Below are 164,851 nucleotides of genomic sequence, written 5' to 3' on the forward strand. Positions count from 1 at the left end.
GGGTTGTCGGCGTGGGGGTGACCGGCGGCGCGGCGGGCGGGGGCCCGGTCGGCGCGGGAGGCGCGGTCACGGTGCCGGCGAGCGTGAGGTCGTTGGGCAGGCCGGGCGGCGGCGGCGTGGGCGTGGTCGGCGTGTCGGGGCGGTTGGGCATGTCCGGCCGGTTCGGCCGGTCGCCGGACATGGTCGGGGCGACCGGCTTCGGCCCGGCCGGTGCGCCGGGTCGAGTGGGCCGTGGGGCCAGCGAGGGGGTGTGCACGACCGCGTTCGTCGGCCCCTTGTACATGCCGCCGCGCGAGATGTTCGAGATATAGACGTCGATGTAGAGGTCCGCGAGCGGCTTGACGATGTTCTTCGCCCGCTCGTGGAATTCTTTCTGCACCTCGTCGTACGACTTGGCGTTGTTGATCCCGAAGAGGTCGCTTACCTGGACGCCCTCGTCGTCCTTGCGCTTGTCGGCCTGGTGCTCCTGCTCGGCCTTGTACTCCAGCCAGAGCTCACGCATGTCCCGCTGGGTCTGCGCGATCTTGCCGGCGAGCTGCTCCAGACCGCTGGCCGTCTTGTCGGCGACGTCCTTCCACTCGTCCAGCGAGTAGAGGGCCGCGCCCACCTTGCCCATGAAGACCCGGCCCGCCGGCGACCGCCACTTGGCGTCCAGCGCGTCGGCGTGCCGCTTGAGGTTCTCCCGCGTGGTCTGCAGCAGGCTGCTGGCCCGCCGCCAGGTTTCGGCGAGGGCGACGGTGCGCTCGTCGCTCTCCTTGCGGGCGTACTCCCACATCTGCTCGATGGTGACCCCGTCCCAGTTCGTGGGCTCGTAGGGTTCGGCCTGGGCAGACCGCTCGGCGGCGTAGTCGTCGACGACACCGGCGTAACTCGGAATGTACGTCGGCGTCCACCCGTAGTAGTTGTCGCTCATCCCCGCTCCTCAGCGTTCCCGTCCCCTGCCCACCGTCAGGACCGCACGTCCGGGCGTGCTACCTCGTCGCCGTACATCTGCTCGTTGTCACCCTGGACGCGGTAGGAGCCGGGGCCCTCGCCGATGGTGTCCGGCTTGTCCATGTCCGGCGTCTCCTCCGGGTTGTCGTCCGCAGTGCAGACCTCCGGGCCGTAGTAGGTCGCCGGGTTCGTGGCCTCCGGCGGGACCGTGTTGGCCGGGTTCTGCTGCTCGTCCCCGCCCTGCTGCCAGTAGTCGTTGAGCGTCTTCTGCCCGTCGATACCGTTGAAGGCGTTGTAGACGTCGTCGTTGGTGGCCTGGGCCAGCGCGTCCCCGGTGAGGTACTCGGCGGAGATCGACGCCGCGGCCGTGCTGAGGGAGACCAGGCCCTTCATCGCGTCGCCGAGCATCTGCGCCACCGCCGAGCGGCTCTCGTCGTGCCGGCCCCGGAAGAACTTGCCCTCCTTGAGCCCACCTCCGCCGAACGGCGCCTGCACGGTGAGCATGGGGCGTACGCCGTTCTCGAAGCTGGGCCGGAAATTGACTTCCAGCTCGTCCTGGATGGCCTTCGCGAAGTCCTTCAGCTGCTGGATGTCGACGTCGATGTTCTCGTCGACGAGCCACTCGTCGCCCATCTGCCTCCCCGTTCGCTCACACGCCAGCGGCGCGGCTGTGCCCCCAGCCGCAGCGCCATGGTTCCACTCTGGTGGACAATAGCCTCATCGAGCAACCCCGCGTGGTGCTCACGTCCGTGGCGGCAGGTGCACCAACTGCACGAGGCGGGTGCCCTCCCGCCGCGTGACCAGCCAGCCCCGGCCCGGCGGCAGTGGCCCCGGGCGGACGGTGCCGAGCAGCACGCCCTCGTCCCGGTTGCCGGACATCACGATGCCCGGCGTGCTGATCTCGCGCAGCCGCATCAGCACCGGCTCGTACAGCGCCCGGCTCGCGCCGCCGGTGCGGCGGGCGATGACCAGGTGCAGACCGATGTCCCGGGCCTGCGGCAGGAACTCCAGCAGCGGGGTCAGCGGGTTGCTGCCCGCGCCCGCCACCAGGTCGTAGTCGTCGACCAGGACGTACAGGTCCGGCCCCTTCCACCAACTGCGGGCGCGCAGTTGGTCGGGCGTCACGTCGTTGGGCGGCAGCCGGTCCCGCATCACCGCGGCGACCTCGGCGATGATGCCCTCGGTGAGCTGGGCCGACGAGCCGTACCCGATCAGGTGCGGGGTGTTGATGTCGCCGAGCATGCTGCGGCGGTAGTCGACGATGACCAGCCGGGCCTCGGTCAGTTCGTTGCGGTCGACGATGGTCTGCGCCAGCGCCCGCAGGAACGTGCTCTTGCCGGACTCACCGTCGCCGAAGAGCACGAAGTGCGGGTCGGCGGAGAAGTCCAGGTGCACCGGTTGGAGGTCCACCTCGGCGATGCCGATCGGCACCCCGGGCCGTCCGGTGGCCGGCAGGCTGCCGTACGGGACCACGGGCGGAAGCAGCCGGATCGGCGGAGCGCCCGGCCCCTGCCATGCGCCGGCCAGGTCGTTGACCAGCTTGCGGGCCCCCTCGGGCAGAGTGTCCGTCTCCTGCGCGCCGTCGGTGCGGGGCAGGGCGGCGAGAAACTGCTGCCCGTCGGCGGTGATGCCCCGACCGGGTGACTTCTCCGGCACGTTCATCGCGGCCCGACGGTCCAGGAGGGAGTCCCCCGCGTCGGCCAGCCAGAGCTCCAGCCGGGTACCGAAGACGTCCCGCACGGCAGGGCGCAGGTCCATCCAGCGGCCGGCGGTGACGATCAGGTGGATGCCGAAGGAGAGACCGCGGTTGGCGATGTCGTTGATGGTCGACTCGAGGTCCTCGAACTCGGCGCGGATGGTGGACCAGCCGTCGATGACCAGGAAGACGTCGCCGAACGGATCGTCGGTGTGCTGGCCGTGCCGGCGGGCCCGCCGGTACTCGGCCATCGAGTCGATCCCACGCTCGCCGAACCGCCGCTCCCGCTCGCCCATCAGCAGTTGCAGCTCGGCGACGGTCCGGCGGACCAGACCGCCGTCGAGCCGGGTCGCGACCGAGCCGACGTGCGGCAGGTCGCGCAGCGAGGAGAGCGCGCTGCTGCCCAGGTCGAGGCAGTAGACCTGAGCCTCCCGGGGGGTGTGGGTCAGCGCCAGCGAGGCGACGATCGTACGCAGCAGGGTGCTCTTGCCGCTCTGCGGGCCGCCGACGATCACCGTGTGGCCGGCCGCGCCGGCCAGGTCGAACCAGAGCACGTCCCGGCGCTGGTCGAACGGCTTGTCGACGACGCCGACGGCCACCTGCAGCTCGCCCACCAGGCCGGCGTGCGCCACCGTCACGCCCCGGGCCGGGTCGGCGGTCAGCGGCGGCAGCAGCTGGTCCAGCGTCGGCGGCTCCGCCAGCGGGGGCAGCCATACCTGGTGGGCCGGCGCGCCCCGGCCGGCGAGCCGGCCGACCAGGATGTCCAGCACGCTGTCGCCGCCCGTGTCGGCCGGCTCCGGTGTCGTCTCCGGGACCGTACGGGTCACCGGCGGCGCGACGTAGGCGGTGCTGTACTCCCGCACGCGCTCCTCGCCGTCACCGGCGGCGACCGCCTCGGCCGTCTTGCTGCGGTAGGTGCCGGAGACGTACGCGGCCTTGAAGCGGACCAGTGGTTCGGTGCCGAAGCGCAGGTAGCCGTGGCCCGGCGAACGGGGCAGTTCGTACGCGTCGGTGGCGCCGAGCACCACCCGGCTCTCCATCGCCGAGAAGGTCCGCAGACCGATGCGGTACGACAGGTGGGTGTCCAGGCCGCGCAGCCGGCCCTCCTCCAGCCGCTGCGAGGCGAGCAGCAGGTGCACGCCGAGCGACCGGCCGACCCGGCCGATCTGGACGAACATGTCGATGAAGTCCGGCTTGGCGGTGAGCAGCTCGGAGAACTCGTCGCAGATGATGAGCAGGCTCGGCAGCGGCGCCAACGGGGCGCCCGCCGCGCGGGCCTTCTCGTAGTCGCGTTGCGAGGCGTAGTTGCCGGCCGAGCGCAGCAGCTCCTGCCGGCGCACCAGCTCACCGTTGATCGCGTCGGTCATCCGGTCGACCAGCGGCAGTTCGTCGGCCAGGTTGGTGATCACCGCGCTGGTGTGCGGCAGGGCGTCCAGCCGGGTGAAGGTCGCGCCACCCTTGAAGTCGACCAGGACGAAGTTCAGGCTCTCCGAGCTGTGCGTGGCGGCGAGCGCCAGCACCAGCGTGCGCAGCAGCTCGGACTTGCCGGAGCCGGTGGCGCCGATCAGCAGGCCGTGCGGGCCCATGCCGTCCTGCGCGGACTCCTTGAGGTCCAGCTCGACCGGAGCGCCGTCGACGCCCACCCCGATCGGCACCCGCAGCCGGTCCCGGTTCGGCCGGGGCTGCCAGGCCCGGTCCACCTCGAAGTCGTACGGATCGCCGAGGTTGAGCAGTTCGGCCAGGCCCAGCTCGGTGGTGAGCGGGGCATCGCCCCCTCGGGACGCGGCCGAGAGGCGCAGCGGGGCCAGCTGCATGGCGAGCGTCTCGATCTCCGCGATCCGGCAGTCGTCGGCCCGCCCGATCTCCGCCGAACCGTCCACGGTGGTGCTGTGCAGCCGCCGGTCGGCGGTCACGTCGAGCACCAGCCGGGCCCGGTCCAGCACCCGTGGCGCCGGGTGGGAGAGGTCGAGCAGGGTGACCCCCTCCACGCCGCCCTCGGTCATCAGGTGGTCCGATCCGGCGGTGTCGCCGCCGTCGATGATGACCAGGACGTGCGGTCCGCCCACCTGGGGTGGCCCGCCGGAGGAGTTGAACCGCGGTCGGCTCGCCAGCACGTCGTCGAGCATCGCCTCGAGCCCGGTGACCGAGGGTGCGACCAGCCGGAGCTGACCGAGCGCGTCGGTGCGGGTCGGGTGCAGCGCGTGCGGCAGCCACTTCGTCCACTCCCACGCGGCCCGCCGGTCGGGGGCCACGCAGACCGCGACGAGCATGTCGTCCGGCGCGTGGAACGCGGTGGCCTGGGCGAGCACCGACGTGACAAGCCCCCGCACCGCGTCGTCGTCGCCGCGCAGGTGAACCCGGGCGAAGCCGTTGAGCGCCATCGTCACCGGCAGGTCCGGCACCTCGCCGTAGGTGGTCAGGAAGCGGCGCAGCGCCAGCGCGCACATCGGCTCCAGCTTCTCCAGCGAGGTCGCGGGCGGCGGGACCAACGGCGTGGCCAGCTCCTGTGGGCCGAGACCGATGCGCACGGTGGCGAAGTCCACGTCGCCGCGCCGGCGCTCCCACAGCCGCGGCCCGAGCGGAACGGACCAGAGCGCGTCCGGATCCGGGTGCCGGTAGAACGCCGCTTCCCGCTGCTTGCGGATCGTCTTGAGCACCCGGCGGCGCTGCCGCGACAGGTGCGTCATGTACTCGCGCCGCTTCTGCAGCATCTCCTGCTTGCTCGGGCCGCCGGAGTTGTTGGTGAGCTGGGAGGCGAGCATGCCGATCGCGGAAAGGCCGAAGAGTCCGCCGGTGACGTAACCGAGGGTGCTGCCGCCCCGGCCGGCGAACATCAGCGCCATGGCGAACGAGCCGGCGAGCATCGGCAGCAGCATCAGCATCTGGCCCCAGGCGCGTCCACTGGGTGCGGGCACCTCGGGTGGCGCCTCCAGCAGGACCTCACCGGAGGGGTACTCCGGCTCCGGCTGCCGGGCCGGACGTTTCACGACGACCGTGCTCACCTATCAGACCTCCCCGCTGGCGCGCCCGGACCGATCGGACCGAACCGGCGCCCACGCCACCGGCACATGGTAGGTAGCCTTCTCTCGTCATGACAGCCGCGGGCCCTACCCGGTCCGCTCCCCGTCCCGAGGGGTCATCAGTGGTCACCCAGGCCGGAACCGGTCTCGTGCGCATCGCCGTCGCCGCCCCGAACCGACGGCTCGATCTCGCCCTGCCCGAGCATCTGCCGCTCGTCAGGCTGCTCCCCGCCGTGCTGCGGCAGGCGGAGGAGCACCCGTCGGACGGGACGTCACACGGTGGCTGGACGCTGCGCCGCACCGACGGCACCGCCGTCGACCTCAACCGCACGCTCGCCGTGCAGAACGTCCGGGACGGCGAGACGCTGCACCTGGTGCCGCGCCGCACCGAGTGGCCCGAGCTGGCGTACGACGACCTGATGGAGGCTGTCGCCGACGGTGCGCGCCGGCGCGGGGTGGCCTGGAGCCCGTTCGCGACCCGGCTGACCGGTCTGATCGTCGGCGGCGCGCTGCTGCTGCTCGGCCTGGCCGTCATCGTCGCCTCCGACGAGCCCGGCTGGCTCGGTGGCGTGATCGCCCTCGGCACCGCCGTGGTGCTGCTGCTGGTCGGGATCGTGTTGTCCCGGGCGATGGCCGACTCCCTCGCCGGGGCCGTGGTCGCCGCCGCCGGTCTGCCGTACGCCTTCGTCGGCGGCACCCTGGTGATCGGCACCGGGGAGTCCGTCTGGGCGCTCGGCGCGCCGCACGTGCTGCTCGGTTCCGCCGTTTTGCTCCTCACCGGCCTGCTCGGCTTCCTCGGTGTGGGCGACGCGACCCGGGTCTTCGTGGCGGCGGTCTTCGCCGGGTTCTGGGGCATGCTCGGCGGCCTCTTCGCCCTCGGCTCGATGGACGCGGCGCAGGGCGCGGCGATCGTGGTCAGCGTCGTGACCCTGCTGCTGCCGGCGATGCCGCTGCTCGCCGTGCGGCTCGGCAAGATTCCGATGCCGGCGCTGCCCCGCACCGCCGAGGACCTGCTGCGCGACGAGCCGCAACCCCGGCGCGAGGTGGTCTACCAGGCCACTGCCCGGGCCGACGAGGTGCTCACCGGCATGATCTTCGGCTCGTTCGTGGTCACCGTCGGCTGCCTGATCGTGCTCACCGCACACGGCTCGGTCGCCGCCCTGCTGCTGACCGGAGTGGTCGCACTCGGTCACCTGCTGCGGGCCCGGCTGGTGTCGACCGTCCGGCACCGCGTGCCGCTGCTCGCCGTGGGCCTGGTCGGGCTGGCCCTGCTGCCCCTGGTCGGCGCGGCGGACGCCGGAACGGTGCCGCGGGTGCTGACCGTGCTGCCGGTGGCGGTGGTCGCGGCCGGGTTCTCGGTCAGCGCCGGGCTCGCCTACAGCCGGCGCGCCCCGTCGCCCCGACTGGCCCGCCTCGGGGACGCTCTCGACATCCTGCTGCAACTGGCCGTGGTGCCGGTGGCCTGCAGCGTGCTGGGCCTGTACGCGTTCATGCGCGCCCTGAACGGCTGACGCCGGGCGCCAGCCGCCGGTCCGCCGAGGTGTCCGGGGCGCCGAGGGCTCACAGCGTTACGTCGCTGACCGCCGGCGCCTTGCCACCGCGGATGAGCGCGATGATCGCGGTGTCGATGTCCGGACCGATGAAGAAGTCGTCGGCCCAGTGCAGCTGGAAGACCCGTCCCTGAGCGTCGATGACGAGTTCCGAGGGCCCGTCGGCGTTGTTGCCGAGCGGAAAGACCGGGTTGCCGTACTCCTCGGCGAAGATCTCGGAGCCCTCCGCCAACACACCGCCCCGGGTGGGATGCAGGGCGCTTCCGAAGCCGCCTCCCGGCTCGCCGTGCCCGCCGAACTGGGGCAGGCGCAGGCCGCCGAATTCGACCAGGGCGGCGCGTGCCGCCGGGAAGAACTCCAGCCCGGCCAGTTCGTCGGCGAACCGGGTCAGCCACAGGTCGACGGCGGCCGTCATGTCCCGGCCGGGAAACCAGCCGGCCTTCTCCAGCACCTCGCGGACGTCCGGCGGGAAGCGGCCCTCGGCGGCGCGGTGCTTCGCGTACCGTTCGGCGAGCGCCGGGGCGGGCAGCGACGGCCACTGGGACAGTTCCCCGGTCTCCCGGTCGATGACCGCTGTGGGTTGTCCGGTTGCCGACGGTGGCCGGGGCGGCCCGTTCGCTGCCTCCGGCTCGGGTTCACGGCGCGAGGCGATGAAGCCCAGATCGAATTCGTAGAGGTCGATCTCCGGCGGCGGGCCGGGGTGGCCGGCCGCGGCCCACTCCCGGGCGCGGGCCAGCGCCTCGTCGCGACTGATCATCGGAACTCCCTCGGGCCGTGGTCGTCCTGGTCGCCGGCTGCGACCGGGTGCCGGCACCACCGTGTTCGGCGCGGTGCCTATCGTAGGCACCGCGGTCCGGCGCTTCCGTCCGCGCCGACCGTACGCCAGGGGAGGATGCCATGCCGTCGCGGCGGGACCAGGTCCAGTCGTACCAGTTCTTCGTCCAGCGGATGACGTCCGCGCTCGTGGCGCGCGAGCCCGATCCGGAGGCCGCGCCGTTCCGGCGGCTCGGTGGCGCCGGCTTCGCGGGCGTCATGGTCGCGGTGCTCTGCCTCGCCGCGGTGGGCGTCTACGGCCTGCTGCGCCCCGGTGGCGCCACCAAATGGAAGGCGGGCGGGGCGGTCGTCCTCGAGAAGGAGACCGGCACCCGGTACGTCTACCGGGACGGCCGGCTGCACCCGGTGGTCAACTACTCGTCCGCGCTGTTGGCGATGGGGTCGGCGGTGCCCACCGTCTCCGTCTCCCGGAACTCGCTGGTCGGCACGCCGCGCGGCCCCCGGATCGGCATTCCGGACGCACCGGACGCCCTGCCCGACCCGAAGCGGATCCTCTCCGGGCCGTGGACGCTCTGCACCCAACCGGCCCGGAACCAGGCCGGCGGGACCGTGGCCACCACCGTGCTCACCGTCGGCAGGGCGCCCAGCGGTGGACGCGCGATGGGCGACAGCGCGCTGTTGGTCCGGGACACCAAGACGAGCCGGTTGCACCTGATCTGGCACGACCACCGGTACGAGATCCGCAACCAGAAGATCGTCCTCGAAGGGCTCATCATGACCGCGGAGCCGGTGGTCGAGGTGGGCGGGGCGTGGCTCAACGCGCTGCCCGCCGGCGAGCCGATCGGCACCCGGACGGTGGCCGGCCGGGGTGAGCCGTCCGACGCGCTCCAGGACGCCCGGGTCGGCCAGATCTTCGTCGTGGAGAGCCAGAACGGCAGCCGCCAGTACTACCTCGCCGACCGGGAGCGGCTGGCGCCGCTGACCCCGCTGCAGGCCGACGTGTTGCTGGCCGACCCGGAGACGCGGCGGTCCTATCCGGACGGATCGACGCCCCGGGCGGTACCGCTCGCGGCCGGCACCGCCGCAGCCGCGCCCAAGGCGTCGGTCCCTGCGGCGGGGCGTCACCGCGCCCCCGACGAACGCCCCGAGGTCGCCCGGCTGACCGGCGACCAGCCGGCCGTCTGCGCCGGCTACCAACCGGGGCAGGACGAGCCGACCCTGCTGTTGGACGCCCAGGTGCAGCCGGTGAAGGAGCCGGTACGCACCGGCGAGCAGACCGGCGACGGCATCCCGCTCGCCGACCGGGTGGTCATCGAACCCGGGTACGGCGTGCTGGTCGCCGCCATGCCGTCGCCGGACGCCCCGGCCGGCACCCTGAACCTGGTCACCGACCTGGGATACCGGTATCCGTTGGCCTCCGAAGATGTGCCGGGGATGCTCGGCTACCAGGGCGTGCGCCCCGTCGAACTGCCGGCGAGCCTGGTCGTCCGGCTACCGGCCGGTCCCGCGCTCGACCCGACGAACGCGAAACGGGCGCTGGACCCGGAGTGAACGCACCTGCCACAGTGGCGCGCGTTGCGGGTCCGAATGCCAACCGGCCTAGCGTCGGCTGGACGCGACCCGTTACGGTTCGTACGAGAAATGGTGCACGAGCGCCGTAACTATGGCTGCCCCCGGCGACGCGGGGCGATCGACGAGGACGGGGGTGACTCCACCATGACGATGCGTACCGACACCGGCTTGATGGTGAAGACCGAGGGCGACGTAGATGCCGTCGCCGACCGGCTCACCAGCAACCTGAACGGGCTGATGGACCAGCTCACGCCGCTGTACGACCAGTGGAAGGGTGCTGGTGCGGGCTCGTTCCAGCAGGTTCGCGAGCGGTTCGACCAGGACATGGCCCGGTTGAACGTGGCACTGCGGGCCATCGCCGAGGCCGTCGGGTCCGCCGGTAAGGACTACGACGTCAGCGACGACGAGATCCGGTCCGACATGGACTCTGCCGGCGCCACCGCCGGCCAGATCACCGCCGCGCTCAAGCTCTGACGGGGAGGGGTTCCGAGATGGAGATTCGCTACAACTTCGGTGCGTTGAACGCCGCGGCGGACAGCTGCGGCGGTGCCGTGAGAAACCTGACCGGCGAGCTCGACGGGCTCAAGTCCGGCATCGCGCCGCTGCTCGCGACCTGGGACGGTGACGCCCGCGAGGCGTACTTCCGTCGGCAGAGCGACTGGGAGTCGGCCGCCAACGACCTGCGTGACCTGCTCGGCCGGATCGAGAAGGCGCTGCGCGAGTCGGCGGTCAAGATGCAGGCCCGCGAGGCCGCCAACCGGGCGAAGTTCGGCGACTGAGCTCGACCGTTACGCGTCGATGGCCCGGCCCCGTGCCGGGCCATCGTCGTTTCCACCATCGTCTGACGCCGCGGGCCCGGCCTCGGGCTCGCCCTGACGACGCGGGCTCGGCCTCCGGGTTGTCCCTCAGCCGACGCCGCAGGCTCGGCCTCCGGGTTGTCCTCAGCCGCGGGGCAGCGAGGTGGGCACCCGGAAGAACGCCTCCTCGGGCTCGTCGACCTCGCGGACCGGGGGTGGCGGCGCCGTCGGCCGGGTCGGCCGCCACCGCAGGCGACGTCCGCGCGGCAGCAACGAGGCCGCCGCGCCGATGGCGAGCGCGATCGCCGCCGCCACCAGACCGCCCCAGAGCGCCACCCGGCCGAAGACGCTCCACCGCTGCGCGCGCTCCTGCGCCACCGGGTCGTACGACGGATCGGGCAGCGGGGGCTGGGCCACCGGCGCGCCCCTGGTCAGCCGCTCGGTGACCGCCCGGTACGGGTTCAGCACGCCCTGTCCGTAGCCCTGCTCCGGATTCCCGCGCGCCGGGTCCACCGTCGCGACCAGCCGGCGGGTGACCTCCTCCGCCGACAGGCCCGGCTCGGCGGCGCGGATCAGGGCGGCCGTCGCGCTCACCAGCGGAGCCGCGAAGCTGGTGCCGCTCCAGACCGCGTGGCCGGAGAGACGGGTCGCCGCCACCACCGCGCCACCGGGCGCCACGAGATCGACGTACGGTCCGACCTGCGACTGCTTCACCCGCGCGCCCTGCTGGTCGATCGCGCCGACCCCGATCACACCCTCGTAGGCGGCGGGATAGGGCACCGGGTCGGGACGCTCGCCGTCCTGGTGCAGGTTGCCGGCGGCGGCGATCAGCACCACGTCCTTCTCCCGCGCGTAGCGGATCGCGCTCTCGACGGCGGGGTCGGGGCGGTAGAGCGTCAGGGACATGTTCACCACGTCCGCGCCCTCGTCAACCGCCCGGCGGATGGCCTGCGCGAAGACCGCCGTGGAGGCGCTCTCGCCCTGGCCGTCCACGCCCTCGTTGCCGGCCCGTTCGCTGACCCGGATCGGGACGATCGTGGCGTCCGGGGCCAGGCCGTGGAAGCCGACGCCGTTCTGCGGACGGGCGGCGATGAGGCTGGCGACCGCCGTGCCGTGCGAGACGCAGTCGACGTCGCCGCCGGCGGTGCCGCGCAGCGCGTCGAAGCCCTTGGCCACCCGGCCGCGCAACTGGGCGTGGCTGCCGTCGGAGCCGGAGTCGATGACCGCCACCCGCACCCTCGCGCCCGTGCTGAACGGCCACACCCGTTGTGGCGCGAGCCACTGCTGGTGCCACGGGGTCTCGCGGATGACCTGCCCCGGATCGCTCGGGTTGCCGCAGACCGCCGGGGCCGCCACGGCCTGCGCCGGCGTGCCGAGGATGGTCGTGCCCGTCAGCGCCACCACCAGGGCAACTGTGGACGTACGGCGGCCGAGGGCCATTCCGCGCTCACCTCCCGTCTGCACGGCGTCGGTGCATCGTAGCGATGCCCGGACCTGGACCGGATACCCGATGTCGCGCCGGTTCAGTATGGTCGACCTGTCACGCCGTCGGTCGGGTCGCGGCGGCGCATGGACGTGCAGGGGGAGGACGTCATGGACACGCAGGCGCTGCGCGCCCGGGCCGACGAGCTGATGGCCCAGTTCGAGCGGATGCGTTCGGGCGTGGGTGACCTCCAGCAACGGCTCAAGGCCGTGAACGCCACCGTCACCTCGGACGACGGGTTCGTCACCGTCACCGTGGGCCCCCGAGGCCAGGTGGTCAAGGTGGAGTTCGACCCGCGCATCTACCGGCGGCCGAACTCGAAGGAGCTCTCCGCCACGGTCACCGAGACGATCCGACGCGCCACCGAGAAGGCGATGGCCGACGTCGAGGAGCTGTTGCGGCCCTTCGTGCCGGACAGCCAGTTCCAGGCGTACATGGACCACGACCTGGACGGCATCTTCCGCCAGCTGGACAGCGAACTTCCACGGGAGGACGACCGATGAGTGACCCGAACGAGACCTTCGTCAACCCCGACGGCGCGCGGGACGGCGGCCGTCAGCTCGGTGTCGCCGGCTCGACGCTGGCCAGCCGCTGGGCGCAGCACGCGGCCACCATCTCCTCGCTCAACGCCTCGGCCCCCTGGGGCACCGACGAGCCGGGCAAGGAGTTCAACAAGCACTACCTGGAGGGCGGCGACGACGCCCCCGCCACCAGCGTCCTCACCGGTGGCAAGACGATCGTCGACCTGGTCAAGATGCTGGGTCCCGACGTGACGAGCGCCGTCGACGGCACCGTCGAGGTCGACGACATGGTCGACAAGTGGTTCGGCGGCGAGGACAAGTAACCTCCCACTCTCGGGCGGTCGAATCAGGGCGGAAGGGCACAACAGGTGGCGGTACCGAATCCCAAGGCCTCGCTCGGCGAGTACGCGTGGGTCTGGGACGCCATCTGCTGGGTCAGCGCCGGTGAGGCGTGGCCCACCGGCGACGAGGACCGGATGCGCGAGCTCGCCGACGCGTGGAACAACCTCGCCGAGACGATCAACGACGCTCTCGCCGACGCCGACCCGGCCGCCATGAAGATCCTCCAGAACTGGGGCGGCGGCGCCGGCGAGGCGTTCGGCCAGCTCTGGAACCAGCTCGGCGTCGATCCGGGCACCGGCCTTCCGCTGATCCAGGAGGCGGCGTCCGCCTTCGCCAGCGGCTGCGACAACGCGGCCATGGAGATCGAGTACGCGAAGCTGACGGTCCTCATCGCCGTGATGATCACCGTGATCGCGGTCTTCGTGGCGCTGCTGATGGCCTGGCTGGGTGGGGTGTCGGCCGGAGCGATCCCGGGCATCCTCGCCGCCGGCCGGCAGGCCGTGACGGTCGCGTTCAGGCGGCTGATCGCGCAGATGGGCCGGCAACTCCTCACCCGCGCCGGGATGCAGGCGGCGCTGCGCACCGTCGGCACCCAGATCACTCGGCGGGTCACCAGCGAGGCGCTACGCAACGCCGGACGGCGGTTCGCCCTCGAACTCGCCGAGGAGGTCGGCGAGGAACTCATCATCGACATCGGCGCCCAGGCGTACCAGATGAACGCCGGCACGCGGACGGAGTGGGACGTCAAGCGTACCGCCACCGCGGGCATCGGCGGCGCCTACGGTGCGGTCCTCGGTACCGGCCTGAACGCCGGCACCCGCTTCGCCCGCAACAACGTGGCGCCCCGGATGCCGGTCTCGTTCAGTCCTCCCTCGATGAACTTCCGGGGTGCCGGGGTCGTCCGCTGGGGTGGCAACTCGCTCGCCGCCGGCCTGCAGAACGCGGTCATCTCGCCAGCCGCCAGCGTTCTGGCCAACGCCACCATGACCGGGCAGTGGAACATGCCCGGGGCTGACGCGTTCCTCGGCGGCTTCGCCAGCGGCGCCGGTCGCGGCGGGGCCACGATGGCGGCCAGCAACCTCGGCAGCGGCATGGCGAACCTGCACAACCGGCTCGCCGGCCTCGACCCCGGCACGGGTACCGGGACCGGCACGGGTACCGGGACCGGCACGGGTACCGGGAACCCGGCAGTCGGCGGGGCGAACCTCGGCAACCTCGGCAACGGCCCGGGGACCGGCGCCGGCGCCGGCACGGGAACGGGCAGCGGAGCCGGCACGGGTTCGGGCAGCGGAGCCGGCGCCGGTACGGGCAGCGGAGCCGGCACGGGTTCGGGTAGCGGGGCCGGCACGGGTTCGGGCTCCGGTTCCGGTTCGGGTTCGGGCTCCGGTTCGGGTTCGGGTTCGGGCAGTGGGTCCGGCTCGGGTTCGGGTTCAGGTTCGGGTAGCAACTCAGGCTCGGGTTCGGGTAGTGGGTCCGGGTCCGGCTCGGGTTCGGGCAGCGGTTCGAGCGGCAGCAGCCAGGGCGACGGGAGCGCCGACACCGGCCCGAGCAACGCGCCGACCACCGGGTCCGGATCGATCTCGCTCGCCCCACCGACGGCCGACGCCGGCGCCCCGCCGGCCGCGGACACGTCCGACACGTCCGACACGTCGGCCACGGGCACCACCCAGGGCACCGATCCGGGCGCGAGCGGCGGCACGCCGGCCGCCGGTACCCCGGTCACCGCCGACGCGCCGGGCACTGGCCTGGGCACCGACCAGGGCGCCGCCGACGCCGGTACGGGCAAGGGCTCCGACTCGGCATCCTCGACCACCGGCGGCACCCCGGACGGGTCGTCCACGACCACCGTCGGCAACTCCGTGGGGCCGTCCGCAGAGTCCACGGTGGATGCTCCGCCGTCGCAAACCACCGACCGCTCCGGGACGAGCGACACCACGTCGGACTCCGCGGCTGATCCGCTCACCGGCGACCAGACGCCCGCGGTCGTACCTGGCACGACGACGGGCACCTCCGTAGCCGGCGGGCCTGCCGGCACCGTGTCGACGGCACCGATCAGCGGCGGCACCGCCACGAACCCGGCCGTTGTCGGGTCGACGGCAGCGACCACCGCACCGCCCACTGCCGCCGCGAACGCTCCCGCCGCGAACGCGTCGACCACGAACGCGCCCACCACGAACGCGGCGACCACGAACGCGCCAGCCACGGGGACGAGCAGCCAGACCGGGACGGGCACCCAGGCCGCGCCGGCGACCAACACCGGTACGAACACGCAGCCGACCACGGGCCGCCCGACACCCGCCGTCAACCCGACTACGGCGAACTCGGCCGGCTCCATCTCGCTGGGGCCCGCCACCACGCCGTCGACCAGCGCCTCCACGACGAGCACCGCGCCGGCCAGCGACACCAACCAGGGCACCCCGAACCAGCAGGGCACCCCGGCGCAGCAGGGCACTCCGGCGCAGCAGGGCACGACCAGCCAGCCCGGCATTGGCCAGGCCGACCCGTCCGGACGGCCGGAGGGGCGTACCCCGCTGGTCGGTGTCGGGCCCACGGACGTCGCCGCGGCGCCGGACGGCTCGACCCGCCCGGACGCCGCGCCGGCCGTCCCCGACGCGACCGGGACCAACCCGTCGAGCACGCCTGACCCGTCGGCAGACCCCGAGGCCGACACCGACGCGACGACGGACCCGGCGGCGGATGCCGTTCCGGCCCAGCGGACCTCCGCCGACGGCGTGGTGCTCGTCCCGGTGTCGACCAACAACGATCCGAACAGCGGCACCCCGACCGCGCCGAACGCCAACAACGGGACGGTCGACCCGACCACGCTGACCCGCTCCACCGGCCCGACCGGTCGTGGCACCTACAGCTGGCACCTCGACCCGATCACCGTCCCCGGCGACCCGACCGGCCCGGACGCCGAGCGCATGCTCATCGAGGCGTCCCGGACGTTGGCCGAGACCGTCCGGACGGCGGTCAAGGCCAAGACGATCTCCAAGGGCAAGATGCCGGGCATGGCGGGCGCGCTGATGATGCCGAACGGCGACATCACCACCCACACCAGCATGACGGTCGACAAGAGCACCAATCCGCCGACCGGACCGGCGGTGCACCCGCTCGCCGAGGCCGCCCTCCGCCGGACCGAAGCCGCCCTGGGCAGACCTGGGGCCGGCCACGGCAAGTGCGCTGAGGTCGCGCTGGTGTCGGATCAGCTCTACCGGCTCGAGCAGCAGTGGCGGGAGGCTGGCGAGCCAGGGAACTTCGAGCAGTACGCCCTGGACGCCTTCCAGGGGTCGAAAATCGTCACACACCAGGTCGCCACCGGCTTCGATGACGCCGGGGTTCGATACGACCTGGGCCACTACCGGTCCCCGTGCCGTTCCTGCACGCACTTCCTGCCACAGTTCAACGTCGACCCGATCGAAGATACGGAGCGTTTGCCGGCGAACTACCAGCCGCCGGTGCCCGGGGTGGTGGGCAACGGGCGACCGCTGAGCGACTCCCGTCCGTACGGGGATCCCCAGGGCTTGGTGCCACCGGACCAGGCCGACCAGCAGGCACTGGACGATGCCGTGCCCCGCGACCCGGACACCGGCCGGCCCGAGGTGCACCCTGACCCCCGCGTGGGCAACTGGGCGGGCCTGGTCAACGACGGAGGCCCGACGGTACCCGGCCGGGACCGCAACTGCGCCGACGCCGGCCTCTCCTTCCTGTCCACCTGGTTCGGCCGGCCCGAGGTGGCAGCGGCCACGGCGGACGCGGCGACCGTCGAGCGCAACAGCACTGCCCGGCAGGAACAGGCATTGCGCACCACCTTCAGCCACCGCGGCACCGGCACGTCCGGACTGGCCGAGATCGCCGCCGCTCTTCGGGAGGCCGGCCACGGCTCGGCTGCCCTCATCATCACCACCGCGACGGACGCCAGCGGCCGGGCGCACACCTGGAACGCGGTGAACCACAACGGCACGATCGTGTGGGTCGACGTTCAGGCGCGGACGGTCTCCGACACCGACCCGGTCTACAGCGACGGTGTCGACAACGTCTGGTCCATCACGCTCGACGCCCAAGGTGACCCGTTCACGCCGAGCGTCACCCGGACCGACGCCGACGCCCGGGCCGCCAGGCCGGAACCGGTGCCGCCGCACTCCACGGCACGGGCAGACCAGGACGCCGAGCCTGGCGCCGCCGACACCAAGGCTGCCCAGGACCAGCCGGCCGACGGAAGCGGAGTTGACGGAGATCTGCCGCCAGGCGACCCGACCGTCGACGACCCAGCGGCCGACACGTCGACCACCGCGAGCCCGGACGCCTCGCAGAGCGGCGGCGCCATCCGCCCGCGTAACGTGCTCGATGTAACAGCCCAGGATCGCTGGGCGGCCCGCGCGTACGAGGTGTTCCGGTCCGATCCGACCGACGTCGCGCAGATAGCGGAGAACCTGGCGCAGGTGCCGCGCGCCCATGGCTCGGTCGGCTTCAGCGTGGCCGAGATCCAACAGATCAAACAGCACCTGCTCGTCGACGAGCATCTGTTGAACGTCTACGACGACAACGGGGACGTGGTCGGCCACCAGCTCGGCCGCTTCGAGCCGGACGCGGACATCGCCGAGGCGTGGATCCGCCTCCGCGGCGGTGAGCCGCTGCCCCAGGACGTGGTGCTGCTCGAGCACGAACTGCGCGAGTTGCGCTACGCACGCGAACAGCCGAATGCGACGTACGCTGAGGCGCACGCGTATGCAAACGAGCAGTTCAACTGGGAACAGAACGTCCCCGAGCGCACCGGGGAGGATCTTGATAGTTGGGGACACCGGGATGGCGATACTGCAACGCTTCCGCAAGGCCGAGGAGACCGACCAGGAGGTGCGCTACCTCTTCGGACATCCGATGATGGACCGGCAGTTGACCATCAACAAGCTGGACCGGACGTACCGGGTGGCGGACCAGCGGGAAGACATGGCCTTCCGGGCGGTGGTACGACGGATCATGGCCCGCGAGGCGGACGAGAAGGCCTGGCCAGCGGGGGGCGGGGTCCAGTCCTAGACGGCGATCTGCCGCCGGGTGACCTGACCGACGGTGCCCCGTCGACCGGGGAGACGGCCGGCGAGCAGACCGTCGAGGAGCCGCCCGGGGACGACGACCAGACCCAGGGCTACCCGGACATGCAGGGCTGGCCGATGCCGGACACCCGGCGTTTCGGGCCGGACGAGCTGGCGCCGCTGGAGGATCCCCGGTTCCAGGACGATGTCGCCGACAGCCTCCGGACCCCCGACGGGTACGCCGTCTTCGCCGATCCGTCCACCCACCCGTACGGCCAGCTGATCAACGACGGCGGGGTGGGCCAGCCCGGCCGGAGCAACAACTGCATCGACTGCGCCCTGGCGGCGCTGGCCAGCTTCTTCGGCGATCCCCAGGTGGCCCTGCCGCGCTGGCCGGACCAGCTCGAGGACGGCTCCATCGACACCGTGACCGGTGAGCTGGACGGCTTCGGCCGGGTGCAGAGCTGGCTCGGCGGCGAGTGGACCGGCGACAGCGACGCGATGCCGTCCACCCCCGGCGAACGCGCTGCGGCGGTGGCCGACCGGTACGAACAGCTCTACCAGCGGATCCATGACGCCGGGCCGGGGTCGGCCGCGGTCGTCGTCGTCGAGTGGCTCGCCTTCGACGAGAACACCGGCGAGCCCCAGCTCGACGAGGACGGCAACGTGCGCGGGGCCGCGCAGCACGCCTTCCTGATCGTCTACCCGGAGGGCGCGGACGGGCCGGTCTGGTGGGACCCGCAGCAGGGCGACACCATCTCGGACGTGCTGCCCGGCGACTACGTTGAAGGGACGTACGACCTGTGGTCGATGGAGGTGCAACCGAGCGATGCCGATGACCAGGGAGGAAGCCCGGCAACTGATGACCCGACTGCTGGGGACCAGCAACCCGGTGGCGGTGTTCCCGTTCGAGTTCGGCTGGGCGGCCCAGGAGACGCTCTCTCCGCAGGACCGGGCGCAGGGCAGGCATCTGGGCCAGGGGGTCTTCATCATCGACGAGACGGGAGTGGTGACGGCCCATCCCAGCCTGCCGCCACCCCTGGTGATGAAGCGGTACGCGGCGGCGCGCCGGGAGGGCCGGGTGACCGGGCGGCAGGTGTGGCCGAAGGTGGACCAGCCGGACTGACCTCAACCGACGTCGACGTCGACACGACCGCACCGGGCCTCGATGGCGACCTGGACGTCGACGCCGACACGACCGCACCGGGCCTCGACACCGACCGCGCCGCGCGGCCGGCGACCCCGGGCAACAGCGGCGCGTCCACCGACGGCAGCGTGGCGACGGGCGAACCGATCACCGCGAGCGCACTGCCCGGCACGGCCTTCCATGGCGAGGGCCGGGCGCAGGCCGATCCTGACGCCGTCCTCGACCGGGCGCGGGCCGCGCTGCCCGGTCTGGCCGCCCACGCCGGCGTGCAGGCCGTGACCGCCCTGACCGACGGGACGTACCAGGTCACCCGCGCCGACGGCAGTCAGTTCAACCTCCGGGTGACCAGCGCCCCGGTCCCCGACCGCGCGGTCGCGGCCAGCGCGTTCGACACCGACGGAACGGCCGTGGTGACGGTCTCCGACCGGGCCGCCGACGCGGTGATCGAGCGTGCGCTGGCGCACGAGGTTGCCGAGCTGGCCGCCCTCGGGCAGCCGCTGGCGGAGGGCGCACCGGTCGTCACGCCGCTCACCCCCGCCGACGTGGCCGAGCTGGTGACGGCCGCGCACCAGGTCCGGACCGCGGACAGGTGGTCCCAGTCGGCTGCGCGACGCGAGCTGGCCGCCATCGTGGACCGGCTGGGCCTGCGTGACGGCATGCTCGGCGCCGAGCAGCGGGTCGCGGCCCTGCCCGCCGAGGCGCGGGCCGCGCTGGCCGACGCGACCAGCCAGCGTGCGGCCCGGACGAGCGAGCGTTCCCGGCTGCGCGCCGACCGCCGCTCCGCCGAGGCGGATTCGAACGCCCGCCCCACCGGTCTCCCCCGGATGCGGACGTACCTGGTCACGCATTTCACCGTGAACTCTCTCCTGGCCGCGCTGGCGGTGAAGCTCACCCTGGACGCCGGCGGCCGGCCGGAGGTCGCCGTGATGCTGGGCGCCGGCGCGCTCGTCGGAGCGATCGCCACCGGACCGGCGAAGTGGATGGCCAAGCGGGCCGGCCTGGCCGCCGAGGACCGGCGGGCGCGGTACGACGCCCGTCAGGACGCCCGCACCGCCGCGGAGACGGACACCACCACCGGGGAGGCGCTCGCCGCCCGCACCGGCGACGCGGCCTCGGCGCTCCAGGAGCTGGGCGAGGCGGTGACCGGGCTCGGCGAGCAGGCCGCGGCCGTCCAGGAGCAACTGCGCCAGGGCGAGCGCCGGCACCGGCTGATGGGCCGGCCCCGCCGGTTCCCGCCGATCGGCGGGGACCCTTCGGCGGCGGCCGGCCGCGATCCCGGCAGCGGTACGCCGACGTCGCCCGACGGCCGGAATGGTCCGCCCGTCGTCGGGTTGACCCCGCACGAGCACGGACGGCTCGCCGAGTTGCGCAGTCTTGTCGCCCGTCATGACGGGGCGCGGCCGTGGTCCCGGCTCGGCACGGGCCGGGAGATCCGGGCGCTGCTCGACAGCCTCGGGCTGCGGCAGGGGACGCCGGGCGCGAACCAGCGCCGGGACCTGCTGCCGGCCGACGTGCGGCCGCTCGTCGACCGGTTCGGCGACTCGCGGACGACCGCGGTCCGGGAGCGGGTCCGGGTGGTCATCGACCGCCAACCGGCCGATGGGCAGCGGCCGGGCAAGGTCGCGCCTTGGTGGATGTCGGTGGCGGAGACCGCGCCGAACCTGCTGACGGCCGCCGCGATCGCGGGGGTCGGTGACCTCCTCGGCCAGTTGAAGCTCGGCTGGTTCGGCATCGCGGGCGCGCTGGCCGCGGCAGCGACCGGCGTGGCGGTCGACCCGGTGATCGCCCGCAAGGAGGCCGCCGCCAAGGACGCCCGGGACACCTGGGACGCGGAACACCCCGCGCTGCCGGCGGAGGCGCTGCTGTCCGAGGCGGCCGAGGCGCTCGCCGACCCGATCAGCGCAGTGGCCGACCGCGCCGCGACCGCCGCGCGACGGACGGCCGACCTGGAGCAGCGCCTGGCCGACCTGGAACGCCGGCTCGCCGAGGCGCAGCGCCGCAACGGCGTCGCCGACTCGCTCCGCCGCCTGCTCCTCGGTGACCCGGCCTGGGCGGGGCTGGCCGCGCCGGACGTCACCACGACCCCCGAGGCCCGCGCGTCGACCGACCCGGCGACGTCGACCGGCCCGGCCGCTGCCGGGTCGGTCGACCCGCGCGACGCGGCATCGCTGCAACGGCTCACCGAGCTTGCCGCGCGGCACGAGGCCGCAGGACTGCTGGAGCGCCCGTCGGTGGCCCGGCAGTTGCGGGTCCTGGTCGACCAGCTCGGTCTGCGGGAGGGCACGCCGGGTGCGGATCAGCGCCGTGAGCTGGTGCCGGCGGAGCTGCGGCCGGTGGTCGAGCGGCACGGGCGTCGGGGTCTGGCCGACCGGGCGGCACGGCTGTTCACCCGCCCACCGGCACACGCGACGGACAGCGCCCAACGGCCGAGCAACGTGCCGAGCATCGGGGTCTACGCCGTCGAGCAGGCGCCCGGCCCACTGGTGCAGGCCGGGACGACGGTCGGGGTGGCCCAAACCCTCCAGGTCGCCGCCGGGACCGGGCCGGCCGGCATGCTGGCCGGTGGGCTCGTCGGTCCGCTCCGCGACCTGCTGCTCAAGCGCGTCGAGGCCCGGATCAAGGACGCCCGCCGGGCCTGGGACCTGGCCAACCCCAACCCGGCGACGGACCCCACGTCACGGGTGGAAGGGATCGCCGGCCCGCCGGCGACGGCCGTGACCGACGCCGCCCGGCAGCTCGACGCGGCCTCGCGGCGCCTCGACGACATCAACGCGGCCATGGACCGGCTGGCGCAGAGGCACACCGCCTCGCGCGGGTCGACCGAAACCCCGACCACGCTCGGTGGCACGACCACACCCGACCCGGCCGCCACGCCGGACCCGGACGGTACGCCCGATGCGACCGGTCCGGACCGGCTGAGCAGGGCCGACGCCTGGGAGTTGCAGACGGCCGCGCACCAGGTGCGTACCGCTGATCCCGTCTCGCTGAAGCCGGCCCTGCGCGAGCTGCACGCGGTCATCGACCGGCTGGGTCTGCGGGATGGCATGCTCGGGGCGCCGGACCGGATCGCGCAGCTGCCCCCCGAGGCTCAGCAGGTGGTCGCGGAGTTCGGCGGCGACCGCGCCGGCCGGACGCGGCAGCTCCGGACGCTCCGGGCCGAACGGCGGGCCGCCGAGGACGCCCGTCCATCGGGCATTCCCCGCCTGCGCACCTACCTCGTGTCGAGTGTGCTGACCACCGGGGCGACCGCCGCCGCGGCGACCGCGGTCGCCTTCGCGGTGGCCAGTCCGCTGGCGCCGGTGATCCCCATCGCCGCGGTGGCCGCCGCGCCGGTGATCGGGGTGGCGAAGTGGCACGCCAAGCGGCGGGGCCTCGCCACCGACGACGTGCGCAGCCGGTTCGACGCGCGCAGCGACGCCCGGGACGCCGCCGACAGGGTGGACCAGGTCGTCGACCGGTTGAACGAGCCGATCGCCGAGCTGGAACGGGCGGCCGACCGGCTCGAGGGCCGCCTGAGCGCCGCCGAGTCGGCCACCGGCCGGTTGGCCGAGCGGCTGGCGGAGAGTCACCGCCGCGCGGGCCTGCTGTCCCGCCTCTTCGGCGCAGCCGACGGTGGGCAGGCGGACCCGACCGCGACCAACCCCGGGAACGGCAGCAACCCGGAGAACCGCACGGACCCGGCGAGCAGCGGCGACCCCGACACCGGCGCCGACCCTGGGCGGATCACGGCGGCGGCGGTACCGAACTCGGGTTTCCACGGTCTGGGGCGGCCGACGGCCGACCCGGCCGCGGTGCTGGACCTCGCCCGGGCCGCGTTGCCGCAGGTGGCCCCGTACGCCGGGGTGGACGAGGTCGCCGCCGTCGCGCCGGACCGCTTCGAGGTGCGCGCGGCCAACCTGTTCCCGCTGCGGGTGGAGCTGACCGTCGGCCCGCTGACCGACGGGGTGGTGGCCCAGTCGACGCGCAATCCGGACGGGTCGTTCACGGTGACCGTCTCGGACCGGGCCGTGGACGGCGTCATCGCCCGGGCGCTCGCGCACGAGGTCGCCGAGCTGGTGGCGCTGCACGAGTCCGGGCAGGCCCTGGTCGGACCGCTCGACCCGGGCAACGTCGAAGGGCTGATCGACCCGGCCGGCCTCACCGCGCACGACCGGGGCCGGATGGCCGAGATCCGCCTGCTCGCCGCCGAGTACGAGACCGGCGACCAGGCCACCCGGCTCGCCGTGCGCGCCGAGATCGACGCCCTCGTCGACCATCTCGGCCTGCGGGTGGGTGATCCGGCCGCACCCGCGCGGTGGGCCGCTATGCCGCGGGACGCGGTCGCGCACCTGTTGCGCCTGAGCGTGCCGTCGGTGACGTCCGAGTCGGTCACCCGGGTGCTGCAGGGCGGCCCGGCGCTAACCGACGTCGAGCGGTTCCGGCTGATCGACTATCGGGCGCGACTCGCCCCGGACTTCCAGGTGCCGTCGACCGCCGAAATCGACGCGCGGCTGCGCGAGCTGGCGGTGCAGGGCGAGCAGGCCCAGACCAGCCTGCCGCGGATGCCGGCGTACGCCGGGCAGATCATCGTCATGCCGCCGGCTCAGCTGGACGCGATCCGGCAGGTGGACCCGCAGCTCGCCGACCGGATCGCCGCCCAGGGCGTGTACGTCGACCTGACCGGCCAGTTCGACCTGCGACCGTACGCGGTGGACAGCCAGCCCGAGATCGGCCTGGGTGACGCCCGGGCGGCGTTCGACCTGGGAACGCCGGCCGGCCGGCAGGCGCTGCTCGCCGAGGACCGGGTCCGGGCACGCGCCGCGCTACGTGGTCTCGCCGGTGGCCAGCCGGTTCCACTGCTCGCCACCCACGACTTCCACTACCTGGGCGCGGGTCGGGTGATGGGTCTGGTGCCGGACGCGCTGACCCGGGTCCTGCGCGGGTTCAGCCCGATCGCCGAGGCGACGACCGCGGAGACCACCGCCACCGTCGTCGGCCCGGCGGAGACCGCCGTGGTCGCCGACCGGGTCACCCTGCCGGCCGCCGAGGCGGGCACCCCGGCCGTGGCGTACGGGCAGGCGCTCGACGGCCAGACCGGCCAGCCGCCGCCGCTGTTCGACGGGCCGCCCAAGCGCGAGGACGTGCAGCAGGGCATGCTCGGCGACTGCGGCATGATCGCGGTCATCGGCGCGGTGGCCGGCCACCTGCCCGCCGCGCTCGCCGACCTGTTCCACGTCAATTCGGACGGGACGGTGGACGTGCTGCTGCACGAGAGCAGCCTGCCCGGCCGCTCGGTGACGCCGACCGGGCGGCGGCTGCGGGTCACCGTGCAGCCGGACGTGCCGCTGCGACCCGGCCCGGCCGGCCGGACGGCCTACGCGGACCAGTCGTCGGTGGGCGTGGCCTGGGCGTCGCTGCTGGAGAAGGCGATCGCCGCGATCGACCGGACCTGGACGCAGGAACGCCACGACCAGTGGCAGCAACTGTGGACCAGCCGACCCGGCGTGCCCGACAGCCAGGCCGCCCCGCTCGGCTACGCGCGGCTGAACAACGGCAGCTCGCGACTGATGCAGGCGGAGCTGCTCACCCAGCTGACCGGCCTGCCGACGTCGGTGGACCAGTTGGACACCACACCTGGTCAGGAGGCCGTGGCCGAGGCCCGGCTGGCGGAACTGCTGGCCGCCGGCAGCCCGGTGATCACCGGCACCCAGCCGGCGTCGGCGTACCAGACCGCGACGCTTCCGCACGGCCTGTACGCCGGGCACGCCTACGAGGTGGTCGGCGTCGCCAACGGTCAGGTGCAGCTGCGCAACCCGTGGAACAGCAGCCACCCCACGCCGATGCCGGTGCGCGCCTTCCTCGACCTGATGAGCCCCTGGTACGCGCACGTCGAGCTGGCCCACACCACTACCACCGCGGTGCCGGACTCGTCGTTCAACGGGCTCGGTCGGCCGGCGGCTGACGCCGCGGCGGTGGTGGACGCGGCCCGGGCCGCGCTGCCCACGGTGGCCGGCGCCGCGCGGGCGGACCAGATCGTCGCGGTCACCCCGGACCGGTTCGAGGTGCGGGTGGCCGGACTGAACCCGCTGTCGCTGGGCGTGGCGGCCGGCCCGCTCGCCGACGGCGTGGTGGCCCAGACGGTGCGGAACCTGGACGGCTCGTTCACGCTCACCGTGTCGGACCGGGCGACCGACGCCGCGGTCACCCGGGCGCTGGCGCACGAGGTGGCGGAGCTGGTGACGCTGCACGAATCCGGCCAGGCCCTGGTCGGTCAGCTGGACGCCGACCACCGCGACGGGCCGATCGACCCCGCCGGCCTTACCGCGCAGGACCACGGCCGGCTGGCCGAGCTGCGGATCCTCGCCGCGTCGTACGCCGACGCGGATCCGGCGACCCGGCTCACCCTCCGGACCGAGATCGACGCCCTGGTCGACCATCTCGGGCTGCGCCTGGGCACCCCGGACGCGCACGCCCGCTGGGGCGTCCTCCCCGGCGACGTCTCCACCCGTCTGATGCAGTTGAGCGTGCCGCTGGTGACTCCGGAGTCGATCGCTGGCGTGCTCAGCGGCAACCCGACGAACGCCGTCGAGCGCTTCCGCGCGATCGACTACCGGGCCCGGCTGGCTCCGGACTCCCAGGTGCCCTCGGCCGCCGCGGTGGACGCCCGCCTGCGTGAACTGGCCGTCCAGGGCGAGCAGGCCCAGTCCAGTCTGCCCCGGATGCCGGCCTGCGCCGGGCAGATCATCGCCATGCCGCCGGCCCAACTGGACCTGATCCGGCAGGTGGATCCGCAGCTCGCCGCCCGGATCGCCGCCGAGGGCGTGTACGTCGACCTGACCGGCCGGTTCGACCTGCGACCGTACGTGCTCGACGGCGCGCCGGAGTTCCGGCTGGCGGAGTCGCGGGCGGCCTTCGACCTGGGCACGGAGGTGGGGCGGCAGTCGCTGCTGGCCGAGGACCGGGTTCGCGCCCGGGTCGCGTTCCGGGCCGAGTACGGCGCGAACCCCGCCGCCATGGCGGTGCTGAACACGCACGACTTCCACTACCTGACCAACGCGCGGGTGCTGGCCCTGGTGCCGGACGTACTCGCCCGGGCGTTGCACGGGCTGGTGCCCGGCGCGCCGCCGCTGGACGTCGAGGTCGGAGCGACCGTCACGGCCGGTGAGACCGCGGTGGTCGCCGACCGGGTCACGCTGCCGGCCGCGGAGCCGGGCCAGCCCGCCCCCGAGTACGGCCAGGCGCGCGACGCGCAGACCGGCCAGCCCGCGCCGATCTTCGACGGGCCGCCCCGGCGGGAGCAGGTGCAGCAGGGCATGCTCGGCGACTGCGGAATGCTGGCCAGCGTGGCCGCCGTCGCCGGCCACCGGCCGGACGCGATCGCCCAGCTCTTCCGGCCCAACCCGGACGGCACCGTCGACGTGCTGCTGCACGAGAGCACCCTGCTCGGCGGCGCGATCAACCCGACGGGCCGGCGACTGCGGGTCACCGTGCGCCCGGACGTGCCGCTCCGTCCCGGCCAGAACGGCGCGACCGCCTACGCCGACCAGTCCGCGAACGGCAGCTCCTGGGCGTCGCTGTTGGAGAAGGCGCTGGCGGCGGTGGATCGGACCTGGAGCACCGAACGGCATGAGCAGTGGCAGCGCGACTGGTCCTCCTGGCACAGCCCGAACGATCCACACGTGGCCGCGCCGACCGGATACGCCCGGTTGAACGTCGGCAGCACCCCGCGAATGCAGGCTGAGCTCCTTACCCAGCTCACCGGGATACCGAGTCGTTCTGAACTGTTCGACCACGCACCCGGGCGGGAGGCCGCCGTCGAAGCCCGGCTGGCCGCGCTGCTGGCCGCCGGCAGCCCGGTGATCACCAGCACCATGCAGAAGGAGCACTACCCGGCGGCGATCCGGGACACGCTTCCGCACAAGCTCTATCCCGGACACGCCTACGAGGTGGTGGCCGTCAGCAACGGCCAGGTGCAGCTGCGCAACCCATGGAACACGAGGCATCCCACCCCGATGTCGGTGCGGGAGTTCCTCGATCTGATGGACCGGAGCTTCGCCCACCTGGAGCCGCAGCCAACCCCGCCACACGCAGCCGCCGTGGCTCCGCAGCCGCCGGTTCCGCCGATGCCCTCGCAGGCGCCGGTTCCGCCGGTTCCGCCGATGCCCTCGCAGGCGCCGGTGGGACCGGCTCAGCCCCCGGAGCAGCCGACCCGCCCGCACACCCTCGGGCGGACCCACCTGGAGGAGTTCGGGTACGTCATCGCCTACTACGCCCTGCTCGCCGCCGACGGTACGGTGATTGGCCTGGGTGTGTCGGAGTCGTCCGCACGCGGACAGCGCGCCCTCCACTGGACGGCCGGCGGTGCGTCCCCCCGTCCCGGAGGTTCGCTGCCGGTCGGCCGGGCGGAGGCCGAGCGGATCGCGCGGGAGGTGCTCGGCTTCGCGCTGCCCGACGAGGCGACGCTGCACGACATGCTGGACGGGTGACCGTGCCGAGAAGAGAGCTGGGAGGAGAGCCGTTGCGCTCCTACACGGACGTCATGTCCATCCGCAACAACGTGCCGTCGGACATCGGGCCGGCCCGGCTCGGCGTTCGGTGGATCGACGAGGGTCCCCCGGTCCGGGCGGAGATCAACGTCATGCCCTGGCGCGACGGGGAGGGAGACGACTACGAGGTCGTCCTCGGCGAGACCTTCCCGGTGGGCGACGAGACCTGGCGCTTCGCGGACGTCGACATGAAGAACGCGGACGAGTGGCGGGTGATCGTCCGACGGGTCGACGAGAACGAGGTGATGACGCCACCGACCGGCCACGTCTGGAAGTCCGCCCGGCTGCGGCCCTACGGTCAGCTCGACGAAGCACAACTGCGGGCGGTGGAGGCCGAACTCGGCACCCCGTTGCCGCCGGACTACCGCGGCTGGCTGCAGAGGAACAACGGGGCGCAGCCCGAGGTGGAGCACCACGTCCCGGGTCTGCCGTTCGCGCTCATCCCGGAACGCCCCCTGTTCGGTGTGCATCCGCAGTACCCGCCGTTCGACCTGGTGCACGCGCAGCGCGTACACCGGGATCCCTGGCTGTCGCCGGACTGGCTGGTCATCGCGAACCTCTCCGGCGGTCTCCTGATGCTCTCGCTGCGGCCACGCGACATGGCGGAGGAGGGTGTCTACTTCCTGCCGGACACCGGCCTGGGTGGGCCCATCGGGCCCGCGGGTGCCGCCGCACGGGAGCGGCACCTCGTCCCGGTGGCCCGCACGCTCGGACACTTCCTCGGCCGGCTGACCCCGATCGGCCTGTCCGACCTGCCGCCGGCGCAGATCATCCGGCCCGGTGAGGCCGGCCACTCCCACCACGAGGACCAGCCGCGATGACCACGACGCAAACCGGGCAGGCGCTGCTGCTGCCGGTCGGGCAGTTCTTCGGCACCTTCCACCCGGTGGCCGGTTCGACCGAGCGCTACCACCGGGTCCGCCTCGGCGACGAGGTGTGGGAGCTGGACGACCAGCGTTTCACCCTGTGGGCGCTGGCGCACGGCGCCGGCGACCGACCGGCCGAGGAGCCCTGGACCCTGCCCGCGGTACGCGACGCGGCCGCCGCGCGGCTGCCCGGTGTCGACAGCGCCCCGCTGCTGCACGGGCTGCTGGCCGAAGGGCTCGCCGTGGAGGTCGCCCCCGCCGAGGCGGTGGAGTTCGCCCGCCGGCACCGGGTCGGCGCCCGCATGCTCGGGTTGGGCAACAGCGCCGAGCAACCCTGGCTCTGGTCGATCGGCTTCTTCGAGCACCCGGTGGTGAGCGTCACGCGCACGGTCTACGACATGTGGGAACGGTGCCCGTCCGGGGAGAGCCTCTGGACGATGTGCCAGGCGCTCGCCGAGGAGGAACGGGAGGCCGGCGGCACCGAACCGGACCTGGTCGACCCGGAACGGCTGCTCACCGCCTTCCTCGGTACCGCCCACCTCCTGCTCGCGGCCAGCGTCGTCTACCTGGAGCCGCTGCCGTGACCGATACGACGAGGAACCCCGCGATGGCCGATCCGCTGATCCTGCCGGTGGGGCGCTACACCGGGGAGTTCCACCCGGCCGTCAGCGCCCCGGTGAAGTACCACTCGCTGAGCATCGGCCGCCTCTCGGTGACCCTGGAGGACCCACAGGCGTTCGCGGTCTGGGCCGCGGCGCACCGTCCGGTGGACCGGCCCGACGCCATCTGGGACCGGACCGCCGTGACCGATGCCGCCAGGCAGCTCGGCGTGGCCGACCCGGACCGCATCGTCGCGGAGTTCCTGGAGGACGGCCTGCTGGTGGAGATCACGCCGGACGCGCCGGACGTGGTGGACTTCGCCCGCGCGCACCGGGTGCTCCCACTCATGGTGTCGCTCGGCAACACCCCCGACGACCCGCTGCGCTACAACATCGGCCTCTTCGGCGCCGCGCCGGTGTTGCGGATGCCGGCGTTGGTGCACGACGTGTGGCAGTGGAGCAGCGTGGGCGCCAGCCTCTGGGACGTCTGCCAGGTCTTCGCCGACGCCGGCGCGCGGGCCGAGGTGGCGGATGCCCGCGAGCACGACCCCCGGCACGTGCTGGGCGAGTTCCTGGCCGCGCTGCCCCTGCTGGTCGGCGCGAACGCCGCCTGCCTGGACGAGGCCCGCCGGTGAGGATCGCCGCCTCCGGGACCTGGCGGGCCTGAGGACCGACCGCGCGGGACGGTGTCACTGCCGGAAGGGCTCGACGCGATGCGGCCGGCATCCCGGCCGCGGGTCGCGCCGGTGCCGTGCGGGGGTCGAGGGCGACGCGCGGTTCGCTCAGACGGCCTGCGGCAGCATCCCGGCGTACGTGTCGCGGACCGCGGCCAGCCGGCCGCGCCGGAATCGACCCGGCTCCCGCTGGCGCAGGTCGCGCCCCCACTCGCTGGTGCAGGCGGCGGCGGGCACCACGTCCTCGCCGGGCGGGATGAACTTGAGCACCTCGTCCAGCGCCGCGACGGCCCGGATCAGCGTGGCCCGGGCCGGCTGCCCCGCGTCCCCGACCGCCGGCACCGACCTGGCGTACGTGTCGGCCACCCGGAGCCACTCGCCGGGATCGAGCAGCTGCGACGGCTCGTCCCCGCCGTAGCGGAAGCCACCGGCAGGGGCCACGGCAGGCTCGGCCGGCAGCCGGAAGGTGAACTCGCGCGGCTGGCCGCAGGCGGGGCAGGCACCGGTGTAGCGGGCGGCGAGGTCGCCGTCCTCGAGCGCCACGACCGCGCTCTGCCGGGCGAACCGCGCCTCGCCGCAGGAGCAGGGCCGCAGGTCCATGTAGAGGTGCGCCTCCGCGCTCGTACGGCTGGGGGGCAGGATCATGCGCTCCACCGTACCGATCCTCCGCCCTCCCGGGCGACCGCGGCCCGGTGCCGCCGACGCGAGCCGACGCGGCGGATCGGCCATACCGTCGCGCAGACCGGCGCGGCCGCGGCCCGCCGGGCGGGGCGCGGAAGGACCGGCGGCGTCAGCCCGGCCCCGGCCAGGACGGGGCGGGGCAGGGCGGGGTCCACCCTGGACGACGTGGTGGCGGTCACCCGGTCCGACGCCGCCGCCGCGCTGCGCGGTCCGTGCATGGGCGATAGGTTGGACGGGTGCCGTCCGCAGCGTCCACCGACCCGTTCTGGTCGGTCACGCTGCGCTCACTGCGCGAGCTGACCCGGCTGGCCGTCGCCGCGCTGGTGCTCGCCGTCGGCCTCGGCGGCGTGGCCGCCGCACCGGCACCGGCCACCCCCACCCTCGGCCCGGTCGCCGCGAGCACACCGGTCGCCGCGATCGCCCCGGTCGACCGGCCGCTGCCGCACCGGGAGCCGGCCGCCGAGCGGGTGGCCGACACGGCCGCCCCGCCAACCGTCCGCCGGACCGAGACCCCGGTCGCGTCGACCGCCCGCCCGGACGTGCCGGCCCGCGACCCCGGTCGTGGCGTTCCCACCCGGCGCGGTCCACCGACCGCCTGACCCGTCGGCCGCCGTCCCCGAGGCGATCGGCCGCCGCGGCGGAGCTCCTCCCGCAGCGCGAGGCCGTCCGACCGGGCCGTCTCCCGGCACTCCGGCCGCCACGGCTCCGGCCCGCCACCGCGTGGACCGCCACGCCGCCCCGGCCGCCTCGGCGCCGGTCCGCCCGACCGTTTCCCGCGGGCCCCGCCGGAGACGACCACCTGCCGCGGTACGCCCGCAAGCGCCCACGATGCCCATCCGCCCGTCCGCCGGGCACGACCACGTCGATATCCCTCGATCGACCGCGAGGTGCTGACCATGCAGACCGTGCTCTCCTCCGTACTGCTCGACGTGCCGCGGGCCGCCGCGATCTGGCTGAGCCTGCTCGGCGTCATCGCCGTCACCGTCGCCGGCCTGTTGCTGCGGCCGGGCCGACTCCGCTTCGACGCGGGCGCCCGCATCCGCCGCGCGGCGATGCCGAGCGAGCTGGAACGCGCCGAGGAGCAACGCGAGCGGTCCCGGTACGCGGAGGAGATCGCGGTGGCCGCGGAGCGGGCCGGCACCACCGCCGCCCGACTGCGGGCCGAGTGGCTGACCGCGCAGGAGGCGGTCGAGGCGGCCTGGCAGGCGTACGAGGCCGCCGAGGCCGACGTCCGCCGGCTGGCGACCGCCGAGGCGATGCCCCTGCCGAGCACCCCCCGGACCCCGGCCGAGTACGCCGAGCGCGAGCGCTTCCTGCACCGGGCCGCGCTGGACGCGTACTGGCGGAAGGAGCTGTCGGTGGAGCAGCTCAGCGACGTCTTCGCACACCGCAACGGGTGGGATCCGCGCCTGCACCCGGTCGAGCAGGAGCTGGTGCTGCGCCGGGCGGTGCGGGACAACCTGTTCGCGCGGCAGCAGGCCGCCCGGGACCGGGAGCAGGCCGCCTGGCGGGCCGCCGAACGCGCCGCCGAGGCCGCGCGCAGCCTGCGGGACGAGGCGTTCGCCGCGGTCAACAGCCGACCCGAGGAGTCGCAGTCGCTGCTGCCGCTGATCGAGGGGACGGGTGAGCAGACCCGGGAACTCCCGGCGGTGTCCGGCCGCGAGGTGTCCTCGGTGGCCCGGGGGCGGGCGGCCGTCGCCGCGTACTGACCGGGGCGACGCGGCCGGCCCGGCGGTTCCGGGCAGGGTTGGCCCGGCTGGGCTAGCGTGGCCGTATGTCCAGGGAGGCGTGGATCGTCGTCGGCGTCGTGGCGCTCGCCACGCTGGTCGGCGCAGTGCTGCTGGCCGTCCGCGTGATCCGGACCCGCCGGATGCTCGGCACGCTCGGGGTGAACGGCAAGGTCGCCTTCTACGGGGCGCTGCTCTACACCGTGCTGCCGATCGACCTGCTGCCCGACCCGATCTACCTGGACGACATGGCCGTGCTGACCGGCGCACTGATCTACCTCGGCCGGCTGGTCCAGCGGCGGCGCGCCGGGAGTCCCCCGCTGCCCGGCGCACCCGGCACCCCGCCCGCCGACCGGACCGGCCGCCGGGTGCCCTGACCGGACGACTCGGCCACCGGCGATTCGTCCCGCGACCGCCGGGCCCCTCACCGGACGGCTCGGCGCCCGGTGATCCGTCCCACGACCGCCGGGCCCCTCACCGGACGGCTCGGCGCCCGATGATCTGTCCCGCGACCGTTGCGTCCCGACCCGGGCGGTTCGTGCCATGATCGGAGCCGCACCGCGAGGACGGGGGACGGACATGGCCGGCGACCATCGGTTGGCACCGCACGACGAGCGGGTCGCCGCGTTCTGCCGGGAGCGGCACCTCGCCACGTTGACCACCGTGCGCGCCGACGGCACCCCGCACGTCGTGCCGGTGGGAGTCACCTTCGACGCGGCGGCGGGCCTGGCCCGCGTGATCACCAGCGGCACGTCCCACAAGGCGCGCCACGTCGCCGCCGCCGGCCCCGGGGGCGCCCCGGTGGCCGTCTGCCAGGTCGACGGGCGGCGCTGGCTCACCATCGAGGGGCGGGCCGTCGTGCGCACCGACCGGGCCGCCGTGGCGGAGGCCGAGCGCCGGTACGCCGACCGGTACCGGACGCCGCGTCCCAATCCTGACCGGGTCGTCATCGAGATCGCCGTGACGCGCCTGCTGGGAAGTCTGTGACCGGCTGACCGGTTCGTTCGGGGCCGACCCCCCGCCCGCCCGACCGTGGGCGCCGCTGCGGAACCGGCCCGGCCCGACGGCAGGGCCCCCGGGTCAGCCGCACGTCACGGCGTGTGACGAGCGGCATCCGTACGCCGGAATCGCGCTGCCCCGGGCGCCGTTGCATCTCATCGTGCGGCCGGGACCCCGGCCGTGGGCCCGGAATGCCCGGCGCAGCAGGGCCGTTGGATCCCTGGTACGCCGGCGGCCCACTGCGGTCCGGGCCGTCGAATCCCTCCAGGCGAGCGCCTTTCCCGGTGCTTGCGCCTCCGGCCCCCGGAGGCGTCAAACCCCCGATTGGAGCCCGACCATGAAGCCGATCATTCACAAGAGCGGTCTCTCCGTCGCCGGTCTGCTGGTGGCCGGCGGATGCATCGCCGGACCGGCGGTGGCCGCCCAGGCCGCGCCGGTGACGACCGCCCCGGTCGCCTCGGCGCACACCGACAAGGGCGGGCGTGCGGAGCAGGCCGACAAGGGCGGCCGCCCGAACAAGGGTGGACGCGCCGACAAGCGGGCCGAGCGCATGGTGGGCATCGAGTACCAGGCGCAGCCCAACTTCTACTACTGCGGCCCGGCCGCGACCCGGATCGCCCTGTCGGCGCAGGGCAAGATCCTCTCGCAGGACGAGGTCGCGAAGATGCTGGGCACCACCGAGGCCGGCACCGACTCGGCCCTGGACACCACCCGGGTGCTCAACGAGCTGACCGGCGGCGGGTACCGGACGACCGAGATCCCGGGCCCGGTGGCCAAGCCGGAGGAGGTCGACCGGCTGCGGGCCGACGTGGTCGCCGCCCTGGACGAGGGCCGGCCGGTGGTGGCCAACGTCAAGGGCACCGCGGTCGACACCGACGGTCACCCGCAGTCGTACGAGGGCGGGCACTACCTGACCCTGGTGGGCTACCGGGACGGCGGTGACCTGATCCGGATCGCCGACCCGGCCTCCCCAAAGGGCGAGTACTGGATGACCCTGGAGAAGGTCGCCAACTGGATCGCCGAGCGCGGCTACTCGTCCTGACCGGACGGCACCGGCGAGGGCCGGTCTTCCCCGCGGGGAGACCGGCCCTCCCGCGTCTCCGCACAACTCCGCGTGCCCGGGCGGGCGGCCGAACCGGCTGCTGCGCGAGCAGGAGAACGCGCGCCGCCTCGCCGCGCACGTGCCGCCGCGTCGACACCCGGTGGATTCGGCCGGCGACTCGGGGGTACCAGCAGCGCAGAGCCGACCGTTCCGCAACCGGTAAGGGGCAGACATGACCGACACACACGCCACCGGTCAGGACGTCGTCGACGTCCTGACCGCCGACCATCGCGAGGTGGAGGCGCTCTTCGTGGAGCTGGAGAGCCGGCGGGGCACCCCCGAGCACCGCCGGCAGCTGGCCGACGTGATGATCGCCGAGCTGGTCCGCCACGCGGTCGCCGAGGAGATGTACGTCTACCCGGCCGCCCGCAAGGCGCTGCCGGACGGCGACCAGGTCGCCGAGCACGAGATCTCCGAGCATTCCGACGCCGAGCGGACGATGAAGGAGCTGGAGTCGCTGGACCCGTCCGAGCCGCGCTTCGACGAGGTGCTGGCGCACCTGACCCGCACGATCCGGCACCACGTGAAGGACGAGGAGTCGGACCTCTTCCCCCGCCTGCGGGCGGCGGTGGCGCGCGAGGAGCTGGTGGAGCTGGCCGGGAAGGTGGAGGCGGCCAAGAAGACGGCACCGACCCGGCCGCACCCGGCCGCCCCGGACCATCCGCCGGCGAACAAGCTGCTCGGCCCGGGCGCCGGCCTGGTGGACCGGATGCGGGACGCCCTCAGCGGCCGGCCCACGTCGATGGCGGAGCTGCGCGAGAAGCAGCACTGACCCGCTGCCGCGTCGATCGGTCGCCACGCCCGCCCGGGGCGTGGCGACCGGCGTCTCACCGGCCGAGCGGATCCGGCGGGCGGTCGAAGAAGGTCTCCAGCACCACGATGGTCCGGGTGCCGGTGACGCCCTCGATCTGGAACAGTCGCCGCAGGCTGGCCTGGAGCCGCTCGGGGGACTCAGCCCTGATCTTGACCAGCAGCGAGGCGGGGCCGGCCACCACGTGCGCCTCCTCGACCTCCGGCAGCGCGGCGAGCGCCTCGTGGGTGGGGCGGTCCCCCATCCAGGCGTTCGCCTCGACCATCACGAAGGCGAGCACGCCGCGGCCCACGGCGACGGGGTCGACGTCGACGGTGGTCCGCCGGATCACCCCATGTTCGCGCAGCTTCCGCACCCGCTCGTGGACGGCGCCGGTCGACAACCCGACGGCGGCGGCGAGGGCCGCGTACGGCTGGGCGGCGTCCCGCTGCAGCTCCGCCAGCAGCCTCCGGTCGATGTCATCCACGCTCAACCTCCGACTCTCGTTCAGGTATACGTATGCTGCGTCGACTCTGGTTCAGCGGTGATAGCGTACAGCCGAACGACAGTCGGGAGGGTGTCTCATGGTCGATCGGGTGAAGGCTCACTTCGAGGTCCTCGACGAACGGTTCCGCCGGGTCAACGGCGACGAATGGGTCGAGCGGCTCTACACGGGAGGCCGCTGGCTGGAGGGCCCGGCATACTTCCCCGCCGGGCGCTACCTCGTGTTCAGTGACATCCCCAACGACCGGCTGCTGCGCTGGGACGAGACCACCGGGGCGGTGGGCGTGTTCCGGCAGCCGGCGGGCTACGCCAACGGGCACACCGTCGACCGGCGCGGGCGGCTGGTGAGCTGCGAGCAGGGCAACCGGCGCGTCACCCGCACGGAGCCCGACGGCACCGACACCGTCATCGCCGACCGTTACCGGGGACGGCGGCTGAACAGCCCCAACGACGTGGTCGAGCACTCCGACGGCTCGATCTGGTTCACGGACCCGAGCTTCGGCATCGACAGCGACTACGAGGGCCACCGCGCCGAGGGCGAGATCGGCGGCAACCACGTCTACCGGGTCGACCCGCACGACGGCGAGGTGCGCCTGGTCGCCGACGACTTCGCCCAGCCGAACGGGCTCGCGTTCGACGCCGACGAGTCGACGCTCTACGTGGCGGACACCCGGCATCGGCACCTGCGGCGCTTCAGCGTCGGCGCGGACGCCACCCTGCGCGGCGGCGAGGTGTTCGCCGAGTGCGACGCGGGCAGCTTCGACGGCGTACGCCTCGACGCCGCCGGCCGGATCTGGGCCGCCGCGCACGACGGGCTGCACTGCTTCGACCCGGACGGCACGCTGCTGGGCAAGCTGCGCCTGCCCGAGGTGGCCGCCAACTTCACGTTCGGCGGGCCGAAGCGCAACCATCTCTTCGTCTGCGCGTCCAGCTCGCTCTACGCGCTGCGCGTCAACATCAACGGGGTCCGCTACCCGGGGCACTGACCGACGGGCGTGCCGGCAGGGCGTGCCGGCGCGCCCGCCCGGTTCACGGCTCCGGGGCGATCCGGCGCAGGCTGTCGACCTCGGACACGATGACCGCCTCCATCGGGCACGAGTCCGCGGCGTCGATCAGCACGTCGTCGGGCGTCACCCGTTCGGCCAGCGGACGGGACAGCCCGTCCACCAGCACGAAGTGTCCCGGCGCGGTGCCCGCGCAGATTCCCGACCCGATGCACCGGGTCGTGTCCACGTGCACCCGCCACCGCTCGTCCGGCCGACTCACCGGTTCACCAACTCACCGGCATGGCGACCAGGCCGCGCACCAGCAGGCCGCTCTTCCAGGTCAGCTCGGGCTCGGGCACGGCCAGCCGCAGGCCGGGGGTGCGGTCGACCAGGGTCTCCAGGACGACCTGGAGTTCCATCCGGGCGAGCTGCGCGCCGATGCAGTGGTGCACCCCGTGCCCGAAGCCGAGGTGGGGGTTGGCCTGCCGGGTCAGGTCGAGCCGGTCCGGCTCGGCGAAGACCGCCTCGTCCCGGTTGGCCGACGGGATCGACACCACCACCGGCTCGCCGGCACGCACCAGCACGCCCCCGAGCTCGACGTCCTCCAGGGCGTAGCGGGCGAAGGCCGAGGACGCGCCGAGCGGGACGAAGCGCATCAGCTCCTCCACGGCGCTCGGCACCAGCGCCGGCTCCGCGCGCAGCCGGTCCCACTCGTCGGGGTGGGTGAGCAGCACGTACACGAAGTTGGGGATCTGGGTCACGGTCGTCTCGTGACCGGCGGCGAGCAGCCCGGCGGCCAACTGCACGACCTCGTCCTCCGCGAGCCGGTCGTCGGCGTCCCGAGCCCGGACCATCGCGCCGAGCAGGTCGTCGGTGGGCTCCCGGCGCCGCCGCGCGATCAGCTCGCCCATGTACGCGAAGAGGTTGTCGATGTACTGCTGGGCCACCTCCGGCGCGAGCGAGGTGGTCGACACGATCGCCTCGGACCAGGTGTGGAAACGGTCCTGGTCGGCCACGGGCACACCGAGCAGGTCGCAGATGACCCGGATCGGCAGCGGGGTGGCCAGGTGCTCCACCAGGTCGGCCGGCGGCCCGGCGGCGAGCATGCCGTCGACCAGCTCGTCGGCCATCGCCCTGGTGCGGGGACGCAGCTGCTCCACCCGGCGGGCCGTGAACGCCTTCGCCACCAGCCGCCGCAGCCGGGTGTGCTCCGGCGGGTCCATGGCCAGGATCCCGGTGTCCTGCTGCCGCGCCGAGTTGCGTGGCTCGTCCCGCCCCACCGAGGCGGCACGGCTGAACCGGGGGTCGCCGAGCACGGTCCGGACGTCGGCGTGCCGGGTGGCGAGCCAGGCCGGCTCCCCGAAGGGCAGCCGGATCCGGGTGAGCGGCTCGTCGCGGCGCAGCTTCGCGTAGCGCGGGTCGAGGTTGAGCCGGTCGGGCTCGCTGAACGGATAGCGCTGGGGGCGGGTCGTCGTCTCGGGGGCCTCGGTCACCGGCTGACTTCCTCTCGTCGCGGCGCCCGGAGGGACGCCGGTCCGGTCGGGGGCGGACTCCACGAAGAGTCATGTTCCGACTGCGGATGGTAGCGAGAGTGGTCGATCCTTGGCTAGCGGTGACCGCCGATCGATCGGAAGGGCGCTGCACCGCCGGCCGTGCGGCGCGAGAAAAGACGCTCCCGGGCCGCCGACGCAGCGGCGGCCCGGGAGCGGGGCGGCGTCGTCAGCGGACCTCGTCGCCCTCGCCCGTACGGGCCTGGGCCTGGTCGACGCCCTTGTCGATCTGCTCGTCGTACTTGCCGCCGGTGCGCTGGTCGGCCATGTCGCCGCCCTTCTCCAGACCCTGGTCGACCTGCTTGTCGTGCTTGTCGGCGAAGTCCTTGGCCTTGTCCATGAAGTCGCTCATCGGGTCCTCCTCGAATCGGGGTTCGGTCCCAGCCTTCCCTGCGGTCACGGGCGCAAACGCGGTCCGGACAGGGCGGCGGGAAGGGGGCGGGAGCCCCATCGGCGCTGATCGGCGCCCCCGGGAGCCGCCCGGGCATCTAGCGTGAAAGGGGACGCGGGTGTCGCAGGGACGCCGGCCGGGTACCGACTCGCCGGAGATCGAGGAGGGCCGACGTGGTCGCAGACGGTGCCGGGCGGACGCCCGAGGGGTCGACGGACCGGGGCGCGGGTCCCCGACAGAGCTGGGCGGCGCTGCCCTGGCTGGTCCGCTCGGCCGTGGTGTGGAGCGCCTGCCTGGTGGTGGTCGTCGCCGGGCTGTACCTGCTGGGAAAGATCGCGGTGCTGCTCGCGCCGCTGGCGATCGCGCTGGCCGCCACCGTGTTCCTCACCGCGCTGCTCGATCCGGTGCAGCTCGCGCTGCGCCGGCTCCGGCTGCCGGCCTCGCTGGCCGCCCTGCTCACCGTGCTGCTGCTGCTCGGCGTGCTGTTCGGGGTCGGCGCGCTGGTCTGGAACCTGACCGCGGGCCAGTTCAGCGAGCTGAGCCGGGAGCTGAGCCAGGGCCTGGGACGGACCCGCGACTTCGTGACCTCCACCCTGCCGGTCAGCGACCAGCAGCTCGACCGGCTGCTCGACCAGGCCCGGCAGGGCGCCGGGCAGGGCTCCGTCGACCCCGTGTCGGGGGCCCGCACGGCGGCCGAGGTGCTGGGCTCGGCGCTGCTCGCGCTCGTGCTGCTGTTCTTCCTGCTCAAGGACGGCCGCTCCATGTGGCACTGGCTGCTGTCCCGGGCGACCGGGCCAAACCGGCCGGTGACCGCGGAGGCGGGCCGGGTCGGCTGGCGGACGCTCGGCGCGTACAGCCGGGGCACCATGATGATCGCCGCGATCGACGCCATCGGAATCGGCCTGGCCCTGGTACTGCTCCGGGTGCCGCTGGCCTTCCCGTTGGCGCTGATCACGTTCTTCGGCGGCTTCATCCCGATCATCGGAGCGACCGTGGCCGGCGCGGTCGCGGTGCTGGTCGCGCTCGCGGCGAAGGGGCCGTTCACCGCGCTGCTCGTCCTGGCCGCCGTGATCGCCGTACAGCAGATCGAGGGCAACCTGCTGGAGCCGCTGATCATGAAGCGCCAGGTGCGCCTGCATCCGGCGGTGATCCTGGTGGCGGTCACCGCCGGCACGCTGATCGCCGGGATCGCCGGCGCCTTCGTCGCGGTGCCGATCACCGCCGTCGTCTGGCGCGTCATCGACACCGTTCAGCAGCACCGCCAGGGCCGCGGTCCCGAAGCCACGACCACGCCGCCCGCCCGCGCCTGAGCCGCCGTCCCCCGAGCCGGCCCCGGAGAGGGCCGGGCCGTGGTCGAGCCGGCCGGCAGCGGACCGTGGTCGAGCCGGCCGGCAGCGGACCGTGGTCGAACCGGCCGGCAGCGGACCGTGGTCGAGCCGGCCGGCAGCGGGCCGTGGTCGAACCGGCCGGCGGCGGACCGTGGTCGAGCCGGCCGGCGGCGGGCCCGGCCTCAGGCCGGCCGGGGCACGGCGAGGTGGGCGGTGAACCAGTCGGCGGCGCAGTGGGCGACCTGTTCCAGGGTGCCCGGCTCCTCGAAGAGGTGCGTGGCACCGGGGATCACCGTCAGCTCGGCGCTCTCCGGCAGCGCCTCCTGCGCCTGCTCGTTGAGGGTGATCACCTGCTCGTCCAGGCCGCCGACCAGCAGCAGCGTGGGCGCGCGCACCTGCGCCAGGGCGGGGCCGGCCAGGTCGGGGCGGCCGCCCCGGGAGACCACCGCGCCGACGAGGTCCGGCCTGGCGGCGGCGGCCACCAGCGCGGCGGCGGCCCCGGTGCTGGCCCCGAACAGGCCGACGGGCACCCGGCCGAAGGGCCGCTGGGTGGCCAGCCAGTCCACGATCGCCGCGAGCCGGCCGGCGAGCAGCCCGATGTCGAAGCGCAGCTCGGCGGTCCGGGCGTCCACCCGGTCCTCGGCCGGGGTCAGCAGGTCGACCAGCACGGTGCCGAGGGCGCTGCGGTTGAGCACGTGCGCCACGGCCGTGTTGCGCGGGCTGTGCCGCGAGCTGCCGCTGCCGTGCGCGAAGAGCACCACGCCGGCCGGCTCGGCCGGGACCAGCAGGTCCGCGGGGAGTTCGGCGTCCCCCGCCGGGATCGTCACCTCGCTGCTGCGCACGTCCATCTCCGCCTCCGTCCCGTACGTCGTCCCCGGCGGCCCGCATACCCGCCGGCGCCGCCGTCAAGCGGGGGCAGTCCACCCGGCGTTTGTCGACGGGGGCGCCGGGTAGGCGGCGGGTGACCGCAGACCGTACCGGCGCAAACCGCGCCCCCGACGGATCGCGAGGATCGCCATGGCGCAGCAGCGAGAGTCCCGCCAGCAGACCGCCGAGCAGGAACGGCGCGAACAGGACGCCGAACGCGGCCGGGACTGGGCGGACGAGGCAGCCCAGGCACGGACGGCCGACGACCCGCGGGCGATGGCGCCCCGGGACGCGGCCGGCCGCCCCTCACAGGGCAGAGCGCTCTGACCGACGCCGCCGGCCCGCCGACCGCGGGCCGGCGGCGGGTCACGGCTCGTTCTCGGGCAGGCGGAGCAGCGGGGCCCGGCCCGGGGCCTGCTCCGGGGACGGCCCGGAGACCTCCGCCGGCGGGATGGGCATGGTGACCGGCTCCTCGCAGGTGAGCCGGACCGTCTCGCCGTGGTGGCGCAGCTCCAGCACGTCCTCCGGGTCACCGTGGCGCAGCGCGTACGTGGTCTCGTGCGGTCGGACGTCCACCCGCAGCCGCAGCCCGCGCCACTGGAGCGAGAACTCCAGCCGCCCGAGCCGGCTGGAGAGGCGCGGCGCGAACGACAGCGTGCCGTCGTGGTCGCGCAGCCCGCCGAATCCCGCCACCAGGGCGATCCACGCCCCGGCGAGCGACGCCATGTGTACGCCGTCGCGGGTGTTCTCGTTGAGGTCGTGCAGGTCCATCAGCGCGGCCTCGCGCAGGTAGGTGTGCGCCAGCTCCGGGTGGCCCACCTCGGCCGCCAGCACCGCCTGTGTGCAGGCCGACAGCGACGAGTCGCGCACCGTCCGGCGCTCGTAGTAGAGGAAGTTGCGCAGCTTCTGCTCCGGGGTGAACGCGTCGCCCCGCCAGTGCATGGCGAGGACCAGGTCCGCCTGCTTGACCACCTGCTTGCGGTAGAGGTCGAAGTACGGGTAGTGCAGCAGCAGCGGGTACTTCTCCGGCGGCGTGTGCGCGAAGTCCCACTCCTGGAGCCGGGTGAAGCCCTCCACCTGCTCGTGGACGTCGATGTCCTCGTCGTACGGGATGTGCATGGACGCCGCCGCGTCCCGCCACGCGGCGGCCTCCTCGTCGGTCACGCCGAGGTGGAACGCCTCGTCGCGGTAGCGCATCACCGCCTCGGCGGCGGTGATGAGGTTCCGCTGCGCCATCAGGTTGGTGTAGATGTTGTCGTTCTTCACCGCCGTGTACTCGTCGGGGCCGGTGACCCCGTCGATGTGGAACTGGCCGTGCCGGTCGTGGTGGCCCAGCGACCGCCACAGCCGGGCGGTCTCCACCAGCAGCTCCAGCCCGATCTCGCGTTCCAGCTCGGTGTCCTCGGTGACCTGCACGTAGCGCCGGAGCGCGTCGGCGACGTCGGCCGCGATGTGGAAGGCCGCCGTGCCCGCCGGCCAGTACGCCGACGACTCCGGCCCCTCGATGGTGCGCCAGGGGAAGGCCGCGCCCTCCAGGTTGAGCGTCCGGGCCCGCTCGTGGGCGGCGGCCAGGGTGCGGTAGCGCCAGTGCAGCGCGTCCCGCACGGCGGACGGGTGGGTGTAGGTGAGCACCGGCAGGACGAACATCTCGGTGTCCCAGAACGCGTGCCCGTCGTACCCGGGGCCGGTCAGGCCCTTCGCGGCGATCGGCCGCTGCTCGGCGCGGGCGCCGGCCTGGAGCACGTGGAACATGCCGAACCGGACGGCCTGCTGGACCTCCGGGTCGCCCTCCACCACCACGTCGGCGACGTCCCAGAACTCGTCGAGGTACTCCCGCTGCTCGCGGTGGAGCCCCTCCCAGCCGTCGAGCCGGGCCGCGGCCAGGGCCGCGCCGACCTGGTCCCGCAGCGCCGGCAACGAGCGGCGGCTCGACCAGCCGTAGGTGAGGTACTTGACCACCCGGAGCTTCTGGCCGGGCTGGAGCACGCACGCGATCGTGGTACGCACCCAGTCCTCGTACCCCTCGGACTCGATGGTCTTGCGCTCCGGGCCGTACACCTCGTGCTCCATCGCGGCGGCCACCCGCAGCCCGGAGACCTTGGTCCGGTGGATCAGCAGCCCGCCGTCGGGGGTGGTGAGCTCCTCCTCGGCCTGCAACGGCGACTCCAGTACGGCCGCGACCCGGGGATCCCGGCTCTGCGCGGGCAGCGTCTCGTTCGCCACCAGCTCCGACTGCAGGATCAGCCGCAGCGGGCCGTCGACCGCCTCCACCTCGTAGTTGATCGCCGCGACCGCCCGCTGGGTGAAGGAGACCAGCCGCGTGCTGCGGACCTTGACCTCCCGGCCGGCCGGGGAACGCCAGTGCAGCTCCCGGTGCAGGGTGCCGGCGCGCAGGTCGAGGACCCGCTCGTGGGCGAGGAGTTCGCCGTACCGGACGTCGAGCGGCTCGTCGTCGACCAGCAGCCGGATCAGCTTGCCGTTGGTGACGTTGACGATCGTCTGGCCGGATTCCGGGAATCCGAAGCCGGCCTCCGCGTAGGGCAGCGGGCGCAGCTCGTAGAAGGAGTTGAGGTACGTGCCGGGCAGGCCGTGCGGCTCGCCCTCGTCGAGGTTTCCGCGCAGCCCCACGTGCCCGTTGGAGAGCGCGAACACCGACTCGGACTGGGCCAGCACGTCCATGTCGAGCCGGATCTCCCGGACGTGCCACGGCTCGACGGGATACGCGCGTTCCCTGATCACGCGGGCCGCCCGGTGTCGAGCAGGTCCGCGAGGTCGGTGACCACGACGTCGGCCCCGTGGGCGCGCAGCTCGGCGGCCTGGCCGACCCGGTCGACCCCGACCACGTAGCCGAACCCGCCGGCCCGGCCGGCGGCCACCCCGGCCAACGCGTCCTCGAAGACGGCGGCGTTGGCCGGGTCGACCCCGAGCAGCCTGGCCCCGGCCAGGAAGGTGTCCGGGTGCGGCTTGCCGCGCAGCCCCTCGGCGCGGGCGACCAACCCGTCGACCCGCCCCTCCAGCAGCGGCTCCAGGCCGGCGGCGGCGACCACCTCCCGGCCGTTCGCGCTGGCCGTGACGACCGCGCGGCGCAGGCCGGCGGCGGCCGCGGCCTTCAGGTAGGTGACCGAGCCGGGGTAGACGTCCACCCCGTGGGTGCGCAGCCGCTCCAGCAGCAGCAGGTTCTTGCGGTTGCCGACCCCGTTGACCGTGTCGGCGTCCGGCGGGTCGTCGGGCGCGCCCTCGGGCAGCACCATCCCCCGCGAGGCGAGGAAGGTCCGCACCCCGTCTGCGCGGGGCCGGCCGTCGACGTAGCGGTTGTAGTCCGGCCCCGGGTCGAAGGGGCGGAACGGCTCGCCGGTGGCCGCGGCGCGTTGACGCAGGAAGCCGTCGAACGTCTCGGTCCACGCGGCGTTGTGCACGCGGGCGGTCTGCGTCAGCACACCGTCCAGGTCGAAGAGACAGGCGGTCACGTGAGCAGGCAGGCCCAGCACGGTACGAATCTATCCAGACCTCCGCGCCGGCAAACCGGTTTCGGCCCGCTTGCCCGGAACCGCTCAGTGCGGGCGCAGCGTCCAGACGACCGTCATGGCCGAGGTGGGCTTCCCCTCCTCGGTGGTGATCTCCACCTGCACCGGGAACTCCGGCCGCTGGCCGGCCTCCAGCTCCGCGACCACCTCGGGCGCCGGCCGGCCGAGCCGGGCCGTCGCCAGCACCGGGCCCATGGCCAGCTTGCGGTACGCGATCTCGGCCCGCACCGCCAGCGGCGTGGCCCGGTCGAGCAGCTGCCCGAACGCGGCCAGCACGACCGCGCCGGAGGCGGTCTCGCCGAGGGTGAACATGGCCCCGGCGTGCGGCCCGCCGACGTGGTTGTGGGTGGCCGGCGAGTCGGGCAGGCGGACGACCGCCCGCACCCCGCCCTGCGCTTCGGGGGCCACCTCCACGAATTCGAAGCCGAGCGTGCGGGCGAACGGCACGGCCTCCAGCATGCCGGCCGCCACCTGGCGCGAGTCGATGCTCATGCCCCGACGTTACTAGTCGGTAACTTCCGCCACAAGCCCCACCCCCGGACGCGCGGAACGGCCTTCCCGCCACACCGGGCGCCGAGAAGACGCCCTTCCTCGCGTCGTCAGCGCCAGCCGACGTCGATGCGGTCGCCCCGCTCGTCGAAGAAGTGCAGCGCGTCCATGCGTACCGAGACGGCCAGGGGGTGACCCGCCGCGACCGCGGGGTACGGCGCCAGCCGGACCGCCAGCTCGGCGGGACGGCGGTGGTGCCGGCCCGGGTCGTTGAGCACGCTGGTCCGGGCCCCGGAGCCGGGGGCGCGCTCCTCCTCCGCCGCGCGCCCGGTCAGCCGCTGCATCACCTGGCCGAAGCGGCGCAGGCCGCGCTGGTCGACCGGGGCGTCGACCGGGGTGCCCATCTCGTCCACCACGATCGCGGTCGCCCCGATGTCCAGGAAGGCGAGCGACTCGTGCCCGTGGTGCTCCAGGTAGCGGATCCGGCCGTGGAGCACGTCGCCCGGGGTGTCCGGGGCGACCGGGGTGAGCGCCTCGGCCCGCATCCCGACCACGATCCGCTCCCCGTGGTAGTGCGCCACCGCCCGGCTGCGGATGTCGTCCCAGGGCAGGTAGAGCGCCTGCTCGCCGAGGGTGAGGGTGACGTAGCGGTCGAGGTGGACGTAGACCGACGCCTCCAGCAGGTTCATCCGCGGGCTGCCGAGGAACGCGGCCACGTAGAGGGTGGCCGGACGGCCGTAGACCTGCGTCGGGGTGCCCACGTCCTGGAGGACGCCCTTGCGCATGATGGCGACCCGGTCCGCCATGGTCAGCGCCTCGGCCTGGTCGTGGGTGACGTAGATGGTGGTGACGCCCAGCTCGCGGGTCAGGCCGGAGATCTCCGCGCGCAACTCGGCCCGGAGCCCGCTGTCGAGGTTGGACAGCGGCTCGTCCATCAGGAACAGCCCGGGGCGGCGGACGATCGCCCGGCCCATCGCGACCCGCTGGCGCTGCCCGCCGGAGAGCTGGCTGGGCTTGCGGCCGAGCACGTCGCCGATGCCGAGCGCGCTGGCCACGTCGGTGACCCGCTCGCCGCGCGGCTCGGGCTCCACACCGGCCAGCCGCAGCGGGAAGGCGATGTTGTCGCCGACGGTCATGTGCGGGTAGAGCGCGAAGTCCTGGAAGACCATGGCGATCTTCCGTTCGCGCGGCGGCAGGTCGTTGGCCAGCTCGCCGTCGAGCATCACCGCGCCCGACGTCGGATCCTCCAGCCCGGCGACCATCCGCAGCACCGTGGACTTCCCGCAGCCCGACGGACCGAGCAGCACCATGAACTCACCGTCGTTGACGTCGAGGTTGACGCTGTCGACGGCGAGGGTGCCGTCCCTGAACACCTTCGTGACATCCTTGAGCGCGACGGTGGTCACCGTGCCCTCCCCCCAGCTCGTGGACCGAACCCCGAATGACTGTGACGAGGATCATTCGGTTCGCACATCGGGTAAACGTGCCATGTTCGACTCGTAACGGCCCTGTGACGTCCACGGGCCGGGACGGCGCACCGGTCAGCAGCCGCCCGGGGCGGGTTCCGGCTGCTCGCCGAGGAAGACCCGGCGGACCACCCGCTCGGCGGCGCGGCCGTCGTCGAGCGCGCAGAACCGGGCCCGGAACCGCTGCCGCGCCTTCGTCGCCGCCTCCGCGTCGACCGTGCCGGAGCGGAACAGGTCCAGCAGGTCGGCGAAGCTGGTGGCGACCGCGCCGGGCGGCTCCGCGAGCAGGTCGAAGTAGACCCCCCGGGCCAGCCGGTACGCCTCCCAGTCCGGGGCGTAGACGACGATCGGCCGGTCCAGCACGGCGTAGTCGAACATCGCCGACGAGTAGTCCGTGACCAGCACGTCCGCCACGAGGTAGAGGTCCTCGACGCGCGGGTGCCCGCTGACGTCGCGCACCCGTTCCCGGTCGACGGGGCGCCGGACGCGCCGGTCCCGGTCGTGGAAGTAGTGGCTGCGCATCAGCAGCCGGCCGGACGGGCCGAGCACGTCGAGCAGGCGCTCCGGGTCGAACGGCGGCCGGTAGCCGGGCAGGTGCTCCCGGTGCGTCGGGGCGTACAGGACGACCCGCTCGCCGGGGCCGAGGCCCAGCTCCGCGCGCAGCCCGAGCACCTCCTCGGCGGTCGCGGTGACCAGCCGGTCGTTGCGCGGGTAACCCACCTCAAGCGTGGTGTACGCGGCCGGGTACGCCCGCTCCCACATCTGGGTGGAGAAGCTGTTCGCGCTGATGCTGTAGTCCCACCGGTCCACCCGGCGCAGCAGCCCGGCGAAGTCCATCCCGACCGCGCCGATCGGGTACCGCTGCTGGTCGAGCCCCATCACCTTCACCGGCGTGCCGTGGTGGGTCTGCACGTGCACCGACCCCGCCCGCTTGCGGACGAAGTCCGGGAAGTTCACGTTGTTGACCAGCCAGCGCGCCCGGGCCAGCGCCCGGTAGTACGCGGGGGTGCCGGCCACCACGTACTCGACGCCCTCGGGCACGGTGTGCACCCGGTCCCGCCGGACGATCCACACCCCCCGGACGCCGGGCGCCAGCCGCCGCGCCGCCTCGTAGATGGCGGCCGGGTTGTCCGCGTAGCCGCGGTACCAGTAGGCCGCGTACACGGCCAGTGTCGGGTCGACGGGCCGGCGCAGCTCGGCCCGGTAGTACTCGCGCAGCAGCGTGTCCCGGGCCAGCCGCGCCGCCCGGCGGGCCCGGGGCGCGACCCGCCGCTTCGTGCTCCGCGCGGTACGCCGGGCGGTGTCCCGCGCGCGGTAGACGCTGCGCAGCGCGCTGAACGTCCGCCACCGGCCCGCCGCCACCAGCCGGTGCTTGAGCCCCTCGGTACCCTCCGGCGCCGGGTAGCCGCCGGGCGGCAGCCAGCGCGCGTAGTCGGCGGTGATCTGCGCGAAGAAGGCGGGCCGCAGGTCGGGGGCGATCCGCTGCCCGTTGCCGAGCACGGTCAGGTAGTGCCAGATCATCCGCTCGAAGATCGCCGGGCGCAGGTCGTCGACCGCCGGCCCCCAGGAGTCCATCAGCCGGAACACCCGGTGCCACTGGTGGAACACCTCGAAGTGCCGGTCGCCCCGCGTCCTGGTGATCGCGCCGGCCCGGCGCTGGCGGTAGTTGACGCAGACCCGGTCCAGCACGCCGATCCGCTCGGCGGCCATCAGCACCGGATAGCTGAACGAGACGTCCTCGTACCAGCCGGGGGCGAAGCGCAGCCCCTCCTCGAGCAGGAACCGCCGGCGGACCAGCCGGTTCCAGGCGGTGTGCAGCAGCCGCAGCGTCTCGGGCCGGTCCCGCAGCCGGAAGGTGCCCTCGCCGGGCGGCTCGGGGAACACCTCCGCCATCGCGCTGCGGGTGGCCGCGTTGTTCCAGTGCGTCCGCACGTGGTCGACCAGGAGCACGTCGGGCCGGGTGGCGCGGAGGCGCTCGGCCACCTCCGCGAGGCACTCCGGGGCGAGCCAGTCGTCGCCGTCGACGAACCAGACGTACTCGCCGACGGCCCGGTCCAGCCCGACGTTGCGGGCCGGACCGAGCCCGACGTTCTCGGTCAGCCGGACGGCGTGTACCCGCCGGTCGCGGGCCGCGTACTCGGCGAGGATCTCGCCGCTGTCGTCCGGCGAGCAGTCGTCGACGCCGATCACCTCGATGTCGGCGACCGGCTGGTCGAGGATGGAGTCCAGGCACTCGCGCAGGTAGCCCTGCACCCGGAAGGCCGGCACGACGAAACTGATCAGGGTCATCCGGCCGGCCCCTCCGTCAGCCCGGCGAGCGACCCCCCGCACCGACCAGGCCCACCGACGCCCGCGCGGCGCGGGCGGGCAGGACGACCCAGGCGAGGACGACACTCCCCACGAAAACCACGAGAAGGTACGTACCGAGTGTAGCCATCCCGATACCCGCAATTCCGACGATCGCCGCCAGGGCCAGCAGCACCGACCGCCCCTCCCAGCCCAGCGTGACGCCGTGCAGCGGCGGCGCGGACTGCCGCTTCTCCAGCCGCGCCGTCAGGTCGTAGTGGTGCAGCGTGAGCACGAAGACGTACCCGAACACCAGCCACGCCGGCACGTCACCGACCACCCCGACCGCGATGGCGAAGAGGTACTCCCCCGCCCGCAGCGCGGCCGGCACCAGCCAGTCCAGCGGCCCGTTGTGCGCCGCGCCCGCCCCGAGGCCGCCGACCAGCAGCACCAGCAGCGCGACCGGCACGGCCCAGCGCAGCCCGTCCGCCCCGTCGCCGTCCGCCGCGACCAGCGCCGCCACCAGCAGCGCCGCCGGCCCCGACGCCGCCACCACCGCCAGCGTCAGCGGGCCCATCGGGCGGACCACCGGCAGGAGCCGGGCCAGGGGACCGTCGTCGCGGTGCAGGGTGGCGTCGACCGTGTCCAGCACGGGCACCCACATCCAGCGCGCGCGCAGCGTGCGCAACGCCCCGGTGTACGCGAACGCCAGCACCCCCCAGGCCAGCACCGCGTACAGGCTGACCAGCGGGCCGAACAGCGCGACCGTCAGCGCGATCAGCGCCCACCGTTCCCCGATCGGGAAGACCACCGTGCGCTTCAGCCAGTACGACACCGACCCCGTGTCGGCCTGCACCCGGTTGGAGGCGGCGTTGAGCTTGTCGCCGATGCCGCCGCCCCCGGCGCCGACCGCCTTCGGCCGGCGGGCGGCCTCGTCGTGCAGCACGCCGTACCAGGTGTCCGTCATGTGCCGCACGGTCTGCAGCGTCATCGCGGCGATCGCCAGCGCCCAGCCGTACCGGAACCCGGCCTGGGTGGCCCCGTAGCCGAGGCCGGCGTAGACCACGTACTCCTTCGCGCGGTCGGCCATCGTGTCCAGCCAGCCGCCCCAGGCGCTGAAGTGCCGGGTGTAGCGGGCGAGCTGCCCGTCCACGCAGTCGAGCACGAAGCCGAGGTAGAGCAGCACCGCCCCGGCGACCAGCGCCGGCCGGCCGCCGACGCCGAACAGCACCGCGGCGGCCACCGCGAAGGCCACCGAGATCATGGTGACGGCCGTCGGGCCGAGCCCGAGCCGGGCGGACGCCTTCGTCACGTACGGCGACCAGGTGCTGACGAAGAAGGTGGTGAAGAAGTCGTCCCGCTCCTTCACGGAGAGCTTCAGCTCGGCCCGGTCCTCGTCGACGGCGGCCACGGCCGCCTCCGCGTCGGCCAGCCCCGCCGGGTCCGTCACCCGGCGCGCCACGAGCAGGCGTACGCGATGGGCGAAGGTCAGCACGCCCAGCCCGGTGAGGCCGGCGAAGAGCCGGTCCACGGCGGGCCCGGCCACCGGCGGCGCGGCGGCCGACGGGGCGCCGGCGGGCAGCACCCCGGCGGCGGCCGCCCGCGCGGCGGCGGCGAGCGACGGCAGGTCGTCGACGCCGACCCGCAGCGCGCCGCCGAAGATCCCGGTGGCGTCGCCGTTCAGCGCCTCCGGCGGCCCGGCCTCGACCACCTGGCCGCGTTCCTCCCGCACGGCCGTGCGCCCGTGGCCGGGCGGGTCGGTGAGCACCAGCGCCACCGTCGGCCCGACCGGGCTGGTCGCCAGGTGCCGCAGGACGGCCGTGTGCGCGACCAGGTCGACGCCGGTGACCAGCACCGGCCCGGTGGCCGCGTCGACCAGTGCGGCCAGCTCGCCCAGGTCGGCGGCGCGGCGCACCTCGTCCGCCCCCGCGCGGCGGAGCTGGGCGGCGAGCCGGTCGGCGAGGGGTTCGCCCGCGCGGGTGGAGAGGCTCGCGGCCGGGGCGTCGGCGGCGAGCACGATCGCGAGCGTCACCGCGGGACCGCGGTGTGGTACGCGTCGAGCGCCTCGGCGATCGTGCCGTCGACGCTCAGCCGGCCCGCGTCGAGGTAGAGCCCCCGACGGCAGAACCGGGTCAGGTCCTTTTCGTTGTGTGACACCAGCACCAGAGTGCGCCCCTCCCCGAGCAGACGGTCGATCGTCGCATAACACTTCTTGCGGAACTCCGCGTCCCCGACGGCGGTCACCTCGTCCATCAGCAGGATCGGGTGCGGCAGGTGCGAGATGATCGCGAAGCCGAGCCGGACCTTCATGCCGGACGAGTAGTGCCGCACCGAGGTGTCGATGGCCCGCTCCACCTGCTCGCCGGCGAACGAGACGATGTCGTCGAAGTGCCGCTTCAGGTAGCCCGACGACAGCCCGTGCAGCCCGCCGACCAGGTAGAGGTTCTCCCGTCCGGTCAGGTCGTTGGAGAAACCGGCGGAGAGCTCCAGCAGCGGCGCCACGTCCCCGCGCACCCGGATCCGGCCCTCGTCCGGGATCAGCACGCCGGCGATCAGCCGCAGCAGTGTGCTCTTGCCCGTGCCGTTGCGACCGATCACGCCGACGGTCTCCCCGGCGGCGATCGAGAACGACACGTCCCGCAGCGGCCAGAACTGGCCGGCGGACGCGCCGCGTTTGGCGCCGTGGATGAACAGCTCGCGCAGCCGCAGCTGCCGGCGCCGGTTGCGGACGAACCGGATGCCGAGCCCCTCCGCCTCGATGATCGAATCGGCCATCGTCACAGTTCCTTGAGCACGGCGGGTTCGAGCCGGCGGAACGACCACCAGCCGGCGGCCAGCACCAGCAGGCTGACGCCGGCGGTGGTGGCGAGCAGCCGGGCGTCGGGGAACTCGTCCGGGTACCAGACCGCGTGGTGCAGCTGGAAGATGCCGACCAGCGGGTTCAGCTCGTACGCGACCTTCAGCCAGCCCGGCAGGTCGGCGTCCCGCACGAGGCTCAGCGGATAGATGATCGGTGTCGCGTAGAAGAGCACCCGGATGATCAGCCGCATGAAGCGCTCGACGTCGCGCATCAGCACGTTGACCGCCGAGAGCAGCAGCGCCAGCCCGACCAGCAGGACGCCCTGCACCGCCACCGCCAGCGGCAGGGCGAGCAGCGACCAGCCCAGGTCGATCCGGTCGTACGCCGCGTACCCGACGGCGACCGCGACCAGGATCGGCAGGCCGGCGGCGTACTCGGCGAAGCGGCCGGTGACCCGGCCGATCGGGAAGACCTGGCGGGGCACGTTCATCGTCGTGATCAGCCGGGACTGGCCGGTCAGCGCGTTGGTGGCCTCGCTCAGCGCCGAACTGGTCCACATCCAGGCGAAGATCCCGGTGATCAGGAACAGCGGGTACGAGTCCGCCGCGTCACCCAGGTGGCGGGTGGTGTCCCGGGAGTAGAGGACCCCGAAGACGAACCAGTAGATCGCCCCCATGCCGAGGGGCTCGATCAGCGACCAGAGGTAGCCGAGCACCGACTGCTGGTACTTCACGGCGAGGTCGCGCTTGACGAGGATGCGCAGGGAGTTGCGGTGCGACCACAACGCCGCGACGCCAGAGGTCACCGCCGCCTCCCGCCTCACCGGACGGACGACAGGTTAGCAGTCGTCGAACGAATGCCCCCTCAGCACTCGATCACGTTGACGGCCAGGCCGCCGCGCGCCGTCTCCTTGTACTTCACCTTCATGTCCGCGCCCGTCTCCCGCATGGTCTTGATGACCTTGTCCAGCGAGACGTGGTGCACCCCGTCACCGCGCAGCGCCAGCCGGGCGGCCGTGATCGCCTTGATGCTAGCCACCGCGTTCCGCTCGATGCAGGGGATCTGCACCAGGCCACCGACCGGATCGCAGGTGAGCCCGAGATTGTGCTCCATCCCGATCTCGGCGGCGTTCTCCACCTGCTCGGGGGTGCCGCCCAGCGCCTCGGCCAGCCCGGCGGCGGCCATCGAGCAGGCCGAGCCGACCTCGCCCTGGCAGCCGACCTCGGCACCGGAGATCGAGGCGTTCTCCTTGAACAGCACGCCGATCGCGCCCGCCGCCAGCAGGAACCGGACCACCCCCTCCTCGGAGGCGCCCGGCACGAACCGGGCGTAGTAGTGCAGCACCGCCGGGATGATCCCGGCCGCGCCGTTGGTCGGGGCCGTCACGACCCGCCCGCCGGCCGCGTTCTCCTCGTTGACGGCGAGGGCGAACAGCGTCACCCAGTCCATCGCCCGCAGCGGGTCGGCGGGGTCGGACTCCGTCTCCAGGCTGCGCCGCAGCTCGGCGGCGCGGCGGCGGACCTTCAGCCCGCCGGGGAGCACCCCGTCCCGCGAGCAGCCGCGCTCGACGCACTCCCGCATGACCCGCCAGATCTCCAGCAGGCCGGCGCGCACCTCACCCTCGCTGCGCCAGGACAGCTCGTTGGCGAGCATGACGTCGCTGATCGACAGCCCGGTCGCCGAGGTCACGTCGAGCAGTTGCGCGCCGGTGAGGAACGGGTGGCGCACCCGCGTGGCGTCCGGCTTGATCCGGTCCGCCCCGGCCGCCGCCTCGTCGACCACGAACCCGCCGCCGACCGAGTAGTACGTCCGTACCCGCAGCTCCGCGCCCCGGTCGTCGAACGCCACGAAGGTCATCCCGTTGGGGTGGTACGGCAGCGACCGACGCCGGTGCAGCACGAGGTCCCGGTCCGGGTCGAAGTCGATCTCGTGCGCGTCGAGCAGGCTCAGCCGGCGCTCGGCCCTGATCCGGCCGATCCGTGCGTCGACCGTGTCGGTGTCCACCGTCTCCGGCGCCTCACCGGCCAACCCGAGCAGCACCGCCCGGTCGCTGCCGTGGCCGTGCCCGGTGGCGCCCAGCGAGCCGAACAGTTCCGCCTGCACCCGCACCGTGCCGGTCAGCAGCCCGTCGGCCTTCAGCCCGGCGACGAAGGTGCGGGCGGCCCGCATCGGCCCCACCGTGTGCGAGCTGGACGGCCCGATGCCGACACTGAAGAGGTCGAAAACGCTGATCATGCTGCACTTCCCTCGCCGTCGTACCCCTCGTGGGGTCCGGCCCGGTCGTGGCCGTCCCGGGTGCGGGCGGCCGTCCGGCACCCAGGCGTGCGGGTGCCCGACCGGCGAGCCTACCCGCCCAGCTCAGCGGCCGCCCGGCGCGTCGCCACGATCGTCGACGGCCGGCGGGTCGCCACCGCCCTTCCGCCGGGTCTCCCTCCGGCCGCGGCGCCGCCGGGCCGGCGTCGCGCGTCCGCTCGCGGGTAACCACCTACGGGTACGGGGACCGCCGCTCCTCCTCGCGACCGAGGGCGCGGTGGCCGCCCCTTCCTACCGTGGAGACAGACGCGGCGAACGCCGCAGAGTGGGAGTACGACGATGAGTCGCAAACTGGTCCGCCCCCGTCAGGGACGCATGATCGCCGGTGTCTGCGCCGGTCTGGCCCAACGTTTCGGCAGGTCGGCAGGGTTCGTCCGGCTGCTGTTCCTGCTGTCGCTGCTGCTGCCCGGCACCCAGGTCGTCGTCTACCTGGTGCTGTGGGTCCTGATGCCGAACGAGGACCGCTACGCCGCCACCCGCTACTGACCTTCGACCGTCACCTGCGCCACGCGCCGGGCCGCCGGTCGCGGCGACAACGTCCCCGAAGTAGCCCCCTCCGGCGCCGCGGAGGGGGCTACTTCCGTGCGGTCGCGCGGATCACGGGGCGGTGTAGGTGACCGTGACCTTCTCGTAGCCGAGGGAGCGGAGCAGCCCTTCCAGCATCTTGCGGGTGTTCTCCTCGGCCCGCTGGGTGAGGCCGCTGTCGCGGGCGGCGGTGGTGATGCGCTCCTCGGCGAGCTGGTAGACCTGCTGCTGCCGGTTGGGGTCGCCGCCGACCAGCTCGCCGATCCGGTTGAGCAGCCCGCGCTCCTCGGCGAAGACGTAGCTCTTCTCCAGGTCGAGGTTGGTCTTGCCGAGCTGCGGCGCCGGCAGCCTGATCTCCACGGACTTGCCGTCGGCGGACTCGACCACCGCGCCCTCGGAGATCTTGGCGAAGTCCACGTACGCCTCGACGCTGCCCGCCCCGACGAAGAGGGTGCGCTGGTTGAGCAGCCAGTCGGGCACGTTGCGCCGGTCGTTCTGGAGGTCCACGACCACCTGGAAGTTGCCCTCGGCGGCGACGTAGCGGCTGAGATCCTGGATCGACTTCAGCAGCGGCGGCTGGCTGCGGTCGGTCTGCTCCTTGGCGAACGGGTTGCGGAAGTCCGGCAGGATGCCGGTGGCCTGCACGCCGAGCAGCACCACCACCGCCAGCGCCGCCGCGCCGAGCACCCACAGCAGGCCGCGGGCCGGTGTCGGCGCACCCGGCGCGGGCTCGGGCGCGACGTCCGTGCGGGCCTTGAGCTCCTCGCCGGTCGGGTAGCCCGGGAACTCCCTGGTGGGCTCGTTGATGTCACCGTCGCGGGCCATGGCCCTCACCGTCCTCGTCAGACACGTCGTCTGTCCATGACGGTAAGGCCCCCGTACGACAGGCGCTCGCCGAGCGGCGCAACCGGACGCGATCGCCCGCCGGGACCGCGCCGGAGCGCCGGCCGGGCGGGCGGAAGCGCAGGTCAGGCGAAGGCCGACAGCCCGGTGAGCCGCTGCCCGATGACCAGCTGGTGGATCTCCGAGGTGCCCTCGTAGGTGAGCACGCTCTCCAGGTTGTTGGCGTGCCGCATGACCGGGTACTCCCCGGAGACGCCGTTCGCGCCGAGGATCGTGCGGCACTGCCGGGCGATGGCCAGCGCCTCCCGGACGTTGTTGAGCTTGCCCACGCTCACCTGGTCGGGGCGCAGCCGCCCGGCGTCGGCGAGCCGCCCCAGGTGCAGCGCCAGCAGCGCGCCCTTGTTCAGCTCGACGGCCATGTCGGCGAGCTTGGCCTGGGTGAGCTGGAAGCCGGCCAGGGGCCGGCCGAACTGGGTGCGCGTGGTGGCGTACTCCAGGGCGGTCTCCAGGCAGTCGCGGGCCGCGCCGAGCGCGCCCCAGACGATGCCGTGCCGGGCCTCGGTCAGGCAGCTCAGCGGCGCCTTGAGCCCGACCGCCTCGGGCAGCCGGGCGTCCGCCGGGAGCCGGACGTCGTCGAGCACGACCTCCCCGGTGACGGAGGCGCGCAGCGACATCTTGTGCCGGATCTCCCGCGCCGTCACCCCCGGCGTGTCCATCGGTACGGCGAAGCCGCGCACGCCGTCGTCGGTGCGCGCCCAGATCACCGCGACGTCGGCGATCGGCGCGTTGGTGATCCACATCTTGGCGCCGGTCAGCACCCAGTCGTCGCCGTCGCGGCGGGCCCGGGTGGTCATCGACGCGGGGTCGGAGCCGTGGTCGGGCTCGGTCAGCCCGAAGCAGCCGATCGCCTCGCCGGTGGCCATCGGCGGCAGCCAACGCTGCTTCTGCTCCTCGCTGCCGTAGCGCCAGATGGCGTACATGGCCAGCGAGCCCTGCACCGACACCAGCGAGCGCAGACCGGAGTCGCCGGCCTCCAGCTCCAGGCACGCCAGCCCGTACGCGACGGCCGACGCGCCGGCGCAGCCGTAGCCGGTCAGGTGCATGCCGAGCAGGCCGAGCTTGCCGAACTCGCGGGCCAACTCCCGGGCGGGCACCCGGCCCTCCTCGTACCAGCCGGCGACGTGCGGGCGGACCCGGTCGTCGACGAGCTGGCGCACGACGGCGCGGATCTGCCGCTCCTCCTCGGTGAGCGACGAGTCCAGGTCCAGCAGGTCGGTACGGCTCATGGCAGCCACCTTAACGAAGCCTCAGGGCCGGCCGCTCACTCGATGGGCCCGGAGAGGACGAGCACCCGGGCGTGGATCTGGTTGCGCTGCTGGAGCGCCGCCCGCAGCGCGCGGTGCAGCCCGTCCTCCAGGTAGAGCCCGCCGTTCCACTGCACCACGTGCGGGAAGAGGTCGCCGTAGAAGGTGGAGTCCTCGGCGAGCAGCTTGTCCAGCGCCAACTCACGCTTGGTGGTGATCAACTGGTCCAGGCGCAGCGGCCGCGGCGGGATCTCCGCCCACTGCTTGAGCGTCAGGTTGTGCTCCGGGTAGGGACGCCCGTCCCGGACCGCTCTGAAGATCACGACGGCACGCTCCCCTCCCCCTGGCCGGGCCGACCCCACGGCGCCGGGGCCGGGTCGCGGCGTGGCGCCGCGTACCGCGGCACCGATGACCGTGCCAGCGTAGCGGGCTGCACCACCCCACGTTCTGCTCCCTGATGTCAGTTTCGCTACCCGCCGTCCGGTTCACAACCGGACGAACCACCCGGAGCCCCTCAGCTCCACCGACCCCGCCGGACCACCTCGCTCGCCGGACGCCGCCCCCGGCGTAGCGACGGTGACCGGTGGTCCGGCGCCCGGTAACCCACCGTCACCGCGCCGATGGGGTCGTACTCCGCCGGCACCCCGAACGCGTCCCGGTAGGCGTCGAGGCGCTGCGGCGGGATGCCGAAGAAGCACGCCCCCAGCCCCTCGTCCACGGCGGTCAGCAGCATCAGCAGGGCGGCGAAGCCGGTGTCGACGTACCAGTACGGCACCGGCCAGCGTTCCGCCGAGCGGTCCGCCCAGCCCTTGTCCGGCTCCGCGTACCGCTCCAGGTAGGCCGAGCGGTTCGCGTGCGGCACGACGATCAGCGGGGCCCGGCGCATGCCGGCCAGCCAGCGCTCCCGGCCGCCCCCGCCGGGGGTGGTCGCCGCCCAGAACCGCTCCCGGTCCGCCGGCTCCTCCAGCACCAGGAAGCCCCAGCCCTGGGCGAAGCCGGCCGACGGCGCGCGGACGGCGTGGTCGAGCAGCCGCTCCACCACGTCGGGCGGGACCGGACGGTCCGGGTCGTAGTTGCGGACCATCCGGCGCCGCCGGACCACCTCGCCGAACTCCATGCGCTCCCCCGCTCAGACCCCCGGCCGTACGCCCCAGACACCCCGCCAGGTCGCGCCCGGCTTCAGGATGATCACGTCCCGGCCGGAGCGGAACGCGTCCGGCGGGCAGGTCATCGGCTCGACCGCGACGGATCGGCGCTGCCGCTGCCCGGAGAGCGCGTCGCCGGTGAACACCTGCCACCAGCCGAACTCCCGGTCTGCCCAGATCCGCACGCCCGCCGAGCCGTCCGGGGCGGCCAGGCTGACCGCCGAGCCGCCGTCCTCGTCCCGGATCACGTCGCCGAAGGTGAGGTCCAGCCGGGCCCGGCCGATCCGGCGCGGGCTGGTCCAGTCGTACTCGGTGCCGGCGACCGGGGTCACGCCGATCGGCAGCAGCCGGGAGTCCACCTGCAACCGCGACCGGGCCGGCAGCCGCATCGACAGGTCGTCCACCGCCACCCCGGGCACCCGCAGGTACGGGTGCACGGCGAAACCGAACGGCGCGGGCTCGACGCCGAGGTTGGTCGCCTCGTGCTCGGCGCGCAGCCCGTCCGGGCCGACGCTCCACCGGGTGCGCAGCCGCAGCGACCACGGGTAGCCGGGCTGCGGCGGCAGGTCGTAGCCGACGGTCACCGCGTCCGGCGACCGCTCCACCAGCCGCCACGGCACCCAGGCGACCAGCCCGTGGATGGCCACCGCCCGGTCCGGCTCGCTGAGCGTGAGCTGCAACAACCGGTCGCCGAAGGTGTAGCGCCCGTCGCGGATCCGGTTCGGCCACGGGGCCAGCACCTGGCCGGCGCAGCCGGGGCACATCTCGTCGGCCCCGTACCCGTCGAGGTGGTCGACCCCGTCGTGCCGGTATGTCCGCACCCCGCCGCCCACCTCGACGATGACGGCCTCGTGGCCGTCCGCGGCGATGGTCCACTGTGTCCCGGACGGTGATGACCTCACGGCGCTGTCCATGCCGGCGACCTTAGTCGACGCGGGCAGGCGCCCCGGCCGTCGCCCGCGGTGCCGCCGGCGGTCAGCCGACGAGCCGGCCTGCCGGGCACGGCACCACCGGGAGCCGCAGTTGGACCCAGCGGTGCCTCGGAAGGGAAATCACGCCGAGGAAACATGATCAGGTATCGACTATCCTGACAAATGCCCCTGGGATGGACCGATGTCGCGGAGCGGGTCCGTCCGGTTCATCAGCTCGGCTGGAGGTCGCAGTGGGTCCTGAAGGGCGTGCGCGGGCCAGGTTCCGGGTGCTCGGGCCGGTGGAGCTGCAGACCGGGAGCGGACACGTCGTCCTGACCGGCAAGCAGGGCGCGTTGCTGACGATCCTGCTGCTGAATGCCAACCACGTGGTGTCGGTCCGGCGGCTGGCGGAGTTGCTGTGGGGGGAGCCGCTACCCAGTTCGCCCTCCTCCCGGGTCAGGACGCTGGTCTCCGACCTGAGGAAGACGTGCCTCGCCGCGGGGGACGATCTGATCCACACCCAGCGGCCCGGGTACCTGGTGCGGCTGGAGCCCGATCGGCTGGATCTGACCACGTTCCTCGACCGGGTGACGCGAGCGCGCGAGGCAGCCGCCGAGGGTGACCCGGCCTCCGCGGTGATCCGCTATGACGAGGCATTGAGCCTCTGGCGCGGGGCGCCCCTGGAGGGGGTCGACGGCTCCTTCGTCCGGGCGGAGGCGGTCAGGCTCGAGGAACTGCGGTTGCAGGCGGTGGAGGAGCGGGCCTCGGCCCTGCTGGCCACGGGCAGGCACGCCGAGGCGATCACCGAACTCACCGCCGTCATCACGGACCATCCGCTACGCGAGCCGGCACATGGTCAGCTCATGACGGCCCTGCACCGAAGCGGCAGGCGTGTCGACGCCCTGGCGGTCTACCGGAGGCTCCGGGATCGAGTCAGCGCAGAGCTGGGGTTGGAGCCCGCAAGCGAGCTGCAGCGGCTGCACCAGCGCATCCTCACCTCGGACAGCACACTCGCACCCGCCAGCACCACGCCCGACCCGGCGGACACCGCGCCGGCACCCACAGACACGCCCCCGGAACCGCCGCGGAGCCAGCCGCGTCACGCGCCCCGCAGGCCGGTGGCCCCGATGCCGGTCCCCCGGCAGTTGCCGGCTCCGCCGCCGCACTTCATCGGCCGCGAACGCGAACGCGCCGAGCTGGATCGCCTTGTCGGCGACAGCACCACCAACAGCGTGGCGATCGCCGCGATCAGCGGCACCGGGGGAATGGGGAAGACCTCGCTGGCCGTGCGCTGGGCGCACGACAACCTCGAGCTGTTTCCCGACGGCCAACTCTATGTCGACCTCCACGGGTTCGACCCGACCAGCGGCCCCCTGCCGTCTCATGTGGCGCTGCGCCACTTCCTCGGTTCCCTCGGTGTCCCGGCCGCGGCCATGCCGGTCGGGGAGGTGGCCCAGTCCGGTCTCTACCGGTCGCTGGTCGCCGGCCGCCGCCTGCTCGTCGTCCTTGACAACGCCCGTGACGTGGCACAGGTCGAGCCGCTGCTCCCCGGCAGCCCCAGCTGCACGGTGGTGATCACCAGCCGCAACCGTCTACCCGGTCTGAACGCCACCCGTGGCGCCAACCTGATCGGGCTGGACGCCCTCACGCGCGCCGAGGCCCACCGCCTGCTCCGCCGCCAGCTGGACGGCTCGAGGGCCGCGGAGGATCCGGACAGCGTGGCCATCCTCGTGGAGCACACCGGCGGCCTGCCCCTGGCGATCGGCGTGCTCGCCGCACGCGCCGCCATGCATCCCGGCTTCCCCCTGTCGGTCCTCGCCAAGGAGCTGAGCAACCCCTCCACCCGTCTCGACGCCCTGCAGACCGGCGACCTGAACACCGACCTCCGGGCCACGTTCACCGCCTCGTACGAGGCCCTCGACGCCGCCACCGCCCGGCTGATCACGCTTCTGGGACTGACGCCCTGGCCCGACATCAGCCTGCGGTCGGCCGCCGCGCTCGCCGGCCTGCCCACCCCCCGTACCAGGGTGTTGCTGGACCATCTCGAAGCCGCCAACCTGATCCATCAGCGGCGTCCCGGTCGGTACCGCATGCACGACCTGGTCCGCCTCTACGCCGCCGAACGCGCGCAGTCCGATCGGCCTGATCACGAACGGGCGGAGGCGCTCACCCGCCTGATCGACTCGTACGTGTACACCGCGTCCGTCGCCGACCGGGTGCTGGACCCCGGCCGTCCGCTCGCCACGCGAATCTTTCCCGAGCGGGCGCGGGACGAGTTCGAGGACGCCGCATCGGCCTGGGCCTGGTTCGAGGACGAGCAGCTCAGCCTCATCGCCGTGCAGCAGCTGGCCGTGAAGCTGGGCATGGACGAGGCCGTCTGGCGACTGGCCTGGGCGATGGACACGTACCACAAGCGGTGCCAGCACGAGCAGCGCATCGAGTCCTGGCAGCGGGCCCTGAGCGCGGCCGACCGACTGGGTCACCGGAACACCCGGGCCTTCGCCCACTGGTACCTGGGGTACGCCTACGCGCAGGCATCCCGCGCCGAGGACGGCCTGGCGCACCTGCTGCTCGCGCTGAACCTGTTCGAGCAGGACGAGGACCTCGCGGGACAGGCGCACACCAGCCACACCCTCGGGTTCGCCTGGCTGGAGCGAGGCGAGCCCGCGAGCGCACTCCCGCACGTGGAGAACGCCCTGCGCCTGCAGCGGGAACTCCAGGACCCCCGCTGGGAGGCCAACGCGCTCAGCGCCGCCGGCTGGTGCCACGCCAAACTCGGCCACTACTCGACGGCGCAGGCGTACTGCGAGCAGGCGCTGCGGCTCTTCCAGCGGTACGAGGACCGCAACGGCGAGTCCGCCACCCTCGACAGCCTCGGCTACATCGCCCACCGCGCCCGGCGACACGACGAGGCGCTCGGCTACTACGGCCGGTGCCTCGAGCTACGCGAGAGCCTCGGCAACGCCTACCAGGCCGCCGACACGCTGGTCCGCATCGGCGACGTCCATCAGGGGTCGGGCCGGCTCACCGCCGCCCGTCGCGCCTGGCAGCAGGCGCTCGACTCCTACCGCGAGCAACGCCGCACCGTCGAGGCCCGCAACGTGCGGGAGAAGATCAGACGCCTCGCGGTACGACCTTCCTCCGCAGCCCGACCCGCAGGTCACGGGGGACCAGCAGACCACTGAAGTCGGGCGTCGCCTCCTGCGGCCCGGTGATCTCCATGTCGCCGACCAGCCAGGACGTCGCCAACGTCAACTGCATCATGCCGAGTTGCGTCCCCACGCACACCCGCGGTCCCGCGCCGAACGGCAGGTACGTGTGCCGGGCGGGCGCGACATGCGGGTCCAGCCACCGTTCCGGCACCAGCCGGTCGGGGTCGGACCACCAGCGGGAATCCCGATGCAGCCGGTACAGACTGAACAGCACCTGGTCACCGGGGCGGAGACGCCACCCGCCGAGTTCCGTCTCCCGCCGTACGGTCCTGCCGATCAACCAGGTCGGTGGCCACAGCCTGAGCACCTCCTTGACGAACGCCTCGGTGTACGGCAGTTCCTCCAACTCCGGGACATCGCCGGCTGAGGCCGACTCGGCCGCCAGCCGGGCCCGCACGTCCGGTCGCCTGCCGAGCTCGTACACGATCCAGGTGAGGGCGGTGGCCGGGACGCCCAGCGCGGCGAGCATGATCCCGCGCAGGAACCGCTCGATCTGCAGGTCGGACAACCCCCGGTCCGCCGAGGCGAGGAGCAGGCCGAGGAGGTCCTGGGCCGACGGGTCCCCGGCCAGGCGACGGCGGCGCACGACCTCGGTCATCAGCGCCAGGAGCCGCTCCCGGGATCTGGTGAAGCGCCGTACCCGACGCGACGGCCACCACGGCGGCAGCTGCAACGAGCTACGCGAGAGAGGGTCGATGGCCGCCACGTTCTCGGCCAGCGCCTCCGGCACGCCCTCCGCGTCGACACTCAGGCAGAAGTCGGCGGTCGCCCGGCCGAAGAAGGCGGCCATCGTGGCGAGCACGTCCGTCTCCCCGTCACCGACGGTCTCGCGGAAGATCTCGCGCAACCGCTCCGCGTGCGCCCGCGCGACCCGCCGGTGCAGGCCCTGCCAGCCCACGCGACGGGTCGACGTCCACAGCTCGGCGTCGGCCGCCATCCGCTCGGTGTCCACAGGCCCCGCGAGCGGCGAGTTCTCCGCCAGGAAGTCCTTGTTGGTCCGGGCGAGCAACGCATGCACCTGATCCGGCGAGGACACCACGATGGTGCGGGCATCGTAGGAGAAGACGTCCCCGTATTCGCGGTGACACCGTTCCAGGAAGCCGTTCCTGTCCCGGTCGTACTCCTCGGTGTTGCCGAACAACCAGTGCCCTCGCGGCCCCGGCGGCCGCTCCGGACCAGGTGCATGCGTCGTCACTCGTCGGCCCTCAACAGGTCAGTTGAAGATGTTCCAGTAGGTGTACATGCCCCCCATGCGGACCCGACCCAGGACGCGGACGGCTGCGTGACGGATGTGCTTCATGCCTAACCTCCAGGAGTTGACGGCGTTACTGACCACGATCGATGGTCCGGCGCATGATCCCCGCACGAAATCCGCAGGATCGACGCCGGGGTTCGTGATCGGTCCCGGTTCACCACCGCCGAAGGGGCTGCGGCCCGGACGGCCGGGCCGGGCGTGACCCGGGGTGGACGGCCGTCAGTCCCGGTCGGTAGCCGTGGTCGCCGCCCGGTAGCGCAGCAGGGCCGGGAAGGCCACCACCAGCAGCACCGCGAGCGCCGCGGAGATCAGCCCGCCGCTGACCCAGGCGACGCCGCCGCCGAAACCCGCCGCCACCGCACCGGCCCGCAGGTCGCCCAGGCGCGGACCGCCGGCGATGACCACCGTGTTGACGCCCATGAGCCGCCCGCGCATCCGGTCCGGCGCGTAGACCAGCAGCATCGACTGCCGCAGCACCGCGCTGACCAGGTCGGCCGCGCCGGCCACCGCCAGCAGCAGCACCATCAGCCAGAGCCGGCCGGCCAGCCCGGCCGCCGCCACCGCCAGCCCCCAGGCGACCACCGCCGCCACCAGCGCGAGCCCCTGCCGGCGGAGCCGGCCGATCCAGCCGGAGGTGAGCCCGCCGAGCATCGCGCCGAGGGCGATCGCGCTGTAGAGCCAGCCGACCGCCGCGCCGCCGCCGAACCGCTCGTCGGCGATCTCCGGAAAGAGCGCCCGGGGCATGGCCAGCACCATCGCGATCAGGTCGATGACGAAGGAGAGCAGCAGCACCGGCGTGGTGGCCAGGTAGCGCAGCCCGTCGACGATGCTGGCCAGACCGGCCCGCCGGGGGGTACCGGCCGACTCCGGGTCCGGCTCCGGCGGCATCGCCGGCAGCTTCGCCGTCGCCCACACCGCGAAGGTGAAGAGCACCGCGTCGGCCGCGTACGCGATCGGCAGGCCGAGGTCGGTGCCCCACCAGGCGAAGACCAGGCCGGCGACCAGGGGGCCGAGCACCGAGGCGGCGGTGTAGGTGGTGAAGTTCAGCGTGGTCGCCGCCGGCAGCAGGTCCGCCGGCACCAGCCGGGGCAGGATCGCGTTGCGGGTGGGCGAGCTGATCGCGAAGGCGACCGACTGCACCGCCACCAGGGCGAGCAGCAGCAGCGGGCTGCCGACGCCGAGCACCGCCTGCACCACCAGGCCGAGCGTGGCGGCCCAGAGCACCGCCGCCATCGCCAGCAGCACCTTGCGCCGGTCGTGCGCGTCGGCCAGCGCGCCGCCCCAGAGCCCGAAGACCAGCAGCGGCACGAACGCCGCGATGCCGATGAGGCCGACCCAGAGCGAGCTTCCGCTGATCTCGTACATCTCGACGGGCACGGCGACGGCGGTGAGCTGGATGCCGAACATCGCGATGCCGTTGCCGAGCCACATCCGCCGGTACGCCGGCACCGCCAGCGGGCGCAGGTCGATCGCGAACCGGCGCACCCCGCGCGCGCCGGGCTCCTTGAGCTGGGTCACGGGGCGAGCCGCTCGACGGCCCACTCCCCGGGCCCGGTGAGCCGGAACCGCAGCCGGTCGTGCAGCCGACTGGCCCGGCCCTGCCAGAACTCCACCGACTCCGGCCGCACCCGCAGCCCGCCCCAGTGCGGCGGCGCGGGGATCGGCTCGACGTCGGCGAACCGCTCGGCCGCCGCCCGGTACGCCTCGTCCAGCGCCGTCCGGTCCGGCACCACCCGGGACTGGGTGCTGGCCCAGGCGCCGAGCTGGGAGCCGCGCGGCCGGCTGGCGAAGTACGCCTCGGTCTCCGCCCGGTCGACCCGCTCCACCCGGCCGGCGACCACCACCTGGCGCTGCATCGCGAACCAGGGGAAGACCAGGCTCGCGTGCGGGTTGGCGGCCGCCTCGGCGCCCTTGCGGGAGTCGTAGTTGGTGAAGAAGACGAAGCCCTCCGGGTCGTACCCCTTGAGCAGCACGGTCCGCGCGCTCGGCCGGCCCGCCGCGTCGGCGGTGCCGACCACCATCGCGTTCGGCTCGGGCAGCCCGGCGGCGACCGCGTCGGCGAACCAGCGGTCGAACTGGGTGTGCCAGTCGGCGGCCAGGTCCGCCTCGGAAAGGCCCAGGTCCGCGGCGTACTCGTTACGCATCGCCGCCGGCGGCAGTGTGTCGCCCGTCACGTTCTCTCCCCTCCCCGTCGACCCGGCCCGCGCCCTCCGAGCAGGCCAGCCCGTACCGCCAAGTGTCGCCGACGCCTCCGGGCCGCCCCGGACGGGGGATGTCACGCGCAGCACAGTCGCAGCGGGTCGCGGATCTGGTTACCCACCAGGCAAGATGTCACGAACACATCCCTGAGGGTCGCCTGAGGCGCTCGGCCGGTTGGCCGGATGAGGGCCCGACCGGGCGCACCGAGCAGATCCAGGAGAGCGACTATGGCCGATTTCAAACCCGGGCTGGAGGGCGTCGTAGCCTTCGAGACCGAGATCGCCGAACCCGACCGCGAAGGCGGCGCACTGCGCTATCGCGGGGTCGACATCGAGGATCTCATCGGCCAGGTCTCCTTCGGCAACGTGTGGGCGCTGCTGGTCGACGGGCGGTTCGGCCCCGGCCTGCCGCCGGCGGAGCCGTTCCCGGTGCCGGTGCACTCCGGCGACATCCGGGTGGACGTGCAGTCCGCGGTCGCGATGCTCGCCCCGTACTGGGGCCTCAACCAGCTCCTCGACATCTCCGACGAGCAGGCCCGCGAGGACCTCGCCCGGGTGTCGGTCACGGCGCTCTCCTTCGTCGCCCAGTCCGCGCGCGGCCTCGGCCTGCCGGCGGTGCCGCAGAAGGAGATCGACAAGGCCTCCACCATCGTCGAGCGGTTCATGAAGCGCTGGCGCGGCGAGCCCGACCCACGGCACGTCAAGGCCGTCGACGCCTACTTCATCTCCGCCGCCGAGCACGGCCTGAACGCCTCCACCTTCACCGCCCGGATCGTCGCCTCCACCGGCGCGGACGCCGCGGCCTGCATCTCCTCCGGCATCGGCGCCCTCTCCGGCCCGCTGCACGGCGGCGCGCCCTCCCGGGTGCTCAGCATGCTGGAGGCCGTCGAGCGCAGCGGCGACGCCGAGGGCTACGTCAAGGGCGTCCTCGACCGGGGTGAGCGGCTGATGGGCTTCGGCCACCGGGTCTACCGGGCCGAGGACCCGCGCGCCCGGGTGCTCCGCCGCACCGCCAAGGAGCTGGGCGCGCCGCGCTTCGAGATCGCCGAGGCGCTGGAGAAGGCCGCCCTGGCCGAGCTCCAGGCCCGCCGCCCGGACCGGGTGCTCGCCACCAACGTCGAGTTCTGGTCGGCCGTGGTGCTCGACTTCGCCGAGGTGCCGGCGCACATGTTCACCTCGATGTTCACCTGCGCCCGGATGGGCGGCTGGAGCGCGCACATCCTGGAGCAGAAGAAGCTCCAGCGGCTGGTCCGCCCGTCGGCCCGCTACGTCGGCCCGGGCAGCCGCAAGCCCAGCGACGTCGAGGGCTGGGACGCCATCCCGCACGGCGTCTGACCGCGTACCTCCGGGGCCCCGTCCGCGCGGACGGGGCCCTCGCGCGTGTCTGTGGCGCACGCCTCACGCCCCGGGAGTGGGACCAGCGGCCGGACCGGCCGGCCCGGGTGGGAGGATGAAGGCCGGCAGTGTCGCCGGACCGGGCCCGGATCCCGGCCGCCCCGCGCGCCCGCGCGCGTCCGCCGTCGATCCGCGCCCGTTTCAAGACCGGGCCCGCCCTCGCCCTTGCGGAAGGATCTCGACAACCGTGGCTGACGCACCGACCATCCGGATTCCCGACGACCTCAAGCCCGCCGACGGGAGGTTCGGCTGCGGGCCGTCCAAGGTCCGTCCGGCGGCGGTCTCCGCCCTCACCGACGTCGCGACCAGCTACCTGGGCACCTCGCACCGGCAGAAGACCGTCCGCGACCAGGTCGCCCGGCTGCGCCGCGGCATCGCCGAGTTCTTCTCCCTGCCCGAGGGCTACGAGGTGGTGCTCGGCAACGGCGGCACCACCGCGTTCTGGGAGGTCGCGACCTTCGGCCTGGTCCGGGACCGGGCGCAGTTCGCCAGCTTCGGCGAGTTCGGCGCGAAGTTCGCCAAGTCCGTCAAGGACGCCCCGTTCCTGGGCGAACCGACCATCCGCAAGTCGGCGGCCGGCAGCGCCCCCACGCTGGTCGCCGAGGCGGGGGTGGACGTCTACGCCACCCCGCACAACGAGACCTCGACCGGCGTCGCGGTGCCGATCAGCCGGGTGGCCGGCGCCGACCCCGGCTCGCTGCTGCTGGTCGACGCCACCTCCGGCGCCGGCGGGCTCGACGTGAACGTCGGCGAGACCGACGTCTACTACTTCGCCCCGCAGAAGTGCTTCGGCTCCGACGGCGGCCTCTGGCTGGCCCTGATGTCCCCCGCCGCGCTCGCGCGCGCCGGTGAGATCAAGGCGTCGGGCCGTTACATCCCGGCCTTCCTCGACCTGGTCACCGCGATCGACAACTCGCGGCTGGAGCAGACCTACAACACCCCGGCGCTGGCCACCATCTTCCTGGCCGCCGAGCAGACCGACTGGATGAACTCCCAGGGCGGGCTGGCGTGGGCGGCCAAGCGCACGGCCGAGAGCGCCGCGATCGTCTACGGCTGGGCGGAGCGCTCCGAGGTGGCGACGCCGTTCGTCACCGACCCGGCGCTACGGTCCAACGTGGTCGCCACCATCGACTTCGCCGACTCCGTCGACGCCACCGCGATCGCGAAGGCGCTGCGCGCCAACGGCATCGTGGACACCGAGCCGTACCGGAAGCTGGGCCGCAACCAGCTCCGGGTCGCGCTCTTCCCGGCCGTCGAGCCGGCCGACGTCGAGGCGCTGACCGCGTCCATCGACTACGTGGTGGAGCGGCTCTAGGCCGTCGTCACGTTCGGTGGCCGCCGGACGCGTCGGCGGCCACCGAACGTGATCATCGCCGCAGCTCAGTCGCGACATGCGGGTGTCGCATCCCCCACCTCGGGGCAGATACGCGTACGGTGGTGCGAGACGCCCGGGTGGCCGGCTCGTGGCGTGACGGCCAGCGAAGCGGGACGGAGGCAACGCTATGCGCCCAGTACGCTTCGTCGCCCTCTCCGAGGACGGCCAGGCCCTGGTGCTCGCCGACGAGGTCGGGCGACTGCTCGCCCTGCCCATCGACGAGCGTGTCGCCGGTGCGCTGCACGCCGAGCCCGGCGCCCCGCCGCTCGCGGTGGCCCCGGCCGCCGCGGCCGATCCGGTGCCCTCCCTGTCCCCGCGGGACATCCAGGCGAAGATCCGCTCCGGCGAGTCCGCCGAGGACGTCGCCCGGATCGCCGGCGTGCCCGTCGACCGGGTGCTGCGCTACGCCGGCCCGGTGCTCCAGGAGCGGGCCATGCTGGCCCAGCACGCCCGGCGCACCCGGCTCAAGGGCGCCGAGAAGCCCACCCCGCTCGCCGAGGTCGTCAACGGCCGGCTGGCCCAGCACGGGATCGACACCGAGAAGATCTCCTGGGACGCGTGGCGCCGCGACGACGGCACCTGGCGGATCGTGGCCACCTGGCCGTCGGGCAAGGCGACCGCCCAGGCGGTGTGGGACCTCGACAAGACCCGGCAGGCGGTCACCCCGCACGACGACATGGCGCAGTACCTGTGCGCCGAGCGGCCCACCCCGATCCTCGGCCAGGAGCCGGCCCCGGAGCGGGGCGGTCACGCGCTGCCCGGCCCGTCGCGCGGCGAGCCGAGCCGGGGCGGGCACGGCCTGCCGGCGCCGGCCGAGCACAGCCGTCCCGGCCGCGATCCCATCCGGGCCGGGCGGGACGCCCTGCTCGCCTCCCTCGACCGTCCGCTCGGCTCGACCTCGGGCCGCGGGCTCGACCCGCGCTCCCCGGCCGCCCTGGCCGGGCAGGACGCGCCACGGCAGCGGCCGGTCGCCGGCGGGGCGGCGGCGCTGCTCGGCGGCGGACAGGGTTCCGCGTTCGACGACGACTCGGACGCGCCCAAGGAGGTGCCGGCCGTGCCGTCCCTGGCGGTGCTGCGGCCCCGCCGCACGGGCGCCCCGGCGGCGTCGGCCGCCGAGTCTGCCGACGCCGGGGGCAAGCCCCGCAAGCGCCTGCCGAGCTGGGACGACGTGCTGTTCGGCAGCGGGCCGGCGGCCCGCGAGTCCTCCTGACGCGTCGACTCCGGCGGCCGCCTGCGCCGGAGTCGACGCGAGGCACTCGAAGTGCCACCGTGGCAGGGTTGCCGTATGGAGTACACGAACCTGGGCCGCACCGGCCTGTCGGTCAGTCGCCTCTGCCTCGGCACCATGAACTTCGGGCCGCAGACGACCGAGCCGGACAGCTTCGCGATCATGGATCGGGCCCTCGAACACGGCATCAACTTCTTCGACACCGCCAACGTCTACGGCTGGCAGACCGGCGAGGGGATCACCGAGCAGATCATCGGCCGCTGGTTCGCCCGGGGCGGCGGCCGGCGGGAGAAGGTCGTGCTGGCCACCAAGGTCTACGGCAAGATGGGCGAGTGGCCCAACGAGCAGGGCCTCTCCGCCCGGCACATCATCCGGGCCTGCGAGGACTCGCTGCGCCGGTTGCAGACCGACACCATCGACCTCTACCAGATGCACCACGTCTCCCGGAGCACGCCGTGGGAGGAGATCTGGCAGGCCATGGAGACCCTGGTCGCCCAGGGCAAGGTGCTCTACGTCGGGTCGTCCAACTTCGCCGGTTGGCACATCTCGGTGGCCCAGGAGGCGGCGGCGAAGCGCCACTTCCTCGGCCTCGTCTCCGAGCAGTGCATCTACAACCTGCTCACCCGGCACGTCGAGCTGGAGGTCGTGCCGGCCGCGCAGCACCACGGGCTGGGCATCATCCCGTGGTCGCCGCTACACGGCGGGCTGCTCGCCGGGGTGCTGCGGAAGATGGCCGAGGGCGGGGCCGCGCGCGGTGCCAGCGGCCGCTCCGCCGACGCGCTGGCCGAGCACCGGCCGACCATCGAGGCGTACGAGAAGCTCTGCGCCGAGCTGGGGCACGACCCCGCGGACGTGGCGCTCGGCTGGCTGCTGTCCCGGCCGGGGGTGACCGCCCCGATCATCGGGCCGCGCACCACCGACCAGCTCGACCGCTCCCTGGGCGCGCTCGACGTCAGCCTCGACGAGGACGCTCTGCGCCGGCTGGACGAGCTCTTCCCGCCGATCGGCAACGGCGGCCCCGGCCCGGAGGCGTGGGCCTGGTAGCCAACGGCCAGCCAGGCGCCGGGCCCCCGTCCGAAGGTCCGGAGCCTGGCTGCCGGCGCCCGGACCAGGCAGCCTCGGCCGCCCGGGCGGCGGCGCTCCCGGCACGGCTCGGGGCGCAAACGGTCACAACGGCCAGGCGGCCAGGCGGTCGTAGGTGGGGCGGGGGCCGGGGTGGCTGCGCACCAGCACCATCTCGGCGGCCGGCCACTCGGGGCCCTCGTAGTCGTCCAGGGTCGCCACGTCGGCCGTGACGTCGACCGGGGGGACGCGGTCGCCGGGACGGGCGACGGTCAGGTGCGGGCGGAACGGCTTGTCGTCGTGCGGCAGGCGGGCGTGCCGCAGCCGGGAGCGGATCAGCCGGGCGAGCACCTGGATCTGCTCCACCTCGCCCCGCAGGTCGACCCAGAGCACCGTGAAGCGGCCCCGCCCGAAGCGCCCACCGCCGGCGAGCCGGAGCCGGGGCGCGGCGGCCGGGCCGTCCCGGGACCACTCGGCGGCGAGCCCGAGGGCGCTCTCCACCTCGACCAGCCGGCCCGCTTCGACGTCGCCGAGGAAGGCGAGGGTGACGTGCGCGGTGGCCGGGTCGGCGAGCCGGACGTTGATCCCGGCGGCGGCCGCCGCTCCGATGCGCAACCGGGCGACCTGCGCGCCGAGGTGCGCGACCGCCTCGGGCGGCGGGTAGACCGCGACGAAGAGCCTCAAGCCGGTCCGCCGCTCAGTGGTGGCGCTGCCGGTCGCTTGCCCGGGCGGCGGGCAGGGTCAGGCCGGCGGCGTGCAGGAGGCCCTCCACCCGGACCCGTTCCAGCTCAAGGTCGACGCCCGCCAGCTCGGTCAGGTGTTCGGTGATCCCGAGCGCCCGGCAGGCCAGCCGGAGCCGGTCGTCGTACGCCTGGAGCACCGTGCCGTGCCAGACCGCCTGCCGGCCGTGGGCGACGGCCCCCTGGCCGCGCAGGCGGCGCAGGTCGGCGGCGAGTTGTTCCAGCGGGCGCCGGTCCGGCCGGTCGAAGTCGGTGAGGTCGATGTCGCGGGTCAGGGCGTCGGCCTCGACGGCCCGGTCCAGCCGCGCGATGGTGCGCCGTTCCCGCCGGCGGTCGCGCCACTCGGCGTAACCGCAGGCGACCCGGTCGATGATCTCGTCGGCGCAGAAGATCAGCGCGATCAGCGCCGGCAGACTGGCCACGCCGACGAAGGCCAGGACCAGCAGCACCCCGCGTCCGACCTCCACGCATCGACGCTAAGCCCCATGCCGGCGGACCGCCACCGGATTGGCCGCATCCACGCCATCCGCCGGATGGGACGCTTCGTCCCATCCGGGCGGCGGTCACGGCCTAGCAGTCGGTGGAGGTGACGTAGAAGCGGGGCATCGGCAGGACGCGGAAGCGCAGCCGGGCGCCGGAGCGGCGCAGCTGCCAGGTGAGCGCGATCAGGGCGGTGGCCAGCGAGATCAGCCCGCCGATCCAGATGCTGGCGCCGGCGCCGTAGGTCTCCGCGACCCAGCCGATCACCGGCGCGCCGACCGGGTTGGTGCCGAGGAAGACCAGCACCCACAGGGCCATCACGCGGCCCCGGAACGCGGCGTCCGTGCCGAGCTGCACGCGCTGGTTGGCGGCCTGGGCGAAGAACACCATGAAGAACCCGGTGGGCAGCAGGAGCGCCACCACCATCCAGTACGCGGGGGCGAGCCCGACCAGGGTGCCGAAGCTGGCGCAGCCGACCGCGGCGCCGAGCACCAGCCACACCGAGGGGCGGCTGCGCCGCCCCGTGCCGGCCAGTGCCCCCACGAGCGCGCCGACCGCCAGCGCGGTGCTGAACAGCCCGAACGAGGCCGCCCCGGTCTGGAAGACGGTCTTGGCGAGCGCGGCCAGGGTGAGCTGGAAGTTGAACAGCGACATGCCGATCACCGACATCACCGCCATCGGCAGCAGCAGGTCGGGGCGGCGCCAGACGTAGCGCAGCCCGTCGACCACCTTGGCCGACGCCCGCTCGTCGCGCGGCAGCAGCGCCTCCCGGTACAGCTCGGCCGGGCGCATCCGGACCACGTTGACCAGCGGGGCGACCGAGCTGAGCGCGGTGAACAGGAAGACCGGCCCCACGTCGAAGGCGGCGATGGCCAGACCGGCGACGGCCGGCCCGACGATCCGCGCGGAGTTGAACACCGCCGCGTTCAGCGAGAGCGCGTTCGGCAGCAGCGACGTGCCGACCAGCTCCGACACGAACGCCTGCCGGACCGGGGTCTCCACGGCGTTCGCGACGCCGAGCAGGGCCGCGAACGCGAAGACGTGCCAGAGCTGCACGAGGCCGGTGATCACCAGCAGGCTCATGCCGAGCGCCAGCACGGTCCAGAACGCGTTGGCGACGAAGAGCAGCATCCGCTTGTCGTAGCGGTCGGCGAGCCGCCCGGAGAGCAGGGTGAGCAGCAGCACCGGGGTGAACTGGAGAGCCGTGACCACGCCCAGCGCGGTGGCGGAGTTGTCGGAGAGCTCGAGGACGAGCCAGTCCTGGGCGATGAACATCATCCAGACACCGATCAACTTGATCAGTTGCCCGGATGCGAAGAGCCGGTAGTTGCGGACCTGTAGGGACTGGAACATCGTGCTCAGCTTCGCCTGCACTCTTGGTGCGCCTCCTCGCGGTCGTACGCGTCATCGACGGCGGACGGCGCGGTGGTGCGAGGCGCGCGGGTCAGGCGCGGGCGAGCTGCTGAAGGATCTCCGCGGCCTGCCGCAGGGTGTCCCGTTCTGCTTCGGTGAGCTCGGCCAGCCGGTGGGCCAGCCACTCGTCGCGGGCGCGCTCGAACTGCTCGAGCACCGCCCGTCCCCCCTCTGTCGCCGCGAGGATGACCTGCCGGCCGTCGGTCGGGTGGGGGGTGCGCTGCACGAGGCCGCGCTCCTCCAACTTCGCGACGATCTTGGTCATCGTCGGCGGCTGCACCCGTTCGACGTCGGCCAGTTCCCGGGGCGTCAGCGCGCCCGCCAGCCGGAGGCTGGTGAGCGCGGAGAGCTGGGTGACCGTCAGGTCGCCGACCGGCCGGGCCTGGCGGACCCGTCGGTTGAGCCGGGTGATCGCATCACGCAGCTGGGGCGCCAGCTGCGCCGGTGGCACGCGTTTCGCCGTCACCGTCCGCTCCGTCACGATAGTTAGCCTAACTAATGAGCCTGGCTAATGAGATGCGATATGACCATGCTCACGAGAAGTTTGCCCTGCTCCGGGCCGGGTATCCGATTCGGTCACCGGCCCGGAGCGCAGGGTGTATCAGAGCACCACGGACTCGATCGGCCCGCGCAGGAAGTACAGCACGAAGAGGACGGCCACCCCGTACAGCAGCGGGTGGACCTCCCGGGCCTTGCCCTTGGCGAGTTTCACCACCACGTACGTGATCAGGCCGGCGCCGATGCCGTTGGAGATCGAGTACGTGAAGGGCATCAGCACGATCGTGAGGAACGCCGGGATGGCGATCTCGTAGTCGGACCAGTCGATCGTCCGCACTGCGGTCATCATCAGGAAGCCGACCACCACCAGCGCGGTGGAGGCCGCCTCAAACGGCACCACCACGACCAGCGGCGCCAGGAACATCGCCAGCAGGAACATGCCGCCGGTGACCAGGTTGGCCACGCCGGTCCGGGCGCCCTCCGCCACACCGGCGGCGCTCTCGATGTACGACGTGTTGCTGGAGGTGCTCGCCGCGCCGCCGGCCGCCGCCGCGATCGAGTCGACCAGCAGGATCTCGCGTGCCCGCGGCGGGGTGCCCCGCTCGTCGAGCATCGCCCCCTCCTGGCCGACCGCGACCATCGTGCCCATGGTGTCGAAGAAGTCGGTGATCAGCAGGGTGAAGACGAACATCAGCGCGACGACCCAGCCGGCCCGGCCCCAGGAGTCGAACACGTTGAAGTTGCCGAGCAGCGACAGGTCCGGCACGTCCACCCAGGTCTTCGGGAACTCGGGGACGTTCAGCGCCCAGCCCTTCGGGTTCGGCTTGCCGTCGACGAAGGACGGCCCGATGTTCGCCACCGCCTCGACGACGACCGCCAGCACGGTGGAGGCGAGGATGCCGATCAGGATCGCGCCCCTGACCCGGCGCACCAGCAGCACGATGGTCAGCAGCAGGCCCACCACGAAGACCAGCAGCGGCCAGCTGGCCAGCTTGCCGCCGATGCCCAGGCTGACCGGCACGGTCGTGTTCTGCACGTCCGGAACCCGGCGCACGAAACCCGCGTCGACGAGGCCGATGATGGTCAGGAAGAGGCCGATGCCGACGCCGATCGCCGTCTTCATCTGCGTCGGCACCGAGCGGAACACGGCCGTCCGCAGGCCGGTCAGCACCAGCACCGCGATGATCAGACCCTCGATCACCACGAGGCCCATCGCGTCCGCCCAGGTCATCTCCGGGGCGATCTCGTACGCGACCAGCGCGTTGACGCCGAGGCCGGCGGCGAGGGCCAGCGGGAACCGGCCGACCACGGCCATCAGGATCGTCATCAGGCCGGCGACCAGGGCGGTGGCCGCGGCGAGGGCGGGAATGGGCAGTGACTTGCCGTCGCCGTCGACGGCACCACCGAGGATGAGCGGGTTGAGCACCACGATGTACGCCATCGTGAAGAAGGTCGCCAGGCCACCGCGTACCTCGCGGCTCATCGTCGAGCCACGGGCGGAGATCTCGAAGAAGCGGTCGAAACCGTTACGCGGATGAGCGGGGTCGGGTGGTGTGCCGTTGTCGGGCGGCGCTACTGCCATCAGGTCCTCGCAGGTGATCTTCCGTTGTCGCGCGCATCGTCGCAGATCACCGGCCAGCAGGGAAAGTTGATCGCGTACGCTTGCCGCGTGCCGAAGGAGCAGCCGCCGCGACCCGAGCCGCTCGACCCGCCGATGGTGCCGTTCGCCCTCGCCGGGATGGCGGGCTGGGCACTCGCCGGGCTGGTGCTGCTGATCTTCTTCCGCGGCTGGCTGGCCGAGCACGGTCACCAGGACTGGCTGTGGATCTGCCTGGCCGGTTTCCTGTGGGGTTTCCCCGGTCTCGCCGTGATGATGCGGCACGACGCCAACCGGCGCCGCCGCCGCGCCGGCCGCTGACCTGCGCCGACGTCGATCCGACGCCCCGGTTGTCCGTCAGGGGTGGCCGTACGGCTCCGCCGGCTCCGCGGCCTCCACCGAGCCGGGCGCGCGGCTGACCGACACGGGCTCCACCGCGCTGTCGTCGTAGACCGTCGGCATCTCGTCGACCGTGGTGTCCGCGGCCTCGATCAGTGCCTCCGAGTGGGCGCCGCAGCCGTGGTCGGCGCTGACCACCCGGCCGTCGTCGGGGGCGTAGAAGTTGCCGCAGGCGCCGAAGGACTGCCGCAGGGCACCGGCGAGCGGCAGGTAGAAGCCGCAGGTCCCGCAGCGCGCGGCGGCGGGGGCGGCGACCGAGATCGCCGCGGACGGGCCGTGGTCGCCGTCGTACCAGCGCTGGGCGGCGTCGCTGCGCCCCTCCCGGGAGAGCACCCGGGCCCGGCCGAGCCCGAGCTCCCAGGCGGTCTCCTCGACCGCCGGGTCGTCGGAGAGCACGTAGCCGGGCTGGAGCCGCTCGTCGTCCGGCGGGGTGGGCAGCAGGTCACCGGGGCCGAGGTCGCCCGGCTTGAGCCGCTCCTGCCAGGGCAGCCAGCCGGGCGCGAGCAGCGCGTCCGAGCCCGGCAGCAGCACCGTCTCGCAGACGGTGACGTGCCGGCTGCGGGGCACCCGGGTGACGGTGACCGCCCACCGCCAGCCGCGGTAGCCGGCGAGCCGACACTCGAAGTAGTGCGTGACGAGCCGGTCGCCCTCCGCGACGGCCTGCAGGTGGTCGCCGACGTCCGAGGCGTCGACCTCGGTGATGGCGTCACGCGCCACCTCGACGGCGGCGGCGCAGACCTGGTCGAGACGAGCGGCGCGGGCGGAGGCGGGCCTGGTCACCCCACCATTGTTCCCCATGCGTACGGCCGACCGACAGGCACCCGCCGATGACGTTCTGGCGCAGTGGTGCGGCGTGCGCCGATCGGATGGGCCAGGATGGTGGGCATGCCGCTGTTCTCCCGCTCCGGGCGTTCCGTACTCGGGCAGACCGTCGGCACCGCCATCAGGGCCGTACGCCTGCTGTTCCGGGGTTCGGTCAGCAGCGGGCGCTGGATGACCCGCCGGGCCGGCCGCGCCCGCGCCCGCGGCGCCGGGGGCGAGGTCGGCATGGTCCGGCTCTTCGACCTGCACGCGGTCTCCTGCGCCGGGGACACGCTGATCGCCATCGGCCTGGCCGGGACGATCTTCTTCAACGTCCCGCTCGGCGAGGCGCGCAGCAAGGTGGCCCTCTACCTGCTGGTGACCATGGTGCCGTTCGCCATGCTCGCCCCGGTGGTCGGGCCGCTGCTCGACCACTTCCGGCACGGCCGGCGGTACGCGCTGGCCGCCACCATGCTCGGCCGGGCCTTCCTGGCCTGGCTGATCTCCGACTACATCCACGGCTTCGGGCTCTATCCGGCGGCCTTCGGCGTGCTGGCGCTCTCCCGGGCCTACGGGGTGGCCCGCTCCGCGGCCGTGCCCCGGCTGCTCCCGGAAGGGCTCGGGCTGTCCCAGGTGGGCGCCCGGGCCAGCGTCTACGGCACGGTGGCGGGCGCGCTCGTCGCCCCGATCGGTCTGGCCGCCTTCTGGTTCGGGCCGCAGTGGCCGCTCCGGGTGGCATCGGTCATCTTCCTGGTCGGCATGGTGATCTCCCTGCGGCTGCCGCCGAAGGCCGACTCGGAGCCGCCGGAGCGGGTGCCCCGACCGCTGCGGGCGCTCGGCCGCCGCGCCGGGGACCGCCCGCTGGGCCGTGGGCGGCCGGCGGGCCGGCTCGTGATCGCCACCCTGATCGGCGCCGCGACCCTGCGCGCGGTCTACGGTTTCCTGCTGCTCTTCCTGGCCTTCGCGATCAAGGCGGGCGACCTCACCACCGTCGTCTTCGGCCGGGACCTGGGCGACGAGGGCGCGCTGGGGCTGGTCGGCGCGGCGCTCGCCGTGGGCACCTTCCTGGCCACCGCGGTCGGCACCCGGCTGCGCATCCACCGGCCGGCCGCGATCCAGTCCAGCGGCATGGTCATCGTGGCCGGCGTGGCGATCCTCGCCGCGCTGAAGTTCTCGCTGCCCATGGTTGCCCTGCTCTGCCTGGTCGCCGCGTTGAACAGCGGCATCGCCAAGCTCGCCGTGGACGCCTCGATCCAGGAACGCATCCCGGAGCGGCTGCGGGCCAGTTCCTTCGCGCACTCCGAGACGGTGCTGATGCTCGCCTTCGTCGCCGGGGGCGGGCTGGGGCTCGTACCCTTCGACGGCCGGATCGGGATCGCCGTCGCCGCCGCCGTCGGCACGGTGGCCGCCGCGCGGGGCGTGGTGGTGGCCGGCCGGCTGCGCGCGGAGCGTCTGCTCGGGCGGCCGCTGGGCGACGACGAACTGGCCGAGGAGACGGGCGAGACCGAACCGGACGGCCCGGGCGACGACGGCGCGGAGGTCCGCGACCCGGATGCCGGAGACCGGTACGACGCCGCGCCCACCTCCCCCGCCCCGGCGCAGGGCGGCTCGCCGCTGGACGACCCCGGCCTGGCGCCGCCGGGCTACCACATCTACCGGCCGTCGTCGGCGGTCGGCGGACCGGGCCCAACGGACGACGAGACCCGCCGGGAGTCGCAGGGGCCGCTCTCGTGACCGGCCTGCTGGTGGTCACGGCGGTGCCCGCCGAGGCGGAGGCGGTCCGGGCCGGCCTCGCGGACCCGACGACGACGGTGCTGCCGGTGGGGGTCGGGCCGGCCGTCGCCGCCGCCACCACCGCCCGGCTGCTGGTCCTCGCCGAGGCCGCCGGTCGGCCGTACCGTGGCGTGGTCAGCGCGGGCGTGGCGGGCGGCTTCGCCGGCCGGGTGGAGGTGGGCGCCACCGTGCTGGGCACTGTGTCCGTGGCCGCCGACCTGGGCGCCGAGTCGCCGGCCGGCTTCATCCCGGTCGACGAGCTGGGCATGCCGCCGGACTGGCTCGGCGGCGGCACCGCGCTCGCCGCCGACCCGGACCTGCTCGCCGGGCTGCGGGCCAGGATCCCGACCGCCACCGTCGGCCCGGTGCTGACCGTCAGCACGGTGACCGGCACCGCCGCCAGCACCGACGCCCTGCGCCGGCGGCACCCGGACGCGGTCGCCGAGGCCATGGAGGGGTACGGGGTGGCCGTCGCCGCCGCCCAGGCGGGCCTCCCGTTCGCCGAGCTGCGTACCGTCTCCAACCCGATCGGCCCCCGCGACCGCGACGCCTGGCGCATGCGCGAGGCGCTCGCCGCCCTGACCACCGCCGCGGCGGCCCTGGTCTGACCCGTCCCGCCTGCCTGCCCGGCCGCACCGTCAGTCCGCGACCGCTGGCCGAGGGTCGAGCCGCACCGTCAGTCCGCGACCGCTGGCCGACGATCGAGCCGCAGCGACCAGGGGCGGCTCGCCTCCAGTTGGTATCCACAGGCCAGCAGCAGGTCGACGCCACCGCACCGGGCAACCGCCTGGGCGCTCCGGATGCCCGCCCGGTCCATCTCATCGGTGAGCAGGCCGACCAGCCGACGACCGATGCCGAGCCGCTGGTAGTTCCCGGCCACGAGGACGCCGTCGAGGACGATCTCTCGATCCCCGCTCGGGCCGTCGCCGTACATGAGGTGCCGGCTGCGTTCGTAGGCCCGCAGCTCACCGACCAGCTCGCCGCCCGGCAGTTCGGCAACGAAGCGCCACGACGTCGCCGGCAGGCCGCCCGTCACCCGGCGCAGCCGGACCGTGCGCCGGATCTCCGCAGCCCACCGGCGTTTGTCCCGGTAGGCACGGTTCCGCTCGTACGTGGCCGCCGGTAGCGGGAGCGGCCACAACGAGGGCGGCAGGTTGTACCAGTTCGCCCACCAGGCACCGGGCCAGTCCTTCGGCTCCCGGACCTCCCACGCGTCGAGGTGGGCGGGATAACGCCGCCCGGCCGCATCTCGCAGCCCGTCGTGCGGCACCACCGGCAGCAGGCCGTCGGGCGGCACTGCCGACGGCCCGTCGAGTGGCGCTGCCGACGGCCCGTCGAGAGGCGGCGCCGACGGCCCGTCGGCGGTTTCGGCTCGACCGATCGCACCGACCGCCACCTTCCCGCCGGCAGCCCGGACGAGCCGTTCCACCGTGCGGAACCTCGGATCCATCGCCCGCCCCGACTCGATCCGGGCGAGAGTGGCCTGTGGCACGCCGGACAACTCGGCCAGTTCCCGCTGGCTCAGGTCTGCGCGGCGCCGCAGGGACCGGAGGGCCGCACCCAGGTCAACCGCATCTCTCTGCTCTGCCACCAGACCATGCTCCCGAGGCGCCGCGGCTTCCTCAACAGCCCTCCCAAACCTGTGGACAAACCTGTGGACAACCGTGGCAACGTCGGCAACCGCAACGGTGCCTCACGTTGATCGGCCGTCGATCGGCGGAGGCCGGCTCCCAGAATTGAGCCGGGCATGCCTCCTCGCGACGCTGTCGAGCTGAATCGTTTACGACATCACCGGTGAACACGGGGCCAGGCGGTGCGGCGGCCGTTATACCGCCAACGAGGAGCCCGGACCGAGGCGAACCGGCGACCACAGACCCAGACCGAGGCGAACCGAAGACCACAGACCCGGACGGGGGCGGGGCGGCGGCCACAGACTCGAACGGGGGGCGAGGGCGGCAGCCACAGACCCGGACGAGGGCGGGGCGGCAGCCACAGACCCGGACGAGGGCGGGGCGGCAGCCACAGACCCGGACGAGGGCGGGGCGGCAACCGTTACCCGGCGACGACGAGACCGAACCAAGGCAGAGCGACGACCGTTACCCCGCGACGACGAGACCGAACCGAGGCGCGCCGCCGACCACACGACCGCGGCCGGTCGGTCTGGTACAGCAAGGGCGGCGGCCGGCGCGGGCGGCAACAGAGCGGCTGGCATCGGCGGCCGATGGTGGGTGAGTGGGTGAGTGGGTGAGTGGGTGAGTGGGTGAGTGGGTGAGTGGGTGAGTGGGTGAGTGGGTGAGTGGGTGAGTGAGTCGTTTACGACATCAGCTCGATAGCGGTCGCACTCGCATTCCCAGCACGCCGCACCTGCCAGCACGACGGAACCGCCACACACCGGAACCGCCGCACGCCGGAACCGCCGCACGCCGGAACCGCCGCAACCGCATTCGCCAGTGCGCCGCGCACGGCGGGGCGCCGGAACCGCCGGCACGCCGCACCCGCCAGCACGATGGAACCGCCGCACACCGGAACCGCCGCAACCGCATCCGCCAGTGCGCCGCGCACGGCGGGGCGCCGGAACCGCCGGCACGCCGCGCCCGCCAGCACGCCGCGCTCCCGCCGGCCCCGAGCGCATGCGGGAATTCGTTTGGCTGACACCTGCCCGGGCTCCGCGAACGCAGGCACGCCGCTCGGGGGAACCGTGGGCGTAGCTCGGCCGGAACCGTGGGCGTAGGTCGAACAGTGGGCGTAGGTCACAGGGGTGGTGCCGCGGGCGGGTGACCACCAGGGGGCGGAGATACCGTGGGGGCGTGGCGCTCTCGCTGGCGATCTCGCCCTGCCCCAACGACACGTTCGTCTTCCACGCCCTGGTGCATGGCCTCGTGCCCGGCGCGCCGCCGGTCGAGGTGAAGTACGCCGACGTCGACGTGACCAACACCGCCGCCGAGCGGGGGGCCTTCGACCTGGTGAAGGTGAGCTACGCCGCGCTGCCGTGGCTGCTGGACGACTACCACCTGCTGCCCTGCGGCGGCGCGCTCGGCCGTGGTTGCGGCCCGTTGGTGCTGACCCGGGGCGACCGCAACGACCGCACCGACCGCACCGACCGTGACCTGACCGATCGCGATCGCACCGACCGTGCCGACCGAACCGACGGGGCCGATCGGGCCGACCTCAGCGGCGCCACGGTGGCGGTGCCCGGCGACCGGACGACGGCGTACCTGCTCTTCCGGCTCTGGGCGGCGGACCGGCCCCCGGCGCGGATCGAGGTCGTGCCGTTCCACGAGATCATGCCGGGCGTGGCGGCCGGCCGGTACGACGCCGGCCTGGTCATCCACGAGGCCCGGTTCACCTACCCGCGACACGGCCTGACCGCCCTCGTCGACCTGGGCGAGTGGTGGGAGGCCGACACGGGCCTGCCCATCCCCCTCGGCGCCATCCTGGCCCGGCGCGGCGCGGTGGATCCCGAGGCCGCCGCCGGATGGATCCGCGAGTCGGTCCGCCGGGCGTGGGCCGACCCGGCGGCGAGCCGCGACTACGTGCTGGCGCACGCGCAGGAGATGGAGCCCGACGTGGTGGACCGGCACATCGGCCTCTACGTCAACGAGTTCACCGCCGACCTGGGGGACGCCGGGTTCGCCGCCGTGGAGGCCCTGCTCGGCCGGGCCGCCGACGCCGGGCTCGTGCCTCAGACCTCCAGCTCGCGGGCGACCGCGTGGACGAGCTGAGCGATCTTCTGGGCGGTCTTGCGATCCGGGAAACGGCCGCGCCGCAGGTCCGGCTGGACCTTCGCTTCCAGCACCTTGATCATGTCCTCGACGAGGCCGTGCAGCTCCTCCGCCGGCCGGCGGCGCAGCTCCGCCACCGACGGCGGGGCGTCGAGCACCTTGACCCCCATCGCCTGCGCACCCCGGCGGCTGTCCACCACGCTGAAGTCGACCCGCTGACCGCCCTTGAGGTCGGTGACACCCGCCGGTAGCGCGGTCTTGGGAAGGAACACGTCGCCACCCTCGTCGCTGGTGACGAACCCGTATCCCTTGGCCGCGTCAAACCACTTCACTCGACCCGTCGGCACCTGAGAACCCCTGCTTCGCTTGAGACGTCTACTGCCCCAAGGCTAGCCGGATCATCCCGTCCAGCGCCGCCGGGAATCCGGTGAGATCATCCAGCACCACCTCCGCCCCGGCCGCGCGGAGTTCGTCCGCCGAACACGGGCCGGTGGCGACCGCGATGCCGGGCACGCCCGCCGCACGCGCGGCCACCATGTCGGCCACGTGGTCACCCACGTAGTGGGTGGCGCCGTGTCCACGCAGCGCGGTCGCCTTCTCCTCGGCGAACAGGTCGCCGGCCACCTCGTCGACCACCAGCCCGAGGTGGTCGAGGTGCAGCCGGGCCAGGCGGCCGAGCTTGGACGTGACCACCAACACCCGGCCGCCGCGTTCGCGGACCGCGTCGATCGCGGCGCGGGCGCCGGGCAGCGCGACGGTGGGCGTGATCGCGTACGCCGGGTAGAGCTCCCGGTACGTCCGGACGGCCGCGTCGACCTGCTCCGGCGGGAACCAGCGGGCGATCTCGGTACGCAGCGGCGGGCCGAGCCGGGACACCGCGGCCTCCGCGTCCACGTGCACCCCCGTCCGGGCGGTCAGGGCCCGATAGGCGTCGGCGATGCCGGGGCGCGAGTCGACCAGGGTCATGTCGAGGTCGAAGCCAACCGTCAGTGAGGGCATGCGCAGAACCTACCCGCCCATCGCCTGGAGTCAGCCGGACGTCCGAGGGGCGGGAGGACCCCCGGTCGGGCTAGCGTGGAACGACGATGACCACCTCACTCGCCGACCACCTGCGGTCGCTGCCCGACGAGTCGCTCGCCGCCCTCCTCCAACTGCGGCCGGACCTCGTCGTGCCCGTGCCCGCCGACGTCTCCGCGCTCGCCATCCGGGCCCAGTCCCGGGTCTCGGTGGCCCGCGCGCTCGACGGGCTGGACCAGTTCACCCTGCAGATCCTGGACGCCGCCCGGCTCACCCGGAACGCGGCCGGCGGGACCACCTCCACCGAGTCGGTGCTCGCCATGGCCACCGCGGGGCCGCACCCGCCCGCCCCCACCTCCGTCCGCGCCGCCGTGAACCGGCTGCGCGCGCTCTTCCTGCTGCACGGCCCCGAGAGTGACCTGCACGTGGTGGCGAGCGTCGACGAGGTCTCCCCGTACCCCGCGGGGCTGGGCCGGCCGGCGGCGGAGCTGGACCCACGGGCGGCGGCGCTCTGCGCGGACCCGGCGAAGCTGCGGCGGACGCTGCTGGCCGCGCCGCCCTCGGCCCGGGCGATCCTGGACCGGCTCGCCGCCGGGCCGCCCGTGGGCAGCGTGCCGCCGGGCGCGTTGCAGGCGCCGCCCGTCGGCGCGGAGGACGACCTGCCCCCGGACCCGACCAACGGCGGCGCGCCGACCGGCTCGCCCGTGCGCTGGCTGGTCGACCACCACCTGCTGGTGCCGGTCTCGGGCGGCAAGGCCGGCGCCACCGGCACGGTGGAGCTGCCCCGGGAGGTCGGCCTGCTGCTGCGGCGCGACAGCGGCCCGCTCGGCCCGCTGCGGACCAGCCCGCCGCCGGTGGCCACCCCGCCGCGCGAGCCGAAGGCCGCCGACTCGGCCGGGGCCGGGCAGACCATGGAGGCGGTACGCCACACCGAGGCGCTGCTGGAGCAGCTCGCCGCCGAACCGGCGCCCGTGCTCCGCTCCGGCGGCCTGGGGGTGCGCGACCTGCGCCGGCTGGCCAAGGCGGTCGGGGTGGACGAGCCGACGGCCGCCCTGCTGCTGGAGGCGGCGTACGCGGCGGGGCTGATCGGCGAGGTGGACCTGCCCGGGGCCACCACCAGTCGCTACGGCGCCGACCAGCAGGTCCTGCCCACCGCCGGGTACGAGGTGTGGCGCGCCGGTTCGCTCGCGCAGCGCTGGGAGCAGCTCGCCCGCGCCTGGCTGACCATGACCCGCCAGGTCGGGCTGGTCGGGCAGCGCGACGACCGGGACCGGCCGATCGCCGTGCTCTCGGCCGAGGCGGAACGGGCCGGGGCGCCGGCCGCCCGGCGGGCGGTCCTCGGGGTGCTCGCCGACCTGGAGCCCGCCACCGCGCCCACCCCCGAGGAGGTGCAGTCCCTGCTCGACTGGCGGGCGCCCCGGCGCAGCCGGGGGCGGGAGGCCACGCACCGCGAGGTGCTGACCGAGGCGGCCACGCTGGGCGTGACCGGGCTGGGGGCGCTCACCTCGTACGGGCGGCTGCTGCTCGCCGACGTCACCGCCGCCGACGAGCGGGGCGCGGACGACCCGCTCGGGCTGCGCGCGGAGACCGAGGGCGGCGACGGGACCGGCGCCGTGCGAGCGCTGGACGCGCTGCTGCCCGCCCCGGTCGACCACTTCCTGGTGCAGGCCGACCTGACCGTCGTGGTGCCCGGCCCGCCCGACCCGGCGCTCGCCGCCGAGCTGGAGGTGGTGGCCGAGCACGAGTCGGCCGGCGGGGCCAGCGTGCACCGGGTCACTCCGACCAGCGTGCGCCGGGCGCTGGACGCCGGGTACTCGGCCGACGACCTGCACGCCCTGTTCCGGCGCCGGTCCCGCACCCCGGTGCCGCAGGGGCTGACGTACCTGGTGGACGACGTGGCCCGCAAGCACGGCGGGCTGCGGGTCGGCTCGGCCGGGGCGTACGTGCGCAGCGACGACGAGGCGCTGCTGACCGAGGTGCTCGCCGACCGGCGGCTGGAGTCGCTGGCGCTGCGCCGGCTCGCCCCGACGGTGCTGTCGACGCCGTACCAGGTGGGCCGGATGCTCATGGCCCTGCGCGAGGCCGGGTACGCCCCGGTGCCCGAGGACGGCAGCGGGGCGGCGGTGCTGTCCCGCCCGAAGACCCGCCGGGCCCCGGCCCGGGTGTCGGTGGCGACCCGGACACTCGACCCGCTGACCGCGCCGAAGTTGTCCATGCCCCGCCTGCTCGGCGTGGTGGAGCAGATCCGGCGCGGCGACGCGGCGGCCCGGGCGGCCCGGCGCGCGCCGGCCGTGGTCCGGGGCGGCGCGGCGCGTACCGGGCCGGCGCCGGTGCACACCCACACCGACGCCCTCGCCGTGCTCCAGCAGGCGGTGCGGGACAAGGCGCTGGTCTGGGTCGGGTACGTCGACGCGCACGGGGCGACCGCGTCGCGGCTGGTCCGGCCGGTCTCGATCGGCGCGGGCTACCTGCGCGCCGAGGACGAGCGGACGGAGATGCTGCACACCTTCGCCCTGCACCGGATCACGGCGGCGGTGCTGGAGGACTGAGCAGACCGGGTCAGCGCCGGCTGCGCCGCACCGTCCCGACGACGGAGACGACCAGCAGCAGCGCGAACCCGGCGCCGGCCGACTCGCCGACCGAGTCGACGAAGCCCTGCTCCAGCACCAGCCAGCCGAAGAGGAACCAGCCGACGAGCACCACCGCGGCGGCCGCGTACGCGACGACGGTGGCGGTGGAGACCTGCTCGTCCGGCAGCCGGTCGCGCTCGACGCTGTGTTCCGGTATCGCCTCCCGGTCGACCGTCATCTCCAGCCTCCCCGTCCGGTCCGACGCCTGGCATCCAGCGTGTCACTCGGGTGGCGGGAGTGACAGGGGTTAAAACCCCGATCGGACGGCGTGTGCGACGCGGGTGGGCCGGCCCCGGGGCGGCGGATCAGGTGCCGCGGCGGCGGATCAGGCGCGGCGGCGGCTCAGGTGCCGGGGCGCCGGCCGACCAGCACCACCCGGCTGCCGACCTTGCCCAGCTCCCAGTAGCGGACGGCGTCGGCGTGCAGCAGGTTGACGCAGCCGTGCGAGCCGATCGACTTGTCGTGCAGGTAGGTCGTGGTCTCGTGGAAGCCCATCCCCTGCGTGAAGTGCTGCCAGTACGGCAGCCAGACCTCGTACGGGTCGGACCACTCCTTGACGTTGCGGTAGTTGATCGTGAAGGTGCCGGCCGGGGTGCGGTAGCCGGGCATGCCCGTCCGCGTGACCGTCGGCTTCACGAGCACCTTGCCGTTGCGCATCACCCAGGTGGTCTGCCGGGTCAGGTCGATGCAGAAGGTGGTGCCGGAGCCCGCCCGGCAGCGCCCCGTGTCGGTGCTGGCGAGCCGCTTCGCCACGTCGTGGGTGGTGGGGCCGGCGCGACCGTGGGCGGGGCGGATGTCGTACCGCTTCTGGAACTTCTTGATCGCGGCGCAGTCGGCCGCGGACTGCCGGCCGTCCACGGTCAGCGTGCCGAACCCGCCCAGCCGGGCCAGGTACGCCTCCACCTCGCGCTGGTGCTCCCCCTGCGGACAGCCGGCGACGGACGGCGACCCGGTGGGCTTCGCCGCGGGACGGGTCGGCTTCGGCGTGCTCCGGGTCGACGTGGGCGAGGGCTTCGCCACCGGCTTCGCGGGCGCCGTGGCGGGCCGGGTCCGCTGGTCCGGCCCGGGCGCACCGCTCGCCCCCGTTACCTCCGCAGCACCGACCGGGACGGGACCCCCGCCCCCACCGCCGTCGGCCTCCGGATCGAACGCGCACGCACCGGCGCCGACCAGCGTGGCCACTGCCAGGGCGAGGAGCCGGGTGGTGATCCGGACGTGTTTCATGGCGCCTCCCGTGACAGGTGTCCTACTGCTAGACGTTGTGAGCACCGCTCCGGTTGCGCCCGATGTCCAACTTTTTCTGCGTCACCCGGATGCGTGCAACACTGGTGGGTCGGCCTGGGGCGGGTCAGTCGCCTCCCGGACAGCCGGCGACCCGAGGCGGAGGAGAGGCACTGGCGTGAGCGGTGGACCCCTGATCGTGCAGTCGGACAAGACCCTGCTGCTGGAGATCGACCACCCCGACGCGCAGGCGTGCCGGATGGCCATCGCGCCCTTCGCGGAGCTGGAGCGCTCCCCGGAGCATGTGCACACCTACCGGCTGACCCCGCTCGGGCTGTGGAACGCGCGCGCCGCCGGGCACGACGCCGAGGCCGTGGTGGACGCGCTGATCAAGTACAGCCGCTACCCGGTGCCGCACGCGCTGCTGGTGGACGTGGCCGAGACGATGGACCGGTACGGTCGGCTCCAGCTCGCCAACGACCCGGCGCACGGTCTCGTCCTGCGGGCGCTGGACCGGCTGGTGCTGATCGAGGTCGCGAAGAGCAAGAAGCTCGCCGGGATGCTCGGCAACAAGATCGACGACGACACGATCGCGGTGCACCCGTCGGAGCGGGGCCGGCTCAAGCAGGCGCTGCTCAAGCTCGGCTGGCCGGCGGAGGACCTGGCCGGCTACGTCGACGGCGAGGCGCACCCGATCGAGCTGGCCGAGGCGGGCAAGGACGGCGGGAAGCCGTGGACGCTGCGGTCGTACCAGCGGGAGGCCGTGGAGGCGTTCTGGGCCGGCGGGTCGGGCGTGGTGGTGCTCCCCTGCGGCGCCGGCAAGACGCTGGTCGGGGCGGCGGCGATGGCCGAGGCGAAGGCGACCACGCTGATCCTGGTCACCAACACGGTCGCCGGGCGGCAGTGGAAGCGGGAGCTGATCGCCCGCACCTCGCTGACCGAGGAGGAGATCGGGGAGTACTCGGGCGAGCGCAAGGAGATCCGCCCGGTCACCATCGCCACGTACCAGGTGCTCACCTCGCGGCGCGGCGGCGCGTTCACCCACCTGGACCTGTTCGGGGCCCGCGACTGGGGCCTGGTCGTCTACGACGAGGTGCACCTGCTGCCCGCGCCGATCTTCCGGTTCACCGCGGACCTCCAGGCCCGTCGCCGGTTGGGCCTCACGGCGACCCTGGTCCGCGAGGACGGCCGGGAGGGCGACGTGTTCAGCCTGATCGGCCCGAAGCGGTACGACGCGCCGTGGAAGGACATCGAGCAGCAGGGCTGGATCGCCCCGGCCGAGTGCACCGAGGTACGGGTGACGCTCACCGACGCGGAGCGGATGGCGTACGCGACGGCGGAGGCCGAGGAGCGCTACCGGATGGCGGCGACCGCCCGGACGAAGCTGCCCGTGGTGAAGGCGCTGGTGGACCGGCACCCGGGCGAGCAGGTGCTGGTGATCGGCGGCTACATCGACCAGCTGCACCAGCTCGGCGAGTACCTCGGCGCGCCGATCGTGCAGGGCTCCACCACGAACAAGGAGCGGGAGCGGCTCTTCGACGCGTTCCGCACCGGGGAGGTCCGCACGCTCGTGATCTCAAAGGTCGGCAACTTCTCCATCGACCTGCCCGAGGCGGCGGTGGCGATCCAGGTGTCGGGCACGTTCGGGTCGCGGCAGGAGGAGGCACAGCGGCTGGGGCGGGTGCTGCGGCCCAAGGCCGACGGCCGGCAGGCGCACTTCTACACCGTCGTCTCGCGGGACACCATCGACACGGAGTACGCGGCCCACCGGCAGCGCTTCCTGGCGGAGCAGGGGTACGCGTACACGATCGTCGACGCCGACGACGTCCTCGGCCCGAAGCTGCCCACCGTCGACTGACCTCGCGTCGACCGACTCGACAGCCCGCCGAAACCGGTGCCCGCGCTCTGGTTCATCACGGAGCTTCCGTCGTGGAGGAGCTTGCCGGCCGGATGGGGCCGGGGGGGGGGGGGGGGGGGGGGGGGGGGGGGTTTGGGGCGGGCGGGCCGCTGAGCGCGGCCCGCCAGCCCCGTCGAGGCTTGCTCAGCCCGCGCCGCCGGCGCGGAACGCCACCCAGGCGTCGCTCATCCGGTCGGCCTGTCCGGCGGTGAACATGTTCATGCAGGAGTCCTGCGTGTAGTCCATGAAGTTGTGGATCGGGTCCAGCCCGGGTGCGGTGCAGGTGTCCGCCCCCACCGGGCAGTTGAACTGCGGGGTCGCCTCCCGCGGGGTGTCCGCGACGAAGTCGCCGGAGGCGGAGCACCCGTGCGCGAAGGTGTGCTCCAGCATCAGCCAGTGCCCGACCTCGTGCGTCAGGGTGTCACCGAGGGCGTACTTGCCCGCCGTCCCGCCCGGCATCGACTCGTCGAGCATCACCACGCCGTCGATGAAGTCCCGGCCGTTGTTGTAGCCCTTCGGGAAGTACGCCCACCCGAGCAGGCCGCCGCCGATGTTGGCCGCGTACACGTTCAGGGTGCGGGAGTCGCCGGTGTGCAGCGCCTGCTTCATGTCCCGCTCGTTCTTGCCCGGCACGACGGTGTACCAGTCGCTGTTCACCGTCCACGTCGTGTCGACCAGGTCGAACCGGAACGGGGTGTCGGAGGCGTTCGCCGCGGTGCGGCCGGCGAACGAGTCGTTGAGCACCTTCATCTGCGCCGCGATCAGGGTGTTCCACCTGGTCGTCTCCGCCGCGCTGAGCGGGTGGTCGGAGATCATGTGGAAGACCGTCGGCACGGTGACGCTGCCGTTGGGCAGGCGGGGGGAATCCTTGATGACGCCGTACGCGTTCGCCTCGTTCTTGGCGTACAGCTCCGGCTCCTGCGCGGTGGCGCCCTCGGCGAGCCGGGCCGCGCCGTGCCCGTCGGCGGCCGGCTCGCACTCTGCGACACCCGGGGAGACGGTCACGGGCGCTGCCGAGACCGCGCCGTAGGCGCCGCCGGACGCCAGGAGCGTCGCGGTGGTGGCGGTGAGGACTGCCAGTCGGAAGATCGGTCTCCTGTGCATCGATGCACCTTTCAGGAGGATGGAGGCGGTGCGGGAGTCGACGCGGGCTGCCATGACCAGGGTCGATGACGTCGTCTTCCCGGTATGAGACCACGTCGGTGGCACCGGCAAAAGACCTGGGAGACAGGGCCGGTGGCGGCGTAACGGCAGAGGGGCGAGGAGCGCTGTTGCAGAGGGCGTCGGCCCTGCCGTGTCCGGTACGCCCGTTTTCCGGGCGGCTACGGCCGGCGGACCCGGTAGTGGAGGTGGGTGACCTCGCCGTTCTCGTACCAGCGGAAGAGTTGGTCGAGGCCGCCGTCGCCCGGACCGGCAATGTAGCCGTCCAGCGACATGCTCGCCTCGGTGTAGGGCCCCACCATCAGAGCACTCGGGTGATCTGCTCGGCGGCGATCAGGGCGTCGAGCCGGGCCGGGTCGAGGTTGGCGCAGAGCACCACCGACGCGCCGACGGCCAGCGGCGCCAGCAGCCAGTAGACGGGCTGCTCGTGCTCGGCGACGTCGACCAGCAGTCGGTCGCCGGCCCGCAGGTCGAGCCGTTCCGCCACGGCCAGCGCGACGCTGCCCCACTCGCGGTAGCTCGTGCCGTCGGAGCTGGCCGCATCGGCGCTGGTCAGCGTGGCGGACGCGGGCAGCGCGTCGGTGTGCCGCCGCACCTCGGCGAGCCATTCCAGGTAGCCCGGCGGCACCTCCTTCGGCGGGTTGGCGCCGAGCCCGAGGACGTAGCGGTGCCGCGCCTCGGGCACGTCCTCCAGCCAGTCGTCCAGCCGCTTCGCGCTGACGAAGAGGGCGTCGAACGGCTCGTCGTCGCCCGGCGCGACCTGCGGCAGGCCGGCCGTGGCACGCGGGCGGAACGACACCGCCACCCCGGCCGACCAGGCGCCCAGCAGCACGGCGGCGGTCTGCCAGTGGGCCGGGAGGAGCACCGCCGCCCGGTCGCCGACGCCGAGCCCGCAGCCCTCGCGCAGCAGCCCGGCGGCCCGCGCCGCCCAGCCGCCCAGCTCCGCGGCGGTCAGGTCGATCCGTTCGCCGGTCGCGGCGTCCAGGTACGTCAGCAGCGGCTGGTCGATCTCCGTGGGCCGGTCACCGGCCGGCGACTCCCGGACGAGGGCATCGGTCAGGGTCATCACGCACTCCTCGGGCAGGCTGAGGCCACCCTACTCAAACGGGCACCGGACGGGCGTTCCACCGGCGCACCGGCGGTTGTCGACTCCGTGGTGACCGGTTCCGAGCGTCGGCCGCGCCGCTACTGCGTGCTGGCCGGCGGGTCCGGGGCGAGGCCGGCACTGTCGTCCCCGGTCCTGTCAGCCGGTTGCGCTAGTGTCCGGCCGTGGTGACCGAAGCGTTCGACATCTGGACCGACGACGACGTCGCCGACGCGGCCGGGGAGCGGCCCAGGCTGCCGGCAGGATGGGCCGACGCTGCCGGGCCGGGCATCGACGTTCGGACCTGGCCCAGATCACCGCGCACCGGTCAGCCGATGCTGCACTGCTTCACGCTGCGGTTGCCGGAGGCGTACCGGCGGCGCGGGCCCGATCTGGTGGCCGTCGCCGTCTTCCAGTGGGAGGACGAGCTCTACTTCGAGGACCCGTCGCCGGAGGTCACGGCGGTCATCGCCGGACGACCGGCCGACGTCGCACAGCCCGAGCATCCGTTCTGGGCCGAGCTCGCCCAGGCCAGGGCCCACCCGCGTCTCCAGGTCGCCGACGACGGCGTCGCGTCCCTGTTCGCCATGGTGTGGCTCACCGAGGCGGAGCTAAACGGACCACGGGTGGCCCGACCCGCTGCGGGGCCCTCGCTCGCCGACGGCGAAGTCGACAACACCTCCTGGCGGGCTAGTCATGGCGTCTACGGCTCCCTGTGGCTGGTCCCCCGCGACGACCCCAACGCAGGCGTGCCGCCGGTGAGGTTCCCGTCCGCCGACGACGCCTACGTCGACGTGCCGGACAGATTCGACGTCTTCCACGCCGAACACCTGGGCGGCACCTGCATGTCCCCCGACGGAGCGCGCAGCGGCCTGTCGCCCTGGTACGTCGAGGTGAGCCGGCTGGGCGGCATCAGTTTCGGCGGCGACCAGGACATCGCCCTGGACCTCGAGAACGGCGCCTTCCTCGGCGACTGGAGCACCGATGTGATGATCCCGGGCCCCGATGCCGGTCGACCGGTTCCGCAGCGTTGATCCAAGACAACGAGCACGTGGAACGCTGACCGTCACCCCGGCAGTTCGGGGCCGCCGTCGAGCAGCGGGGCGAGCAGGTCGCCGTGCTTCTCCACCCGCTTGAGCACTTCGCTCGCCACGTACGGCTTCGCCGAGGGCCGCTTGCCGGCCGCGCCCGCCTCGACCTCGTCCCAGGTCAGCGGGGTGGACACGGACGGCACCGACTGGGCCCGCAGCGAGTACGGCGACACGGTGGTCTTGGCCGCGTTGTTCTGGCTCCAGTCGATGAACACCTTCCCCGGCCGCAGGTTCTTCGCCATCTTCGACACGATCAGCTTCGGGTGCGTCCGCTCCAGCTCCTGGGCGATCCGCTTCGCGTAGGCGGACACGTCCTCGGCGTCCTGGGTGCCGGCGATCGGGCAGCAGAGCTGCATGCCCTTCTTGCCGGACGTCTTCGGGTAGCTGTCGATGCCGTCCTCGGCGAGCCGGTCGCGCATCAGCAACGCCACCTGGCAGCACTGGCGCAGCGCCGCCGGCGGCCCCGGGTCCAGGTCGACGACCATCATGTCCGGGTGCTCGCCGATCTTCCACTGTGGGGTGTGCAGCTCCAGCGCGGCGAGGTTGGCCAGCCAGACCAGGGTGGGCAGGTCGTCGGCGACCACGTAGTCGATGGTCTCCCGGCCCTTGCTCGACCCGGGCGCGGGCAGCGTCTCGGTGCGGACCCAGCCGGGGGTGGCGGCGGGGGCGTTCTTCTCGAAGAACGAGCCGCCGGTGACGCCGTTGGGGAAGCGGATCCGGGTCAGCGCCCGGTCACGCAGGTGCGGCAGGAGCACCGGGGCGATGCGGGTGTAGTAGTCGATCACCTCGCCCTTGGTGAAGCCGGCGTCGGGATAGAGCACCTTGTCCAGGTTGGACACCTCCAGCGCGCGCCCCTCGACGTCCACCCGGAACCGGTCAGCCGGCATCGTCCACCTCCTCGGCGGGCTTGTCCGGCCGCAGTCGGAGCACCCGGGGGAACCGCAGCCGTCCGTCCGGGGTGCGCTGGCCGTACTTCACCTCCACCACGACCCTCGGTGTTACCCAGATCGCGCCCCGGGCATCCTCGCGCGGCAGGTCGCCGGCGAACGGCGACGCGCCGGTCCGCAGCGGCTCCAGCTCGCGGAGCAGTTGCCGCTCGATGGCGGCGCCGATGCCGCCGCCCACCCGCCCCCGGTAGACGAGCCGCCCGTCCGGGCCGGGCACCCCGACCAGCAGGCCGCCGATCTTCCGTGCCCCGGGCCGCCAGCCGCCGACCACGAAGTCGCCGGTCACCTCCAGCTTGACCTTGACCCAGTCCGGCGAGCGCACCCCGGGGCGGTAGACCGACTCGACCCGCTTGGCCATCACCCCCTCCAGGCCGTGCTCGCCGGCCGCCTCGTAGGTGGCCAGCCCGTCGGGGAAGACCGGCGACACCGCCCACCGGGCGCCGCCGAGCGCCAGGCCGTCCAGGGCCTCCCGCCGGCGGGCGTACGACCAGCCGGTCAGGTCCTCGCCGTCGAGCCGGAGCAGGTCGAAGATCATGTACGTCACGGGCATGACCGCCGCCAGCCGGGCGGCCTTGTTCCGGTCGCGGACGTGCATCCGCTCCGCCAGGGCGGTGAACGAGGGCTGGCCGGTCTCGCCGAGCAGCACCACCTCGCCGTCGAGCAGGGCGTCGCCGACCTGCTCGTGCAGGGTGGCCAGCTCGGGGTACGCGGCGGTGATCTCGACGCCGGAGCGGGCGTACAGGTGCTGCCGGCCGGCGCAGATGTCGGCGAGCGCGCGCACGCCGTCCCACTTGAACTCGTACGCCCAGCCGGAACCCGCCGGGAGCTGCCCGGTCATCGCGAGCATCGGCTTGAGCGGCGCGCCGGGCACCTCCTGACTGTACTTGCGCACGGAAGCCCTCGCGTGGCCTTCGATCTTTTGCGATCCTGGGCAGTACCGGCGAGAGGAGCACGGGATGCGGGCCATCTGGAAGGGAGCGGTCTCGTTCGGGCTGGTCTCGATCGGGGTGCGGGTCTACTCGGCCACCGAGGAGAAGGACATCCGCTTCCACCAGGTGCACCGGGAGGACGGCGGCCGGATCCGCTACAAGCGCACCTGCCAGGTCTGCGGCGAGGAGGTCACCTACGACGACATCGCCAAGGGCTACGACATCGGCGGCGGCGAGATGGTGATCCTGACCGACGAGGACTTCGCCGACCTGCCCCTCTCCACCTCGCACGCGATCGACGTGCTGGAGTTCGTCCCCGCCGAGCAGGTCGACCCGATCCTCTACAACAAGGCGTACTTCCTGGAGCCCGAGGGCACCGCCACCAAGCCGTACGTGCTGCTGCGCGACGCGCTCGCCGACTCGGAGCGGGTGGCGATCGTCAAGGTGGCGCTGCGCCAGCGGGAACAGCTCGCCACGCTGCGGGTCCGGGAGGGCGTGCTGCTGCTCAACACGATGCTGTGGCCGGACGAGATCCGTACCCCCGACTTCGGCTTCCTGGACGAGGACCTGAAGGTCCGCCCGCCGGAGCTCGCCATGGCCAGCTCGCTGATCGACTCGATGGCCGGCGAGTTCGAGCCGGACGCCTTCACCGACGACTACCGGGCCGCCCTCCAGGAGGTCATCGACGCCAAGGTCGAGGGCCGCGAGGTGGTCCAGCCGGAGGAGGTCGAGGAGGCCCCGGCGGCGGCGGTGGACCTGATGGCGGCGCTGAAGGCGTCCGTGGAGCGGGCCAAGGCGGCCCGCGGCGAGGCGCCGGCCGGCGGGGGCGGGGAGCCGACCCCGATCTCGGCGGCCCGCTCGGCGCAGAAGAAGGCAGCCGAGAAGAAGGCGACCAAGGCCCCGGCCAAGAAGGCCGCCGAGAAGAAGGCGGCGCCCAAGAAGACCGCCGCGAAGAAGGCCGCGCCGAAGAAGGCCGCCGAGGGCGAGAAGAAGCCGGCGGCCAAGAAGGCAGCCCCGAAGAAGGCGGCCCGCAAGACCGCCTGATCCTCTCGGGCGCGGCCGGAGCGCCGCCCGCGGCAGTCCCCTCGACCGACCGACCCCGCGCCCGCCGCCGGGGCCACCGGGGCGGGCCCGCCCCTTGCGGGTGGGAGCGGCGACGGCCGAGGCGGCACGGTGGGCGTCCGGGCGGGTACCGTGTGCGTCGGCTTTCCCCCCGGCACTCCGATGCCGGCCACCACCTTCGCAGCAGGGAGTCGACGCCGTGAGCGAGCGTACGCAGAACCGGTCACAGAAGTCGGAGCGGCGGCTGGCCGCCCAGTTGGCGGCGCAGAAGGCGGCCGAGGCGAAGCGTCGCCGGCAGGCCTGGGCCGGCGGGCTCGCGGGCGTCGCCGTCGTCGCGGTGCTGATCACCGTCTTCGTCACCATCGGGCGCAACGACGACGACCCCAAGGACCAGGCGGCCGGCACCCCGTCGGCGTCCGCCACCGCCCCGGCGGCCGACGCCCCCGGCGCCCCGCAGCTCCCGGCGGGCGCGGACCCGGCCCTGGGCAGCAAGCCGACGGTCACCGCCGGCAAGGGCGAGCTGAAGAAGCTCACCGTGACCCCGCTGATCAAGGGAACCGGCCCGGCGGTGCAGAAGGGCCAGACGATCACCACCAACTACGTCGGCGTGTTCTTCAAGGACGGCAAGGAGTTCGACTCGTCGTGGAACGCCGGCCAGCCGGCCTCCTTCCCGATCGGCGTCGGCCAGGTCATCCCCGGCTGGGACCAGGGCCTCGTCGGGGTGACCGTCGGCAGCCGCGTGCAGCTCGACATCCCGGCCGAGCTGGCGTACGGCACGAAGCCCGCCGGCGGCCGTCCGGCCGGCCCGCTGCGCTTCGTGGTGGACGTGCTCGCGGCCCGGTGACCCGGCTGGCCGGCCCGGTTCGCCCGGGTTGTCGCCCCACCGTGATGCAGTAGCCCACAGAGGGCTTCCGGCCCTTCACCCACCGGCAGTAGGTTCAGCGTCACCCCGGGCGGTCCCGCCGGCCGGGGTGCCAACCGGACCGGACGCGGAGGTGCACGTGACGGCGCTGGACGACGCGGGGCGAACCGCCCGGGTGATGTGGACGCACTTCGAGCCGGTCCACGCGGTCACCTACTTCCATCCCCGGGCCCGGACCGCCTTCGAGGCGGTCGGCCTGCGCGGCTTCTGGCGTGGCTACTTCGCCGGCCGGGCCGCGCCACTCGGGCCCGTCGACGCCGCGCCGGTGGTCGCTTCGTTCTTCAACTTCGCCCCGCACACGGTGGCGCGGGCGCTGCCGGCGGTCTGGCGGCTCGCCACCCCGCAGGAGGCGCTGCGCGCCCGGCTCACGGGCGCGGTGCAGGCGCTCGCCGAGCTGACCTACGAGCTGCCCGAGTCGCACCTGGTCGAGGCGGCCGACCTGCTGGAGGCGGCGGCGGCCGAGGTCGAGCCCGCCGGGCGGGTGCTCGGCGCGGCCAACGCCGCCCTGCCGCGCGGCGAATACCCGCTGGCCCGGCTCTGGCAGGCCGCCACGACGCTGCGGGAGCACCGCGGTGACGGGCACGTGGGGGCGCTGGTCGCGGCCGACCTCGACCCGGTGGAGACGCTGGCCTGGCGGGTCGCGGTCGGCATGCCCCAGCTGAACCTGCTGGGCCGGGGGTGGACCGAGGAGCAGTGGGCCGCCGCCCGCGCCCGGCTGGCCGAGCGGGGCTGGCTGACCGCCGGGGGCGAGGCGACGGAGCGGGGCCGGGCCCGGTTCGAGGCGATCGAGGACGCCACCGACGCCGCCGCCGCCCGGCCGTGGCGGACGCTGGGCCGGGAGCGCGCCGACCGGCTGCGGGAGCTGCTGGAGCCGATCGCCGTCGCCGCTCACTCGGTCATCCCCGAGGGCAACCCGATCGGCCTGCCCGCGCTGCGACGCTGACCCGGTCGGGTGGCACGCGCGGCCGCCCCATGGGGCAGGATGGGGCCGTGGCTGATGCGGTGATCTTCGACCTGGACGGCGTGATCGTGGACTCCGAGCCGGTCTGGGAGGAGGTCCGGCGCGCGTACGTGGCGGCGCACGGCGGGACCTGGCAGCCCGACACCCAGCGCCGGCTGATGGGCATGAGCACCGGCGAGTGGTCTCGCTACCTGAGCGGGGAGCTGGGCGTCGACCGGGGGGCCGAGCAGGTCGCCGCCGAGGTGGTCGAGGAGATGACCCGGCGGTACGCGGCGCGCGTACCGCTGATCGACGGGGCCGACGAGGTGGTGCGCCGACTGGCCGGACGGTGGCCGCTGGGGCTGGCCAGTTCCTCGCCGACCCGGCTGATCGCGGCGGCGTTGGCCGCGACGGGCCTGGCCGACGTGTTCGGCGCGACGCTGTCGACCGAGGAGACCGAGCGGGGCAAGCCGGCGCCGGACGTCTATTTGGCGGTCGCCGAGCGGCTGGGCGTCGACCCGGCCCGCTGCGTCGCCGTGGAGGACTCGTCCAACGGCGTCCGGTCGGCGGCAGCGGCCGGGATGACGGTGGTGGCGGTGCCGCACGGGGCCTACCCGCTGGACCCGGACGCCGAGCGGCTCGCGGCCGTGGTGCTGGGGTCGGTGGACGAGCTGACCCCCGGGACCGTGGACCGGCTCGGATAGCGGCTCAGGCGGGGCGGGCGACCACGTCGAGCAGCGGCGTCGGCCGGTCGACCCGGGCGATCTCCACGACGGTCCAGCCGGCGGCGACCACCCGGTCGCTGAGGCGGTCGACGAGCACGGCGAGTCGCGTGGCGTGCGGCGGCTCGTAGACCAGGTGCAGCGCTCCTCCGGGGGCCAGCAGGCCGGCGAGGTGGCGGAACTCGGCCGTGGGCGGCCGGGTCCAGAACAGGTTGACGTTGACCGCGAGGATGCGGTCGTAGCGCTCCCCGGACGATTCCAGGGTGGACAGGTCGGCGTGCCGGAACTCCGCCCGCCCGGTGGCCACCTCCGCCGCGTTGCGCTGCGCGGCGGCGCGCAGCGCGGTGGCGGAGCGGTCGACCGCGACCACCCGGGCGACCTGTGGAACCGCGCAGATGAGCGCGACGGCGACCCCGTTGCCGCAGCCGATCTCCAGCACCCGGTGGCCCGCGCGCAGGTCGAGCCGGTCCACGGCCCACCGCAACCGCTCCGGCACCGGCCTGGTCGCCATTCCGCCAGCGTAGCCACGCCGGACGCCGTCAGGCCGCCCAGGTCGAGCCGGGTCGCCGGGTGAGGAGACGGGGATGAAGGCGATCGTGTACGAGCGCACCGGCGACGCCTCGGTGCTGCAACTGGTCGACCGGCCGGTGCCGGAGCCCGGCCCCGGCGAGGTGCTGGTGCGGGTGGCCGTGTCGGGGGTGAACCCGACGGACTGGAAGTCGCGGCGGCAGGGGCCGCTGCCGGACGGCTGGCAGACGCCGGGGCAGGACGGCGCGGGGGTGATCGAGGCGGTCGGCGAGGGTGTCGACCAGGAGCTGATCGGCGAGCGGGTCTGGCTGTGGGAGGCCGCCTGGCAGCGACCGTGGGGCACCGCCGCCGAGTACACGGTGGTGCCGGTCCGGCAGGCGGTGACCCTCGGCGACGCCTCCTTCGACCTGGGGGCCTGCCTGGGCATTCCCTTCCTCACCGCGCACCGGTGCCTGACCGCCGGGGAGTACACGCCCGACCGGTTGCGCGCGGGCGCGCTCAGCGACCACACGGTGCTCGTGCAGGGCGGGGCCGGCGCGGTGGGCAACGCGGCCATCCAGCTCGCGCGGTGGGCGGACGCCTGCGTGGTCGCCACGGTCAGCAGCCCGGAGAAGGCGCAGCTCGCGGCGGCGGCCGGCGCGTCCTTCGTGGTCAACTACCGCGAGCAGGACGTGGTCGAGGAGGTCCGCAAGATCGCGCCCGACGGGGTGCACACGATCGTGGAGGTCTCCGCGGCGCGCAACGCCGCCACCGACGTCCAGTTGCTCCAACGCGGCGGCGCGGTCTGCGTCTACGCCGACGACGGCGGGGCCGAGGTGACCCTGCCGATCCGGCCGCTGATGGCGCCGAACGCGCGCTGGCAGTTCGTGCTCGTCTACACCGAGCCGAAGGCGGCCAAGGCCCAGGCGGTGGTGGACGTGGCCGCCGCGGCGGCGCAGGGCGGCATCCGGGTGGGCGAGGACGCGGGGCTGCCGCTGCACCACTACCCGCTCTCGGCGGCCGTCGCGGCGCACCAGGCGGTGGAGGACTCGACGGTCGGGAAGGTGCTGATCAGCACCAGCGGGGAGGGGTGACGGCGCTGCCGGGCTGGCGCGCCGGGTCGACGACCGCCCGAACCCGCCTGAGCTGGACGGATTTCCCCGTCATCGGGACAGAGGCGAACAACTTTCGCAACAATGACTGTGCGGGTCGCCCCGCATGGAGCGGGCGGCCCCGGCGCGGTGCGAACGCCGGGGCCGCCCCTGGGGAGGGATGTCTCAGGAGTGCGTCCCTTACCCCAACAGGCGACGGCGCGCCTGAAAACGTTACGGGGCCGTCAGCTCCCGCACACTCAACTCGCCCCCGGCGTACCTCGAGCGCACCACCTTCTTGTCGAACTTGCCGACGCTGGTCTTCGGCACCGCGTCGATGACCGCCCAGCGCTCCGGCAACTGCCAGCGCGCCACCGACCCGGCCAGGAACTCCCGCAGCTCCTCCGGGTCGGCCTGCGCCCCCTCGCGGAGGACCACGGTGGCCAGCGGTCGCTCCCCCCAGCGCTCGTCGGGCACCCCGACCACGCACGCCTCCAACACGGCCGGGTGGGCCATCAGGGCGTTCTCCAGCTCGACCGAGGAGATCCACTCGCCGCCGGACTTGATGACGTCCTTGGCCCGGTCGGTCAGCGTGATGTAGCCGTCGGGCGAGAGGGTGCCGACGTCGCCGGTGCGCAGCCAGCCGTCGCGGAACTTCTCCTCGTCCGGGGTGTCGTCGCCGAGGTACCGGGCGGTCACCCACGGGCCGCGGACCTCCAACTCGCCGACGGACGTCCCGTCGGCGGGCAGCGGCTCGCCCAGCGGGCCGACGATCCGGGCCTCCACGCCGGCCGGCACCCGACCCTGGGTGTAGCGGTAGCGCCAGGCCTCGTCGCCGCTCGCCCCCGCCGGCGGACGGGCCACCGAGCCCAGCGGCGACATCTCGGTCATCCCCCAGGCGTGCACCACGTCGACGCCGTGTCGCTCGGCGAACGCGTGCATCAGCGCCGGCGGGCAGGCCGAGCCGCCGACGATCACCTCCCTGAGCGAGGAGGCGTCCACGTCGTGGCTGTCCAGATGGGCCAGCAGGTCGTTCCAGATGGTCGGCACCGCGCCGGCCAGGGTGGGCCGCTCGGCGGCGATCATGTCGGCGATCGGCGCGGCCTGGAGGAAGCGGTCCGGCATGACCAGCGACGCCCCGGAGAGGAAGGCCGCGTACGGCAGGCCCCAGGACATCGCGTGGAACATCGGCACGATGGCCAGCTCGCGGTCGGTCGGGCCGAGGCCGAACGACTCCGGCATGCAGATCTGCAGGGAGTGCAGGTAGATCGAGCGGTGCGAGTAGGCGACCCCCTTGGGGTGCCCGGTGGTCCCGGAGGTGTAGCAGAGGGCGGCGGCGTCGCGCTCGTCCACCTCCGGCCAGTCGTAGACCTCCGGCCGGTCGGCCAGCAGCGCGTCCCAGTGGTGTACGGCGATCCGGTCGCCGGCCGCCGCGACCAGCGGGGCCGGGTCCCCGCCGCCGACCACGACCACGTGCCGGACGGTGGTCATCTCGCCGATCACCCGGGCCAGCAGCGGGATGAGCGTCGTGTCGACCAGCACCACCCGGTCCCCGGCGTGGTTGGCGATGTAGGCGAGCTGGTCCGGGAAGAGCCGGATGTTGAGGGTGTGCAGCACGGCGCCCATGCTCGGCACCGCGAAGTAGGCCACGAGGTGCTCGCTGTTGTTCCACATGAAGGTGGCGACCCGCTCGTCGCCGGTGACCCCGCAGTCGTCGCGCAGCGCGTGGGCGAGCCGGGCGGCTGTCCGCCCGACCTCGGCGTACGTCATCCGGCGCGGCTCGCCACCGGTCCACGTCACCACCTCGGCCGTGCCGTGCACGGTCGAGCCGTGGGTGAGGATCCGCGCGACCTGGAGGGGGGCGTCCATCATCGTGCTACGCATGGGTAACAAGTTAGTGTCGCCGGTCACACCTTGGGAACCCTGGAAAGCCCGTCCGCCCCGGGCCGGCCCCGTAAATTGTCCGGGTGAGCATCTCCTGGGCCGATTCGTACGTGGGGCAGTTGCGCGCCCTGGCCGGTGACCGGACGCTGATGTTCGTCGGCGCCCGCGCCGTGGTCCGCGACAACGCCGGACGCGTCCTGCTGATCCAGCGCTCCGACAACCACCAGTGGGCCCTGCCCGCCGGGGCGATGGAGCTGGGCGAGTCGATCGCCGACTGCGCCGTCCGCGAGGTGCGCGAGGAGACCGGCCTGCGCGCGCTGCGGGTCAGCGCCTTCGCGCTCTACACCGGCCCGGACCGCACCCACACCAACATGTACGGCCACACGTACCAGGTCTTCACGGCCGCGTTCCGGGTCGAGGAGTGGGACGGCGACCTGGCCCGGGTCACCGACGAGACCGTCGACGCCGGCTTCTTCCATCGGGAGCAGTTCCCGGCCCCGCTCTCCGCGAGCGTCTCGGAGACCCTCGCCGACCTCGACGTCTTCGAGCAGACCAACCGGCTGATCCTCAAGTGACCCGTCGCGTCCGCGCGACCTGATCCGCCCGGTCAGAGCAGGGTCTGGCTCTTCGCCTCCATCTCGGCGGCCGCCTCCTCCTTCGACTCCCGGGACAACGGCTTGCCGCCCGGGGCGGGGGCCTCGCCGCCGAGGCCGTCCGTGCCGCCGGTGGTGCCGCCCGGGCCCGCCCCGCGCAGCTTCTCGTTGGGCAGCGCCAGGGTGACCAGCACCGCCACGATCGCGATCAGGCCGGCGGTCAGGAAGACCAGGTGCAGCGACTCGACGAAGGCCGCCTGGACGGCCGCGCGTACCGGGGCGGGCAGGGCCAGGACGGTGGCCGGATCGTTGATCGAGACGTCCGCACCGCCGCTCGCCGCCACGGCGGCCTGCTGCTGCGGCGGCAACTGCGCGATCGCCCCGGGCAGCCGGTCGGCCAGCTCGGAGGTGAGCCGCGACGACAGCACCGCGCCGAGGATCGCGACGCCGAACGACCCGCCCAGCGACCGGAAGAACGTCGCCGACGACGTGCCGGCGCCCAGGTCCCGCGTCGAGACCGCGTTCTGCACGGCCAGGATCAGCGACTGCATGCACAGCCCCAGCCCGACGCCGATCACCACCATGAAGCCGAAGGCCACCCAGAGCGAGGTGCCCACCTCCAGCCGGGTGAACAGCAGCGTGCCGACGAGCAGCACCGCCGCGCCGGCCACGGGGAACCACTTGTACCGCCCGATCCGGCTCATCGCCCGGCCGGTGAGCACCGAGGTGACGATGATGCCGGCCATCATCGGCAGCATCAGCAGGCCGCTGCGGGTCGGCGAGGCGCCCTTGACGATCTGCAGGTAGAGCGGGATGAAGATGATCGACCCGAACATCACCAGGCCGAGCACGAAGCCGGCCGAGTTGGCCAGCGCGAAGGTGGCGCTGCGGAACAGTCGCAGCGGCAGGATCGGCTCCGCCACCCGGGCCTCCTGGAGCACGAAGAGCACGCCGAGCACCGCGCCGCCGGCGAGGAGCCCGACGATCACGCCCGAGCCCCAGGCGTACTCGTTGCCGCCCCAGCTCAGCGCGAGCAGCAGGCAGCTCACCCCCGCGACCAGCAGGGCCGCGCCGAGCCAGTCGATCGCGTGGTCGCGTCGGGTGAACGGGATCAGCCGCATCACCCGCGAGCACACCACGATCGCCAGGATCGCCAGCGGCACGTTGACGTAGAAGATCCACCGCCAGTCCGTCTCGGCGAAGTAGCCGCCGACCAGCGGCCCGGCGACCGACGAGAGGCCGAAGACCGCCCCGAACAGCCCCTGGTAGCGACCGCGATCCCGGGGCGCGACCACGTCCGAGATGATGGTGAACGCCAGCGTCATCAGGCCGCCGGCGCCGAGGCCCTGGATCCCGCGGGTGGCGATGAGCTGGGTCATGTCCTGCGACAGACCGGCCAGCAGCGAGCCGAGCAGGAACGTGCCGATGGAGAAGAGGAACACGGGACGGCGCCCGTACAGGTCGGCCATCTTGCCGTAGAGCGGCGTCGAGGCGGTGGAGGCGAGCAGGTACGCGGTCACCACCCACGAGTAGTGGTTGATGCCGCCCAGCTCGCCGACGATGGTCGGCAGGGCGGTGCCGACGATCGTCTGGTCGAGCGCGGCCAGCAGCATGCCGGTCATCAGGCCGAACATCAGCAGCCGGAGCTGGCGCCTGTCGAGCACCGGGGCTTCCGTGGTCATCCCAGGTCCTTTCCCCGCCCACCCGAAACATGCCGGCCGGCCGTCGCGTCGACCGGGAAACCGGCCCTGCGGCCTGCCGTCGACCGCACTGTCGACGAGGGGTCAGCGGTACGGGTGTGGCCCCGCGGCGGCCTCCCCGACGATCCTCGCGCAGAACGCCGGCCGGCACGGCGGAACGCCTGACGAAGCGCACCGCGTCGGCGTCGGTCCACGGGAGGTCGCCCGGTGCCCGACGCCCGCCGCCAGGGGGCCCCGGGTTTGACCCCGACACCTCGGGGGATCCCGGAGGGCATGGCAGGAGCAGCAGCGGAACAGCGCCGGCTCGCCACGGTGGTGGAGAGCTGGCTGGGGCGTCCCGTCCTGGTCATCGGCGACGCCATGCTCGACGACTGGCGGTTCGCCGAGTCGGACCGGCTCTGCCGGGAGGCGCCCGCCCCCGTCCTCACCCTGCGGCGGCGGATCTCCGCGGCCGGCGGGGCGGCGAACACCGCGGTGAACGTCGCCGCGCTCGGCGGCCGCGCGGTGCTGGTGGCACCGGTCGGCGCGGACGTCGCCGGGGACGAACTGCACGACTGTCTGGACCGGGCCGGCGTCTGGGACCGTACGGTGAACCAGCCCGGCCGCCCGACGCCGGTGAAGCGGCGGATGCTGGCCGGCAACCAGATCCTGCTGCGGGAGGACTCCGGCGACCCCGACGACGCGCTCGACGACGACGGGGTGGCCCGGCTGCTCACCGCGCTGGAGTGCGCCACGGAGGAGCTGCGCGCCGCCGCCGGCGGCGAGGCGCCGACCCTGGTGGTCTGCGACTACGGCCTGGGCGCGCTGCCCGCGCCGGTGCGCGCCTGGCTGGTCGCCCAGCGGGAGCGGTACGCGACGGTCGCGCTGGACGCCCACGACCTGGCCGACTGGCGCGGCCTCGCCCCGACCGTGGTGACCCCCAGCTTCGCCGAGGCGACCCGCCTGCTGGCCCGGGCCGCCGGCACCCGGGCGGCACACGGCCCCGAGCTGCACCTGGCCCACCCCGACGGCGACCCGGCCGACGGCCCCTCCGAGCTCACCGTGGGCGCGGCCCCGGGCGGCCTCGGGCCGCCGCACGACGCCCGCCACCGTGACGGGCTGGCCGGCGACCTCCCCGGCCTCGCCGTCGGTGAGACGGGCCTGACCGGCGACGTCCCGGGCCTGGCCGCTGGCGCAACGGGTCCGGTCGGCGGTGCTGTCGGGCCGACCGGCGAGCCGATGCCCGGCGAGGGCCGGGTGGCGATGACCGGGGACGGGACGACCGTGACCGGCACCGGTGTCACCGTGAACGCCACGGCCGGCGAGGGCGTCGACCGGGCGGAGCTGGCCGAGTCCCGCCTCGCCGAGTTGCGCGCACACACCGGCGCGGACGTGGTGGCGGTGACCCTGGACACCGACGGGGCGGTGGTCGGCGGGGCCGACGGCGAGCCCAGGCGCAGCCACAGCACCCCGGTGCCGGCCAGCCACGCCGTCGGGGCCGGGGACGCGTACCTGGCGGCGATGACGCTGGCGCTGGCCGCCGACGCGCCGCTGCCGACCGCCGCCCAGCTCGCCCAGCTCGCCGCGACCATCACCGTCTCGGACACCGGCACCTGCGTATGCCGCCGGGAGGACCTGCTCACGGCGCTGGACGTGCCGGTCGGCGGGGCCGGGAACCGGGCGCTGGTGGGCGCCGACGAGCTGGCCGCGATCGTCGCGGAGCACCGCCGGGCGGGCCGCTCGATCGTCTTCACCAACGGCTGCTTCGACGTGCTGCACCGCGGTCACGTGCGCTACCTGGAGCAGGCCCGGGCGCTCGGCGACCTGCTGGTGGTGGCGGTCAACTCCGACGGCAGCGTACGCCGGCTGAAGGGCCCGGACCGGCCGGTCAACCCGGTCGAGGACCGCGTCGCCCTGCTCGCCGCGCTGGCCTGCGTCGACCACGTGGTGGTCTTCGAGGAGGACTCCCCGGCCGGGCTGATCGAGACGGTCCGCCCCGACGTGTACGTCAAGGGCGGCGACTACCCGCCGGAGATGGTGCCGGAGGCGCCGCTGGTCCGCCGGCTCGGCGGGCAGGTCCGCACCCTCGGCTACGTGCCGGACCGGTCCACCTCGGCGATCATCGACCGGATCCGGTCGCACGGCCAGGAAGTCCAGGAGGACTCCTCCCTGACGAGCAAGCCGTCGTGAGCCGCCCGCTGGACCTCGGCACGGCCGAGCGGTTCCGCGCCGAGCGGCTGGTCGACGTGCTGATCCCGACCCGCAACCGCCCGGCCGAGCTGGCGGTCACGCTCTCCGGGCTGGCGGCCCAGGAGGGGGTGCCCGGCTTCGGGGTGGTGGTCAGCGACCAGTCCGACGGGGCCGCCGCGTACCGGCACCCGGCGGCGGCCACCATGGTCCGGGCGCTGCGCCACCGGGGGCACCCGGTGCTGCTGACCCGCCGGCTGCCCCGGCGCGGGCTGGCCGAGCACCGGGCCTTCCTGCTGGCCGCCTCCGCCGCCCGGTACGTGCTCTGCCTCGACGACGACGTCTGGCTGGAGCCGGGCACGCTGCGCCGGCTGGTCACCGCCATCGAGGAGCTGGGCTGCGGCTTCGTCGGCAACGCCGTGCACGGGCTGTCGTACGCCGACGACGTCCGGCCGGAGACGCACCGGCACTACGAGGAGTGGACCGGCCGTCCCACGCCGGAGCGGATCCGCCCGGGCACCCCGGAGTGGGACCGGGCGGCGATCCACCCGGCGGCGAACCTGCTGCACGTCACGCGGCAGCTGGACCTGCCGCCGGGGGCCTGGCGGGCGTACAAGGTGTCCTGGATCGGCGGCTGCGTGCTCTACGACCGCGCCAAGCTCGTCGACTCCGGCGGGTTCGACTTCTGGCGGCGGGTGCAGGAGAAGCACCAGGGCGAGGACGTCGCGGCCCAGCTCGCCGTGCTGGCGCGCCACGGTGGCGCCGGCGTCCTGCCCAGCGGCGCGTACCACCTGGAGTCGCCGACGACGGTCACCGACCGGGACGTGGAGGCGTGGGAGGTCGTGCTCGCCGAGGAGGACGCCGCCCAGCCGGCCTGAGCCGGCGCCGTCGGCCGCGACGAGCGGCGGCGGGTCAGGGCGCGCCGGGTTCGGGGCGCAGCAGCTCGCGGGCCGCCTCCACCACCTCGACCACCGGTACGTCGGTGACGAACGAGTCCCGGTGCGGACACTCGCCGTCGCCCGGCCGGTGCGGGTAGATGCCGGGGGTGCAGTCGACCCCGCAGACCGGGCAGCGCACCGTCCACGAGCTGATCGGGCGGTGCCGGCCGCGCAGCAGGTTCGCCACGGTGATCAGGTTGCCGACCCAGTAGATGCCGACGGTCGCGGTGCCCACGGCGGCCGCCAGGTGCAGCGGCCCGGTGTCGTTGGAGATCACCAGCTCGCAGCCGGCGTAGCAACCGGCCAAGCCGCCGAGGCTGAGCGTGCCCACCTGCGGCCGGAGCGGCACCCCGGCCACCGCGACGACCCGGTCCACCACCTCCCGCTCCGCGGGCGTGCCGGTGACCAGCACCTCGTACCCGTCGGCGACCAGTTCCCGGGCGACCTCGGCGAAGCGTTCGGCGGGCCAGCGCCGCCGGGTGTCCGTCGCGCCGGGGTGCAGCGCCACCCTCGGCCGCCGCGGCGGGCCGAGCACCTCGGCCGCCTCGGCCCGGTCGGCGTCGGTGAGCGACAGCGTCGGGACGACCGTCGTGGCCGGCGCACCCACCAGCGCGGCCACCTCCAGGTAGCGGATCACCTCGTGCTGGTAGTACACGTACCGGATCCAGCGGTCCAGCGGCGGCGCGTCCTCGGCGCGCAGCCCGGCGGTGACCCGGGCGCCGAGGTCGGCGACGACCGGGTTGGAGTTGGCGCCGCCGCCGTGCAGTTGCAGCGCGAGGTCGAAGCGCTCCTTGCGGGCCGCGGCGAGGAAGTCGTCCATCGACGACTCCGGCTCGCCCTGCTCGGGGTGGCGGATACCGGGCGCGGGCGGCACCACCAGCACCCGGTCCACCGGGCCGGGCCGGTCACGCCAGAGCTTCGCGTGCCACGGCGCGCCGAGCAGCACGATCTCCGCTTCCGGGTACGCGGCGCGCAGCGAATCCAGCGCCGGGAGGATGAAGATGAAGTCGCCGAGCGCGTTGGCGCGCAGCACGGCGATCCGCTCGACGTCGGGCACGCGCCCGGCGACCGGGCCGAGCAGGTCCGGGGTGACCACGGCGCCCCGCTACGGCCGGTCGGTCTCGCCGACGGCGGTGTCCGGGTGGTGCATCTCGCGGTCGGCGGCCGGGTCGACGACGGTCCGCGTACCCGCGGCGGGGCGGGCGCCGGCACGGCCGACGGTGATGGTGCGCGGCGCGGGCCGGGCGGCCCGGGGCAGCCGGACCCGGAGCAGGCCGTGGTCCATCACGGCGTCGATGGCGTCCGGGTCCACCCGGGCGGGCAGGTCGACCCGGTACTCGAAGCCCCGCGTCTCGAAGCCGCCGGGGATGCCGTGGTCGGCGTTGACCTCGGCCTCGGAGCGGGCCCGGACGCACAGCTCGCGGTCGTCCAGCTCGACCGCCACCTCCTCCGGCGCCACGCCGGGCAGCCGCACCACGACCTCCCAGCCGTCGGCGGTCTCGGCCAGCTCGACGTCCGGCGGCCCGGCCCGCCCGCCGACCAGCCGGCGCAGCTCGGACCGCAGGGACTGCAACTCGCCCATCGGATCCCAGCCCTGCTGGCGGCCGCGCCAGCCCCGGCCGGCCCCCTCGCTCTGCTCGCTCATGCCAGCCCTCCGCTGCGCTCGCTCATCGCACCTCTCCGATCCGCTGGGTGGCCGCCGGCGGCCGCAGCGAGCTGGGCGCGTCCAGGCCGGCCTCCCGGTCCACGCCGACGCCGAGCCGGTCGACCAGTTCCCCGCCGAGCCAGGCGCTGATGCCGAGGATCGCCAGCGCGACCACCTCGATGGCGATCAGCGCGCCACCGGCGGCCCGGGAGTCGGCGTTGAGCCGCACCGCCCAGATCGCGGCGAACAGCAGGATCACCGCCAGGTTGGCGGCGGCGTGGGTGAGCGCCACCCGCTTGGCGCGGGTCGCCGAGGGGATGGCCAGCAGGTCGAACGTCCCGGCCGCCGCGGCCAGCAGGCCGCCGACGAGGCCGACGGTGATGTTCCAGTACGCGACCTCGCCGAGGAAGTCCGGCCCGCCGACGGTGTCCACCACATCGAACAGGACCGCGGTGACCAGCAGGCCCACCGGGAACATCACCAGCATGGGGTGGACGGGGTGGCCCAACACCTTGAGTCGGCTCTCCACGCGGGCCTCCACTGCTCGGTCTCTCCGGGCGGGTCGGGTGAGGCGGTACCCCCGCCGCCGGCGGGCAAACCTCGCGCCGGCCCGTGCCCCATAGGCTGGACGGACGGCGGCGGGCACGCCGCCACCGGAATCAACGCACGGGGGAGAGCCACGTGACGGTGGAGATCACGTCGCACGAGGAGCTGCGCGAGCTCCTGGGAGCGCCGATGCCGCGGGCGCTCGACAAGGAGCGGCCCGTCCTGCACCCCAGGGACCGGCAGTGGCTCGCGGCGTCGCCGTTCTGCCTGGTGGCGACGGCCGGCGCGGACGGCACCTGCGACGTGTCGCCGAAGGGCGACCCGCCCGGCTTCACGCTGGTGCTGGACGACCGGACCATCGCCATTCCGGAGCGGCCGGGCAACCGGCGCGCGGACGGCTACCGCAACATCCTGGACAACCCGCACGTCGGGCTGATCTTCCTGATCCCGGGGCGCACCGACACGCTGCGGATCAACGGCCGGGCCCGGTTGGTCCGCGACGCCCCGTGGTTCGACGACATGGTCGTGAAGGGCCACCGCCCCGTCCTGGCCGTGGTGGTGGAGGTCGAGCAGATCTTCTACCACTGCGCCAAGGCGTTCCTGCGGTCCCAGCTGTGGCAGCCGGAGACCTGGCGGCCGGACGCACTGCCCTCCCGGGCCCGGCTGGTCAAGGAGCTGGAGGCGCCCGGCGAGAGCCTGGCGGCCCTGGAGCGCCACTACGGCCCGGACTACGTCAAGAGCATCTACGCCTGACCTCGGCCGGCGTCAGCCGGCCCGACAGCGTGCACGCCGACCGAGCCGGTTCGCCGGGATCCGGCGGAACGGCACTGTGGATACGACGGCGGGTGCGCTCGCCCGGGTGCTCCTCCCGCCGGTCCCCCGCCCGCTCGGCCTGCCGGAGCGGGCCGACTGAACCGGCCGGACGTTTGGGGTGGCCGGCGAGGGTACTGATACGGGGACGGCCCGGCGCGTCATGCGGCGCCACCCCCTGGACACGGGTCGAGGAAGGACGGACCTCCCATGCCCACGCGAAGCAGCTCGGGATCGACCGCGACCAAGAATCCCCCGGGCAACCAGACGCCGAACACCCCGGACATCAACGAGAGCGAGATCGCCCGGATGAAGGTCGACGACCTGCGCGACCGGCTCCGCCGCCGCGGCGTCACCGACACCGCCGACATGAAGAAGGACGACCTGGTCAAGGCCCTCGTCAAGAGCATGAAGGCCGGCACCGGCCGCGCCGGCGGTTCGGGCAGCGGCGCCAAGGCCGGCGCGGGCGGCGGCCGCTCGTCGTCGAACGGCAACCCGCCCGGCAACCAGACGCCGAACACCCCGGACATCAACGAGAGCGAGATCGCCCGGATGAAGGTCGACGACCTGCGCGACCGGCTCCGCCGCCGCGGCGTCACCGACACCGCCGACATGAAGAAGGACGACCTGGTCAAGGCCCTCGTCAAGAGCATGAAGGCCGGCTCCGGCGCGTCGGGCGCCTCCCGATCGACCGGCTCGTCGGGCTCCTCGTCCGACGGCATCCGGACCGGCGCGCAGACCTCCAAGTCGCTGAAGTACTCGCAGGTCATCGACTCCGTGGACGACGAGCCGGAGCGGCCCGGCCGCAGCCTGGTCACCACCGACCACGAGGTCATCCGGCAGTGGGCCGAGGCCCGCAAGGGTGTGCCGTGCACCGTCGACGGCACCGACCACGACGGCCACGCCGGCGTCCTGCGCTTCGACTTCCCGGCCAACGGCCGCGAGGACCGGCTGCGCGAGATCAGCTGGGAGGAGTGGTTCGACGCCTTCGACAAGCGCCGGCTGAACTTCATCTACCAGGAGGAACGCTCCGACGGCAGGCAGAGCAACTTCTTCCGGCTGGAGAGCCCGGACCGCGAGGACGGCTGAGCCCGTCGTACCGGCCGCCAGGCCCGGGTCAGCACCCCCGCTGACCCGGGCCTTCGCGTGCCGGCCCGGCCGTCCGATGTGGTGTTCCGGCAGGTCCGGCGATTGAGCGCCCTCGCTGGGGGTAGGAGTTCAGACAGACGAGGGACGGCTCTCCCCTCCGACGAGAGCAATTCGACCAACGAGGAGGATCACCCGTGACCACGAAGGTCGAGAAGTCCATCGAAGTGCAGGTTCCGGTGAGCACCGCGTACAACCAGTGGACGCAGTTCGAGGAGTTCCCCCGCTTCATGGGGGGCGTCCGCGAGGTGCGCCAGCTCGACGACCGGCGGATGCACTGGGTCGCCGAGATCGCCGGCGTCCAGCGCGAGTGGGACGCGACGGTCCTGGAGCAGGTGCCCGACCAGAAGGTGGCCTGGGCGGCCACCGAGGGCGCGACGAACGCGGGGGCGGTCTACTTCCAGCCCGTCGGCCCCGACCGCACGATGGTCCAGCTGCACCTCGAGTACGAGCCCGAGGGGCTGGTCGAGAAGGCCGGCGACAAGCTGAACATCGTCGAGCGGCAGGCCGAGTCGGACCTGCGGAAGTTCAAGTCGTACATCGAGGAGCGCGGCGTGGAGACCGGGGCCTGGCGCGGCACGGTCGACAGCGGCCTCGGTGTGGGCACGCCGGGCGTCGAGCACGCGGCGGCGACCCGCGGCGACAGCGGCAAGGCCGGGGTGTCCGGCAAGGCCGTGGCCGCGGGCGCGGCGGTGGCCGGGGCGGCGGCGGCCGGAGCCGCCGCGGCCGCGAAGCGCCGCTCGGACACCGACGAGGACGACCGTCCGGCCACCACGAGCGACACCGCCTACGTGGTGACCGACGTCGAGGTCGTGCCGGAGCCCGGCGCCGTCGGCTACCCGCACCGCACGATGTGACCCATCCCCGTACGCCTGAAGGCGTCAGCGAACGGCCCAGGTCCCCGGGACCTGGGCCTTCGCTCGTGCGCTCCCGGTCCTCCCCCCGGCCGGCTCCGCCACGGCTGCCGTGCGCGTGTGGGCCGGCCCGGTGGGCGGGCTGCGTCAGGCGGGCTCCGCGACGACCATCCACAGGTGGCCGTCCGGATCGGCGAAGGCGCCCGTGTATCCCCACGGCCGCTGTTCCGGCTCGACGACGACCTCCGCGCCGGCGGCCCGGGCCCGCTCGATCAACCGGGTCGCCTCCTCCGGTGTCGCCGCCGGGAGGCTGAGGACGCACTCGCTCTGCCCGCGCGGGGCGATTTCGTGGGAACCGATGACCCAGCCGAATCCGCCGGTCGGCACCAGCATGACCCGCAGGCCGTCGTTGACCGCGAACTGCAACGGCTCGGGGACGCCGTCCTCCGCCGGCTCCCCGACGGCGTCCAGGCCGAGCCCGTCGGAGTAGAAGCGGTACGAGGTCGGCCGGTCGGCGATCGGCAGGCTGACGACGACCGGTGCGTACTGCATGAGGCTGCCTCCAGAGGGCTCGCGTAACGAGGTGTCGTCAGGGTGGACGCGGCGGGCCGAGGAAACTCATCGCTCCAGTTGCGCCCGCAGGCCGTGGCGGTCTATCTGGATCCAATACTCCACGATGAGCCCGTCGACCACCCGGTAGACCGCGCTGGTCAGCTGGGTCACCGGCGCGCCGGTGGGCGCCCGGCCGTCGACCTCGCCGACATGGTGCCCCCGCTGCGTCCAGCGGGCGTAGACCTTGTCGCCGGAGCCGAAGAGCTCGTCGACGGTGAGGGTGAACGGGCCGTACGCGTCGAGCATCTCGGCCACGTGCTCCGCGTACTGTTGCGGGCTCCGCCGGAGCACGGCCGGGTCCTCGGCCTGCACCTGATGGGCCGTCACCGTCGGGGCCATGAAGCGCCCGGCCCGGGACGGGTCGACGCCGGACCGGACCACCTCGAGGAACGACCGGACCACGGCGACCGGATCACTGTTCATCCCCGCAGTATCCCCCTGGTCGTCGCGGAGCCGGCTGGCGCCGCCGCGCGCGGACGTGGCACGGCGGCGGTCACTCGCTCCAGCCCGCCGGGTTGGTGCAGGACTCCCGCGAGATCCCCGAGCCGGTCTCCGGCCAGCCGCCGAAGCGCTCGTCGTGCAGGTGGGCGAAGAAGTAGCACAGGCCCTCGCACTCGCCGTCCGGGACGGCCACGGCGGGATCGGCGCTGACCGCCTCGTAGAACTCGCGCCCGAGGGCGACGATGTATCCCCGGCAGTAGAGGAATCCGTCGTCGGAGCCGTCGGTCACGTCGTGGACGTCGGCTCGGTCGATGTCGTGCAGCTTGCGCTCCACCACCCGGTCCAGGTCGGTCAGCTCGCGGCTGGACAGGTCGACGGTGAGCTGGCGGAGGCTGTCGAGGAACGGGTCGAGCCACGCGTCGAGGGCGTAGCGGCAGTCGTCATCGTCGTCGGCCTCCGGATCCCGGGTCAGCAGCGCCCGGCGGAGCGCGGCGGGCTCGGGGCCGAGCCGCTCCCACGCGGACTCGACGAGGGCCCAGAACCGGGCCTCGTCCTCGGCGCTCGGCAGCTTCGCGACACCACTGGCAAGGTCAGTCACGGCGGGAGCGTAGCGACCGCGACCGACATTCCCGCGGCGTCGATTCTGCCGCCGTCCCGGGCGGTCCGTCCCGGCCCGGCCGTACGGGAACGCTTCACGGCCTTGCCGCCGGGGGCGTCGGGTGGAAGCGTTGCCGGTACGCCGTCGGTGTCGTGCCGAGCACGCGGTGGAACGCGCGGCGCAGCGTTTCGGCGGAGCCGAAGCCGGTGGCGCGGGCGATCGCGGCGACGCTCGCGTCACCGGACTCCAGCAGTGCGCGGGCCGCCTGGATCCGCACCTGCTCGACGTACTGGCCCGGGGTGCGGCCCAGCTCGCGGCGGAACAGCCGGGTGAGGTGCCGCTCGCTGACCAGCGCCAGGTTGGCCAGCGTGCCGAGCCGGTGGTCGCCGTCGGGCCGGCTGGTGACCGCGTCGAACACGACCCGCAGCACGGGATGCTGCGTCGCCGGTACGAGGTGCGGGTCGCTGAACTGCGACTGCCCACCGGCGCGCCGCGGGAAGACCACCAGGTGCCGGGCCACGGTGCGGGCGCGGTCGGCGCCGTGGTCCTCCTCGACGAGCGCGAGGGCGAGGTCGATGCCGGCGGTCATCCCGGCCGAGGTGCGTACCCGGCCGTCGCGGACGTGGATCGCGTCCGGCTCGACGGTGACGTCGGGAAAGCGTGCCGCGAACTCGGCGCAGGAGTTCCAGTGGGTGGTGGCCCGGCGTCCGGCCAGGAACCCGGCCTCGGCGAGCAGGAAGGCGCCGGTGCAGACGGACGCCACCCGGCGCGCCCCGGCGCCGATACGGCGCACCTGACCGGCCGCGGCGGGGTCGGCGTCGAGGCTGAGCACGCCCGGCACGAGCAGCGTGTCGACCGGCGGGCGGATGTCGGACAGGGCGAGGTCGGCGCCGAGCGGCATGCCGACGTCGGTCCGCACCGGGCGCCCGTCGGGTGAGGCGACGAGGATCCGGTAGCCACCGGCGCCGTGCAGCACCTGCATCGGCCCGGCCAGGTCGAGCAGCACGACGTCCGGCCGGACCACCAGCACGACGGTGCGGGAGGTGCCGGCGCTCATGATCGGCCAGTCTGCGCCGGCCGGGCGAGGTCCGCAAGGACCCGGTGCCCACCGAAGCGGACCTGCCGCCCACGCTGCCGGACCTCGTCGACCGGCCCGGGAACCGCCGCCGCGACCGGGCCGACCGTATCGACATGACAGCGTCACACTCGAACCATCCGCCCGGCCCGCGGCCGGTGACCTCCCGCCGCGCGGTGCTCGGCGTCTCGGCGGCGGCGCTGGCCGGCGCCGCCGGCATGGTCGCCACCGTCGGGCGCGGCGACGAGCGGACACCGGCGCAGCCGCCGGCCACCGTGCCGTTCCACGGCCGCCACCAGGCCGGCATCGCCACGCCGAAGCAGCGGTACGTCGTCTTCGTCGGCTTCGACCTCGTCACCCGCGACGTGGCCGTGCTGCGGAACCTGCTGCGCGACTGGACCGCGGTCGCCGCCCGGGTCACCCAGGGGCACCGGCCGCCGCCCCGGGGCAACGCTCCGGCCGGCGCGGCCGTGGACAGCGGCGACGGCGACGGGCTCGCGCCCGCCCGGCTCACCGTGACGTTCGGCTTCGGGCCGGGCGTGTTCGACGCGCGGTTCGGTCTGGCCGCACAGCGGCCACCGGCGCTGCGCGACCTTCCGGCATTCGCCGGCGACCAGCTCGACCCGGCGTACAGCGGGGGTGACCTGGTCGCGCAGGTGTGCGCCGACGACCCGCAGCTGGCCAGCTACGCGGCCCGGCAGCTGCGCAGTCGGGTCATGGGCATCGCCACGCTGCGCTGGGTCCAGCAGGGCTTCCAGGGGTACCCGGCGGACGGCGGCACGCCGCGCAACCTGTTCGGGCAGAAGGACGGCACCGCGAATCCGGCGCCGGGCACGCCCGAGTTCGCCGAGACGGTGTGGGTGCCCGACGGCGCCGGTCCGGACTGGATGGCCGGCGGCACGTTCCTCGTCCTGCGCCGGATCCGGATGTCGCTGGCGATGTGGGATCTGACGCCGGCCGCGCAGCAGGACGCGATACTCGGCCGGCACCGCGACACCGGCGCGCCGCTCTCCGGTGGCTCCGAGTTCACGCCGCTCGACCTGGACCGCACCGGGCCCGGCGGCGCGCCGGTGATCCCGGCCGACGCCCACGTCCGCCTGGCCCGGCCGTTCAAGATGTTCCGCCGCGGCTTCAACTACGACGACGGGCCGCAGCCCGACGAGGCGCACACGCACCCGGCCGGCACCGAGCCGCACGACCACGCGACGCACCGGCACAACTACGACGCCGGGTTGCTGCTGGCCGTGTACGTGCGCGACCCCGGTACGCAGTTCGTCCCGGCGCAGGAGGCGCTGGCCCGCGCCGACCGGCTCGCCACGTTCACCACGCACGTCGGGAGCGGCGTCTGGGCTGTCCCGCCCGGCGCGGAGCCCGACGGCTACGTCGGCAAGACGCTGCTCGGCTGAGCCACGCCCGGCACCGCCGCACAGGAGAGGACCTTCCGGTGAACCCCTTCCACGACCTGCCGTTCCCGTCGACCGAGCTGGCGCTGGACACCGCGCGGTACGTCCGGCACCGCGCCGACCCGGCGATCTTCAACCACAGCATGCGGACGTACCTGTACGCGCGGTTCCTCGGCGAGCAGCGCGGCCTGCGTCCCGACCGCGACTACGACGACGAGCTGCTGTTCCTCGGCTGCGTCCTGCACGACGTCGGGCTGACCGACGACGGCGACGGCGACCAGCGCTTCGAACTCGACGGCGCCGACCTCGCCGCGCGCCACCTCACCGCGCACGGCGTGCCGCCGGACCGGGTCGAGATCGTCTGGGACGCGATCGCGCTGCACCTGTGCGGCGACATCCCGCTGCGCAAGCGGCCGGAGATCGCGTTGGTGTCGGCCGGTTCCGGGTACGACCTGCAGCCGGAGGGTCCGCCGCTGCCGGCCGGGGACGCCGACCGGATCCACGCCGTGCTGCCCCGCCTGCACGCCACCGTGGTGCTCCACGACGCGATCGTCGGCCAGGCGCTGGCCAAGCCGCACAAGGCGCCGCCGTTCAGCGTGCCGGGCGAGCTGGTCCGGCAGCACACCGGCGCGACGTGGCCGAGCTGGGAGCAGCTGATGCGGATGGAGCCGAGTTGGGGCGACTACCGGGACTGAGCGCCCGCCGCCCGGCTCGTCCCGTCGGGCACGGGCGGCAGGTCTGCTCACCGTTCGCCGGCATCGTCCAGGATGGCGTGGAGGCGGGACAGGCACTCGCTCACGAAGGCGGGGTAGGTGTCCCGGTAGTACGACACTCCGCTGACCCCGACCGCGATCGCCCATGCCCGGGCACGTAGCCAGGTCACATCGTCGAGTCCCATGGCGTCCCGGTACGCCTGTCGCGCCTCGGGCGGATAGTCCCACAGGGTGGAGTGTTCGGCGTCGGGGAAGCCGACCGAGAGGCCCCCGAAGTCGATGATCGCCTGGAGCTTTCCCTTCCGGACCAGGACGTTGGTCGGCTTGAGATCCCCATGGAGCCAGACGTGTCGGCCGGTTGGCTCCGGCAGGGCGAGGGCCTTCCGCCACAGGTCGTGCAGGAACGCGACGTCGAGGTCGAGGCCCGGGAGAGCACGGCAGTCGTCGAGGCATCCGCTGATCCACCTGTCGCAGGCGCGCAGGGTGCCGCCGCGGTACCAGTCGAGCTCGCCCTCCCGGACGGCGCCCATGAGGGCGGTCGAGTGGAGGCTCCGCACGGCCGCCGCCAGGTCGGCGCCGAAGGCGGGCCAGTCGGTGACCGTGCCGGGGCCGGCCTGCTCGCCGTCGATCCACCGGTACACCGACCAGGCGAGCGGGAAAGCGGAACCCGGGATCCCGGCGTGGACGGGCTCCGGAATGCGACAGGGAAGGTACGGCGCCAGCCGCGGCAGCCACGTCTGCTCCTTCCGCACGGCGTTCGCCCTGTCGGGGGTGCGAGGCAACCGCACGAGCAGCTCGTCGCCCAGCCGGTACATGGTGTTGTCCGTGCCCGCGCCGGCGGGCGAGACGGGAAGGGCCGCCCACTCCGGCCGCTGTTCCCGCAGCAGGGACCGGACCACCGCCTCGTCGGCCCGGATCTCGTTCTCGTGGAGGATCACAAGAGGAAACCTTCCTGCCCGGCGTCGATGCCGCCAGCGATTTCTCCTCGTCGCAGCGCTGCGCCCGCGCGGCGGAGCCCCGGGGATGCCGGCCCTTCGGCTGCCGAGACGGCCGGGGGCCGTCAGGGCGAGGTGCCCGGCCTCACGCGCGGAACGTGCGGCGGTAGACGTCCGGCGGCACGCCGACCGTGCGGTGGAAGTGGCGGCGCAGTGTCGTCGCCGTGCCCATGCCCGCGGCCGAGGCGATGGTGTCGATGCTGTCGTCCGTGGCCTCCAGCAGCTCCTGCGCGCGGCGGATCCGCTGCGTCAGCAGCCACTGCAGCGGGGTGGTGCCGGTCACCGAGCGGAAGTGGCGGGCCAGGTGGCGAGAGCTCATGTTCGCCTGGCGGGCCAGGTCCTCCACGGTGAGCGGCTGATCCAGCCGCCGCATCACCCAGGGGAGCAGCTCGGCCAGGGGATGGCCGTCCTGGTCGGGCACCGGTGTGGTGACGAACTGGGCCTGGCCACCGGCCCGGTGGGGCGGCACGACGAGGCGACGGGCGACCACGTTGGCGACCGCCGGGCCGTGGTCGCGGCGGACCAGGTGCAGGCACAGGTCCATCGCCGCGGCCTTGCCCGCGGACGTGAGCACGCTGCCGTTGTCGACGTAGAGCACGTCCGGGTCGACCTTCACCCGGGGATAGCGCGCGGCGAGTTCGTCGGTGTGGGCCCAGTGCGTGGTCGCGCACAGCCCGTCCAGCAGGCCGGCGGCGGCGAGCACGAACACGCCCGTGCACAGGGAGACCACCCGCGCGCCCGACTCGTGGGCCGCGCGCACCGCCTCGACCAGGTCGGCCGGCGGGTCCTCGTCGACGTCCGCCAGGGCGGGAACGATCACGGTGTCGGCGTGCGCCAGCCAGTCGAGCCCGCAGTCCGGCTCCAGCAGGAACCGGCCGACCCGGACGGCGTGCGTGCCGCACACGCGGACGTCGTACCAGGGGCCCGGCAGGGCGTCCGGCGCGGAGCCGAAGACCTCGTAGGCCAGGGCCAGCTCGAAGTGCAGCATCCCGTCGGTGGCGGCGACCGCGACGGAGCGCGGGAAGGAACTCATGTCGGGAATTGTATGGGCCATGTCGTTCCGGACACTGGTCGAGGTTCGGCGGACAGGGCAAGATCTTCAGCAGAAGATCACTTCAAGCCGCAGGAGCAAGAGATGGCATCGGTTCGGAACGTGGCGGTATACGGCGCGTACGGGCACACCGGCCGGTTCGTGGTCGCCGAACTGCAGGAACGCGGATACGTCCCGCTGCTGCTCGGCCGCGACCAGAACAAGCTGCAAGCACTGGCGCAGGACTTCCCGGGCCTGCAGACGCGGCAGGCGTCGGTCGACGATCCGACCTCCCTCGACCGCGCGCTCACCGGCGCGGCCGCCGTGATCAACACCGCCGGGCCGTTCGCCTCGACCGCCGCCCCGGTGATCGAGGCGGCGCTGCGCGCCGGCATCCCGTACGTCGACGTGGCGGCCGAGATCGAAGCCAACATCGACACGTTCGCGGACTTCGCGGAGCGCGCCCGCGCCGCCGACACCGTGGTGCTCCCGGCGATGGCCTTCTACGGCGGCCTCGGCGACCTGCTCGTCACCACCGCGATGGGCGACTGGACGGCAGCGGACGAGGCGCACGTCGCCTACGGCCTGAGCAGCTGGCACCCCACCGCCGGAACCGTCGTCTCCGGCACCGTCTCCGGACAACGACGCAACGGCCGCCGGGTCCGCTACACCGGCGGACAGATCGAATACCACGACGACGCGCTGCCGACCCTGGAGTGGCCCTTCCCGGACCCGCTCGGCGCCCAGAGCGTCATCGGCGAGTTCTCCATGGCCGACATCGTCACCGTCCCCAGCCACCTGGCCATCCCCGAGGTACGCACCTACATGACCGCCAAGGCGGCCGCGGACCTCTTCGCTCCCGACGCCTCGGCACCCACCGCCGTCGACGAACGCGGCCGCTCGGCGCAGACCTTCCTCGTCGACGTCCTCGTCCGCAGCGGCGGCACCGAACGCCGCCTGGCCGCCACCGGCCAGGACATCTACGCCATCAGCGCGCCGCTCGCGGTCGAGGCCGTCGAGCGCATCCTCACCGGCCGAACCACAACCACCGGTGTCGCCTCCGCGGGCGCCCTCTTCGACGCCCCGGACTTCCTCCGCGCCCTCTCCCCGCACCTCACCCTGCACACCCCGCTCGACACCCGCGGCTGAGCAACGACTGGCGCCGAACTTCTGCGTCCTAGGTTCGTCGCGAGCGAGTCGCAGGGCGAGCGCCTCGCTGCGGTCGCTCGCCGCCGTAGGTCAGCACGTCGTAGCGCTCGGCCAGGGCTCGGGTGAGAGTGCTCTCGCCTGAGCCGGTGCCCCCGGCGATCCACCGAACATGCGAAAGGCGGCGAGCAAAAGGTCTACCGGGCGGACCGCCCTCGGGAAACGGCGAAGCCCAGGTCGTTGACCTGGGCTTCTTCACCGAGCCGCCTGACGGAATCGAACCGTCGACCTACGCATTACGAGTGCGTCGCTCTAGCCGACTGAGCTAAGGCGGCAACGATCGTCAAGTGTACGGCACGGTTCGCCCTCCGGCCGAACGGGATCCCCCACCCGCCTCGACGGACCGGACATGCAGGCCCGGACCGGACGTTTACCGGACAGCGATCGCGGCGAGCCCGGACTACGCTGCGGCGGGTGACCGACGATCGCGCCCCCGACGGTGAGCGGCAGGACGGCGCGGCGGAGAGCCCGCACGCGAGCGAGGCGGCCGGCGGGCGGGCGGCGCGCCGGCCGCGCAGCACCGACCCGCACGAGCTGGGCTTCACCCCGCGCAAGCCGGTGCCGTGGCTCGCGCCCTTCCTGCTGATCAGCACCGGCATCCGTACGCTGCTGGCGATGCTCTTCGGGGCGTACCTGGACAAACGGGAGCTGCAGAACGCGTTCGGCGACGGGATCTTCCGCCAGGTCGGTCCGGACGGCGGGCTCTGGCTGGACTACGTGGCCGACCTCGGCGACGGGTTCAACGCCACCTACTCGGTGGCCTACCTGCTCGCCCAGCGGGAGCTGGAGGTGGACGGCCACCGGCTGCCCCGGGCGCAGACCCTGGTGATGGGCGGCGACCAGGTCTACCCGTCGGCGGCGTTCGAGGCGTACGAGGACCGGTGCAAGGGGCCCTACCAGGCCGCGCTGCCCGTCACCCCGCCCGAACGGCCGACGCTCTTCGCGGTCCCGGGCAACCACGACTGGTACGACGGCCTGACCGCCTTCCTGCGGCTGTTCGTGCGCTCCCGGGACCGGCACTTCGGCGGCTGGGACACCGGGCAGTCCCGCTCGTACTTCGCCGTCGAGCTGCCCGCCGACTGGTGGCTGCTCGGCCTCGACGACCAGTCCGGCTCGTACCTGGACGACCCGCAGCTCACCTACTTCGACAAGGTCGCCGCGCGGCTGGGCCCGCAGAGCCGGGTGATCCTCACCGTGCCGGCCCCGACGTGGGTCAAGGCCGTCGACCACCCCACGGCGTACGACTCGATCGACTACTTCGTCCGTACGATCGTCGCGCCCACCGGGGCGCAGGTGCGGCTGCTGATCTCCGGCGACCTGCACCACTACGCCCGGTACGCGGGCCCGGACCGGCAGCTGATCACCTGTGGCGGCGGGGGCGCCTACCTCTACCCCACCCACAAGCTCCCGGAGCGGATCGAGGTGCCCCCGCGCGACACCCTCGCCCGGCGGGCCAGCGCCTCCCGCCCGTACGACCTGGCCGGCCGCTACCCGGACGCCGCCCGCTCCCGACGGTACAGCTGGGGGATCTTCCCCCGGCTGCCGCTGCGCAACCCGGGCTTCACCACCCTGCTCGGCACCCTGCACACACTGCTGATGCTGGCGATGGCCGGCGTCGTGAGCAACCGGACCGGCACCGAGCAGCGGCTGTTCAGCGTGCCGCTGGTGGCGATGCTGCTCGTCACGCTCGTCGGCGCGGGTTTCTTCGCCAAGCCGCCCAGCTCCGGCGGGAAGCGGCACGCGCGGCACTGGATCCTGGGCGTGGGCCACGGCCTGGCCCACGTCGGGCTGGCCGCGGCCGGCACCTGGGCCTGGCTGGCCCTGCCCCTCTACGACTGGCCGTGGCCACTGCCGGCGGTCGCCGCGGCGGTGGTCTACGGCCCGGTGAGCGGGCTGGTGGCGAGCCAGTTGGTGGCCGCGTACCTGCTGGTGGCGGGCGCGTTCGGGGTGAACGTCAACGAGCTCTTCGCCGGCCAGGGCATCGAGGACGCGAAGGCGTTCCTGCGGCTGCGCATCGACCCCGACGGCACGCTGACGATCTATCCCATCGCGGTCGACCGCGTCGCCCGCGACTGGCAGGTCAACCCCGACCAGTCCCCCGAGTCCTCCTGGCTGGTGCCGAAGCGCCCTCTCCGCCCCCGCCTGGCGGAACCCCCCGTGATCCTTTCCTGACACCGCGTCTCCCCCGCACCCGCAACGGAACGCCCGCAGCGAGTGCCGTGGTTCCGTTCGGGTGCGGACGGCCGCGCTAGGAGTTGTAGTGCTGGTCGTGGGCCTGGCGGGGGCCGCAGACCGAGGCGCGGGAGCAGGAGCAGCGGGAGCCGTCGGCGTCGAGGCGGACCGTGACCGAGTCGCGCGGGACGCTGTGGCCGACCACCCGGCCGTCGCCCTCCGGCGTCGACACCCGCGCGCCGATCGCCGGAGCGGACTCCTGGAACCTCTGGTAGAGCGGGTGTTCGTATTTGAGGCAACACATCAGCCGGCCGCACGCGCCGGAGATGCGCAGCGGGTTGAGCGGCAGGTCCTGGTCCTTGGCCATCCGGATGGTCACGGGCTCGAAGTCGTTGAGGAAGGTGGCGCAGCAGAGGTCGCGCCCGCAGGAGCCGATGCCGCCCTGCACCCGCGCCGAGTCCCGCGCGGAGAGCTGGCGCAGCTCGACCCGGCAGTGCAGCGTCGCCCCGAGGTCGCGGACCAGCGAGCGGAAGTCCACCCGGTGCGGTGCCGTGAAGTAGATGGTGCTCCGCTCGCCGCCGCCCTCAGCGGAACCGAGTACGTGGTCGACCGCCACCACCTTCATCGGCAGGCCGTGCTCCCGGATCAGCCGCTTCGCCGCGACCTTCGCCTCGGCCTTACGCCGGCGCAGCGCCTCGTCGCGGCGCAGGTCCTCCTCCTGCGCCAGCCCGGCCAGCCGGGGAAAGCCGGCCGTGTCCTCGGAGACCCACTGCGCGGCCCAGACGCACTCGGCCACCTCGGGTCCGTCGTCGGTCGGCACCAGCACCTTGTCGCCGACCTGCGGGCTCCAGTCGCCCGGGTCCAGGTAGTAGAGGCGCCCGTACCGCTGGAAGCTGACCGCGCAGAGCATGCCCATGGCTCCCACCCTACGACGGTCGGGCTGTCGCGGCCCGGCCGGGCGTCGCGGTCCGACTACGCCGTGCAGCGATCCACACTCGTCGACTCGACCGACCCGCCGCCCACCTCGTCGTGCCGTTGCCCCTCGCCCGGACGGTTGAATCCTGTCCGCCGTACGGGACAAACGCGCACTGGAGGCGTTGAGTGGAGGCAGACCTGCGGGGGGTGCAGGGGGAAAGGCCACGGCGTCGCCGCCGGAGCCCGGCCACGCCGGGTCCGGAGCGCGACGCCGTGCGCCGTTGGGCCGACCGCCACGGCGCGGCCCGTCCGGCGGCACACGCCCCCGACGCGGAGCCCCTACGGACGGGCTACCAGCCGATCCGGGTGGGGGTGTCGTAGCGGGGACGCTCGGCCACCGGCTCCCGCCAGCGGGACTCGGCCAGGCTCGGCCCCCACTGCCGCAGCAGGGTCTCCGCCCCGTCGTACGCGACGCAGAGCACCGCCAGCACCCGCGCGGCGATCTCGGCGGCCTCGATCCCGCCCGGCCCGGCCGGCCCCCGGCGCTCCTGTCCGCCGCCGGGCACCGCGGTCGCCCCGACCACGGCCACCGCCTCGGCGGAGCGCAGCACGTCCGCCAGCGCCCGGGCCAGGGCCAGCCGGCTGCCCTCCACCCAGTCGGCGAGCGCGTCGGCGTAACCGGCGGTCGACTCCAGCCGCCCGACCAGGCTCTCCGGCCCCTCGTCCAGGTGCCGCAGCAGGGCCGCCCGGGCCTGCCCGTACGCCGACGAGGCCGCACCGGACCAGAGCACCGGATCGGCCAGTGCGGCGGAGGCGTCGTCGTAGGCCCGCACCAGCCGGCGCACCGTGTTGCCGGCGTCGGCCAGCGGCGCCGGATGCAGGTCGAGGAAGTTCCGGACGGCCTCGCCGGGGAGCACCTGCATCCGGCGCAGCAGCGGCCAGACGCGGTGGCCCTCGGGCGCCCCGGCGGCGAGCAGCGTGTCCACCCGGCGCAGCAGGTCGAGCCCGGGCTCGGCGAGCCGGTCCAGCGTGTCCATCACGCCTCCCCGCCCAGCCGGTGGCGGACGGCCCGGTCGACGTCGGCGTAGTGGTCGGCGGCGGCCCGCACCGCCGCCGCGGCGGCCGCCAGCCGCTGGGCCGCGGCGTGCGCCTCCCGCGCCCGGTCGCCGGTGGCCGCGATCCACTGTCGGTGCAGGGCCCGCCCGATCTCGCCGGGCCGGCCGGGGGCGTCGGCGCCGAACGCGGCCTGCGCCGGGTCGCCGGCGGTGACCGTGCGGGACACGGCGGTCATGGTCTCGCTCGCCTGGTCGAGCCGGGCGGCGAGGGCGCGCAGGCTGTCCATCTCAGGCTCCCGCCAGCGGACGGTAGGAGGCGAAGGTCTCGTTGTGCAGCTTCTCCCGGGCCCACTGGGCGGCGTCGGCCGCCGCGGTGACCGCTGCCTGCACGGAGCCGGCGACGTCCCGGGGACTGCGGTTGTGCAACGGGCCGAGGAACCGGACGTCGGTGATCCGCCCCCCGGCGGTCACCACGACCTCGACCAGCCCGTCGGGCGACCGGACGGTCACCTCGACGGTCGCCACCGCCTGGTCGAACTCGGCCTGGAGGGACTCGATCCGGCGGTAGCGCCGCACCGCCTCCTCGATCCAGGCCTCGTCGATCTCCCCCCGCGGCATCGGCGGACTCCTCCCCGGAACAGGCCATCACTGAGCGTGCCGCCACCGTCACCACGGCACACCGGACCGTACCGCACAGCAATCGCGGCTGTCGATGCCTGTGGACAGCCGGTCCGGGCGTGAGGATCCGGCCCGACCGGGACCGGCGGGGTCAGCCCTTCCAGAGCGCGAGCATCATCGCCTCGACGGCGATCCGGGGCTTGACGTTCGCCTCGATCGCCGCCCGGCACTCCAGCACCGCCTCCAGGCGGCGCAGCGCCCCCTCGGCGTCCCACTTCTGGGCCCCCGCCTCGGCCAGCGCGGCGGTGTCCGTGTGCACCGGCGCCACGGGAGCGCGCAGCGCCATGGTGAGCGCGTCCCGGTAGAAGCCCGCCAGGTCGACCAGGGCGCGGTCCAGCGCGTCCCGCTGCGCCCGGGTGGCCCGCGACTTCTGCCGCTTCTCCAGGTCCTTGAGCTGCCCGGCGGCGCCCCGCATCGCGCCGGCCGCGCCCCGCCCGGTGCCGCCCGCGCCCAGCGCGGTCTCCAGCGCCGCCCGCTCGGTCGCGTCGGTCTCCGCCACCGACGCCGCCGCCTCGGCCTCGGCCGCCTCGATCAGCGCCGACGCCGCGTCGAACGCGGCGCCCACACCGGTCAGCCGGCGCGGCACGGCGAGCACGGCCTCCCGGCGCTTGCGCGCCTCCGGGTCGCGGGCCAGGCGACGGGCCCGGCCCACGTGCCCCTGCGCGGCCGCCGCCGCCCACTGCGCCACGTCGGGCGCCACGCCGTCCCGACGGACCAGCACCTCGGCCACCGCGTCGGCCGCCGGCTGCCGCAGCGGTACGACCCGACAGCGCGACCGGATGGTGACCGAGATGTCGTCCGGGTGGGTGGACGGGGCGCAGAGCAGGAAGACCGTACGCGGCGGTGGCTCCTCGATGGCCTTGAGCAGCGCGTTGCCGGCGGCCTCGGTGAGCCGGTCCGCGTCCTCGATGACCACCACCTGCCAGCGCCCGCCCGACGGGGTGCTGGCGGCGCGCAGCACCAGCGCCCGCATCTCGTTGACGCCGATGGAGAGCCCTTCCGGCACCACCAGCCGGACGTCGGCGTGGGTGCCGGTTATCGTGGTGTGGCAGCCGGGGCACTCGCCGCAGCCGGTGCCGTACGCGCACTGGAGGGCGGCGGCGAAGGCGCGGGCCGCCACCGACCGGCCCGACCCGGGCGGCCCGGTGAAGATCCAGGCGTGGGTCATGCCCGCCCCGGGATCGACGGCTCCCGCCCCCGCGCCCTCCTCGGCGATCGCGTCGAACTCGTCCCCGGCGGCTTCGGTCGCGGGCGGGACGGCGGCGGCGCGCAGCACGGCGGCCGCCGAGGCGGCGGCGCGGCGCAGCGTGTCGACCGCCTCGTCCTGCCCGACCAGGTCGGCGAAGACGTCCGGCATCAGGTCCGATGCTCCATCGTCACCAGCTCCGATTCGGATAACTCCGGCTGCACCGAGGTGTCCGGCCCCTGCGCGGGGCGCGGGTGCACGATGCCGCCGGGGGCGCCGAGCATGTCCTCGACCCGGCGGGCCACCCGCTCGGCGATCTCCTCGACCGGGCGGGACGCGTCGAGCACCAGGTAGCGCTTCGGGTCGGCGGCGGCGAGGTCGAGGAAGGCGTAGCGGACCCGCTCGTGGAAGGCGACCGACTCGGCCTCGACGTGGTCGGCCGCCTCGGTGCGGGCCGCGACCCGGGACAGGCCGGTGCCCGGTTCGACGTCCAGCAGCACCACCAGGTCGGGCTTGAGCCCACCGGTGGCCCAGGAGGAGAGCCAGGAGACCTCGTCCACGGGGAGCGTCCGCCCCGCCCCCTGGTACGCCAGGGACGAGTCGACGTAGCGGTCACTGATCACCACCGCGCCCCGGACGAGCGCCGGCCGGACGACGGTGGCCACGTGGTGGGCCCGGTCGGCGGCGTAGAGCAGCGCCTCGGCGCGCGGCGACGGCACGTCGGACCCGGGCGCGCCGAGCAGCAGCGACCGGATCCGCTCGCCGATGGCGGTGGCGCCCGGCTCGCGGGTGACGATGACGTCGCGCCCCTGCCCGCGCAGCCGCTCGGCGAGCGCGGCGAGCTGGGTGGACTTGCCGGCGCCCTCGCCGCCCTCGAAGACCACGAAGAGGCCGGCGGAGACGAACGGCTCGGCCGGCATCAGCGGGCGACCCCGGATCGAGCCCCAGAGGTCGGCCAGGACGGGGACGCCCTTCTTGTCGTCCATCTGCCCGAACGCGCTGATCCCGGCGAAGATGCCGGCGGCGCCGGCGGCGAGCAGCAGCAGCCGGGTGGACGAGATCGAGACGCCGAGGTCGGCGAGCTCCAGCCGGCGCGAGCCGCCGACGCCGGCGAGCAGGCTGCTCAGGCCGATCGCGAGGATCAGCACCAGCCGGGTGCCGATCTGCACCACCGCGAAGACCCGGCCCCGCACCTCGTCGGCGATCTCCCCGCCGAGCAGGGTGGTGCCGGAGAGGAACGCCATTCCGGCGCCCGCGCCGACCAGGATCGCGCCGACCATCGCCATCGACAGGTGGATGGCGAAGGCCAGGGCCATCACCGAGGCGCTGGCCAGCACGATGCTCATGCCGAACCAGCGCCGCCGGGACATGTCCTTGACGATCATCGGCCCGAGCCCGATGCCGAGGGCCAGGCCGATGAAGATGGCGCCGAAGAGCAGGTAGAAAGCCGCGTCGCCGGCGCCCAGCGAGGTGGCGAAGAACTTGGCGGTGCCGATCACGATGCCGCCGCCGGCGAAGGCGCCGAAGATGCCGAGCACCAGGCCACGGACCAGCGGGGTCTGGCCGATGTAGCGCCAGCCCTCCTTGAACTGGCGCAGCATGCTCTGCTCGGCGCGGTCCCGCTCGGCGGCCTGCCCCTGGCTGATCTCCTTGATTCCGTACGCCACCACCAGCGCGGTGGCCAGCCGGGAGAACGCGTTGAACCAGAGCGCCAGTTGGGCGGGCTCGGCCCAGTCCGGCGTCGAGCCGCCGGTGGCCGCCCGCACGATGCCGTCGAGCGCGGCGAGGATCAGCGCGGCGAGGACCGGCGTGAGGCCGTACGTGGTGATGAGCGTGAGCTGGTTGGCGGCCTCCAGCCGGGCGCGCGGGATCAGGTTGGGGACCGCGGCCTCCTTGGCCGGGATCCACAGCAGCGTGAGCGACTCGATCAGGAAGGTGGCGATCGCCGCCCAGCCGACCACCACTCCGCCCGGGGCGCCGAGCAGCGCGACCAGCGGGATCGAGGCGAAGAGCAGGAACCGCAGCACGTCGCAGATGACCATCGTCCAGCGCCGGTCGAAGCGGTCGGCCAGCACGCCGGCGATCGGGCCGAGCACCAGCGCCGGCAGCAGCCGGATGGCGATGACGCCACCGAAGGCGGCGCCCTTGGCGGTGCTCCCCTCGACCTGGGCGGCGGCGAAGACGGAGGTGGCGAGCAGGCCGAACCAGTCGCCGAACGAGGCCGCGCCGAGCACGATCCAGAGCCGCCGGAACGGGGTGATCCGCAGCACCGAGCGGATGCCCGCGTAGCCGGACGGGTCGGCTCCGGGCTGGTCGGCGGCGCCGCCGGACTTGTTCGAGGACGGCGACACGCCGGGCGACTCGCCGTTGAACTGGCTTTCGATGGCCGTACCTCCACGTGCCGGCCCATCGCTGGGCAGTCCCGGTGGAACACTCTAGACCCGGTGGGGGCCAACCCCGCCGCGACATTCTCCTGCTCGCCGAGCCTAGGCCGCCGCGACCACCGCCCGCAGCCCGGACATACGCGAGGGTATTTCGCATTGACTCCCAGACAGTTAGCGTGCAGACGTGGCCACCGAAAGCGACGAACTTCGTGAACGCCTCGACCGGGCGACCGCGCACCTCGACCCGCCGTACGCCGTGGTCGACCTCGCGGCCTTCGACGGCAACGCCGCCGCGCTGGCCGACCGCGCCGCCGGCAAGCCGCTCCGCGTCGCCAGCAAGTCGGTCCGCGCCCGGGAGCTGATCGGCCGCGCGCTTGGGCGGCCCGGCTGGCACGGCGTGATGGCGTTCACCCTGCCCGAGGCCGTCTGGCTGGTCCGCGCCGGTGTGACCGACGACGCGCTGGTGGCCTACCCGACCGCCGACCGGGGGGCGCTCGCCGAGCTCGCCGCCGACCCGGCGCTCGCCGCGGCCGTGACGCTGATGGTCGACGCCACCGACCAGCTCGACCTCGTCGACGCGGTGTGCGCGCCCGGGCGACGGCCCGAGCTGCGCATCTGCCTCGACCTGGACGCGTCCTGGCGACCGCTGGGCGGGCGGGTGCACGTCGGGGTGCGCCGCTCGCCGGTGCACAGCGCCCGGGCCGCCGGCGCCCTGGCCGCCACCGTCGCCGGCCGCGCCGGCTTCCGGCTCGTCGGGCTGATGTCGTACGAGGCGCAGATCGCCGGCCTCGGCGACGCGCCGCCCGGGCGGGCGGTGCTCGGCTCCGCGATCCGGCTGGCCCAGCGCGGGTCGTACCGCGAGCTGCTGGCCCGCCGGGCCGCGGCGGTGGCCGCCGTGCGCGAGCACGCCGACCTGGAGTTCGTCAACGGCGGCGGCACCGGCAGCGTGGCCGCGACCAGCGCCGATCCCGCGGTCACCGAGGTCACCGCGGGATCGGGCCTGTACGGGCCGACGCTGTTCGACGCGTACCGCGCCTGGCGCCCCACCCCGGCGGCGTTCTTCGCCTGCGCGGTGGTGCGCCGCCCCGCGCCCGGCCTGGCCACCGTGCTCGGCGGCGGCTGGATCGCCTCCGGCCCGGCCGAGGACAGCCGGCTGCCCCGCCCGTGGCTGCCCGGCGGGCTGAAGCTGATCGGCACCGAGGGGGCCGGCGAGGTGCAGACCCCGCTGGCCGGCGCGGCGGCCGCCGGGCTGCGGGTCGGCGACCGGGTCTGGTTCCGGCACGCGAAGGCCGGCGAGCTGTGCGAGCACGTCAACGAGCTGCACCTGATCGAGGGGGACGCGGTGGTGGCCACCGTGCCCACCTACCGGGGCGAGGGCCGCGCCTTCCTCTGAGACTCACCGACCCGGCGCACCCCGGGCCGTCCTGCCGACGTTCCGCCGCCCGGCGCACCCCGGGCCGTTCGCGTCCGGTCCCGCCGCCCACGCACCCGGGCCGACGGACCGGTCAGCCGGGCTGGCCGGCGTCGGCCGGGGCGTCGACCTGGCGGTGCAGGTAGTCCCGGATCAGCGCCTTCGCCTCGGCCAGCACCCGGTCGTCGCCCTCGGGCTGCCGACGGAACGCCAACTTGATCAGCGCGTCGGCCGTCTCCACGGCGATCTCCAGGTGGAACCGGAGGGCGGGGACGTCGGTCAGGCCGAAGCGCTCGGTGAGCACCCGGGCCAACTGGTCCGCGATCACCCCGTTGTTGTCCCGCTGCTCATCGAGCAGGTGCAGGTCGACCACGTCGCCGAAGTGCAGGGTACGGAATCCCGGAACGGTGCGGTGCATCGTGATGTACTCGTCGATCCCCGCGTCGACCCCGTCCCACCAGTGGGTCAGGTCGTCGGAGGCGAACCGCTCGTCGAGCCGCTGGAGGTAGGACTCCATCGTGCGCAGGGTGAGCGCCTGCACGATCGCCCGCTTGTCCGGGAAGAACTGGTAGACCGACCCGATCGCCACCTCGGCACGCTCGGCGAGCAGGGTCGTGGTCAGGCCCTCGTACCCCACCTCGTCGACGAGTTCGGCGCAGGCGTCCAGCATCCGCTGGACCCGCGCGACACTTCGACCCTGCACCGGTACGCGGCGCAGCGGCCCGGCTGTGGCGGCTGGTGTGGACACTCGGCGCCACCCCCCTTCGACGGATGAACATATCTGCACGTCACGTGTTCGTGACTACCGGTACAACGAGCAAACCTCGATTGCGGTATTTACCTGCTACAACGTTCCTGATATGAAGTCAGTTCATATTCATGTCGAGGAGTGTGCATGGCCGGCACCGCACCGTCCACCGCCACCTGGTCCAACTGGGCCGGCAACCAACGCGCCACCGCCACGGCCATCCTGCGCCCCACCTCCCTCGCCGACGTCACCGAGGCCGTACGCACCGCCGCGGCGGCCGGGGACCGGATCCGGGTGGTGGGCAGCGGCCACTCCTTCACCGGCGTCGCGGTCACCGACGGACGGCGAATGGAACTGACCGATCTGGACACCGGCGTACGCGTCGACGTCGATCATCGACTGGTCACCGTACCGGCCGGGATCACCCTGCGCGCGCTGAACGACCTGCTCGCCGCGCACGGGCTGGCGCTGCCCAACCTGGGCGACATCGACGCGCAGACCATCGCCGGCGCGATCTCCACCGGCACCCACGGCACCGGCGCCGCGTACGGCTGTCTCTCGACGTTCGTCGAGGCGCTCACCCTCGTCACCGGCACCGGCGAGGTGCTGCGCTGCTCCGCCGACGAGCACCCCGACGTGTTCGCCGCCGCGCGGGTCTCCCTGGGCGCCGTCGGCGTGCTGGTCGAGGTGACCCTGCGCTGCGTGGACGCCTTCGTACTGCACGCGCACGAGCGGCCGGCGCCGCTGGACGCGGTGCTGGCCGACGTGCCGGCGCTGGTCGAGGGGCACGACCACGCCGAGTTCTACTGGTTCCCCTACACGGACCGGGTGCAGGTCAAGACCAACGACCGGGTGCCCGCCGACGACCGGCCGCTGCCCTGGTGGCGCGGCTGGCTGGACGACGACTTCCTGTCGAACACCGTCTTCGAGGGCGCCTGCCGGCTCGGCCGCGCCGTGCCGGCGCTCGCGCCGGGGATCAGCGCGCTCTCCGCCCGGGCCCTCACCGAACGCCGCTACACCGGCCGCTCGGACCGGGTGTTCTGCACCCCGCGCCGGGTCCGCTTCGTGGAGATGGAGTACGGGCTGCCGCGCGAGGCGCTCGGCGAGGCGCTCGGCGCGCTCCGGCGGATCGTGGACGGCCTGCCCTTCAAGGTGCTCTTCCCGGTGGAGGTGCGGTTCACCGCCGCCGACGACATCTGGCTCTCGCACGGGTACGGGCGCGAGTCGGCGTACGTGGCGATCCACCAGTACGTCGGCATGCCCCACGAGCCGTACTTCCGGGCGTTCGAGCAGGTCGCCGAGGGCCTCGGGGGCCGCCCGCACTGGGGCAAGCTGCACTGGCGCGACGCCGCGTCGCTGGCCCCCGCGTACCCCCGCTTCCCCGACTTCCTGGCGGTCCGCGACCGCCTCGACCCCGACCGCCTCTTCGCCAACCCCCACCTCACCCGACTCCTCGGCTGAGGCACCCACCCAGGCGGGGCGGCACCGAGGAGAGCGACGCGAATCTTGGCGGGAAATGGCCCCTCCAGGGGCCGGCAGCTTCCAAGATCTCAGGGCAGTCGTCAGCCCGGCCAGCCCGCCCTGCGCAGTGCCGTGCGGAGTTGGGCAATGACCTCGGCGGGGTGGGCACGGACGGCCCAGGACGGGAAGCGGAGGATACGGTCTCCTTCGATCCACAGGTCGTTCTGGCGGCGCATGTCGGCCCAGGCGGCGCGCGGGTCGAGGTGCTGGCCGCCGTCGATCTCGACGTGCACCTTCCACTCCTCGAAGTACGCGTCGAGGTAGCGGCGCCGCCCGTTGGCGTCGTATCGGATCTTCTGTCGGGTCGGTTCGGGCAGCCCGGCGCGGCGCACCAGGCTCAGGAAGTCCAACTCGGCCAGGGAGTGCGCACCGCCGGCCGCGTCCGTGGCGACGGCCAGGATCAGTTTCCGACGACGCAGTCGGGGCATCCGGTCGATAACCTCGCGCAGGTCCTCCTCGTACACGACCCGTTGCTGGAAGCCTGCCGCGACGATCGCCCGGGCCTCCGCGTCGGTGCGCGCCCACTGCGCCGCGTCCACGATCGAGCGGGCCGGCGTGGTCCGGCGTGGCTGCCCGGCCGCGAGTATGTCCCGCTCAGGCAAATGGGTCGTTCGGTGCGCCAGCACTCCCTGCGGCAGGTCCCGCCGCCGGGCGGCCGGCAGCAGGAGGTGGATCACCAAACCGGAGAAGCCGCGCAGGCCTCCCGCCTGAGCGGCGGTGAGCCCGCCGAGCATCGCGCCCGGCCCACCGGCCAGCACCGCGATCCACCGGAGTTGCGCGGGACCGATCGGCCCGTTGTGGGCGACGAAGACGGCACGGTGGACCTGTCGCCACCGCCCGCTGGCCACCCGGTGCCGGATCGCCTTGCGGGACAGGTGCCGTAGGGCCTGGCCGAGGCTGATCACCTCTTCCTGCCGGAAGAGCAACCAGGTCAACTCTTCGGCGTCGCCGCCCGGCACTGCACGGCTGAACGCCGCGAGCGAGGCATCGAAGCGCGAACTCACGCCCCCACCCTGCCCACGCGACACCGCTGCGCGCTGCCCCTGTGGACAACGGTCGCGATCTTGGAAGGCTCCGGCCCCTGGAGGGGCTGAAACCTTCCAAGATCCTTCCGTCGCGCGAACGGTCGCGGGAACGGCGGGCGGGGTCAGTCGGCGGTGGTGGTGGCCTTGCGGGGGGCCGCCTTCTTGGCCGGGGCCTTCTTCGCCGTGGTGGCCTTGGCCGTCGTGGTCTTCTTGGCGGCCGTGGACTTGGTCGCCGCGGCCGTCTTCTTCGTCGCCGTCGCCTTCGTCGCCGTGGCCTTCGTCGCCGTGGCCTTCGTCGCCGTGGCCTTCTTGGCGGGCGCCTTCTTCGCGGCGGACTTCTTCTTCGGCGCCGGCCCCTTCGCCCGCTTCTCGGCGAGCATCTCGGAGGCCTCCTCGATGCTCAGCGCCTCCGGGGTCTGGCCGCGCCGCAGCGACGCGTTGGTCTCCCCGTCCGTGACGTACGGGCCGAACCGGCCGTCCTTGATGACCAGCGGCTTCTCGGTCAGCGGGTCGACGCCCATCTCCCGCAGCGGCGGCGCGGCGGCCTTGCGCTGGCGCGTCTTCGGGGCCGCCAGCAGGGCCAGCGCCTCGTCCAGCGTGACGGTGAACATCTTCTCTTCGGAGTCCAGCGAGCGGAACTCGTCGCCGCGCTTGACGTACGGGCCGTAGCGGCCGTTGTTCGCGAAGACCTCGACGCCGTCCGGGGCCACGCCGACCAGCCGGGGCAGGCTGAGCAGCTTCAGCGCCTCGTCGAAGGTGAGCGAGTCCGGCGACTGCGAGCGCAGCAGCGACGACTTGCGCTCGCCGCTGGCCACGTACGGGCCGAAGCGGCCCGACTTGAGCAGGATCGGCTCGCCGGTGGCCGGGTCGTCGCCGAGCTTGCGCTCGCCCCCGCCGCCGAGGAACAGCTCGTGCACCTTCTCCGGGGTCAACTCGTCCGGCGCCAGCCCCTCGGGGATCGGCGCCCGGTCGCCCTGGCCGCCGCCCTCCTCGCCCTCGGCGGTGGGCGCCTGCTGCTCACCCGGCACCGCCCGCTGGAGGTACGGCCCGTAGCGGCCCACCCGCACGACGACCTCGCGGCCCTCGTCGTCGGTGAACAGCGGGATCGAGTTCACGCTGCGCGCGTCGATGTCGCTCAGGTTCTCGGTGACCAGCTTCTTCAGCCCGCCGGAGCGGGCGATGTCCCGGTCGCCGGCGCCGTTGGCGCTGCCGAAGTAGAACGCGGTGAGGAAGTCGACGGCGGCGTGGTCACCGCCGGCGATCTCGTCCAGCTCGTTCTCCATGCTGGCGGTGAAGTCGTAGTCGATCAGGCGCGGGTAGTGCCGCTCCATCAGCCCGATCACGGCGAAGGCGAGGAAGGTCGGGATCATCGCCTGGCCACGCTTGGTCACGTAGCCGCGGTCCTGGATCGTCTGCATGATCGACGCGTACGTCGACGGGCGGCCGATGCCCAGCTCTTCGAGGGCCTTGACCAGCGACGCCTCGGTGTAGCGCGACGGCGGCTGGGTGTGGTGGCCCTGCGCGGCCAGCTCGTCGGCGGTGAGGGGCTGGTCCTTGACCAGGGTGGGCAGCCGGCGCTCGGCGTCCTCGGCCTCGGCGTTCTCGTCGTCGCTCGACTCCACGTACGCCCGCAGGAAGCCCGGGTCGGTGATCGTCTTGCCGGTCGCGCCGAAGTCGGCCTCCTCCTGCGCGGCGGAGACCGCGCGGATGCGCACCGAGACGCTGGAACCGACCGCGTCGGTCATCTGCGAGGCGATGGTGCGCCGCCAGATCAGCTCGTAGAGCTTGAACTCCTCGGCCGACAGCTCCTTGGCCACGTCGCCCGGCGTGCGGAAGTTGTCCCCCGCGGGGCGGATCGCCTCGTGCGCCTCCTGCGCGTTCTTCACCTTGCCGGTGTAGCGGCGCGGCTCCGGCGGCACGCTGCGCTCGCCGTAGAGCTCGACGATCTGCCGGCGGGCCGCCGCGATGGCGGTCTCCGACAGGTTCACCGAGTCGGTACGCATGTAGGTGATGTAGCCGTTCTCGTAGAGGCGCTGCGCGGTGCGCATCGTCTGCTGCGACGAGAACCGCAGCTTGCGGGCCGCCTCCTGCTGGAGCGTGGAGGTGATGAACGGCGCGTACGGCCGGCGGCGGTAGGGCTTCTCCTCGACCCGGGTGACGGTGAACGGCCGCCCCTCCAGGCGGGCCGCGAGACCCCGGGCGCCCCCCTCGTCGAGGTGCACCACGCCGGCGCCGGGCTTCACCCGCCCGGTGGTCGGCTCGAAGTCCTTGCCGGTGGCGATCCGGTCGCCGTTCAGCGCGACCAGGGTGGCGTTGAAGCTCCGCGGCCCCTCGCCGGCGTTCGCCACGGCCAGGGTGGCCAGGATGTCCCAGTATTCCGCCGTGCGGAAGGCCATCCGCTGCCGCTCGCGCTCCACCACGATCCGGGTCGCCACGGACTGCACCCGGCCCGCCGAGAGCTTCGGCATGACCTTCTTCCACAGCACCGGGGAGACCTCGTAGCCGTAGAGGCGGTCGAGGATGCGGCGGGCCTCCTGGGCGTCGACCAGGTCCCGGTCGATCTCGCGCGGGTTGGCCACCGCGGCCTGGATCGCCGGCTTGGTGATCTCGTGGAAGACCATCCGCTTGACCGGCACCTTGGGCTTGAGCGTCTCCACCAGGTGCCAGGCGATCGCCTCGCCCTCGCGGTCCTCGTCCGTCGCCAGGAAGATCTCGTCGACCTCCTTGGCCAGCTTCACCAGCTTGCTGATCTGCTGCTTGCGGTCGGCGGAGACCACGTAGAGGGCGTGGAAGCCGTTGTCGACGTCCACCCCGAGCCGGGCCCACGGCTCGCCCTTGTACTTCGCCGGCACGTCGGCGGCGTTGCGCGGGAGGTCCCGGACGTGGCCGAAGCTGGCCTCCACGACGTACCCCGGGCCGAGGTAGCCCGAGATCGTCTTGGCCTTCGCCGGTGACTCGACGATGACCAGACGGGTGGTTCCAGCGTTGCTCGGCACGTCTCTCCCCGACCTCACTCCTGCTCGCAGCCGCCGCGGCGCCCGGTTCGGGCCCCTTTCGACCCGCCGGCCCCCGGCGGTCCGGATGTCCAACGTAACGCGCCGCCCGCGTTTCGGGTTTCGCGGGCGGCAAACCGCCCCCGGCGGGGCAGCACCTTCTCTCCGGCAGCGCTGGCGGTGCCGGACGGCGCCACCGTACACCGTGCGTGTGCCGCCAGGCGTGGCACTGTGACGATGGCGGACCCTCGGTTGAGCCACCACCCGGCCGTTTTCCTGCGAATTTCCGCGTCCGGCTGTCCCGGATCGGACACCCTGCGCCGGCGGGGCGGGTCAGGCGTGTCCGGGCCAGGCCGCCGGCGGGGCGGCGGGCGGCGGGTCGCCGACCAGCTCGGCCAGGCGGGCGAGCCGGCGGCGGCCGGTGATCCGGTACGCCGGGCCGCCCTCCGCCGGCCCGAGGAGCGCACCGGAGAGGCCGACCGCGGCGAGCGCCCCGCCGACCGGTTCCCAGCACTCCTCGTCTCCGGCGCCGAGCCGGAGCAGGAAGCCGGGCGGCTCGGCGACCCCCGCCGCGGCCAGCCAGAGCCGCAGCCGCCGGCCGTTCAGGTGGAACCCGGCGGGCGGGCGTTTGGCGGAGCCGCGCAGCCAGGCCACCGCGAGCGGCTTCAGCGTGCGGGCGTACGAGGTGCGCACCGCGTGTCGCCCGTCGGCGGTCGCCTCCCAGGTGGCCGCCACCCCGCGCAGCGCCAGCTCGGCGACGAGCACGTGCACCCGCCAGGCGGCGTCCACCACCACCGAGAGGCGGGCCGTGCCGCCCATCCGGACCACCTCGCCCGGGCCGGCGAGCAGCCCGGCGAGGTCGGCGAGGGAGGGGTCCGCCGCGTCGGCGGCGAAGAAGGGCAGCTGCCGGGCGGAGTCGTCGGGGTCGGCCGGCGGGGGCGGGGCGACCCGGCGGGGCGCGGGCGCCACCCGGTCCGGCTCGGGCGCCGGGAAGAGTGCGGGCGGCGTCAGCCCGTCGGCCGGCTCACCGGTCCCGCTCAGCGACACTCCGGCACCTCGTCGAAGGCCCGTTTCAACTCCTCCGAGTTGAGCCGGCTGGTGTCGAGCGCGCTGGCGTCGTACTCCTTGTTCAGGGTCTCCACCGCGGCCCGGACGCCGTCGTAGAAGGCGGCGGGCTGGCCGGTGCTCAGCCCGTCGATGGTGTCCCGGGCCCTGCCGTACGCGTCGCGCATCTTCGCCAGGGAGGACCGGAAGCCCTCGGAGACCTCCGCGCCGTGCTCGGTCTCCGGGATGCCGGCCTGCTCGACCTTGCGCCGGGCGGTCTCGCTGGCCTGCTCCGCCCCGCCGAAGAGCCGCACCAGGTTCTCCTTCGCCTGCGCCGGGGTGGTCTGGGCGGTCATCTGCTGGTCGGTGCTGCTGGTCAGCTTGCTGATCTCGGCCCGCCAGGGAGTGAGCGCCGAACAGACCGACGCCGCCCACGCCTGCGGGCTGGGACCGCCGCCGCAACCGGCGGCCACGAGGACGAGCGTGGCCAGGACCACCGTGAGCTTTCCGGCGGCTGTCGCCCGGCACGTGCGCATGCGAAGCAGCGTACGGCCTCTGTCGAGCCGGGGCACCGGTCAGGTTTGCCCGGCGGCACGGACGGTCCCCGGCCGACCACGCGGGCCGACCGGGGACCGGATGCCGTACGGATCAGGCGTTGACCGTCTCCGGCCGCTGGTCCGCGCTGCCCGCGCCGGTGCCGCTGCCCGAGTCGGACATCGCCACGCCCTTGCGCTTGCTGAACACCACCGCCGCGACGATGATCAGCGTCGCCACCACGGCGATGCCGACCCGCAGGGCCGTGTTCCGCTCGTCGCCCACGCTCCAGGCCACCACGGCCGGCGCGATCAGCAGCGAGACCAGGTTCATCACCTTGATCAGCGGGTTGATCGCCGGGCCGGCGGTGTCCTTGAACGGGTCGCCGACGGTGTCGCCGATGACCGTCGCGGCGTGCGCCTCGGAGCCCTTGCCGCCGTACGCGCCGTCCTCGACGAGCTTCTTGGCGTTGTCCCAGGCGCCGCCGGAGTTGGCCAGGAAGACCGCCATCAGCGTGCCGGCCCCGATCGCGCCGGCCAGGTACGCCGCGAGCGCGCCGGGCCCGAGGCCGAAGCCGACCGCGATCGGCGCGAGGATGGCGAGCAGGCCGGGGGTCATCAGCTCGCGCTGCGCGTCCCGGGTGCAGATGTCGACGACCTTGCCGTACTCGGGGCGCTGGGTGCGGTCCATGATCCCGGGCAGCTCGCGGAACTGCCGGCGGACCTCCATCACGACCGCGCCGGCCGAGCGGGAGACCGCGTTGATGGCCAGCCCGGAGAAGAGGAAGACCACCGCCGCGCCGATGATCAGGCCGACCAGGTTGCGCGGGTTCGCCACGTTCAGCGAGTTGAGGATCTCGGCGCCGACGTCGCCCACCCCGGCGTCCGAGTACGCGGTGCGCAGCGTGTCGGTGTAGGAGCCGAAGAGCGCGGTCGCGGCGAGCACCGCCGTGGCGATCGCGATGCCCTTGGTGATCGCCTTGGTGGTGTTGCCCACCGCGTCCAGTTCGGTCAGCGTCCGCGCGCCGTGCTCGTCGATGTCGCCGGACATCTCCGCCACGCCCTGGGCGTTGTCGGAGATCGGGCCGAACGTGTCCATCGCGACGATCACGCCGACGGTGGTGAGCAGGCCGGTGCCGGCCAGCGCCACGGCGAACAGCGAGAGTGTGATGGAGCTGCCGCCGAGCAGGAACGCGCCGAACACGCCGGCGCCGATCAGCAGCGCCGAGTAGACCGCCGACTCCAGTCCGACGCTGATACCGGCGAGGATGACGGTGGCGGGACCGGTCTGCGAGCTCTTGCCGATGTCCTGCACCGGGCGCCGGTTCGTCTCGGTGAAGTAGCCGGTCAGCGCCTGGATCGCGGCGGCCAGCACGATGCCGATGACGACCGCGCCGATCGCGACCACCCGCGGGTTCTCGTCGACGTCGGTCAGCCCGCCCTCCAGCTCGCCGAAGGTGGCCGGCAGGTACGCGTACGTGGCGATCGCGACCAGCACCGCGGAGAGCAGCGCGGAGATGTAGAAGGCCCGGTTGATGGCGGTCAGGCCGCTGCGGTCGGAGGCGCGCAGCCGGGTGATGAAGACGCCGATGATCGCGACGAGCACGCCGATGGTGGAGATGATCAGCGGGAAGACCAGGCCCTGCTCGCCGAAGGCGGCGCGGCCGAGGATCAGCGCGGCGACCAGGGTCACGGCGTACGACTCGAAGAGGTCGGCGGCCATGCCGGCGCAGTCGCCGACGTTGTCGCCCACGTTGTCGGCGATGGTGGCGGCGTTGCGCGGGTCGTCCTCGGGGATGCCCTGCTCGACCTTGCCGACCAGGTCGGCGCCGACGTCGGCGGCCTTGGTGAAGATGCCGCCGCCGACCCGCATGAACATGGCGAGCAGCGCGGCGCCGAAGCCGAAGCCCTCCAGCACGGTCGGCGCGTCGGCCCGGAAGAACAGCACGACCAGCGCCGCGCCGAAGAGGCCGAGACCGACGGTGAGGAAGCCGACCACGCCGCCGGTGCGGAAGGCGATCTTCATGGCGGCCTCGCGGCCACCCTGCCGCTCGCGGGCGGCGGCGGCGACCCGCAGGTTGGCGCGGGTGGCCAGCCACATGCCGGCGCCGCCGATGAACGCGCTGAACAGCGCGCCGATGACGAAGAAGGCGGACCGGCCGATCTTCACCGCCGTCTCGTTGCCATCGGTGTCGTGCACCGGCAGCAGGAAGAGCAGCACCACGGCGACGACGACGAAGATCGCCAGGGTACGGAACTGCCGGAGCAGGTAGGCCGAGGCGCCCTCCTGGACCGCGCCGGAGATCTCCTGCATGTTGGTGGTGCCCTTGCCGGCTGCCAGTACGGCCTTCGTCAGTGCGGCGGCGAAGGCGAGCGCCACCAGCGCGATCACCGCGGCGATGACGACGTACGTGACGTTGTTTCCGGTGAGGGAGATCCCGCCGCCCTCGGCGGCCAAGGTGTCGGACATCTGTGTCCTCCTGTACCGAACGCTCGCGCCGGCCGGTGGAGACGCACCGACCCGGCGCCTGGATGCGGATTTCGCAAGCGCGCGCCAACCCACCCCGGCGGACCAGCGATGAACACCGTTCCCGCTGGTTGCGGGATGCGATCACTTGCTGACAACCCGCGTACTGTAGCCCTCTCCAGTGTCGGAGGTCACACCGAGGGGGCACCGTGTCCCGATGATCTTCGTCGCTGTGTTATGAGCAAAAATCTGATATAGGGGTCCGTCCATGACAAGGAGGCCGCGTCCCCTGTTGGGACGCGGCCTGACGGCGTGCGACGCCCTCACGGGAGGGCGGATGGCGACTCGGTTCAGCCCCGCACGGGGTTGTGGCGGATACGGTCTCAGCGGCCGACGGGCCAGACCATCCGCACCTCGGTGCCGATGCCCTCGTCGACCGGGCGGACCTGGAGGTCCTCCACGAAGCCGGCGAGCAGCGCGAACCCGACGCCGGTGGTGAGGTCGTCCTCGTTGAGCGACTCGTTGGCGAGCTGGTCGGCGTCCAGCGCGGCCAGCCCGAGGCCGGCCTCGATCGGCGCGCGGTCGACGACCCGCACCGCGTACGCCCCGGCGTCGGACATCTCCACGAGCACCGGGTCGGACACGCCGTACTGCCGGTGCAGGGCGACCGCGCGCGTGCACGCCTCACCGATGGCCAGCCGCACCTCGTCGAGCAGGTCCTCGCGGACCCCGGCCCGCCGGGCGACCGCCACGCCGACCAGGCGCGCGGTGCGCACGTGCACCGGAGCCGGCGAGAAGGAGAGCCGGACCGTGGCCATCACGCGCCAGCGCCGGCCGGGCCCGCGCCGATCGCCGCGTCGACCGTGGGGTGCAGCGGGAAGACCTGGTCGAGTGCGGTGATCCGGAAGATCTTGAGCAGCGGCTCCTTGTCGCAGACCAGGGCGAACGAACCGCCGGCCGAGCGCAGCCGCTTGAGCGCGCCCACCAGCACGCCCAGGCCGGTGGAGTCGAGGAAGTCCACCCGACCGAGGTCGACCACGACGTGGCGGGCCCCGCCGTCGATCAGTTCGAGGAGCCGTTCCCGCAGCCGGGGGGCGGTGTAGACGTCCACCTCACCGCCGACCTCGAGCACCGTGTGCTCGCCCACGGTGCGGGTCGCCAGCGACAGCTCCATCGGTCCTCCCTCGCAAGAGCCGTAAACTCTCCTGGGCATCTAACCATCCCGCCGGTTACCGGCTCTGCTCACCGGCGGAGGCATCCCTTTACCCCGGGCCCCGGCTTTTCATCTCCGAACACCAGTGCGAGAGTGCAGGACGTGACCTCCGACGACTTCAGTTCGGCGCGTCTGGCGCCGCGCCACGACCTGAAGCCGTCGTCCGACGACCCCGGTTCGGCGCACCCCGCGCCGCGCCACGACCTGAAGCCGTCGTCCGCAACCACCGTATCCGCGGGCGCCGGCCCCGGTCGATCCCCGGCCGACCTGCTGGGCCGGCTGCGCGCCCGCGGCGGCGCCGATCCGGTCACCCACGTCGAACGGGTGCCGGCCCGCGCCGGTGAGCCCGCCCCGTGGCCGGACTGGACGCCGGACGAGCTGCGCGCGGCATTCGCCCGGCGCGGCGTGGTCGCGCCCTGGCGGCACCAGGCCGAGGCCGCCGCCCTGGCGCACGACGGCCGGCACGTGGTGGTGGCCACGGGCACCGCGTCCGGCAAGTCCCTGGCCTACCAGCTCCCGGCGCTGGCCACCCTGCTCGCCGATCCCCGGGCCACCGTGCTCTACCTGGCGCCGACGAAGGCGCTCGCCGCCGACCAGTTGCGCGCCGTCTCCGCGCTGGAACTGGAGGGGGTACGCCCCGCCTGCTACGACGGGGACACCCCGCGCGCCGAACGCGAGTGGATCCGGCGGCACTCCCGGTTCGTGCTGACCAACCCGGACATGCTGCACCACGGCATCCTGCCCGGGCACGCCCAGTGGTCGGGGTTCCTGCGCCGCCTCGCGTACGTGGTGATCGACGAGTGCCACACCTACCGCGGGGTCTTCGGCTCGCACGTCGCGCACGTGCTGCGCCGGCTGCGGCGGCAGTGCGCCCGGTTCGGGCGTACCCCCGTGTTCGTGCTGGCCTCGGCCACGTCGGGCGACCCGGCGGCGGCGGCCGGGCGGCTCACCGGGCTGCCGGTGGCCGCCGTCACCGAGGACACCTCGCCGCGCGGCGGGGTGACCTTCGCGCTCTGGGAGCCGCCGCTGCTGCCGCCGGACTCCGCCGCGGACCCGGCCGCGGACCTCACCCAGGTCCGCCGGTCCGCGCTGCGGGAGACGGCCGACCTGCTCGCCGACACGGTCGCCGACGGGGTACGCACGCTGGCGTTCGTGCGGTCCCGGCGCGGCGCCGAGGTGGTCGCGGCGAACGCCCGCCGCGCCCTCGACGAGGCGGTGCCCGGCCTCGGCGACCGGGTGGCCGCCTACCGGGCCGGCTACCTGCGCGAGGAGCGGCGCGAGCTGGAGCGGGCGCTGCTGCACGGCGACCTGCTCGGGCTGGCCTCGACCAACGCGCTGGAGCTGGGCGTCGACCTGATCGGGCTCGACGCGGTGCTGATCTGCGGCTACCCGGGCACCCGCGCCTCGCTGTGGCAGCAGGCCGGCCGGGCCGGGCGTTCCGGGCAGGAGGCGCTCGCCGTGCTGGTCGCCCGGGACGACCCGCTCGACACCTACCTCGTGCACCACCCCGAGGCGCTGTTCGGGCGGCCGGTGGAGGCGACCGTGCTCGACCCGGCCAACCCGTACGTGCTGGCCCCGCAGCTCGCCTGCGCGGCGGTCGAGGCGCCGCTGACCCCGGCCGACCTGGAACTCTTCGGCGACGGGGCCAAGGAGGCGGTGGACCAGCTCGTGGCGGCGGGGGCGCTGCGGCAGCGGCCGACCGGCTGGTACTGGCGGCACCGGGAGCGGCCGGAGGTCGACCTGCGGGGCGAGGGCGGCGCGCCCGTGTGCGTGGTGGAGGCGGCGACCGGGCGGCTGCTCGGCACCGTCGACGGCGGCTCGTCGCACTTCCTGCTCCACCCCGGCGCGGTCTACCTGCACCAGGGCGTCTCGTACGTGGTCGACTCCCTCGACCTGGCCGACGGGTGCGCGCTGGTGCATCCCGAGGAGCCGGACTGGTCCACCCACGCCCGCGACGTGACCTCGCTGTCGGTGGTGTCGGTCCGCTCGTACGTGGACGCCGGTCCGGTCGGCCTCTTCCTCGGCGAGGTCGACGTGACCAGCCAGGTGGTGTCGTACCAGCGGCGGCGGATCGCCACCGGCGAGGTCATCGACACCCGCCCGCTGGACCTGCCGGCCCGGGAGCTGCGCACGGTGGCGGTCTGGTTCACCCTGTCGCCGCAGTCCCTGACGGCAGCCGGCGTGGAGCCGGCCGACGTGCCGGGCGCGCTGCACGCCGCCGAGCACGCCGCGATCGGGCTGCTGCCGCTCACCGCCACCTGCGACCGCTGGGACATCGGCGGGCTCTCCACGGCGGCGCATCCGGACACCGAGGCGCCGACGGTCTTCGTCTACGACGGGCACCCGGGCGGGGCGGGCTTCGCGGAGCGCGCGTACGGGACGGCGGCGGCCTGGCTGCGGGCCACCCGGGCCGCGATCGCCGAGTGCGGCTGCGAGGCGGGCTGCCCGTCCTGCGTGCAGTCCCCGAAGTGCGGCAACGGCAACAACCCGCTGTCCAAGCCGGACGCCGTCAAGGTGCTGGACGTGGTGCTGGCCAACCTGCCCGACGGCATACCGGCGCCCCGCCCGGCAGCGGATGCCGCTACCGCCGTCCCGGGCGGCGCCGTCCGGGACTGAGAGCCGGCCGTAGGGTTGCTGCCGCCCCGGCGGTGCGGCCACCCGTGGCGGCGCTGACGTCCCGCGCCGCCGCCCTACCGCCCTGCGGTGCTGCGGCTCGCGGTGGCGGTGCGGCCCGGTGCGGGGTTGCGGCCGGATGGCGGGTCCCGCGCGGCGGGAAGCAGGCATAGAACCCCCGGCGGTGGGGCAAGGAAGTCGTGGGAGCGCTTCCATCGGTGCTCGCGGATCCCCTAGCCGTTCATCCCGCCGAAGGAGGAGTCGTGGCCGACACCATCGCCGAGACCGTCGACCTGCTCTACACGATCGACCAGGAGAAGCTCACCCCCGACCAGCAGATCGCCCTCGGCACCGCGCTCGCCACCCTGGCGCAGGCGGAGCGGCTGGAGCAGATCAACGAACGACTGCGCAGCATCCACCAGGTTCTCAACGCCTGGGCGCTCAAGGCGACCGTCGACGGCGGTCGGTGAGGCGGTGCGTGCCGGTGCTGGCCGGCGGTGGCGTGTCTTCGTCGGCTACGCGGCGGCGGGGCGCGCCGGCGCCGGGCTGCGCGCGACCTGTGGGCGGACGGAACGGTTGAGCCTGTGCGACACTCCGGCGCACCCCCTCGAAGGAGATCCCATGCAGCCCGACACCTTGCAGGCCCAGCAGCAGTTCCATATCCGGCAGCGGCTCCGGATGATGGTCAACCAGTACGAGGTCCACGCCGTCGCAGCGGACGGCTCCGAAGGTGGGCTGCTGGCGTTCGCCCAGCAGAAGCGGCTCGCCTTCAAGGAGCAGGTGACGATCTACACCGACGACTCGAAGCAGCAGCCGCTGCTCGGCTTCAAGGCACGCCAGCGCCTCGACATCGGCGCCACGTACGACGTGACCGACCACGCCGGCAACCCGATCGGCCAGTTCCGCAAGGACTTCGCCCAGTCGCTGCTCCGGTCCACCTGGCACGTCGAGCAGGCCGGGCTGCCGCAGATCACGGGTCAGGAGCGCAGCCTCCCGGTGGCGCTGCTGCGGCGGTTCGTCGACTCGCTGTCCTGGTTGCCGTACCACTTCGACTTCGTCGCCGACGGTCAGCCCGTCTTCTCCGTGATCAAGCAGTGGGGCCTGCGCGACCGGTACGTCGTCCAGGTGCAGCACCCGCAGATCGACCGCCGACTGGTGATCGCGATGGCCGTCGCCCTCGACGCCCTCCAGGCGCGCTGACCGCCCGGGCCGGGGGGCCGTCCGTCACCCCGGCCCGGTTCCCCGCCGGTCCGGGCCCGCAACCGACCGCGCCACCGGTCAGCCCCGCACCGGGCCGGCACGGGCGGTAGCGGTCGCGACCCGGGACAGGCCGGGCAGCGGGGTGACGGCCACCTCCGCGGTCACCAGGACGTCGAGGCCGTCGAGCCGACAGGCGAGCAACGACCCGCCGTTGGCGGCGGCGATCTCGGCGGCCCGGCCACAGGCCGCCGGCTCGCCATGGAGGGCCTGCCCGGCGCCGGCGAGCGCGCCGAGGTCCGCCGCGACCCGGGCCTGCTGCCGGGCGGTCCGGGCGGCGCCGACGGCCGCCCCGAACAGGCCGACCACGACGAATACCAGCCCGACGGCGAGCAGGCAGACCGTCGCCCCGCCACGCTCCCCGCCGGTTCCCCGCCGGCACGGCGCTGCCGGCGACCCACGGCCACCCGGTCCGATCATGATGGTTGCGCCGCCGCGACGCCGGGCTCCACGGCCGCGACGGCGGTGGCGGTTACGGTGATCCGGGGCAGCCGCGTGCCGAGCGCGCGTACGGGCACCTGCACGGTGGCCGTGACCCGCTGGCCGTCGACCGTGACCGTGACCTCGGCGCCCGCCGGGGCCGCCCGGCTGGCGGCGGCCGCGCCGTCCTCGCCCCGGGCGGCGGCCAGCGCCGCCTCCCGGGCCGCGTGCAGGCAACCCGCCCTCGTGCCGACAGCGTTCACCGCGGTCAGCCCGGCGAGCAGGAGCAGCAGGAGCGCCGGCAGGCCGGCCGCCAGTTCGGCGGTGAAGGAACCCCGGTCGCGACCGGCCGGCCGGCGCCGGTTCACTTGAGCGCCCGGTCGATGACGGCGGTCAACGCGGACTGCACGTTGCCGGAGGTCAGCACCTTCAGCAGGATCCCGGCGAAGGCGACGGCGGCGAGGGTGCCGACGGCGTACTCCGCCGTGTTCATTCCGGCGTCCCCGCGCAGGCGGGCGAGAAGTTTGCGCACTGGCTGTCCTTTCTCGATGGTGGATCAGAGCACGTCGCCGAGGACGGCGACGACCACCGGCACCAGGCCGGCGAGAATGAAGGCCGGCAGGAAGCAGAGCCCCAGCGGCAGCACGATGAACACGCCGGCCTGGCGGGCGGCCGCCTCGGCGGCCGTGGACCGGTCGGCACGCAGGTCGTCGGCGAGCCGGGTCAGCGCGCCGGCCAGCGCCGCGCCGCTGTTCGAGGAGCGGAGGACGGCCGCCGTGAGTCGCTCGGCGCCCGGCACGGACGCGAGCGGTTCCCACGCCTCCTCGGGCCCACCGCCGAGCCGCAGCAACCGGCCGACCCGGGCGAGCCGGTCGGCGAGCGGCCCGTCGAGCGCCTCCGCCACGGCCAGGACGGACCTGTCCACCGGCGCTCCCGCCCGCATCGTCGCTGCCAGCAGGTCGGCGGCGAGCGGCAGGTCGGCGCTCTCCCGTAGCCGCCGCCTGCGTACGGCCGGCGGCTCGATCCGGCGCAGCAGCCGGTCGAGCAGCAGCGCCGCCGGCACGGCTGCCAGCAGCCCGGGCCAGCCGCCGGGGACGACGGCCACGGCCAGGCCGCCCAGCCCGGCGGCGAGCCGGATCGCATCCGGCCGTCGCCAGGACCGCGCCCCTTCCGGCGCCTCGTCACCGAGCCCGGAACCGGCCGGTCGGCGGGCCGAGCCGGCCGGGTTCACGCCGGGCGGCGCCCCGCCCAGCGCACGCAGTCGCCGCAGGGGCCGCCGGCCGGCGAAGAACGCCACGGCGAGCAGGGCCACCGCCGCCAGGCAGCCCGCGACCGGCACCGCCGGGGACATCAGCTCGCCCGCCCCGGTGTCGCGCCCAGCCGCTCGGCCCAGAACAGGCCGGCGATCTGGAGAGCGACGGCCACGACCGCGCACGCACCGCCGACCGGGGTGTGCAACAGCACCGCCACGGGGTCGACACCGATGCCGTAGCCGAGCCCGATCCCGCCGACCGGCAGAGCGGCGAGCAGCAACGCGGTGGCGCGCGCCCCGGCCGCCTGGGCGTCCGCCGCGGCCAGTCCCCGGTCGGTGGAGCGGGCGTCCGCCTCGATGCGCTCCAGCAACTCGGCCAACGGCGCGCCCGTCCGGTCGGCGAGGCGTACGGCAGCGCGGGCGAGCCGCTCCAGCCGGTCCGGGCCGATCCGCCCGTCACCGGCCGCCGCGTCCCGGTCGGTCCCGGCGAGAGGTCCGGGTCGCCCGAGGGTGAGCCGCTCGGCGGCGACCGGCACCGGCAGGCCGGCCCGGAGATCGGCGGCGAGCCCGCAGAGCTGATCCAGTTGGTGTCGCCGGACCCGGTCCGCCCGCCGGCCCGCCTGCCGACGGAGCAGCGCGCGGACGGCCAGCGTGCCGTAGCCGCCGAGGGCCACCGCCGCGACCGGGCCCGCCACCAGTAGGCCGGCCGTGGCAGCGGCGAGCCCTGTCAGCAGCAGGGTGCGCCTCGGCGATCTTGTCAGCGCCCCGGACCAGTTCCGCCGCCCGCCGCCCGCCGGGCCGGCTCCCGGCACGTCGGGCCGGCGGGACGGCGCCGCCGTCGGGGCCGGCGCGCCGGCCGGCCGCCGAGCATCCAGGCGGGTGGGTGGTCGGGCCGGACCCGGCGGCCGGGACGGGCCGGGGCGGCCACCGGCGGGCCAGGACCAGGACGCCCGGCCCGCCACGTCCCGCACCGGCCACGGCGCCCCACGGCCCGCTCCGCGCCCGCTCGCGGACGCTTCGTGGACCAGGGCAGCCCGCACGACGGCAGGCAGGCCCGCGGGCGTGACCGCCTCGAACACGTCACCCGGTTCGGGCTGCCGCCCGGTCGACGCCGGTGCGGCCGCCGGGCCGGGAAGCGTCCCGGCGGGGCGGTCCGCAGCGGTGGGACGGGCCTCCGGGGTGGCCGCTACCAGGGGCGGCCGGCTGCTCCCCGGGCCGGACGCCTGACGCAGCTCGGCTATCCAGTCGACGAGCGGGTCCTCCGCCCCCGCCGGCGCGTTCCGGTGCGCCTCCCCGGCGGGGGCACGCCGCCGGCCCCGAGCGCCCAGCAGATTGACCACGACAATCGCCGACACGATCGACAGCAGCGCCACCAGCGCGTACGGGGCGCTCACTTCGGCCCCGCCGATCCGGGCCAGGGCTCGCACAGGACCGGCGGCACCGGCACGCCGCGCTCCCGTAGCAGCGTGGCGAGCTCGCGGGCGGCGGGACCGAGGCCGCGCCCGCGTACCCAGGCGGGAACGGCGGCGACGAGGCGGTCCGGCCCCTCGGGCAGGAGCAGACACAACGACTCCAGCACCCGCCCCTGTTCGCCCCGGCGCACCTGGAGCACCACCTGGAGCGCGGCGGCCACCTGGGCGTGGAGCGCGGGACGGGGCAGCCCGCCGAGCATCCCGAGCGCCTCCAGCCGGGCCGGCACGTCCGACGGGGCGTTGGCGTGCAGGGTGCCGGCGCCGCCGTCGTGGCCCGTGTTCAGGGCGGCGAGCAGGTCGACCACCTCCCCGCCCCGGCACTCGCCGACCACCAGCCGGTCGGGCCGCATCCGCAGCGCCTGCCGGACCAGGTCGGTCAGCCCGACCGCGCCGGAGCCCTCCACGTTGGCCGTCCTGGCCTGCAACCCGACGACGTGCGGGTGCCGGGGGTGCAGCTCGGCCGCGTCCTCCACAAGCACGATCCGCTCGGTCGACGGCACCAGCCCGAGCAGCGTGTTGAGCAGCGTCGTCTTGCCCGAGCCGGTGCCGCCGGTCACCAGGTACGCCAACCGGGCCGCCACCACGGCGGAGAGCACCGGCGCCACCGGTCGGGGCACCGTCCCCTGGCGTACCAGCTCGTCGAGGGTGAACGGCCGCTGCCGGAACGTCCGCAGGGACAGGTAGGGCCCGTCGGTCGCCACCGGCGGCAGCACGGCGTGCAGTCGGGTGCCGTCGGGCAGCCGGGCGTCCGCGTACGGGGAGCCGTCGTCGAGTCGCCGGCCGGCGCTGGCGGTGAGGCGCTGGGCGAGCCGGCGCACATCGTCCACCGTGCCGACCGGCACCGCGACCTGCTGCAGGCCCTGTCCCCTGTCCACCCAGACCCGCACGCCGTTGACCAGCACGTCGGTGACCTCCGGGTCGGCCAGCAGCGGGGCGAGCGGACCGGCTCCCACCAGGTCGTCGCGCACCCGGTCGGCCATCCGCAACAGGGCGGTGTCGCCGAGCACGGCGGCGGTGGGTTCCGCGCGTACGGCGGAGACGATCGTGGCCGGGGTGACCGGGGTGGCCGCCGCCGCGATCCGCTGCCGCACCCGAGACGCGAGCGTGTCGCCCTCGGCCGGCCCGGTCATGCCGCACCCGCCGTGGACGTCCCGGTCAGCTCGGCGACGATGCGCTGGCAGAGGGCCGCCAGCGGCCCTCGGCCGTGGGCGGCCGGCGCCTCGCCCCGTTCCAGCCCACGGGCCAATGCCGGCTCCGGGCGCAGCGTGCCGGCGAGCGGCAGCCCGAGCGCGCGGGCCACCTCGGCCGCCCCGAGCCGGCCGGGCGCCGGGCCGCGAACGATCACCGACATCGCGGCGCAGTGCGGTGCGGCGGCCGCCACCACCCGGGCGGCCGCGGCGGTGGCCCGCAGTTCGGCCGGCACGACGACGAACACCCGGTCGGCCGCCTGGAGGGCGGTGACGGCCGCGTCGTCCAACTGCCGGGGCAGGTCGACCACCACGAAGTCCCGGCCCCGCCGGGCAGCGTCGACCGTGGCCGCCATCGCCTGGGCGGGCAGGGCGAGCAGGTCGCCCCGGTCCCAGGAGAGCACCACCAGGTCGCCCCGACTCGGCAGGGCTCGCACCAACGCCGGCGCGTCCACCCGGCCGTCGGCGTCGGTCAGCGCCGGCCAGCGCAGCCCTTCCAACTGCTCCCAGCCGAGCACGAGGTCGAGCCCGCCGCCGAGCGGGTCGGCGTCGACGAGCAGGGTGCGCAGCCGGGCACGGGCGGCGGTGACCGCGAGCCCGCCGGCCAGGATGCTCGCCCCCGCGCCGCCCCGCCCGCCCAGCACGGCCGTGATCCGGGCCCCGCCCCGATCGGCGCCGTCCGGCCCGCACTCGGCGAACCGGTCGATCAGCCACGGCTCGGCGGCCGGCAGGACGGCCACGTGCTCGGCGCCGACCAGCTCGGCGACCTGGAAACCGGGATCGGACTGCCCGGACCGGCCCACCAGCACCAACCGCGGCCGCTGCGGCAGCCGCGCCCGCAGGCACGGCTGGGCCTGGTCGGCGCCGACCAGCACCAGCGGGGCGGGCAGCCAGCGGGTCCGGGCCGCCGCCGGATCGGCGGCGAGTTCCACCTCGACACCGCCCGCCGCGGCGAGCCGGAGCAGGTCGTCGAGCAGGTCGCCGTCCGAGGTGACGAGCAGCGGCATGCGCCGGTGCGGCGGGACGGAGGTACGGGGTGGCATCGCGGCCTCCAGCGGTCGGGCTCCGGGTTGCTTACCGAGACCCTGCTCCCGATCCGTCACCGGCTGCCGCCCCGCGACGGCCGCCTGTGGACAACGCCGCCACCTGTGGACAACGCCCACCGGATGAGTCGATCTGCTATGGCCGTCGGCTCGTCGCCCCTGGCCGCAGGGATGCTGCCGCTCCTCCCCGGGCCTGCTCGATGACGAGGAGGACCACCTCCCGCTCCCCGCCGTGGCCGCCGTCGCGGGTCAGCCGCACCCGCCGCACGCCGTACGGATCGATAGTCTGCGTTGCATGCACCGCAGCCGCGTGTACGCCATCCTGATCGACGCCCCTGCGCCGGAGGCCGCTCGGGCGGCGGCCTTCTGGTCGGCCGCCCTCGGCGTCCCCGCCGAGCCCGACGCCCGGTATCCGCAGTTCATCGACCTGCACGACGCCCTGCCCGGGCTGGTCACCGCCGTGCAGGCGGTCGACGACGCACCCCGTTTCCACCTCGATTTCGAGACCGACGACGTCGACGCGGAGACCGCCCGACTGCTCGCCCTCGGCGCCACCCAGGTCGCGCGGTGGCAGGAGTGCCGCGTGCTGCGCGTGCCCGGCGGGCACCTGGTCTGCGTCCTGCCGGTGGAGAGCCCGCCGGAGATCTTCGACGCCCAGGCCAGGACCTGGCCGTGACGGACGTGCGCCGGCGCGGTCAGCCAGCCGGCCGGATCACCCGGGTCGCCGCACCGACGGGCGCGTGAGCCCACACCGGCGGGTGGCACGCCGGCCGGTCAGTCGACGACCAGCTCGACGGCGGCGATCTGGTCGGGATCGGCGACCACCTCGACGCCGATGATCCGGTCGGTGACCACGAAGCTGATCACGATGCGGGTACGGCCGTCGATCACCACGGCGGCGCCCGGCGCACCGTCGACGAACGCCGGCACGGCGGCCTGGGCCCGGCCGGAGAAGAAGCCGGCCACGGCGGACGAGCCCCGTGCCTCGCCGGCCCCACCCATCCTGACGGCTGTGGCGTCGGAGCGTAGAACGACGTGCGGGTCGAGCAGGGTGAGCAGATCGTCGAAGCGCCCCTCCCGCGACGCGGCGAGGAATGCCTCGACGACGCCGCGTTGCCGGGCCCGGTCCGTCTCCGGCGTCGGCGGTCCGCTCTGCACCCGACGGCGGGCCCGGCTGGCGATCTGCCGTACGGCGGCCGGGCTGCGGTCGACGACGGGCGCCAGCTCGTCGAAGGAGACCGCGAACATGTCGTGCAGCACGAAGACCAGCCGCTCGGTGGGGCCGAGGGTCCGCAGCACCACGTCCAGCGCCCGTCCGACCGAATCGGTGAGCAGGGCCTCCCGCTCCGGATCGTTCTCGCCGGCCCCGGAGGTGGTCGGCTCGTCCTCGGTCACGTCGGCGGGCCGTTCGTGCCGGGCGGCGCTAGAACCGAGCCGGTCGAGGCAGACCCGGCCGACGGTGGTGGTGAGCCAGCCCGGCAGGTTGTCGATGCCGTCGACGTCGGCGCGGCTGAGCCGCAGCCAGGTGTCCTGGACCGCGTCGTCGGCCTCGGCCACGGAACCGAGCATCCGCCGGGCCACGGTCCGCAGGCGCGGACGCTGCTCCTCGAAACGCCGGGCCAGCACGTCTGGGTCGCTCATGGCACCGCAATTCTCGCCGACATCCGCCACCCCGTGACCGCCGTCACAACTGTCACGCCGCCTGTCCCGCTGTCGACAACGAGGTGACGGACGAGAACGCGACGGCGAGAAACGCCGGCCAGCGTAACAGGGAGGACAGGACAAGATGACCATGCAGGCCCGCATGCAGAACCCGGCGGTGGTGCTCCCCGACGCGGTGAAGGCGATCAACCTGCTCTACAAGGCGGCGCACTCCGCCGGCGTCCCCACCAGCACGCTGGAGCTGGTCCACCTGCGGGCCAGCCAGATCAACGGGTGCAGCGCCTGCGTCGACTCCGGCGCGCGCAGCGCCCGCGAGGCAGGAGAGACCGACGAACGGCTCTTCGCGGTGGCCGCCTGGCGGGAAACGCCGTACTTCACCGACGCGGAGCGGGCCGCGCTCGCACTCGCCGAGGCCGCGACCCGCCTCGCCGACCGGGCCGACGCGGTGCCCGACGAGATCTGGGACGAGGCCGCCCGGCACTTCGACGAGAAGGAACTGGCCGCGGTGGTGCTCTGGATCGCCACCACCAACTTCTTCAACCGGCTGAACGCCACGACCCGCCAGCCCGCACCGCAGGTCTGGGGCTGAGCGGAGCACCGACAGCGGCGGGCACCCGTACCGCCCGACGGTGTCGGTGCTCCGCTCAGCCCTGCCCCACGCCGGCGAGTCGTTCCTGACTGCTCGGCCTGGTCGCTCTGCGGCGGCGACCAGGCCGAGCTCAACCGCCAGGAGGCGGTCGATGACCGTCCACGACGTCCCAGCCGCGAACGACCTTGGGCGCCGTTTTGGACCGTACGTTTCAGAATCTGCTACGATGCCGACATGGGGCGACCGAAGACGTTCGACGAAGACCGGGTGCTCGAGGCGGCCATGCGCGCGTTCTGGGCCGCGGGCTACGAGGCGACCTCGACGGACGACCTGTGCGAAGCGACCGGGTTGGGCCGAAGCAGCATCTACAACACCTTCAAGAGCAAGCATGACCTGTTCGAGAAGACGCTGCTCCGCTACATGACGCAGCGGACCGCCGCTGCTGTCGAGTTGCTGGAGAGCGCCATGCCGGTTCGGGAGAAGATCCGGGCCCTCCTGTGGCAGGCCGCCGACACCGAGACCGGAGACCCGACCGGCTGCCTGGTGGTCAACTCCATGATCGAACTGGCACCGCGCGACGCGGAGATCGCCACCCGGCTGGAACGCGACCAGGACCGGCGCCTGACGGCGCTGCGCCTGGCGATCGAGGCAGGCCAACGGCAGCAGGAGATCGACCCGGAGAAGGATCCGGCCACCCTCGCCCACTTCGTCGTCGCCACGATCAGTGGCATGCGCGTCCTCGCCCGCGGCGGCGCCGACCGGTCCACGTTGCGGGCGGTCGCGAGCACCGCACTCGACGCGATCTGACCCTGGCGGCGGACGAGCGCCCTTTTTCATGTGCCAATTTTGGACCATTCAGTTCAAAACAAGGAGGTAGTCGATGCCGGCAGCCATCTACATCCTGGGCCTGGCGATATTCGCCCAGGGCACGTCGGAGCTCATGCTCGCCGGTCTGTTGCCCGAGATGGCCGCCGACCTGGGCGTGTCGATCCCGCACACCGGGCTGCTGATCTCCGCATTCGCCGTCGGCATGCTGGTGGGCGCCCCGATTCTCGCGGTGGCGACCCTGCGTTGGTCGCGGCGTACCGCTCTGCTGACCTTTCTCGCGATATTCGCCGCCGCACACGTCGCGGGCGCGCTGACGCCGAACTATGCGGTGCTGCTCGCCACCCGGATCGTGGGCGCATTCGTGTACGCCGGCTTCTGGGCGGTCGCCGCCGTCACCGCCGTCGGCCTCGTCGGGCCGACCGCCCGCGGCAAGGCGATGGGGATCGTGGCCGGCGGCCTCACCGTCGCCACCGTCATCGGCCTCCCCGCCGGCACGGTCATCGGTCAACACCTCGGCTGGCGGGCTGCCTTCTGGGCGGTGGCGGCGCTCTCCACCCTCGCGGCCGTCGGGGTGATCGCCACCATCCCCGGTGGACGACCGCACCCGCAGCGCGCCTCCCGGCTCCAGGACGAGTTCCGCGCGCTGGCCAACCCGCAGGTCTGGCTGCTGTACGCCACGACCGCCCTCGCCACGACCGCCCTGATCGTCTCGTTCAGCTACCTGGCCCCGATGCTGACCGAGACGACCGGCCTGTCGCCGGCCTGGGTTCCCGCGGTGCTGGCCCTCTACGGCATCGGCGCTTTTGCCGGCATCACCATCGGCAGCCGGACCGCCGACGCGCACCCCTTCCGCACCCTCCGGGTCGGAGTCCTGGGGCTCGTCGTCGTCTCGACGGTGCTCGCCCTGGCCGCCGACGTGCCCGCGCTGGCCGTACCAGCAATTCTCCTGCTCGGCGCGTTCGGATTCGCCACCAACCCCGTCCTGAACAGTCGCGCGTTCGCGCTCGCACCCGAGGCGCCCACGCTCGCCGCCGCGACGAACGTTTCCGCCTTCAACGTCGGGATCACGGCGGGGCCGTGGCTCGGCGGCCTGGCCATCGACGCCGGTTTCGACTATCCCGTGATCGCCTGGATCGGCGCGGCGCTCGGAGTCGTCACGCTCGGCGTGGTGGCGTTGTCCGCCGCCCCGCAACGCCCCCGGTCCGGGGCCGCGAGGAGCACCAAGGCCGGTGAACCGGCGGTGCTCCCGGACGGCCCCACCCCCGTCGGAGCCGCCTGCGACTGAATCGGGAGCGCCGGCAGGTCCCGTCCGGGGCCTGCCGCGCCGCGGCCAGGCGTCGATGAGGAGACCGTCCGCAGGAGAGGCGGGCCACGCACCGCGCAGACCGCGCGGTGCGTGGGCGACGTCGGCCAGCGATCACCCGTAGAGCGAGCGGCCGCCCGGGCTGTTGCCCTTGAAGCGTTGGCCCGCCGCGATCTCCTCGCCGACCACCGACCAGACCGTCTCGTCGTCCTGCCAGGGGAGCGGGTCGATGCGGCTCGTCTCCTGACGGATGCGCTCGACCTCGCGCTCCAGGCGCTCGAAGTCGCCGTCGTCGCCGCCGTTGTCGAAGGTGAACTCTTCGAGCAGGCGCTGGAACCGAAGGGTGACCTGGACGAGGGAGGAGACGTCCGTGTGGAGTTCCTGCACGGTCTCCTCGTCGGCGTCGAAGGCGTGCACCTTGCCGGAACCGGCGTCCAAGGCGAGGTGGGCGTTGAGCAGCCAGCCGATGACGAGCCATTCGCCCGCGCCCTCCGAGGCGCCCTCGAAGTCCTCGACGTCAACGACATCCCGGACGAGGGGCAGCCGCCCGGAGTCCTCGTCGGGCACATGCAGCCGGAGCGTCCCGGTGGGGACACCGACGGCCTGCAGGAGGCGGGCGCCCTCGGTGTCCGCGGCGGCGGGCGGGAAGACGATGGCGGGCAGGGTCGCAAGCCGGTCCTCGCCGAAGATGTCGACGAGTTCGCTGCGGGTGACGTCGAAAAGCACTGCCGGAACTCCGAACTCGGCGGCGGCACGGCCACCGCGGGACTGTCAGTGGACGGAAGCGGTCACGACAACACCGTTGCGGATCGAGGCGCGTCCGGCCACTCCGACTCCGCCTCGCCCACTCACCCGCCGCCGCCTCAAGCACCTGGCCCAGGCCGCAGGGATCAGGACGCCGAGGCGGCAACGACGTTGAATCGTTATACGCACACGCCCGAGGACTACGCCGACCGGGTCCGGCTGACGTTCGCTGACGATTCGCTGACTTTCCGCCCGGCGCCCCGCCCGACCGGCCTCGGAGAAGTGCCTCTACCAGGCCGGGAGCGCTTCCCCGGAAAGGGACGACCCCCGTCGGGGGGAGACGGGGGTCGTCGGGAGGTTCGGCTCCGGGGGGGTCGAGCCGAACCCACTCAGCGGTCACGGGGGGTGCAACCGCCGAGGGTCTGCCTGTTGTACGAGATATGAACGCTCGTCGTGTCGACAAGTCTGCCTGAGCGGACCTGTATACGTCGAGTGGTGTCGCCTCCACTCCGCGCGAATTAATATTCGCGGAGTGTGATTGACGTCACGGTGAGCGAGGGTGAAGGGGGTCGGCCCGCACGTCCGAGGGGCCCCCGGACCCCGGGCACCCGCCGACCATAGACCATCCGGCTAGACTTTCGCGCCGTGGGCCGAAGTGCCGCTTTCTTCGATCTGGACAAGACCGTCATCGCCAAGTCGAGCGCCCTGGCGTTCGGTCGGCCGTTCTACCGGGACGGGCTGATTACCCGGCGTGACGTGGTCAAGTCGGCGTACGCGCAGCTGATGTTCCGGCTGGGCGGCACCGACGAGCAGACCATGGCCAGGACCCGGGACTACCTCGCCACGCTCTGCAAGGGCTGGCAGGTGGAACAGGTCCGCCAGATCGTCGCGGAGACACTGCACGAGCTGATCAACCCCTACGTGTACGCCGAGGCAGCCGCCCTGATCGAGGAGCACCAGGCCGCCGGCCGGGACGTCGTGCTGGTTTCCGCCTCCGGCGAGGAGATGGTCCGGCCGATCGGCGCGCTGCTGGGGGTCACCGACGTGATCGCCACCCGGATGGGCGTGGTGGACGGCCGCTACAGCGGCGAGGTCGAGTTCTACGCGGCCGGCCCGAGCAAGGTCGAGGCGGTCAGCGAGCTGGCCGCCGAGCGCGGGTACGACCTGGCCGACTCGTTCGCCTACTCCGACTCGTACAGCGACCGCCCGCTGCTGGAGTGCGTCGGCCACCCGTCGGTGGTCAACCCCGACCGGCAGCTGCGCAGGCTCGCGGTCGAGAACTCCTGGCCGGTGCTGGAGTTCCGGCACCCGGTCCCGCTGGGCCGGCGGCTGCGCGAGCGCCCGGCCGTCCCGGTCGCCGCAGCGGCGCTGGGCGTCGGCGTCGGAGTGGCCATCGGCATCGCCTGGTACGGCCGTCACCGCCGCACCCGCGCCACCCCCGCGCCCGCCTGAGCGGGCCCAGGCGCCCGGCCGCCGACCCCTCGCGATCCGGGCCCCGTGATCCGGGCCCCGTGATCCGGGCCGCACGGGTCAGGCGGCGGCGAGGATCTCGTCGCCGATCGCGGTGAGCTGGTCCGCGCCGACCTCCACCGCCGTCATGTAGTGCCGCAGCCAGGAGCGCAGGCCGTCCGGGGTGCCGGTGGCGAACGCGCCGGCCGAGCCGACGTACTCGGGCTCGCGTTCGTGGTGGCCGACGTCGACGGCGAGCAGGCCGCGCGGGTCGAGCCCGCTGGACAGCAGCACCAGCCGGGCGGCGCCGCGGGCCACCACCCCGGAGGGCCCGGCGAAGGGGCGCAGGTTCAGCAGCTCGCCGTGTACGACGGCGGCCAGCACCAGCGGGGAGACCTTCGTGCCGCCGGCGACGAGCCCGGCCAGGCCGTCCAGTCGCGCGGCGACCACCGGGTCGGCGACGGGCCGGCCCAGCTCGGCCTCGGCCACGACGTCCCGGGCGGCGAGGACGTGCAGCTTCGCCAGCGCCTGCCGGGGCGCCTTCGGCCACAGCTCGGACAGCCCGGGCAGCGCCCCGGCGACCCGCAGCGCGCCCTGGACCACCGGCTCGGTCACGGTGCCGGCGCGGACGGCCTCGCGCTCGTGGGCGTACCCCTCCAGGGCGGCGCTGGCGACCGCGGACCGGAGGCTGACCTCGGCCGCGACCTGGCCGCCGTGCCGGCGCAGCGCGCGGTGCCCGAGTGCCTGGTCGAACCGCTCGCGGGCCCGCTCGACGGCGGCGGCGATGTCGGCGAGCGCGAGCAGCGGGGCGAGCGGGTCAGCGGTCACCCCGTCACGCTATCGACTGCCCGCCCCGGCCCGCCGACGAGCCGCCCGGAAGCGACCGCCGCCACCTTGCCGCGTTGCCAGCAGGGGCCCATCCTCGACGAACGGCGTCGACCGGGTGCCCATCCGTGCGCCTGCACCGCCGTCCGGCGCGCGGCGCGGGCCGCTCGGCGCGCGTTGGCCGGACCGGCGGTTCCTCGGCGGGACACCCCGACTAACCTCGTGCGGGAGACGCAGATCACCCCGAGCGACGAGGGAGCACGGCATGAGCGAGGCATTGGCCAATCTGCTGAACGAGACGCGCCAGTTCCCGCCGCCGGCCGAACTCGCCGCGAACGCCAACGTCACCGCCGACGCGTACGCGGAGGCGGACGCCGACCGGCTGGCGTTCTGGGAGCGGCAGGCCGGGCGGCTGACCTGGGCGCGGCAGTGGGACCAGGTGCTCGACTGGTCGAAGCCGCCGTTCGCGAAGTGGTTCGTCGGCGGGCAGCTCAACGTGGCGTACAACTGCCTGGACCGGCACGTCGAGGCGGGCCTGGGCGACAAGGTCGCCATCCACTGGGAGGGCGAGCCGGGCGACACCCGCACCATCACGTACGCGGACCTGCACCGGCTGACCTGCCAGGCGGCGAACGCGCTGACCGACCTGGGCGTCACCGCGGGCGACCGGGTGGCGATCTACCTGCCGATGGTCCCCGAGGCGGCGGTCGCGATGCTGGCCTGCGCCCGCATCGGCGCGACCCACAGCGTGGTCTTCGGCGGCTTCTCCGCCGAGTCGCTGACCAACCGGATCCAGGACGCCAGCGCCAAGGTGGTGATCACCGCCGACGGCGGCTACCGCCGGGGCAAGCCGTCGGCGCTGAAGCCGACCGTGGACGAGGCGGTGGCCAACTGCCCGTCGGTCGAGCACGTGCTGGTGGTGCGCCGCACCGGCGAGGAGGTCGCCTGGTCGGCGAAGGACCGCTGGTGGCACGAGACGGTGGAGACCGCCCCGGCCGAGCACGCCGCGCAGCCGTTCGACGCCGAGCACCCGCTGTTCATCCTCTACACCAGCGGCACCACGGCGCGCCCGAAGGGCATCCTGCACACCACCGGCGGCTACCTCACCCAGACGTCGTACACGACCCACGCGGTCTTCGACCTGAAGCCGGAGACGGACGTCTACTGGTGCACCGCCGACATCGGCTGGGTCACCGGGCACTCCTACATCGTCTACGGCCCGCTCTCCAACGGCGCCACCCAGGTGATGTACGAGGGCACCCCGGACACCCCGCACAAGGGCCGGTTCTGGGAGATCGTCGACAAGTACAAGGTCAGCATCCTCTACACCGCCCCGACGCTGATCCGCACGATGATGAAGTGGGGCGAGGACATCCCGGCCGGCTACGACCTCTCCTCGCTGCGGCTGCTCGGCAGCGTCGGCGAGCCGATCAACCCCGAGGCGTGGATGTGGTACAGGCAGCACGTCGGCCGAGGTGAGCTGCCCGTCGTGGACACCTGGTGGCAGACCGAGACCGGGTCGATCATGGTCTCGCCGCTGCCGGGCGTGACCGAGGCCAAGCCTGGCTCCGCGATGACGCCGCTGCCCGGGATCAGCGCCGACGTGGTGGACGACCAGGGCCAGTCGGTGCCCAACGGCGGCGGCGGTTACCTGGTGCTGCGCGAGCCGTGGCCGTCGATGCTGCGCACCATCTGGGGCGACGACAACCGGTTCATCGAGACGTACTGGTCGCGGTTCGGTGCAGGCGCCGGAGGCGCCGAGTCCGGGCGGGAGGCGGGCGCCGAAGGCCACCGCGGGTGGGTGTACTTCGCCGGGGACGGCGCGAAGCGGGACGACGACGGGCACATCTGGCTGCTCGGCCGCGTCGACGACGTGATGCTGGTGTCCGGGCACAACATCTCCACCACCGAGGTGGAGTCGGCACTGGTCTCGCACCCGTCGGTGGCCGAGGCGGCGGTGGTGGGCGCGACCGACCCGACCACCGGGCAGGCCATCGTCGCGTTCGCCATCCCGCGCGGCAGCATCGACACCTCGGGCGAGGCGGGCGAGAAGCTCATCGCCGACCTGCGCAACCACGTGGCGAAGACCCTCGGCCCGATCGCCAAGCCCCGGCAGATCATGCTGGTGCCGGAGCTGCCGAAGACCCGCTCCGGCAAGATCATGCGCCGGCTGCTGCGGGACGTGGCCGAGAACCGGTCGCTGGGCGACGTCACCACGCTCCAGGACTCGTCCGTGATGGACCTGATCTCGTCCGGCATGGGCGGCGGGAAGTCCGACGAGGACTGACGGTAGGCGTACGACCCGATGGGTGGCGGTCCCGCGCGGACCGTCACCCATCGTCATTTCTTACGGGTACGCGACGGACCGCATGCGCCCTGTCACATCGGTCGGTCGGGGGAACCGGGAGAAGCTGAACGGACACAGGCTGACGTCGACCCCTGTCATTCGCCTGTTTTCTGATTTAGGTTCACGCAGGTCGAGTCGGTTCGATGGACATCACATCGATGAGAGGGCCGGCCGACTCCTTCCCTCCCCATGCCCCGAGAAATGGAGCGGCATGAACAGAAATCCGCAATCCGGGTCGCGCCGACGCCTACTCGTCGCGCTGCCCGCCATCGCCCTCGCGGCCACGTCACTGACCGTGACTGGCGGCGCGGCGGCGGCAGAGCCCGGCCCCGCCCGAGCCACCATCGGCGCGGACGAGTACTACATCAACTACGCCGAGCCCGCCGTCCAGCCGGACAGCGACGGCCGCGAGGTCAAGGGCAAGGGTGGTGTCTACGCCCCGGCGGTCGAGGAGGCGCGGGCCTACGACCGCAAGTTCGCCCGCGGCAACCCGGTCACCGCGCGGCAGCTCGCGAAGACCGAGGCCGAGGCGATCAAGACGGGCAAGAACCCGCGGCAGATCAAGCAGGCCACGGGCACCCAGACGGCGAAGCTGCTCACCCTGCTGGTCGAGTTCAACGAGCAGGCCAACGACGACTTCACCGACGTCATGGTCCCCAAGACGGTCTTCGAGGACCGGAGCTGTGTCCTCGGCACCGTGCAGAACGGGCCGCTGCACAACAAGATCCCCAACCCGGCGAGCCTGCCGCACGAGGACAACAACTCGATGTGGGTGCCGGACTTCTCGCCGGCGCACTACGACAAGATGCTCTACACCAAGGAGGGCATCACCGAGCGGGTCCGCCCGGACCTGACCGGGCCGGACGGCAAGCCGGGCATCAGCCTGGCCGGCCGGACCATGCACAACATGTACCTGGAGATGTCCAAGGGCGCGTACACGGTCGACGGGCAGGCCAGCCCGTGGATCAAGGTGCCGCACTCCGAGGGCTGGTACGCGGCCTCGCGCTGCTTCCAGGACGAGAACGGCAACTGGGTCGCCGGCCGTCAGCAGTCGATGAACGGCCACCCGGACAACCCGCAGGGCGCGGGGCGGCTGGCCACCGACGCGATCGACACCCTCGCCAAGATGGACCCGAACTTCCCCTGGGCCGACTACGACATCGAGGACCAGGGCGACCGCGACGGTGACGGCAACGTCTTCGAGCCGGACGGCGTGATCGACCACCTGGTGCTGGTGCACGCCGGCCAGGGCAAGTCCCGCGGCGGCGGCGCCGAGGGCACGTACGCCATCTGGGCGCACTCGTCGTCGATCGCCGGCGGCTACACCGTCCCCGGCACCAACATCCAGGTCTCGAACTACATCGTGCAGCCGGAGGACGCCGGCGTCGGCGTCTTCGCCCACGAGTTCGGCCACGACCTGGGCCTGCCGGACCTCTACGACACCTCGGGCAACGCCGACTCGGACGTCGACTTCTGGGACCTGATGGCCTCGGGCTCGCACTCCGGTGAGATCTTCCAGGCGCTGCCGACGCACATGGGCCTGTGGGACAAGTGGGTGCTCGGCTGGGCCGACCCGCTGACCCTCGCGCCCGGTGCGGACCCGCGCGACGTGCAGTTGGGCCAGACCTCGCGTACCCCGCGCGGCACCGCGGACGGCATCAAGATCAACCTGCCGAACAAGGTGATCACCCTGGCCACGCCGCACAGCGGCACGAAGATGTGGTATACCGGCGCCGACCAGGACTGGGCGGACGTCAAGATCACCCGGCAGGTGGCCGTGCCGGCGGCGGCCGACGCGAAGTTCTGGATGTGGAACAACTTCGTCATCGAGGCCGACTGGGACTACGGCTTCGTCGAGGTCTCGACCGACGGCGGCGCCACCTGGGCCGAGCAGAAGGTCTACGACTCGACCGGCAAGCTCGTCACCACCAACGACGGCTACGCCGACCCGAACGGCCGCATGGTCGACTTCGGCAACAAGAAGTACGGCCTGACCGGTGACACCCACGGCTGGCGGCACGACTACGTCGACCTGTCGGCGTTCGCCGGGCAGACGGTGCAGGTCCGGCTCCGCTACGCCACGGACGAGGCGTTCGTGGAGCGCGGCTGGTTCGCCGACGACTTCTCGGTGACCGGCGGCGGCGCCACCACCTGGAGCGACGACGTCGAGAGCGGCGCCAACGGCTGGACCGCGACCGGCGGCACGTTCGTCGACACCACCGGCGCGGGCTGGCGGATCGACGGCGGCACCTCGACCCAGGCGCACTACTACCTGGCCGAGTGGCGCAACTTCGACGGCTTCGACAACGGCCTGAAGTACGCCTACGACACGGTCTACTCGCACGACGCGTGGAAGGTCGACAAGCTGTCGTACAACGCCCCGGGCATGCTGGTCTGGTACCGGGACACCGCGCTCGGCGACGTCAACCACACCACGGCGCAGCTCACCTCGCTGCCGAGCTACGGCGCCAAGGGCGGTCTGCTGATCGTGGACTCGCACTTCGACCCGTACCGCCGCAAGGGCGAGGCGGCCGTCAAGGACCCGTCGGTGCTGGACAACCTGCCCAGCCGCCCGCAGTCCGCGAACGCGGCCTTCTCGCTCAACCCCACGTACCCCTTCCGGGAGTGCCTGGAGGCGGCGGACGAGCCGTACAGCGAGTACTGCACCGACTTCGGCGCCCAGCCGGCGGTGCCGGGCTTCACGGACGCCAAGGGCTGGTACCCGGGCATCGAGATCCGCGACGGCGCGGCGTACGCCCGGGACAGCGACGCCTCGGTCGTCATCCCGTCGAAGGGCAACGAGCGGTACACCACCCGGGTCACCAACCCGGACGGTACGCCGGCACCGGCCTTCTACGGGGTCACCCTGGGCGGCGGCGCCATCGTGCTGGGCACCGGCAACCCCGGTGACCAGGGCGTGGCGTACGGCGTCACCATCACCATCAAGCGGACCGCGAAGGACAACTCGTACGCCACGGTGCACGTCACCCCGGCAACGAACTGACCTCGGATCGGTCCACGGGGCACACGGCGGGGCCCGTCTGGAGCACACTGCTCCGGGCGGGCCCCGCTCGTCTTACGCGCCGCGGGCTGCGCCTGCCGATCGCTGTGACATTTTCGATGGTTCGGACGCTCCCCATAGGGGACTTCATAACTCCGGCTACGCAACGTGATCGTGGCCAAAACGTAACGTGAATCAACGTTGCCTCAACGCGCCTTTTGGTCGTCATTTATGCGCATATGAAGGCCGCCTACCTTCCGCCCGCCCGGTATTTGACCCGTGACAAGTGCACGTCGTCTCTGCCAGGGTGAGTGACGCATCACATGACAGTCGTGGCCTCGGCTGCGCCCGTCATGTAACAGATCCACAAAGGAGGAGGACCTTTGAGGAGACGAGTCACAGCCGGTCTGGCCTCGGCCGCGGCCGCGCTGCTGGCGGCGGGAGTCGTGTCGGCGCCGGCCTCCGGCGCACCGGCCGCGGACCCGGCCCCCGGTTCCGACAAGGCGAAGCATGGCAGGGACAACCTCCCCGATCCGAAGTCGGATCAGCAGCGGGAGCTCCGGAAGAAGGCCATCGCCGACCTGCTCTCGGGCAAGGCCAAGCTTCAGACGCGCAACGGCTCGAAGGTCATCCAGGTCAAGGACGACCTGTTCGTGGAGTACCAGCAGGCGCCGAAGACCGACCCGATCTTCACGATGCTGGTCGAGTTCGGCGACCAGACCGACCCCCGGACCGGCGGAGCTGCCGGCCCGGTGCACAACCAGATCGCCGAGCCGGACCGCAACTGGGACGGCAGCCCGACCGACGACAACAGCACCCTGTGGCGGTCGGACTTCAACCGGGCGCACTACCAGGACATGATGTTCGGTCCGGGTGAGTCGATGCGGGACTTCTACTACAAGCAGTCCGGCGGGCGCTACACGGTCAACGGCGACGTCAGCGAGTGGGTCAAGGTTCCGTACAACGAGGCCCGGTACGGCAGCAACCAGATCCCCGAGTCCGACGGGTACTGGAACTTCGTCAAGGACAGCGCCACCGCCTGGTACCAGTCCCAGGTCGCGGCCGGCAAGACGCCGGAGCAGATCAAGCAGTACCTGGCCCAGTTCGACATCTGGGACCGGTACGACTTCGACGGTGACGGCGACTTCAACGAGCCCGACGGCTACGTGGACCACTTCCAGGCGGTGCACGCGGGCGAGGGCGAGGAGGCCGGCGGCGGCGCCCAGGGCGAGGACGCCATCTGGTCGCACCGCTGGGCGGCGTTCCCCAACCTGGCCGGCAGCGCCGGTCCGGGGGCGAACAAGGCCGGTGGCGTCCAGATCGGTGACACCGGCATCTGGATCCGTGACTACACCACGGAGCCGGAGAACGGCGGCCTGGGCGTCTTCGCCCACGAGTACGGCCACGACCTCGGTCTGCCGGACTACTACGACACCGCCGGCGGCGACAACGGCGTGGGCTTCTGGAGCCTCATGGCGTCCGGCTCGTGGCTCGGCCACGGCAAGGACGACATCGGTTCCACGCCGGGCTACATGGACCCGTACTCGAAGCTGTTCCTGGGCTGGCTGAACTACTCGGTGGTCGAGGAGAACAGCGGCACCACCAAGGTCACGCTCGGCCCGGCCGGCGACAGCGACGGGCCGAAGGCCCAGGCGGTCGTCGTCAACCTGCCGGCGCAGACCCAGACCACCAGCTACAACACGCCGTTCGGCGGGTCGTACGAGTGGTGGGGCGGCAGCGCGGACGACCTGAACACCACGCTGACCCGGCAGCTCGACCTGACCGGTACGACGTCCGCGTCGATCACCGCGAAGGCCTGGTACGACATCGAAGAGGACTACGACTACCTCTACGCCGAGGTGTCGACCAACGGCGGCGCCACCTGGACCCCGCTGGCCAACTCCTCGATCGACGCCGGTGAGACCGGGGTCGACGGCTCGACCAGCGGCGCCTGGGTGGACCTGGCCTACGACCTGTCCGCGTACGCCGGGCAGACCGTGCAGTTCCGCTACCGCTACCAGACCGACGGCGGCGTGCACCTCGCCGGCGCGTTCCTGGACAACGTGTCGCTGGTCAAGGGCGGCGCCGTCGCCTGGACCGACGACGCCGAGACGCTGGCCGCCGAGTGGACCGCCAAGGGCTTCACCCGGATGACCGGCTCGGTGACCGACTCGTACCCCCGCTTCTACATCGCGGAGAACCGGTCCTACGTCGGCTACGACGACACCCTGCGGACCGGCGGGTACAACTACGGGTTCAACAACACCCGCCCGAACTGGGTGGAGCGGTTCTCGAACCACCCCGGCATGCTGGTGTGGTACGTGAACTACGCGTACGGCGACAACAACACCTCGGAGCACCCGGGCTACGGCCTGAACCTCCCGGTGGACGTCCGGCCGAACAAGATCACCGTCGACGGTCAGGGCAACGTCACCAACCGCCGCAACGGCTTCGACGCCACGTTCAGCCTGTACGCCAAGCCGGCGCAGACCTTCCACCTCAACGGTGTCCCGGTCACGCTCCCGGCGCTCGCCCCGCAGCCGGTCTTCTCCGACACCGGGGCGAACAAGTACTGGACGTCCGGCAACCCGTGGAACTCGGTGAAGGTGGCCGGTTCCGGCACCCGGATCGAGATCCTTCAGCAGGGCACCAACCCGACCGACGACATGGTCGTCAAGGTCAGCAACTGACAACCGAGTTACCCGTGGGGGGGGGGGGGGGGGGGGGGGG

At 73.7% G+C, this 164,851-nt stretch carries 137 protein-coding genes, 1 tRNA gene and 3 pseudogenes; 60 read left to right on the forward strand and 81 right to left on the reverse strand.

Annotation, left to right across the window (positions count from 1 at the left end):
- From ACSNOB_RS00785 to eccCa, 3 genes are all read right to left on the reverse strand, one after another.
- A partial coding sequence (locus ACSNOB_RS00785) for a WXG100 family type VII secretion target (RefSeq protein WP_436684555.1) occupies nt 1-913 on the reverse strand: 913 nt, incomplete at its 3' end.
- 35 nt (nt 914-948) lie between these two features.
- The gene (locus ACSNOB_RS00790) at nt 949-1,566 is read right to left on the reverse strand and encodes a hypothetical protein (RefSeq protein WP_436684556.1); all 618 of its coding nucleotides are present in this window, start codon (nt 1,564-1,566) and stop codon (nt 949-951) included.
- A 108-nt stretch (nt 1,567-1,674) separates the two neighbouring features.
- The gene (eccCa, locus tag ACSNOB_RS00795; RefSeq protein ID WP_436684558.1) at nt 1,675-5,631 is read right to left on the reverse strand and encodes a type VII secretion protein EccCa; all 3,957 of its coding nucleotides are present in this window, start codon (nt 5,629-5,631) and stop codon (nt 1,675-1,677) included.
- A gap of 140 nt (nt 5,632-5,771) precedes the next feature.
- Here eccCa and eccD point away from each other — a divergent pair, with 140 nt between their 5' ends.
- Entirely contained in the window at nt 5,772-7,160 is a 1,389-nt protein-coding gene (gene eccD, locus ACSNOB_RS00800; RefSeq protein ID WP_436684560.1) for a type VII secretion integral membrane protein EccD, read from the forward strand.
- 49 nt (nt 7,161-7,209) lie between these two features.
- Here eccD and ACSNOB_RS00805 read toward each other — a convergent pair whose 3' ends face one another.
- Nucleotides 7,210-7,956: an SUKH-3 domain-containing protein gene (locus tag ACSNOB_RS00805; RefSeq protein WP_436684562.1), complete on the reverse strand. Its 747-nt coding sequence runs from the start codon at nt 7,954-7,956 to the stop codon at nt 7,210-7,212.
- 140 nt (nt 7,957-8,096) lie between these two features.
- Between ACSNOB_RS00805 and eccB the strand changes: the two genes are divergently transcribed.
- From eccB to ACSNOB_RS00820, 3 genes are all read left to right on the forward strand, one after another.
- Nucleotides 8,097-9,524 carry a type VII secretion protein EccB gene (gene eccB, locus ACSNOB_RS00810; protein ID WP_436684563.1) on the forward strand — a complete coding sequence of 476 codons (1,428 nt, stop codon included), beginning with the start codon at nt 8,097-8,099 and terminating at the stop codon, nt 9,522-9,524.
- 165 nt (nt 9,525-9,689) lie between these two features.
- Nucleotides 9,690-10,019, forward strand: a complete 330-nt coding sequence (locus tag ACSNOB_RS00815; RefSeq protein WP_091098749.1) for a WXG100 family type VII secretion target — start codon at nt 9,690-9,692, stop codon at nt 10,017-10,019.
- 17 nt (nt 10,020-10,036) lie between these two features.
- Complete coding sequence (locus ACSNOB_RS00820) at nt 10,037-10,324, forward strand: WXG100 family type VII secretion target (RefSeq protein ID WP_393102191.1); 288 nt, start codon at nt 10,037-10,039, stop codon at nt 10,322-10,324.
- Between the two features lie 162 nt (nt 10,325-10,486).
- On the opposite strand, the gene mycP is transcribed toward ACSNOB_RS00820, so the two are convergent.
- The gene (mycP, locus tag ACSNOB_RS00825) at nt 10,487-11,782 is read right to left on the reverse strand and encodes a type VII secretion-associated serine protease mycosin (protein WP_436684566.1); all 1,296 of its coding nucleotides are present in this window, start codon (nt 11,780-11,782) and stop codon (nt 10,487-10,489) included.
- Nucleotides 11,783-11,935: 153 nt separating this feature from the next.
- On the opposite strand from mycP, the gene ACSNOB_RS00830 reads away from it, so the two are divergent.
- From ACSNOB_RS00830 to ACSNOB_RS00855, 6 genes are read left to right on the forward strand one after another with little or no spacing between them, the layout of a single operon-like run.
- On the forward strand, nt 11,936-12,328 hold the full coding sequence (locus ACSNOB_RS00830) for a YbaB/EbfC family nucleoid-associated protein (protein WP_436684568.1): 393 nt from the start codon (nt 11,936-11,938) through the stop codon (nt 12,326-12,328).
- On the forward strand, nt 12,325-12,669 hold the full coding sequence (locus ACSNOB_RS00835; RefSeq protein WP_436684570.1) for a hypothetical protein: 345 nt from the start codon (nt 12,325-12,327) through the stop codon (nt 12,667-12,669). The genes ACSNOB_RS00830 and ACSNOB_RS00835 overlap by 4 nt, the downstream gene beginning before the upstream one ends.
- A gap of 45 nt (nt 12,670-12,714) precedes the next feature.
- Entirely contained in the window at nt 12,715-27,330 is a 14,616-nt protein-coding gene (locus ACSNOB_RS00840) for a toxin glutamine deamidase domain-containing protein (RefSeq protein ID WP_436684572.1), read from the forward strand.
- 32 nt (nt 27,331-27,362) lie between these two features.
- On the forward strand, nt 27,363-28,211 hold the full coding sequence (locus tag ACSNOB_RS00845; protein WP_436684574.1) for a DUF6406 domain-containing protein: 849 nt from the start codon (nt 27,363-27,365) through the stop codon (nt 28,209-28,211).
- Nucleotides 28,208-28,840 (forward strand): hypothetical protein, encoded by a 633-nt coding sequence (locus tag ACSNOB_RS00850; RefSeq protein WP_436684575.1) that lies wholly within the window; start codon nt 28,208-28,210, stop codon nt 28,838-28,840. Before ACSNOB_RS00845 ends, ACSNOB_RS00850 begins: the two co-directional genes overlap by 4 nt.
- Before the next feature lie 23 nt (nt 28,841-28,863).
- Nucleotides 28,864-29,490, forward strand: coding sequence for a hypothetical protein (locus ACSNOB_RS00855; protein WP_436684576.1), 627 nt, complete (start codon nt 28,864-28,866; stop codon nt 29,488-29,490).
- 147 nt (nt 29,491-29,637) lie between these two features.
- Here the strand turns inward: ACSNOB_RS00855 and ACSNOB_RS00860 are convergent, their stop codons facing one another.
- Entirely contained in the window at nt 29,638-30,174 is a 537-nt protein-coding gene (locus ACSNOB_RS00860; protein WP_436684577.1) for a hypothetical protein, read from the reverse strand.
- A 272-nt stretch (nt 30,175-30,446) separates the two neighbouring features.
- Between ACSNOB_RS00860 and ACSNOB_RS00865 the strand changes: the two genes are divergently transcribed.
- From ACSNOB_RS00865 to ACSNOB_RS00890, 6 genes are all read left to right on the forward strand, one after another.
- Nucleotides 30,447-30,809 (forward strand): hypothetical protein, encoded by a 363-nt coding sequence (locus ACSNOB_RS00865; protein ID WP_436684578.1) that lies wholly within the window; start codon nt 30,447-30,449, stop codon nt 30,807-30,809.
- Nucleotides 30,810-31,106: 297 nt separating this feature from the next.
- Nucleotides 31,107-31,919, forward strand: a complete 813-nt coding sequence (locus tag ACSNOB_RS00870; RefSeq protein ID WP_436684579.1) for a hypothetical protein — start codon at nt 31,107-31,109, stop codon at nt 31,917-31,919.
- Nucleotides 31,920-31,984: 65 nt separating this feature from the next.
- Complete coding sequence (locus tag ACSNOB_RS00875; RefSeq protein ID WP_436684580.1) at nt 31,985-32,314, forward strand: DUF1232 domain-containing protein; 330 nt, start codon at nt 31,985-31,987, stop codon at nt 32,312-32,314.
- A gap of 202 nt (nt 32,315-32,516) precedes the next feature.
- On the forward strand, nt 32,517-32,924 hold the full coding sequence (locus tag ACSNOB_RS00880; RefSeq protein WP_436684581.1) for a pyridoxamine 5'-phosphate oxidase family protein: 408 nt from the start codon (nt 32,517-32,519) through the stop codon (nt 32,922-32,924).
- A gap of 349 nt (nt 32,925-33,273) precedes the next feature.
- The gene (locus tag ACSNOB_RS00885) at nt 33,274-33,978 is read left to right on the forward strand and encodes a C39 family peptidase (RefSeq protein WP_436684583.1); all 705 of its coding nucleotides are present in this window, start codon (nt 33,274-33,276) and stop codon (nt 33,976-33,978) included.
- Between the two features lie 232 nt (nt 33,979-34,210).
- Nucleotides 34,211-34,810, forward strand: a complete 600-nt coding sequence (locus ACSNOB_RS00890) for a hemerythrin domain-containing protein (protein WP_436684584.1) — start codon at nt 34,211-34,213, stop codon at nt 34,808-34,810.
- Nucleotides 34,811-34,865: 55 nt separating this feature from the next.
- On the opposite strand, the gene ACSNOB_RS00895 is transcribed toward ACSNOB_RS00890, so the two are convergent.
- On the reverse strand, nt 34,866-35,315 hold the full coding sequence (locus ACSNOB_RS00895) for an Lrp/AsnC family transcriptional regulator (protein WP_436684585.1): 450 nt from the start codon (nt 35,313-35,315) through the stop codon (nt 34,866-34,868).
- 97 nt (nt 35,316-35,412) lie between these two features.
- Between ACSNOB_RS00895 and ACSNOB_RS00900 the strand changes: the two genes are divergently transcribed.
- A complete protein-coding gene (locus ACSNOB_RS00900; protein ID WP_436684586.1) occupies nt 35,413-36,318 on the forward strand; it encodes an SMP-30/gluconolactonase/LRE family protein in 906 nt (301 codons plus the stop codon).
- Between the two features lie 43 nt (nt 36,319-36,361).
- Here the strand turns inward: ACSNOB_RS00900 and ACSNOB_RS00905 are convergent, their stop codons facing one another.
- The 3 genes from ACSNOB_RS00905 to ACSNOB_RS00915 all read right to left on the reverse strand — a co-directional run bounded on the left by ACSNOB_RS00905 (nt 36,362) and on the right by ACSNOB_RS00915 (nt 38,220).
- On the reverse strand, nt 36,362-36,598 hold the full coding sequence (locus ACSNOB_RS00905; protein WP_436684588.1) for a ferredoxin: 237 nt from the start codon (nt 36,596-36,598) through the stop codon (nt 36,362-36,364).
- A gap of 4 nt (nt 36,599-36,602) precedes the next feature.
- On the reverse strand, nt 36,603-37,811 hold the full coding sequence (locus ACSNOB_RS00910) for a cytochrome P450 (RefSeq protein WP_436684589.1): 1,209 nt from the start codon (nt 37,809-37,811) through the stop codon (nt 36,603-36,605).
- A gap of 226 nt (nt 37,812-38,037) precedes the next feature.
- Entirely contained in the window at nt 38,038-38,220 is a 183-nt protein-coding gene (locus ACSNOB_RS00915) for an antitoxin (RefSeq protein WP_436684590.1), read from the reverse strand.
- A 212-nt stretch (nt 38,221-38,432) separates the two neighbouring features.
- Between ACSNOB_RS00915 and ACSNOB_RS00920 the strand changes: the two genes are divergently transcribed.
- Nucleotides 38,433-39,569, forward strand: a complete 1,137-nt coding sequence (locus tag ACSNOB_RS00920) for an AI-2E family transporter (protein ID WP_436684591.1) — start codon at nt 38,433-38,435, stop codon at nt 39,567-39,569.
- A gap of 200 nt (nt 39,570-39,769) precedes the next feature.
- Here the strand turns inward: ACSNOB_RS00920 and ACSNOB_RS00925 are convergent, their stop codons facing one another.
- On the reverse strand, nt 39,770-40,435 hold the full coding sequence (locus tag ACSNOB_RS00925) for a dienelactone hydrolase family protein (protein WP_436684592.1): 666 nt from the start codon (nt 40,433-40,435) through the stop codon (nt 39,770-39,772).
- A 169-nt stretch (nt 40,436-40,604) separates the two neighbouring features.
- Here ACSNOB_RS00925 and ACSNOB_RS00930 point away from each other — a divergent pair, with 169 nt between their 5' ends.
- Nucleotides 40,605-40,781 (forward strand): hypothetical protein, encoded by a 177-nt coding sequence (locus tag ACSNOB_RS00930; protein ID WP_393102171.1) that lies wholly within the window; start codon nt 40,605-40,607, stop codon nt 40,779-40,781.
- 39 nt (nt 40,782-40,820) lie between these two features.
- Here ACSNOB_RS00930 and ACSNOB_RS00935 read toward each other — a convergent pair whose 3' ends face one another.
- The 9 genes and pseudogenes from ACSNOB_RS00935 to ACSNOB_RS00975 form a co-directional block, all read right to left on the reverse strand.
- Nucleotides 40,821-43,193: a glycoside hydrolase family 65 protein gene (locus tag ACSNOB_RS00935; RefSeq protein WP_436684593.1), complete on the reverse strand. Its 2,373-nt coding sequence runs from the start codon at nt 43,191-43,193 to the stop codon at nt 40,821-40,823.
- Nucleotides 43,190-43,942: an HAD-IA family hydrolase gene (locus ACSNOB_RS00940; RefSeq protein ID WP_436684594.1), complete on the reverse strand. Its 753-nt coding sequence runs from the start codon at nt 43,940-43,942 to the stop codon at nt 43,190-43,192. The genes ACSNOB_RS00935 and ACSNOB_RS00940 overlap by 4 nt, the downstream gene beginning before the upstream one ends.
- Before the next feature lie 63 nt (nt 43,943-44,005).
- Entirely contained in the window at nt 44,006-44,470 is a 465-nt protein-coding gene (locus ACSNOB_RS00945; RefSeq protein ID WP_436684595.1) for a DUF4442 domain-containing protein, read from the reverse strand.
- A 107-nt stretch (nt 44,471-44,577) separates the two neighbouring features.
- The gene (locus ACSNOB_RS00950; RefSeq protein WP_393102167.1) at nt 44,578-45,873 is read right to left on the reverse strand and encodes an ABC transporter ATP-binding protein; all 1,296 of its coding nucleotides are present in this window, start codon (nt 45,871-45,873) and stop codon (nt 44,578-44,580) included.
- A 135-nt stretch (nt 45,874-46,008) separates the two neighbouring features.
- Nucleotides 46,009-48,222: a bifunctional glycosyltransferase/CDP-glycerol:glycerophosphate glycerophosphotransferase gene (locus ACSNOB_RS00955; protein ID WP_436684596.1), complete on the reverse strand. Its 2,214-nt coding sequence runs from the start codon at nt 48,220-48,222 to the stop codon at nt 46,009-46,011.
- Nucleotides 48,223-48,238: 16 nt separating this feature from the next.
- Nucleotides 48,239-50,251, reverse strand: coding sequence for a DUF5941 domain-containing protein (locus ACSNOB_RS00960; protein WP_436684597.1), 2,013 nt, complete (start codon nt 50,249-50,251; stop codon nt 48,239-48,241).
- Nucleotides 50,248-50,853 (reverse strand): annotated as a pseudogene (locus tag ACSNOB_RS00965) (ABC transporter ATP-binding protein); the annotation flags it as partial. The pseudogene ACSNOB_RS00965 and the gene ACSNOB_RS00960, both read right to left, overlap by 4 nt.
- Before the next feature lie 143 nt (nt 50,854-50,996).
- Nucleotides 50,997-51,824: an ABC transporter permease gene (locus tag ACSNOB_RS00970; protein ID WP_436684598.1), complete on the reverse strand. Its 828-nt coding sequence runs from the start codon at nt 51,822-51,824 to the stop codon at nt 50,997-50,999.
- A 59-nt stretch (nt 51,825-51,883) separates the two neighbouring features.
- A complete protein-coding gene (locus tag ACSNOB_RS00975; RefSeq protein WP_436684600.1) occupies nt 51,884-53,254 on the reverse strand; it encodes an L-serine ammonia-lyase in 1,371 nt (456 codons plus the stop codon).
- A 357-nt stretch (nt 53,255-53,611) separates the two neighbouring features.
- Between ACSNOB_RS00975 and ACSNOB_RS00980 the strand changes: the two genes are divergently transcribed.
- Nucleotides 53,612-53,818 carry a PspC domain-containing protein gene (locus ACSNOB_RS00980; protein WP_393102162.1) on the forward strand — a complete coding sequence of 69 codons (207 nt, stop codon included), beginning with the start codon at nt 53,612-53,614 and terminating at the stop codon, nt 53,816-53,818.
- 111 nt (nt 53,819-53,929) lie between these two features.
- On the opposite strand, the gene ACSNOB_RS00985 is transcribed toward ACSNOB_RS00980, so the two are convergent.
- The 5 genes from ACSNOB_RS00985 to ACSNOB_RS01005 all read right to left on the reverse strand — a co-directional run bounded on the left by ACSNOB_RS00985 (nt 53,930) and on the right by ACSNOB_RS01005 (nt 58,063).
- The gene (locus ACSNOB_RS00985) at nt 53,930-54,682 is read right to left on the reverse strand and encodes a DUF4230 domain-containing protein (protein ID WP_436684601.1); all 753 of its coding nucleotides are present in this window, start codon (nt 54,680-54,682) and stop codon (nt 53,930-53,932) included.
- 143 nt (nt 54,683-54,825) lie between these two features.
- The gene (locus ACSNOB_RS00990; RefSeq protein ID WP_436684602.1) at nt 54,826-55,986 is read right to left on the reverse strand and encodes an acyl-CoA dehydrogenase family protein; all 1,161 of its coding nucleotides are present in this window, start codon (nt 55,984-55,986) and stop codon (nt 54,826-54,828) included.
- Between the two features lie 35 nt (nt 55,987-56,021).
- The gene (locus tag ACSNOB_RS00995; protein ID WP_089002310.1) at nt 56,022-56,327 is read right to left on the reverse strand and encodes a type II toxin-antitoxin system VapB family antitoxin; all 306 of its coding nucleotides are present in this window, start codon (nt 56,325-56,327) and stop codon (nt 56,022-56,024) included.
- A gap of 191 nt (nt 56,328-56,518) precedes the next feature.
- Nucleotides 56,519-57,121, reverse strand: a complete 603-nt coding sequence (locus ACSNOB_RS01000) for a nitroreductase family protein (protein WP_436684603.1) — start codon at nt 57,119-57,121, stop codon at nt 56,519-56,521.
- Nucleotides 57,122-57,133: 12 nt separating this feature from the next.
- Complete coding sequence (locus ACSNOB_RS01005; RefSeq protein ID WP_436684604.1) at nt 57,134-58,063, reverse strand: aldose 1-epimerase family protein; 930 nt, start codon at nt 58,061-58,063, stop codon at nt 57,134-57,136.
- Nucleotides 58,064-58,359: 296 nt separating this feature from the next.
- Between ACSNOB_RS01005 and ACSNOB_RS01010 the strand changes: the two genes are divergently transcribed.
- Nucleotides 58,360-61,245 (forward strand): AfsR/SARP family transcriptional regulator, encoded by a 2,886-nt coding sequence (locus ACSNOB_RS01010; RefSeq protein ID WP_436684606.1) that lies wholly within the window; start codon nt 58,360-58,362, stop codon nt 61,243-61,245.
- Here ACSNOB_RS01010 and ACSNOB_RS01015 read toward each other — a convergent pair.
- From ACSNOB_RS01015 to pdxH, 3 genes are all read right to left on the reverse strand, one after another.
- Complete coding sequence (locus ACSNOB_RS01015) at nt 61,175-62,467, reverse strand: cytochrome P450 (protein WP_436684607.1); 1,293 nt, start codon at nt 62,465-62,467, stop codon at nt 61,175-61,177. The two genes, ACSNOB_RS01010 and ACSNOB_RS01015, sit on opposite strands and share 71 nt — an antisense overlap.
- 279 nt (nt 62,468-62,746) lie before the next feature.
- The gene (locus ACSNOB_RS01020; RefSeq protein ID WP_436684608.1) at nt 62,747-64,045 is read right to left on the reverse strand and encodes an MFS transporter; all 1,299 of its coding nucleotides are present in this window, start codon (nt 64,043-64,045) and stop codon (nt 62,747-62,749) included.
- Nucleotides 64,042-64,671: a pyridoxamine 5'-phosphate oxidase gene (gene pdxH / locus ACSNOB_RS01025; RefSeq protein ID WP_436684688.1), complete on the reverse strand. Its 630-nt coding sequence runs from the start codon at nt 64,669-64,671 to the stop codon at nt 64,042-64,044. The genes ACSNOB_RS01020 and pdxH overlap by 4 nt, the downstream gene beginning before the upstream one ends.
- A 282-nt stretch (nt 64,672-64,953) precedes the next feature.
- On the opposite strand from pdxH, the gene ACSNOB_RS01030 reads away from it, so the two are divergent.
- The 4 genes from ACSNOB_RS01030 to ACSNOB_RS01045 all read left to right on the forward strand — a co-directional run bounded on the left by ACSNOB_RS01030 (nt 64,954) and on the right by ACSNOB_RS01045 (nt 69,767).
- The gene (locus ACSNOB_RS01030) at nt 64,954-66,060 is read left to right on the forward strand and encodes a citrate synthase 2 (RefSeq protein ID WP_132231920.1); all 1,107 of its coding nucleotides are present in this window, start codon (nt 64,954-64,956) and stop codon (nt 66,058-66,060) included.
- A gap of 247 nt (nt 66,061-66,307) precedes the next feature.
- A complete protein-coding gene (gene serC, locus ACSNOB_RS01035) occupies nt 66,308-67,435 on the forward strand; it encodes a phosphoserine transaminase (protein ID WP_436684610.1) in 1,128 nt (375 codons plus the stop codon).
- 187 nt (nt 67,436-67,622) lie between these two features.
- Nucleotides 67,623-68,705: a septation protein SepH gene (gene sepH, locus ACSNOB_RS01040; RefSeq protein WP_436684611.1), complete on the forward strand. Its 1,083-nt coding sequence runs from the start codon at nt 67,623-67,625 to the stop codon at nt 68,703-68,705.
- A gap of 75 nt (nt 68,706-68,780) precedes the next feature.
- On the forward strand, nt 68,781-69,767 hold the full coding sequence (locus ACSNOB_RS01045) for an aldo/keto reductase (protein WP_436684612.1): 987 nt from the start codon (nt 68,781-68,783) through the stop codon (nt 69,765-69,767).
- Between the two features lie 123 nt (nt 69,768-69,890).
- Here the strand turns inward: ACSNOB_RS01045 and thpR are convergent, their stop codons facing one another.
- The 5 genes from thpR to ACSNOB_RS01070 form a co-directional block, all read right to left on the reverse strand.
- On the reverse strand, nt 69,891-70,469 hold the full coding sequence (gene thpR, locus ACSNOB_RS01050) for an RNA 2',3'-cyclic phosphodiesterase (protein ID WP_436684613.1): 579 nt from the start codon (nt 70,467-70,469) through the stop codon (nt 69,891-69,893).
- 13 nt (nt 70,470-70,482) lie between these two features.
- On the reverse strand, nt 70,483-70,992 hold the full coding sequence (locus tag ACSNOB_RS01055; RefSeq protein ID WP_393102150.1) for a hypothetical protein: 510 nt from the start codon (nt 70,990-70,992) through the stop codon (nt 70,483-70,485).
- A 103-nt stretch (nt 70,993-71,095) separates the two neighbouring features.
- On the reverse strand, nt 71,096-72,379 hold the full coding sequence (locus ACSNOB_RS01060) for an MFS transporter (protein ID WP_436684614.1): 1,284 nt from the start codon (nt 72,377-72,379) through the stop codon (nt 71,096-71,098).
- 70 nt (nt 72,380-72,449) lie between these two features.
- Nucleotides 72,450-72,899, reverse strand: coding sequence for a MarR family winged helix-turn-helix transcriptional regulator (locus ACSNOB_RS01065; protein WP_393102148.1), 450 nt, complete (start codon nt 72,897-72,899; stop codon nt 72,450-72,452).
- Nucleotides 72,900-73,019: 120 nt separating this feature from the next.
- Nucleotides 73,020-74,498 carry an NCS2 family permease gene (locus ACSNOB_RS01070; protein ID WP_436684615.1) on the reverse strand — a complete coding sequence of 493 codons (1,479 nt, stop codon included), beginning with the start codon at nt 74,496-74,498 and terminating at the stop codon, nt 73,020-73,022.
- Between the two features lie 87 nt (nt 74,499-74,585).
- Between ACSNOB_RS01070 and ACSNOB_RS01075 the strand changes: the two genes are divergently transcribed.
- Nucleotides 74,586-74,834: a DUF2530 domain-containing protein gene (locus tag ACSNOB_RS01075; RefSeq protein ID WP_436684616.1), complete on the forward strand. Its 249-nt coding sequence runs from the start codon at nt 74,586-74,588 to the stop codon at nt 74,832-74,834.
- Nucleotides 74,835-74,870: 36 nt separating this feature from the next.
- Here the strand turns inward: ACSNOB_RS01075 and ACSNOB_RS01080 are convergent, their stop codons facing one another.
- Nucleotides 74,871-75,710 carry a DUF3027 domain-containing protein gene (locus tag ACSNOB_RS01080; RefSeq protein WP_436684617.1) on the reverse strand — a complete coding sequence of 280 codons (840 nt, stop codon included), beginning with the start codon at nt 75,708-75,710 and terminating at the stop codon, nt 74,871-74,873.
- A gap of 87 nt (nt 75,711-75,797) precedes the next feature.
- Between ACSNOB_RS01080 and ACSNOB_RS01085 the strand changes: the two genes are divergently transcribed.
- Nucleotides 75,798-77,447, forward strand: a complete 1,650-nt coding sequence (locus ACSNOB_RS01085) for an MFS transporter (RefSeq protein WP_436684618.1) — start codon at nt 75,798-75,800, stop codon at nt 77,445-77,447.
- Complete coding sequence (locus tag ACSNOB_RS01090; RefSeq protein WP_436684619.1) at nt 77,444-78,094, forward strand: futalosine hydrolase; 651 nt, start codon at nt 77,444-77,446, stop codon at nt 78,092-78,094. The genes ACSNOB_RS01085 and ACSNOB_RS01090 overlap by 4 nt, the downstream gene beginning before the upstream one ends.
- Before the next feature lie 68 nt (nt 78,095-78,162).
- Here the strand turns inward: ACSNOB_RS01090 and ACSNOB_RS01095 are convergent, their stop codons facing one another.
- The gene (locus ACSNOB_RS01095; protein ID WP_436684620.1) at nt 78,163-79,077 is read right to left on the reverse strand and encodes a GNAT family N-acetyltransferase; all 915 of its coding nucleotides are present in this window, start codon (nt 79,075-79,077) and stop codon (nt 78,163-78,165) included.
- A 1,276-nt stretch (nt 79,078-80,353) separates the two neighbouring features.
- Here ACSNOB_RS01095 and ACSNOB_RS01100 point away from each other — a divergent pair.
- A complete protein-coding gene (locus ACSNOB_RS01100) occupies nt 80,354-81,208 on the forward strand; it encodes a 1,4-dihydroxy-6-naphthoate synthase (RefSeq protein ID WP_436684689.1) in 855 nt (284 codons plus the stop codon).
- On the opposite strand, the gene ACSNOB_RS01105 is transcribed toward ACSNOB_RS01100, so the two are convergent.
- Complete coding sequence (locus ACSNOB_RS01105) at nt 81,169-81,555, reverse strand: cold-shock protein (protein WP_393102140.1); 387 nt, start codon at nt 81,553-81,555, stop codon at nt 81,169-81,171. The two genes, ACSNOB_RS01100 and ACSNOB_RS01105, sit on opposite strands and share 40 nt — an antisense overlap.
- A gap of 28 nt (nt 81,556-81,583) precedes the next feature.
- On the reverse strand, nt 81,584-82,207 hold the full coding sequence (locus ACSNOB_RS01110) for an HAD family hydrolase (RefSeq protein WP_436684622.1): 624 nt from the start codon (nt 82,205-82,207) through the stop codon (nt 81,584-81,586).
- An 86-nt stretch (nt 82,208-82,293) separates the two neighbouring features.
- On the opposite strand from ACSNOB_RS01110, the gene ACSNOB_RS01115 reads away from it, so the two are divergent.
- Nucleotides 82,294-84,774, forward strand: a complete 2,481-nt coding sequence (locus ACSNOB_RS01115) for a helicase-associated domain-containing protein (RefSeq protein ID WP_436684623.1) — start codon at nt 82,294-82,296, stop codon at nt 84,772-84,774.
- Between the two features lie 10 nt (nt 84,775-84,784).
- Here the strand turns inward: ACSNOB_RS01115 and ACSNOB_RS01120 are convergent, their stop codons facing one another.
- Together ACSNOB_RS01120 and ACSNOB_RS01125 are read right to left on the reverse strand one after the other, a co-directional pair.
- Nucleotides 84,785-85,033, reverse strand: a complete 249-nt coding sequence (locus ACSNOB_RS01120) for a hypothetical protein (protein WP_393102137.1) — start codon at nt 85,031-85,033, stop codon at nt 84,785-84,787.
- Nucleotides 85,034-85,197: 164 nt separating this feature from the next.
- Nucleotides 85,198-86,079: a L,D-transpeptidase family protein gene (locus ACSNOB_RS01125; RefSeq protein WP_436684625.1), complete on the reverse strand. Its 882-nt coding sequence runs from the start codon at nt 86,077-86,079 to the stop codon at nt 85,198-85,200.
- 175 nt (nt 86,080-86,254) lie between these two features.
- On the opposite strand from ACSNOB_RS01125, the gene ACSNOB_RS01130 reads away from it, so the two are divergent.
- Complete coding sequence (locus tag ACSNOB_RS01130; RefSeq protein WP_436684626.1) at nt 86,255-87,934, forward strand: DNA repair helicase XPB; 1,680 nt, start codon at nt 86,255-86,257, stop codon at nt 87,932-87,934.
- Between the two features lie 183 nt (nt 87,935-88,117).
- On the opposite strand, the gene ACSNOB_RS01135 is transcribed toward ACSNOB_RS01130, so the two are convergent.
- From ACSNOB_RS01135 to ACSNOB_RS01145, 3 genes are all read right to left on the reverse strand, one after another.
- On the reverse strand, nt 88,118-89,077 hold the full coding sequence (locus tag ACSNOB_RS01135; protein ID WP_393102134.1) for a zinc metalloprotease: 960 nt from the start codon (nt 89,075-89,077) through the stop codon (nt 88,118-88,120).
- A gap of 218 nt (nt 89,078-89,295) precedes the next feature.
- The gene (locus tag ACSNOB_RS01140; RefSeq protein WP_436684627.1) at nt 89,296-89,436 is read right to left on the reverse strand and encodes a hypothetical protein; all 141 of its coding nucleotides are present in this window, start codon (nt 89,434-89,436) and stop codon (nt 89,296-89,298) included.
- Nucleotides 89,436-90,200 carry a TIGR03089 family protein gene (locus ACSNOB_RS01145; protein WP_436684628.1) on the reverse strand — a complete coding sequence of 255 codons (765 nt, stop codon included), beginning with the start codon at nt 90,198-90,200 and terminating at the stop codon, nt 89,436-89,438. The genes ACSNOB_RS01140 and ACSNOB_RS01145 overlap by 1 nt, the downstream gene beginning before the upstream one ends.
- A gap of 203 nt (nt 90,201-90,403) precedes the next feature.
- On the opposite strand from ACSNOB_RS01145, the gene ACSNOB_RS01150 reads away from it, so the two are divergent.
- Entirely contained in the window at nt 90,404-91,252 is an 849-nt protein-coding gene (locus ACSNOB_RS01150) for a hypothetical protein (protein ID WP_436684630.1), read from the forward strand.
- Between the two features lie 32 nt (nt 91,253-91,284).
- On the opposite strand, the gene ligD (ACSNOB_RS01155) is transcribed toward ACSNOB_RS01150, so the two are convergent.
- Both ligD (ACSNOB_RS01155) and ligD (ACSNOB_RS01160) read right to left on the reverse strand, forming a co-directional pair.
- Nucleotides 91,285-92,196 (reverse strand): non-homologous end-joining DNA ligase, encoded by a 912-nt coding sequence (gene ligD, locus ACSNOB_RS01155; protein ID WP_436684631.1) that lies wholly within the window; start codon nt 92,194-92,196, stop codon nt 91,285-91,287.
- Nucleotides 92,186-93,127: a non-homologous end-joining DNA ligase gene (gene ligD / locus ACSNOB_RS01160; RefSeq protein WP_436684690.1), complete on the reverse strand. Its 942-nt coding sequence runs from the start codon at nt 93,125-93,127 to the stop codon at nt 92,186-92,188. Before ligD (ACSNOB_RS01160) ends, ligD (ACSNOB_RS01155) begins: the two co-directional genes overlap by 11 nt.
- Nucleotides 93,128-93,212: 85 nt before the next feature.
- Between ligD (ACSNOB_RS01160) and ACSNOB_RS01165 the strand changes: the two genes are divergently transcribed.
- The 4 genes and pseudogenes from ACSNOB_RS01165 (at nt 93,213) to ACSNOB_RS01180 (ending at nt 96,813) form a co-directional block, all read left to right on the forward strand.
- Nucleotides 93,213-94,229, forward strand: coding sequence for a Ku protein (locus ACSNOB_RS01165; protein ID WP_436684632.1), 1,017 nt, complete (start codon nt 93,213-93,215; stop codon nt 94,227-94,229).
- A 180-nt stretch (nt 94,230-94,409) separates the two neighbouring features.
- Nucleotides 94,410-95,091, forward strand: a pseudogene (locus tag ACSNOB_RS01170) (FKBP-type peptidyl-prolyl cis-trans isomerase).
- Between the two features lie 196 nt (nt 95,092-95,287).
- A complete protein-coding gene (locus ACSNOB_RS01175; RefSeq protein WP_436684691.1) occupies nt 95,288-96,112 on the forward strand; it encodes an SCO6745 family protein in 825 nt (274 codons plus the stop codon).
- A 29-nt stretch (nt 96,113-96,141) separates the two neighbouring features.
- Complete coding sequence (locus tag ACSNOB_RS01180) at nt 96,142-96,813, forward strand: HAD family hydrolase (protein WP_393102129.1); 672 nt, start codon at nt 96,142-96,144, stop codon at nt 96,811-96,813.
- 4 nt (nt 96,814-96,817) lie between these two features.
- Here the strand turns inward: ACSNOB_RS01180 and ACSNOB_RS01185 are convergent, their stop codons facing one another.
- Nucleotides 96,818-97,342: an SAM-dependent methyltransferase gene (locus tag ACSNOB_RS01185; protein ID WP_436684633.1), complete on the reverse strand. Its 525-nt coding sequence runs from the start codon at nt 97,340-97,342 to the stop codon at nt 96,818-96,820.
- 73 nt (nt 97,343-97,415) lie between these two features.
- On the opposite strand from ACSNOB_RS01185, the gene ACSNOB_RS01190 reads away from it, so the two are divergent.
- Nucleotides 97,416-98,432 (forward strand): NADPH:quinone reductase, encoded by a 1,017-nt coding sequence (locus tag ACSNOB_RS01190; protein ID WP_393102127.1) that lies wholly within the window; start codon nt 97,416-97,418, stop codon nt 98,430-98,432.
- 231 nt (nt 98,433-98,663) lie between these two features.
- On the opposite strand, the gene ACSNOB_RS01195 is transcribed toward ACSNOB_RS01190, so the two are convergent.
- On the reverse strand, nt 98,664-100,313 hold the full coding sequence (locus tag ACSNOB_RS01195) for a fatty acid--CoA ligase (protein ID WP_436684634.1): 1,650 nt from the start codon (nt 100,311-100,313) through the stop codon (nt 98,664-98,666).
- Between the two features lie 83 nt (nt 100,314-100,396).
- Between ACSNOB_RS01195 and ACSNOB_RS01200 the strand changes: the two genes are divergently transcribed.
- Nucleotides 100,397-100,888, forward strand: a complete 492-nt coding sequence (locus ACSNOB_RS01200) for an NUDIX domain-containing protein (RefSeq protein ID WP_393102125.1) — start codon at nt 100,397-100,399, stop codon at nt 100,886-100,888.
- A gap of 32 nt (nt 100,889-100,920) precedes the next feature.
- On the opposite strand, the gene ACSNOB_RS01205 is transcribed toward ACSNOB_RS01200, so the two are convergent.
- Nucleotides 100,921-102,588, reverse strand: a complete 1,668-nt coding sequence (locus tag ACSNOB_RS01205; protein WP_436684635.1) for an MDR family MFS transporter — start codon at nt 102,586-102,588, stop codon at nt 100,921-100,923.
- A gap of 291 nt (nt 102,589-102,879) precedes the next feature.
- Here ACSNOB_RS01205 and rfaE2 point away from each other — a divergent pair, with 291 nt between their 5' ends.
- Complete coding sequence (gene rfaE2 / locus ACSNOB_RS01210; RefSeq protein ID WP_436684636.1) at nt 102,880-104,775, forward strand: D-glycero-beta-D-manno-heptose 1-phosphate adenylyltransferase; 1,896 nt, start codon at nt 102,880-102,882, stop codon at nt 104,773-104,775.
- Nucleotides 104,772-105,650 (forward strand): glycosyltransferase, encoded by an 879-nt coding sequence (locus tag ACSNOB_RS01215; protein ID WP_436684638.1) that lies wholly within the window; start codon nt 104,772-104,774, stop codon nt 105,648-105,650. Before rfaE2 ends, ACSNOB_RS01215 begins: the two co-directional genes overlap by 4 nt.
- A gap of 34 nt (nt 105,651-105,684) precedes the next feature.
- Here the strand turns inward: ACSNOB_RS01215 and ACSNOB_RS01220 are convergent, their stop codons facing one another.
- Genes ACSNOB_RS01220 through ACSNOB_RS01230 form a run of 3 tightly spaced genes read right to left on the reverse strand, consistent with a single transcriptional unit; the run spans nt 105,685 to nt 107,884 of the window.
- A complete protein-coding gene (locus ACSNOB_RS01220; protein WP_436684640.1) occupies nt 105,685-106,806 on the reverse strand; it encodes a glycosyltransferase family 9 protein in 1,122 nt (373 codons plus the stop codon).
- A gap of 9 nt (nt 106,807-106,815) precedes the next feature.
- On the reverse strand, nt 106,816-107,355 hold the full coding sequence (locus ACSNOB_RS01225; RefSeq protein ID WP_436684641.1) for an Hsp20/alpha crystallin family protein: 540 nt from the start codon (nt 107,353-107,355) through the stop codon (nt 106,816-106,818).
- A 22-nt stretch (nt 107,356-107,377) separates the two neighbouring features.
- On the reverse strand, nt 107,378-107,884 hold the full coding sequence (locus ACSNOB_RS01230; RefSeq protein ID WP_393102119.1) for a DUF2231 domain-containing protein: 507 nt from the start codon (nt 107,882-107,884) through the stop codon (nt 107,378-107,380).
- Between the two features lie 152 nt (nt 107,885-108,036).
- Between ACSNOB_RS01230 and ACSNOB_RS01235 the strand changes: the two genes are divergently transcribed.
- From ACSNOB_RS01235 to ACSNOB_RS01245, 3 genes and pseudogenes are all read left to right on the forward strand, one after another.
- On the forward strand, nt 108,037-108,654 hold the full coding sequence (locus ACSNOB_RS01235; RefSeq protein WP_436684643.1) for a pyridoxamine 5'-phosphate oxidase family protein: 618 nt from the start codon (nt 108,037-108,039) through the stop codon (nt 108,652-108,654).
- A 267-nt stretch (nt 108,655-108,921) separates the two neighbouring features.
- The gene (locus ACSNOB_RS01240; RefSeq protein ID WP_436684645.1) at nt 108,922-109,800 is read left to right on the forward strand and encodes a hypothetical protein; all 879 of its coding nucleotides are present in this window, start codon (nt 108,922-108,924) and stop codon (nt 109,798-109,800) included.
- Between the two features lie 194 nt (nt 109,801-109,994).
- A pseudogene (locus ACSNOB_RS01245) lies at nt 109,995-110,444 on the forward strand (SRPBCC family protein); the annotation flags it as partial.
- 414 nt (nt 110,445-110,858) lie between these two features.
- On the opposite strand, the gene ACSNOB_RS01250 reads toward ACSNOB_RS01245, so the two are convergent.
- The 4 genes from ACSNOB_RS01250 to ACSNOB_RS01265 form a co-directional block, all read right to left on the reverse strand.
- On the reverse strand, nt 110,859-111,263 hold the full coding sequence (locus ACSNOB_RS01250) for a VOC family protein (protein ID WP_436684646.1): 405 nt from the start codon (nt 111,261-111,263) through the stop codon (nt 110,859-110,861).
- Between the two features lie 66 nt (nt 111,264-111,329).
- Nucleotides 111,330-111,746, reverse strand: a complete 417-nt coding sequence (locus ACSNOB_RS01255; protein WP_436684647.1) for an ester cyclase — start codon at nt 111,744-111,746, stop codon at nt 111,330-111,332.
- A gap of 70 nt (nt 111,747-111,816) precedes the next feature.
- A complete protein-coding gene (locus tag ACSNOB_RS01260) occupies nt 111,817-112,362 on the reverse strand; it encodes a DUF4240 domain-containing protein (protein ID WP_436684648.1) in 546 nt (181 codons plus the stop codon).
- A gap of 94 nt (nt 112,363-112,456) precedes the next feature.
- Nucleotides 112,457-113,419, reverse strand: a complete 963-nt coding sequence (locus ACSNOB_RS01265) for a GlxA family transcriptional regulator (RefSeq protein ID WP_436684649.1) — start codon at nt 113,417-113,419, stop codon at nt 112,457-112,459.
- 44 nt (nt 113,420-113,463) lie between these two features.
- On the opposite strand from ACSNOB_RS01265, the gene ACSNOB_RS01270 reads away from it, so the two are divergent.
- Both ACSNOB_RS01270 and ACSNOB_RS01275 read left to right on the forward strand, forming a co-directional pair.
- A complete protein-coding gene (locus ACSNOB_RS01270) occupies nt 113,464-114,843 on the forward strand; it encodes a Dyp-type peroxidase (RefSeq protein WP_436684650.1) in 1,380 nt (459 codons plus the stop codon).
- Between the two features lie 38 nt (nt 114,844-114,881).
- Entirely contained in the window at nt 114,882-115,535 is a 654-nt protein-coding gene (locus ACSNOB_RS01275; protein ID WP_436684652.1) for an HD domain-containing protein, read from the forward strand.
- Nucleotides 115,536-115,582: 47 nt separating this feature from the next.
- Here ACSNOB_RS01275 and ACSNOB_RS01280 read toward each other — a convergent pair whose 3' ends face one another.
- The gene (locus tag ACSNOB_RS01280; protein ID WP_436684692.1) at nt 115,583-116,488 is read right to left on the reverse strand and encodes an aminoglycoside phosphotransferase family protein; all 906 of its coding nucleotides are present in this window, start codon (nt 116,486-116,488) and stop codon (nt 115,583-115,585) included.
- 145 nt (nt 116,489-116,633) lie between these two features.
- Nucleotides 116,634-117,581 (reverse strand): helix-turn-helix domain-containing protein, encoded by a 948-nt coding sequence (locus ACSNOB_RS01285; RefSeq protein WP_436684654.1) that lies wholly within the window; start codon nt 117,579-117,581, stop codon nt 116,634-116,636.
- 102 nt (nt 117,582-117,683) lie between these two features.
- On the opposite strand from ACSNOB_RS01285, the gene ACSNOB_RS01290 reads away from it, so the two are divergent.
- Nucleotides 117,684-118,727 carry a saccharopine dehydrogenase family protein gene (locus ACSNOB_RS01290; RefSeq protein WP_436684655.1) on the forward strand — a complete coding sequence of 348 codons (1,044 nt, stop codon included), beginning with the start codon at nt 117,684-117,686 and terminating at the stop codon, nt 118,725-118,727.
- A gap of 258 nt (nt 118,728-118,985) precedes the next feature.
- Here the strand turns inward: ACSNOB_RS01290 and ACSNOB_RS01295 are convergent.
- Nucleotides 118,986-119,059: transfer RNA gene (locus ACSNOB_RS01295), tRNA-Thr, on the reverse strand.
- A gap of 139 nt (nt 119,060-119,198) precedes the next feature.
- Between ACSNOB_RS01295 and ACSNOB_RS01300 the strand changes: the two genes are divergently transcribed.
- Nucleotides 119,199-120,956 carry a metallophosphoesterase family protein gene (locus tag ACSNOB_RS01300; RefSeq protein WP_436684656.1) on the forward strand — a complete coding sequence of 586 codons (1,758 nt, stop codon included), beginning with the start codon at nt 119,199-119,201 and terminating at the stop codon, nt 120,954-120,956.
- A 76-nt stretch (nt 120,957-121,032) separates the two neighbouring features.
- Here the strand turns inward: ACSNOB_RS01300 and ACSNOB_RS01305 are convergent, their stop codons facing one another.
- The 6 genes from ACSNOB_RS01305 to tmk form a co-directional block, all read right to left on the reverse strand.
- The gene (locus ACSNOB_RS01305; protein ID WP_393102103.1) at nt 121,033-121,872 is read right to left on the reverse strand and encodes a PSP1 domain-containing protein; all 840 of its coding nucleotides are present in this window, start codon (nt 121,870-121,872) and stop codon (nt 121,033-121,035) included.
- Between the two features lie 349 nt (nt 121,873-122,221).
- Nucleotides 122,222-122,908 carry a hypothetical protein gene (locus ACSNOB_RS01310; protein WP_436684657.1) on the reverse strand — a complete coding sequence of 229 codons (687 nt, stop codon included), beginning with the start codon at nt 122,906-122,908 and terminating at the stop codon, nt 122,222-122,224.
- On the reverse strand, nt 122,908-123,213 hold the full coding sequence (locus tag ACSNOB_RS01315) for a hypothetical protein (protein ID WP_393102101.1): 306 nt from the start codon (nt 123,211-123,213) through the stop codon (nt 122,908-122,910). The genes ACSNOB_RS01310 and ACSNOB_RS01315 overlap by 1 nt, the downstream gene beginning before the upstream one ends.
- 1 nt (nt 123,214) lies before the next feature.
- Nucleotides 123,215-123,544, reverse strand: coding sequence for a YbaB/EbfC family nucleoid-associated protein (locus ACSNOB_RS01320; protein ID WP_393102100.1), 330 nt, complete (start codon nt 123,542-123,544; stop codon nt 123,215-123,217).
- 151 nt (nt 123,545-123,695) lie between these two features.
- Complete coding sequence (locus ACSNOB_RS01325; RefSeq protein ID WP_436684658.1) at nt 123,696-124,961, reverse strand: DNA polymerase III subunit delta'; 1,266 nt, start codon at nt 124,959-124,961, stop codon at nt 123,696-123,698.
- Nucleotides 124,961-127,060 carry a dTMP kinase gene (gene tmk, locus ACSNOB_RS01330; protein ID WP_393102897.1) on the reverse strand — a complete coding sequence of 700 codons (2,100 nt, stop codon included), beginning with the start codon at nt 127,058-127,060 and terminating at the stop codon, nt 124,961-124,963. The genes ACSNOB_RS01325 and tmk overlap by 1 nt, the downstream gene beginning before the upstream one ends.
- A gap of 298 nt (nt 127,061-127,358) precedes the next feature.
- On the opposite strand from tmk, the gene ACSNOB_RS01335 reads away from it, so the two are divergent.
- Nucleotides 127,359-128,567: an alanine racemase gene (locus ACSNOB_RS01335; RefSeq protein ID WP_436684659.1), complete on the forward strand. Its 1,209-nt coding sequence runs from the start codon at nt 127,359-127,361 to the stop codon at nt 128,565-128,567.
- Nucleotides 128,568-128,679: 112 nt separating this feature from the next.
- Here ACSNOB_RS01335 and ACSNOB_RS01340 read toward each other — a convergent pair whose 3' ends face one another.
- Nucleotides 128,680-129,255: a TetR family transcriptional regulator gene (locus tag ACSNOB_RS01340; RefSeq protein ID WP_091099088.1), complete on the reverse strand. Its 576-nt coding sequence runs from the start codon at nt 129,253-129,255 to the stop codon at nt 128,680-128,682.
- Between the two features lie 225 nt (nt 129,256-129,480).
- Between ACSNOB_RS01340 and ACSNOB_RS01345 the strand changes: the two genes are divergently transcribed.
- A complete protein-coding gene (locus ACSNOB_RS01345) occupies nt 129,481-130,794 on the forward strand; it encodes a D-arabinono-1,4-lactone oxidase (RefSeq protein WP_436684660.1) in 1,314 nt (437 codons plus the stop codon).
- Between the two features lie 101 nt (nt 130,795-130,895).
- On the opposite strand, the gene ACSNOB_RS01350 is transcribed toward ACSNOB_RS01345, so the two are convergent.
- The 7 genes from ACSNOB_RS01350 to ACSNOB_RS01380 all read right to left on the reverse strand — a co-directional run bounded on the left by ACSNOB_RS01350 (nt 130,896) and on the right by ACSNOB_RS01380 (nt 140,090).
- Entirely contained in the window at nt 130,896-131,858 is a 963-nt protein-coding gene (locus ACSNOB_RS01350) for an endonuclease domain-containing protein (protein ID WP_436684661.1), read from the reverse strand.
- A 143-nt stretch (nt 131,859-132,001) separates the two neighbouring features.
- Nucleotides 132,002-134,875, reverse strand: coding sequence for a type I DNA topoisomerase (gene topA / locus ACSNOB_RS01355; RefSeq protein ID WP_436684663.1), 2,874 nt, complete (start codon nt 134,873-134,875; stop codon nt 132,002-132,004).
- 330 nt (nt 134,876-135,205) lie between these two features.
- Nucleotides 135,206-135,919, reverse strand: coding sequence for a hypothetical protein (locus ACSNOB_RS01360; RefSeq protein WP_436684664.1), 714 nt, complete (start codon nt 135,917-135,919; stop codon nt 135,206-135,208).
- On the reverse strand, nt 135,910-136,452 hold the full coding sequence (locus ACSNOB_RS01365) for a hypothetical protein (protein WP_393102090.1): 543 nt from the start codon (nt 136,450-136,452) through the stop codon (nt 135,910-135,912). Before ACSNOB_RS01365 ends, ACSNOB_RS01360 begins: the two co-directional genes overlap by 10 nt.
- A 112-nt stretch (nt 136,453-136,564) precedes the next feature.
- Nucleotides 136,565-138,919: a sodium-translocating pyrophosphatase gene (locus ACSNOB_RS01370; RefSeq protein ID WP_393102089.1), complete on the reverse strand. Its 2,355-nt coding sequence runs from the start codon at nt 138,917-138,919 to the stop codon at nt 136,565-136,567.
- Nucleotides 138,920-139,299: 380 nt separating this feature from the next.
- Nucleotides 139,300-139,734, reverse strand: a complete 435-nt coding sequence (locus tag ACSNOB_RS01375) for an ATP-binding protein (RefSeq protein WP_393102088.1) — start codon at nt 139,732-139,734, stop codon at nt 139,300-139,302.
- Nucleotides 139,734-140,090: an STAS domain-containing protein gene (locus ACSNOB_RS01380; RefSeq protein WP_091099109.1), complete on the reverse strand. Its 357-nt coding sequence runs from the start codon at nt 140,088-140,090 to the stop codon at nt 139,734-139,736. Before ACSNOB_RS01380 ends, ACSNOB_RS01375 begins: the two co-directional genes overlap by 1 nt.
- A 189-nt stretch (nt 140,091-140,279) precedes the next feature.
- Between ACSNOB_RS01380 and ACSNOB_RS01385 the strand changes: the two genes are divergently transcribed.
- From ACSNOB_RS01385 to ACSNOB_RS01395, 3 genes are all read left to right on the forward strand, one after another.
- Nucleotides 140,280-142,745, forward strand: a complete 2,466-nt coding sequence (locus ACSNOB_RS01385; protein ID WP_436684694.1) for a DEAD/DEAH box helicase — start codon at nt 140,280-140,282, stop codon at nt 142,743-142,745.
- A gap of 260 nt (nt 142,746-143,005) precedes the next feature.
- Nucleotides 143,006-143,212 carry a hypothetical protein gene (locus ACSNOB_RS01390; protein ID WP_393102087.1) on the forward strand — a complete coding sequence of 69 codons (207 nt, stop codon included), beginning with the start codon at nt 143,006-143,008 and terminating at the stop codon, nt 143,210-143,212.
- A gap of 151 nt (nt 143,213-143,363) precedes the next feature.
- Nucleotides 143,364-143,942: a hypothetical protein gene (locus ACSNOB_RS01395; RefSeq protein ID WP_436684665.1), complete on the forward strand. Its 579-nt coding sequence runs from the start codon at nt 143,364-143,366 to the stop codon at nt 143,940-143,942.
- A gap of 78 nt (nt 143,943-144,020) precedes the next feature.
- Here ACSNOB_RS01395 and ACSNOB_RS01400 read toward each other — a convergent pair whose 3' ends face one another.
- The 7 genes from ACSNOB_RS01400 to ssd all read right to left on the reverse strand — a co-directional run bounded on the left by ACSNOB_RS01400 (nt 144,021) and on the right by ssd (nt 149,373).
- The gene (locus ACSNOB_RS01400) at nt 144,021-144,419 is read right to left on the reverse strand and encodes an Rv3654c family TadE-like protein (RefSeq protein ID WP_436684666.1); all 399 of its coding nucleotides are present in this window, start codon (nt 144,417-144,419) and stop codon (nt 144,021-144,023) included.
- Nucleotides 144,416-144,787: a TadE family type IV pilus minor pilin gene (locus ACSNOB_RS01405; protein ID WP_436684668.1), complete on the reverse strand. Its 372-nt coding sequence runs from the start codon at nt 144,785-144,787 to the stop codon at nt 144,416-144,418. Before ACSNOB_RS01405 ends, ACSNOB_RS01400 begins: the two co-directional genes overlap by 4 nt.
- On the reverse strand, nt 144,784-144,912 hold the full coding sequence (locus tag ACSNOB_RS01410) for a DUF4244 domain-containing protein (protein ID WP_208418639.1): 129 nt from the start codon (nt 144,910-144,912) through the stop codon (nt 144,784-144,786). Before ACSNOB_RS01410 ends, ACSNOB_RS01405 begins: the two co-directional genes overlap by 4 nt.
- Before the next feature lie 63 nt (nt 144,913-144,975).
- Nucleotides 144,976-145,770 carry a type II secretion system F family protein gene (locus ACSNOB_RS01415; RefSeq protein WP_436684670.1) on the reverse strand — a complete coding sequence of 265 codons (795 nt, stop codon included), beginning with the start codon at nt 145,768-145,770 and terminating at the stop codon, nt 144,976-144,978.
- A complete protein-coding gene (locus ACSNOB_RS01420; RefSeq protein WP_436684671.1) occupies nt 145,770-147,065 on the reverse strand; it encodes a hypothetical protein in 1,296 nt (431 codons plus the stop codon). The genes ACSNOB_RS01415 and ACSNOB_RS01420 overlap by 1 nt, the downstream gene beginning before the upstream one ends.
- Nucleotides 147,062-148,273 (reverse strand): TadA family conjugal transfer-associated ATPase, encoded by a 1,212-nt coding sequence (locus tag ACSNOB_RS01425; RefSeq protein ID WP_436684673.1) that lies wholly within the window; start codon nt 148,271-148,273, stop codon nt 147,062-147,064. The genes ACSNOB_RS01420 and ACSNOB_RS01425 overlap by 4 nt, the downstream gene beginning before the upstream one ends.
- A complete protein-coding gene (ssd, locus tag ACSNOB_RS01430) occupies nt 148,270-149,373 on the reverse strand; it encodes a septum site-determining protein Ssd (protein WP_436684674.1) in 1,104 nt (367 codons plus the stop codon). Before ssd ends, ACSNOB_RS01425 begins: the two co-directional genes overlap by 4 nt.
- 295 nt (nt 149,374-149,668) lie before the next feature.
- Here ssd and ACSNOB_RS01435 point away from each other — a divergent pair, with 295 nt between their 5' ends.
- Nucleotides 149,669-150,049, forward strand: coding sequence for a VOC family protein (locus ACSNOB_RS01435; RefSeq protein WP_436684675.1), 381 nt, complete (start codon nt 149,669-149,671; stop codon nt 150,047-150,049).
- Between the two features lie 98 nt (nt 150,050-150,147).
- On the opposite strand, the gene ACSNOB_RS01440 is transcribed toward ACSNOB_RS01435, so the two are convergent.
- Nucleotides 150,148-151,014 carry a sigma-70 family RNA polymerase sigma factor gene (locus tag ACSNOB_RS01440; RefSeq protein ID WP_436684677.1) on the reverse strand — a complete coding sequence of 289 codons (867 nt, stop codon included), beginning with the start codon at nt 151,012-151,014 and terminating at the stop codon, nt 150,148-150,150.
- A gap of 151 nt (nt 151,015-151,165) precedes the next feature.
- Here ACSNOB_RS01440 and ACSNOB_RS01445 point away from each other — a divergent pair, with 151 nt between their 5' ends.
- The 3 genes from ACSNOB_RS01445 to ACSNOB_RS01455 all read left to right on the forward strand — a co-directional run bounded on the left by ACSNOB_RS01445 (nt 151,166) and on the right by ACSNOB_RS01455 (nt 153,737).
- Nucleotides 151,166-151,624 carry a carboxymuconolactone decarboxylase family protein gene (locus ACSNOB_RS01445; protein ID WP_436684695.1) on the forward strand — a complete coding sequence of 153 codons (459 nt, stop codon included), beginning with the start codon at nt 151,166-151,168 and terminating at the stop codon, nt 151,622-151,624.
- A gap of 234 nt (nt 151,625-151,858) precedes the next feature.
- Nucleotides 151,859-152,431 (forward strand): TetR/AcrR family transcriptional regulator, encoded by a 573-nt coding sequence (locus ACSNOB_RS01450; RefSeq protein ID WP_436684678.1) that lies wholly within the window; start codon nt 151,859-151,861, stop codon nt 152,429-152,431.
- Between the two features lie 73 nt (nt 152,432-152,504).
- The gene (locus ACSNOB_RS01455; RefSeq protein WP_436684679.1) at nt 152,505-153,737 is read left to right on the forward strand and encodes a Cmx/CmrA family chloramphenicol efflux MFS transporter; all 1,233 of its coding nucleotides are present in this window, start codon (nt 152,505-152,507) and stop codon (nt 153,735-153,737) included.
- 132 nt (nt 153,738-153,869) lie between these two features.
- Here ACSNOB_RS01455 and ACSNOB_RS01460 read toward each other — a convergent pair whose 3' ends face one another.
- The gene (locus ACSNOB_RS01460; RefSeq protein WP_436684680.1) at nt 153,870-154,481 is read right to left on the reverse strand and encodes an SUKH-4 family immunity protein; all 612 of its coding nucleotides are present in this window, start codon (nt 154,479-154,481) and stop codon (nt 153,870-153,872) included.
- 663 nt (nt 154,482-155,144) lie between these two features.
- Here ACSNOB_RS01460 and ACSNOB_RS01465 point away from each other — a divergent pair.
- Nucleotides 155,145-155,951, forward strand: a complete 807-nt coding sequence (locus ACSNOB_RS01465) for an HAD family hydrolase (RefSeq protein WP_436684682.1) — start codon at nt 155,145-155,147, stop codon at nt 155,949-155,951.
- A 78-nt stretch (nt 155,952-156,029) separates the two neighbouring features.
- Here ACSNOB_RS01465 and ACSNOB_RS01470 read toward each other — a convergent pair whose 3' ends face one another.
- A complete protein-coding gene (locus tag ACSNOB_RS01470) occupies nt 156,030-156,776 on the reverse strand; it encodes an oxidoreductase (RefSeq protein WP_436684683.1) in 747 nt (248 codons plus the stop codon).
- A gap of 262 nt (nt 156,777-157,038) precedes the next feature.
- On the opposite strand from ACSNOB_RS01470, the gene acs reads away from it, so the two are divergent.
- The 3 genes from acs (at nt 157,039) to ACSNOB_RS01485 (ending at nt 164,811) form a co-directional block, all read left to right on the forward strand.
- Nucleotides 157,039-159,060, forward strand: a complete 2,022-nt coding sequence (gene acs / locus ACSNOB_RS01475; protein WP_436684685.1) for an acetate--CoA ligase — start codon at nt 157,039-157,041, stop codon at nt 159,058-159,060.
- A gap of 271 nt (nt 159,061-159,331) precedes the next feature.
- Entirely contained in the window at nt 159,332-162,124 is a 2,793-nt protein-coding gene (locus ACSNOB_RS01480) for an immune inhibitor A domain-containing protein (protein ID WP_436684686.1), read from the forward strand.
- A gap of 380 nt (nt 162,125-162,504) precedes the next feature.
- On the forward strand, nt 162,505-164,811 hold the full coding sequence (locus ACSNOB_RS01485) for an immune inhibitor A domain-containing protein (RefSeq protein WP_393102068.1): 2,307 nt from the start codon (nt 162,505-162,507) through the stop codon (nt 164,809-164,811).
- Nucleotides 164,812-164,851 lie beyond the last annotated feature (40 nt).

Source organism: Micromonospora sp. URMC 106 (assembly GCF_051386395.1).
GTDB lineage: Bacteria > Actinomycetota > Actinomycetes > Mycobacteriales > Micromonosporaceae > Micromonospora.

What these genes read in the sequence shown, in the direction of transcription:
- ACSNOB_RS00790 (WP_436684556.1), bottom strand. Translation starts at nt 1,566, where the DNA reads ATGGGCGACGAGTGGCTCGTCGACGAGAACATCGACGTCGACATCCAG.
- ACSNOB_RS00805 (WP_436684562.1), bottom strand. Translation starts at nt 7,956, where the DNA reads ATGATCAGTCGCGACGAGGCGCTGGCCCGCGCCCGGGAGTGGGCCGCG.
- eccB (WP_436684563.1), top strand. Translation starts at nt 8,097, where the DNA reads ATGCCGTCGCGGCGGGACCAGGTCCAGTCGTACCAGTTCTTCGTCCAG.
- ACSNOB_RS00815 (WP_091098749.1), top strand. Translation starts at nt 9,690, where the DNA reads ATGACGATGCGTACCGACACCGGCTTGATGGTGAAGACCGAGGGCGAC.
- ACSNOB_RS00820 (WP_393102191.1), top strand. Translation starts at nt 10,037, where the DNA reads ATGGAGATTCGCTACAACTTCGGTGCGTTGAACGCCGCGGCGGACAGC.
- mycP (WP_436684566.1), bottom strand. Translation starts at nt 11,782, where the DNA reads ATGGCCCTCGGCCGCCGTACGTCCACAGTTGCCCTGGTGGTGGCGCTG.
- ACSNOB_RS00830 (WP_436684568.1), top strand. Translation starts at nt 11,936, where the DNA reads ATGGACACGCAGGCGCTGCGCGCCCGGGCCGACGAGCTGATGGCCCAG.
- ACSNOB_RS00835 (WP_436684570.1), top strand. Translation starts at nt 12,325, where the DNA reads ATGAGTGACCCGAACGAGACCTTCGTCAACCCCGACGGCGCGCGGGAC.
- ACSNOB_RS00850 (WP_436684575.1), top strand. Translation starts at nt 28,208, where the DNA reads ATGACCACGACGCAAACCGGGCAGGCGCTGCTGCTGCCGGTCGGGCAG.
- ACSNOB_RS00855 (WP_436684576.1), top strand. Translation starts at nt 28,864, where the DNA reads ATGGCCGATCCGCTGATCCTGCCGGTGGGGCGCTACACCGGGGAGTTC.
- ACSNOB_RS00860 (WP_436684577.1), bottom strand. Translation starts at nt 30,174, where the DNA reads ATGATCCTGCCCCCCAGCCGTACGAGCGCGGAGGCGCACCTCTACATG.
- ACSNOB_RS00870 (WP_436684579.1), top strand. Translation starts at nt 31,107, where the DNA reads ATGCAGACCGTGCTCTCCTCCGTACTGCTCGACGTGCCGCGGGCCGCC.
- ACSNOB_RS00875 (WP_436684580.1), top strand. Translation starts at nt 31,985, where the DNA reads ATGTCCAGGGAGGCGTGGATCGTCGTCGGCGTCGTGGCGCTCGCCACG.
- ACSNOB_RS00880 (WP_436684581.1), top strand. Translation starts at nt 32,517, where the DNA reads ATGGCCGGCGACCATCGGTTGGCACCGCACGACGAGCGGGTCGCCGCG.
- ACSNOB_RS00885 (WP_436684583.1), top strand. Translation starts at nt 33,274, where the DNA reads ATGAAGCCGATCATTCACAAGAGCGGTCTCTCCGTCGCCGGTCTGCTG.
- ACSNOB_RS00890 (WP_436684584.1), top strand. Translation starts at nt 34,211, where the DNA reads ATGACCGACACACACGCCACCGGTCAGGACGTCGTCGACGTCCTGACC.
- ACSNOB_RS00900 (WP_436684586.1), top strand. Translation starts at nt 35,413, where the DNA reads ATGGTCGATCGGGTGAAGGCTCACTTCGAGGTCCTCGACGAACGGTTC.
- ACSNOB_RS00915 (WP_436684590.1), bottom strand. Translation starts at nt 38,220, where the DNA reads ATGAGCGACTTCATGGACAAGGCCAAGGACTTCGCCGACAAGCACGAC.
- ACSNOB_RS00925 (WP_436684592.1), bottom strand. Translation starts at nt 40,435, where the DNA reads ATGGACGTGCGCAGCAGCGAGGTGACGATCCCGGCGGGGGACGCCGAA.
- ACSNOB_RS00930 (WP_393102171.1), top strand. Translation starts at nt 40,605, where the DNA reads ATGGCGCAGCAGCGAGAGTCCCGCCAGCAGACCGCCGAGCAGGAACGG.
- ACSNOB_RS00945 (WP_436684595.1), bottom strand. Translation starts at nt 44,470, where the DNA reads ATGAGCATCGACTCGCGCCAGGTGGCGGCCGGCATGCTGGAGGCCGTG.
- ACSNOB_RS00955 (WP_436684596.1), bottom strand. Translation starts at nt 48,222, where the DNA reads ATGACCCTGATCAGTTTCGTCGTGCCGGCCTTCCGGGTGCAGGGCTAC.
- ACSNOB_RS00975 (WP_436684600.1), bottom strand. Translation starts at nt 53,254, where the DNA reads ATGATCAGCGTTTTCGACCTCTTCAGTGTCGGCATCGGGCCGTCCAGC.
- ACSNOB_RS00980 (WP_393102162.1), top strand. Translation starts at nt 53,612, where the DNA reads ATGAGTCGCAAACTGGTCCGCCCCCGTCAGGGACGCATGATCGCCGGT.
- ACSNOB_RS00985 (WP_436684601.1), bottom strand. Translation starts at nt 54,682, where the DNA reads ATGGCCCGCGACGGTGACATCAACGAGCCCACCAGGGAGTTCCCGGGC.
- ACSNOB_RS00990 (WP_436684602.1), bottom strand. Translation starts at nt 55,986, where the DNA reads ATGAGCCGTACCGACCTGCTGGACCTGGACTCGTCGCTCACCGAGGAG.
- ACSNOB_RS01000 (WP_436684603.1), bottom strand. Translation starts at nt 57,121, where the DNA reads ATGGAGTTCGGCGAGGTGGTCCGGCGGCGCCGGATGGTCCGCAACTAC.
- ACSNOB_RS01005 (WP_436684604.1), bottom strand. Translation starts at nt 58,063, where the DNA reads ATGGACAGCGCCGTGAGGTCATCACCGTCCGGGACACAGTGGACCATC.
- pdxH (WP_436684688.1), bottom strand. Translation starts at nt 64,671, where the DNA reads ATGCGTAACGAGTACGCCGCGGACCTGGGCCTTTCCGAGGCGGACCTG.
- ACSNOB_RS01030 (WP_132231920.1), top strand. Translation starts at nt 64,954, where the DNA reads ATGGCCGATTTCAAACCCGGGCTGGAGGGCGTCGTAGCCTTCGAGACC.
- sepH (WP_436684611.1), top strand. Translation starts at nt 67,623, where the DNA reads ATGCGCCCAGTACGCTTCGTCGCCCTCTCCGAGGACGGCCAGGCCCTG.
- ACSNOB_RS01045 (WP_436684612.1), top strand. Translation starts at nt 68,781, where the DNA reads ATGGAGTACACGAACCTGGGCCGCACCGGCCTGTCGGTCAGTCGCCTC.
- ACSNOB_RS01070 (WP_436684615.1), bottom strand. Translation starts at nt 74,498, where the DNA reads ATGGCAGTAGCGCCGCCCGACAACGGCACACCACCCGACCCCGCTCAT.
- ACSNOB_RS01080 (WP_436684617.1), bottom strand. Translation starts at nt 75,710, where the DNA reads ATGGGGAACAATGGTGGGGTGACCAGGCCCGCCTCCGCCCGCGCCGCT.
- ACSNOB_RS01085 (WP_436684618.1), top strand. Translation starts at nt 75,798, where the DNA reads ATGCCGCTGTTCTCCCGCTCCGGGCGTTCCGTACTCGGGCAGACCGTC.
- ACSNOB_RS01110 (WP_436684622.1), bottom strand. Translation starts at nt 82,207, where the DNA reads ATGCCCTCACTGACGGTTGGCTTCGACCTCGACATGACCCTGGTCGAC.
- ACSNOB_RS01115 (WP_436684623.1), top strand. Translation starts at nt 82,294, where the DNA reads ATGACCACCTCACTCGCCGACCACCTGCGGTCGCTGCCCGACGAGTCG.
- ACSNOB_RS01120 (WP_393102137.1), bottom strand. Translation starts at nt 85,033, where the DNA reads ATGACGGTCGACCGGGAGGCGATACCGGAACACAGCGTCGAGCGCGAC.
- ACSNOB_RS01125 (WP_436684625.1), bottom strand. Translation starts at nt 86,079, where the DNA reads ATGAAACACGTCCGGATCACCACCCGGCTCCTCGCCCTGGCAGTGGCC.
- ACSNOB_RS01135 (WP_393102134.1), bottom strand. Translation starts at nt 89,077, where the DNA reads ATGCACAGGAGACCGATCTTCCGACTGGCAGTCCTCACCGCCACCACC.
- ACSNOB_RS01140 (WP_436684627.1), bottom strand. Translation starts at nt 89,436, where the DNA reads ATGGTGGGGCCCTACACCGAGGCGAGCATGTCGCTGGACGGCTACATT.
- ACSNOB_RS01145 (WP_436684628.1), bottom strand. Translation starts at nt 90,200, where the DNA reads ATGACCCTGACCGATGCCCTCGTCCGGGAGTCGCCGGCCGGTGACCGG.
- ligD (WP_436684631.1), bottom strand. Translation starts at nt 92,196, where the DNA reads ATGCCGGCTGACCGGTTCCGGGTGGACGTCGAGGGGCGCGCGCTGGAG.
- ACSNOB_RS01165 (WP_436684632.1), top strand. Translation starts at nt 93,213, where the DNA reads ATGCGGGCCATCTGGAAGGGAGCGGTCTCGTTCGGGCTGGTCTCGATC.
- ACSNOB_RS01175 (WP_436684691.1), top strand. Translation starts at nt 95,288, where the DNA reads ATGTGGACGCACTTCGAGCCGGTCCACGCGGTCACCTACTTCCATCCC.
- ACSNOB_RS01180 (WP_393102129.1), top strand. Translation starts at nt 96,142, where the DNA reads ATGGGGCAGGATGGGGCCGTGGCTGATGCGGTGATCTTCGACCTGGAC.
- ACSNOB_RS01185 (WP_436684633.1), bottom strand. Translation starts at nt 97,342, where the DNA reads ATGGCGACCAGGCCGGTGCCGGAGCGGTTGCGGTGGGCCGTGGACCGG.
- ACSNOB_RS01190 (WP_393102127.1), top strand. Translation starts at nt 97,416, where the DNA reads ATGAAGGCGATCGTGTACGAGCGCACCGGCGACGCCTCGGTGCTGCAA.
- ACSNOB_RS01195 (WP_436684634.1), bottom strand. Translation starts at nt 100,313, where the DNA reads ATGCGTAGCACGATGATGGACGCCCCCCTCCAGGTCGCGCGGATCCTC.
- ACSNOB_RS01205 (WP_436684635.1), bottom strand. Translation starts at nt 102,588, where the DNA reads ATGACCACGGAAGCCCCGGTGCTCGACAGGCGCCAGCTCCGGCTGCTG.
- rfaE2 (WP_436684636.1), top strand. Translation starts at nt 102,880, where the DNA reads ATGGCAGGAGCAGCAGCGGAACAGCGCCGGCTCGCCACGGTGGTGGAG.
- ACSNOB_RS01225 (WP_436684641.1), bottom strand. Translation starts at nt 107,355, where the DNA reads ATGAGCGAGCAGAGCGAGGGGGCCGGCCGGGGCTGGCGCGGCCGCCAG.
- ACSNOB_RS01240 (WP_436684645.1), top strand. Translation starts at nt 108,922, where the DNA reads ATGCCCACGCGAAGCAGCTCGGGATCGACCGCGACCAAGAATCCCCCG.
- ACSNOB_RS01250 (WP_436684646.1), bottom strand. Translation starts at nt 111,263, where the DNA reads ATGCAGTACGCACCGGTCGTCGTCAGCCTGCCGATCGCCGACCGGCCG.
- ACSNOB_RS01255 (WP_436684647.1), bottom strand. Translation starts at nt 111,746, where the DNA reads ATGAACAGTGATCCGGTCGCCGTGGTCCGGTCGTTCCTCGAGGTGGTC.
- ACSNOB_RS01265 (WP_436684649.1), bottom strand. Translation starts at nt 113,419, where the DNA reads ATGAGCGCCGGCACCTCCCGCACCGTCGTGCTGGTGGTCCGGCCGGAC.
- ACSNOB_RS01285 (WP_436684654.1), bottom strand. Translation starts at nt 117,581, where the DNA reads ATGAGTTCCTTCCCGCGCTCCGTCGCGGTCGCCGCCACCGACGGGATG.
- ACSNOB_RS01290 (WP_436684655.1), top strand. Translation starts at nt 117,684, where the DNA reads ATGGCATCGGTTCGGAACGTGGCGGTATACGGCGCGTACGGGCACACC.
- ACSNOB_RS01305 (WP_393102103.1), bottom strand. Translation starts at nt 121,872, where the DNA reads ATGGGCATGCTCTGCGCGGTCAGCTTCCAGCGGTACGGGCGCCTCTAC.
- ACSNOB_RS01310 (WP_436684657.1), bottom strand. Translation starts at nt 122,908, where the DNA reads ATGGACACGCTGGACCGGCTCGCCGAGCCCGGGCTCGACCTGCTGCGC.
- ACSNOB_RS01315 (WP_393102101.1), bottom strand. Translation starts at nt 123,213, where the DNA reads ATGGACAGCCTGCGCGCCCTCGCCGCCCGGCTCGACCAGGCGAGCGAG.
- ACSNOB_RS01320 (WP_393102100.1), bottom strand. Translation starts at nt 123,544, where the DNA reads ATGCCGCGGGGGGAGATCGACGAGGCCTGGATCGAGGAGGCGGTGCGG.
- ACSNOB_RS01325 (WP_436684658.1), bottom strand. Translation starts at nt 124,961, where the DNA reads ATGCCGGACGTCTTCGCCGACCTGGTCGGGCAGGACGAGGCGGTCGAC.
- ACSNOB_RS01340 (WP_091099088.1), bottom strand. Translation starts at nt 129,255, where the DNA reads ATGCTGGACGCCTGCGCCGAACTCGTCGACGAGGTGGGGTACGAGGGC.
- ACSNOB_RS01345 (WP_436684660.1), top strand. Translation starts at nt 129,481, where the DNA reads ATGGCCGGCACCGCACCGTCCACCGCCACCTGGTCCAACTGGGCCGGC.
- ACSNOB_RS01365 (WP_393102090.1), bottom strand. Translation starts at nt 136,452, where the DNA reads ATGCGCACGTGCCGGGCGACAGCCGCCGGAAAGCTCACGGTGGTCCTG.
- ACSNOB_RS01370 (WP_393102089.1), bottom strand. Translation starts at nt 138,919, where the DNA reads ATGTCCGACACCTTGGCCGCCGAGGGCGGCGGGATCTCCCTCACCGGA.
- ACSNOB_RS01375 (WP_393102088.1), bottom strand. Translation starts at nt 139,734, where the DNA reads ATGGCCACGGTCCGGCTCTCCTTCTCGCCGGCTCCGGTGCACGTGCGC.
- ACSNOB_RS01380 (WP_091099109.1), bottom strand. Translation starts at nt 140,090, where the DNA reads ATGGAGCTGTCGCTGGCGACCCGCACCGTGGGCGAGCACACGGTGCTC.
- ACSNOB_RS01395 (WP_436684665.1), top strand. Translation starts at nt 143,364, where the DNA reads ATGCAGCCCGACACCTTGCAGGCCCAGCAGCAGTTCCATATCCGGCAG.
- ACSNOB_RS01400 (WP_436684666.1), bottom strand. Translation starts at nt 144,419, where the DNA reads ATGATCGGACCGGGTGGCCGTGGGTCGCCGGCAGCGCCGTGCCGGCGG.
- ACSNOB_RS01410 (WP_208418639.1), bottom strand. Translation starts at nt 144,912, where the DNA reads ATGAACACGGCGGAGTACGCCGTCGGCACCCTCGCCGCCGTCGCCTTC.
- ACSNOB_RS01415 (WP_436684670.1), bottom strand. Translation starts at nt 145,770, where the DNA reads ATGTCCCCGGCGGTGCCGGTCGCGGGCTGCCTGGCGGCGGTGGCCCTG.
- ACSNOB_RS01425 (WP_436684673.1), bottom strand. Translation starts at nt 148,273, where the DNA reads ATGACCGGGCCGGCCGAGGGCGACACGCTCGCGTCTCGGGTGCGGCAG.
- ssd (WP_436684674.1), bottom strand. Translation starts at nt 149,373, where the DNA reads ATGCCACCCCGTACCTCCGTCCCGCCGCACCGGCGCATGCCGCTGCTC.
- ACSNOB_RS01435 (WP_436684675.1), top strand. Translation starts at nt 149,669, where the DNA reads ATGCACCGCAGCCGCGTGTACGCCATCCTGATCGACGCCCCTGCGCCG.
- ACSNOB_RS01440 (WP_436684677.1), bottom strand. Translation starts at nt 151,014, where the DNA reads ATGAGCGACCCAGACGTGCTGGCCCGGCGTTTCGAGGAGCAGCGTCCG.
- ACSNOB_RS01445 (WP_436684695.1), top strand. Translation starts at nt 151,166, where the DNA reads ATGCAGGCCCGCATGCAGAACCCGGCGGTGGTGCTCCCCGACGCGGTG.
- ACSNOB_RS01450 (WP_436684678.1), top strand. Translation starts at nt 151,859, where the DNA reads ATGGGGCGACCGAAGACGTTCGACGAAGACCGGGTGCTCGAGGCGGCC.
- ACSNOB_RS01455 (WP_436684679.1), top strand. Translation starts at nt 152,505, where the DNA reads ATGCCGGCAGCCATCTACATCCTGGGCCTGGCGATATTCGCCCAGGGC.
- acs (WP_436684685.1), top strand. Translation starts at nt 157,039, where the DNA reads ATGAGCGAGGCATTGGCCAATCTGCTGAACGAGACGCGCCAGTTCCCG.
- ACSNOB_RS01480 (WP_436684686.1), top strand. Translation starts at nt 159,332, where the DNA reads ATGAACAGAAATCCGCAATCCGGGTCGCGCCGACGCCTACTCGTCGCG.